205 protein-coding genes, 1 pseudogene and 3 riboswitches (2 of these 209 cut by a window edge) are annotated in these 230,686 nt (G+C 44.2%); of the genes and pseudogenes, 148 read left to right on the top strand and 58 right to left on the bottom strand.

What is annotated here, in order from left to right:
- The 4 genes from NST58_RS32130 to NST58_RS32115 form a co-directional block, all read right to left on the bottom strand.
- Window positions 1-341, bottom strand: the beginning of a protein-coding gene (locus NST58_RS32130) for a histidine kinase (RefSeq protein ID WP_076301537.1). Its footprint begins 1,498 nt before the window's first position; only the first 341 of its 1,839 coding nucleotides appear in the window; the start codon lies at window positions 339-341; its stop codon lies off the left edge, out of view.
- A 148-nt stretch (window positions 342-489) separates the two neighbouring features.
- Window positions 490-2,154, bottom strand: coding sequence for an extracellular solute-binding protein (locus NST58_RS32125; protein ID WP_339245535.1), 1,665 nt, complete (start codon window positions 2,152-2,154; stop codon window positions 490-492).
- A gap of 64 nt (window positions 2,155-2,218) precedes the next feature.
- Window positions 2,219-3,103: a carbohydrate ABC transporter permease gene (locus tag NST58_RS32120; protein WP_038573901.1), complete on the bottom strand. Its 885-nt coding sequence runs from the start codon at window positions 3,101-3,103 to the stop codon at window positions 2,219-2,221.
- Window positions 3,104-3,121: 18 nt separating this feature from the next.
- Entirely contained in the window at window positions 3,122-4,042 is a 921-nt protein-coding gene (locus NST58_RS32115; RefSeq protein WP_076124267.1) for an ABC transporter permease subunit, read from the bottom strand.
- Between the two features lie 148 nt (window positions 4,043-4,190).
- Between NST58_RS32115 and NST58_RS32110 the strand changes: the two genes are divergently transcribed.
- The 7 genes from NST58_RS32110 to NST58_RS32080 all read left to right on the top strand — a co-directional run bounded on the left by NST58_RS32110 (window position 4,191) and on the right by NST58_RS32080 (window position 12,998).
- Window positions 4,191-4,934 (top strand): glycoside hydrolase family 16 protein, encoded by a 744-nt coding sequence (locus NST58_RS32110; protein ID WP_076191524.1) that lies wholly within the window; start codon window positions 4,191-4,193, stop codon window positions 4,932-4,934.
- Window positions 4,935-5,054: 120 nt separating this feature from the next.
- Window positions 5,055-6,437 carry an SMI1/KNR4 family protein gene (locus NST58_RS32105; RefSeq protein ID WP_339245530.1) on the top strand — a complete coding sequence of 461 codons (1,383 nt, stop codon included), beginning with the start codon at window positions 5,055-5,057 and terminating at the stop codon, window positions 6,435-6,437.
- Between the two features lie 271 nt (window positions 6,438-6,708).
- Window positions 6,709-7,749, top strand: a complete 1,041-nt coding sequence (locus NST58_RS32100; RefSeq protein ID WP_076179262.1) for an alcohol dehydrogenase catalytic domain-containing protein — start codon at window positions 6,709-6,711, stop codon at window positions 7,747-7,749.
- 36 nt (window positions 7,750-7,785) lie between these two features.
- The gene (locus NST58_RS32095; RefSeq protein WP_339245526.1) at window positions 7,786-9,726 is read left to right on the top strand and encodes an alpha-amylase; all 1,941 of its coding nucleotides are present in this window, start codon (window positions 7,786-7,788) and stop codon (window positions 9,724-9,726) included.
- Between the two features lie 15 nt (window positions 9,727-9,741).
- Window positions 9,742-10,878 (top strand): extracellular solute-binding protein, encoded by a 1,137-nt coding sequence (locus NST58_RS32090; RefSeq protein WP_339245523.1) that lies wholly within the window; start codon window positions 9,742-9,744, stop codon window positions 10,876-10,878.
- A 20-nt stretch (window positions 10,879-10,898) separates the two neighbouring features.
- Complete coding sequence (locus NST58_RS32085; protein WP_036682374.1) at window positions 10,899-11,558, top strand: dihydrofolate reductase family protein; 660 nt, start codon at window positions 10,899-10,901, stop codon at window positions 11,556-11,558.
- 75 nt (window positions 11,559-11,633) lie between these two features.
- Window positions 11,634-12,998, top strand: a complete 1,365-nt coding sequence (locus NST58_RS32080; RefSeq protein WP_076132870.1) for an MATE family efflux transporter — start codon at window positions 11,634-11,636, stop codon at window positions 12,996-12,998.
- Between the two features lie 640 nt (window positions 12,999-13,638).
- Here the strand turns inward: NST58_RS32080 and NST58_RS32075 are convergent.
- Window positions 13,639-15,069 (bottom strand): PLP-dependent aminotransferase family protein, encoded by a 1,431-nt coding sequence (locus NST58_RS32075; RefSeq protein WP_076301534.1) that lies wholly within the window; start codon window positions 15,067-15,069, stop codon window positions 13,639-13,641.
- A gap of 153 nt (window positions 15,070-15,222) precedes the next feature.
- Here NST58_RS32075 and NST58_RS32070 point away from each other — a divergent pair, with 153 nt between their 5' ends.
- A complete protein-coding gene (locus NST58_RS32070; RefSeq protein WP_036682364.1) occupies window positions 15,223-15,771 on the top strand; it encodes a pyridoxamine 5'-phosphate oxidase family protein in 549 nt (182 codons plus the stop codon).
- A 153-nt stretch (window positions 15,772-15,924) separates the two neighbouring features.
- Here NST58_RS32070 and NST58_RS32065 read toward each other — a convergent pair whose 3' ends face one another.
- The 3 genes from NST58_RS32065 to NST58_RS32055 all read right to left on the bottom strand — a co-directional run bounded on the left by NST58_RS32065 (window position 15,925) and on the right by NST58_RS32055 (window position 19,038).
- Complete coding sequence (locus NST58_RS32065) at window positions 15,925-16,584, bottom strand: hypothetical protein (protein ID WP_076124251.1); 660 nt, start codon at window positions 16,582-16,584, stop codon at window positions 15,925-15,927.
- Between the two features lie 135 nt (window positions 16,585-16,719).
- Entirely contained in the window at window positions 16,720-17,295 is a 576-nt protein-coding gene (locus NST58_RS32060; RefSeq protein ID WP_339245519.1) for a C39 family peptidase, read from the bottom strand.
- A gap of 267 nt (window positions 17,296-17,562) precedes the next feature.
- On the bottom strand, window positions 17,563-19,038 hold the full coding sequence (locus NST58_RS32055) for a DHA2 family efflux MFS transporter permease subunit (RefSeq protein WP_076124247.1): 1,476 nt from the start codon (window positions 19,036-19,038) through the stop codon (window positions 17,563-17,565).
- A 166-nt stretch (window positions 19,039-19,204) separates the two neighbouring features.
- On the opposite strand from NST58_RS32055, the gene NST58_RS32050 reads away from it, so the two are divergent.
- The 4 genes from NST58_RS32050 to NST58_RS32035 all read left to right on the top strand — a co-directional run bounded on the left by NST58_RS32050 (window position 19,205) and on the right by NST58_RS32035 (window position 23,894).
- Window positions 19,205-19,759, top strand: a complete 555-nt coding sequence (locus tag NST58_RS32050; protein ID WP_076124245.1) for a TetR-like C-terminal domain-containing protein — start codon at window positions 19,205-19,207, stop codon at window positions 19,757-19,759.
- 68 nt (window positions 19,760-19,827) lie between these two features.
- Window positions 19,828-20,535, top strand: a complete 708-nt coding sequence (locus NST58_RS32045; protein ID WP_339245517.1) for a DNA alkylation repair protein — start codon at window positions 19,828-19,830, stop codon at window positions 20,533-20,535.
- A 244-nt stretch (window positions 20,536-20,779) separates the two neighbouring features.
- A riboswitch (glycine riboswitch) is annotated at window positions 20,780-20,862 on the top strand.
- Window positions 20,863-21,009: 147 nt separating this feature from the next.
- Window positions 21,010-22,392 (top strand): amino acid permease, encoded by a 1,383-nt coding sequence (locus tag NST58_RS32040; RefSeq protein ID WP_339245514.1) that lies wholly within the window; start codon window positions 21,010-21,012, stop codon window positions 22,390-22,392.
- 284 nt (window positions 22,393-22,676) lie between these two features.
- On the top strand, window positions 22,677-23,894 hold the full coding sequence (locus tag NST58_RS32035) for a HAMP domain-containing sensor histidine kinase (protein WP_339245511.1): 1,218 nt from the start codon (window positions 22,677-22,679) through the stop codon (window positions 23,892-23,894).
- Window positions 23,895-23,998: 104 nt separating this feature from the next.
- Here NST58_RS32035 and NST58_RS32030 read toward each other — a convergent pair whose 3' ends face one another.
- From NST58_RS32030 to NST58_RS32010, 5 genes are all read right to left on the bottom strand, one after another.
- Window positions 23,999-24,904, bottom strand: a complete 906-nt coding sequence (locus tag NST58_RS32030) for a DUF5643 domain-containing protein (RefSeq protein WP_076124237.1) — start codon at window positions 24,902-24,904, stop codon at window positions 23,999-24,001.
- 23 nt (window positions 24,905-24,927) lie between these two features.
- On the bottom strand, window positions 24,928-26,088 hold the full coding sequence (locus tag NST58_RS32025; RefSeq protein ID WP_339245509.1) for a DUF4179 domain-containing protein: 1,161 nt from the start codon (window positions 26,086-26,088) through the stop codon (window positions 24,928-24,930).
- On the bottom strand, window positions 26,081-26,623 hold the full coding sequence (locus NST58_RS32020; protein WP_232061486.1) for a sigma-70 family RNA polymerase sigma factor: 543 nt from the start codon (window positions 26,621-26,623) through the stop codon (window positions 26,081-26,083). Before NST58_RS32020 ends, NST58_RS32025 begins: the two co-directional genes overlap by 8 nt.
- A 249-nt stretch (window positions 26,624-26,872) precedes the next feature.
- Window positions 26,873-27,460 carry a class I SAM-dependent methyltransferase gene (locus NST58_RS32015; RefSeq protein WP_339245506.1) on the bottom strand — a complete coding sequence of 196 codons (588 nt, stop codon included), beginning with the start codon at window positions 27,458-27,460 and terminating at the stop codon, window positions 26,873-26,875.
- Between the two features lie 385 nt (window positions 27,461-27,845).
- Entirely contained in the window at window positions 27,846-28,310 is a 465-nt protein-coding gene (locus NST58_RS32010) for a VOC family protein (protein WP_036682343.1), read from the bottom strand.
- Window positions 28,311-28,468: 158 nt separating this feature from the next.
- Between NST58_RS32010 and NST58_RS32005 the strand changes: the two genes are divergently transcribed.
- The 8 genes from NST58_RS32005 to NST58_RS31970 all read left to right on the top strand — a co-directional run bounded on the left by NST58_RS32005 (window position 28,469) and on the right by NST58_RS31970 (window position 39,603).
- Window positions 28,469-28,903 (top strand): Lrp/AsnC family transcriptional regulator, encoded by a 435-nt coding sequence (locus NST58_RS32005; RefSeq protein ID WP_076191556.1) that lies wholly within the window; start codon window positions 28,469-28,471, stop codon window positions 28,901-28,903.
- Between the two features lie 100 nt (window positions 28,904-29,003).
- The gene (locus tag NST58_RS32000; RefSeq protein ID WP_339245502.1) at window positions 29,004-30,740 is read left to right on the top strand and encodes a histidine kinase; all 1,737 of its coding nucleotides are present in this window, start codon (window positions 29,004-29,006) and stop codon (window positions 30,738-30,740) included.
- A gap of 5 nt (window positions 30,741-30,745) precedes the next feature.
- Complete coding sequence (locus tag NST58_RS31995) at window positions 30,746-32,326, top strand: response regulator (RefSeq protein WP_339245499.1); 1,581 nt, start codon at window positions 30,746-30,748, stop codon at window positions 32,324-32,326.
- A 196-nt stretch (window positions 32,327-32,522) separates the two neighbouring features.
- The gene (locus NST58_RS31990) at window positions 32,523-33,443 is read left to right on the top strand and encodes an ABC transporter permease subunit (RefSeq protein ID WP_036682339.1); all 921 of its coding nucleotides are present in this window, start codon (window positions 32,523-32,525) and stop codon (window positions 33,441-33,443) included.
- A 40-nt stretch (window positions 33,444-33,483) separates the two neighbouring features.
- The gene (locus tag NST58_RS31985; protein WP_076124225.1) at window positions 33,484-34,365 is read left to right on the top strand and encodes a carbohydrate ABC transporter permease; all 882 of its coding nucleotides are present in this window, start codon (window positions 33,484-33,486) and stop codon (window positions 34,363-34,365) included.
- Window positions 34,366-34,419: 54 nt separating this feature from the next.
- Window positions 34,420-36,006, top strand: coding sequence for an ABC transporter substrate-binding protein (locus tag NST58_RS31980; protein ID WP_076124223.1), 1,587 nt, complete (start codon window positions 34,420-34,422; stop codon window positions 36,004-36,006).
- 571 nt (window positions 36,007-36,577) lie between these two features.
- Entirely contained in the window at window positions 36,578-39,004 is a 2,427-nt protein-coding gene (gene helD, locus NST58_RS31975) for an RNA polymerase recycling motor HelD (RefSeq protein WP_339245495.1), read from the top strand.
- A gap of 14 nt (window positions 39,005-39,018) precedes the next feature.
- The gene (locus NST58_RS31970; protein ID WP_076301525.1) at window positions 39,019-39,603 is read left to right on the top strand and encodes a Crp/Fnr family transcriptional regulator; all 585 of its coding nucleotides are present in this window, start codon (window positions 39,019-39,021) and stop codon (window positions 39,601-39,603) included.
- 8 nt (window positions 39,604-39,611) lie between these two features.
- Here the strand turns inward: NST58_RS31970 and NST58_RS31965 are convergent, their stop codons facing one another.
- Together NST58_RS31965 and NST58_RS31960 are read right to left on the bottom strand one after the other, a co-directional pair.
- Window positions 39,612-40,331 carry a DUF4386 domain-containing protein gene (locus NST58_RS31965; RefSeq protein WP_339170526.1) on the bottom strand — a complete coding sequence of 240 codons (720 nt, stop codon included), beginning with the start codon at window positions 40,329-40,331 and terminating at the stop codon, window positions 39,612-39,614.
- Between the two features lie 81 nt (window positions 40,332-40,412).
- Complete coding sequence (locus NST58_RS31960; protein WP_339245493.1) at window positions 40,413-40,994, bottom strand: TetR/AcrR family transcriptional regulator; 582 nt, start codon at window positions 40,992-40,994, stop codon at window positions 40,413-40,415.
- A gap of 294 nt (window positions 40,995-41,288) precedes the next feature.
- Here NST58_RS31960 and NST58_RS31955 point away from each other — a divergent pair, with 294 nt between their 5' ends.
- The 7 genes and pseudogenes from NST58_RS31955 to NST58_RS31925 all read left to right on the top strand — a co-directional run bounded on the left by NST58_RS31955 (window position 41,289) and on the right by NST58_RS31925 (window position 47,006).
- Entirely contained in the window at window positions 41,289-42,476 is a 1,188-nt protein-coding gene (locus NST58_RS31955; protein ID WP_339248817.1) for an MFS transporter, read from the top strand.
- Between the two features lie 75 nt (window positions 42,477-42,551).
- Window positions 42,552-42,836, top strand: coding sequence for an alpha/beta-type small acid-soluble spore protein (locus tag NST58_RS31950; protein ID WP_036682328.1), 285 nt, complete (start codon window positions 42,552-42,554; stop codon window positions 42,834-42,836).
- Window positions 42,837-43,063: 227 nt separating this feature from the next.
- Window positions 43,064-43,276, top strand: a pseudogene (locus tag NST58_RS31945) (YiaA/YiaB family inner membrane protein); the annotation flags it as partial.
- A gap of 27 nt (window positions 43,277-43,303) precedes the next feature.
- Window positions 43,304-43,540, top strand: a complete 237-nt coding sequence (locus NST58_RS31940; RefSeq protein ID WP_305953524.1) for a YiaA/YiaB family inner membrane protein — start codon at window positions 43,304-43,306, stop codon at window positions 43,538-43,540.
- 249 nt (window positions 43,541-43,789) lie between these two features.
- Window positions 43,790-44,866: an ankyrin repeat domain-containing protein gene (locus tag NST58_RS31935; RefSeq protein WP_076179249.1), complete on the top strand. Its 1,077-nt coding sequence runs from the start codon at window positions 43,790-43,792 to the stop codon at window positions 44,864-44,866.
- Window positions 44,867-44,984: 118 nt separating this feature from the next.
- Window positions 44,985-45,902 (top strand): HPr(Ser) kinase/phosphatase, encoded by a 918-nt coding sequence (gene hprK / locus NST58_RS31930; RefSeq protein WP_076124211.1) that lies wholly within the window; start codon window positions 44,985-44,987, stop codon window positions 45,900-45,902.
- Window positions 45,903-46,124: 222 nt separating this feature from the next.
- Window positions 46,125-47,006, top strand: a complete 882-nt coding sequence (locus NST58_RS31925) for an SMI1/KNR4 family protein (protein WP_076220470.1) — start codon at window positions 46,125-46,127, stop codon at window positions 47,004-47,006.
- Window positions 47,007-47,454: 448 nt separating this feature from the next.
- Here the strand turns inward: NST58_RS31925 and NST58_RS31920 are convergent, their stop codons facing one another.
- On the bottom strand, window positions 47,455-47,892 hold the full coding sequence (locus tag NST58_RS31920; protein WP_076124207.1) for a MarR family transcriptional regulator: 438 nt from the start codon (window positions 47,890-47,892) through the stop codon (window positions 47,455-47,457).
- A gap of 121 nt (window positions 47,893-48,013) precedes the next feature.
- Between NST58_RS31920 and NST58_RS31915 the strand changes: the two genes are divergently transcribed.
- The 7 genes from NST58_RS31915 to NST58_RS31885 all read left to right on the top strand — a co-directional run bounded on the left by NST58_RS31915 (window position 48,014) and on the right by NST58_RS31885 (window position 55,546).
- Entirely contained in the window at window positions 48,014-48,601 is a 588-nt protein-coding gene (locus tag NST58_RS31915; protein WP_036682318.1) for an NAD(P)H-dependent oxidoreductase, read from the top strand.
- Window positions 48,602-49,124: 523 nt separating this feature from the next.
- Window positions 49,125-50,366: a cysteine desulfurase family protein gene (locus tag NST58_RS31910; RefSeq protein WP_081387424.1), complete on the top strand. Its 1,242-nt coding sequence runs from the start codon at window positions 49,125-49,127 to the stop codon at window positions 50,364-50,366.
- 16 nt (window positions 50,367-50,382) lie between these two features.
- Window positions 50,383-50,856, top strand: a complete 474-nt coding sequence (locus tag NST58_RS31905) for a hypothetical protein (RefSeq protein ID WP_076220712.1) — start codon at window positions 50,383-50,385, stop codon at window positions 50,854-50,856.
- 22 nt (window positions 50,857-50,878) lie between these two features.
- Complete coding sequence (locus tag NST58_RS31900) at window positions 50,879-51,292, top strand: hypothetical protein (protein WP_076220711.1); 414 nt, start codon at window positions 50,879-50,881, stop codon at window positions 51,290-51,292.
- Window positions 51,293-51,321: 29 nt separating this feature from the next.
- On the top strand, window positions 51,322-51,720 hold the full coding sequence (locus tag NST58_RS31895; RefSeq protein ID WP_076220710.1) for a hypothetical protein: 399 nt from the start codon (window positions 51,322-51,324) through the stop codon (window positions 51,718-51,720).
- Complete coding sequence (locus NST58_RS31890) at window positions 51,713-53,515, top strand: ABC transporter ATP-binding protein (RefSeq protein ID WP_076276297.1); 1,803 nt, start codon at window positions 51,713-51,715, stop codon at window positions 53,513-53,515. The genes NST58_RS31895 and NST58_RS31890 overlap by 8 nt, the downstream gene beginning before the upstream one ends.
- Before the next feature lie 618 nt (window positions 53,516-54,133).
- Window positions 54,134-55,546: an alanine/glycine:cation symporter family protein gene (locus NST58_RS31885; protein WP_076276296.1), complete on the top strand. Its 1,413-nt coding sequence runs from the start codon at window positions 54,134-54,136 to the stop codon at window positions 55,544-55,546.
- 67 nt (window positions 55,547-55,613) lie between these two features.
- On the opposite strand, the gene NST58_RS31880 is transcribed toward NST58_RS31885, so the two are convergent.
- Window positions 55,614-56,012 carry a hypothetical protein gene (locus NST58_RS31880; protein ID WP_076276295.1) on the bottom strand — a complete coding sequence of 133 codons (399 nt, stop codon included), beginning with the start codon at window positions 56,010-56,012 and terminating at the stop codon, window positions 55,614-55,616.
- A gap of 211 nt (window positions 56,013-56,223) precedes the next feature.
- Here NST58_RS31880 and NST58_RS31875 point away from each other — a divergent pair, with 211 nt between their 5' ends.
- The 3 genes from NST58_RS31875 to NST58_RS31865 all read left to right on the top strand — a co-directional run bounded on the left by NST58_RS31875 (window position 56,224) and on the right by NST58_RS31865 (window position 58,777).
- Entirely contained in the window at window positions 56,224-56,790 is a 567-nt protein-coding gene (locus tag NST58_RS31875; RefSeq protein WP_076301519.1) for a TetR/AcrR family transcriptional regulator, read from the top strand.
- Entirely contained in the window at window positions 56,787-57,323 is a 537-nt protein-coding gene (locus tag NST58_RS31870; protein WP_036682312.1) for a DUF2798 domain-containing protein, read from the top strand. Before NST58_RS31875 ends, NST58_RS31870 begins: the two co-directional genes overlap by 4 nt.
- Before the next feature lie 272 nt (window positions 57,324-57,595).
- Window positions 57,596-58,777 carry a multidrug effflux MFS transporter gene (locus tag NST58_RS31865; RefSeq protein WP_076301518.1) on the top strand — a complete coding sequence of 394 codons (1,182 nt, stop codon included), beginning with the start codon at window positions 57,596-57,598 and terminating at the stop codon, window positions 58,775-58,777.
- A gap of 103 nt (window positions 58,778-58,880) precedes the next feature.
- On the opposite strand, the gene NST58_RS31860 is transcribed toward NST58_RS31865, so the two are convergent.
- The 3 genes from NST58_RS31860 to NST58_RS31850 form a co-directional block, all read right to left on the bottom strand.
- The gene (locus NST58_RS31860; RefSeq protein WP_339245487.1) at window positions 58,881-59,771 is read right to left on the bottom strand and encodes a diacylglycerol kinase family protein; all 891 of its coding nucleotides are present in this window, start codon (window positions 59,769-59,771) and stop codon (window positions 58,881-58,883) included.
- 135 nt (window positions 59,772-59,906) lie between these two features.
- Window positions 59,907-60,890 carry a GMP reductase gene (gene guaC, locus NST58_RS31855; RefSeq protein WP_036682307.1) on the bottom strand — a complete coding sequence of 328 codons (984 nt, stop codon included), beginning with the start codon at window positions 60,888-60,890 and terminating at the stop codon, window positions 59,907-59,909.
- 166 nt (window positions 60,891-61,056) lie between these two features.
- On the bottom strand, window positions 61,057-61,665 hold the full coding sequence (locus NST58_RS31850; RefSeq protein WP_076124191.1) for a LysE/ArgO family amino acid transporter: 609 nt from the start codon (window positions 61,663-61,665) through the stop codon (window positions 61,057-61,059).
- 213 nt (window positions 61,666-61,878) lie between these two features.
- Here NST58_RS31850 and NST58_RS31845 point away from each other — a divergent pair, with 213 nt between their 5' ends.
- From NST58_RS31845 to NST58_RS31815, 7 genes are all read left to right on the top strand, one after another.
- Window positions 61,879-63,057 (top strand): hypothetical protein, encoded by a 1,179-nt coding sequence (locus NST58_RS31845; protein ID WP_143762349.1) that lies wholly within the window; start codon window positions 61,879-61,881, stop codon window positions 63,055-63,057.
- A gap of 215 nt (window positions 63,058-63,272) precedes the next feature.
- Window positions 63,273-65,063: a hybrid sensor histidine kinase/response regulator transcription factor gene (locus NST58_RS31840; RefSeq protein WP_076191568.1), complete on the top strand. Its 1,791-nt coding sequence runs from the start codon at window positions 63,273-63,275 to the stop codon at window positions 65,061-65,063.
- Window positions 65,064-65,245: 182 nt separating this feature from the next.
- Window positions 65,246-65,842 (top strand): sensor domain-containing protein, encoded by a 597-nt coding sequence (locus NST58_RS31835; RefSeq protein WP_339245484.1) that lies wholly within the window; start codon window positions 65,246-65,248, stop codon window positions 65,840-65,842.
- A gap of 23 nt (window positions 65,843-65,865) precedes the next feature.
- The gene (locus NST58_RS31830; RefSeq protein ID WP_254847726.1) at window positions 65,866-66,471 is read left to right on the top strand and encodes a polysaccharide deacetylase; all 606 of its coding nucleotides are present in this window, start codon (window positions 65,866-65,868) and stop codon (window positions 66,469-66,471) included.
- Entirely contained in the window at window positions 66,471-67,235 is a 765-nt protein-coding gene (locus NST58_RS31825; protein WP_339245481.1) for a polysaccharide deacetylase family protein, read from the top strand. Before NST58_RS31830 ends, NST58_RS31825 begins: the two co-directional genes overlap by 1 nt.
- Before the next feature lie 104 nt (window positions 67,236-67,339).
- Window positions 67,340-68,578: an amidohydrolase gene (locus tag NST58_RS31820; RefSeq protein ID WP_339245478.1), complete on the top strand. Its 1,239-nt coding sequence runs from the start codon at window positions 67,340-67,342 to the stop codon at window positions 68,576-68,578.
- A gap of 97 nt (window positions 68,579-68,675) precedes the next feature.
- Window positions 68,676-69,332, top strand: coding sequence for a uracil-DNA glycosylase family protein (locus NST58_RS31815; RefSeq protein ID WP_339245475.1), 657 nt, complete (start codon window positions 68,676-68,678; stop codon window positions 69,330-69,332).
- Window positions 69,333-69,354: 22 nt separating this feature from the next.
- Here NST58_RS31815 and NST58_RS31810 read toward each other — a convergent pair whose 3' ends face one another.
- The gene (locus tag NST58_RS31810) at window positions 69,355-70,269 is read right to left on the bottom strand and encodes a phosphatidate cytidylyltransferase (protein WP_076132799.1); all 915 of its coding nucleotides are present in this window, start codon (window positions 70,267-70,269) and stop codon (window positions 69,355-69,357) included.
- 95 nt (window positions 70,270-70,364) lie between these two features.
- Here NST58_RS31810 and NST58_RS31805 point away from each other — a divergent pair, with 95 nt between their 5' ends.
- Together NST58_RS31805 and NST58_RS31800 are read left to right on the top strand one after the other, a co-directional pair.
- Entirely contained in the window at window positions 70,365-70,925 is a 561-nt protein-coding gene (locus tag NST58_RS31805) for a hypothetical protein (protein ID WP_076124175.1), read from the top strand.
- On the top strand, window positions 70,922-71,677 hold the full coding sequence (locus NST58_RS31800; protein WP_280753209.1) for a class I SAM-dependent methyltransferase: 756 nt from the start codon (window positions 70,922-70,924) through the stop codon (window positions 71,675-71,677). Before NST58_RS31805 ends, NST58_RS31800 begins: the two co-directional genes overlap by 4 nt.
- 60 nt (window positions 71,678-71,737) lie before the next feature.
- Here the strand turns inward: NST58_RS31800 and NST58_RS31795 are convergent, their stop codons facing one another.
- Window positions 71,738-73,012 (bottom strand): HAMP domain-containing sensor histidine kinase, encoded by a 1,275-nt coding sequence (locus NST58_RS31795; RefSeq protein WP_339245472.1) that lies wholly within the window; start codon window positions 73,010-73,012, stop codon window positions 71,738-71,740.
- The gene (locus tag NST58_RS31790) at window positions 73,012-73,689 is read right to left on the bottom strand and encodes a response regulator transcription factor (protein WP_076099753.1); all 678 of its coding nucleotides are present in this window, start codon (window positions 73,687-73,689) and stop codon (window positions 73,012-73,014) included. Before NST58_RS31790 ends, NST58_RS31795 begins: the two co-directional genes overlap by 1 nt.
- A gap of 306 nt (window positions 73,690-73,995) precedes the next feature.
- Here NST58_RS31790 and NST58_RS31785 point away from each other — a divergent pair, with 306 nt between their 5' ends.
- The 3 genes from NST58_RS31785 to NST58_RS31775 are packed head-to-tail and all read left to right on the top strand — an operon-like array spanning window position 73,996 to window position 77,520.
- Window positions 73,996-74,739 carry a polyphosphate polymerase domain-containing protein gene (locus NST58_RS31785; protein WP_076105108.1) on the top strand — a complete coding sequence of 248 codons (744 nt, stop codon included), beginning with the start codon at window positions 73,996-73,998 and terminating at the stop codon, window positions 74,737-74,739.
- A complete protein-coding gene (locus NST58_RS31780; RefSeq protein WP_076124168.1) occupies window positions 74,732-75,412 on the top strand; it encodes a DUF4956 domain-containing protein in 681 nt (226 codons plus the stop codon). The genes NST58_RS31785 and NST58_RS31780 overlap by 8 nt, the downstream gene beginning before the upstream one ends.
- 23 nt (window positions 75,413-75,435) lie before the next feature.
- Window positions 75,436-77,520 (top strand): carbohydrate-binding domain-containing protein, encoded by a 2,085-nt coding sequence (locus tag NST58_RS31775; RefSeq protein WP_339245469.1) that lies wholly within the window; start codon window positions 75,436-75,438, stop codon window positions 77,518-77,520.
- A 64-nt stretch (window positions 77,521-77,584) separates the two neighbouring features.
- Here NST58_RS31775 and NST58_RS31770 read toward each other — a convergent pair whose 3' ends face one another.
- Window positions 77,585-78,217 carry a TetR/AcrR family transcriptional regulator gene (locus tag NST58_RS31770; RefSeq protein ID WP_254847725.1) on the bottom strand — a complete coding sequence of 211 codons (633 nt, stop codon included), beginning with the start codon at window positions 78,215-78,217 and terminating at the stop codon, window positions 77,585-77,587.
- 203 nt (window positions 78,218-78,420) lie between these two features.
- On the opposite strand from NST58_RS31770, the gene NST58_RS31765 reads away from it, so the two are divergent.
- The 10 genes from NST58_RS31765 to NST58_RS31720 all read left to right on the top strand — a co-directional run bounded on the left by NST58_RS31765 (window position 78,421) and on the right by NST58_RS31720 (window position 96,766).
- Entirely contained in the window at window positions 78,421-79,182 is a 762-nt protein-coding gene (locus NST58_RS31765; RefSeq protein WP_076124164.1) for an SDR family oxidoreductase, read from the top strand.
- Between the two features lie 427 nt (window positions 79,183-79,609).
- Window positions 79,610-80,404, top strand: a complete 795-nt coding sequence (locus NST58_RS31760) for an alpha/beta hydrolase (RefSeq protein ID WP_076220289.1) — start codon at window positions 79,610-79,612, stop codon at window positions 80,402-80,404.
- 38 nt (window positions 80,405-80,442) lie between these two features.
- Window positions 80,443-81,432 carry a sensor domain-containing diguanylate cyclase gene (locus NST58_RS31755; protein WP_076124160.1) on the top strand — a complete coding sequence of 330 codons (990 nt, stop codon included), beginning with the start codon at window positions 80,443-80,445 and terminating at the stop codon, window positions 81,430-81,432.
- 224 nt (window positions 81,433-81,656) lie between these two features.
- On the top strand, window positions 81,657-82,037 hold the full coding sequence (locus tag NST58_RS31750) for a helix-turn-helix domain-containing protein (RefSeq protein ID WP_339245465.1): 381 nt from the start codon (window positions 81,657-81,659) through the stop codon (window positions 82,035-82,037).
- Window positions 82,034-83,071 (top strand): EAL domain-containing protein, encoded by a 1,038-nt coding sequence (locus NST58_RS31745; RefSeq protein WP_339245463.1) that lies wholly within the window; start codon window positions 82,034-82,036, stop codon window positions 83,069-83,071. The genes NST58_RS31750 and NST58_RS31745 overlap by 4 nt, the downstream gene beginning before the upstream one ends.
- Before the next feature lie 116 nt (window positions 83,072-83,187).
- Window positions 83,188-83,754 carry a hypothetical protein gene (locus NST58_RS31740; RefSeq protein ID WP_076124374.1) on the top strand — a complete coding sequence of 189 codons (567 nt, stop codon included), beginning with the start codon at window positions 83,188-83,190 and terminating at the stop codon, window positions 83,752-83,754.
- Between the two features lie 157 nt (window positions 83,755-83,911).
- Window positions 83,912-83,998, top strand: a riboswitch (cyclic di-GMP riboswitch).
- A gap of 258 nt (window positions 83,999-84,256) precedes the next feature.
- On the top strand, window positions 84,257-90,070 hold the full coding sequence (locus NST58_RS31735) for an NPCBM/NEW2 domain-containing protein (protein ID WP_339245461.1): 5,814 nt from the start codon (window positions 84,257-84,259) through the stop codon (window positions 90,068-90,070).
- Between the two features lie 244 nt (window positions 90,071-90,314).
- Window positions 90,315-90,950 carry a response regulator transcription factor gene (locus tag NST58_RS31730; protein WP_076124152.1) on the top strand — a complete coding sequence of 212 codons (636 nt, stop codon included), beginning with the start codon at window positions 90,315-90,317 and terminating at the stop codon, window positions 90,948-90,950.
- 84 nt (window positions 90,951-91,034) lie between these two features.
- Complete coding sequence (locus NST58_RS31725; RefSeq protein WP_339245459.1) at window positions 91,035-96,116, top strand: AAA family ATPase; 5,082 nt, start codon at window positions 91,035-91,037, stop codon at window positions 96,114-96,116.
- Window positions 96,113-96,766, top strand: coding sequence for a response regulator transcription factor (locus NST58_RS31720; RefSeq protein WP_036682266.1), 654 nt, complete (start codon window positions 96,113-96,115; stop codon window positions 96,764-96,766). Before NST58_RS31725 ends, NST58_RS31720 begins: the two co-directional genes overlap by 4 nt.
- Window positions 96,767-96,778: 12 nt before the next feature.
- Here the strand turns inward: NST58_RS31720 and NST58_RS31715 are convergent, their stop codons facing one another.
- Window positions 96,779-97,189 carry a DUF2752 domain-containing protein gene (locus NST58_RS31715; protein WP_076124149.1) on the bottom strand — a complete coding sequence of 137 codons (411 nt, stop codon included), beginning with the start codon at window positions 97,187-97,189 and terminating at the stop codon, window positions 96,779-96,781.
- Window positions 97,170-97,508 carry a DUF4234 domain-containing protein gene (locus NST58_RS31710; protein ID WP_051491231.1) on the bottom strand — a complete coding sequence of 113 codons (339 nt, stop codon included), beginning with the start codon at window positions 97,506-97,508 and terminating at the stop codon, window positions 97,170-97,172. The genes NST58_RS31715 and NST58_RS31710 overlap by 20 nt, the downstream gene beginning before the upstream one ends.
- 221 nt (window positions 97,509-97,729) lie before the next feature.
- Between NST58_RS31710 and NST58_RS31705 the strand changes: the two genes are divergently transcribed.
- The gene (locus NST58_RS31705) at window positions 97,730-98,071 is read left to right on the top strand and encodes a zinc ribbon domain-containing protein YjdM (RefSeq protein ID WP_036682263.1); all 342 of its coding nucleotides are present in this window, start codon (window positions 97,730-97,732) and stop codon (window positions 98,069-98,071) included.
- A 55-nt stretch (window positions 98,072-98,126) separates the two neighbouring features.
- Here NST58_RS31705 and NST58_RS31700 read toward each other — a convergent pair whose 3' ends face one another.
- Window positions 98,127-99,791 (bottom strand): diguanylate cyclase, encoded by a 1,665-nt coding sequence (locus NST58_RS31700; protein ID WP_076124145.1) that lies wholly within the window; start codon window positions 99,789-99,791, stop codon window positions 98,127-98,129.
- A 284-nt stretch (window positions 99,792-100,075) separates the two neighbouring features.
- On the opposite strand from NST58_RS31700, the gene NST58_RS31695 reads away from it, so the two are divergent.
- The 9 genes from NST58_RS31695 (at window position 100,076) to hmpA (ending at window position 108,592) form a co-directional block, all read left to right on the top strand.
- Window positions 100,076-101,134, top strand: coding sequence for an LLM class flavin-dependent oxidoreductase (locus NST58_RS31695; RefSeq protein WP_076278251.1), 1,059 nt, complete (start codon window positions 100,076-100,078; stop codon window positions 101,132-101,134).
- 55 nt (window positions 101,135-101,189) lie between these two features.
- Window positions 101,190-101,654 (top strand): RidA family protein, encoded by a 465-nt coding sequence (locus NST58_RS31690; RefSeq protein ID WP_076132951.1) that lies wholly within the window; start codon window positions 101,190-101,192, stop codon window positions 101,652-101,654.
- Between the two features lie 176 nt (window positions 101,655-101,830).
- Window positions 101,831-102,865 carry a stalk domain-containing protein gene (locus tag NST58_RS31685; RefSeq protein WP_339188926.1) on the top strand — a complete coding sequence of 345 codons (1,035 nt, stop codon included), beginning with the start codon at window positions 101,831-101,833 and terminating at the stop codon, window positions 102,863-102,865.
- Between the two features lie 141 nt (window positions 102,866-103,006).
- On the top strand, window positions 103,007-104,014 hold the full coding sequence (locus NST58_RS31680; RefSeq protein WP_339245453.1) for a sigma-70 family RNA polymerase sigma factor: 1,008 nt from the start codon (window positions 103,007-103,009) through the stop codon (window positions 104,012-104,014).
- Between the two features lie 112 nt (window positions 104,015-104,126).
- Window positions 104,127-104,822 (top strand): response regulator transcription factor, encoded by a 696-nt coding sequence (locus NST58_RS31675; protein WP_076124136.1) that lies wholly within the window; start codon window positions 104,127-104,129, stop codon window positions 104,820-104,822.
- Between the two features lie 108 nt (window positions 104,823-104,930).
- Window positions 104,931-105,782, top strand: coding sequence for a M15 family metallopeptidase (locus NST58_RS31670; protein ID WP_076124134.1), 852 nt, complete (start codon window positions 104,931-104,933; stop codon window positions 105,780-105,782).
- Window positions 105,782-106,303, top strand: a complete 522-nt coding sequence (locus NST58_RS31665) for a VanZ family protein (RefSeq protein WP_076124132.1) — start codon at window positions 105,782-105,784, stop codon at window positions 106,301-106,303. Before NST58_RS31670 ends, NST58_RS31665 begins: the two co-directional genes overlap by 1 nt.
- 38 nt (window positions 106,304-106,341) lie before the next feature.
- Window positions 106,342-107,178 (top strand): YitT family protein, encoded by an 837-nt coding sequence (locus tag NST58_RS31660; protein ID WP_036682251.1) that lies wholly within the window; start codon window positions 106,342-106,344, stop codon window positions 107,176-107,178.
- Window positions 107,179-107,386: 208 nt separating this feature from the next.
- A complete protein-coding gene (hmpA, locus tag NST58_RS31655) occupies window positions 107,387-108,592 on the top strand; it encodes an NO-inducible flavohemoprotein (protein ID WP_076303544.1) in 1,206 nt (401 codons plus the stop codon).
- A gap of 63 nt (window positions 108,593-108,655) precedes the next feature.
- Here the strand turns inward: hmpA and NST58_RS31650 are convergent, their stop codons facing one another.
- Together NST58_RS31650 and NST58_RS31645 are read right to left on the bottom strand one after the other, a co-directional pair.
- Entirely contained in the window at window positions 108,656-109,762 is a 1,107-nt protein-coding gene (locus NST58_RS31650; protein WP_076307564.1) for a DUF4163 domain-containing protein, read from the bottom strand.
- Window positions 109,763-109,947: 185 nt separating this feature from the next.
- Window positions 109,948-110,796 (bottom strand): metallophosphoesterase, encoded by an 849-nt coding sequence (locus tag NST58_RS31645; RefSeq protein ID WP_076124127.1) that lies wholly within the window; start codon window positions 110,794-110,796, stop codon window positions 109,948-109,950.
- A gap of 108 nt (window positions 110,797-110,904) precedes the next feature.
- On the opposite strand from NST58_RS31645, the gene NST58_RS31640 reads away from it, so the two are divergent.
- The 3 genes from NST58_RS31640 (at window position 110,905) to NST58_RS31630 (ending at window position 113,345) form a co-directional block, all read left to right on the top strand.
- Window positions 110,905-111,726, top strand: a complete 822-nt coding sequence (locus NST58_RS31640) for a methyl-accepting chemotaxis protein (protein WP_036682244.1) — start codon at window positions 110,905-110,907, stop codon at window positions 111,724-111,726.
- A gap of 80 nt (window positions 111,727-111,806) precedes the next feature.
- Window positions 111,807-112,085, top strand: coding sequence for a hypothetical protein (locus NST58_RS31635; protein ID WP_038573810.1), 279 nt, complete (start codon window positions 111,807-111,809; stop codon window positions 112,083-112,085).
- Between the two features lie 138 nt (window positions 112,086-112,223).
- Window positions 112,224-113,345, top strand: a complete 1,122-nt coding sequence (locus NST58_RS31630) for a nitric oxide synthase oxygenase (RefSeq protein WP_339245449.1) — start codon at window positions 112,224-112,226, stop codon at window positions 113,343-113,345.
- A gap of 124 nt (window positions 113,346-113,469) precedes the next feature.
- Here the strand turns inward: NST58_RS31630 and NST58_RS31625 are convergent, their stop codons facing one another.
- Window positions 113,470-114,111: a helix-turn-helix domain-containing protein gene (locus NST58_RS31625; RefSeq protein ID WP_076124124.1), complete on the bottom strand. Its 642-nt coding sequence runs from the start codon at window positions 114,109-114,111 to the stop codon at window positions 113,470-113,472.
- Between the two features lie 187 nt (window positions 114,112-114,298).
- On the opposite strand from NST58_RS31625, the gene NST58_RS31620 reads away from it, so the two are divergent.
- Window positions 114,299-115,051 (top strand): SDR family NAD(P)-dependent oxidoreductase, encoded by a 753-nt coding sequence (locus NST58_RS31620; RefSeq protein ID WP_038573803.1) that lies wholly within the window; start codon window positions 114,299-114,301, stop codon window positions 115,049-115,051.
- A 163-nt stretch (window positions 115,052-115,214) separates the two neighbouring features.
- A complete protein-coding gene (locus NST58_RS31615) occupies window positions 115,215-116,630 on the top strand; it encodes a hypothetical protein (protein WP_076278256.1) in 1,416 nt (471 codons plus the stop codon).
- A gap of 67 nt (window positions 116,631-116,697) precedes the next feature.
- Here the strand turns inward: NST58_RS31615 and NST58_RS31610 are convergent, their stop codons facing one another.
- Window positions 116,698-118,188 carry a peptide MFS transporter gene (locus NST58_RS31610; RefSeq protein WP_076124120.1) on the bottom strand — a complete coding sequence of 497 codons (1,491 nt, stop codon included), beginning with the start codon at window positions 118,186-118,188 and terminating at the stop codon, window positions 116,698-116,700.
- A gap of 255 nt (window positions 118,189-118,443) precedes the next feature.
- Between NST58_RS31610 and NST58_RS31605 the strand changes: the two genes are divergently transcribed.
- The 4 genes from NST58_RS31605 to NST58_RS31590 all read left to right on the top strand — a co-directional run bounded on the left by NST58_RS31605 (window position 118,444) and on the right by NST58_RS31590 (window position 121,757).
- Complete coding sequence (locus NST58_RS31605) at window positions 118,444-118,800, top strand: nucleotide excision repair endonuclease (RefSeq protein WP_036682230.1); 357 nt, start codon at window positions 118,444-118,446, stop codon at window positions 118,798-118,800.
- 134 nt (window positions 118,801-118,934) lie between these two features.
- A complete protein-coding gene (locus NST58_RS31600) occupies window positions 118,935-119,600 on the top strand; it encodes a glycosyltransferase (RefSeq protein WP_175617270.1) in 666 nt (221 codons plus the stop codon).
- A 175-nt stretch (window positions 119,601-119,775) separates the two neighbouring features.
- Window positions 119,776-120,498, top strand: a complete 723-nt coding sequence (locus NST58_RS31595) for a hypothetical protein (RefSeq protein WP_339245445.1) — start codon at window positions 119,776-119,778, stop codon at window positions 120,496-120,498.
- A 5-nt stretch (window positions 120,499-120,503) separates the two neighbouring features.
- Window positions 120,504-121,757: a polysaccharide deacetylase family protein gene (locus NST58_RS31590; protein ID WP_339245442.1), complete on the top strand. Its 1,254-nt coding sequence runs from the start codon at window positions 120,504-120,506 to the stop codon at window positions 121,755-121,757.
- A 16-nt stretch (window positions 121,758-121,773) separates the two neighbouring features.
- On the opposite strand, the gene NST58_RS31585 is transcribed toward NST58_RS31590, so the two are convergent.
- The gene (locus tag NST58_RS31585) at window positions 121,774-122,832 is read right to left on the bottom strand and encodes an endonuclease/exonuclease/phosphatase family protein (RefSeq protein WP_076191625.1); all 1,059 of its coding nucleotides are present in this window, start codon (window positions 122,830-122,832) and stop codon (window positions 121,774-121,776) included.
- A 155-nt stretch (window positions 122,833-122,987) separates the two neighbouring features.
- Between NST58_RS31585 and rlmN the strand changes: the two genes are divergently transcribed.
- From rlmN to NST58_RS31565, 4 genes are all read left to right on the top strand, one after another.
- Entirely contained in the window at window positions 122,988-124,058 is a 1,071-nt protein-coding gene (gene rlmN / locus NST58_RS31580) for a 23S rRNA (adenine(2503)-C(2))-methyltransferase RlmN (protein ID WP_036682223.1), read from the top strand.
- A 79-nt stretch (window positions 124,059-124,137) separates the two neighbouring features.
- Complete coding sequence (locus NST58_RS31575) at window positions 124,138-124,425, top strand: DUF6509 family protein (RefSeq protein ID WP_036682221.1); 288 nt, start codon at window positions 124,138-124,140, stop codon at window positions 124,423-124,425.
- Window positions 124,426-124,647: 222 nt separating this feature from the next.
- A complete protein-coding gene (greA, locus tag NST58_RS31570; protein WP_036682220.1) occupies window positions 124,648-125,127 on the top strand; it encodes a transcription elongation factor GreA in 480 nt (159 codons plus the stop codon).
- A gap of 156 nt (window positions 125,128-125,283) precedes the next feature.
- A complete protein-coding gene (locus NST58_RS31565) occupies window positions 125,284-126,213 on the top strand; it encodes an AEC family transporter (RefSeq protein ID WP_339245439.1) in 930 nt (309 codons plus the stop codon).
- A gap of 4 nt (window positions 126,214-126,217) precedes the next feature.
- Here the strand turns inward: NST58_RS31565 and NST58_RS31560 are convergent, their stop codons facing one another.
- From NST58_RS31560 to NST58_RS31545, 4 genes are all read right to left on the bottom strand, one after another.
- Window positions 126,218-127,060, bottom strand: coding sequence for an aldo/keto reductase (locus NST58_RS31560; protein WP_076278257.1), 843 nt, complete (start codon window positions 127,058-127,060; stop codon window positions 126,218-126,220).
- Between the two features lie 58 nt (window positions 127,061-127,118).
- Entirely contained in the window at window positions 127,119-128,327 is a 1,209-nt protein-coding gene (locus NST58_RS31555; RefSeq protein WP_076124110.1) for an MFS transporter, read from the bottom strand.
- Between the two features lie 210 nt (window positions 128,328-128,537).
- On the bottom strand, window positions 128,538-129,050 hold the full coding sequence (locus tag NST58_RS31550; RefSeq protein WP_254847727.1) for a hypothetical protein: 513 nt from the start codon (window positions 129,048-129,050) through the stop codon (window positions 128,538-128,540).
- A 159-nt stretch (window positions 129,051-129,209) separates the two neighbouring features.
- The gene (locus NST58_RS31545) at window positions 129,210-130,178 is read right to left on the bottom strand and encodes a Gfo/Idh/MocA family oxidoreductase (protein ID WP_339245436.1); all 969 of its coding nucleotides are present in this window, start codon (window positions 130,176-130,178) and stop codon (window positions 129,210-129,212) included.
- A gap of 196 nt (window positions 130,179-130,374) precedes the next feature.
- On the opposite strand from NST58_RS31545, the gene NST58_RS31540 reads away from it, so the two are divergent.
- From NST58_RS31540 to NST58_RS31445, 20 genes are all read left to right on the top strand, one after another.
- Window positions 130,375-131,322 carry a sugar-binding transcriptional regulator gene (locus tag NST58_RS31540; RefSeq protein ID WP_339245433.1) on the top strand — a complete coding sequence of 316 codons (948 nt, stop codon included), beginning with the start codon at window positions 130,375-130,377 and terminating at the stop codon, window positions 131,320-131,322.
- A gap of 160 nt (window positions 131,323-131,482) precedes the next feature.
- A riboswitch (purine riboswitch) is annotated at window positions 131,483-131,586 on the top strand.
- 168 nt (window positions 131,587-131,754) lie between these two features.
- Window positions 131,755-132,369, top strand: a complete 615-nt coding sequence (locus NST58_RS31535) for a xanthine phosphoribosyltransferase (protein ID WP_076181891.1) — start codon at window positions 131,755-131,757, stop codon at window positions 132,367-132,369.
- Entirely contained in the window at window positions 132,363-133,682 is a 1,320-nt protein-coding gene (locus NST58_RS31530; protein ID WP_036682206.1) for a nucleobase:cation symporter-2 family protein, read from the top strand. Before NST58_RS31535 ends, NST58_RS31530 begins: the two co-directional genes overlap by 7 nt.
- Window positions 133,683-133,893: 211 nt before the next feature.
- The gene (locus NST58_RS31525; protein ID WP_036682204.1) at window positions 133,894-135,192 is read left to right on the top strand and encodes an SLC13 family permease; all 1,299 of its coding nucleotides are present in this window, start codon (window positions 133,894-133,896) and stop codon (window positions 135,190-135,192) included.
- A gap of 33 nt (window positions 135,193-135,225) precedes the next feature.
- Entirely contained in the window at window positions 135,226-136,377 is a 1,152-nt protein-coding gene (locus tag NST58_RS31520; protein WP_076124101.1) for a glycerate kinase, read from the top strand.
- Between the two features lie 109 nt (window positions 136,378-136,486).
- Window positions 136,487-137,521, top strand: coding sequence for a sugar diacid recognition domain-containing protein (locus tag NST58_RS31515; protein ID WP_076301496.1), 1,035 nt, complete (start codon window positions 136,487-136,489; stop codon window positions 137,519-137,521).
- Between the two features lie 92 nt (window positions 137,522-137,613).
- On the top strand, window positions 137,614-138,969 hold the full coding sequence (locus tag NST58_RS31510) for an MFS transporter (protein WP_248548928.1): 1,356 nt from the start codon (window positions 137,614-137,616) through the stop codon (window positions 138,967-138,969).
- 67 nt (window positions 138,970-139,036) lie between these two features.
- Window positions 139,037-139,255 carry a hypothetical protein gene (locus tag NST58_RS31505; protein WP_036682196.1) on the top strand — a complete coding sequence of 73 codons (219 nt, stop codon included), beginning with the start codon at window positions 139,037-139,039 and terminating at the stop codon, window positions 139,253-139,255.
- 28 nt (window positions 139,256-139,283) lie between these two features.
- Window positions 139,284-139,973 carry a hypothetical protein gene (locus NST58_RS31500; protein WP_076124098.1) on the top strand — a complete coding sequence of 230 codons (690 nt, stop codon included), beginning with the start codon at window positions 139,284-139,286 and terminating at the stop codon, window positions 139,971-139,973.
- Window positions 139,970-141,172 carry a glutathionylspermidine synthase family protein gene (locus NST58_RS31495; RefSeq protein WP_076181895.1) on the top strand — a complete coding sequence of 401 codons (1,203 nt, stop codon included), beginning with the start codon at window positions 139,970-139,972 and terminating at the stop codon, window positions 141,170-141,172. The genes NST58_RS31500 and NST58_RS31495 overlap by 4 nt, the downstream gene beginning before the upstream one ends.
- Window positions 141,173-141,241: 69 nt before the next feature.
- Complete coding sequence (locus NST58_RS31490) at window positions 141,242-141,835, top strand: hypothetical protein (protein WP_232061559.1); 594 nt, start codon at window positions 141,242-141,244, stop codon at window positions 141,833-141,835.
- Window positions 141,832-142,224: a DUF350 domain-containing protein gene (locus NST58_RS31485; RefSeq protein ID WP_038573772.1), complete on the top strand. Its 393-nt coding sequence runs from the start codon at window positions 141,832-141,834 to the stop codon at window positions 142,222-142,224. Before NST58_RS31490 ends, NST58_RS31485 begins: the two co-directional genes overlap by 4 nt.
- 87 nt (window positions 142,225-142,311) lie before the next feature.
- Window positions 142,312-143,325 carry a potassium channel family protein gene (locus NST58_RS31480; RefSeq protein ID WP_076181897.1) on the top strand — a complete coding sequence of 338 codons (1,014 nt, stop codon included), beginning with the start codon at window positions 142,312-142,314 and terminating at the stop codon, window positions 143,323-143,325.
- 137 nt (window positions 143,326-143,462) lie between these two features.
- Complete coding sequence (locus tag NST58_RS31475; protein ID WP_076218254.1) at window positions 143,463-145,508, top strand: catalase; 2,046 nt, start codon at window positions 143,463-143,465, stop codon at window positions 145,506-145,508.
- Window positions 145,509-145,678: 170 nt separating this feature from the next.
- The gene (locus tag NST58_RS31470; RefSeq protein ID WP_081387421.1) at window positions 145,679-146,833 is read left to right on the top strand and encodes a glycosyl hydrolase family 8; all 1,155 of its coding nucleotides are present in this window, start codon (window positions 145,679-145,681) and stop codon (window positions 146,831-146,833) included.
- Between the two features lie 31 nt (window positions 146,834-146,864).
- The gene (locus tag NST58_RS31465; protein WP_339245425.1) at window positions 146,865-148,418 is read left to right on the top strand and encodes a hypothetical protein; all 1,554 of its coding nucleotides are present in this window, start codon (window positions 146,865-146,867) and stop codon (window positions 148,416-148,418) included.
- Window positions 148,415-149,965 carry a hypothetical protein gene (locus tag NST58_RS31460; RefSeq protein WP_339245422.1) on the top strand — a complete coding sequence of 517 codons (1,551 nt, stop codon included), beginning with the start codon at window positions 148,415-148,417 and terminating at the stop codon, window positions 149,963-149,965. Before NST58_RS31465 ends, NST58_RS31460 begins: the two co-directional genes overlap by 4 nt.
- Before the next feature lie 28 nt (window positions 149,966-149,993).
- Window positions 149,994-151,244 (top strand): glycosyltransferase family 2 protein, encoded by a 1,251-nt coding sequence (locus tag NST58_RS31455; RefSeq protein WP_036682179.1) that lies wholly within the window; start codon window positions 149,994-149,996, stop codon window positions 151,242-151,244.
- Between the two features lie 52 nt (window positions 151,245-151,296).
- Window positions 151,297-153,393 carry a cellulose biosynthesis cyclic di-GMP-binding regulatory protein BcsB gene (locus NST58_RS31450; protein WP_339245419.1) on the top strand — a complete coding sequence of 699 codons (2,097 nt, stop codon included), beginning with the start codon at window positions 151,297-151,299 and terminating at the stop codon, window positions 153,391-153,393.
- A complete protein-coding gene (locus NST58_RS31445) occupies window positions 153,383-154,234 on the top strand; it encodes a diguanylate cyclase (protein ID WP_036682174.1) in 852 nt (283 codons plus the stop codon). The genes NST58_RS31450 and NST58_RS31445 overlap by 11 nt, the downstream gene beginning before the upstream one ends.
- A 6-nt stretch (window positions 154,235-154,240) precedes the next feature.
- Here the strand turns inward: NST58_RS31445 and NST58_RS31440 are convergent, their stop codons facing one another.
- Window positions 154,241-154,792 (bottom strand): helix-turn-helix transcriptional regulator, encoded by a 552-nt coding sequence (locus tag NST58_RS31440; RefSeq protein WP_076191653.1) that lies wholly within the window; start codon window positions 154,790-154,792, stop codon window positions 154,241-154,243.
- Window positions 154,793-154,936: 144 nt separating this feature from the next.
- On the opposite strand from NST58_RS31440, the gene NST58_RS31435 reads away from it, so the two are divergent.
- The 9 genes from NST58_RS31435 (at window position 154,937) to NST58_RS31395 (ending at window position 163,617) form a co-directional block, all read left to right on the top strand.
- Window positions 154,937-155,107: a hypothetical protein gene (locus NST58_RS31435; protein ID WP_339245416.1), complete on the top strand. Its 171-nt coding sequence runs from the start codon at window positions 154,937-154,939 to the stop codon at window positions 155,105-155,107.
- Window positions 155,104-155,589 carry an esterase gene (locus NST58_RS31430; RefSeq protein WP_339245414.1) on the top strand — a complete coding sequence of 162 codons (486 nt, stop codon included), beginning with the start codon at window positions 155,104-155,106 and terminating at the stop codon, window positions 155,587-155,589. Before NST58_RS31435 ends, NST58_RS31430 begins: the two co-directional genes overlap by 4 nt.
- Window positions 155,586-156,356: a class III extradiol ring-cleavage dioxygenase gene (locus NST58_RS31425; RefSeq protein ID WP_076218250.1), complete on the top strand. Its 771-nt coding sequence runs from the start codon at window positions 155,586-155,588 to the stop codon at window positions 156,354-156,356. Before NST58_RS31430 ends, NST58_RS31425 begins: the two co-directional genes overlap by 4 nt.
- A 16-nt stretch (window positions 156,357-156,372) precedes the next feature.
- Window positions 156,373-157,161: an SDR family oxidoreductase gene (locus tag NST58_RS31420; protein WP_076218249.1), complete on the top strand. Its 789-nt coding sequence runs from the start codon at window positions 156,373-156,375 to the stop codon at window positions 157,159-157,161.
- 223 nt (window positions 157,162-157,384) lie between these two features.
- Window positions 157,385-157,633 carry a type B 50S ribosomal protein L31 gene (locus NST58_RS31415; RefSeq protein ID WP_036682161.1) on the top strand — a complete coding sequence of 83 codons (249 nt, stop codon included), beginning with the start codon at window positions 157,385-157,387 and terminating at the stop codon, window positions 157,631-157,633.
- A gap of 131 nt (window positions 157,634-157,764) precedes the next feature.
- Window positions 157,765-158,286, top strand: coding sequence for a YcxB family protein (locus NST58_RS31410; RefSeq protein WP_076124082.1), 522 nt, complete (start codon window positions 157,765-157,767; stop codon window positions 158,284-158,286).
- Between the two features lie 83 nt (window positions 158,287-158,369).
- The gene (locus NST58_RS31405) at window positions 158,370-159,944 is read left to right on the top strand and encodes a diguanylate cyclase (protein ID WP_339245411.1); all 1,575 of its coding nucleotides are present in this window, start codon (window positions 158,370-158,372) and stop codon (window positions 159,942-159,944) included.
- A 33-nt stretch (window positions 159,945-159,977) separates the two neighbouring features.
- Entirely contained in the window at window positions 159,978-160,685 is a 708-nt protein-coding gene (locus NST58_RS31400) for a DNA alkylation repair protein (RefSeq protein WP_076218263.1), read from the top strand.
- Between the two features lie 214 nt (window positions 160,686-160,899).
- Window positions 160,900-163,617 (top strand): CHASE3 domain-containing protein, encoded by a 2,718-nt coding sequence (locus NST58_RS31395; protein ID WP_339245409.1) that lies wholly within the window; start codon window positions 160,900-160,902, stop codon window positions 163,615-163,617.
- Window positions 163,618-164,076: 459 nt separating this feature from the next.
- Here NST58_RS31395 and NST58_RS31390 read toward each other — a convergent pair whose 3' ends face one another.
- Entirely contained in the window at window positions 164,077-165,117 is a 1,041-nt protein-coding gene (locus NST58_RS31390; RefSeq protein WP_076140656.1) for a stalk domain-containing protein, read from the bottom strand.
- 191 nt (window positions 165,118-165,308) lie between these two features.
- Here NST58_RS31390 and NST58_RS31385 point away from each other — a divergent pair, with 191 nt between their 5' ends.
- Window positions 165,309-167,882 (top strand): DUF2339 domain-containing protein, encoded by a 2,574-nt coding sequence (locus tag NST58_RS31385; protein ID WP_339245407.1) that lies wholly within the window; start codon window positions 165,309-165,311, stop codon window positions 167,880-167,882.
- Window positions 167,883-167,916: 34 nt separating this feature from the next.
- On the top strand, window positions 167,917-168,630 hold the full coding sequence (locus NST58_RS31380) for an HAD family hydrolase (RefSeq protein ID WP_076219645.1): 714 nt from the start codon (window positions 167,917-167,919) through the stop codon (window positions 168,628-168,630).
- Between the two features lie 93 nt (window positions 168,631-168,723).
- On the opposite strand, the gene gdhA is transcribed toward NST58_RS31380, so the two are convergent.
- Window positions 168,724-170,109 carry an NADP-specific glutamate dehydrogenase gene (gdhA, locus tag NST58_RS31375; protein ID WP_036682144.1) on the bottom strand — a complete coding sequence of 462 codons (1,386 nt, stop codon included), beginning with the start codon at window positions 170,107-170,109 and terminating at the stop codon, window positions 168,724-168,726.
- 238 nt (window positions 170,110-170,347) lie between these two features.
- On the opposite strand from gdhA, the gene NST58_RS31370 reads away from it, so the two are divergent.
- From NST58_RS31370 to NST58_RS31360, 3 genes are all read left to right on the top strand, one after another.
- Window positions 170,348-170,626, top strand: coding sequence for a hypothetical protein (locus NST58_RS31370; protein ID WP_339245404.1), 279 nt, complete (start codon window positions 170,348-170,350; stop codon window positions 170,624-170,626).
- Window positions 170,627-170,888: 262 nt separating this feature from the next.
- The gene (locus tag NST58_RS31365; RefSeq protein WP_019914790.1) at window positions 170,889-171,089 is read left to right on the top strand and encodes a cold-shock protein; all 201 of its coding nucleotides are present in this window, start codon (window positions 170,889-170,891) and stop codon (window positions 171,087-171,089) included.
- Window positions 171,090-171,207: 118 nt separating this feature from the next.
- Window positions 171,208-171,438: a cold-shock protein gene (locus tag NST58_RS31360; RefSeq protein WP_036682139.1), complete on the top strand. Its 231-nt coding sequence runs from the start codon at window positions 171,208-171,210 to the stop codon at window positions 171,436-171,438.
- A gap of 69 nt (window positions 171,439-171,507) precedes the next feature.
- Here NST58_RS31360 and NST58_RS31355 read toward each other — a convergent pair whose 3' ends face one another.
- From NST58_RS31355 to NST58_RS31335, 5 genes are all read right to left on the bottom strand, one after another.
- A complete protein-coding gene (locus NST58_RS31355) occupies window positions 171,508-171,969 on the bottom strand; it encodes a VOC family protein (RefSeq protein ID WP_076219646.1) in 462 nt (153 codons plus the stop codon).
- Window positions 171,966-172,529: an NADPH-dependent FMN reductase gene (locus tag NST58_RS31350; protein ID WP_076219647.1), complete on the bottom strand. Its 564-nt coding sequence runs from the start codon at window positions 172,527-172,529 to the stop codon at window positions 171,966-171,968. Before NST58_RS31350 ends, NST58_RS31355 begins: the two co-directional genes overlap by 4 nt.
- A gap of 153 nt (window positions 172,530-172,682) precedes the next feature.
- Window positions 172,683-173,375, bottom strand: a complete 693-nt coding sequence (locus tag NST58_RS31345) for a response regulator transcription factor (protein ID WP_076219648.1) — start codon at window positions 173,373-173,375, stop codon at window positions 172,683-172,685.
- 16 nt (window positions 173,376-173,391) lie between these two features.
- Window positions 173,392-175,065, bottom strand: a complete 1,674-nt coding sequence (locus NST58_RS31340) for a GAF domain-containing sensor histidine kinase (protein WP_076219649.1) — start codon at window positions 175,063-175,065, stop codon at window positions 173,392-173,394.
- A gap of 152 nt (window positions 175,066-175,217) precedes the next feature.
- Window positions 175,218-176,609: an MATE family efflux transporter gene (locus tag NST58_RS31335; protein ID WP_076276266.1), complete on the bottom strand. Its 1,392-nt coding sequence runs from the start codon at window positions 176,607-176,609 to the stop codon at window positions 175,218-175,220.
- Between the two features lie 263 nt (window positions 176,610-176,872).
- Between NST58_RS31335 and hxlA the strand changes: the two genes are divergently transcribed.
- The 3 genes from hxlA to NST58_RS31320 all read left to right on the top strand — a co-directional run bounded on the left by hxlA (window position 176,873) and on the right by NST58_RS31320 (window position 178,532).
- Entirely contained in the window at window positions 176,873-177,505 is a 633-nt protein-coding gene (hxlA, locus tag NST58_RS31330; protein WP_036682127.1) for a 3-hexulose-6-phosphate synthase, read from the top strand.
- 7 nt (window positions 177,506-177,512) lie between these two features.
- The gene (gene hxlB / locus NST58_RS31325; protein ID WP_036682124.1) at window positions 177,513-178,070 is read left to right on the top strand and encodes a 6-phospho-3-hexuloisomerase; all 558 of its coding nucleotides are present in this window, start codon (window positions 177,513-177,515) and stop codon (window positions 178,068-178,070) included.
- A gap of 84 nt (window positions 178,071-178,154) precedes the next feature.
- Complete coding sequence (locus NST58_RS31320) at window positions 178,155-178,532, top strand: helix-turn-helix domain-containing protein (RefSeq protein ID WP_036682121.1); 378 nt, start codon at window positions 178,155-178,157, stop codon at window positions 178,530-178,532.
- Between the two features lie 95 nt (window positions 178,533-178,627).
- Here the strand turns inward: NST58_RS31320 and pepT are convergent, their stop codons facing one another.
- From pepT to NST58_RS31300, 4 genes are all read right to left on the bottom strand, one after another.
- Window positions 178,628-179,860, bottom strand: a complete 1,233-nt coding sequence (gene pepT, locus NST58_RS31315; protein ID WP_076181937.1) for a peptidase T — start codon at window positions 179,858-179,860, stop codon at window positions 178,628-178,630.
- 95 nt (window positions 179,861-179,955) lie between these two features.
- Complete coding sequence (locus NST58_RS31310) at window positions 179,956-180,609, bottom strand: sortase (protein WP_076181939.1); 654 nt, start codon at window positions 180,607-180,609, stop codon at window positions 179,956-179,958.
- Window positions 180,610-180,645: 36 nt separating this feature from the next.
- The gene (locus tag NST58_RS31305) at window positions 180,646-181,713 is read right to left on the bottom strand and encodes a hypothetical protein (protein WP_339245398.1); all 1,068 of its coding nucleotides are present in this window, start codon (window positions 181,711-181,713) and stop codon (window positions 180,646-180,648) included.
- A 477-nt stretch (window positions 181,714-182,190) separates the two neighbouring features.
- Window positions 182,191-183,204: an LLM class flavin-dependent oxidoreductase gene (locus tag NST58_RS31300; protein ID WP_081393898.1), complete on the bottom strand. Its 1,014-nt coding sequence runs from the start codon at window positions 183,202-183,204 to the stop codon at window positions 182,191-182,193.
- A 258-nt stretch (window positions 183,205-183,462) separates the two neighbouring features.
- Here NST58_RS31300 and NST58_RS31295 point away from each other — a divergent pair, with 258 nt between their 5' ends.
- From NST58_RS31295 to pgmB, 5 genes are all read left to right on the top strand, one after another.
- Window positions 183,463-184,467: a LacI family DNA-binding transcriptional regulator gene (locus tag NST58_RS31295; RefSeq protein ID WP_036682112.1), complete on the top strand. Its 1,005-nt coding sequence runs from the start codon at window positions 183,463-183,465 to the stop codon at window positions 184,465-184,467.
- A gap of 335 nt (window positions 184,468-184,802) precedes the next feature.
- Window positions 184,803-186,224 (top strand): ABC transporter substrate-binding protein, encoded by a 1,422-nt coding sequence (locus NST58_RS31290; RefSeq protein WP_038574978.1) that lies wholly within the window; start codon window positions 184,803-184,805, stop codon window positions 186,222-186,224.
- Window positions 186,225-186,397: 173 nt separating this feature from the next.
- Entirely contained in the window at window positions 186,398-187,486 is a 1,089-nt protein-coding gene (locus NST58_RS31285) for a sugar ABC transporter permease (protein ID WP_036682450.1), read from the top strand.
- Window positions 187,486-188,577, top strand: a complete 1,092-nt coding sequence (locus NST58_RS31280; protein ID WP_248548939.1) for a carbohydrate ABC transporter permease — start codon at window positions 187,486-187,488, stop codon at window positions 188,575-188,577. The genes NST58_RS31285 and NST58_RS31280 overlap by 1 nt, the downstream gene beginning before the upstream one ends.
- 45 nt (window positions 188,578-188,622) lie before the next feature.
- Window positions 188,623-191,628, top strand: coding sequence for a beta-phosphoglucomutase (pgmB, locus tag NST58_RS31275; protein WP_339245393.1), 3,006 nt, complete (start codon window positions 188,623-188,625; stop codon window positions 191,626-191,628).
- Between the two features lie 51 nt (window positions 191,629-191,679).
- On the opposite strand, the gene NST58_RS31270 is transcribed toward pgmB, so the two are convergent.
- The 3 genes from NST58_RS31270 to NST58_RS31260 are packed head-to-tail and all read right to left on the bottom strand — an operon-like array spanning window position 191,680 to window position 195,032.
- Complete coding sequence (locus NST58_RS31270) at window positions 191,680-193,071, bottom strand: aldehyde dehydrogenase (RefSeq protein ID WP_076219755.1); 1,392 nt, start codon at window positions 193,069-193,071, stop codon at window positions 191,680-191,682.
- Window positions 193,072-193,113: 42 nt separating this feature from the next.
- Window positions 193,114-194,088, bottom strand: coding sequence for an aldo/keto reductase (locus NST58_RS31265; RefSeq protein WP_076276264.1), 975 nt, complete (start codon window positions 194,086-194,088; stop codon window positions 193,114-193,116).
- Between the two features lie 35 nt (window positions 194,089-194,123).
- Window positions 194,124-195,032 (bottom strand): LysR family transcriptional regulator, encoded by a 909-nt coding sequence (locus NST58_RS31260; protein WP_305954097.1) that lies wholly within the window; start codon window positions 195,030-195,032, stop codon window positions 194,124-194,126.
- A 61-nt stretch (window positions 195,033-195,093) separates the two neighbouring features.
- On the opposite strand from NST58_RS31260, the gene NST58_RS31255 reads away from it, so the two are divergent.
- A complete protein-coding gene (locus tag NST58_RS31255; RefSeq protein WP_076276263.1) occupies window positions 195,094-195,984 on the top strand; it encodes a DMT family transporter in 891 nt (296 codons plus the stop codon).
- A gap of 86 nt (window positions 195,985-196,070) precedes the next feature.
- Here the strand turns inward: NST58_RS31255 and NST58_RS31250 are convergent, their stop codons facing one another.
- The gene (locus NST58_RS31250) at window positions 196,071-197,171 is read right to left on the bottom strand and encodes an FUSC family protein (RefSeq protein WP_052097383.1); all 1,101 of its coding nucleotides are present in this window, start codon (window positions 197,169-197,171) and stop codon (window positions 196,071-196,073) included.
- 309 nt (window positions 197,172-197,480) lie between these two features.
- Between NST58_RS31250 and NST58_RS31245 the strand changes: the two genes are divergently transcribed.
- From NST58_RS31245 to NST58_RS31215, 7 genes are all read left to right on the top strand, one after another.
- Window positions 197,481-198,590, top strand: a complete 1,110-nt coding sequence (locus tag NST58_RS31245; RefSeq protein WP_036682445.1) for an ABC transporter ATP-binding protein — start codon at window positions 197,481-197,483, stop codon at window positions 198,588-198,590.
- Window positions 198,580-199,392, top strand: a complete 813-nt coding sequence (locus NST58_RS31240; protein ID WP_036682096.1) for an ABC transporter permease — start codon at window positions 198,580-198,582, stop codon at window positions 199,390-199,392. Before NST58_RS31245 ends, NST58_RS31240 begins: the two co-directional genes overlap by 11 nt.
- On the top strand, window positions 199,382-200,215 hold the full coding sequence (locus NST58_RS31235; protein ID WP_036682094.1) for an ABC transporter permease: 834 nt from the start codon (window positions 199,382-199,384) through the stop codon (window positions 200,213-200,215). Before NST58_RS31240 ends, NST58_RS31235 begins: the two co-directional genes overlap by 11 nt.
- Window positions 200,212-201,285 (top strand): ABC transporter substrate-binding protein, encoded by a 1,074-nt coding sequence (locus tag NST58_RS31230; RefSeq protein ID WP_038573734.1) that lies wholly within the window; start codon window positions 200,212-200,214, stop codon window positions 201,283-201,285. Before NST58_RS31235 ends, NST58_RS31230 begins: the two co-directional genes overlap by 4 nt.
- A gap of 175 nt (window positions 201,286-201,460) precedes the next feature.
- On the top strand, window positions 201,461-202,135 hold the full coding sequence (locus NST58_RS31225) for a response regulator transcription factor (protein ID WP_076191697.1): 675 nt from the start codon (window positions 201,461-201,463) through the stop codon (window positions 202,133-202,135).
- Window positions 202,132-203,499, top strand: a complete 1,368-nt coding sequence (locus NST58_RS31220) for a HAMP domain-containing sensor histidine kinase (RefSeq protein WP_076278281.1) — start codon at window positions 202,132-202,134, stop codon at window positions 203,497-203,499. The genes NST58_RS31225 and NST58_RS31220 overlap by 4 nt, the downstream gene beginning before the upstream one ends.
- Window positions 203,500-203,724: 225 nt before the next feature.
- Window positions 203,725-204,705, top strand: coding sequence for an alpha/beta hydrolase (locus NST58_RS31215; RefSeq protein WP_036682085.1), 981 nt, complete (start codon window positions 203,725-203,727; stop codon window positions 204,703-204,705).
- 66 nt (window positions 204,706-204,771) lie between these two features.
- Here NST58_RS31215 and NST58_RS31210 read toward each other — a convergent pair whose 3' ends face one another.
- The 3 genes from NST58_RS31210 to NST58_RS31200 all read right to left on the bottom strand — a co-directional run bounded on the left by NST58_RS31210 (window position 204,772) and on the right by NST58_RS31200 (window position 207,297).
- Window positions 204,772-205,593, bottom strand: a complete 822-nt coding sequence (locus tag NST58_RS31210; RefSeq protein WP_339245386.1) for a class I SAM-dependent methyltransferase — start codon at window positions 205,591-205,593, stop codon at window positions 204,772-204,774.
- A gap of 157 nt (window positions 205,594-205,750) precedes the next feature.
- Entirely contained in the window at window positions 205,751-206,602 is an 852-nt protein-coding gene (locus tag NST58_RS31205) for a 1,4-dihydroxy-6-naphthoate synthase (protein WP_076124051.1), read from the bottom strand.
- Window positions 206,602-207,297, bottom strand: coding sequence for a futalosine hydrolase (locus tag NST58_RS31200; RefSeq protein ID WP_081383981.1), 696 nt, complete (start codon window positions 207,295-207,297; stop codon window positions 206,602-206,604). The genes NST58_RS31205 and NST58_RS31200 overlap by 1 nt, the downstream gene beginning before the upstream one ends.
- Before the next feature lie 281 nt (window positions 207,298-207,578).
- On the opposite strand from NST58_RS31200, the gene NST58_RS31195 reads away from it, so the two are divergent.
- The 8 genes from NST58_RS31195 (at window position 207,579) to mprF (ending at window position 216,083) form a co-directional block, all read left to right on the top strand.
- Window positions 207,579-208,049: a MarR family transcriptional regulator gene (locus tag NST58_RS31195; protein WP_312149354.1), complete on the top strand. Its 471-nt coding sequence runs from the start codon at window positions 207,579-207,581 to the stop codon at window positions 208,047-208,049.
- A gap of 196 nt (window positions 208,050-208,245) precedes the next feature.
- Entirely contained in the window at window positions 208,246-209,094 is an 849-nt protein-coding gene (locus NST58_RS31190; protein WP_076124048.1) for a neutral zinc metallopeptidase, read from the top strand.
- A 115-nt stretch (window positions 209,095-209,209) separates the two neighbouring features.
- Complete coding sequence (locus NST58_RS31185; RefSeq protein WP_036682076.1) at window positions 209,210-209,611, top strand: DoxX family protein; 402 nt, start codon at window positions 209,210-209,212, stop codon at window positions 209,609-209,611.
- A gap of 17 nt (window positions 209,612-209,628) precedes the next feature.
- Window positions 209,629-210,579, top strand: coding sequence for a ring-cleaving dioxygenase (locus tag NST58_RS31180; protein WP_076305812.1), 951 nt, complete (start codon window positions 209,629-209,631; stop codon window positions 210,577-210,579).
- Window positions 210,576-211,196, top strand: coding sequence for an alpha/beta hydrolase (locus NST58_RS31175; protein ID WP_339245383.1), 621 nt, complete (start codon window positions 210,576-210,578; stop codon window positions 211,194-211,196). Before NST58_RS31180 ends, NST58_RS31175 begins: the two co-directional genes overlap by 4 nt.
- Window positions 211,197-211,359: 163 nt before the next feature.
- Window positions 211,360-212,583 carry a multidrug effflux MFS transporter gene (locus tag NST58_RS31170; RefSeq protein WP_339245381.1) on the top strand — a complete coding sequence of 408 codons (1,224 nt, stop codon included), beginning with the start codon at window positions 211,360-211,362 and terminating at the stop codon, window positions 212,581-212,583.
- A gap of 115 nt (window positions 212,584-212,698) precedes the next feature.
- Window positions 212,699-213,049, top strand: coding sequence for a FlxA-like family protein (locus NST58_RS31165; protein WP_076099710.1), 351 nt, complete (start codon window positions 212,699-212,701; stop codon window positions 213,047-213,049).
- 367 nt (window positions 213,050-213,416) lie between these two features.
- The gene (gene mprF, locus NST58_RS31160; RefSeq protein ID WP_339245378.1) at window positions 213,417-216,083 is read left to right on the top strand and encodes a bifunctional lysylphosphatidylglycerol flippase/synthetase MprF; all 2,667 of its coding nucleotides are present in this window, start codon (window positions 213,417-213,419) and stop codon (window positions 216,081-216,083) included.
- 48 nt (window positions 216,084-216,131) lie between these two features.
- Here mprF and NST58_RS31155 read toward each other — a convergent pair whose 3' ends face one another.
- Entirely contained in the window at window positions 216,132-217,604 is a 1,473-nt protein-coding gene (locus NST58_RS31155) for an alpha-amylase (RefSeq protein WP_076191713.1), read from the bottom strand.
- 141 nt (window positions 217,605-217,745) lie between these two features.
- A complete protein-coding gene (locus NST58_RS31150) occupies window positions 217,746-219,338 on the bottom strand; it encodes a histidine kinase N-terminal 7TM domain-containing protein (protein WP_076124039.1) in 1,593 nt (530 codons plus the stop codon).
- A gap of 283 nt (window positions 219,339-219,621) precedes the next feature.
- On the opposite strand from NST58_RS31150, the gene NST58_RS31145 reads away from it, so the two are divergent.
- The 6 genes from NST58_RS31145 (at window position 219,622) to NST58_RS31120 (ending at window position 226,330) form a co-directional block, all read left to right on the top strand.
- The gene (locus NST58_RS31145) at window positions 219,622-220,404 is read left to right on the top strand and encodes an ABC transporter ATP-binding protein (RefSeq protein WP_036682061.1); all 783 of its coding nucleotides are present in this window, start codon (window positions 219,622-219,624) and stop codon (window positions 220,402-220,404) included.
- Between the two features lie 2 nt (window positions 220,405-220,406).
- Window positions 220,407-221,219, top strand: coding sequence for an ABC transporter permease (locus NST58_RS31140; RefSeq protein WP_339245375.1), 813 nt, complete (start codon window positions 220,407-220,409; stop codon window positions 221,217-221,219).
- Window positions 221,219-222,136, top strand: coding sequence for an ABC transporter permease (locus NST58_RS31135; protein ID WP_081391780.1), 918 nt, complete (start codon window positions 221,219-221,221; stop codon window positions 222,134-222,136). Before NST58_RS31140 ends, NST58_RS31135 begins: the two co-directional genes overlap by 1 nt.
- Window positions 222,137-222,272: 136 nt before the next feature.
- The gene (locus NST58_RS31130) at window positions 222,273-223,373 is read left to right on the top strand and encodes an ABC transporter substrate-binding protein (RefSeq protein ID WP_339245371.1); all 1,101 of its coding nucleotides are present in this window, start codon (window positions 222,273-222,275) and stop codon (window positions 223,371-223,373) included.
- A gap of 104 nt (window positions 223,374-223,477) precedes the next feature.
- A complete protein-coding gene (locus NST58_RS31125) occupies window positions 223,478-224,941 on the top strand; it encodes a CoA-acylating methylmalonate-semialdehyde dehydrogenase (RefSeq protein ID WP_339245368.1) in 1,464 nt (487 codons plus the stop codon).
- Window positions 224,942-224,971: 30 nt separating this feature from the next.
- A complete protein-coding gene (locus NST58_RS31120) occupies window positions 224,972-226,330 on the top strand; it encodes an aspartate aminotransferase family protein (RefSeq protein WP_339245365.1) in 1,359 nt (452 codons plus the stop codon).
- Here the strand turns inward: NST58_RS31120 and NST58_RS31115 are convergent.
- Entirely contained in the window at window positions 226,305-227,993 is a 1,689-nt protein-coding gene (locus NST58_RS31115) for a PucR family transcriptional regulator (protein WP_076124031.1), read from the bottom strand. The genes NST58_RS31120 and NST58_RS31115 overlap by 26 nt on opposite strands.
- Window positions 227,994-228,311: 318 nt before the next feature.
- Between NST58_RS31115 and NST58_RS31110 the strand changes: the two genes are divergently transcribed.
- Both NST58_RS31110 and preA read left to right on the top strand, forming a co-directional pair.
- Window positions 228,312-229,703: an NAD(P)-dependent oxidoreductase gene (locus NST58_RS31110; protein ID WP_076179221.1), complete on the top strand. Its 1,392-nt coding sequence runs from the start codon at window positions 228,312-228,314 to the stop codon at window positions 229,701-229,703.
- Window positions 229,704-229,747: 44 nt separating this feature from the next.
- Window positions 229,748-230,686, top strand: the 5' portion of a protein-coding gene (gene preA, locus NST58_RS31105) for an NAD-dependent dihydropyrimidine dehydrogenase subunit PreA (protein WP_076099706.1). It continues 351 nt past the right edge of the window; the window shows 939 of its 1,290 coding nt (coding positions 1-939); the start codon lies at window positions 229,748-229,750; its stop codon lies off the right edge, out of view.

The raw sequence follows: 230,686 nt of genomic DNA, 5'->3' as shown, positions 1-230,686 counted from the left end.
TGCATTTGCTCAAATTGATTTTGTCTAAATTTTACGAGACGCAGGCCATCCCCGCGCATATTGGAGTGAATAAAATCTACAAAAGCCTTTTGATTCAGCGCAGTAGAGGAAGCGTTCTCAATAATACCCATTTTGCTGCGCAGCTGTTCGTTAATTCTTGAGACATGACTGCTGCCGGTAGCCATAGCGTCCTTGTATAGCTGACTTTCCTGTGTGCGGATAAATAAAAAGGATACCACAATCGCAGGGATGGCAATCATCATGCTAAAGGCCAAAAACAATTTTTGGGAGATGCGGGAATTACGGTACAGCTTCTTCATTTTAGTCAGCAGATACTTCATTTAAGTAGCCTCCTACCCTTGTAATATACCATATATTACAAACTGCCCGGTAGGTAACTAGGCTGTTTTGTTAAATGGTTAAAAGAAGCGAAAAAGGGAATACCGGCCAACCTTTCGGTGGCCGGCAGTAATCTTTATACGGGCATTATTACTCTGCCATTTTGGATTTTCGCACATCCAGTTCAGCCTGGCGGTATTCCATCACCTTGCCAAAGTTGTAATTCTCGCGGCGGTCAAGGAAATTGTCGAAGATTTTATCAAATTCAGCCTCATTCTTGGCCGTAATTAGCTCAGGGAGTACTTCCTCCCAATTTTGCGAAATACGGGACCAGGCTACCGACACCTCAGAATCGCCCTGTGGATCTAAGCCCTTATAGATACCGCTATCAATATCGGCCTGCTTATTGGCGAAGTCTTCCATTTGCTTAATGACAGGAGATTTCTCCGGTCTCCACTGGTTGACGATTACAGGGTTTCGCATCATCCAATAGGTATCCATGATGCCGTATTCTTTCTCCAGCTTCTCAATATCAGTGTCGAGTAATTTTACCATTTCAGGCTTCAGTTGCGGCTTGCCATCCACCATCTCCCATGTTTCGCCTTCCTTGCCAAGGAACAAATCTCGCTGGCCTTCTTCGCTGGCCAGATAGGTCAAAAAGCGGATGGCTCGTTCAGGGTTTTCGGTTGATTTGCTAATCATCGTCACCATCCAGCCGTCCATATTGCCAGGGAATAACTTAGGGTTATCGCCCTTGCTGTTCTTTGGCCCATCGACTGCGATGTAGTAAGAGTCCGGGTTGCCGCTAGCAGCCAGCATAGGATTGACAGCCGACATACCGGTCCACTCGCGGACCATCATGAAATAGCGGGCGTTGTTTGTTTTTTCCTCTACTTGAGTATCGGAATCTACCAGGAAATCCACATTAATCAACCCGCGCTCGTAAGCCGTACGGAAGGTTTTTAGCCAGGCAATATAATCGGGATCGGTAATGCGGTCGTATACTTTTCCGTCTTTCTCATGCGGAACGGCCAGTAGGTTCTGCAGATATTCGGTCATCCCGTAAGGGACGTTCCCTTGTGCAAAAAAGGGACTGATGGGCTGGCCTTTATATTGGGAGTACTTATCCTTTACCAGTTGCAGTGCGTTCAGAAAGCCCTCTGGAGTGCTAAGGTCCGGGCTGCCCATCTCCTCATACAAATCTTTTCGCACCAGGAAAGTCTGGTTGGCGGCCGTCATGCCAGTTTCATGCATCAGGTTGGGGCTATATGAATCATTCGGAACGCCATAGGTATTGCCATTTTCTTGACGATACCATTTCAGTGTACCGTCCCCGGCCACCTTGAAGAAGTAAGGGTCATACTTGTCAGCTAATTCATTTAAGGCGTAGACATGATCGCCTTCCCACAGCTTTTTGACAGCGGTTTCCCACGAACCCATTGATATCAAGTCTGGCAGCTTGCCCGAGGTCATCATTAGGGTAATATGCTCATTCGCTTCACCGGAAGGTACCTCAAGCTTGATGTTTACGCCTGTTTTTTCCGTTACGTACTTGGAGGTCAAGCTGTCTCCCCAAGTGTGGGCATACCAGTTAGCACCTACGAACCAGGTCAAATCAACAGGGCTGGTATCCAGCTTCCATGCCGGATCATCGGGATTGAGCTTTGCTTCACTCTGCGGCGGCTGTGTACTATCTGTAGGCTGTGGTGTTGGCTTATTTTCACTATTCGCTGAATTGGAACACGCGGCTATGCCTAGCATCAGGCTTGCGGCCAGAACGAGGGTCAACCCCGGCTTAATCAGATTGCGTTTCATGACATTATCATCCTTTCTTTGCTGCTTCTGAATTTTGTATACCAGTTTCTAGACACTCACACTCTTATCCCTTAATGGCGCCAATCATCACGCCTTTGACCAGATAGCGTTGAATGAAAGGATAGACTATCAGAATAGGCAGTGTGGCCACCATCATGGATGCAAATTTAATAGAGTTGCCGGGAAGTCTTGCGCCGAATTGCGCCATAGCTTGCTGCTGCATGAAGGACATAGAGTTCTCCGCAATGATTTTGTACAGCATGGTCTGCAGTGGCAGTAATTCCTGCGAACGGATGTAGATGACCCCCTGGTAATAATCATTCCAATGATAAACGGCTGAAAAAAGCGATATAGTCGCAATGACAGCCATGCTATTGGGCAATACGATTCTGAACAGGACACCATAGTCTGAAGCACCGTCTACCTTCGCAGATTCCTCCAGGCTGTCAGGTATGGTGCGGAAGAAGCTCATGAAAATGACCATATTAAAAAAAGTGTACATAGAGGGAATGATGAATATCCAAAAATTATCATATAAGCCCAGCTTCGTCATCAGAATAAATGTAGGGATCAGCCCGCCTGAGAACAGCATCGTAACCAATGCGATTTTAAGATACAGCTTGCGTCCGATCAGATTAGACTTGCTCATTCCGTAAGCAATAATGGCGGTAAACAACACATGCGTTGCTGTCCCGATCACTGTGCGCAGAGTGGTAATGTAAAAACCGTTCATCATTGTCTTATCATTGAACACAACACTATAGCTGGCCAGCGATAATTCTTTGGGAAACCAGTTGACGGTGCCCAGGGATGCCTGCTGCGGCGCGTTAAGCGAGTTAATGAATACAAACCACATCGGGTACAGTGTTAAAAAGCAAACCGCCAGCATCAGCAGGGTGTTGCAGACCTCAAATACTCCAATTTGCCGAAATCTTTTGCGTCTTTCCATACCTCTGTCCTCTCCTTTCTAAAAAATGCTGTCGCCGGTTAGTTTTTTGGATGTGTGATTGGCCAAAAACAACAAACCTAGCGCCACAATAGAGCGGGCGAACAGGACGGCTGTTGAGAAGGAATGGCGCCCGGAGACCAACCCCATGTTGTAGATATACAAGTCTAGGCTTTCCGCCATCCTCATGTTCATATTGTTCTTCAACATAAAGATCTGCTCAAAGTTACTGCCGAGTATCCCGCTGACAGCGAGGATGAACAAAATAGCGATGGTGGGGCGTATGCTCTGAATGGTGATATGCCACATCCGTTGCCGCCGGTTTGCGCCATCCAGCTCAGCCGCTTCGTACAGCCCCGGATCAATGCCGGATATTGCCGCTATGTAGATAATGGCGCTCCAGCCGGTTTCTTTTAACGTATCGGTAAAAAAGGTGATCCACCAAAAGTACTTAGGGTCGCTGTTAAACAGGATTTCGCGTTCCTGGAGCCCGATCGCCATCATCAACTGATTGATCACACCGCCCTCGCCCAGCCAATTGAGCGCAATGCCGCCAAAAATCGTCCAGGCAATAAAGTGCGGCAGGTACGAAATGGTTTGTACCGTTCGCTTAAATCGAAGACTCCGTATTTCATTCAGCAGCAAGGCAAACAAGATAGGAATGGGAAAACCCAGGACCAGCTTGATGCTGCTCATCCCCAGAGTATTGCGAATCGAACGCCAAAAACGCTCATCCGTCAAAAAATCCTGAAAATGCTTCAGCCCGACAAACGGTGATTCTAGTAAGGGTTTGGCGATGCTGTAGTCCATAAATGCAATAATGAGCCAAAACATAGGGATATAACAAAAGATAAACATCCAGATGATTCCCGGGATAACCATGCTTTGCAATTGCCACTGCTTAAAAAGCGCTTTCATTTGTTCCGTTCTGTATTGGAACATTTTCCGTGCCCCCTTTCTATTTCATCGTATGAAAAAGCGTATAGGAAAAAAAGCCCATGATTATCGACCCTATCCCATTTTTTTAGATTTGTTTGACCAGCCGCAAAAATTAAGTATGCTGTGATTAAATGAAGGGAGTGTGCAAAGGATGAATAAACCTATATGGGAACAGAATTTCTTAGATAGAAATGCCGATTTGAAGCTATGGAATATCCGCCTTGGCAATGACTTGTTAGATAATGAGGGTAATCCCATAGACCCAGGTTGGGGCAACGGAGAGCAGCAGTATTACACGGATCATTCCAGCAATCTGTATATCGATGAATTTGGCTTAAATCTGTGCGCACGCAGTGAATCCATTGGAAAGGATGGGCGTAATTTTGCATATACCTCGGCTCGTTTGGATACAAAGGACCATTTTTCCTTTTGCTATGGGAAGTTAGTTGTGCGTGCAAAGCTGCCGGTGGGGCAAGGGGTTTGGCCTGCCATCTGGTTGCTTCCGCAGGAACAGGCTTACGGACCTTGGCCAGCTTCCGGCGAGATTGATATCATGGAAGCCAAAGGCCGCTTGCCTCAGCAAATATCCGGAACACTGCACTACGGAAAGGATTGGGAACATCAAATCGTCGAGGAGTTCTCGCACCATTTTGAAAGCGGAACCATTAATGAATTCCATGATTATGCACTGGAATGGACCGCCAGTTCGATTCGATGGCTGGTAGACGGACATTGCTTTGCCGAGCGCTGCTTGGAGCCAGGGGTTATGCCCTTTAACGAGTCATTTTATCTGGTGCTGAACCTTGCAGTGGGCGGCTGGTATGACAATGTAGCGGTTGACGAGGCTGTACTGCCAGCGGTGATGACGGTTTCAGGGATATGGCTGTACCCATAATTAAGAATCTTTGTGAGGCTCTATTATCGATTTTCAATACCTACATCCCATCTGGTAGAATAGGGAAAACCATATTTCTCTATATTCTAGTAACTTGATTATAAGCTTGGGAGGTAGACCATGGACAAAGAACTAATCGCACAGCTGACACAGTGGCATGAAGATGATGAACACCAGAAGATTGTAGACACTCTGATGGAGATTCCTCCAGCGGACAGAGATTACGAGATGGTCAGCAGTCTGGCAAGAGCGTATAACAATTTGGAACGTTATGAAGAAGCCCTTGAACACTTCGCGAAGATTGCGGAACAAGGACAGAATGATTATCTGTGGCATTTTCGTGTGGGATATTCCTACTATTATTTGAATCGATATGAGGAAGCGGTGAGAGTGCTGGGTATTGCCCATGACCTCGATCCGGATGATGAGAATACGGCCATGTTTCTGAAATTCAGCCAGCGCAAGCTACGCAAAGAACAACACGCCGCAGCCAGACAGGCAATCAGAGAGCAACATAATGATTCGGGGACGACTGCAACTCCTTTTGAAGGGATGGACCTCTCCGAATTTTGGAAAGATAGCGATTATGCGCTAAAAGAATATGTTTCGGCCCCGCCTACGGATGAGCTGATTGCTTCTGTAGAAGAAGAACTGGGTTACAAGCTTCCTGCCTCTTATATCAGTCTGATGAAGCAGCACAATGGGGGAGTGCCTTATAATACTTGTTTTCCTACGGAGGATGCGACCTCATGGGCTGAGGATCATATTGCGATTACGGGCATTATGGGCATCGGACGTGAGAAAAGCTATTCACTCTGCGGCGATCTCGGCAGTCCGTTTATGATTGAGGAGTGGGGATACCCTGACATTGGCGTGGTAATTTGTGATTGCCCTTCGGCAGGTCATGATGTCGTGATGCTGGATTACCGGAATTGCGGGAAGGACGGTGAACCCGAGGTGATTCATGTGGATCAGGAAGATAATTATGAGATTACGTTTCTGGCCCCAGACTTCGAGACGTTTATACGCGGCCTGGTGAGTGATGAAGAATACGACACCTCTGAAGAAGATAAAGAGGAGGATTTGCGCAAAGTAGCCGTAGGCCAATTCTCACCATTACTTGCGAAGCTGTGCAGCCATGTGTCTGAAGTAGATCAGCTTGAGCATAAGATCCGTAAAGTATGTACCCGAATCGTTGAAGAGAAGGGACACTTCTCCTTTCATGCGGATGAGCTTTCTACTCTGATGTATGATGTGCAGTTCTGGCTATACACAAGCTCTTATCCAAATACGAGTCGTCAACAATATCTGGATGTATATGAAGAAATGATTGCTTTTGGCGGCGAGTTCGGCCAAGGCGGGTATGCTCCCGGCTGGATCAGCGATTGGCTGGATGGCCGAATACGGGAAGGACTGATCGTTCAGGAAAACGGGGTGCTTAGCTTCACAGATCAAGCTGGCTCAGAGGTCATTGCACGGCTGGAAGCGGAAGCTGCAAAATAGGAGACGTTGATTCGGGATTTATTCCCGTGCGGTGCTCGATTGATCACGATAGTATTCAAGGGTCATCCCACAAGGGATGGCCCTTAAACTTGCCGTTTGAGACAGTGCACTCCGCATAATAAGCGAAAGAAAATTAAAGCGCTTACTCGTGAGTGTTTATATAAAAATGTAATTATTAACATTTTTCGACAACATTCACCTTACTTTTACATGGTAGTTATGATATATTCTGGGCGAATATGGATAACAAAAAAGTGAAAGGGGAATGAGTATGGAAGCGTTGGTGTGGACATCTAATCATAAGCTGGAGCTCTGCGAATGGGAAGAGCCGCAGATTGCAGCACCGGATGAAGTCAAGATCCGGATTGAGATGACAGGTGTATGTGGAACAGATTTAGCAGTCATAACTGGGAAAGAGGAGGGGGTTCCAGGCGTCATTCGTGGTCATGAGGCAGTAGGGACTGTAATCCAAATCGGCAGCAACGTTGACCGTGTTAAGGTAGGCGACCGCGTAGTTATCGATCCGAATCAAAGCTGTGATGAATGCTATTTTTGCTTGAAGAAACAGCCGCACCTCTGTACGGGCATCGATGGAAATGGGATGCCTATTGCGGGTTTGAATCGAAATGGGACATTCACTTTTTTTTACTCAACTGCACAAACGTTTGCACACCGTCTTCCCGATCATATGAGCTGGGAGACGGGGGTTTTGATTGAGCCGCTTGCCTGTGTACTGCACAATTTCAAAGAAGCCAATGTCACAGCAGACGACAAGGTACTTATTCTTGGATCGGGTCCAATGGGATTGTTAAGCCAAATTGTGAGCAAGTCGAAATCTGCGCTCACGGTAGCGACTGAAGTTAATCCCTATCGGTTAGCTTTTGCCAAAGAGATCTCAGATTTTGCTCTAACCCCTGCCCAATTAAATCAAGCTACCGTAGACAAAATCTGTGCGGGACATAAGTTTGATGTGATTATCGATACGGTGGGCACTCAACTCGAAATGGCGGAAAAGTGGATTGAACGTGGAGGCCGCATCGTTCCTTTTGGTATTAATGCGAAGTATCGCTACACCTTTTCCCCTACCAAATTCGTGCAGCATGCAATAAAAATTATAGCAGCAGGTGAATACCGCTACATGTTCGAGGAAGCTTTGCGGTTTGCCGCTGAAACTCCTGAAATGGAGAAACTAGTAACTAGAAAAGTTAAGCTCAGTCAGCATGAAGCAGCGATAGATGAGTTAATCGGCTATGAATTGAACTCTTTGAAGGTGGTTGGGAGTGAAACCGTAAAGACGGTTTTTGTTCCCTAAACGTAAGACTACAATCAATGAGAGGTGGCACTGTTGATGAGCAATGATAGCAAATTCAGATTAATTCAAGATTACTTGTCTACACAAAAGGCCAAAGAGGTAGAGCCAATTTGGATACCCGCAGTGTGGAATGAGTGCCAATATGAACGTGTTCTCTTAGAAAAAGAGGGTGAAATTTGTGTACACCCGTATGATTTTTTGACTGATCATTTGAATTATGTGGACAGGCTTTCGTGGAGATATCTGCTTAAGGAACGCATAAATCTGGACGATAGCGCGATCTATTCTTCGCTTCTTCGCTATTCTACGGCTTGGGATTACAACCATGACGGAAAAATTGAATCGGGTACTTTTTTAAGATTCTTTATTCTTCTGCCTCTGCTAAAGAAAATGGGCATCAATATTCTGTACATGCTTCCAGTTAACCAGTACAGCAAGTTGAATCTGAAGGGGGATATTGGGTCCCCTTACGCAGTGCAATCGTTATTCCATTTGGACGAGAACCTGCACGATAGCCTATTGGATGATATGGAGGAGTTTACGATCCACGATGAGCTCAGCGCTTTGGTAGAGGCTTGTCATTTACTTGATATTAAGACTGTTGTTGATTTCATTCCCCGTGTGACGGCGAAAAACAGTGTGTTCATTACCGAGCATCCTGAATGGGTATATTGGATCAAAATGGACGAATTAGAAGGCTTTGCGCCGCCCGCAATTCCCCAGCTTGGATTTTTTGAGGAGTGTACGCCGGACAAATTGGAGACGGTCTACCGCAGCCAGGAGACAGCAGTATTTCTGCGGAAGTTCACGCCACCGCCCAATGAACTCCATCCAATTCTTTGGCAGCACTTAAAGGAGAAAGCTGCTAAAACTGGAGATGAGCTATTAACTTTGGTGGAGCAAGAGATGGGGATAACGACTGCTCCAGCGCATTCGGATTGGATAAATGATGTGCAGCCGATTTGGACAGACATTACGTTCTTACGCCTCTACAAGGATTTCTCTCCGCAAGTGAGACATCTTATAAGTCCGGATCAGGCGCCATATGTCCTTTTTGATACGATTAAATGTAATGACTACCCGGGAGAGGAGCCGAATCTGGAGCTGTGGGATGTTCTGGAGGAGGCAGTACGGGTTAATCTCGAAAAATATGGGATTGACGGCTTCCGCATCGACATCGGACACGTGCTTCCTATTCCGTTGTTGACTCGTATTTTTGACACGATTAAAGAGATGAATCCAAATGCGATCTTAATCAGCGAAGATTTGTTCAATCGCAACCACAAGAAGGCGGCAAACACCGGCTATAACATTATGCTTGGCAGTGGGTGGAACGTCATGACACAAATTACTAAAGACAATCTCGTTTCATTCTTAGAAGAGCTGCCTGAGTTGAATATTCATGTATTTGCTTGTGCAGAAACAGCAGATACTCCTCGGATCACCAGCCGTGGCGGTGTTGAGGTTGCTCGGATGATTGCGGTATTTAATCAATTTCTTCCAAACGCGATTCCATACGTGACGACGGGTTATGAAATGAACGAGGAGCAGCCCCTCAACTGTGGTCTTGGAGATAACACGAACGGAGAGGAGATTTCCCGAGCTTTTTTTAACGTCATGCAAATTAATTGGACCAATCCTACACCGATGCTGCCATTGTTGGCGGAGCTAAGTGAACTCAAGAGAGATTGGCGCTACCTAGTGAAGCCGGAAAACTTTTTCGTGGCTCAATCCCCGGAAGGTATTGTTCTTTACGGGTATATGCAAGGGGATGAAACGCTGCTGTGCTGCTTTAACTTGAGTGCTGATGCTTTCTGCCAAGTTGATTTGAAGGTAGCCGTGCCTGGCCGATGCCCAATGACGGTAACACTGGATAGTTCCTTAACGGGTAGCAGCGTAGGTCAGGCGTTAGACTGCTTGCTGCTTGCGCCTAATCAGGCTTTAGTGCTCGTAAACAATCATAGACAATTTAGGTAAGGGAGAGAGGCTGCAATGGAAAAGAACAATAAGGAAGTCGTGGTATGGCATGAATTTGATGGTCCGGGAGATACCTCGATTGAGGTGCTGGAGGGAATTTGTAAGCTGTATACAGAGCGCTTTGGGGTACAAATTACGCCACAAGTCATGAATATTACGGAGCTGACTGCGCGCCTGAACCAAATTAAGGACACCCAGCAAGGTCCGCATCTGGCGATGGTTCCTGCCGACATGTCCTCCTATGTTGAGAACGGTCTTTACTCTGAAGTGCCGGGCGGGCTATTTGGCGATACGCTGACTGAGGGTGCCCTTTCAACGATGCAAATGAATGGTGTTCAGTATGGTATCCCGGTATTGCGGGGCAATCATCTGGTTGTGTATTACAACCCGTCGATTTACCCTAGTGCGCCGACGACATGGGACGTGTTCGAAGAGGCAGCAGAAAGGTTATCCGCCCAAGGTATCGTACCGATTGGAGCTGACTTACAGCAAGGCTATTGGTTTATTCCGTTCCTTACAGCTTTCGGCGGCTGGCCTGTACAGAATGGAAAGCCGAATATCGTCACCTCTGAAATGAAGCAGGCGCTTCAGTTTATTAGCGACAAGATGGATCAAGGCGTGCTCGTTAGTCTCGACGGCTCCACAGGACTGCTTGAGCAGTTCATTGACGGTAAGATCGGCGCCATTATTTGTGGCGAGTGGATTTATAACCATCTAGATAAGCATATGAACAATAGGCTTGCGGTTTGCCAGCTTCCGAGCATCGAAGGGCGGCAATCGTTATCTATGTCTTCTTCTATCGGCCTGATCTACCCTAATCATTCATTAACGTCCGAGGAGCGGGAAGATATTATATCATTCACGTGTTTTATGCTGAGTGACGAATGCCAAACGATGTGGACGCTGGGTGTACAGCGGATTCCGGCTCAGGAAGAGGTGCTAAACCGTCTAGCTGCCTCTGCTGCGCCTAACAAAAAGATGATTTTATCGCTTTTGGATCATTCACGGCCGATGCCGACTTATCCCTTCATGATCCATGTATGGGAGGCGTTAAATGCGGGTCTTATTGAGCTGCCCCTGAGCAATCCTGAACAAGCATTGAACAAAATAGAACAGACTATTCAAGCCTCTTGGGGCGCATTTAAAAGCTAATTAGAGATGGGGAGAGCCAAATGAAAACAACGATATTCAGCCAAATTTCTATTGATGGAAAGCTCACTATGGGCGCTGGTAATTCGAGTAAAGAGCTTTTTTCTTTATTTTCCAGTGAGGATATGGAATTTATTCATCTATTCCGGGGGAAGGTGCAGGGAATTATGGTCGGCAAAAATACAATTTTGACGGACAATCCCTTCCTTACTAATCGGTATGAGGAAAATAAAAATCCAATTCGTATCATTCCGACAACTACCTTGGATATTCCGCTAGATTGCAATGTACTCTCGGACCAAGGGAAGACGATTATTGTCACGACCGAGAAAGGACGGGATGAAGAAAAAATCAAACAGATCCGGCAAAGAGGGAAGGAGTGCCTTATCTGCGGCGAGGATAAAGTAGATTTTGTGGAGCTTGAACGTCAGTTGGAGGAGAACTATGGGATTACCAGTCTGATGGTCGAAGGCGGCGGATTCTTAAACTGGCATATTTTCAATCAGGATATCGTCGATGAGATTATTCTAATGCAGCTTCCAATCATCATAGGCGGCTCCACAAACATTACTTTAGTGGATGGAGACGGGTATCAGCAATTGAACTTTGCGAAAAAGTTCAAGGTTGTAGAAATTCAACCAAAAGATAACTACACGCTCATGCGCTACAAAAAGGTGATCTAACCTCACACTAAGTCATAGACTGCGAATGGCTATAAGTTCTGGAAAAATCGAGAATATGGGGGTTGTGAACGATACATGTCAGAGAAAGAAGATTTCTACAAAAGTGTTTATAAAATCGCTGTGCCCGTTACGCTTCAAAGCTTGCTGATGGCGTTGCTTAATTTGACGGATCAATTGATGGTTGGGCAGCTGGGAGATGTGGCAATTGCCTCGGTGGGGATGTCGACTAAAATATACGGGATCATCGCGGTTGTCTTGGCCGGTTTATCGACGGGTGTATCCATATATGCAGCCCAGTTTTGGGGAAATAAAGATTCCAAAAGCGTCTCTCAAGTACTGGGTCTCGGACTGATCACCGGCTTTGCGTTCTCGTTCCTGTTCTCTGCGGCTGTCTTTATCGACTCGCCGCTCTTTTTGAGCCTATTCACTACAGACGTGAATGTAATAGATGAGGGTTATATCTTTCTCCAGATAATGTCGATCGGTTTTGTACCTGTCATGCTCACGATGATGTATTCCGCGATTTTACGCAGTACTGGCCATGCCAAATGGCCGATGTATGTAAGTCTAATTGCAGTTGGCTTGAATATTATACTGAATTACGTACTTATTTACGGTCATTTCGGTGCTCCTGCGCTTGGTCTGAAGGGCGCTGCCATTGCTACTCTTATCTCTAGGGTCTTCGAATGCTTGTTGATCATTGGTGCCGTGTACCGGTATCGTTTACCGGGAGCTGTCGGGTTAAAGAACTTATTCATCGTTCCTAAACCGCTCATTCGCAAGTTTTTTGGAACGACCTATCCGCTGCTACTGACTGAATTGATTTGGGTATTGGGTGAAACGGCATATGCGGTCATTTATAGCCGTATGGGGACGATGGAAATGACTGCAATGACCATTACCTTCCCACTTCAGGGTCTTTGCATCGGTTTATTATCGGGTCTGGCTAGTGCAGCAGGGGTAATGGTTGGCAACCGTTTGGGTGCGAATGAATCTGATATCGCACTCGATCATGCGAAAAGGTTCATTCGCCTAGGCATCATTATCTCTCTGATTGTCGGGGTTATCATTGCGGCAGGCTCGAAGCTGTATGTCTCTGCGTTCAATATCTCCGAGGATGCTAAGCAAATGAGCATGTATATCGTTATCGTGTTTGCTGGATTTCTTTGGGTCAAAGTATCCAATATGATTATAGCCGGCGGTATTCTAAACAGCGGAGGAGACAGCAAGTTCGTATTCGGCATGGAGTCTACCGCAACGTGGCTGATAGGTGTCCCATCCGGGCTGTTGCTGTCATACATTTGGAAGCAACCTGTCTACCTTGTGTATCTCGTCATCTCGCTGGAGGAGGTTGTCCGCTTTGGCTTCGGCTACGCCCGGATTTACTCCCGTAAGTGGATGAGAAATTTAGTTAGTGATCTGGCTGAAAAAGCTATGTAATGTACGACCTGATTGGGTCGATGTGGAGTATTACCCCCCCTAAATTGGAGATCTCTTCACTTAACAATGAAAAAGGTACTGCCTCAAGGTAGTGCCTTTTTCATTGATTTTTAAATATCCAGTTGGGTGGTTTACGATCCATATAGTATTATTTCAATTCAATCTGTCCTTGTTCGGTTCCCCAGAACCCAGTTTGGACATTCAAAAGAAAGCCAGTCATATCTTCTGGGATTTCAAATACTACATTGCCTGTTTGAGCCAATCCAGGATTGATTCCTTCATATAAAAAATACTCTCCGGAAGTAGTAATCAACATGCCTTTTAGTAGTTTCTTGGTAAGTTTTTAATAGTATTAGAGTGCAGTGTTTGAATATTTCTCGGGAGCCGTAGATGAGAGAAAAATAAGCCGCACTCCATGAAAAGAGCGGCCTATTTCTTTTTACATTTACTTAGGTTACTTACGTCTTCTGAGATAGGCCCAGATCACAAATACCGCTGCTAGAGCAATAATGGCGCTAATGGTGATAGACCTTGTTAGGTGATTATTATCGTCCGGATAATACGCGGAAGCAATGGTTTCATAAATCTAAAATAGTCTATGGACTGTTCAACAAATTTTGTGAGTGCTGCGGAGATGATTTTATAGGATCAGCTCCGCAAGACGATAAATGCCCTGCTCAATCGCTGCCTCATCTACTTTTGCAAACCCTAATACCCATCCTTTTCTTTTGCTATCCAAACAATAGGGTCCAAGAGGGTACACACGTATTCCATGTTGTAGGGCTAACTTTGTCACAGCTTCTTCGTCGAATGTTTCCTCAGCTTCTAATAACATATGTAATCCAGTTTCTACTCCACTGAGCGTGAAGCGCTCCCCTAAACCGCTAGCCATAATAGCTTTTGCCATGACCTCGTGTCTTCGCCGGTACACGTTTCTGACTCTTCGCATATGGCGCATAAAATGACCATTTTTAATGAAGTGGGTTAGTGTTAGCTGATCCATAATCGGAAGATGACGGTAAGTCAGCTCCTGCACCTTCGCTAGCTGAGCAATTGCCTCGACTGATCCAACAATAGCCGAAATACGAATGCCTGGTGCAATCATTTTAGAGAAACTCATGAGATACAAAGTATTATTAGATGCCTGACTAAACAGCGTTGGCAGCGGCTCCCCACGATATCGAAATTCACTATCATAATCGTCTTCAATGATCCAAAATCGTTCTTGAACGGCCTTATGCAGCAATTGTTGCCGGCGGGGCTCCGACATAACGACCCCTACTGCGCACTGGTGGGAAGGGGTGGCAAAGACCAGTTTGGATTGCGGGTGAATATGCTCAACCACTAGACCATACTCATCAACAGGAACGGGTACCACATTCATACGGCGGTATTTCATTGCCATCCAAGCAGCTGGGAAACCTGGATCTTCTACTGAGACAGTGTCCCCATCAGCTAAAAGTGACTGTGCGATTAAGTCAATACTATGCTGAGCTCCTGAGGTCAACAGAATCTGATTGGTTTGGACATGTATGCCCCGTTCAAGTGATAAATAACGCTGTATTTGCTCACGTAATGGTGTGTACCCGTAGCAGTTACCGTAAGCCCAGCTTGATAAATCCATTTCAGCGGATGCCTGGAGCAGCGATTGCCGCCAGTTTTTTTGGAATTGTTCGTCCAAATAGGGTTCATGGGGACTGAAATCAATATCCACTTCTAGCGGCTCTTTACCTCTGAACCAGTCATGTAATTGATCAACAGCTGAGTCTAGCAAGGAGAGTGAAGGAGGTGTGGGGCCCTCTGTTTCTATTTCCTTCGTTGATATAGCGACTTGCTTCCATGTACTAACTCGCGTCCCTCCCCGGCGGGAGGTAACTGTATAACCCCGACTTAACAATTCCTCATAGACGATCTGTATAGTTGAGCGGGAGACACCTACGATGTGCGCAAGTTCGCGGGTAGGAATCAGTAGTTCTCCTGGTGCCCAGACTCCGCTAGTAATATTATGGATCGCTTGATCAAGCAATTGCTGCCAGATCGGTCTCTTATCATTACGAATTACTTTCATCATCGTACATACCTCCAAATAGAAACTCCAATCATAAAAAGCTGATTATGGATTGCTCTAAACAGCGAATTATGGATATTTTAATGCAATCCATTCATTGATATACTACCGTAACAACGCAGGTATCCGCAATTTAAATAAAAGGAGAGATTCGATATGAATTCGGTTCGTTACAAGACCAGGGAATGCCTAGATCAAGAGAAGATTGAAAGGTTCCTTCACCAAACGAGATTAGGTTATCTGGGGTTGGTTGATGGGAACCTCCCTTATGTTGTGCCACTTAATTATGTATGGACTGAAGGGAAACTGTATATTCATGGGGCTGGAGATGGAAGACGTAATCAGGTCATGCGTGATAATCCGGAGGTATGTTTTACGGTATGTGAGGAATATGGAACTATTACAGATCCGGTACCAGCCAAAACGGATACAGCTTATATGAGCGTAATGATTTTTGGACAAGCAGAACCAATTTCAGATTTGGATGAAGCCACACACGTACTTCAGGAATTGATCAATAAATACGTACCGGGTTATTATAATCGCCCCTTGTCCAAGCAGCATGTGGAAAAGTATAGATCGGCTGTATTTGGCGGTCCGGTTCAAGTTTATCGGGTAATTCCGTATCATATCACGGCAAAAGAAAGTCCTATTGAAGCAGAAAAAATGTATAAAAGGGGCATGGGTACTGGACGAGATGTTTAGCCGCAAGATACCATTACAAATGGTGTTATGCTAACGAGGTCTTTGGCAGCCTTTATGTCCTAATCATATGGGGAGAGGGAGGCTTTTTAGAGGTACTATCTATCAAAGTAGGCCGCAATCCAATGAAGGAGGGCGGCCTACTTATTTTTACATTTATTTAGGTTGTTTACGTCTTCTGAGATAGGCCCAGAACACAAATACCGCTACTAGAGCAATAATGGCGCTAATGGTGATAGACCTTGTTAGATGATTATTATCGTCCGCATAATATGCGGAAGCAATGGTTCCCGACCCATCCTGCTCGTCATCGGAAGAATCGTTCTGCATCGTTTGTAACACATCAATTAAATGCCCGGGTGCTTGAGGCTCCGAAATATTGCTTAGTCCTTTTGTTTCTGCTGATGAGGCTTGTTGTGGGGCGATGATTAGTTCCTGATTGTCTTTCTTGAAGGCAGCTATATATTCGTCCCGCTCACGGATAAGTGTAGGCTCACTCACTTCACCCTCAGCTTCTAGTGAATGAATAGCATAGGCCAAAGTATTAGGATTTCCTCCAAACTCAGTAACTTGATAGGACCCGTTTGAATCCTTTTGAATGATCATTTTAGATTTGGGTATTCCGCCCGATAAAATAAGAAACTCCCAGTTGTCTTGGGGTGTGACCGTTTCAATCAGACTATCGGAAGCCGCCCTAAGCTTAGCGCCATCAATAAAATGAATCTGCATTCCTTGACCTACGGTAATTTCACTAATCTCTGCTTCATTGTTGTAACCATACCCTTCAGGATCTTTAGATAGCCCTTCTTTAATCAATGTTAATCCTTCTGTATTTGCAAAAGAAACAACATCTTCAGTTACGGTCTGAGCCCATACAGGTGAGAAAAAAGTCAGAAATAAAACGAATGAAGTTACAGTTAACAGCAGCGTTTTCTTAATGGGAAGCCCTCCTTAAATATATTTGTTGAAGCCATGAAGTCCCCATCTCCAGGTTCTATCGTAGCTGGAGCCACCTTTAACGTTGGTGTATAACATGGAGGTTTTTGTGCCCCCACTCGGGTTCATGTGTTGAATCCAATCATTTCCACTATATGTGTCGTACCCATAGATAACTACTGCGTGCCCGCCACCGGTAGCACTATTCCATTTCCAGCTTACATATATAGGACTGCCAACATTTTCAATCTGGTTTTTTACATCGCTGTAAGATAGTGCTCCTGTATGATTCCAACTGGAGACACCATAATCATGAATGCCTTCTTGAACAGTTCCATAAGATTCACTCTCGTCTGTTGTACAGCCGGAGGTTCCCTTCACATGATCATAAAAAGAACATTGGCTTACAGAGATTCCGTAATATTGAAGTATGGTAACGCTAGTCGCAGCCCAGCACCAATTATTCTTAGCTTGTGTAGCTGTAGGGTAGCCAATTAAATTAGTCGCATATGCTTGGGAAACAAAAGAAAAAAGAAAGACTGAAACAAAGGTTCCAACAAGCATCAATCTCTTTTTTAAAGATAATTTCATGAATGGAATCAGCTCCTTATTATGGATTAATATTCCTTTTAATAACACTATTAAAATACCGTATATTAACTTATGTGTAAAGTTTACATATTTTTTCGTTTTTATAATACAGTCTACACATTTGATATGGAGAGGGGGATACTGATATGGATAAGGAAATATTGATGCTCGTAGGAATACGTGCTCCAATGATCCAAAGCAAGCCATTCATAACAAAAGCCACTCCGCTAAGGAATGGCTTTTCTTCATTTACTCTGCAATTACTAGTTACAACTGAGGTTCTTCCTTGCTAACTAGGTTTGCTTTCTTTTCAATCATGAGCTTGTTTTTCGTGGGCATAAATAAGGTTATAACAAATGCGGCAATGGATAAAATCATCATGAAGTAGTAGGCGTCACTTGCCCCAAGAATTGATGTAAGGGATTTAAGAATGTCAGGAGTAGTGGAGGGATTGTTCAGCATCACTGTAGTTGCATGACTTGTTGCCTGCACTGTATAAATTGTAATTACGACAGCAGTACCAATGGCCCCGGCAATTTGGCGAACGGTATTGTTCACAGCTGTACCATGAGTGCCAAGTTGTTTGGGCAACGCATTTAGTCCGGCTGTATTGAGTGGCATAGTAATGAAGCTTAATCCAATTCGCAGGCCAATGGTACGAATCATTAGATACGTATACGTAGTTGATTCAGATAAATCTGTTACCGCCCACATAGATGGAATAATAAACAATAGACCAATGATGAACAGCGGCTTCGCACCGAAACGGTCGTATAGTTTACCGGTGACGGGTGACATGAACGCATTTACGAGTGCGCCCGGCAACAATAGTAGTCCTGCATCAAATGCTGTAAACCCGCGGCCATTCTGCAGATAAATAGGCAATAAAATCATATCTGCGTACATCATCATCGTGATTAATACGTTAATAAGAGATGTCATCGTAAAAACCTTATTTTTGAAGACCGACAGGTTTAGCAGCGGATCATCCGATTTGATTTGTCGAAGACAGAATACGGCTGTTACCACGACCCCAATCCCTAAGGTCAGGATCACGATTACATCATCCCAGCCTTTACTGCCTGCACTACTGAAGCCGTATAAAATTAAGCCAAATCCGACGGTTGATAAAAGAACACTTATGACATCAAGCTTCGACTTAGACGTCTCAGATACATTCACTAAATACTTGAGTGCCAACGCTATAACAATGAGGACAAGTGGAATAAGCCCGATAAATAACCAGCGCCAAGAGTGGTATTCGACAACAAATCCCGCCAGCGTTGGCCCAATAGCAGGAGCGAATATCATCGCCAGTCCAAGCAGTCCCATAGCGCTGCCACGTTTTTCAACGGGGAAGATCGCCAGCACAACACTCATCATGAGCGGCATTATAATGCCAGCACCGGCAGCTTGGATCATTCGTCCGATTAAGAGTAGACTAAAGCTCGGCGCTGCTGCACAAATTATAGAACCGATTAATAAAAATGACATGGCACTTATAAATAATTGCCGTGTTGTAAAACGTTTCATTAAATAGGCCGTAATCGGAATCAAAATCCCGTTGATCAGCATAAATCCTGTTGAAATCCATTGTACGGTTGTTGCCGTGACATCAAATACATCCATCAGACTACTTAAGGCGACATTTAAAAGCGTCTGATTGAGTGTGGATAAGAAACAACCAAAGATTAAGATGGTTAGTAAGATCCCTTTATTTATTTTCTTAATGTCTTCTTGCATGTTGCAGTCCTCTCTTCATTGCTTTTTCGACATAGTGTCAATAAAATAAATCATATCAGGATTTAAATAGTATTCCTATTTGCAATTTTATTGAAAATGTCGACTAATCGACAGAATAGGCAAATTAGTTGATGAAAGGCCATTTAAACGATAATAGAGGGATGAAATGACTGAACATAAAAGAGTTGACCCACGAGCTATTCGCTCAAAAAAGATGCTTAAGAACGCCGTTTTTTCATTATTGGCCGACAATGTGGAGATTTCGCAATTGACCGTCCAAAAAATCGCCAACCGCGCGGAACTAAATCGTGCAACGTTTTATTTGCATTATGAGGATATTAACGATTTATTGCGCCAGATCGTACATGAAATCTTCGATGACCTGTCCATGAAGGTTGAACCGCTATTACAAATGAAGAGCAACAACGAACAGGAGCAGCTGGTCACCTTTTTAAATTATTTTTTTGAATACCGGAAAGTTTTTGCTGTATTGATTGAGCATAAAGGCTTCAAAAAACACTTGACCAACCTGTTAAAAAGTACTGTCGAAAAACGAAGAAACGCGAGGAACATTGACCTTACTAAGGAGGTAGTCTCCGTTGATATTATTGCAGCCTCACTACTGGGGATTATTATGTGGTGGATTAAGGATGGCAACCAATATAGCGCTGAATACATAGCGGGGCAAATTACCTTGATGTATAAAAGAAGGTATTTATAAGAGCTTTTATGATATATTCAAGTAAAGTTTGAGTCCCTAGCCAATAATCTAAAAAGGAAGTGCGAACAATGGATTTAGAAACGGTCATGCAAGAGCTTGAAGCTCTCGGCAAGGAACGCACCAAGAAAATATATCTATCCAATGGCGCGCACGAACCGCTTTTTGGTGTGGCCACAGGCCAGATGAAGCCTATCTTCAGAAAAATAAAACATAATCAACCCTTGGCCGAGCAGCTTTATGCTACGGGAAATTACGACGCTATGTATTTTGCCGGGGTGATCGCGGAGCCTAAAGCAATGTCAGAGTCGGATTTTGAGCGGTGGATTGCTAGCGCTTATTTCTATATGCTATCGGACTTTGTGGTGGCAGTAACGTTGGCGGAGACGGATATTGCGCAAGAGGTTTCTGATAAATGGATTGCAAGTGAGATAGAGCTGAAAATGTCGGCGGGCTGGAACTGTTACTGCTGGCTGCTCGGAAATCGCCCGGACAGTGAATTTTCCGCAGAAAAATTGGCCGCTATGTTGGAGCTTGCAAAAAACACGATTCATGAAGCTCCTGAGCGAACGAAATATGCAATGAACAATTTCATCTACACTGTGGGCGTATCCTATCTGCCGCTTCATGATAAAGCGGTTGAGATTGCAAAGGAAGTTGGCCCGGTGGAAATCCATACCGGTAGTGCAAAAAGCAAGATTTTGAATGCTTCAATTAATATTCAAAAGGCAGTTGATAAATCGCAGCTCGGCTTCAAACGAAAACATGTAAGGTGTTAGTCAATCATGGAGTGCTAAGGAGCGCCTATTGAAGGTTGTGCCTGCAGACAGAAGAATTGGCAGCTTGGCTAACAAGCCCTTAATTGAGTGCAATAAAAGTTAATGGAACAATAATAAAGCGGTAATTAATGTTATTGACAAAATATTTGACAATGATTAGTATTGAAAAATATTAAAAATGAAGTTAGCGGCATAACAATTAAATAAATCGCAAGCTATGATTGCTATGGATCACACTATAGCAGGAGCAGCTTCTGGAGAGACCGTGGGGGAGTCCCCCGGCGCCGAAGGGTTCACAATCTCAGGCAAAAGGACAGAAGAGTACTAGATAATTCATTTGTTATTCTGATCATCGTCAGAATAAAGGAATGTATTTTATTTATTATTCTTAGACCTAAGAGATTGGAGCGTATCCAATCTCTTTTTTGTTATCATTTTTACTTGTACATTTTTTCACATAAGGGGGAGTTTGAAATGGCAGCACAAGAATTAAAGAGAGATTTAGAGAATCGGCATGTTCAGCTCATTGCGATTGGTGGAACCATCGGTACCGGATTATTTTTAGGATCAGGCAAAGCTATACAACTGGCAGGACCATCGATCATTTTTGCTTATTTAATCGTGGGTATCGCTATTTTTTTTGTGATGAGGGCATTAGGAGAACTTCTGTTGTCTAAAGCAGGTTATCAATCTTTTACAGACATTGCCGAAGACTATCTTGGACCGCGGGCGGCGTTTGTAACTGGATGGACCTATTGGTTTTGTTGGATCATGACGGCTATGGCCGATATTATAGCTGTTGGGGTCTATGTACAATATTGGTTTGATATCCCGCAATGGATACCTGCAGTCATTTGTTTAATTATTTTATTAGGACTCAATTTATTAACGGTAAAAAGCTTTGGGGAATTGGAATTTTGGTTTGCTTTAATTAAGGTAATCACTATTCTCGCATTGATTGCTATCGGGGTATTCTTACTGGTGATTGGATTCAAAACAACTACTGGAACGGTTGCGCTCAGTAATATTTGGGCACATGGGGGAGTATTTCCAAACGGCATTTCAGGGTTCCTACTTTCATTTCAAATGGTTGTGTTTGCTTTTGTGGGTGTGGAATTGGTGGGCGTATCGGCAGCAGAGACCTCCAATCCAGAAAAAACTATCCCATCGGCGATTAATAAAATACCTTTACGAATTCTATTTTTCTACGTGGGTGCTATTATTGCCTTATTATGCATCAACGCTTGGACAGAACTAAACCCGGCAGAAAGTCCTTTTGTTAAAACATTTAGTTTAGTGGGGATTCCGATTGCCGCGGGGGTTATTAACTTCGTTGTATTAACTTCAGCTGCGTCCGCTTGTAATAGCGGGATGTTCTCAACAAGCCGGATTCTATACAATCTAAGCAGAAATGACCAGGCTCCAGCCAACTTTGCAAAGCTTAATAAAAATCATGTACCAAGTAATGCTTTATTCATATCCACGCTTGTCTTATCTGTAGGCGCTTTGTTGAGTAAGCTGATTCCGGAGACGGCTTTTGGCATCGTGACAACAATTAGTGCCATTTGTTTCATCTGGGTTTGGGGCGTCGTTCTAATTTGCCATTTGCGATATAAAAAGACGAAGCCGGAATTGCAGGCCAAATCAAAATTCAAAGCACCGTTTACACCCTTTGTGAATTATGTTGTTCTAGCTTTGTTTGCAATCATACTCATAATTATGCTATTTGCTGATGAAACTCGTCCGGCCTTATTGTTGACGCCTTTATGGTTTATATTATTATTTGTTTTGTATTCGATAAATAGAAGAAAGAGGGAAAGAGATAATAAAATAATCAGGACCGAAACACCTCTCTAGTTTATGAGGAAAGCTTTAACCGGCGCAGAAGCCGTGGTTATATTCAACCGCGACTGGGCAGGGAGCCCTTGCCGGTTTCAAGCGTTCCTACATGGACGTTTGCTTAAAGAATATGCAAAGTTAAACAGAAAACCGGAAGATACAGTTAAAATGGTATCTCCCGGTTTTTTAGTTTTTTACAAACTATAATATCATCGAGTTTACAGTTTTTTTCAGTTATTGTTTATTACTATTTCAGCTGATATAATTCTTATTTCGACAATCAATTTAAAAGTGGTGAATTCATGAGAGAGTTCTACAGTCGGGTGAATCGAAAAACCTATTACATATTAATGTTAATGATCATCGTTCTTATGATGTCTGGATTAATACTATCTACTCTAGAGTTAGATGGAATTGATTTTGGTTATATCATTCATTTTTTATGTGTGACGTTTCTAACGGTTTGTTTATGGATTTACCCTAAGCATGAGACACATACTTTTAGAAAGATTATCATTCTATTTGGATTTGCGTATTTTTATACGCTATTCTTTTTATATCCTCAAACTTGGACTACCTATATCCTCATTTGTCTTATTCCTGCACTCTCTATTCTATTTTTTGATTTAAAATTGTTCTATTTTTCCTTCATTATAAATGGAATACTGATGGTAATTACATTTGGCTATATCCTCTTGATTGATAGAGGGGATCTATATACATATTTACATTATGATATTCTAGGGAATTTCATTAATATAATAGCGGTTCAAGTGTTATTATTTTTCATTTTTCAAATATCATTTAAACGGATGAAAAAACAGCAGCTTTATTATGAACAATTACAGCAATCTGAGCGCTTAAAGATGGTTGGACAATTGACAGCTGCCGTTGCGCATGAAATTAGAAATCCAGTGACAGTGGTTAGAGGTTTTTTACAGTTTTTTGATGAGGATCCTTCATTTGATGATCCTATGAAAAGAAAATTTAAATTAATGATTGATGAATTGAACACAGTAGAACAGATTATCTCGCAATTTCTAACCCTTTCAAAGCCAAATGGAGAACAAAAACTAGAAAAAGTAGATGTGAAGGATGTTATTGAGAGTGTCACAGGATTGCTCCATTCCTACGCAATGTTATCTGATAATCAAATTGTTACCTATGTAGAAGAAGACTGCAAGATCTCTATTAATAAAATTGAATTTAAGCAGCTGCTTATTAATATAATAAAAAATGCTTTAGAGGCTTCGGATGTTGGTAAATCTGTCTCTATTATGGCGAATAGGAACAATAATTTTATTGAGATAACAATCATCGATGAAGGAAGCGGGATGTCGGAAGCTGAGGTTAAGTCGCTAGGGACTCCTTTTTATTCATTAAAAAGTAATGGAACAGGTTTAGGATTAATGATTTGCTTTAATATCGTAGAAAAGTACGGCGGGGAAATTTATTATAGTAGTTCTGTAGGTAAAGGGACAACAGCTACTATCCGCTTTTTAGCTATAAATGACCAGTAAAACGGAACATTCTATCCATTGAAAGAAGGGGATTACCTCAAGCCTTCGGCCGGAGAGGTAATCCCCTTTCCTAGTAAATATGTTTATATTTTCTGCGCTAACGATTATTTTAGAGGGATTTTGATCTCCAATTGCTTGTTGTAATTTTTAACTACATTGCCTTTGGCATCTACTTTATAAGCCCCGGTGTTGCCTTTTTCAAATACGGCTTGATACGGTCTGATAATCAGATATTCTGCCGCTGAGCTAGGTGCTTCGAACAATAAATCTTCAGAAACCGTATTTTGAGTTGCTGCAACAGAATCCCTTGCAATAAATTCTAATTCATTTCCCAGATTATCATAAATGTCATATCCTAAAGCCTGTGCTTGGGTGGCAACCCCTTTAACCGCTAAAGCGATACGCACAGAAGTCTCTCCTGCAGCAACACGGGTGGTTTTGATTTCAAATTGGTTGTCTTTCTTTATAGCAGGCAGCTGAATGTTACGCACTAATCCTGCTTGCTTGAGAGAAAATTTAAGTACATACGGTTCATCGATTCCGTTAAGCTTCACATGGATACTCAATTCAGAGGAAGCCAGGTTTGCCTTTTGTTGCTCAGTTAACCATCCGGTCTGCAATACAACAACCGCCTTGTTGGCATCACCGTCACTGATCCAGCGTGGTGTTTTTAAATCAATGCCTCCTGGTTGAGTGAGCTTAGCGTCTATTCCCACAATAGTACCTTCTGCAAGATAGGGCTCACCTTTATCATTTAAAGTTACTCCTGCGAGCATTCCTGAAAATAGCGATCCCTCACGGCTCAGGTCGATCTTAATATAGTTACCATCAAACTGCGCACTGCCCTTTAAAGTAAGCTGATCGTGTGAATCGGCCACTTTTGTTGTATTCAGGGAAGCTTCAACAGCGGGTTGAGCACTGGATGCTTGGGTTAAAGCTGGCATTCCCAACGCTCCTAGGCATACAGCAGCACTTAAAATTACAGACATCTTCTTAGTCATTTTTTTCATGATATTATCAAGCTCCTTAATTTTTATTTAACTAGCACGTTTATCTCTAGACCGTCAATATAATGCTTCACTGGGTTTCCAGAACTGTCTGTTTTAAATGCTCCATTCTTACTTTGTGGGTTCTCAAACTCATAAAGATAGCCACGGATTGTGAGCATATTAGGGTGTTTCTCAAATGGCTCAGTAAGCAAATCGACATTAAGTGACCTATTGGAAGTCGAGAGGACTTTCTGTGAAATATCTTTCAGCACCTGTCCTTGTTGATCCTTTACTTCAAAGCCCACTAAACTCAATGCTGCATGATCTTCGTCTGTATCCTGTTCCAGCATGAGCGACAGGCGTGTCGTTAATGGACTATATTCCAGCTTTTTCAGGATCAAACTCCATCCTCCAACTTGTGCGCGTATATCAGGTGTGGAAATTTTATTAATCGTAGCCTTCCGCGCAGGAATTTGGAGAACAAACGGTTCATCCATACCGTTTAAGCCAAGAGTTACGGTCAATACAAATCGATCAGGAAAAGGTTTGTTGGAGATTCCGGAATTCGAGGAATCCACTAGTCTAAAAATAGCTGTGTTGCTTTCCGCACCTTCTATCCAGCTTAGAAACGGCATAGCTTTCCAGAGACCATCTGAAAATTGCTCCAGGGAAGCGCCGTCGATCAATACTTCTGCAGAGGTTATTGCACCTTTCGCTAAAAAAGGCTTACCATCCGCTCCAATCGTTACTCCGGCTAGCTTACCTTCCAGTTCTTCTCCCTCACGCTTCACCGAGAATGCCAACCGGCTGCCATCAAATACAGCCTCTTCGGCAGACAAGGTGATCCCTTCATGGGTATCACTGCTGTTTAGACGGGAAGTCAGTCCCAGACGCTGGGCCGCTTGTAACCCTATATCATCTGCCCGTTCAAAAATACCGCCTATCAAGGGAAGCTGCTTGAGCGCATTGGCCAACGTAGGCGGATAGATAGCCGTTAGCATAACACTTAACAATATCGCCGCAGTCACAGCAGCTGTGATTTTTGGATATATCCGCTTTTTCTTTTCCTTTTCCACAGGATCCTGGACAATGGTGCCCAGCGATGCATAAATCGAATCCTGCCGTGATCGTAGTAAAGGAGGAAGCTCCTGTATATTAGCTTTCCCTAGCTCCCTGATCTGCTTTTCTAAATTGTTATTATTCATTAGCAAGACCCTCCTCCCGCACAGGATGTATCTGTTTGGACAACAATCTCCGTGCGCGATGAAGTCGTGCCCTGACCGCTCCCTCGGAGATGTCGAGCACATCTGCAATCTGCTTAATGGATAAATCGTCATAATAAAAAAGCACGATAGCAAGCCGCAGGGATTCGTCCAACTGATTAATGAAGCTTTGCAGGTCTACGTTGCCTGAATCTTCAAAATGCACATAGGAAACGACCGGTTCCTCGGGAATTTCCGCCACAGCTATAGTTCGTTCTCGCATACGAAGTAACTGATTGCATTCATTAATCAGGATGCGTATAACCCAGGTTTTAAAAAACTTAGGCTGTTTAAGGTTGGCCAACCCTTTATACACCTTCAGTGTTGTTTCCTGAAGAGCATCCGCGCAATCTTCATCTTTTAGCAGAATGGTTTTGGCTAATCTGTACAACTGGGATTCCAGTTGCCTGAAAAGACGGGTAAACGCCTCGTGGTCGCCTTTCTGCGCTTTTTTGATATCCAGTTCGTTTTCCAGCAAATGATTTTTCCTCCTTGAGGGCCCTCTGTATAATTAGATGGAGAAGACATCCAAAAAGTTATATTTAGGATAAAATTCATTCTCCTACACAAGTCACTTACCTCGGTAGTAGTATAAAATCCATGCAATTCATTGTTTTTGGCAAAGATGGAGAGGTTAATAGAAAGGGGGGGGACTTCAAGTGGATAAACTGAAATAAATTCAGGAATTACCACCTTATCAGAAGAGAAGTAGTGGGGTAATCCTGAATTAAAAAGTGTATACATATACCTTGGTACGCAGTGTGTCCGTGCATGTTATGGTACGGACAGGCTGCATGCATGGAAGGGCAAAACAAATGCTAATGACCACTGCGCCCGGCAGTAGCTCACGCTTGAACTTGTCCCCCAGCCGTTTCATCGCTCCGGGAAATAAGTAACAAAGAACTATATCCGCATGCTCGTAAGAGCTGCTATAGATATCCCCACGTACATAACGAAGCCTTCCGTGGAGCAGATTCTGGCCTTCGTCTGCTCGCAGCATACGTGTGCCGAACCTAGCAAGCAGCTGGGATGTCCACAAGGGAATACTGGAATTTTCAATGCCTGTCAGCCTTTTGCCTGGACATTGGCGAATAACATCCATGCCAAGTGTTCCCCAACCCGATCCCGCCTCCACAATGCTGCTATATCCCGGAATCCGATTCACCTCAACGGCAACAGCCGAGCGTACAGATTTTGACGTAGGCATCGGCGATATCCCGTTCCTCCAGCTCACCAGCACAATCGACACCATGGATAACAAGGCTGCGAAGGCGATGAGCCAAGCGATGACTTGAATCACGATCAATACTATCATTCCTTCTTCATCTGCTAGAAGCAGGATTCAATTCTCTTACTTTCTCCCAGCATTTCGTTTATTAACTTCATATTGATAAAGATCCTGAATTTCCTTGCTTTCAATATCTTGACCTACATAAAAAATCAGAGTGGGATCATTTGCTGGATGGGCATAAGAAAGATAAGTGCGATGTATAAAATCAAAGTCCATCTTACCCAGCTGGAAATCGATTTGATATTTATCTTCTAAATAGACTTCAAATTGCTTTTTTAAAGCCAGAGACTTCCACGGAAGTCCAAAGAATAAAAAGTAGGTTCCTATAAGAAATATCAAAAAAATTAAGAGGAAAAGCGACTTTTTACTGAGAATGGTATGTTTTATAATTCATAACCCTCCCTAGCGTTTATTCTACATGAACTTTGCTGGACATATCAAAATCAACCTCTTCAAGAAATTCGATAACTTCTCCATTGGGACTGTGAATGATCGCGTTTTTAATTAGAAGAGGCGGTTCGCCCAGAGACAGAGAATCCGGTGCTATAAAAGCCTTGGCCCCATGTGCAAGGGCTTTTTGATACATCTCCTCTACATTATCTACATAGAAGGCAAGATGTAATAACGCTCCGTGCGCTATATCTTCATCAGACAAGGCTTTTTTTCCTTGAGCGGCGATGACTGCATCATTATCAAAAATCTCAATGCAGGTTCTGCGGTCAGGTGAAATCAGCATGGAGGCTTCTTTGATCTGAAAGGATGGCAGACTCCAATGATGACCTAGCTTGAATCCTAAAACGTCAATATAGAATGAAATAGTTGCTTTATAGTCTTTGGCTTGAATTGCTACATGTGCAAGGCCTTTTACACTCATTTATAATCGCTCCCAACTTTAATATATACTTATTATAGTTGTATTAAAATATGAGATATATATATAAGATAAGTGTTTTGTAGTAATATGGTTATTAAATTTAAGGTATTATAGCGAAATAAGTTTATTTTATAAAATGGGTTTAGGAGGCGCTTGCTATGGAACAACTTGTGGATGACATTGATAAAAAGATTATGCAATTACTTCAGTACAATGCCCGAATGTCCATTTCACAAATCAGTAAAGAGGTTTCGATGTCACAACCCTCTGTTAAAGAACGAATGATCAAGCTGGAGGAAAGGAATATCATTTCTGGGTATCATACAGCTTTTAATCTACGAGATCTGGATCGGGGCACAACTACGTTTATTCTATTAAAAACAGAACATTGCCAAGAGATTACGGATTTTTGCAAATATGCTATGGAAGTTACCGATTTATATCGGATTAGCGGAGAATATAATTACCTCATAAAGGTGCAAACCGCGTCGATTGAGGAGTTAGCTGAATTCCAAGACAACCTTATAAAGTTTGGACCTTCAAAATCTCATATCAGTCTGAAAAATATATTGGAAAACAGGGTGTTGCTCTAAAGCCCATTTTCCAAACACAATATCTAGTAACCGCTTTCATTCCATTGTAGAATGGATGAAAACAACGTTAGCATTAACTCGGATACAAGGGAGCATGGGTATGGAGAGGTTTTTATTCAGTAAAAAGTATATTCCGTTCACCTATAAGATGATGATACCGTACCTCATTCTAGTATTGCTGACAGATGTATTGGTGGGTTATATAGCTTATACGATGCTCGTAGAGTCCAGAACGGAAATGGCGGAAACGAATGTCCGGACAGCTTTGAAGCAGACGAGGAACAATATCGAATATCAGACAGATGAAATCAAACGAATGACTAACTCGCTGTTTCTCAATACGAATTTTCAGAATGCTCTGCAGTTTAGGGGAGATGCATTGGAAAACATGCTCAAAATGAGGGATGATATCGTTCCTTATATGAAAGCCCCTCTGCAATTGTATGGGAACAATCTGAGACTTGTGCTCTATACCGCAAATGAGACGATGCTTGAAATCCCCGGTGATGATATGTCTGTACCTATCGGTAGAAGCGATTATTATATTCTTTCTGATCAGGTTATTGAAGATAAGGAATGGTACAAGTCGATTGTTGCTAATAACAAAGACAGCTTGTGGCTTCAGGCGGACAGCGACAGTGAACTAAGCAATATTTCGTATTTCCGCAAGCTGGTTTCTTCTAAGGGAGGCCCATCGATTATTGGTTATATTCGCGTCACGGCGAGAATTGACGAGCTTTTTGGCAATTTCGATACCTTTCCGATTGAACAGGGTATAGACCTTCGTCTAGTGGATCGGGTTAGTGGATTAACGCTTTATGAACAAGGTATTGTCGATGAACATGCGAAGCAAGACGCTTATCTGATCATTAGTGAAGATATTCCGTTGTCTGACTATGCTATCGAGGTACGGGTGCCGCATGCCTATTTGAATAAAGATGCTAGCCGAATGCAGAAGGTGATCACCACGGTTTGTTTGATCAGCTTTTTAGTCATGGCGGTGATTGGCTTCCTCGTTGCCCGCATATCAGGCAAAAAAATTAAACGGATCGTATATTTGGTCCGGTCCTTTCAGGAAGGGAATTTTTATAAAAGAATTGGGTTTGCCGGGAATGATGAATTTGTCTACATTGCTAATAGTTTTAATCAGATGGCGACTAGTATCCAGGACCTGATCCAGAACGTCTATGAGCAAGGGATTCAGAAAAAGCAAGCGGAACTGGATGTGCTTCAAGCTCAGATCAGTCCGCATTTTTTGTATAATACATTGTCGACCATTGGCAGCTTGGCCAATTTAGGCGAAGTTGAGAAGGTTACACAGATGGTACAAGGTCTTTCTAAATTCTATCGCCTCACCTTGAATGAAGGACATGTCTATATCTCTCTTGAAAAAGAGCTGGAGCAGGTAAGGATGTACCTTGAAATTCAGAGGGTAAAGTATGCCGATGCGTTTGAGGTTTATTATGATATTGATCCTGATATTTTACAGGTTCCCATCATTAAGCTGATTTTGCAGCCATTTGTAGAAAATATATTCAAGCATGCTTGGTTTGGGGAGACGATTGCGATCCGGATTACCGGAAAACGGCTGGGTGAACGCATCGAGCTCAAGGTCATCGATAACGGAATTGGTATGCGGGCGGAGACACTGCGAAATATGCGTTCAAGCTCATTCCATTCGAGCAGCTATGGACTGAGAAACGTGGAGGAACGAATCAAGCTGAGATACGGCCATGATTTCGGCATTCATATCGGCAGTTACTTTGGGGCAGGAACGACCGTTCAAATTATCTTACCGGTGGATAATGCGGAAATCCGGGAAGTTATGGGGGAGTAAATAGTATGGCGATGGAAATCAACGTTCTGTTGGTGGATGATGAAGTGATCGATTTGGAATGGCTGAGACGGCGGGTGGCGGGCAGTGATCATTTGCCTTTGCATAGCGTGAGAACGGCAACGAGCGGTTTCGCCGCTTTAAAAATGATGGAGCAGCACCGCATTGATATCATTCTCTCCGATATCCGCATGCCGATTATGTCGGGCGTGGAATTTGCCCGGAAAGCGAAGGAGATTAACCCTGAGGTCCATCTGCTTTTTATTAGCGGACATCAGGATTTCAACTATGCCAAAGAGGCCATTCAATTAAATGCCTCCGGTTATTTGCTTAAACCCGTTGATGATGACGAGTTAAATAAGACACTGACTGAACTCTGCGCCAAGATTGAGAAGGAGAGGAAGCAGCATATTTCCTTGTCGGAAACACTGACGCTTGTGAATCAGGAGCTGCTGCTGCGCTGGTTTAATGAGACTGCCCCGGGGCAGGTGGAGACGCATATTCACAACGTTCTTACGTCTTACTTACAAGGCGCGTCGGCGGTTGCCATCGTCGAGATTGACGATATGGCACGGAAAATCCAAACTTGGACGGAAGAAGAGCGGAGTTTATGGAGCAGTACAGCCAATCATTTTATCCGGAAGTTCGCGCAAGATCAAAATTTAGGCATGGTCATCACAACCTATGACTATCATTTTGTGATCCTTGCTGCGGTTCAGGAACAATATTTTACCGCTTTGATGGAAGAGCTCATTCGGTCATTCTATCAGGAATTTTCCTGTTCAATTACGATTGGAAGAGGGATGTACACAACAGAACTGGGTAAGCTGCATGATTCCTATCGGCAGGCTCAGGCTGCTTTAAGTATTAAATGGATTGTTGGGAAAAATAGAATCATCCAAGATGCCTCGGAATGGAGCCCGAAGGAAAAAATCGCCTCAGATTTAGAGGTTATTGTGGACCGGATGCTTAAAGCGATGCTCGATTACGACCTTACCACCATTGATGATTGTTTGCTGCAGCTGTTTGCCGGGGACAGTCCGCTCTCCCAGAAAAACGACATCTACGATATCATTATTCGAATTACCTCCAAGCTTCATGCCGATCTGCAGCAAATGAACGAGCATCTATACGAGATTTTGAATTGGGATTCACATCATCCCTTTGTGCTGTTTCAGTTTGAAACGGTGCATGATATTCTCTCTTGGCTGAGAAGAAGATTTTTTGAGTTGTCGGAGCTGCTTTATTTGAAACGGCAAAGACAAAAGCGGAAGTTAATTGATGAAATCACGGAATATGTGAAAGAAAGATTAGATCAAAAAATAACGCTGAACGAAGTGGCCGCCCATTTCGATTTTACGCCTAACTATCTCGGTCATTTATTTAAGGTTGAAACCAACAGTTTATTCAGCGATTTTTTAAGTGAATTACGGATGAAACGGGTATGCGAGCTGCTCGAAGATCCGACTAAGAAAGTTTATGAGATTGCAGAACAAGCCGGATATAAAAATATTATTTATTTCAACAGACAGTTCAAGCAATACATGGGCATGTCACCCGGTGAGTACCGGAAGAAAAATAAAATCTAACAAAAAAGCGGTGAAAATGAAAACCCGGCGATGATTTTTCGGTTATTGGAGAATCGCTGCCGGGTGTTTTTGGTCTGCCGGCTAACCTTTTTTTGTCGAATCGTTGAATTAGTATTATGTTTAGTTGTTTCGCTGAATTATCTAAGCGCCTGTGCCCTTTTATAATAAGAGATATAGAGAAGAGAGGGGTGCAAAGATGAAAGGGCATACATTTTGGAGCGATTTAAAGAATTATAGGGTTCTCTTGCTGATGCTGGCTCCGGCGGTTGCTTTTTTCCTTCTGTTTGCCTATGTCCCGATGGCGGGCATTATTATTGCCTTCAAGCATTATGATTATGCGGGCGGTATTTTTGGAAGTGCCTGGAACGGGCTCGACAACTTCCGCTTTTTCTTTGAATCAGGCGATGCTTGGCGGGTAACACGAAATACAGCACTATATAACATTGCGTTTATCGTCGTCAATAACAGTTTGCAAATTTTTGCAGCGATTATGTTGTTTGAGGTCGGTGGTAAATGGTTCCGCAAAATCACACAATCGGCGTTGTTCCTGCCTTACTTTATCTCATGGGTCGTTGTCGGAGCGATTGCTTATAACCTGCTCAATTATGATATTGGCACCGTGAATGCTTTGCTCAGAGGTATCGGACTCCAGCCTGTCGATATTTATAATACACCTTCCTATTGGCCGTATATTCTGGTTATAGTTTCTGCATGGAAAAGTCTCGGATACGGAACGGTGATGTACTTGGCCGCGATTACGGGGATAGATACAGAAATGTATGAAGCAGCCGAAATCGATGGGGCTAATATTTTTCAGCGAATTATGAAAGTAACCATTCCGAATTTGTATCCAACGATTATTATTCTGGTGCTGCTGGCAGTCGGGAACATTTTCCGTGGTGATTTCGGGATGTTCTATAACATGATCGGCAACAACGGCTTGTTGTTCTCCTCGACAGACGTTATCGACACTTTCGTATTTAGGTCACTGATTACTTCGAATGATATCGGCATGTCAGCTGCAGCTGGTGTTTTCCAGTCCGTTCTTGGCTTCGCGACGATCATGTCAGTGAACTATGCTGTCCGTAAATACGACAAAGACCGCGCTCTGTTCTAATCGTATCAGGAGTTAAGTCTTTCATAATGGAGGTAACGATATGAAGCAGCTTGATCGTAAAATATTTTCAGGTATTGGTTATGTATCCCTGATTTTTCTCTCAGTTTTATGTATTTTTCCTTTTATACTTGTCGTATCTTCATCCTTTACGGAAGAATCCAAAATCCTAACGGATGGTTATCAATTTATACCGACTGCCTTCTCAACTGAGGCCTACAGCATTTTGTTTAAGTATCCCGAACAGATGATTCAAGCCTATATAGTGACAATAGGAGTTACTATACTCGGCACGGTGCTTGGCTTGTTTCTGACTTCGATGACTGCTTATGCGCTATCCCGAAAAGATTTTAAGTGGCGCAATAAATTTTCGTTCTTCTTTTTCTTTACGACTTTGTTCAGCGGCGGTTTGGTTCCGTGGTATCTGCTTATGGTCAACTACCTTCATATGAAGGATACGCTGATGGCCTTAGTGGTTCCGATGATGCTCAATGTCTTTTATATCATTGTTATGAAGTCTTTTATGGGCAGCATTCCGGAAGCTATTGTAGAATCAGCAAAAATTGACGGCGCAGGCGACTTTAAGATCTATGCTCGTCTAATCCTGCCGCTGTCCAAGCCGGCGTTAGCTACCATTGGATTGTTTCTAGCGCTGGCCTACTGGAATGACTGGTACAATGCATTGCTGTTTGTATCGAATGAAAACTTGATGCCGCTCCAATATTATTTGTATAAAATGCTAGGCAATATGGATGGCATGCGCAAAGCGATGATGGGTGCAGGGGCAGTCGTAACGACATCGATCCCAACCGAGAGCTTGAAAATGGCGATGACAGTTGTGGCCACTGGCCCGATTTTGCTGGCTTATCCATTCGTGCAGAGGTATTTTGTCCAAGGTTTGACGATTGGTGCTGTGAAAGGATGAACCCGGGGAAACTCGGTTTATCAATATAATTAAACACAAGGGGGAAGGCTTGAGATGCTGAAGAGAAATAGATTGATGATGCTAGCGCTCGTTTTAACCTTCGTAATGATTCTAAGTGCATGTGGTGGTGGCAATAACAATGCTAATACGTCTGCACAGGCTACAAATAATGCGTCAGAGGGAGGAAGCGACACTACGAACAACTCAGAACCTGCAACTACCTCAGACACCCTTGATACCTCTAAAGAAGTGAAGCTGAAAATGATTTTTGTTGGCCCTAAACCGATAGACTATGATAGCGTTTTTGCTGAGATTAATAAAAAGCTGAAAGAAAAAATTAATGCTACTGTAGAGGGCGAGTTTCTGGATTGGTCGGACTGGGCACAAAAATATCCGCTGAAGCTGGCAGCTAATGAGGATTTTGACCTCATCTATTCGGCAAACTGGGCTGGTTACAATGACCAGGCGCTGAAAGGCGGATTCCTGGAATTGACCGATGAGCTGCTTACCAAATATATGCCGCAGACTTTAGCAGCTATGTCTGATGTGAGCTGGGATCAAGCTAAGGTAAACGGCAAACTGTATATGGTTCCGCAAAACAGAGGGGAATCCGTTGAAAAACTGATTTTGTACCGCGAGGATTTGCGTAAGAAATACAATCTTCCGGAGATCAACAGCCCAGAAGCGTATGCCACTTACTTGAAAACCATAGCACAAAACGAAAAAGGAATTACACCGTTCACCCCGGAAACAGGAGACTGGAAATATCATAATTTGGACCGTGTATTGCTGAAGCAACAAAACGAATGGAATATGTTTGATCTCGACCTTCCGTTTGCTTTCAAATTGACGGATGAAAAAGGGCAAGTATTTAACGTATATGAAACGCAAGAGTTTAAAGATCTACTCGTATATTACAAAGATCTCGCTGATAACAATGCATGGTCGAAAAACGTTCTAAACAGTAAAAATGATCATCAGGCCGATTTTAAAGCAGGCAAAACAGCATCGATTACGCACAACAACGGAACACTTGGAGCACTTATGGCTTTGATGCGCCAAGAGAATTCCCCTTATGAAGTAGCATTGGCTGACATCAACCAAGGCAAGAAGAAATCAGTGGCGATTTCCACCCAAAACGGTACTTCGATCCACGCTACTTCCAGAAATGTGGAACGTTCCTTGATGTTCCTCGATCTGATGCAAAATGATAAAGAACTGCACGACCTGATGATGTACGGCCTTAGCGGTGTACATTACGAAGCGGTTGGCGATGACAAATATAAAGCCCTTGAAAAGAATCCGAACTATACTGGCTTCTCTAACTGGAACTTCAACTCGCCACTTAACCGTGACAATGAAGCATTCCCGCAAGAAGCAAACGATCTGGCTAAAGGCTGGGAAGCAAATGTCTATCACTACGCGCTTGAAACCTTCGTATTCGATAACAGCAAAGTGAAAACGGAAATTGCCAACGTTGGTAACGTAATGCTCCGTTATGCGATTCCGCTCGAATACGGCGTAATCAAAGATATCGACAAAGGTCTTGAAGATCTGAACAAGCAACTGAAATCCGCGGGCATTGATAAAATCCAAACCGAACTACAAACTCAAATCGATGCTTTCTTGGCAAACAAATAACCTACAGAATAAGGGAGACCTAACAGTCATCAAATGACTGTTAGGTCTCCCTGTTTAATTGGGCTCATCCGCGGGTGAAGCCGCTATCGGACACAGTTGACCCTAATAGCAGCATTATCGCACTTTTGGAATACTAACGGACCTCATAGTCGCTATTAGCCTAAAACAGGCCTAGAATGAAGCTCAAGATAAAGAATAGCTGCACTGGAGTCCGAAAGTCTGCTTTAAAGGCTGAAAATCAGTAAATAAAGTCACCTCGGTCCGTTAGGCAGACCAGAAACAAAAGGCAGCAACCCTTTTGCTAGGGAAATGGATACTTAGGGAGAACGGCTACTCTTTGTGAAAAGGAATAAAAAAGAAGAACCGGCATGAGCTGCCGGTTCTTCTTAATATATAATTTGCGCGCAATGAAATAACGTGATATTATGAGAAGACCACTGGCAATCTACGTATTTTAGACAGATTTAATACATCTTATTTATACATTAATAATACCACGCGGATTGGCAGTTTGTCAAATTTGTATTTTTGCTTCTTGATAACAACCTTGAAAAGGAGCGTGTTAGTAAAAATGTTAAACGAAAAAGATTGGCAGGGAGAACAGAAACGGCTAGATTCGGTCACGGAAGAATTGCAATCAAAGATTGGCGAGCTGGAACCGGAAGTGACAGGATTACGTGAACAGGTGACGGACATCCGCAAGCAGTTTTGGGAGGAAGTTACGGTCAATACGAGCACACATGAGGATTTCGAGGAGACCTTTTACAGTATAAAACAGCAAGAAGCGTTGTTGTCTGAACGGGAACGTAGCCACCGCCAACGGCTGCTGCGTTATAAAAACATGAAACGGCTGCTGCCGTCACCCTATTTTGGACGAATGGACTTTCAAGAAGATGGGTTGAACTCCAGTGAGCAAATCTATATCGGGGTGGCGTCTTTCATCGATGCAGAAGGTGTAAACTTTCTGGTATATGACTGGCGGACACCTATTGCAAGTATGTATTATGACCATTCGCCAGGCCCCGCCACTTACGATACACCGGGAGGACAAATCTCAGGAACGATGATGCTGAAGCGGCAATACCAGATCCGTCAGGGTCAGCTTCAGAACGTGTTCGATACGAGTTTAACGATCGGTGATGAATTACTTCAGCAGGTGCTTGGTAAGGGTGCGGATTCACAAATGAAGAGCATCGTGGCGACTATTCAGAAGGAACAGAACGCTATTATCCGCAACGATAGTAGCCGTATGCTCATTGTGCAGGGGGCGGCGGGCAGCGGAAAAACATCCGCAGCGCTGCAACGGGTAGCCTATTTGCTATATAAACACCGCGATAGGCTCAAAGCGGATCAGATTGTTCTTTTTTCGCCTAATCCGATGTTTAACAGTTATGTATCTACGGTGCTTCCCGAGCTTGGCGAGGAGAATATGCAGCAAACAACCTTTCAGGAGTATATTGATTATTGGCTTGGATCTACGCTTAGTCTAGAGGATCCGTTCGAGCAGATTGAATATGTACTGACGTCCAAAGCTTCTCCAGAGTATGAAGCACGGCTAACTGGAATGCAGTATAAAGCTTCAGAAGCTTTTCTGCATGCTTTGCAAAACTATGCGTTGTGGTTAGGGAAGGAAGGGATGTTGTTTCATAGTATCCGTTTTCGGGATCGCGAGTTGATTACTGCGGAGCAGATGAAATCGCAATTTTATAGCTATGATAGCTCCATTCGCTTGGCTAATCGCATCGTTTTATTGCGTGAATGGCTACTGCGTCAGTTGGCTTCGCTGGAGCGTCAGGAACAGGAGGCATTCTGGGTTCAAGATGAACTCGATTACCTCGATACCGATCAGTATGCCGAAGCCTACAGTGAGATACTTAAGAAATATCGGCGGGAGGAAGCCGTCTTTGATTTTACGACTCAGTATCTTGAGAACTATGGGGATTTTCCTAATCAGGATCAAGGGGAAGAGAATGTTTTTGACTTTGGTCTGCAGGAAGAAGAACTGCTGCGCCGCATGATTGTGAAGGAGCACTTTAAACCGCTGAGACGCGATGTCAAACGGTTCAAGTTCATAGATACGATTGGGTTATACGATCAGTTGTTTAGTGCCGACGCCAGTTATCGGCAAATGACGAACGAGACTGAGGTGCCTGCTCAGTGGCAGGAAATTTGTAAGCAAACAAAGGAAAAGCTGAGCCGCGATGAACTCTTTTGCGAGGATGCTACTCCATTCCTGTATTTAAAAGAACTTGTCGAGGGCACTCGTGTGAACACTGAGGTGCGGCATCTGTTTATCGATGAAGGCCAGGATTATTCGCCGTTCCAATACGCGTTTCTCAAACAGCTGTTTCCCCGCGCGCGCATGACTGTGCTCGGCGATTTCGGCCAAGCGATTTTCCCTCAAGCAACGAATTTGCACGAGGTGGATTCACCTTTGATCCGGCTTTATGGTGAAGATGAAACGAGCCTGATCCGTCTAATTCGAAGTTATCGTTCAACTTGTCAGATTGTGGAGTTTACGAAGGCGTTGCTGCCTAATGAGGAGATCGTACCTTTTGAAAGAGAGGGTAAGAAGCCGTTCCTAGTGAACGCTAGTAGCGATGTAGAGCGGGCGAAAAGAATTAAAGAAGATCTCGCGGCGTTGATGGCTGAAGGGCTCGACTCTATTGCTGTGATTACCAAGACTGCAGCTGAAAGCCGTGCGGCCTATGAAGAATTAAAGTCACAAGGATGCGAAGCTCTGCGGCTCATTACGAAGGAGACGCTCACTTTTGAGAAGGGCATTTTAGTAATTCCCGCTTATCTCGCAAAAGGGGTTGAATTCGACGCCGTACTGATTTATGATGCTTCCACACAGACGTATGATCGGGAAAGCGAACGCAAGCTTTTTTATACAGCCTGTACGCGTGCGATGCATCGGCTTCTGCTGTACACAACAGGTGATTGGTCACACTTTATTCAGCCGTTAGAGGGATCTTTATATGAGGTCGTGCAATGAGATTGGAGAGATAAATGAAAAGCATATTGTATAAGTATATGAGTAAATTTACATCTCTTAACGAAGTGGAACAGCAGGATATTGTTGAAGGTATTCCTATTGAGGAATACAAGAAGGGAACGGTACTCCTTAGACAAGGAGACGTTCCCTCAAAATGTTTTTTTGTGTTAAAGGGATGTGTGAGGCAGTCCTCGGTAGATGAATCGGGCAAAGAAGTCACATCTAATTTTTATACGGAAGAGCAAGCGGTTTCGATTTTTAATCGGCATCAGGAGAGTAGACCCTCAGCGTACACCTTAACCTGCCTAGAAGACAGCATATTGGTGGTTGGTGATCTTAATGCGGAACAGGATATGCTCCATAAACACGCTCAGCTGGAAACCATGATACGCAAAATGGTAGAGGAGAACTTGGGTGAGGTTCAGGATGAGTTGACTTCCTTTATTGCTTCCAATCCTGAAGAACGTTACAAAGCCTTGTTACAAAAAAGACCTCATTTACTTACCCGTGTCCCCCAACATCAATTAGCCAGTTATTTGGGGATTACGCCAGAGTCATTAAGTAGAATTAAGAAGCGGGTTCATTCCGGTGATGAATAACAAAATCGTTATACACTTTTGGGGATTTTTCCACCTCTAAGCAGTAGCCATATCCCAAAGCCTAGTTCTCCTACAATCATAGGAATAGTAAAAACAAAATTAAGTGTTGTAATGACCGCCTCATATTGTGGGAGAAACATTTTGCTTAGATGAATGATAATATAGCCTATTGAAGCAAGCAGCAGCAAGATGCTGATTACTTTAGGAATGACATCGGATTTTAAAGCCACATAGCCCACTATTAACAGATGCCCGCCAAAAACGACCAGCCCTATAGACCAAATGAATTGAAATGCATCCAGTAATAACATCATAAATGCTTGAGTTTGTTCGATTGTTAATGAGGAAAAGCCATTTGTGTTTCCCGTGAGCAGCAGCACAAATATCAAGGTTAATATAGAGATTGCCAATATAGCGGAATAGGTTAGACGGAGCCATGCGCCGAGTAATGAAAGATTTTGGTTGACGGGTTCTAGAAACACATAAAACGCCCAGGCGACCAGAATGTCAGTAATCATAATGATGATCCAGCCCAAGATTTCCCCTTTGAAAAGGTTGTTGGAAGATACAATGTTAATAAATGTGGCACTGGCATCGCCTTGCACAACAAGAGTCCCATGGACAAAGCCATATGAAAAAAATGAGGCGAGGGTCATGATGATCAGTGATATTCCAGCTGTTAAAGCGGACTTACGCTGGTTCGATAGGTCTTTTTCTGAGATAGCCATAAGATAGCCTCCTAAAGGACTTTTATTTCATTGTAATTAGGAGTACTATGGCGGGCATTGACTTAAATCAAGACTCTGAATTTAATCAAGCGAAGTAAGTATCACTGTTATTGCGTTATCAACAAAGGATCGCTCCGGGCGGGATTTCAAGAGTACAGTAAGCCCTATTAGCGATACGATTAGTGCCTGTGCCAAGGCCTTCGCATTTACACCACCCTTAAGCTCACCTGATTGTATACCGCGTTCAATAGTTTCTTGAAATATGACCGATAGATACATTTGGTGTTCTCTTGTAAGAATCTCGAATTTCTCATCATGAGGTGCCAGCTCAACCATTGTATTGATGCAAAAACATCCTCGGTTCACACTGCCTGCATACTCCTCCGCCACCACATCTTCAAAAAAACTACGAAAGGCTTTTTTCGCGGATGGATTGCTTTGAAGTTGGGCTCGGACACGAGAAGCATGGGACATCGTGTATTTACGTAGCGCAGCTTCGAATAATGCTTTTTTGTCTCCAAAAGCTGAGTATATACTGGGGCGTTGAATGCCCATTCTGGAAGTTAAATCGCTTAATGAGGTAGCCTCATATCCCTTCTCCCAAAATAGCTCCATAGCTGATTCTAATACTTTTTCCTCGTCAAATTCGCGGGTTCGAGCCATTAATAACACCCCTCGTTATATTTGATTTCAATAATTGATTACCGAACAGTATATTATAATACTAGAACTAGCCATCTATATTGTCAAATGAAAGTCGGTAGCATCAAATATTTATGTTGACATCATTTGTTTTGTGAGATAAATTTACTGAGCACAATAACATACTGATCGGTATGAAATGTGTTTGCGATATAAATTTAACAGAGAAAGGGTGTGTCCAAAATGCAGGGGACTAAAGAGAAGCTTTCGTCACAAGAGACGCATACGCCATCTGATTCTATTCAGGCTTCCTCGATGCCTCGTTATATGACACTTTTGTTTGCCGTTGTCTGCGGGATGTCGGTTGCAAACATCTACTTTGCACAACCGTTGCTTGATCATTTGTCGAGAGAATTTGGTATTGATTATTCAACCATTGGTATTCTTATTACTATCACGCAGATTTTTTATGCAGTGGGGCTGTTACTGCTCGTGCCACTAGGAGATTTACTGAATCAGCGCCGCCTGATTATCGGCCAGATGTTATTATCTGTGGTAGCTTTGATTATCGTGGGTACTGCCTCTTCCAGCACGATACTATTCGTAGGTATGGCCTCAGTGGGACTACTCGCTGTTGTAACGCAGACGCTTGTTGCGTTCGCGGCGACAATGGCTGCCCCTGCCGAACGCGGGCGAGTCGTAGGCATGGTCACAAGTGGAATTGTGATTGGAATACTTCTTGCGCGATCCATTTCAGGAATACTTACAGATCTTGCAGGTTGGCGTTCCGTATACCTTTTTTCTGCTGCTTTAATGCTTTGTATGGTGTGTACATTATTTAGAGTGTTGCCAAATGTGGAACGTGAGGTAAAAACACTGTCATACGCTCAGCTGCTTAGCTCAGTGTTTATGTTGTTTGTACAAGAGAGAGTATTGCGTATCCGCGCTATTCTGGCTTTGCTGATTTTTACTGCTTTCAGTATTCTGTGGACTTCTGTGGTCTTGCCTCTTAGTGCTCCGCCGTTATCACTTTCACATACTGCAATTGGGGCATTTGGTCTGGCGGGAATTGTGGGAGCATTAGCTGCTGCGCGGGCGGGAAAGCTAGCTGATCAGGGTCATGGACAGAGAACGACAGGCATAGCATTACTTCTATTGTTGATTTCATGGTGGTTTATCAGTTTTACCGAGCAGTCGCTGTTGGCATTGGTCATTGGTATTGTTCTGCTTGATTTGGCTGTGCAGGCGGTGCATGTCACCAATCAAAGTATAATACTTACCTTGCGCATGGAGGCACGTAGTCGGCTCACCGCAGGGTATATGGTTTTTTACTCCATTGGAAGTGCTACCGGATCGATTGCCTCCACTCAAATATATTCTCACTATGGCTGGAACGGGGTATGTTGGCTTGGAGCTTCTGTTAGTGCTGTGGCTTTTTTATTTTGGGCTGTAACCTTGCGTGCTACGAATGCCGTGTTGCAACGGCGCCCTGCTTGGAAATAATCGGGGCAAGTCCATAAGGGTGGAGGTTCCGTTTTCCGGGCATGTTATTTAAAACAGGTTTGGGAGGGGATAAGGATGTCTAGAAGAAACAGGAAATATGCAGTGCCGGGAGCCAGCCGCGGAATGCAAATTTTTAAAGCGGAAGTGATGCGGCGCGAGGGGTATGATGTAGATCCGGAGCGGCCTGATGATGTGAAATACGAAGTCGCAAAAGAACTGGGTGTCCCTTTGGAGCACGGTCAAAATGGTCATTTGAGCACAGAATCGGTGGGCCAGATCGGCGGTAAAATTGGTGGATCGATGGTCCGCGAAATGATTCGTCTCGCACAGCAACAATTAGTGGATCAGGAAAGGCAGTAGCATTTTTCTAATATATGTTGCAGAGATCGCGGGAGGCGGTTTTCGTCCTATATTGTACGGGACTGAGGCCGTCCTTTCGGTGTTTGCGTTATTTTATAATTGTATAGTAAAAATTCCTGAAATTCCCTAAAACAACCTGATTCATGGTAGAATTTTACCGATGTTCCACGGTATAGTGGAGAAGGATATATCATCATTCAAGTCTGTAGTGGGAGAGGAATTATCAGATGAATCAGAGATATCGCAAACGCAACACGGCTGCTTTTACGGGGGCATCGTATTTTGCATTGGGGGCAGGACTTTTTCTATTCTGTTTGGGAGTGTACAACGACACTTGGGAGCTAAACGTAAAAGGGTATTATTTGCTTTGTATGGTGTTAATTACGATTTCCTGTATCGTTGTGCAAAAGGTGGTCAGGGACAATACAGAGGATAAAGAATTTCGTTTGGATAACCCTAAACACAGGATGAGAAATACAGGGGCCTTCACAATTATGGCTTTTGTGGGTTTGATTATCGGGTATGCGATGTTTTTTATAGGCCTTTACAATGCTCCATTTGAATTAAATGTAAAGGGGTATTACATAGCTGTTATTCTCTTGATTTCTTATAGCGCTATTGGCGTTCAGAAAGTGACACGGGATAACGCGGAAGATAACGAGATTCTTGCCGAGCAAGAGGCGAGACGGGACATCCAAGGATAAAGAGGGATATATCCAGCTTTCTCGCTGGCAACAGCAGGCTGCTTCAACTTTACTTACCATCATAAATTGTAAACAGGAGCTTCGTGAATTCACGGAGCTTCTTTTTATTTTTTGAAATAGCAGCAATAATCTCGCCGATCTGAACATTATGAGGACTATTTGTTAGAACAACATCCTTAGTTTGGATTGTTTTTTTACTATACGGTTCTCTATACTCTTCATAATACTTGAAGTAGGAGTGGATAATGGATGATTCGTCTGAAGGATATAGGGAAGTTCGAGGAACTGCCGCAAATGGCCATGCATATTTACAAAGGAAATATTCCGGAATTAGAGGCTGCCATTAGAGCAGGCTGGGATATTGAAGAGGGCATCGTACTTAGCAAATATACCACGTTAACCCCGTTAGATTTGGCGCTTATATCAGAGAGAATGGATGTCATAAAGCTGCTGGTACAACACGGGGTAAATCTGAATGTGAAGAATAATCCGGCTTTTTTGCTCGCGATTCGCTATTGCAAAGAAGATATCGTCCGCTATATTGCAGCACAAGGGGCCAAACTGGACAAGCTTAATCAGGTCAAGTCAGGTGCATATTCGCAGGCCTACTATGGCAACAAAAACAATATCCCGCTCATACATGAGCTAGGATTAGATATTAAGCAGCATGGTGGGGCTGTATTACGCAAAGCGGTGTCAGATCACGACCTTAAGACCGTTGCTTATTTACTGGATCATGGGGTGGACATTAATTACAACAATTCTGATATGGTCTATCCTTATCAAGCCACTCCGTTAACAGTTGCCACAAGAATGGGTAATCAAGCGATGGTACAATATTTGATTGAACGTGGCGCAGACGTTACCTTGGCGGAAAAAGATGGCGATCGCCCTTACACCATTGCTGTGAGCAATAAGAATACAGCTTTGGCTGACTTTTTGAAATCGTTAGAGCCGGCTGAATTTCATGATATCGAGAATAAGAAGTTTGAGCTGAGAAAATATAAATTGTCTGATGAATTGGTTAGCTTTCTTACTGGAACAAAACTGCGTCTTGAGCTAACACAAAATGAATATGAAATTAGATATATCGACTTTTTCACATTAACTGATACCATTGAAATAAAAATCGGCCGGCAAAAGCTGCTCCGTCTGTCAGCCGATATAGATAATTACTCTGATCTGCTGCTTATGTGGAATCCGAAGAAAAAAGGCCTGATAGGCTGTTACGACGTGGAACATCAGACGTACGCGGATTTATGTAGTTTTGCAGATTTTCTCACGCAACCGGAGATATACCTCATTAATTTTCTTGAAGGAACATAGTTGTTAATATCTCATGATCTGTCTATTTCTTTTGCAGGAATCATTCTATTCGTCGTTGAATATATCCCGGTAACCGTATTACGTATTCAAAATACGTAGCCACAGGAGGAGAACAACATTGAAATCGATTACCGTTCAAAGCCTTACGGAAACGTTTAAGCTGGAAGTGCTTGCGGGTGCTAGCTGCATGGACCGCGAGATCACTCGCTCTAAGACACATAGACCTGGCCTGGAGTTCGTGGGTTACTTCGATTTTTTTCCGATGAAGCGAGTACAAGTATTGGGCCGCAAAGAAATCAATTATCTGCTAAAGCTAAGCGTTGAGCAACGCAAGTTACATATTGGCAATATCGTTAAGTATCATCCCCCATGTTTTATTGTGACGACGGGTCAGCAGGAGATCCCCTATTTGACTTTATTCTGCGACCAAGAAGGTATACCACTACTTCGGACGGAAGAGACGACATCAGAGTTCATCGCAAAGATTGATACTTATCTGGTGAAGGCGCTGGCGCCAGAACTTTCAATTCATGGAGTGTGTGTGAACGTGTCTGGCATAGGTGTCCTATTGAGAGGCAAGTCCGGGATCGGAAAAAGCGAAACCGCTCACACGCTCATTAGAAGAGGCCATCGGTTTGTAGCCGATGATGTAGTTGTGCTTAAGAAGCTGGGACCGGCGACGCTTCTCGGCACGCATAATGAAACGACCCGTGAATTCCTAGCGCTGCGCAGTATTGGTCTGATCAATGTTGTACGGCAGTACGGGCGTAGAGCTTTTCAGGAAGAGACACGAATTGTACTCGACATCGAGTTGTCACCATGGCGGGAGAATTCCTTGAATAATGAGCTCGAAATCGAACCCCAGTTCACAGAATATCTTGGCGTGCAAATTCCGCATATTGAAATTCAGCTTCAGCCTGGCCGCGACGTGGCTGGCCTGATCGAGGCGGCTGCGAACAATTGGTACCTTAAACAGCTTGGCTATAGTGCCGTTGAAGAGTTCCTGCAGAGGATCGAAAACGGGATGCAGTCGTAAAGGCAGGATAGAAAGCAGCAATTATAGTTACCATAATTAAAATGGTTTTCTGTATACGAAAAACAGACCGCAGATAAACGCTGCGGTCTGTTTTTCACAGCAAAAAGGGAAGTTGCTTTTTGATTGATAGGGCTAGGACATGTGTTATTGGCTGGGCATAGGTTAGAAATGGTATAATTTCTAATAGGTATTTTGAGTGATCGTTAATAGGAGGTATTAATGATGAGTGATGAGTTATTGGCAAAATTGGATGAATGGCATGAGGAAGATGAATTTCAAGAAATCGTGGATGCAATCACGGAAATTCCTGAAGAGGAAAGAGATTATGTTCTAACTAGTCATTTGGGCAGGGCGCTTAATAATCTCGGCCAATATGAAGAGGCTTTAGAGCAGTATTTGAGCATTGAAGATGAGGGTGAAGGTGACCCGCTCTGGCATTACCGTATCGGGGTTTCTTATTATTATCTGAAAAGATATGACGAAGCTTTAAAAGCGTTTACGATTGCCGATCAGCTGGAACCTGATGATGAAGACACATTGGAGTTTCTGGGCTGGATCAAACGTAAATTGGCTAAAAAAGCTGCGAAAAAGCCTGTAAACAAACCTGCTAAGAAGCCTGTAATAGCGTTGGATGCCACTAATTTCTGGGATGACAGCGAGTATGCGTTCTCAGAATATATTTCTGACCCGCCTTCAGATGCATTGATTACTTCTGTACAAGAAGAGCTGGTTTTCAAGCTGCCTGCTTCCTATGTGGATATGATGAAGTTACATAATGGGGGAATTCCTCATAACAATCGTTATCCGATTCCGGGAACAGGAGAATTTATTACGATTTCTGGTATCCTCGGAATTGGACGAGATAAGAATAAGTCGCTGTGTGGGGCTTCAGGCAGCCGGACTGTGATTGAAAATGGACGTTATCCTGAAGTTGGTGTGGTGATTTGTGATTGTCCTTCTGAGAATGAAGTGGTGATGCTGGATTACCGTGAATTCGGAAATGATGGCGAACCTGAGGTTATTCATGTAGATCGGGATAACAAATACAAAATCACACGTTTGGCTGACAATTTTGAGACCTTTATCAGCGGACTGGTGAAATAGTCCGTTTCGCTGGCTAAGAATACTTATAATCCAATCAAGGCATTCCTTAAGAGGAGTGCCTATTTCTATTAGGGGATTATTAGGGAAGCGTCTTTCGGACTCAGCTGACCTTAAATGCAGCTTTTTCGCATATTTGGAATGCCAACGGACCGTATAGCAGCTATTGGCATAAAAAACACCCAATATGAACCCGATTCATAGGAATAGCGTCGCTGGAGTCCGAAACTACGCACAAAAGGCTAAAAACATGCCTATAACGTCATCTGGGTCCGAAAGCCTCAGTGGACGAATACGATTCGGCGATTTAGCTGAAGGTGAGGCTGATTCGAAGTCGTCAGGCTTTAACTAGCCAATAATCGTTCTTGAGTCAGCTAACCAACGACCCAAAACACAGAGCAGCGGTGCTCCCATTAATGGGGAACCGCTGCTCTATTGTCTTTTTCTCGGATCATTGCTGGGTATTAAACACCTTAGATTGCAGGATATCGAGGGCATGGTTAATCTCGGCTAATTCCTCTGGGGGAACCTCTTTAATCCGGTTTAGAAAACGTTCACCGATCCGTTCAAAAGCCTCGTTCATCATCGCTTGTCCAGCATCAGACAACCGGATCATTTGCTTACGCCTGTCCTCGGCGACATCAAGCTTCTCACACAGGTTTTTTTCTGTTAATTTCTTCAGCTCACGGCTGGTATTCGGCATAGAGATATTCTTACAATCGCTGATTTGGCTGAGGGTAACAGGCTGGCTAACCGCAATATATTCCAGAATACTATATTGAACGGGAGTAATGCCTTCCGGTCTAACATCTTTGGTAAAGTCAAATGTTACTTCATGGACTGCTGTCGTAAAGGTAACAATTTTCTGAAAAAACGCTTGTTTGTCCATAAGGATCACCTCTTATTGTAAACCTTAACAAAATAATTATCATAATACAATTATCATTTGACAACTAAATAACGGTTGTGATACCATTTTGTTATCAAATGATAATTAAAGAGGTGGAGCAATGAACGTTTTAGTCATCTATACACATCCGAATCATAAAAGTTTAAGTTATGCTTTTTTCAATAAAGTCATTCAGGGAAGTAATGAGAATCAAAAGATCACGAAGATAGAGGTCCTTGATCTTTACGAAGAGCAATTTGATCCTGTGCTGGTATTTAATGAAAATAAACGTAGAAGAGACATGCATATCGATCCCAAGCTCGAGAAGTATCGGGAGCAGATTCGTCAGGCCGATAAAATTGTGTTTGTGTATCCAATCTGGTGGGGACGTCCTCCCGCGATGTTGCTCGGTTATATTGACCAAATGTTTGCTTCTAATTTCGCTTACAGAGAAAAGGGTGGTCTCATCCCCGAAGGGCTGCTGAAAGGAAAGTCTGTGGTTTGCATTTCCAGCATGAAGGGGCCGACCCTTTATCCTTTATATTGGCTGAATAATTCCCATAAAGTGCTGATGAGAAAAGCACTATTTCAATATTGTGGCATCAAGAAAGTGAAGTTTTTCGAATTTGGGAATATGGAGAGTCCAAAAGGGAAACATGATAAGAAGTTAAATCAGGTGTACCAATATTTTAAAGCTGTGGCTAATTAATACCTCAAAGATATCTGCTGTATGATTATTTGGACTCGTCATAAAGGTCCTTCTTAAAAAAAACATCAATGTTAAATGCCGAATATATAGCTCTAAAAATGCTAAATTCATAAATTTGATTCATACTGCATAGGACTTACTCATTTTGTTAGAGAGGTATCAAAATACTATATAAGTTTAAAATAACCAGTCACCGGAAATCAATCGGTGACTGGTTATTTAGTTTCGCTTGAATTCAGAAGTCAGTGTATAGAAAAAATAAAGTACTAGATTGAGGAGCGTTGAGCGGTTATTGGACGTCCACAGTACGGTAACTATGAGATCTGGCCAATTTTTGTGAAAACCTCAAGCTACTGAATGGAATAATGATTTTAATTTAGTCATGTTATTTGAAAACCAAGCAAGTGAAAAATAGATGTAATTCCTGGATTGACTCACCAAAAAATGGCATGTATATTTATATATATGAATTAAAGTAAATTATTACAATTAATTTTAAATAATAGGATTGGAGGAATTTAGTTTGAATAGTGGTATTTTAAAGAATGGCTCAGAAGAAATAAACTTAACTCCACTGTATTTTGATTATTGTGCTTCTACACCAATTGATCCTATGGTTTCACAAGTTTTAATGAGTTCATCATTAGAATATTATGCAAACCCTTCCTCGACACATATGATGGGTTTAGAGATTGAGCAGCTAATTAATGAAGCACGAATTTCTATTTCAAATTTATTAGGTGTGAATTCCTCTGAATTAATATTTACTTCTGGAGCTACTGAGAGTAATAACTTAGCTATATTTGGTGTTATAAGGGCATTACAAAATAATAATAGACGACTCCATGTCATCACTACTAAAATTGAACATCCTTCTGTTATACGTTGTATAGAATTTTTAAATGACCAGGGAGTAGACGTAACTTATTTACCTGTTGATTGTAATGGAATGGTGAATATTGAATCTTTGAAAGAAGCAATTAAAGAAAACACTGCTTTAGTAAGTATTATGCAAGTAAATAATGAAACAGGTGCTATACAACCTATCGAAGACATAGGGAATTTGTTGAAAAATTATCCTCACATTTATTTTCATGTTGATGGAGTACAGGGATTTGGAAAAATAGCTATTTCTTTAGAATACGTAGACCTTTATACCATATCAGCACATAAAATTGGAGGCCCAAAAGGGATGGGGCTTTTAATGAAGAAAGGACATGTCAATATCTCTCCTATTATGTTTGGAGGAAATCAAGAATTTGGTATTAGACCAGGAACAACCAACATTACTGGTGTCCTGAGTATGCAAGAAGCCATTAAGATAGCTGTTAACCAACAAGAAGAGAGATTAAATTCTTTAACAATGATATATAAACGGGTTTATTCAGTTTTACATAATATAGACGGTTTGCACATCAATAGCCCAAGTCCTGGTTTAGGTTCACCCCATATTTTGAATTTTTCATATACAGCTACAAGTTCAGCTATTTTTTTATCTATATTGGCCAAAAAGGGGATTATTGCATCGTCACAGTCTGCTTGTTCTTCTAAGGGGAGTAAAGAAAGTCGGGTGCTAATGGCAATTTGCAATGATCAGGCTATAGCTTCCAGCAGTATTAGACTCAGCTTTCATGAGTCAATTACTGATGAAGATATCGACCGCCTAATTGAAGCGCTAGAACAAACAGTTATTTTAATAAAAACAAAAAAAGTATTCTCCTTTCTGGCAGATAAATCTCTTGAAGAACAAAATATTTACTCGTAATTAGGAGGAAAATTTAATGAATACGCAAACATCAATGATAGATTCACTTTTCAAGCCTCCTAGAAACTTTAGTCCTGAGGTAGGAGACTATTTATCGAACTTTGATATTGACAATAGTGACTGGAAACTGCTTGATTTAATCCGCAATGAACATATTCTTGCCGTTTTTCTTAGTATGGAATGTAAAGCTTGCGAGGTTGCTATGGAGGTTATTGATGACTACATCAACCAACACTCTAATCTTAATGTAGTGATTTTTATGAATGTCGATGCAAATACAGTAAAGGAATTAAATTCTTATTTTCAAAATAGAGCTCGTGTATTCTCTCTTAGTAAACAGAGGATGAAAGAAGAATTACTAATATTTAATTATCCAAAGGCATTTACACTTAATAAGTTCGGGCAAATCTTAAAAGCTGAAAACTGTGGGGCGGATTTTATGTTAGATATCTTGACTCAGCCCCTCAGAAAGATCCTCTTAAATTATTAATTTTTTTATAAGGAGGTTTGAGATGATTTTAAAAGACGTTTTGAAAAGAGCTACTCTTTTAGAAGATGAAGTAGTAACTGCGGAAAAACGATTTGAAAAGATATTTGAAGAAATCCCTCTGCCAGCAAAGGAAACAATTTATTGTATGGTTTCCTTCAGCTGCCTGCATTGTGTCGATGTTATACCCAAATTATCACAAGTTGAATTAAACGGTGAGTTTATATTGGTAACCGATGGAGAAGAAGCAGATAATGAGACTTTAATAAATGAGTTGGGCTTTGATTTTCCAGTAATATCTTATACAAGTCCTTATATTCAATTAGGCATTGTTAATACTCCTACATGTGTGCAAGTAAACTCTGCAGGTGAGGTTATCAGAGAACAGTATACGGAAAATATAGATGAATTATTAAGATTTTTACATGACTTTGATTAAAGTACTATCTAAAGGGTGTGGAGGAATATATGGATTCAGTGAAGGCAAGTCTATTTGTAGCATCCTCTGGCTTTTATAGTCACGATACTGGCTCTCATACAATGGAACATATTTTGAATAGAGTTAACGTTTCATATCTACCTTGCTCTATCAAAACGTTTGTTTTAATTAAATTGCAGCTGCCGTTTCCTGAGTATGAAGAAGAGGGATATTTAGATGTCTATGCACCTGATGGGAAAATTGATATGAATTCTTCTCTCTTTCCCATAAAAAATTATAGACCCCAATACATGTTTCCAGGTGGAGATACTAGTATTCAAGTGAATTACCCTATAGTCCAAGAGGGGAATTACATATATAAAATGTGCATACATGGACAAGTCATTGCAGAATATCCACTTTATATTGGTCTGGATAGGAATGAATAATGTATATCAAAATGTTCATAAGCATTGCGTCCTTTTTCATAAGGCCACTTTAAATCAGAAAAAGAAAGTTCTAATTCTTAGTATTCTTTTTTTCATTGAAAGCTGTATTCCGGCAGCACAGATTTATATTATCAGTAAACTAACTGATTCTATAAGCAATGTGTTCCAATTTGGAAAATTAACTGAGAACTTAATTTTCTTTTTTAGTTTAAATATTTCATTATTGGTTATTTCTAGTTTTATTATTGATTGGAAAATGCTACTCATTAAACGTCTTAACCAAAATGCCGATTACTACTTAGAAGATATGAAGGCTCATAAGTTAATGGACACACCTGTAATTTATTTTGAGGATACTAACAATTATAACCTGCTTGAGAGAATCAGTGGTTTAGGATCAAAATGTATAAGTACATTTGTTTCATTATTGGGATTATTGAAAAACGTATTTATTTTAATCTCTTATTTAATTTTGTTAGTGAGAATTAATTGGAGCCTAGGAATTGTTCTTGTTATCTTGATTATTCCTAGTCTCTTTATTTATCTTAAGGCCTCAAAAGATCAGTATCTTCAAGGATTTGCACAGTCATTAGACGTGAGAAGAGCGGGGTATCTAATTAATTTATTCAAGGATAGAGAAGCTCAACAGGAATTGAAGATATACAATCATGGTCAGTTTCTTCTGGATAAATGGAAATCGCTGTATTGGAAAACATCAAATGACCAGTATAAGTTAACTAAAAGTGTTACATCAAAGAAAAGACTATTTTCTAACCTTACCCATTTATTTAATACATTTTATTTTTTTGGATTAATTTATTTTGGAACTCATGATGGGATGACAATCGGTGAATATATTGCGTACTCCTCTTTGTTTACGTCTAGCATGGCAGGAATCATTTCATTAGTAAATGACGCCGGGTCTATCTATGGGAACTCGTTTGTAGTTGAAGAGTTTTATGATTTTGTTTTCTGCTCAAAGGAAAAAGATTATATAGAGGAAGCTTCTGATCAATACGAAATAAACTTGCAAGATGAAATTACCGTTAAGAATTTATCTTTTCAATATCCCGGACAGGCTAATTCAGTATTAAAAGATATATCATTCAGTATAAAAGCTGGAGAAACGGTAGCAATCGTAGGAGAAAACGGATCAGGAAAAAGCACTTTAGCGAAATGTCTTATAGGTTATTATGAGCCGACTTCGGGTTCTGTTTTCTATGACCACAAAAAAGTGACTAAGAAAAATGCAAATAAGGTGTGGAGTAAATTAACTGTTTTATTTCAAAATTATGTTAAGTATGAATTTACTTTGGTAGAAAATGTGTTGTTTCATCGAAGTAATTCGTTGAATGATTTGAATAAATTGGAGAGGCAAAATACATTCGAAGATTACAACATAATTTCTAAACAATTATCTGCAGGTAAAGATTCATTATTAGGAAGAGTATACGGAAATGGAACCGAGCTTTCTGGAGGGCAGTGGCAGAAAGTGGCTCTGACAAGATCACTTATCAAAGAGGCGGATATATTCTTATTGGATGAACCTACATCTGCAATGGACCCTTTATCTGAAAGAAAGCTGTTCGATCTTTTTTTTGAGATGTGCTCTGGGAAGACAGCAATTATTATTACTCATCGTTTAGCCAATTGTAAGAAAGCGGATAAAATAATTGTTCTTGATAAAGGGGCAGTTGTAGAATTTGGAGATCATGCTAGTCTGTTGGAATCAAGAGGAGTGTATGCTGCTATGTTCACTGCTCAAAAAGAGCCATTTGATTTAAATGTGAAATAATAATCTTGAAAGGAGGTGAGAAGATGGGACCGATATGCGGAGAATATGAAGATTGTTATGATACACCGTGTAGTGGAAGACGTTCAAAGTATAGACAAACGTACAGATGCTCAGAGATTGCAGCAACAGTAACCTGTGTTACTTTTGGTGGATCTTATTGTGATGGCAAGTGTTCCACTTGCAGTTCATATGTGAGTTCAACTTTTATCTCGTGTTGTCCTTAGGGAACTGGCATCTTCTTATTGTTTTAACCATCAATTAATACAATGGCAACTAAATCTTCGGAAGAAGAATTGGTTGCCATTTTTATAGGGTACAGTGTCGGTTCACGACTAACCGGTGAACGACCCAAATATTAGAGTCTTCTTTAACTCGGTACTAAAAATCCGTAAAGTGGTTCAAGGCTTCATCCGATGGATTAATGAAATACGGCTGAACAGTTGTGTCTCCAATTCTAAATGTTAAATGCCAAATATATATTTGACTAGCCAGAACCATTTTATTGTTGCTGGCTAATTTTTTTTGTTGGCTTTTGAAATAAGGGCTGTTATATTTGAAAATACTATGTAACTTAAGGTTCAGCAACTGGGTATCGACACAATGGAGAGGCGGATTTACATGCAACAAATGTTAGACAGTATGATTAGCGCAACAAATGACTTTCTTTGGTCGAAAATTTTGGTGGTTCTGCTTATTGTTTGTGGAATTTATTTCACCATTCGATCGAAGTTTGTTCAGTTTAGCATGTTTAAAGAAATGTTTAGGGTCCTTAAAGAGTCCAATGAAAGGTCAAAAGATTCCATTTCGTCATTTCAGGCTTTCTGTATCAGTATGGCAGCAAGGGTTGGGACAGGGAATATTACAGGGATCGCAATTGCTATCGCAATAGGTGGACCAGGGGCTGTTTTTTGGATGTGGGTCATAGCTATTATTGGATCAGCGTCCGGATTTATTGAAAGTACTCTGGCACAGGTGTATAAAGTGAAGGACAAGACTGGATTTCGTGGGGGGCCTGCCTATTATATGGAGCAAGGCCTGAAAAAACGTTGGATGGGCGCGGTATTTGCGGTTCTGATCACGTTATCCTTTGGTCTTGTATTTAATGCAGTTCAATCCAATACGATTACAGTGGCCTTTGAGAATTCATTTGGCACTAATCGGGTGATTCTTGGACTTGTAGTCGCTGCTGCATTTGCTGCTGTTATCTTTGGTGGGGTTAAACGTATTGCTAGAATGTCCGAATATATTGTAGTGGTAATGGCAGGGATCTATATTGGGGCTGCTGTTATTATTATGTTAATTAATATTACGGAAATACCGGCGATTCTGGCGCTTATTGTGAAAAGTGCTTTTGGATTTGAGCAAATCGCAGGGGGATCTTTTGGGGCAGTTATTTTGCAAGGGGTGAAAAGAGGACTATTCTCCAATGAAGCGGGGATGGGTAGTGCTCCTAATGCTGCGGCAACTGCAACAACTAGTCATCCGGTGAAACAAGGGCTGATGCAAGCGCTGGGTGTACTTACAGACACGTTACTTATTTGTTCTAGTACTGCTTTTATTATCTTGTTATCGGATGCGTATAAACAGCCAGGGCTGGATGGAATTAAGCTGACACAAGCGGCATTAAGCGAACATATTGGTTCGTGGGCTTCTGGATCCCTAGCGATCATGATTTTGTTGTTTGCTTTCAGTACGTTAATCGGAAATTATTATTATGGTGAGACCAATATAGAATTTTTGAACTCCAATAAAAAAGTATTACTGATCTATAGATACAGCGTCTTGGCGATGATTATTTTTGGCTCCGTGGCTAAGGTCCAATTGGTATGGGATTTGGCTGATTTATTTATGGGCTTCATGGTCATCGTGAATTTGATCGCTATTCTTCTATTATCTAAGGTTGCCTTTGCCGCCCTGCAGGATTATAAGCGCCAGAAGCGCGCAGGGAAGGACCCTGTCTTTTATAAAGATAGCATAGTGGGTCTGGAGAACGTGGAATGTTGGGACAATTCTTCAGAGATAAAAACATAGTAGGGTAAGTATTTGCGGGCTCAGGAAACTGAGCCCTTTTTGTTGTAGGCACTTAAATGTCTATGCATTATTTGTTGAGAATTTCTTCTATGATTTGTTTTGACTCTATTTTAAACTGCTCAATATTTTCGCTTACAAGCAGCACTTTTTTATTGTCCAATAGGATATATGAAGGGTAAGTGTTGGTCTTCAAATCCTCTTTTAAGCGGTCCCCCTCTTTCGAATCTTTTTTGATAACACCTGCTTTGCTGATAGAAGTCATATTTTCCTTGTAAATATCCTCAAGCTCTTTAGTTTGCTCAAAAAAACGATCGTTCTCCGATAAAATTAGGATTGAAAAAGATTTATTTTCTTGAGTAAGGTATGGCGTCAAAAAGTCATCTTTTTTCTGATTACCATTACAAGCTGCGATAAAGATTAAAGTAATCAAGCTTATCAGCATAATTACTAAGGCGTTTTTTTTCATATATACACCCTATTCTTTTTTATTCATAACGACAATTATGTTTTGAACTCCACATTAACTTCTAGACTTACTAGATCATATCCTGTTTTCAGTTATAAATGAAAATAATGAAATATTTTTTGAAAAAAAGCAAAAAAGACTTACATTAATCATTTTTATATTGTTATAATAACAAACAGACCGGTTGGTATGTTAGGGGGAGTACGTTATTGTGGATACAAAATCGCTAATGATTGAGACGGCGACACTTCTTTTTCAGCAAAAAGGATATAAAAATGTAGGCGTGAATGAAATTTTAAAAGCCTGTAATGTGACCAAAGGAGCGCTTTATCATCATTTTCCAAATGGAAAAGAAGAACTATTAATTGCTTGTTTAAAGGGCTTAAATGAAGCAATTACGATAGATATTGAGGATATTTTTAAAAAGCATCCATCGACGTTAGAAGCTATACAATCCATGATCGACAAGTTGATTCACAACTTAGAAACCGAGGGCACGATTACCGGATATACCTTTAGCAGTATTGTCAGTGAAATGGCTACGGTGAGTGAACCTGTTCGCCAGGCATGTAGCTTGCTCTATGAGAACATGGAACGAATTTACTGCGATAAGCTTGTAACTGAAGGTTATTCGCAGGAATCAGCCTCCGAGATGGCATTGTGGATGACGGCTTCGATCGAAGGCGCGATGATGTTGTGCCTAACGCAAAAATCCACAACTCCCTTAAAAACTATCGCCAAACTATTACCGACAATTTTGAAAGGAAGTACATCATGAATCAAGAAGCAAGATTACCAAGAAACGGCAAGGAGGGGGCATTATATGGTGCAATCATTTGTACACTGACGGTACTGTTTATGTCCTCAATAAATATCATTTTAGGGGTTGGAGAATTTAATGGTGAGGTTGCCTTAACGATTCTTAAAGTGTTTCCGATCATTTGGGTAATTGTCATGATTATTGAGCCTGTTGTTATTGGCCGTATTGCCGAAAAGCTGACAGCTACATTCACACAACCAACAGATAGCTTCAACGCCAAAATCCTATTCCGTATCTTGTTCACCGTACTAGGAATGTCATTTTGTATGACGTTTATTGGAGACATTATCGGAAATGGGTTGAGTTCTCAAACGTTTAATCACTTCTTAGCCAATTGGCCAAGAAATTTCCTGATTGCACTGTTCGCTGAAAGTATATTGATACAGCCGTTTGCAAGATTTGTGATGGTAAAGCTACATGCTTCTCAGGACAAAAAGAAATCCAGCGCTGTTGGCGTAACTATACATGGATTATCAGAACAAAATTCCTAACCTAAATAAGCTCTCAGGCGAAGTGATTCGTTTGAGAGCTTTTCTATTACCGTGTATAATGATGTTTTGGTTGAATAATTGAAACTCAAATCTTTGCCCGATATCTTTCGGGTAAGCCCTCCTATAAAACCATGAAAGCATAACAATGAAAGGTGATTTTCTAACATGATGATCTATAGTCGTCTTGCCATAATGATGCCCCCATTTCCCTAGCTAGGCTCATATTCTTGTAGTTGTTCGAGGATATAAGCTTGTAGGAGGGCGAAAATAAGATGAAAAAATATGCAGCACCATCGTTACTTTTAATGATTGTTCTTGTGGCTTTTCCGCAAATTAGTGAGACGATTTACACCCCATCGTTACCGGATATCGCAGTAGCACTTGGGGCCACCAATAGTTCTGTACAGTTAACGTTAAGTATATATTTTATTGGATTTGCTTTAGGAGTTTTTAGCTGGGGTTGGTTGTCTGACTTCATCGGGCGGAGATCTGCCATGCTGGCTGGACTTCTTGTATACGGTATGGGAAGCTTGATGTGTTTTTACTCAGAATCCATTCATCTGCTGTTAGTCAGCCGGTTTATACAAGCGTTTGGAGCAGCAACAGGTTCGATTATTACCCAAACCATTCTTCGTGAGAGTGTCTCCGGGAATAAACGGCATGTTATGTTTGCCCAAATCTCGGCGGTCATTGCTTTTACTCCCGCAGTAGGTCCGTTAATTGGCGGATGGGTGGATCAAGCTTTTGGTTTTCGAGCGGTTTTCTTTACATTAGTAATGATGAGTGTGTTGTTATTTATGTATGCTTTTTGGAAGCTGCCAGAAACCACTGATGTTTCCATGAGAAAAAAGGTGGCTATTCTGCCTATAGTCAAAAAAATGCTCGCATTGCCACGTGTATTGGTGTTTGGATTACTAATTGGAGGCATTAACGGAATCTTGTTCAGCTATTATGCTGAAGCTCCTTTTATATTTATTGAACACTTTCAGATTTCGCCAGGAGTCTATGGTTTTCTCGGCATTATTGTGGCTTTGGCGTCGATTGTAGGCGCAATGATCTCCAAAAGATTATTAACCCTCTATGCCCCAGAAAAAATAATCCATATCGGCTGTCTAGTAATGGCGAGCGGAGCCTTGCTATTAACAATCGCAAGCAGTCTTGACTCGCTGCCGGATATGATAGTGATCGTATGTATTCTAATAACGCTGTTTGTCCTATTAATGGGTGCAGGGATTGCTTTACCTAATTGTCTAAGTCTTGCTCTTGTTCAATTTCAGGATGTTGTAGGAACAGCAGGTGCGATATTCAGCTTGGGCTATTATTTGCTTGTTAGCTTGGCGACGTGGGGAATGAGCGCTCTTCATAATGGTTCATTACTGACGATGCCTATTTATTTCTTAGGGATTAGCGGCGGAATGTGGTTATTAGGCAAAAAATTTATTGTAGTGGAATAGAAATAACTTCTTAGTCATTGGATTAGTAGAAAGATATGGATCGGGGCATCCATAAATTAAGGGCAGTCTGGAACTTTTTGAGTTCCGGACTGCTTTTTGTTTGTTAGTCCACTTCTGGCACAATGACTTGGATATGACGAGGGAGAACACTCAGCGTAATAGGCAAAGTTGGACCTTCTTCGCCATCTACATTGGTTCTTACGGTTTCTGGAGAGCTTACACTTACATTGTGGGCTGTGAAATAGACAACATCTTTATGATCCTTGAGGGTACCCAGCAGTAAAGATATACTGGCTGTAATGGTATTGAATATACTGAGGTCCAAAATAATAAAACAATGAAGCAGACCGTCGTCAACCGCAGCATCCGGTATTAGATTCTCGAACCCGCCGACTGAGTTAGTTAATACGGCGAGAAAGAGTAAGGAGTCTCCTTGCCACATTTGTCCATCATGGTCAATGACAAGGGGGTGGGCTGTAGGGCTTGTAAGTTGTATAAGACCTTCTTTCAAGTATGCCAATGACCCTAGTTTGGTTTTATCTTCGGAGGATACAGAGGATAATGCTCCGGCAATTAAACCTACAGCAACAACGTTGCCGAACAGGCGGTCATTTAAGCGACCGATATCTACTGTTTTTAAATTTGAGGAGGCAAGGGTTTGAATGGCTATTTCGGGATTCAGTGGAATTTGTAATGCACGGGCGAAATCATTAGCCGTTCCTAAAGGAACCACACCTAACTTTGGGTGGTGTTCCTGGTCGATAAGACCATTAATGGTCTCGTGAAGTGTGCCATCCCCGCCGATGGAGATCACCAGATCATAACCTTCCTCACAAGCAGCGATGGAATAACGAGTGGCGTCTAGTTCTTTTGCTGTCTCCTTGATCGTAACGGAGTAGTCTTTATCACTTAGAACTCTTGTTGCATATCTGACATATTGGCTGGCTTCTTCTTTGCCGGAGGAGGGGTTAATAATAATCATAGCTTGCCGCATAAGGATAATCCTCTCTATTGTGATCTAGTAGGAGTTTATTCTTACCATTACCCCAAAGTAGACCGGCAGAACTCGTTCTCATAAAAAAAGATGAGCAAGATTGACCTAAGTCATCCTGCTCACCTGTTTGTTCAATTAATAGACTTTATCTCCATTAAAAATGGAGTTCTTAACGATAACGTAATCCACATTACGGATAGCCTCTAACTTATTGCCACCTGCATAAGAGATGGAGGATTGAAGATCCTGCTCCATTTCTCTTAGGGTTTCTGCTAAAGCCCCTTTATGCTCAACCGCAATTTTTTTACCTTCGACGTTCTTCTTTTCACCTTTTTGGTATTCTGAAGCGGAGCCAAAGTATTCTTTATAGAGCTTCCCAGCGATTTCAATGGTTTCACCCGGAGATTCTTCATGACCGGCAAATAGTGAACCAATCATGACCATAGAAGCGCCAAATCGTACGGATTTAGCAATATCACCGTGTGTGCGAATGCCACCATCGGCAATAATTGGCTTGCTTGCAGCCTTGGCACATAAGCGTAGTGCAGCTAACTGCCAGCCGCCTGTACCGAATCCAGTTTTGATCTTAGTGATACATACTTTCCCTGGTCCAATCCCAACTTTAGTAGCATCAGCTCCAGCGTTTTCTAATTCTCTAACGCCTTCAGGTGTTCCTACATTTCCTGCAATAACAAAACTAGCAGGCAGGTATTGTTTAATATGTTTGATCATCCGAATAACTGCTTCGGAATGGCCGTGTGCAATATCAATTGTAATGAATTCCGGAACCAGCTGTTCTTTGGATAATTGTTCGACGAAATCATACTCTTCTTCTTTAACTCCGACGCTGATGGATGCGATTAATTCACGGGAGTGCATGTCTTTGATGAAAGACGTACGTTTCTCCGGTTCAAAACGATGCATAATGTAGAAATAGCCATTTTGCGCCAAGGAGATAGCGATCTTCTCATCAATGATGGTTTGCATGTTGGCAGGTACCACCGGCAATCTAAATTTATGCCCACCGAGGGTGACTGATGTATCACACTCCGAACGGCTGTTTACGATACATTTTGCAGGAATTAATTGAATATCTTCATAATCGAATACTTCTTTCATAATTTACACCTCTAAATGCGAACATTATAGTATTTTGGTTTGTTAATTGTTCGTCCAAATTGTAATGTACCTCATTCTGCGCCGTAAGTCAAAATTCTAGTACATTATGGTGTAAATTGGACATAATTATACGGCAAATTGGTGTACAGCATTCTTTTTCCTCCACTTAAAAAAGCTTGAAGGCAATATAAGCAGCAACGATCCAAATAATGATCGCGGAGATCTTATTAATAATCCGCATGATTTTGCCACTTGAGTCGATTTGTCCTACGGTTTTTCCGGCTACAGCCAGCCCAAAGAACCAAATCCATGACACTAGGATAGTCGCGCCAGCAAATACAACTTTGTCTACGCCTGTGTAACTAAGCGAGCTAGTGCCAATAACGCCGATAGTATCCAAGATCGCATGAGGATTTAATAAAGAAACGGACAGCGCGAACAGGATTTGTTTTTTAGAGGATAGAGGGGTTGCGTCTTGCGCTGACGATGTAGGTGTACTTTTCCAGATAGACCATCCCATATACAAAAGAAATAAAAGTCCTACAGCAAATAAAGCGGTCTGCAGAACGGGGATGGCAAACACAAGGACTGAAACACCTAATACGGCTAATAAAATAAGCAGGGTATCGCATAAAGCGGCTGTAACAATAACGGGAATGGCTTTTTTAAAATGTGGCTGCGAGGCCCCTTGGTTAAATACAAAGACATTTTGTGCGCCAAGTGGAAGAATTAATCCAAAGGCCAGTGCAATGCCATGAAGTAGTGCGGCTAACATAGTTTATTATTCCTCCGATAGTGTTCATACTTTATAGAATTTGCTGTCCTATTGGTTCAATTGGTCTACTACAATTTTATGGACAAATAATATGTACTATCATACAGTCTGTGTTTTGATTTAAAAAGCTGCTTAATATAATCTTGTTGTCCCTTAGAAAAGGTAGTAAAGTAACAGAATGCATACTATATATGGAAAGAAAGGTTGATATTTTTGAAAAAAGGAATATTTACAGGGTTGGTTGCTCTCTTGTTGATGACTACAAGTACGGTGACCTCTGGCACTGTAGAAGCTGCAGCAGCAGTAACCAAATTACCGAATGCCCAATGGAGTCAGCTGAATGTTGTGGGAGAGCTGGAGAGTGTGGAAGGCAATCCTATGGAGGTTACTAAATTAAACACAGTGTATCTACACACCAAAGAAGAGCATGCTACTCAAACTAAGATATGGTTAGTGGATACGCTGAAATCATATGACACACAGACTGGAAAGCTGAAGTGGTCGGTTAATTTTGCAGACCCTGGTACATCGATGTTTCGTGAATCCAAAGAATATTTAGTGTCACCAGATGGAACGGTATACATAACTTTTACAGATAATCTTTCTCCTGACGCAACTCAAATCTACGCGGTGGGAGCTGACGGGAAACGGAAATGGAAGGTGAATTTATCTCAAGCAGAGGGATACTTGTATAGACTTGATAACGGCAATTTAGTCTTTGCATCCCGAGGACAGTTTGATGGTTCCGGTAATTATTCTGGGTCCCTAACCTTAATTAATAAAAATGGAACTAAAATAAAAAACGTAACTTACAAAGGGACGGTAGCAGGGAAAGGGAATCGTATCCTCATTCAAACAAATTACGGAAGTGGGAAAGGCTCGCGAATCCAGGCTCTTGATTCTTCGCTAAATTCAGTATTTACATACCAGTTGCCTGCGGATTCGTATACAGAAGTCGATTACAACGAGGTGCTCACCGATGGAACCGTACTAATTCGGGCTAATCTTCCCAAAACAGGGAACCGACTATTTGGTTTTGACTCTAAAGGTAAATTGCTGTGGGGTAGAGATGTCGCAGGTAATGCTGTCATATCATCCCTGGGAGAGGTATATGGGATTTATGCCAATGGGAAGCTGTCCTTATATAATGTAAAAGGATTGGTTAAGTCAGTAGCCCTACAAGATGAGACGGAATTTTTTGTTTCGTTGTATCAATTACAGGATGGTAATATTGAGCTTAGCTTTCCTGGTTCTGCAACATATATTTTAAATCCTAAAACGCTCGCAGTAGATTATACTTTCAGGCTGAAGGATGATTTTAATTTCAATTATGTGGGGAATAGCGTGGGATATGTAAAGACAGACAAAGGATTTTCAAGAATTAAGTTTTAAGTCTTGGTATTAAAGAATATGATTGATCAAGGATGCCTCCCTAAATGGGTTGGCATCTTTTTTACGTTAATGCTAAGTATACAAGGGTACCTATTCACTAATTACACCATTAGTAAAAATGTCATCTCAACTCATGACTTTTTGTAACTAGTGAGCCCTTAAGGGGTTACACTATAATAAAGATTAAGTCAGCAGAGTATATAGGGGGAAATGCCTTGTTTAATCTGGTCAAACAGTGGTTCTGGTACGATTGGCTCGTCCTCCTGTTTCGGATTTGTTTTTCTACTTCTTTTTTGGTCACCATGTGTTATCTTTCGGAGGATTTTACGATTCCTTTCTGGATCGCGTTTGTTTGGGGCGTGGTCTCTTTTTCTGTGCCTTGGTTTTGTTTGCAGCTGCATTACAAGTATTATCTGATAGCGGAGATCCTTTTTTCGGGTGGGCTTTGTTTATATTTGGCTGCTTTGTTTCCTGAATCGTACGTAACTTTTCTGCCTATCGCTTTTATGATCGCCAGCAATAGTGCACAGAAGTCCTATCGTTGGACAGCTCCGATCACGGTCATTTTGATTCCAATTATGTTATCTAGATTGTCACAACAAATGGATGCTGTATCGATGATTGTTAACATGGGTTTGGTGTATACGCTTGGGTTCGCTTTTCATTTACTGGTGGTGAATCACAAGCAGGGCAGAATTATTAAGGAGCAAAATGCTGTTTTAGAGCAGTACATCTCGCAAGTTGAACGTATGACACTTCTGGAAGAACGAGATCGTTTATCCAAAGATCTGCATGATACGGTGGGGCATTCTTATACTTCAATTATTATGGGGCTAGAGACTTTACGTTCGGAGGTGAATACTTCTGAAGGGGAGCACAAAATAGATGCCTTGTTAAAGTTAACCCGCAATGGCTTGGATGATGTTCGGCGATATTTGCACCATGTGGGCGCTTCGGAGGATTCATTGACGCTAATGCAGTCCCTACAGAAATTAGTGGATGATTTCCAGACCTTCTCCAAGGTTAAGATTCGCTTAAGAACATTCGGAGAGCCGTATACAGTATCTAAGCAGGCCCAAATGACATTATACAGATGTTTGCAGGAGTCGATAACCAACGCTGTACGTCATGGTCAAGCCAGTGAAATTGTCATCAGCTTACATTATGAAGAGAAGCTGATTCGGCTGGATGTGCAGGATAATGGATTAGGCACTGAAGATTTAAAAGCAGGATTTGGTGTGAATGCGATGAAGGAGCGTGCCTCCAACTTGCAAGGACAAGTGTATTTCTACTCTAAGCCAGGGGAAGGGACCTTAGTGACCTGCAGTTTACCAAGGCTTGAAGAGATACAGGAGGAAACGATTCGTTTATTGCTGGTAGATGATCAACCCTATATCCGGGATAGTCTGCGAATTATTCTAGAGCAGGAGCCGGATTTTGTGATCAATGGGTTAGCTGAGAATGGTGAACAAGCGATAAGCTTCTGCGAGCAGGAACAACCTCACGTGGTGCTGATGGACTTAAATATGCCGGGCATGGACGGTGCGGAAGCGACCAAGCTTATCAAGCAAAAGTGGCCAGGGGTACGAGTGTTGATCCTGACTACTTTTCAAGAAGCAGATATGGCAGTCGAAGCACTGCAAAACGGGGCAGATGGCTACTTGCTAAAGTCTACCGAGCCGCAGGAGCTGTTCGAAGGAATACGTCTTGTACATCGGGGCGTAAAGATGATTACACCCGATATTACGAATGTATTAATTGATCACTATGAGATGCATCCAGCTTCAGAGGCACCACCGACAGAGAAGAGTAATGAATATGGACTGACTCCGCGTGAGCTGGAGATTCTAGAATGCCTCTCGAAGGGAATGCGTTATAAAACTATTGCCGCTAAACTATATCTGTCCGATGGAACGGTGAGGAATTACGCGTCCACCATCTATGCCAAGCTCGGGGTACGAAACCGTGAGGAGGCAGTCGAGAAGGCTTTTGGCATTTCGGATTAATCCTGACCGAAGTATTTGAAATTGATGAGCACCTTATTGTTTGCTTTCCCTTGTGGGAGTAGGCAGTAGGGTGTTTTTTTTGTCATATGACATTATGGCACTGGTCGATTTTACACCAAAAGCACTAGCATAGGAGTTACTTAGAAATGAACAATTTTTATTGCAGAGAGGGAGAGAAAAACATGAATCAAATAATCCGGAAACATGTGAGGAATTTTTGTTTCTTATTAATTACTTTTGCCACAGGGCTATTTTACTTTTGTTTTTATTTGGTGGGCATTACCTTTGGAGTTTCGATGTCCTTCACCTTAGTGGGGATCCCGATCCTTTATTATGTTTTGCGTTCTACCGAGACTTTTTTACAGCATGAGCGAATTCGAACTAAAGTCTATACGGATATCTCGGTTCGCACGCTTCCAACCCGATCTCAAGAAGAAGGCAGCTTGTGGGAAAGGGTTAAGGCAGAGCTTCTGGATGAACATAACTGGAGAGCGATTTTAGGGTTGATGTTGCAGTTTGGAATCGGCATGGTCAGTCTCATTTGTGCCACTCTTTTTTACTTGACCCCTATTATTCTCTTGTTGTCACCTGTCCTGTATTTATTAGATGTGTCCTCTATATCGCTATTTGGGATTGAAAATAAAACATTCAACATCTCACTTTTCTTCATGTTGTTAGGTGCAGTGTCTCTATGGATAGGTGCTTATCTCGGAAACAGTCTGGTAAAGATGATCGGCAGGTATACGCGGCGTTTAGTGAAGGATTTTGCTAGAAGATAAATTTAAACAGGAAAGAAGGAAAAATGATGGTAACCTCAGTTCCATTTATAAAATTATTCTCACAATCCCTTTGGATGATGTGGGAGAACATATTTGCTGTCATCACCAAATTTCGTAGTCAGTCCGTGCGTAGATATGGGATATGTAAGTTGGTAGTGTTGAAATATCACGGAGAAAGTTTGGTCTGCCAAGATGGGCAACGGATACTTCCGGGAGATTGGGTGGGTGAGCTTCATTTGGACAATCGCCAGATTGTGCAGCTGACACGTACGCTTGGCGCAGATCGGGCCGGAATTCGTACGGCACGTATGCTTCGCGAGGCTATGAAGGAGATCAGTCGTGATCTAGACAGCAATCCGGAACTAAGCAAAGTAAACGCGCTAACCGGGATTACACTGCTTCACCGGGGGATTATTCATGGAATAGGGTTTGAGCAGCGTCCTATCAAGTCCAAATGGCAGCGGCACTGGTTCGGGATATACCTTCGTTTTTTACTTCGCATGCTGCATCCGGAAGGGAAACATCGTGTAGAGGACAGCACAGAGAAGTTATCTCCCATGATGCTTGTGCTTAGCAAGCAGTCCTTGAAAGCGCGGTTTGCCCCGCGTAAGACAGAGGCGGCTTCCTAATGTGGGCCTTCATAATTTTAGCAGTGGATGTGATTGTTCTTTATATGATCGTTCCTTTTGCGCTTACCCGAATATTGGGATGGGGGGTTCACTCGGAGGTAGGTGCAGAGAAAGAAATTGCGTTTACGTTCGATGACGGTCCGGATCCTTGTTATACACCTGAACTTCTAGATCTATTAAAAGAGCATGGCATAAAGGCGACCTTCTTCGTATTGGGCAAAAAAGCGCAGAAATATCCGGAACTGATCGAGCGTATGCACAGAGAAGGGCACCAAATCGGCATTCATAATTATACTCATACACCCAACTGGATCCAGTTCCCCTGGACCAATAGACGGAAGCAAGTAGATCGCACAGCAGACATTGTTGAGCGAATTACAGGAGAGCGGCCTATCTTTTACCGCCCACCTTGGGGGCTTCTCAATCTAGGGGATTTCTTTTTGCTAAGAGAATCTTATCGAATCGTATTGTGGTCTGTTATGGTCGGAGATTGGAAAGCGTCACTGAGTGCAGAACAATTAAAGGATGCCTTAATAAAAAAAATAAAACCAGGCTCAATCATTGTTCTACACGACAGCGGAGATACACCGTGGGCAGATGAAGAAGCGCCCTTGAATATGATCACTGGATTAGAAGAAGTCTTAAAAGAAATGGATAAAAAGGGTCTGAAGTGTCTGCGGATAGATGAACTGCTGAACAAGGAAGTTAGTTATAGTAGAGAAGCTAGATCCAGAGTCAAACATCGGGGTCAGATTGATCTGTAGCTATTGAAATTTCTCAATCATTTTTTATATGGCAAGGGCTATGGTAACATTTAGAGTAAAGCGGTCCGTACCTATATAAATTGTTGAGAAAAGGATGGGGTAGCATGTTGAATGCTTCTTACTGGTTAACCAATATAAGATTAGAACAAGGTTATGTTATTGAGGATGGGCAAGTAGCGGGTACGAATACGAAGGTTTGTCATCTCCGCATTGACGGGGATAAGATTTCAGAAGTTGTTGGAGCAGACATCGAGCTTCAGAGCCAGCTCCCGAAATATGACTGTAAAGAGTTGTTGATGCTGCCTTCTTTCGAAGAAGCACATATCCATTTAGATAAAACGTATTTCGATGGACCTTGGAGAGCGGTAAAGCCTGCGTCCAGTGTTTTCGAACGGATTGAGGAAGAAAAGGTATTATTGCCTAAGCTGCTGCCCATGGCGAGACAACAAGCAGAGAGCATCCTGACGCTTATTCAGGGGTTTGGTGCCACACATGTGCGCAGCCATTGCAATATTGAGCCTGTCAGCGGCTTGCAACGATTAGAAGCGACTGTACAAGCATTAAATGCATTCGCGGGCAAAATTTCATCTGAAATTGTGGCGTTTCCGCAACATGGCCTGCTGCGCTCGGATTCTGTGCAACTGGTAAAACAATCTCTGGTAGAGGGAGCAACCTTTGTAGGTGGAGTAGATCCTTATACGGTGGATGGAGATATCGAGAAGTCACTTCAGACGATGGTGGAATTAGCAGTGATGAGTAATGCCGGCATTGATATTCATTTACATGATGGAAAAGAAGCGGGAAAGAAAACACTGACGCGGTTAGCTGATCTGACGGAAGAAGCTGGCTTGCAAGGAAAGGTCACGGTCAGTCATGCGTTCTGGTTCGCAGGAGCTCAGCAGCAAGAGGCAGAAGAGGTAGCTAAACGGATGGCATCACTGGGTATGACTATTGCATCCACAGTGCCTATTGGAAGAATGATGATGCCACTTCCGATGCTGCACAGCCAAGGGGTAAAAGTGAAGCTGGCAACAGATAGCCTTACCGATCACTGGTCCCCTTTTGGAAATGGAGATCAACTGGAGAAGGCAGGGCGTTACGCGGAGTTGTACGGCTGCAATGATGAATTGGCATTATCTCAATCTCTCAGATTTATAACAGGAGGATTAACACCCCTTGATCCAAAAGGCGAGCAGGTATGGCCAAAGGTTGGCGACACTGCTAGCTTTGTGCTGCTGCATGCCAGCTGTTCAGCTGAAGCAGTAGCCCGAAGAGCGCAGCGCCAAGCCGTCTGGTACGAAGGCCGACTGGTGAGTGGTTCGATAACAAATAGAGACCTGTGAGGCAGATGATATGCTCCTCTCTACCTATCTGCAACAGTATAAATCGGCGATCCTCTCACTCCCGAAGGGTACAGTGCTAACTAAAGAGGATCTGCAGGTGGATAAGCTTCTAATGGAGCGTAATGGCAAGGTGGAAATGTATTATGCCCCCCATAATGAGTACATTAATCCTTCTGCTAAGGTGATCATTATAGGGTTAACGCCCGGGTTCACACAAATGGGCATAGCGATACAAGAAGCGATCATAAGTCTGGAAGCTGGTTTGTCAGATGAAGAGGTATGTAGGACAGCGAAGGAAGCGGCCAGATTCGCAGGCTCCATGCGGAACACGTTAATTCATATGTTAGATACACTTAAACTGCATCAACACTTGAACCTAACCTCTTGTGAAGAACTATTTCAGCAGCAGACGATCCTGCACACTAGCTCTTTATTGCGTTTTCCCGTGTTCGTGGATAAGAAAAATTATAGTGGGGCCCAGCCCAAGCTACTTTCAAATTCACTCCTCAGGGCGCAGGCATTATCTTCCTTGCGTGAGGAGCTGAACATCCTGAGCCGGGCCTTAATTATTCCCTTAGGAAAAACAGTGGAAAGTATACTTCAACTCCTTGTGTCCGCAGGTGAGCTTGATAAACAACGCTGCTTATGGGGATTTCCCCACCCCTCGGGCGCCAACGGACATCGATATAAGCAGTTCGCCAGCCAGCAAGAACAAATGGTGAAGATACTGCATAATCATTCATGGAAGGGCTGATTCATGCTCCCCATCAGATGATCTACATGAAGTCGAAAAAATAACGAATGACATGAAAAAAGACCGGTGAAGTGTAGGTTAAGCTATCGATCCGGCTTAAATGGCTTTGCTTCAATGCCACGAATTTATCGCCATCGCCGATTAGCAGATCCCGCTTTAACACGGAAACCGTTAAACTGCCAAAGAAGCCGCTCAAGCTGATCAACATGCCTGACAGTAACCCGAAGATTGGGTTGAGCGGTGTCAGGTAGGGATAGATTAGGTAGGAAACTCCTGTCGTGATGACAAATGCGAAAGCGAAACCCTCCCAAGTCAAATACGGATTGGCGGTGGGAACTATTTTCCGCTTCCCTACATAAAGTGATGCGAGATAGTGGACCACATCATTGAGCTGCGTTAGCACTACTAGAAAAAGTACAAGCCCCGCTCCATACTCCGGTGTAGCAAATTGAAAGTAGGCCAAGTGGCTAAGTCCGAATACCATCAGCATAAGCCCCCATTGGGTGGAGCTGACACTACGCATAAAACCAACCGTGCCTTTATTAATCATTCTGGGCAGCGGTAGGAGCAAGAATACATAAACCGGGATGAAGACAATAAACATTCCGTACCACTCGATATAAATCCAGTAGAACTGCAACGGGATGGATAAGTAAGCCCACAGAAATAGCCTGCGGTCGGATTTTCGTGATTTCATCATAGAGAAATACTCCTTCAGTGCAAAGAAGCAGAGCACCATGAGAGACAGCAGAGAGACGACGGGATTAAATAGGGTAGCTAGGCAAAAGATAAAAAGCATTCCCCACCACGTCTTGATACGAAAGCCAATGCCCGTATAATCCTTATTTGGCTGTAGCTTCCCTATAACTACATACATCAAGTGAATGGCCGATAAGGCCGCAAAGATAAGAATTATAGTTAATAAAGAGCGGTCGATAACTGATCACCAACTTGTCCTAGAGTAGATTCCATTAATGGGTTCATATGTTATTATGAAGGAAACGCTCAAACTTGATAAGGGGAAAATTGTAAATGGCAGCAGATCCATCGGTCTTTATATTACTGACGAATACCGGGACGCTTTTTACGAAGCTCATTCAAGGCTATACAAAAGCACCCTATAATCATGCCTCGATCTCCTTTAATCGGGAGCTTTCCGAGCTGTATAGCTTTGGCAGAAAGCATCCGAGCAACCCCCTGAATGGAGGGTTTGTGAAGGAGGATATTAAGACAGGTACGTTCAGCAAATACCCTAATACAACATGTGTCCTATATGAACTTCAAGTTACAGCCCGCGAAGTGGAGAAAATGGAGCGGGTCTTGCAAGTCTTTATCCGAAGCCGTCAAAAGTATCTCTATAATATTCTCGGCGTAATTGGCATTGCCCTGAAGGAGCCTGTCGAATTCAGCAACTCTTATTTTTGTTCGCAATTTGTAGCGGAAATTCTAGAGCGGTCGGGCATTAAGTTATGGGATAAGCTGCCCGCACTCGTTACTCCGGATGATTTTCGCCAAAGTGATCGGCTGCGTTTGGTTTACCAAGGTAAATTAAGTGATTATGAACCTGAGCGCCTAGGAGGAGACGAAGGATGAATAGCAAAGAAATATTTTCTAATCGGGTGGATTCGTATGTAAAATATCGGCCGAGCTATCCTGGAGAAGCCATTGATTATTTGTACAATACTATTGGGCTCCAACCAAATTGTGATATTGCTGATATTGGTGCAGGAACAGGAATCTTCTCAGCATTACTTCTGGAGCGCGGGAGTCGTGTGACTGCCGTTGAACCCAATCCGGAAATGCGTAGAGCTGCGGAAGAGAATTTCGCAAAGGATAACCATTTCTCTGTATCGCCGGGGTCTGCTGAACATACAGAATTATCCGACCAGTCCATGGACTTTATCGTATGCGCCCAAGCGTTTCACTGGTTTGATAGGGACGCAACGCAATTGGAATTCAAGCGGATTCTAAAACCGGGTGGAAAAGTTATTCTGATATGGAATTCCCGGCTTACTTACGGTACCCCATTTCTGGAGGAATATGAGCAGCTGCTGCAGACCTTCGGGACGAACTACACTCAAGTTAATCATAAGAACATTACCCCTGAGATTCTTAGTTCCTTTTTCAAGAAAGGACAGATGCAAGTAGCGCATTTTAGCAATCAGCAGGTATTTGATTTGGAGGGCTTAAGCGGTCGTCTTCGATCGTCTTCCTACACTCCGGTCCCCGGAGATCCAAGCTATGAGAATATGATGGCTGAGCTGCGGAATATTTTTGAACGAAATAATCAGGGTGGGCAAGTGTTTTTTGATTATAATACCGAAATTTATTGGGGCGAAGTGTAAAGTAAATAAAAAGACTCAAACCTTTGAGATAACAGGGTCTGAGTCTTTTTTACTTGGTAGTTATGAAAGATGTACGTAAAACGTGGTGGACTCGCCGACAAAACTTTTGGCATAAATTTTTCCCTTATGCTGTTCAATAATCGATTTGGCAATCGCCAGCCCTAGGCCATATCCCCCTTGTTTACGCGCCCGGGAAGCATTTGTACGGTAGAATCGGTCAAAGATTCTTGCTAAGTGCTCCGGCGCAATGCCCTCCCCCGTATTGGTGACCGCTAACACCATGTCATTATGTTGTTTTTTAAGGGATAAGGTGACTGAACCTTTAGGGTTCGAATATTTTACAGCATTGTCCAAGAGGATCATAATCACTTGTTTGATCTGTTCACTATTGCCTAGCACTGTCAGATCAGGCTCGATGTCATATTCAAGGGAGATATGCTTCTCAAAGATTACAGCTTCCATCGTTAAAATGATATTTTCAACCACGTCGCTCAGATTGAATTTCGAATAAATCATTCTCGATCTGGAATCGTCCATCTCGGTCAGGTACAACAGATCATTGGTCAGGCTGGTCATTCTTTCTGTTTCCGACTTGATATAGTGCAGCCACTTGGACTGATTGTGAATGGTGTCATCACTGTTGGACAGGAGAACATCCGCATTGGTGTTAATAATAGTCAACGGCGTCTTTAACTCATGGGAAGCATCCGCAATAAATTGTTTCTGTTTCTCAAAAGCCTCCTTTACCGGCGCAATTGAACGATTAGCAAAAAAGCGGCTAGCGAAGTACAAGATAATCAGCATCACTGAGCCAACTACAGAGAAGGTATAGATTAGATTGGTGAGGATTTTTTGCTCTGCAGTGATGTCCAGAAATACAAGCATCGCCCCATCATTCGTATGCTGGATGTTGAAGATCCATTTGCTGCTATCCAAGGTGAACCTTCCGGTATCTTTACCGGCGCTTAGTGCTTCTTGCAGAGCCGTATTATAAAATTCATCGTCCATAGTAAATTTGGAATCTTTCCCCGTAAGGTTGGACGCTGTATCTATTTTCAGCATAAATGAGATTGAGCGTTCTGGAGGAGGTGTTCCGTTATCCGTACGTTTATTATCCACACGTGGTAACGTGGCTCCCCCTTTGGTATTGCCTAATCGTCCTGTGTCACCACCGGGGGACTTGTAGTTTTCCATGATTCTGTGAAGATCCATCTGAATATCGTTTTGGACATCCCGGTACGTAATTACATATATGGAGATGAAGGCCACAAGCATGATCACCGAGATGGTGACTAAGTTAACAATAAGAAACCGATTTCTGAGCTTCGTGAACATCAGGTCGTCACCTCTAATACATACCCTACGTTTCTGATCGTACTAATGCGTACGGTCGAATTTAAGAAGGTCAGTTTTTTTCTCAAAAAAGAAATATACACCTCTACATTATTGTGCTCAGCATCTGAATCAAAGCCCCACAGCTTCTCAATAATTTGTTCTTTGGAGGTTACAGCTTGTTTCCTCAAGATCAGAAGCTCCAATAGCTCGCATTCCTTTAGATTGAGCTTGATCTCTTTGCCACCCACGGTAAGCTTCAGATTGGATGTATTCAGTTCAATATCCCCGAACTTTAAAGCATCATCCGGTATCACCTCGCCTTTACGTCTTAGTACAGCCCTTATTCTTGCCAATAAGATCTCCGAGGAAAAAGGTTTGGCGATATAATCGTCAGCCCCATAGTCCAGCCCAGTAACCATATCTGTAATTTCACCCTTTGCGGTAAGCAGGATAACGGGAGTGGGTATCCCCTTTTTTCGCAGCGTCTTGAGGACGCTGACCCCATCCATTTCAGGCAGCATGATGTCGAGCAGCAGCAAATCATAGATTCCACTCAGTGCGTAATCTAGACCCGACCTGCCGTCATGGACTGCATCCACCGAATAATTATGTTTTTTTAATATTTGAGTTAAGGCTTCAGCGAGATGAAGCTCGTCTTCTACTATTAATATTCTCATGGTTTTGCCATCCCCTACATAGAACCAGTATTTGTTATTGAGGTCATTATATCAGGATTACCTTTATTGAACCTTAATGAAGGTTGAGATAGAAGTGACTGCGAACAGCAGTTTGAAATCAAGAAATCTGCAGACAACAGCGCCCGAAGAACAACATTCACCGCAGTTACGATTTACACCTGTGTTAAGGGAATGTAAAAGATAATCAATAATTTGTAAAACCATTTAAGATTCATTAAAGGTTTGGGATCTAAGATACATTCATAAGCACACGAGACAACGATAAACAGAAAGGATTGATCACATATGGCGATTGAGGTATTCAACCGTTATGAGAACAAATATTTGTTGGACAACGAAGCCTACTATAAATTTTATAACCAATTGCTTGAATACATGGAACTAGACGATTTCAACAAGCAACATGAGTTTTACTCCATAACCAACTTATATTATGACACGGAGCACAACACCCTGATTCGTAACAGTCTTGCGAAGCCCAAGTACAAAGAGAAGCTTCGTTTAAGAGCATACGGTGTTCCAAATCAAGATACGAAGGTGTATCTGGAAATCAAAAAGAAGGTATTTGGTCTTGTTAATAAAAGAAGAACGTCTCTCAAATTAAACGAGGCTTATGATTTTGTCGCCACCGGTATGGAACCGGAATTCAAGGATTACATGAATAAACAGGTGATTGAAGAGATCAAATATTTTCTGACACGCTATGATTTGCAGCCCAAGGTGTATCTGTCTTATGACCGAAAAGCGTTGTTCTGTAAAAACAATCGCGATCTAAGAATTACATTCGATACAAATATTCGCAGCCGCCGGTACGATCTGAAGATGGAGCACGGTGTTCATGGCGAACCCTTGCTGGAGCCGGGGCAGTGGCTTATGGAAGTAAAGGCTGAGAACACGATTCCGGTCTGGCTGGCCAAAATGCTCTCAGAGCATCAAATGTACCGTACAAGCTTCTCCAAGTACGGCAACGAATATAAAAAAATGCTGAAGAACAGTAAAACAGAACGGGAGAGTGCCCTCTATGCTTGATTCATTATTTACCGTAGCAACTAGTACAGAGTTAACGTTTACCAACGCACTGCTAACTATTTTTATAGCTATTGCTCTTGGCGGGATCATTAGCTACACCTATATGAAGACCAATGCAAGCGGCTATTCGCAAAGCTTCACACTAACAATGGTACTGCTGCCCGTAATTGTGGCCATCATCATTTTGCTTATCGGAAGTAATGTTGCCAGAGCTTTCAGTCTTGCCGGGGCGTTCTCCATCATTCGGTTTAGAAGTGCGCCGGGCGATCCGAAGGATATCACATTTGTTCTGTTCACCATGGCTTCTGGACTTGCCTGTGGAGTGGGTTCCTTTGGATATGCAGTTTTTTTCACACTTATCCTATGCGCCCTTATGTTTATCCTTAACCGGACTAACTTTGGTGTAAGAACAACGTCGCAAAAAACATTAAAGGTAACCATCCCGGAGAGTCTGGGATATGAGGAAGCCTTCGCTGAAGTATTCAATAAATATAACGTTGGGTATGAGCTTAAAAAGATTAGAACGACTGAGCTTGGCAGTTTATATGAACTGGTCTACGCTGTAACGCTGGGTGAGGCTGTAAACCAGAAGGAATTTTTGGATGCGATTCGTACCCGGAACGGTAATTTAGACCTGTCTCTGACCATGACTCCAACTGCTAATGACTATTAAGATAACGAAAGGATGGATGAAAAATGGATAAATATATAACCGGAAGTAAAGTAGGAATCTTGCTATTGTGTGCATTACTTATGTCGGCTTGCAGTACCAATGCCACAACAACACAGTCTGAAGCGGCGGCGGGTACAGTAGCAGCCTCGGGAACAACGATAACTCAGAATGGGGCTGCTACGGGAGTACAACTGGCAAGCGCCAAATTGTCCGATCTGGTGACGTTCGATGAAGAGGATTCTAATACAACTTGGACGGCTGACCAATCGACGGAAATTGCTTTGGCTGGAACAAGTGCGCTTGTTGACGGCACCGGGGCTGAGTCCAAGGATGGCTCAGTGACAATTACTGCAGCAGGAACTTATGTGCTGTCTGGTAAGCTGAGTGATGGACAGATTGTAGTTAATAATCAGGATGAAGGTACTGTGCACTTGGTACTGAACGGTGTGAACATCACGAATAGCGATAGTGCAGCAATTGATATTAAAGAAGCGGGGAAAGTGATCATTACCTTGGAAGACGGGACGGAGAACTCCGTATCTGATGGAGCAACTTACGTGTATGCCGATGAAACTACAGATGAACCGAGTGCGGCTATCTTCAGTAAAGCGGATTTAATGATTAATGGGACCGGGAAGCTGTCTGTTTCCGCTAACTATAATGACGGAATTACGAGCAAGGACGATCTGAAAATTATGGGTGGCACTATTGAAATTAAGGCTGCCGATGACGGGATTGTAGGTAAAGATCTTGTCGCTGTAAAAGACGGAAATATCAGCATAACGGCAGAAGGCGATGGAATGAAATCAACCAACGATACTGAGACGGACAAAGGCTTCATAGCAATAGCAGCAGGAACATTTGATATTACGGCTGGTAATGATGGAATTCAAGCTGAGACTTCACTTGTAATAGATGGCGGAACATACACCTTAGTTACGGGTGGGGGCAACGAGAAGGGTGAAGTGAAAACAGGTGATCAAGGGCAAGGTATGGGCATGAGAGGTGGCCGAGGTCAGGGAACAGGGGATCAAGCACCAGGAGCCACAGGAACAACAGGAACCTCAACATCTGAAACCAAACCAGAGACGATGCCAGAAACAAAACCGGAGATACCAACAACGGAAGCATCAACAACGGCAACAACGGCAACAACTACAGAATCTGAAACACCAAGTACTAAAGGCTTGAAGGCTGGAGGAGATATAAGCTTAAATAACGGAACCTTTACCATCGATTCTGCTGATGATGCAGTGCACAGCAACAGTAACATTGCTATAGCTGATGGAGAATTCAACATCAAAACTGGCGACGATGGAATCCATGCGGATGCTTTGGTGGCGATATCTGGTGGTAAAATTGATATTACGAAGAGCTACGAAGGGATTGAAGGAGCAAACATCGAGATTTCCGGTGGCGAAGCTCATGTGGTTGCTTCTGATGATGGAGTGAATGTAGCAGGAGGTAACGATGAGGCGACTGTAGGCGGCGGCCCTCAGGAGCAGGATCAATTCAGCGATTCTGCTAGCAATATGCTAACGATTAGTGGAGGAACACTAACGGTCGATGCTTCAGGTGACGGGCTGGATTCGAACGGCTCCATCACAATGTCGGGTGGCACGGTTATTGTTAATGGACCTACCAATAGCGGTAACGGTGCACTTGATTTCGACGGTAGCTTTGAACAGAGTGGAGGAACTTTGGTGGCTGCGGGAAGTTCGGGCATGGCACAAGCACCGTCTGACACCTCTAGCCAACATGCAGTCAGCATGACTTTCCCTCAGACCCAGGAGGCTGGAACATTGGTTCATCTAGAGGACAGCGAAGGTAACTCGATCCTGACCTTTGCTCCTTCGAAGAGCTATCAAACGGTGGTGATTAGTTCACCGGATCTGAAGGACGGCGGTTCTTACACCCTCTACTCGGGAGGTACCTCGACTGGTAGTGAAGCGAACGGACTGTATACGGATGGTGAATATACAGGAGGAACAAAAGTAGTAGCGTTCGAAATTACAAGCAGCGTAACTTGGCTAAATGAATCCGGAGTAACAACCGCAAACACTAATCAAGGTCCAGGTGGCGGTGGTGGTGGAAACAGAAGACCTTAGGTTATAAATTGCATTCAAAAGCCACTCCAGCATTTTGGAGTGGCTTTTTTTAGTTTGAGATAAATTAGTCGCCGTTAACAGGGATGGAATTCTGTTTAATCGGTTGATTTGAAGTGTTGATGATCACATTATGTGAATTAAAAGACAGAATTTCAATCAGCTGCTCTGCCATATGGTTAGCTGTATATTTAAATCCGCCTTTTACCCACTCTATGATTAATCCAAATAGAGCATAGGCGGTATAACTGGAAAACAATTCGATATTTACATTGGTATTAGTGTTATTAACTGCGACTAAGTCCCGCTTGGTGAGCTCCTTTAAGAGGTCGCAAATCCTATTTTGGAACCCTGGCAGAACATTGGAATTTATAATGATGGTATAAAAATTAGAGTAAGAGACCACATGTTCAAAAATCTTGATGCTCGAGGTGGTCAGCTCACTAACTATAAATTTATCGGTATGAAGATAGGGTTCTTTATAAGCCTTAATTAAATCCTCCAACACATCATCAATTAGCTCATTTAGAAGTTCTTCTTTGGTTTGATAATGTTTATAGAAGGTTCCGCGGTTTAAATCGGCAAGGGTAACGATATCGGTTATCGTAATGGTGCGGAAATTCTTTTTTTCCATGAGTAATATCAATGCGTTTTTAAGCTCTTTACGCGATTTGCTAGTTCTCCGATTATTTTTAAGCAACAGAAGACCACCTAACTGTCTATTTTCTAATCCTATTTGAACAGAATCCCACGTTATATATATTTATGAACATTTGGTGTCTCATTTGTATATTGATAGTTAAATTTTAGAGGATTAAACTTGAGTAGTATAAATTTTAAGCGTTAAAGAGATTTTATATATTGATATTTACATTATAGATAAACGTAAAGGAGACTTCCAACATGAAACTTCAAGACAGAGTTGCAGTGGTTACTGGGGCGGCATCGGGTATGGGGAAATCTATCGCAGAGTTGTACGCTAAAGAAGGGGCAAAAGTGATTGTAGCCGATCTGAACCTAGAAGGTGCTGAACAAGTAGCCGCAGGGATCAATAGTAACGGTGGAGTAGCTAAGGCACTGAAAGTAAATGTTGCCCTGGTTGGAGATATTGATAGCATGATTGATACCGCTGTAAAAGAATATGGCACGCTAGATATTTTAGTGAATAACGCAGGGATTATGGATGGCTTTGAGCCAGTTGGTGATATTACAGATGAACGATGGGATCTTATCTTTGATATCAATACCAAAAGTGTAATGCGGTCCACTCGTAAAGCGCTGCCTATTTTTCTGGAAAAAGGAAAAGGGGTTATCGTTAATACCGCTTCTACAGGTGGCGTAAGTGGTGCCCATGCGGGAGCAACTTATACTGCCTCTAAACATGCTGTAGTAGGCTTGACGAAAAACACAGCTTTTATGTATGCCAACAAAGGGATTCGTTGTAATGCTATCGCACCAGGAGCTACTGCCACAAACATCAGTGCTTCAATGAAAAATATAAATGAATTCGGCGTGAGCCGTACGCAATTAACACAGGCTGTGATCCCTCGTGTAGGTACACCTGAAGAAATCGCACAAGTTGCGTTATTCCTGGCTTCGGATGATTCCAGTTTTGTAAACGGAGCTATCATCGCTGCTGATGCGGGTTGGACTTCTGCATTCTAAATGTTGGTTGTCTACCTCTGCCTCAACAGTTTATCCAAGGAGTCTTACGGACCCAGATGACGTTATTCGCAAATTTTCAGCCTTTTGAGAAGGGATTCGGACTCCAGAGACGCTATTTCATATAAATCGGCCCATATTTTGTGTTTTCGCGCCAATAGCTGCAGTGGAGTCCGATAGCAATTCAAATGTGGAATAATGGCGCATTTAAGGTCTTCTGGGTCCTCTAACCAATTTTTTGGGGCAAAATGTTATCGGATTGAACGCAGGGGTGCCCCAGCACGCTACCATTTTGCCAAATGATGACCCAAACGGGAGGCTACATAAAACTCCGCTAGAGATTAATCTAGCGGAGTTTTTTCTACGCTTGATATTTCCAGGGGAACCCTGCAAAATAGAGAGAATGCTAACTATAGAGGAGTTATATGAAATGAACGATGTTATGGTGCGGAATCATGTAAAAGTCATTGGAGCAGGAGAAAAAACTATCCTTTTTGCGCATGGATTTGGGTGTGATCAAAGCATGTGGCAGTTTATCACGCCATCATTTGAGAAAAAGTATCGAATCGTTCTATTTGATTATGTAGGCTCAGGCCATTCAGATTTAAGCGCCTATACATCGGATAAATATCATACTCTCCATGGTTATGTACAGGATGTACTAGATGTCATCGAAACATTTGAACTCAAGGATCTTATTTTTATAGGTCATTCTATTAGCTCTATGATCGGTTTGCTTGCTTCAATCGAGCGGCCGGATTATTTTGATAAAATGATTATGATCGGACCTTCCCCACGTTATTTAAATGAGGGAGATGCTTATTTCGGGGGCTTTGAAAAAAGTGATATTACTGAGCTTCTGGATATGATGGAGATGAATTTCGCGGGCTGGGCTAGCTTTATGGCTCCACTTGCGATGAATAACCCTGACCCGATGTTGACTAAACAGCTGGAACGAAGTTTTATTTCGGCCGACCCTATTATCGCTAGAGAATTTGCGGAAGTTACATTTTTTTCGGATCATCGAGAAGATCTGCCTAAAGCGACAGTGCCTACCCTCATATTGCAATGCTCGGATGATAGTATCGTTCCTATAGAAGTAGGAGAATATTTACATAGACATATGAATAATAGTACGTTCCGGTTAATGGAGGCCAAGGGCCATTATCCACATATTAGCCATCCCCAGGAGACCATTACTTTGATTAATGAGTATCTTGGGTGAGATGGAGAAGATTATGGTGTTGAAAGGATATTTAGACAATGGATGACCGGTTAAAATATGCGCCATGCGGATATGTTTCCATTACCCATGAAGGAATGATCCTCGATGTGAATCAAACCTTTTTGGATGGGATGGGATATCAGCAGGTTGATTTGGTAAATAAACATTTTGAATCTATCATGTCTACGGCAAACAAGCTTATTTTTCATTCATACTTCTATCCTTTTATCAATCTGAATGGACATGTAGAAGAGCTATTTATCAATTTGAAGGACAGCAAGGGGCAAGCCGTGCCTTACTTGTTAAATGGCAGACGCCTTGAGTGTGAAGGTGTAGAGGTCATTGATTGTATTCTCGTACAGATGGGCAAACGTATTGATTATGAGCTAGAGCTACGATCTGCGAAGAAGCAAATAGAAGAGGCTTATTGGGAAAAAGATCAGGCGCTTGCAAAGCTCAAACAAATTCACCTGGAAATCGAGCAAAAGCAAGCTGAGTTACTGGAGATGAATGCCGTTTTAGTAGAGCTATCTACTACAGACAAGCTTACTGGATTAAAGAATAGAAGGTTCCTGCAAGAAAAGCTGGAAGAGCAGATTGCAGCGTATCACCGTGATCAGGCGCCTTTTTCATTATGTATTCTAGATATTGATCACTTTAAAAATGTGAATGACACCTACGGTCATCAGATGGGTGATTATGTCCTGGAGAAATTGGCGAGTATCCTGAAGTCCCAATCTCGTAAAGAAGATATCGTAGCTAGGTATGGTGGTGAGGAGTTTATCCTTCTGCTGCCTAATACAGATTCATCGGATGCCACGGCTATAGCTGAGAGTTTACGACAATTCATAGCCAGCTCCACTTGGGAGATTGGCAGCATTACGGTAAGCATTGGCATAGCTACCTTTGAAGCAACCGATACAGACATCACTCTTCTGGAAAAAGCTGATCAAGCGCTTTACGTTTCTAAAGAACAGGGGAGAAATCGCGTTACGCATATTATGGATTTGAGTGAAAAGCTTCTTTAATTGGAGGCTTTTTTTGTTATTTATAAACGATACATCCTCTTTGCTCTAATTGCTCTAAAATGTCTGTTCCCTTCAAGCTGTAAAAGGGAATTCGGAATTTCATGAATGGATCTCCTTTGTAATTCGTATTGGCATCAAGCCTATGTGACAACGTTACGATAGAATATAACAGGATGATGATTTATTATCAGTATGTTGGCATACAAAACTATGGAATGTGGATCATGCCTACATTATCTATTCGGGGATTATGGCGATCTGGAAGTGATCCATCCCTCCAATATAACAGTGCTGCTGCGGTGGCTATGAATGATACTGTATTATTTGAGATTAAACATGAGCCTTTTAAGCAGATGCTTGCCGATTACCCGTTGATTAAGGAGCAATTGATGCTGCTGCAAATGGACCGTTTATTTTTATTGAATCGGTTATTACATGAAATGAAATTTCATGATGCGAGAGCGCGTGATATGATCGGAACGTTAAGGGAGACGGCTACCCTTGTGCTTAAAGATCTGCAAGAGCAAAAGATTATTGAGATTCAACATCAGCAGATCACCGTGTTAGACCCGGCGTATTTACTGGAGTATACGGATTTCGATTGAGAAGAGCCGTTCCGGGATTCAGAGAATCGATTATTAAAGGGGTTATGAATGTGGCTTGTAATCATTGTGTAGTAAGAGATCTGAATTTTGAAATCAAGGCTCATGGTGAGCTTAATCTTAGGGTTTTACCTGAGGTTATTCATCACTTGAGTAGAAGTAATACGATACATAAGGTGGAAGAAAATGTGATTACAGTTAAGGAGGCTGGGGTGCGGGATTTTCTGGATTTCTGTAATGACCATATGGAGTCGGAGCAGGTTGAATTCCGTATAGATGACCAAACATGGAGACCTCTATCCGAATTACCCACTGTACTTGATATGGAGTGGATTGATGAGGTTATCACTAAGGGTCTTGTTACTTGCTACTTCCAACCGATTGTGAACGTAAGGGAAGAGATTTTTGCATACGAGCTCCTATCCAGATTTAAAAAAGAAGACGGATCTCTTATCTATCCTAATGAGATTTTTGCGGCGGCACGGAATCGTGGGCGTTTATATGCTTTAGACCGGTTATGTAGAATGACGGCTGTAAAATATGCTGCACCCTTAAATAAAAAAACGTTTATTAATTTTATCCCAACGTCGATCTACGCTCCAGAGTTCTGCTTAAGATCAACCGTTGAACTGGCCAATCAATTAGGCGTCGATCCTTCTCTTTTTGTCTTTGAAGTTGTTGAGACGGAGAAAGTGGATGATCTCGCTCATTTGAAAGCTATTTTGACATATTACAAGGATCGGGGATTTGAATACGCTTTAGATGATGTTGGTGAGGGCTTCAGCACGATCGAGATGTTATTGGAGCTTAAACCCCATTACATGAAGCTGGATATGAAATATGTTCAGGGTGTGTCCAGCGATCTGAACAAACAGAAAATAGCAAAGCAATTTTTAGAAAAAGCTTTAGAAATCCAATCCGTTCCTTTAGCAGAAGGTGTGGAGTTTAGAGAGGACTTTGAATGGCTTAAGCAGAGTGGTTATCAGTTGTTTCAGGGCTATTTATTTGGAAAGCCTGATCCTATTCCCAAACAGTAATCCTAATGAGTATATATCCGTCCAGAGGATGAGATGAATTTCAGGTCAGAGTCTGAGTACAGCCAACCCCCGGGGTTGTATAATTTAGGTAATTTGAAAAGGGGGACGGGATGGATATGAAATGGCATCAATTTGTAACGCGCTGGGCGGATTCTAGGGGCTTTGATGGACGAGAGATTGATTATCAATGGCCTTCTCCCTCATTTCCGGTCATCAGTATACGCAGTAATCTAGGGCGATACTCAGGTCAAGCGTATGGCCGTGGAGGTAAACCCCGTGTGAAGACAGCCGTTGGATTAATCGCTATTGGAGATGTAGCTGTTGGCTTGATTTCCATAGGTGCGATAAGCGTGGGCGTATTATCCTTAGGAGCAATATCACTGGGAATGTGGTTAGCGATCGGAGCAATAGCACTTAGCTGGCTTGGCTTCGCAGTGGGAGCGATTGCGATTGCAGGCGTGGCTGTAGGAGCGATCGCAATCGCGGAAAAAGCGTTGGGGGCCATCGCCATAGGGGATACGGCGTTTGGTGCGATAGCGATAGGCAGGATCGCTGGGGGTGCCATAGCTATCGGACAATGGGCATATGGTGTAATCGCAGTTGGCGAACATGGTTTCGGATTAATTCCCATCACGGGCGATGTGTGGAATTGGTTCCGGCGTTTGTTTGGATCGGGTAGTTAAGTAGACCTACAGTCCTAAAGGATGCCCTTCTCTTCCGGGATGGTCGATAAATAATATCTATCACATAAGAAAAACTAATTGCAATTACCTATATTCATTTCATACCAATTAATCATGCGATCCGATCTAGGCTTATGTTACTCTTTGAATGTATTCGAAACTTCATAGGCAAACCTATGGAAATGTAGGGACGCAAAGCTAAAGGGACTAAGGTTATCATAACTATTGTCAGCCAGCTGCCAAAGAGTGTGTAACGCTTTTTGTTAAAATATAAGAAAGTATAAGTTATAAAACTATACTTAATATCTTATATTTCTCGCTTAAACGCTTACCGTCCTTATAAGGACGCCGAAGGCGTTTATGCTTGTTAAGGTTTAATAAAAATTAAGTCTTAATTTTTAGGCGACTTTATACGCAATCAAGCTACTCTTTTGGGGTAGTTTTTTTTGTGCCCATTTTTGGGCACTGGAGAGATTCATATGACATCTGGAGGTAAGAAGAGATGAAGAAAATGATTGCGATCGCTACATCGGCGGCCATATTGGCCAGTTTTTCAAGTGAGGCAGGTTATGCTTTAGCAAGTGAGGTAAGCAAGGTAAATGTAACAAAAACAGTGGCGCAAAGTAAGGTTAACTTATTAAGCAACGCTTCGGTTATTCCGTTTGAGCTGTACGGCAAGGATGCTCTAAATGCCTATAATGAGGTTTTTAGAATGAATCCAGCAAATATTAAATCCATCACAAATAACGGTGGCAACTACTCAGGCTCGCCTATAGCTAAGGCTATGGATGGGGATATGAGCACGCATTGGGAGACTGGCAAACCGAATAGTTCAACGTTTACGAATGAGGTTGTGTTTGTTTTCAATGAGTCCACTGAATTAAATAGAATGGTATACGCGGCTAGGCAATCCGGTGCGAAAGGTAAAGGTTTTGCTCAAGAATTTGAGATCTATGGTTCCACTACCGATGGGGGTGATTTTACGCTCGTGTCTTCTGGAGAGTATACAGGCTCAACCGGTGATGTAGTGGAGATTCAGTTCGCACCTACGGCTTTTAAGAAACTTAAATTTGTCTTCAAAAAAGCGAACCAAGATTGGGCGAGTGCGGCTGAGTTTTCTTTTTATAAAGAGGATAGTGTCTCTGCTAAAATGAAAAATTTATTTACAGATGATACCTTGAGCCAAGTTAGTGCTGCTTTTGATACGGCAGAGAAATTAACAGCTTTAGAGAATGAAGTGCAGGCACATCCACTGTATGCGCAGTTTAAAGAAGAGATAGAGAATGCAAAGATCCTTTTGGAGAACCATCAGGTAGAGGCAACGGCAGCCAAGGTTTCGAAGCTAAAAGGGTATGGAACAGCCTATGAAAATGCCTATAGCCAAGCTTATAGAATGCCGAATGCAAACGTATCAAAAGTAACGGTGAACGGCGGAAGCTACCCAGGTACGAAGCCTGAATATATGCTGGATGACCAGCCCACTACGCATTGGGAAACGAACAAAAACAATGATGCAAGCTTCACGAATGAAGTTGTGTTTGAACTAGCGCAAGCGGAGGTGCTGGACAGAGTAGCTTTTTTAGCTAGAGATAACCGCAAAGGATTCCCAGAGGCTTTTGAAATCTATGCATCAGAGACGAGTAAAGGAGAGACCTTCCAACTTGTATCTAGCGGAACCGCGGTTAGTACCAATGATTTTCTGGAGTTTAAATTCGAGCCTACGAAGTTTAAAAGATTAAAATTTAAGTTCACGAAAGCTAATATCAACAGACCTTTTGCGGCTGAATTTAGATTTTATACAGAAGATAAAGTAAGCGAAGCAGTAAATGGCATTTTCACAGATGGAACGATGAGTGCGGTTGTGCCTGCTTATAATAGCGTCGAAGCAATCAACGAATTAGAAGAAGCGGCAAAAGTACATCCGCTCTATCCAATCCTGAAAGATTCTTTGGATTTAGCTAAGAAGCTAGTGAATGGTGAAGTTCAAACCGAAGGCACCATCATTGAGGCGGAACAACGTGGAGATATGAAAAAGCATGCGCAGGAAAACCTGGGAATAGGCTTCGGAACGAACAACCAACCTACAGGACTTGCGGCAATGCCTGGCGAGACCATCAATGTTTATGTGGATGCTGCTTCGGGCGATAAATTGCCTTCTTTGATCTTTTCACAACAAGAGGGAGCTTGGAATAGTTGGGCTAGGGGCGTACAATTGCGTGCGGGCAAGAACACTATCACTGTACCTGAAATTGCAACGACTAGTGCTTACGCTCATGAGGTAACTAAGGGTGGCACCGTTTATATCGTCAATCCATATACAGCTGAGGAACAAGGGAAAGCGCCATTGATCCGCTTCGAAGGTTTAGAAAAGATTCCTTTTATGACCAAGACCACGGATCCAGAACAATTCAAAACCTTCTTAATCACATACAAACAAAGACTGGACGAAGATAAAGCGGCTCATCCAAATGTTCAAGATCGTAAACTCATAGATGTGGTAGAAATGTCCAGCGATCATGTTATTTTCACAGGAACGGCGACGGAGGCGTACAACAAATATATTACGCAAGGAAATAACCCGCTGGACACCGTAACTGGGTATGACACCTGGATGAAGAGTATTTTTTCCTTCTATGGCTTGGATGGCAGTAGTGAGATTCATGATGCCAAGCTAATTCGTGAGAATATTCGCTTGATGCAGCCTTATGGTGCGATGTATGCAGCGGGAGATCATACAGGGATCCAACTTGGAACAGTAGGAACCATGTTAGGTGATTTTAACAAAGCCTATCCGGGCTGGGGACTGAATCACGAAATTGGGCATCGCTTGGCTATGGGTGAACGGGAATATGGCGAAGTAACTAATAATATGGTGTCTATGTTTATGTCTGTCGCAGCGAATTCGATAGATAATCGTATACCGTATGAATCAGATATCTATAAATATGTCCTCGAAGAAAATAAAGTGGTTATGAATCAGCAGGGCTTATTTGCACAACTCGGAGCCTATTGGCAGCTGGAGCTGGCACATCCGGGATACTGGACAGAGCTAACCAAGCTATATCGGGAGCGGAAGGTCACCCTTACCAACGGTGACAATTCCAAGCAGCAGTATTTGGTGGAGTTCTCCTCCGAAGTACTGGGATTAGATTTAAGCAGCTATTTTGCCAGACATGGCTTCACTGTGAATCCTGAGACAAAAGCGAAAGTAGCCAAGTATCCGGCACCGCAAAAGTTATGGTATTTAAATAACTCGGTGATTAATTATGAGGGAACTGGAATAGCGGATAAAAATCTGGCCATTAAGGTTAATATCACACCTAACACCACGGCTAGAACGAACACGTTAAGTTTCAGTATAGATAAAGAGCTTAAGCAAGACTTTTTAGGATATGAAGTGTATAGAAATGATGTGTTAGTTGGTTTTACAGGAACTGAGCAATTTGTGGATCAGAATGTAGATGTGAGTATCAACTATACGTACAAGATCGTCGGTTATGATAAAAAGCTGAACCCACTGAAGCCCGTACAGGTTAAAGCCTTTAAGCCAGCCTTGTCTGTTGAAGATCAGCTCACTTTAAAGCTTAATCAAACCTTTGATCCGATGAGCTATGTAAAAGCGGCTAACTATCTAGGAAACGATATTACTGCAGATGTCTCTCTGAAAGCCAATAACGTTGATGTAACGCAAAAAGGCAACTACGAAATTGTATATGAAGTGAAAAGCGAAGGGGTTACGGAAACGAAAACCACACAGGTTACGGTAACGAGCGACTACGCCTATATTTCCGATCTCAATGCCAAGTCAGTCGTTGTAGGCTGGGGTGAATTAAAGAAAGATAAAGCCGTTTCCGGAGGAATCATAACCCTTGTTCGCCAAGGGTTGGCTGCGACGTACGCGAAAGGGATTGGTGTTCATGCCAACTCTGAGGTAGTTTACGATATTGAAGGTAAGGGTTACGACTTCTTTGAAAGCTACATTGGGATTGATCAAGCCATGAAAGGGAAACCTTCCTCGGCTACTTTTGCAGTGTATGTGGATGGAGAACAGAAATTTGAGAGTGATGTTTTCCGGGCAGGAACAGAACATCAATTTGTGAAAATCCCTGTGACTGGCGCAAGAGAGGTGAAGCTGGTTACAACAGATGCTAAGGATGGCAATGCTTCAGACCATACGGTATGGTCGGATGCGAAGTTCTCGAATAATTCAAGCAAACCTACCATTACAGTACCGGAAGAGACAACCTTCGTTAAGCTGAACAGCGAATTTGATGTGTTGAGCGATGTAACAGCTTTTGATACGGAAGATGGTAACTTAATTGGAGCCGTTGAAGTACATTCGAATGGATTCACATCAAGCAAAACAGGGACTTACAACGTCGAGTTTTCTGTTACAGACTCAGATGGGAACTCCGCTGTGCAAGCCAGAAAGATTGTTGTATACAGCGCTAGTAAATACCTGAGTGATATAGATTGGCAATCGGCAAAAACGGATTATAATGTGGTTCGAAAAGATAAGGCTAGCTCTAACAATCCGATTAAGCTGCTGGTAAATGGCGAGGTCAAAGAGTTCGCTAAGGGCTTAGGAACCCATGCCAGCTCTGAAATCATGTATAATCTGGCGGGTGCAAACTATGAATATTTTGAAACGTATGTAGGGGTTGATAGAAATATCCCTGAGCAAAGCAACTCCAGTGTAATTTTCAAAATCTTTGCCGATGGGGCAGAGGTTTATAACAGCGGACTGATGAAATTTGGTACAGAAGCCAAGCTTGCGCGGATACCTGTTAAGGATGTAAGTGAATTGAAGCTGGTGTTAGATAATGCAGGTAACGGAAATGCTTCAGATCACGGCGATTTTGCTGATGCGAAGTTTATGATCTTGAACAATACACCAGAGCTTACCATACCTAAATCTGTCTCAACCAAAGTGGGTCAAGCGATTGATATCAGTGAAAGCTATTCGGCAATGGATTCGGAAGACGGTGACTTGACGGCTCAAGTGAAGGTCACAGGCCAAGCGCAAGTTAAATTCAACCGGGCTGGAAAGTATCCAATCACTTACACAGTAACAGATAGTGATGGAAATACGACCACGAAGATTAGAACTATAGCCGTAGTAGACATGACGGACTTTACGTATCTGACGGATTACGACTGGAATTCTACTCAGAACAGCTATACTACACCTTTGAAGGATAAATCTATTAGTGCAAATACGCTGAGATTAACAGATGAGAACAATCAGGTAGTGTCCTATGAAAGAGGAATTGGAGCGCACTCTAACTCGACGATTGTATACAATCTAAGCGACAAAAACGCGGACTATTTCACTTCCTATGTAGGTGTAGATAGACAAATGTACGGTTCTGTTGGTTCGGTGAGCTTTGAGGTGTTTGTCGATGGAGAGAAGAAATTCGATAGTGGGGTCATGGGTTCGAGAGATCCGCAGAAATTCATCGAATTGGATATTAATGAAGCAAAAGAACTGAAATTAGTCGTCACAGACGGGGGAAATGGCAACGGATCTGACCATGCTACATGGGGTGGAGCCAAACTACATTTCGCGAATGGAGATCACTTATTCACTAGAGATCTCGAACAGGCGATTGCAGCGGCTAAAGCAATTTCTCTAGAAGGCCTCACACCTGAGAGCATCGCGGCATTTACGTCCAGCCTCTCGATAGCAGAGACAGTGTTGGCTAACTCTTCTGTTACGCAAAGTGAAGTAGACGAAGCTGTAGCAGCGTTGCAACAAGCAACCGAAGGTTTGGTCCAAATAGATCTTACGCAAGTGATTACTGTGGCGGACCCGTATTTAAGTGCTTCGATCAAGACTACATTGGGCGTAACTGGAGAATTAACATTAGGTGATATGTATAACCTTACAACGTTAACTAGCGAAACCAGAAGAGCCAGATCCTTGGAAGGTTTGCAGTACGCGAAGAACCTAGAGACACTTGATATTACTGGAAATGAAATTACAGATTTCTCCCCATTACAAGGATTAACTAAACTAACGAGCTTATTGGCCGACCCACAAATGGTAGAGGTAGGAGAATTTAAGGGACCTGTGGTTGAAGTGGCCAATCTGGTGAAAGGGCTCGATGGCAGCAAAGTGATCCCTAATTCGGCTGGGGTAAGAAACACTAGAACATCTAAAGAAATTGTGTTTGATATGAAGGAATGGGCTGCTAATCCGGATGCGTTCACTATTGACCTATCGAACGAGGAGAAAGGAACTTACATGCTGGGGTTAACTTATCAAGTCGCAGGTAATCTCGTGCAAATCATTTCTTTTATTGATAATAATTAAATTCCCAAGAAAGCAGGCGGATTGTGGTCTCTATAACCATGGTTCGCCAGTTTTTAAATGAAGGCGTTTTATGTAAAAATATCCATTTTGTCATATGACAAAAGAAATGACAACGCTCACTATAAGCGGTGTAGTCTTTTAACTATACTTAATCAGAAATGCGCCAAATTTAAATGAATACTCCAATTGAAGCTTTTTATACAAAGAAGTAAATAATGTATGCGGTTTAGAGGGAGCTGTTTCTGTGAAAATCATCATTGTAGATGATCATCCTTTAGTTAGAAGAGGGCTGGCATCTGTCATTGCAATGCAATCGGATATGCAATTTGCCGGTGAAGCTACGAATGGTCCGGAAGCACTTGATGTGATTGAAGAGACAAAGCCAGACATTGTCCTCATTGATCTTAAGCTTGCTGATGAATCAGGACTGGATGTCATTAAGATAGCACGTACCCGCGGCATTGTTAGTAAATTCATACTGTTGACTTCCTCTGCGAGCAGAGAGGATTTTTTGAGGGCTGAAGAAGTATTGGTAGACGGATATGTTCTGAAAGAGGCACTGCCGGAGGAATTACTGTTTGCTATCCAGTTGGTGTACAAAGGGAGAAAATACTATGATCCTGGTCTAATGGAAGAAAAGATGCGAATGAGCGCCAGCAGTCCAACAGATGAATTGACACCAAAAGAGAAGGAAGTCCTGATTCAGCTTGGACAAGGTGCTTGCAATAGAGTGATTGCCACACGTCTTTTTATCAGTGAATTTACGGTGAAGAAGCATGTCAGTCAGATTTTAGCGAAGCTGCAGGTTACTGACCGGACACAGGCGGCATTGTGCGCGAACGCGATAGGATTAACGAAATATGAAATGTCTTATGAGTAGAACGGCAAGATCAGATGTTATAATGGCTTTAACTACTTTGTGAGATTGAGTATTCTGTCTAATTGTAATTAGGGAGTGCTGTTGATGTTTGAATTGCCAGGATACCAAACCTTAGATCTGATAGATAATACCGCAGATATCAGGTTATACAGACTCCTACGTCAAGAGGACGGCCTAAGAGTTATCGCTAAGACAACAATAGGAGAATATCCGGGAGCTGCCATGGTCGATGCTTTTCGTCATGAGTATGACATGCTTAAGCGACTTTGCGGTCGTGGTGCAATAGAGCCGTACAGTTTGGAAATTATGGCGGACCGACCAGTCCTTCTCTTAAAAGATATAGAGGGGAGTACCCTTGGGCAGATCCTGCGTATGCCTGTTAATTCACTGGGTCTTCCAGCGCTAATTCGAATCGCTACAGCTATTGCTGATTGTCTTATGCAAATTCATCGTGAAAAAATAACACTAAATGAACTAACCCCCGCTCATCTAATCGTCAATCCCATTACTTTTGAAGTGAAATTTATTGATATAAGAATGTGTTCTACCGAAAACACCACGAGTCCTTTGTCACCGTTAGGCGGCCGGCCCGATGTTCTGCTTCCTTATATAGCTCCAGAACAAACGGGACGAACCGGAGTCAAACCGGATTACCGTTCTGACTTTTATTCGCTGGGGATCATCCTGTATGAATGTCTCTCGGGCAGCCGCCCCTTTGAGCTGCATGATGTTGTTGATATTGTATATCGTCATCTTGCAGATACACCTGAGCCTCTGCACCGCAGGTTCCCCACTATCCCTCTATCGGTCTCTGATATTGTTGGTAAATGCATGGAGAAAATGCCTGAAGCGAGGTATGCCAGCGCGTTTGGCATTAAATCGGATCTTGAGGAATGTCTATCCCGTCTAGAAGAATCCGGGCATATTGAGCCTTTTCCACTAGGAAGCTGGGATATCCCAGAGCGCTGGATGGTATCAGGACGCTTCTATGGAAGACATCTTGAGCAACAAAGCTTAAGAGAAGCACTGCAACGAGCATCACAAGGTGCCGTAGAGACGGTTTGGATTAGCGGGGAGAGTGGTATCGGCAAAACAACCTTTCTGAAGGAGACCCTTACAAATACAGTCTCTTTGGATGGTTTCTTCGCCAGAGGCAAATTCGAATCCCGACATACCTCACTCCCTTATGGCATCTGGCATCAAGTCATAGAAGAGTTGGTTAGTCAGCTGCTGATGGAAACAAAGCTGCAGGTGGAGGTTTGGAGGCTGCGTATTCTACAAGCAGTGGACAATTACGGTCAGTTGCTGATCGATTTTGTTCCTAAGCTTGAACTCTTGATTGGCCCTCAACCCTCCGTGCCTCCACTGCCACCGCTGGAAGCTCAGCATCGCTTTCAATTAATCATGAGCCGATTTATTCAACTCTTTCCTCATGAGGATCATCCTTTGATCTTGGTATTGGATAATTTGCAATGGGCTGATGATACGTCGCTGCAATATCTCACTTCGCTTATAGAGGATACAGCAACGACTCATCTGCTAATCGTGCTTTCCTATCGCAATCGGGAGATTACAAGGCTGCACCCGCTCAGTAGGCTGGAAAAACATCTGATTGACCGCAACGTAGCGATGAGCAGAATTTCTTTACAAGCGCTTGAACTCACCGATTTAAAACAACTGCTACTTGATGTTATGCGTTACGAGGCAGCTGACTTGGACGAGCTGTCGCGCGTGCTGCTTCATAAGACAGATGGAAACCCGTTATTTATTAAGCAATTCCTTCAAGATTTGATAGATGATCAGCGAGTGGAATTTGATGAGAATATTCGAAGCTGGAAATGGGATCTCCAGCGTATTACTGAATTGAATGTACCCGATAACGTAGCTTCATACCTTTCAAGTAAATTGCAGCAATTTCCTGAACAGACGGTATATGCACTTAGCAGAGCCGCATTTATAGGCAGCCTATTTGATTTACGTACACTTGCTGATATTACGGAGACACCGATAGAGACATTGAACGATGCGTTGGCGGTTGCTGTACATGGGCGCTTGTTGCAGCCCGTTAACGGGGAGGAATATCCGCATTATAAGTTCCAGCACAACCGCATTCATCAGGCAGCATATACTTTTATTTCCAAAGAGGAGCGTTCCGAGCTGCATTGGAGGATTGGTCTTTTATTGCTAGGCCGCAGCCCGCTAAGTGAAGGAACGACACTATTTGAAGCTGTCCATCATTTGAATCAGGCACTTACATGGTTAGACCGCCCTGAAGAGAGGCTTCAACTAGTAGAGCTGAACTTACAGGCAGGGATAAAAGCGAAGCAAACAACCGCACATGAGACAGCCTTGCAATATATGCTTCAGGCAACGTCATTATTAGAGGAGCAGAGCTGGGAGGCGCATTATGGGCTGACCTTCCGGGTATTCCGTGAGAGGGCGGAGCTCGAATATTTATGTTCCCATTTTGATACGGCTAATGAATTATTCCATCTGTTGATTGATAAAGCTACGACAAATATGGATAAGGCTTACGTCTACGTAATGAAGGTGCAGTTGGAAGCAAGTAATGATAACCATGAAGAGGTGATCTCCTTAGGCCAGCATACCTTATCGTTACTGAAAGTGAAGCATCAATTTGATCCTGGTTATGCTCAATTGACGCTTCAATGGTTACGATTGCGGCATAGACTCAAGAAGGTCTCACTCGAATCGCTTACTCTTTTACCTCCAATGACTGATGAAGCACGTAGAATCGCAATGTCTACTTTAGATCATTCAAGCAATGCTTGCTTCTACGTCAATCGAGAAGGGTGGCTTGCTTCTTCCTTCACCATGATTGAATTAACGCTTGATTATGGGATGACTCCGGAGGCTTCCATTGGATTCATAGGTTATGCAATGTTTCAATATTATTACTTCCGTAATGATGAAGAGACATTCAAATGGGCCATGCTGGCGTTCAGCTTATCCGAACCCTATCCGAAACAGCACATGACAACCTTAGCCGCGTTCGCCATGTGCTACGATAGCTGGCGGCATTATGATCCTGCTATGCTCCATACATTTACCGAGAAGGCTGGTAAAGTGGGACTGGAATCAGGTGACTTATGGAAGGGCAACCAGAATGTGCTGATCAACTGTGCCTCCCTTTTGCAATTTGGTCATCCTCTCGGCGATATCTATGAGCGATTAATTACTCATTCCGGAGATTTGCTGCGCCATAACAACAGTCTCCATTGTAAGCAGGCTATTGTAGCGGCGGCCATTCTTGTTCGACTGACAGGTTATCGCTCTATAGATGATCCCTTTCCCATCGAGGAGATTAGCGAGCCTGCTTTTGCACAGTCGGTTCATGGGGACACCTTTGATTTTATACAAGAAATGGTCTGGATCTATCAATATTTGACGGGCTATCTATTTGGGGAATACCGAGAAGCCAGTGAGGCATTAGCCAAATCAGCGGCCATTATAAAATCACGCGAAGATGGCCTAGACAGTCCCATGCAGATCATGTATGAATGTTTAGTCTGGGCTCAGTTGTATGAGGAATATAACGCTGAAGAGCAACGTACATATCGGGCAAAAATGCGTAAATGCTTGAAGAAAATGAAAAAGCTTGCCAGGCGTTGTCCGGGGAATTATCAGCATAAATATCTGTTGATGAAGGCTGAGTTAACTCGTCTATCGCGAGATCCCCGCCAAGCTGAAGCATTGTATGAGCAATCCATTGAGAACGCTCGGATCCACGGTCATATTCACGATTTAGCGATGGCAGCGGAATGTTATGGTAAATACGGGCTTCGTCATGGCAAAATGCATCTGGCAAGAATCTATATGACTGAGGCCTATGAGGCTTATCTGCAATGGGGCGCAAAGGCTAAAGCGGCTGACCTGGAGCAGCAGCATCGCCATTTGCTGCATATTAAACGAGAGCCCGGGCTCGATCGTGTGGATTCCCTTTCTGTGGTAATGTCTGCCCAAGCATTATCCGGCGAGATGGAGATGAGCCGATTATTGGCCACGCTGATGCGAATCATGCTCCACAATGCTGGGGCAGAATATGGGGCTGTTATTTTTGATCATGACGGCAAATGGATGGTGGAAGCTTATGGGACCTCAGAAGCCCAGCATATCGAATCTGTTCCACTTGGGGAAGAATCGGGGTTGGTCCCGGCAGCGATTATAGCTTACGCGGCAAGAACACAAGAACAGGTTGTATTACATGATGCACTCAGTGAAGGAATATTTACACGTAATACTTACGTTAGGAATAATAGACTGAAATCGGTTCTATGTCTCCCCATCATGAATCAGAATAAATTGGTTTGCCTGCTCTATTTGGAGAATAATCTATCGCCGGGTGTATTTACTCCAAGCAGACTCGATGTGCTCAAGCTGCTTGGTTCACAATGCGCAATCTCAATCGCTAATGCCAAGCTGTATTCGGGAATCCAATATCTCAAAAAAAATCTGGAGGATCAGGTGGTAGAAAGAACTCGTAGCCTGGAGCGTTCGATGCGTGAAACATCTGCGGCTTTGGCCGAAGCTACTGTTTTTGAGGAACGCAATCGTATTGCCCAAGAGATTCATGATATTGTCGGGCATACCCTTACATCGACGATTCTGCAGATTGAAGCTGGCAAGCGGCTGCTTCAGAAGAAGGAGATAGACAGCGGCTTTCAGCGTCTGGCTGAGGCCCAGGATCTTGTGCGGCATAGCTTGAATGAAATCCGCGGCTCTGTCCATATGCTGAAAGAGGACAGGTATTCTGATCTAACCGTGATGCTGAAGCAGTTGATTCGAGATACAGAACGCAATGCAGGCGTTGTTGTTCATGCAGTTATTTACGATCTGCCGGAAGCCATGTCAACAGCCTATAAAAAGGCAATCTATCATGCTTTGCAGGAGGGCTTAACTAATGGGATCAGACATGGGAAGAGTGTGGAGTTCCATTTTAGTCTGGAGTCTGTTGGAGCGAACTTGCAGTTTAGACTCAAGGATTGTGGGCTAGGGATGAGTCCAATCGTGATGGGATTTGGACTTAGGACGATGAAGGAACGGGTTGAGCAGCTGGGAGGCAGCTTATCCATCGATTCAGAAATGGATGAAGGCTGTTTACTGGAGATTGATCTGCCCATGCGAAGGGTTGTGGATAGAACATGAGTAAAATAAAAATTGTAATTGCCGATGATCAATTGTTGACGCGGGAAGGACTTCGCACCATTTTGGATCTGGAAGATGATATGGAAGTGGTTGGTGCTGCCAAGAATGGAGAAGAAGCTTGCGAGATGGTTGAGGCACTCCAGCCTGATCTGGTGCTGCTCGATATTCAAATGCCAGTTATGGATGGCCTTAGCGCCTTGAAACGAATAAAGCAGATTCGGCCGAACATCTTCATTCTGATTCTGACTACTTTTATAGAGACTGATTATATTGTAGAGGGAATGGCCTACGGAGCAAGCGGTTATATGCTGAAGGACATGGATGCAGATAAAATGATCGCTTCGATTCATGATACGTTATCCGGGCAATTTATTCTGCCAGCTCCGGTAGCAGCCAAACTGGCATCGAGGATGAACAGGTTAACAGAGGACTATGAACACTGGCAAAGATCGGGTCTGGATCGTATCAGTCTGACAGAACGGGAAGAGGAGCTGGCACAGCTCATTATCCGGGGACTGAACAACCGTGAAATCGCCGATACATTACATATTGCGGAAGGTACGGCGCGCAATTATATTAGCAATCTTTACAGCAAATTAGAAGTGGTTGATCGGGCCCAAGCAATTGTGCGACTGCAGGCTATTTTGTAATAATTGTTGCTGTTAACGAATTACTGTCGGGGCCAAATATTCAAACAGCGGGAGATTCCTCAGTATTCCAAATGTAACGGTCAGAATCAACATTATAGCCATAATTGCCTGGCTAAGAGGCCGGATTTGCTTCTTATTAGTAATCCAATACAACATATACAGAGGTGCTAAAATAAACAGCAACGGGTTAAATCTAAACGCTTGAATAACGTCGAACTTCAGCAAGGAAAGAATAACTCTTGTGACTCCACATCCGGGACAATACAATCCAGTCCATTCATGAAATGGACAAGGGATACTAATATTGGTTAAGGGTATCCATGCTTTGAGATATACTACGCCGACGAGACTTAAGGACACACCCCAAAATAGTTTAGGGTGTGTCCTTTTATAAATCGTAAACTTATACCAGTTTATTAACATCGGATTGTACCAAGGCATACGTGACAATACCCAGGCCAAAGAGTGTCAGGATCACATAAAGCACTGAATTATCTGACGGGTATTGGCCGCGCTGTCTTTGAGCTTCAGCAATATGTTTACCTACCTGATAGGCCCAAATGAAGCTCCAGATCCCGCACGTAACCAACGTTAGAAGGAAATGTTTTCCTCCTGTAAATGTATAGTCTCCACTCAGTTCGCCTACCTCATTGGTTAGAACAATAAACCAATAGATTGTATAGAGCCCACATGTAATTAATGACAAAATAATGGCGAATGCAACACTTCTGCGACTTATCATTACTCACTCTCCTATGTATTTACATAAAAATTCGACATTTCCATCTTATTGAATTAGGAAAAAATATACAAGACAATATTTGAGAATTACTGTCCGCTGTCGAAATCTAGACAAACTTACTGCTGATATCTAGTGGAAACCTTACCAAATATGAAATATACTTTTGAGGCTATGCACTGGAACCACAACTAGATTTACATTAACGAATGGAGGACACTTTGATGTCAACTTTGCCAAATTGCCCGAAATGTAATTCAGAATACACTTATGAAGATGGTAGTTTGCTCGTCTGCCCGGAATGTGCGCATGAGTGGAGCCTCGACACAGAGGCTGAAAGCAGTGAAGAGAACAAGGTTGTCAGAGATGCCAACGGAAATATTTTAAATGATGGAGATGCTATAACTATTATTAAAGACCTTAAAGTAAAAGGAAGCTCATCCGTTCTGAAGATAGGAACAAAGGTGAAAAACATCCGTTTAGTGGACGGAGATCATGATATTGATTGCAAAATCGATGGTTTTGGAGCTATGAAATTAAAGTCCGAGTTTGTTAAAAAGATCTAAAAAATAAAAATCAGCTTAACTTCAACAGAAGTAGGCTGATTCTTTATTTTAAACGTTATCTATTAATCTCAACAATCTGATTTCGTCCGGCATTTTTTGCTTGATATAAGGCTTTGTCCACTGATTCGAATAAATCATTTAGTTGATTGGTCAGGCTTTCTGTATATTGTGCTGCAAAATTACTAATGGACAGCAGTCCCATACTAACAGTAATCGAGAGGGAATGAGCAACATCCTCTACATGTACTTTATTAGCTTCTATTATAGATTTGATATGTTTTGCTAAGTGGTTTGCTTGTGTTTGATCTGTATTTGGTAAGTAAATGATAAATTCTTCTCCGCCATAACGCGCCAGAACATCCGTCTCCCTCAACGTTTTTTTAATTACCTCTACCGTGCTGCAAATGACGACATCACCGATTAAATGGCCGTAATTATCATTCACTGTTTTGAAAAAGTCGATATCCAGAAGGATGATAGCAAAAGGCTGCTTGAGTTTCATATTTTCTATGATCTCATGCTCTAAGTGCAACGTTAAGTAATGACGATTATAACAACCGGTTAGGCTGTCCGTTATGGCCATCTGCTTAAGTTTTTGGTTAGTCTGCGATAATTCATCCTGGATTTCAGTTAATGCAGCATTACGCTCTTGCAGGGTCTCGTTCTGGTGATTGGTCTCGGCTATGAGGCGATGCAGCTCGCTTCTGTCCTGAAAAGTGAGAATGCGTCCAACCCTGATTCCACCTACCACAATCGGCGCCGCAGTAATGTTAATGTATGCATCGAGTGAGGTGTAGAATAGTTCAACCTCAGTCCTCTCCATGGGCTGGTTCAAGTATGTATGAAGGAATAAATCGAAAGCTCCGGAAGTTTGCTCTATGGGTGCGATGGTCGACACGTCAAAGTGAGCACCGATTTGCAGATGGATTTTTGGAAAAAGCGAGCGATTGATTTCTACTACAGTCTCACTATCATCCAGTACAAGAATTCCTTCTGTAATGGTGTCAATGATATCCTGATGGGCGATGGTTACGAGATCAAATATTTTATCCCGATGGATAGCAATTACGAAAAAGATTGCCGAGATTAAGATCCCCAGAGAGGTCAGCCCTGGAATAACTGGATCAGATTTAAGCAATACCACATTAAGAAAAACATCCAATAAAATAAATACCGTTAGCACCAGCACCCCTTTGAGCACATGAGCAACTTGTTTTTTGATCCGCTGTGTAGTGTTTGAGACTAGCGCTGAATAGATGATATACAGAGAAATCATTACGCTGGTGGTTAAGAAGATAATAAGCAGCCAAAAAATCGGACCATAATATCTTTCGATATATCCGCCGTTCATAGGGAGAACAAAACTTCCGTTTGGATTGGCGATCACCCCTACTAAGATCAAAGCTGCGAGAATGTATAGGATCAATGTGTTCTTTTTTCGAAGAAGATGTGAATTCCCGGTGAGTAGTACCGTGAACAGAAGCCAGCCAATCGTTAACAGAACCGAGTCGATAAAAGCGAGCTTTACATAAAACAATTGAAACTTGGGATCGTCGGTCGTTTTGATAGCGAATTGGCAGAAGGGCCATAACATCATAGTAAAATGAAAAACTAAGTATGCTTTATGTAGGTTAGTGATAGTTACAGACGCAAATATGTAGATGAACAAAGCGAACAAAACAAAAAATAATAACAAATCAATCCATGTCATGATATTCATTTCAGTGACACCTTCTCCCACCCGGTTAACAGTTCTTTCATGTTACCTTGAATTTTATTCGTTTGCCATATGATTATTTGTTCTACGACAACCGCTATTTGTTTAAGAGTCTTTCAACATATTCCTTCAAAATCCTCTATTTGTAAGCGTGGTTTTGCAAATTTTAAGGATGAGTTTCCCGGGAAACTGGGGTTGGACAGAATGACTAGCTTTTTTAACCTTAACTTGTGTTATAATCAAACAAACAATTTAAAGAGGAAATTATAGTTAAGGGGGATTTGTAAGTGGAAATAGGAATAAGCACGTTCGTAGAAACAACACCGGATGTTCAGACGGGTGAAGTGATAAGTCATGCGCAGCGATTGCGCGAGGTTGTAGAGGAGATTGTGCTTGCAGATCAGGTGGGTTTAGATATATTTGGCGTGGGCGAACATCATCGCAAAGATTATGCGGCGTCTTCTCCAGCAGTTTTACTGGCTGCGGCGGCCTCACAGACGACACGGATTCGGCTAACCAGTGCGGTTACAGTACTTTCCTCTGATGACCCCGTACGTGTGTTTCAGGATTTCGCTACCCTGGATGGAATCTCGAATGGACGCGCAGAGATCATGGCAGGCCGGGGTTCTTTTATTGAATCGTTCCCGCTGTTTGGGTATGATTTGAATCATTATGATGAGCTGTTCGATGAGAAGCTGGACTTGCTGCTCAAAATACGGGAATCCGAAAAAATAACCTGGAGCGGCGTGCACCGTCCTGCCATTAATAATCTGGGGATTTATCCGCGTCCCGTGCAGAATCCATTGCCAGTATGGATTGGCAGCGGAGGAAATACAGAATCCGTAATTCGTGCAGGTCTACTAGGGTTACCGCTTGTGCTGGCTATCATTGGCGGCAGTCCGCTACAGTTTGCTCCGCTCGTGAAGCTCTATAAGAAGGCTGCAGCGCAAGCGGGACATGATGTATCGAAGCTGCCCGTTGCTTCGCACTCGCACGGCTTCATTGCAGAGGACAATCAGCAGGCTGCCGATATGTTCTTCCCTTCTACACAAGCTAGTATGAATGTTATTGGCCGGGAACGCGGATGGGGTCAATACACCCGTGCAAGCTATGATGCGGCGCGTAGATTTGAAGGTGCCTTGTATGTAGGTGACCCAGAGACCGTTGCTGAGAAAATCATTCACCTGCGCAAGCAAGTAGGCATCACACGTTTTATGCTGCATGTGCCGCTTGGCACAATGCCTCATAAGGATGTAATGAGAGCCATTGAGCTATTGGGTACCCAAGTAGCACCCATTGTTCGCTCTGAGATATCGAGATGGGAAGCAGAGGTTGAAGCTAAGTAGTAACTATGATCTTACTTAATTATTGAAGCTGTTGATAATGGAGGGGGAGATGGATATGACAGAGCACACTATAGCGAGCAGACTCGAAGCATTAGGAGTTGTTCTGCCTGAGGCTAGTGAACCGGCGGCAAAATACGCTAACTACGTAATTGTTAATGGTTTATGTTTTGTGTCGGGAAAAGGACCAGCGGGCCATCCCAAAGGGAAGCTGGGACAAGATTACACTACCGAGGAAGGCTACCATTTTGCACGTTTAACGGGTATAGAAATCCTTGCCGTCCTGAAGACAGCTTTAGGTTCTTTGGACAAAGTGAAAAGAGTAGTCAAAATTCAAGGCTTCGTTAATGCAGATCCCCTTTTTGAAGAACATCATAAAGTGCTTAATGGTTGTTCAGATTTAATGCTTGAGGTGTTCGGAGACAAGGGTGTTCATGCTCGTTCTGTATTGGGTGCTGTTTCTGTAAGGGATAATCTTCCGATCATTATTGATTCCATTTTTGAAGTTGAGGAACCTGTCTAGCCGGCTCTATGAGGCATATTTAAAAGAGGACTATGATACCGAAAGGTGATCGTAGTCCTCTTTTTTTTAGGTGCTTATGCCGAAGGTAGATGCTTACCCCAAAATTTGTAACAAAACTAATCACCCTTTTTTTAGTAACAATAGGTGTACATATCAATCAACGAGGTGATGACATCATGAAATTTCAAAAGAAAGCTATGTTACTTTTACTACTTACATCTATGCTCTATACTGCTCCGGCCTATGCGGCGACAACGCCTCAGACTCCGGTTACAGCCGTCTATCTGGATGATCAACAGTTACAATTGGGGGCTCAGCCCTTGTTAGTAAACGATACAGTACTAGTCCCTATGCGCAAGTTATTTGAAGCTCAGGGGGCAAAGATTACTTGGAATAATGATACCAAGACCGTTAAGGCAACCAAGGGAGACCTGGTGCTGACCTATCATATTGGTGATCAGGCAGCGAATAAAAATGGCCAGTCCTTAAGTGTAACGGTTCCCGGCCAGATTGCCGGCGGTTATACGATGATGCCACTGCGTTTTGTCAGCGAAGCTTTGGGCAGCACTGTGAAGTGGGATACCACTACTCGTGCCGTTCGTATCTACTCGGCAGTGGATTACGATACGACAATTCTATATGGGGTTAACCTGCGAAGTTTGCCAGACTCGTCAGCCCAATCAACAGTGCAGCAAATGTTGTCAGCAGGAGATAAGGTGCATGTGGTTAGAGAAGTAGATGCTTTATGGTTAGAAGTGCGAACACAAGATAACAAGAGTGGCTATATATCTGCTAAACCCAAATATAGCAATTATACTAGTACGGCTCTTGTAGAGCGGCAGGGAAGCGAGCTGCTTGCTTACGGAGAAAAATATCTGGGAACACCTTATGAATTTGGTGCTGCTACTGACCAGACATCTACCTTTGACTGTTCTTCTTTTGTAGGACATGTATTTAAGGATGTGTTGGCAATTGACCTGCCACGTGTCTCTTACAATCAGGCCAAAGAGGGCAAAGAGGTTGGAATTAACGAGCTGCGCAAAGGGGACCTGTTATTCTTCAGTGCACGAGGACTCGATATTGGGCATGTGGCGATTTACGCGGGAAATAATCAGATCCTACATACGTACTCCAAGGAGCTTGGCGTTCATTATGAAGCCTTAAGTGACAAGTGGAAGAAACGTTTGGTGACGGCTCGCAGATTGTTTTAGCTAGGTAATAATTAGGCTATAATTTTCACGGTGAAGAAAAGTTGAAATCCCCTCTCCATTAAAAATTATTTGCAGGCATAAAGACGGTTTTTGAGTCTCTTTTCCGTCTATGTTATGAGCTTGATGTTAAGGAGGAAAATAGTGACTTGTACAGACGCAGAACTGGTAGATAAGGTGTGTAAAGGTGACATGGATGCATTCAGTGTACTTATCGGCAAATATTCCAATGCAGTATACGGGGTTGCTTATGGTAAATTGGGTGATTTTCATACCGCACAAGACATTGCCCAAGAGGTTTTTGTTAAAACCTATCGCAAATTACCTAACTTAAAGGAGCCTGAGAAACTCGCCAGTTGGTTATATGCGGTTACTGCACGGGAATGCATGGATTGGTTTAGGTCAAATAAAAAGAAGACTGCTTACGAATTCATGCAAAAAATGGAGGTTCCGCAGCCAGAATCTACCGAAGACCAGTTGCTCAGAAAAGAACTCCAGCAAGATGTGTGGAAAGCCTTAAACACCCTATCAGAAGCTAACCGTATAGTCACAATTCTCTACTATATCGACAGTTACAAGGTCAGGGAAATCGCCGATTTCCTTGATTTATCCAGCGAAGCTGTTGAGAGTAGACTCCGCAGATCAAGAGCGATCTTAAAAAGGGAGATGTTGAGTACAGTGAATAATAATCTTAGTGAAAACAAATTACAGGACGAATTTAAGAAGAGAGTCTTTCAGGATGAAAGAATGACTGAAACGAATTTTCGTCGTGTGGCTATGGGCCAGAGTGAATTTGATGATATTGATATGCATAAAACAAACTTCTCCAATGTAAATATGGAGGGGACCGGATTCGATAATATTAATATGAGCAGTACTACCTTTAATGACATCAATATGCATTCTGTTAAGTTTAATGAAGTGGGGCTGTGGGAAATAGAGGTTAGTAATAGTGAACTAGGGGGGGCTTATTTCCACGATATTCATTTGTACGGTAAAGGCAATAAGTTTGAGCGATGCCAGCTGAACGGGACATCCTTTGTAGATTGTGATCTTTCGAATGTGGATATAAGAGACTGCAATCTTTCAGGCGTCACAGTAAATGGGATTTCATTAGAGCTATTGTTAGACAGCTATAATAAAAGGAAATAGACTATATAAATCATAGATTTAATCCGAAACCACTTCTTTCTAGGAGTGGTTTTTGAGTTTAGGGTATAATGGATGAAGAGTGTACAGCACAACCTATAGGAGTGAAAAATAGATGAAGCGCATCACCATTTTAATTGCGGATGATGAGGCGGAAATTGCCGACTTGGTGGCCTTGCATTTGCAAAAAGAGGGGTATCATATCCTCAAAGTGTCCGATGGAAGGGCAGCGGTACAAGCCATTGAGTCGCAAACGATAGATTTGGCGATTCTGGATATCATGATGCCGGGGCTGGATGGTTACGAGGTCACCCGCCATATTCGGGAGCATCATCATCTGCCGATTATTTTTCTGAGTGCTAAAACTTCCGATCTTGATAAAATCACCGGACTGGTTATGGGCGCAGATGATTATATGACCAAACCATTTAATCCAATGGAGCTGGTCGCCCGGGTCAATTCCCAGTTGCGGCGCTCCATACAATTCAGTCAGCCCGCAGCCATACCTAAATCGGTGCTAGAGGTTCGGGGATTGATGATTTCACCGGATGAGCATACGGTTACTCTTTATGGTGAGGTTATTGAGCTAACTCCAAAAGAGTTTGATATTTTGCATTTATTGGTCAGCCATCCTAAGCAGGTGTTTAGTGCGGAGAACATTTTTCAACAGGTGTGGGGCGATGCTTATTATGAGAGTGGGAACACGGTCATGGTGCATATCCGTACCTTGCGCAAAAAGCTCGGTGAAGACATCAATAAGAATAAATTCATTAAGACGATCTGGGGCGTTGGATATACTTTTAATGGGTAAAGCCCGTGAGATTTATTTATTTTAAGAAAAACTTTATATTTGTCCCGCCTTTTCTTTAAAGTGTCTTCGTTATTCTATTCCTATCAAGGAAATGGGAGGACATTGCTGATGAAGAAGTGGGGCTTTTTGGCGTTGGTTGTGTTGTTGCTTGGGTATGCAGCGGCTCGTTATTTACCGAATACGGGTAATTTAGGATACGATGATAAGATTCGCAAAGAATCTATTAGAAATAACAATAGCTTAGAGGTAGTAACACAAGATCAAGTGTATCAAGGGGATTTGTTGCTGGTGAACAAACAATACCCGGTACATGAGGATAGTGTGAAGTCTGATATCGTGACCTTATATGAGCAGGCGGATCTGGTGCAGGGTTATGGGCTGCTGGATACCTCGATTCGTTTGTCTGAAAGTGTAGCGCATAAATTCAATAAGATGGTCAAAGCTGCCGAAAAAGAGGGTGTGAATCATTTTTTAATTAGCAGCGGGTACAGGGACTTTGAAGAGCAAGAGAAATTATATCAGGAAAAAGGTTCGGACTATGCTTTACCGGCGCAATATAGTGAACATAATTTAGGATTATCTCTGGATATCGGGTCGTCCCAATCAGAAATGAGTAAAGCGCCTGAAGGAAAATGGCTGCAAAAAAATGCCTGGAAATACGGCTTTATTCTCCGCTATCCGAAAGACAAAACCGAGATTACGGGGATAAAATATGAACCCTGGCATTTCCGTTATGTAGGGTTGCCGCACAGCGCCATTATTCATGAGAAGGGGCTTGTGCTAGAACAATATTTGGATTTCTTGAAAGAGAACAAAGAGATTTCAACAACAGTAGACGGCAAAGCTTATACAGTAAGTTATTTTCCGGTATCCAAATACACTACGATCAAAATTCCACAGGAAGGGCAATATATGACGTCAGGCGATAACATGGATGGCATAATTGTTACTACATATTAATGACTAAAGAGCCGAAAAAAAAGTCTGCTATAAACCTTTTGCTGGCAGCGATATTTATCGTCTATATGTATTTTTTAATCCGAATTATTTTATTTAAAGGTGCACCGGTGAACTTATTATCGCTTTGGGAGCAAGCGGGACGTATGTTTGAACATCCAGACCGGATTTTTAATCGGCGAGGCAACTATATCCCTTTTAAGGAGATCTCCCGGGGGATGGACGATCTGTCGCTTTCAGATCCTTTTTCATCGATTAATTTAGTAGGGAATTTGTTGGCCTTTATTCCGTTTGGGATCTTGGTGCCCATGCTGTTATCGCAAAAAGTAAGGCTGTTTCGAAGAGTTTTCTTCCTCTCGCTGGCGCTGAGCTTCTGTTTTGAATTCACACAATTAGTATTGTATATCGGCACCTTTGATGTGGATGATCTTATTTTGAACACTGGCGGCGGGGTGGCTGGTTACTGTATCTATAGACTGTTGACTTCTTTCGGATGGATTGCATCTATATCAAAGCGGTGTTAGTATTTGTGGATATAGATCTAGGGTAGAAGGGGCATGGTATGAAAAAGCGTATTTCGGATATTGTTTCCATCATTGTAGGAGCTTTGTTATTCTCCTTGGCCGTTAATTTGTTTGTGATTCCGAACGAGTTCGGTGAAGGCGGGGTCACGGGACTGACTATGATTACTTACTATTTGTATCAGTGGTCACCCGGTATTGTTAGTTTGATTCTTAACGCTTTATTATTAATTGTGGGGTACAAATTTCTAGACAAAACTACGACGGTATACACGATTATTGCGGTGTTTTTCAATTCGTTATTCCTGATTCTTACGAAAAATTGGAATATTGGCAGCGATGAGTTGATAATTAATGCAATATTCGGGGGTATCTTCTCAGGTGTGGGTATCGGGCTAATTATACGAGTGGGTGGAACGACTGCAGGGTCAACCATCATCGCCAGAATCCTACATAAATATTTGGACTGGAATGTTAGTTACGCGCTACTGCTCGTCGATTTAATTGTGGTGTTCGCTTCGTATTTCATCATTGGAGTACAAAGTCTGATGTTTACGATCGTGATGCTCTATGTAGCCACTAAGATAATGGACTTTATTATTGAGGGAGTGAACCCTAAGAAGGCTGTTACGATTGTATCCCAAGAGCAGGACAAAATTGCTGAACAGGTTAATGGAATTATGGATAGAGGCGTCACAGTAATATATGGCCGTGGGTACTATACCAAGACACCTAAAGAGCTGCTGTATATTGTGATTAGCAAGCAGGAAGTGACTATGCTTAAGAAAATCGTCAAATCCATTGATAAAGAGGCGTTTATTACCATCCACGATGTAAGAGATGTATTCGGAGAAGGTTTTGTGGAGCTGTCAAAATAATAAGATAAAAAGCTATCCCGGAAGCTATTATGGCTCTTGGATAGTTTTTTTTGATTTCGGGCGCATTATTGTGATGGATATCATTGCAATTGTTGAATCGTTCACATTTTTTCAATTTCCCGTGTGATTGAACGCACACTCCGGCATGTGCAGCTTCTATATGCTTTTTATAGAGGAATTAATTTATTGCAGGAAAGAGGGTATTTAGATGTTAGATCAACAAACCATTGAAATCATAAAATCAACGGTGCCCGTATTGCAGGTTCATGGGAAGACCATCACAACTACTTTCTATGGCATGTTATTTGAAAATCATCCGGAGTTACTAAATATATTTAATCATGCCAACCAACGGGAAGGTAAACAGCAGACTGCACTTGCTAACGCCGTACTCGCGGCGGCAATGAATATTGATCAGCTGGGAAATATTTTGCCTGTGGTAAAACAGATTGCGGAGAAACATCGGGCATTGGGAGTATTACCTGAACATTATCCCATCGTAGGTGAGACTTTGTTAGCTGCTATTGGGCAAGTACTTGGCGATGCGGCGACGCCGGAAATTATTGATGCTTGGGCAAAGGCGTATGGCGTGATCGCAGATGCCTTTATTGGTGTCGAAGCAGAGAAGTATCGTGAAGCTGCCGAAATTCCCGGGGGTTGGAGTGGATTTAGAAACTTTGTGGTTACTAAGAAGGTTAAAGAAAGTGAACTTATTACTTCCTTCTACCTTTCTCCTGAGGATGGAGGGGCTATAGCTTCTTATTTGCCGGGTCAATACATCACGGTTCGTGTTCAGCCTGAGGGAGAGGAATACACCCATGTTCGCCACTATAGTTTGTCCAGTGCGCCGGGACAGACGTATTACCGCATCACAGTTAAACGGGAAGGTGAAGGGCCAGATAAACCGGCTGGAGTCGTATCTACTTTCCTTCATGATGTCGTACAAGTGGGAGCTATATTGGAAGTAAGCTCGCCAGCAGGTGATTTCGTATTAAATAAAGATAGTGATCGTCCAGTGGTTCTTATCAGTGGTGGGGTTGGACTAACCCCTATGGTAAGTATGCTGGAGACATTAATTGCTACGCAGCCAGAACGAGAGGTAACGTACATTCATGCAGCCATCAATAGAAGCTTGCATGCTATGAAAGAAATGGTGGCGGATTTGGAGCAGTCCCATCCTACCCTACGATCCTATGTATGTTATGAAACTCCAAGTAAAGGAGATACGTTCCATAAAACAGGTTATATTGATCTAGCTTGGTTGCAAGAAGTAACAGACGTAAACTCTGAATTCTATTTCTGCGGACCGACTCCTTTTATGAAGGCGATATATAAGGCTCTTAAGGAATGGAAGGTGGCTGAAGACAGAATTCATTATGAATTCTTCGGCCCGGCTGGAAGTTTGGAAGCCTAAGCTGTAAAACCAAAAGAGCGTCCCAGTCCTAATGACTGTGACGCTCTTTTTTACAATAGAAGTTTATTTGAAGGCAGCGAATGGGTTAGTTCCCTTTGGTAATATTGAACTGAAATTAAAGGTGTACGTAGGAATTCCAGCCGCATAAGGGGCAATTTCGTACTGTTGGTAGAAGATTGCAAGGCCACTCTCGGAAACGTAGAAGTTTGGTTTTTCTGTTAGTCCGCCAGGTGTATCTGGAAAAGCTAGCTCCTTGGTGCTTTCCTTCAACATTTTATCTAATTTTTGTTTGTAGTTTGGCTCTGCTTTCAGCAGGTCCTTAAGTTCAATTGGTTTGCCGTCTTTCAGCGAGAAGGTAAATCCTTCACGAAGGGCTCCACCATGAGCTCCACCAGTATAGCCATATTGATCAGTCACGATGCTCAGAACCCCTTCACGGTTAAAGGAGACAACAAAAGTTTGAGAGAAGTCATATTTATTCTCTATAGTACCATCTCTACGGCTAGCCTGTTCTTCACTCTCTGCGACGAATTGTTCAGCTTGCTTTTTGAAGATCGCATTAATCTTAGTCTGCACTTCATCCGTTAAGCCACTGATTTTGGGATACTGTACTTTGATACTAGCATTTTTATTGCTCTTATCTAAGGTTTCAGAGGTGATTTTGATGTCATTCATTACTTTTTTACTTAGATCAAGTGATTTCAATGAAGAATTATAAACGCCTTGCACTCCTAAATAGTCAGACAAGAGTTTGAACGGAACATAAATCCGGTCGTTGATGACCTTCACATCATGACTGCCGGTCATGCTATAAATGTAATAGCCATTCAGGGTTGTACTAACACCGTAATCTGAGACCTCCATGTCCAGCTTCATGGAATCGCTGCCTACACTATAAGTTTTGGTGCTTGCATTATAGTTAATGGAGAGGCCAAAAGCATCCCGTAGTACAGTTAAAGGGATCATGGTGTTGCCGTTTACTATTTTCGCTTGCTGCGATAAGGTCTGGCCTTTATATTTAAGCACTACAGAGGGTTGCTGTGCGGCTTGTTTTACCGTATTTCCTCCGGTAGTTGCGGCTTGAACTGAAGTTCCTCCTACTAGTCCCGACCCTCCAAGCAATACTCCAGCAGCCAAGATGGCTGAGGTCCATTTCATACTTTTATTCATAACTTAATCTCTCCTTCCCAAGGATGGGCTTATGTAGTTGCAATATGATATTTTTTCCTCTATCACTCCTACAATTATACCTAGGTCCCAAATAGATTTGATTACAAAGACGGTTACAGTGTTGTTGCATAGATATGCAAAAGGTATATACTTTTTAACCATTTTGTACGATTAAGACACTAGCATTAAGAATGTAAAGTAATTACGGTGAGCTCGGGGCGACAATTAAAACGAACAGGCATACGAGTTACTCCTATCCCGCGAGTGGTATAGACCTGAAGTTGGCTGTTGGGCAGTTGATATAATCCACTTGAATATTTATTTCCGTGAGGCGGGGTATATAAAGCTCCGACAATTGGAAACCGCACTTGGCCTCCGTGACTATGACCAGACAATTGCAGATCTATAGGCAGCTTGCAAAAGTCATCGGCGAAATCAGGTTCATGGGCAAGGAGAATTGTGCAAGCCTCTTCCGGGATATGAAGCAGCGCTTGGGCGATGTCTGCTTTTCCGACCCAAGGATCATCTATTCCGGCAATATAGAGCTTGTCCGTACCTTGGGTTAAGACGATATGTTCATTATGGAGCACGTGGAAGCCCGATTGTGTTAGCCCTTTCGTTACAACCTTTCTGGTCCCAAAAGCATCATGATTGCCTAATACTGCAAATTGTCCAAAAGGAGCCCGCAACTGAGAGCACAAGGCTACGGCTTCTGAAATATAATCGGCTGAATGATCTAATAAATCGCCGGTGAAGCAGATCAGATCTGGCTTTACCTGTTGAATTTGCTGCGCTAGCTCCGTTAAAGCTTGCGGCTTGGAATATACCCCCTGATGTAAATCGCTAAAATGAACGATACGAAATTTATCGAAGGCTGGAGAAAGTCTAGGGAGTGTAATATCTACGTATTTGATTTCCAGCCAGTAGGGTTCGATCCAATGTGAATAGATGCCGGATGCACCAGCTGTTCCAAGAAGGCCTAGAGTTACTTGAGCGCTTTTCTGTAGAAATTGTCGTCTGCTAATAGTATTCATAAACAAATCCTACGCGGGGATTGTTACTCTACTATGACAATATTCATTTAATAACCCATTGTGACGATAAAACTACATATACATTTTTTTTATATGGGAGATGAAGAGATGAGTATTATCGATGCCTTAGTCCTCGCAGCACCTTATTTCAAAAAGATTCACTCGCAGGATATTATGATTGGAATCACGGACAGGGAGATCTTCCATTATTACGCACCGAGTAAAGTTATTGATCTCGGATTGGTTAAGGGTAACCCTATCCCGCCTGAAGATCTGTCGCTTTCAAATGGACTGAAAGGTATAGCAAGCTCTAACCGAATCCCAGCAGAAATTTATGGAGCTCCTGTAATCTCAACATGTGTACCTATCTACGGAACGGATGATGATGTAATCGGGGTTTTTGCCATTGCCTATACACTAGAGAACGAGAATAAGCTTGAAGGATTCACAGATGAGATTAATGAGATAAGCAGTCATCTAATGGAGATGGTGCAGAGCGTAGCTGCCCAATCTCAGGAATTATCAGCAACCTCGCAGCAAATATTAGATAATACGCGTAGAGCCGTAACAGAATCACAAGAAGTGAATAAGGTTGCCGGCTTCATTCGTGAGATTTCTGAGCAGACGAACCTGCTTGGGCTGAATGCGGCAATCGAAGCCGCGCGTGTAGGAGAGCAAGGGGCAGGTTTTGGGGTGGTTGCTACGGAAGTACGCAAACTGTCCGTTAACACTAAAGAAGCAACCCATAATATTGAAAAATCACTGAGTGATGTTCAAAAGTCCATTAAGCAAATGGAGCAAGAAATTGAAGCGATCTCTGCTTCTTCACACTCACAAGCAGAATTGGTCACTGAATTCAGCGGTGTCATTGAGCGCCTGAATAAAGCGAGTAATGAAATGACGTCCTTTATGCAATCCATTATCCAGTAGATAGTGAATGCATAAGATGACTTCACCCAAACCATGCTAGAAGAGAACAGGCGCATTTCAGAAGGGAGCGTATTTCATTTATGAAACAACCCGATTCCAGTCTGCAAGCGAATGACAATGTAACTCAAGCCAAAAATTCTTTGGGCAAGCTTCATTTCTCTGTCTCTCAGGCACTTAGTCATCCAACAGAACAGACTTTGGCACAGGCTGAGAACCGCCTGGCACATACTGAGCAGGCGATTCAGCAAGCTCAGGACTGGCTAGGTCCTCAAGGTGTGGAGTTGGCTGAAGAACTGTTGACCGAGGATAAGAGCAGACTTGCCTCATTGAATAAGCAAGGGAAACGTTCAGAGCGCTAAATGTTCCTGCCACAACCTGTGAAGCTCCAAGCTTCACGGGTTGTTCTTATGCGCTTTTCCCTGAAAGATGTGGCATAGGAAGAGGGATGTTATACTGGATTGGAGTTTAAGCAAGGGTTTAGATGGGGGATAAGGGATATGAATGGCAAGCACATCGAAGAATTAACCCGGCAGGCGGAAGCTTTCATTCGACAATGTTACGCTGAACTAGATAAGTCTGAAGCCGAGACGGATCATCGCATCCTAGCCGTACATGAGGAAATTAACCAATCAGGCAGTTACACACATACAACGGAAGAATTAGCGCATGGTGCAAGAATGGCCTGGCGCCATAATAGCCGCTGCATTGGGCGTCTTTTTTGGCAATCCATTGAGCTAATCGATGAACGCCAAGCAGAGACTGAGGAACAAGTTGCTGAAGCGTTGCTGCGACATCTGGAAAAGGCGAACAACGGAGGACGTATTCGTTCACTCATCACGGTTTTCCGCAGCGGAGAAGATCCGAATCAGCGGATTCGGATCTGGAACCACCAATTGATTCGTTATGCCGGTTATCCTGGCGATGAAGAACACGGACGTGCAGGCGATCCGGCATCGGATGAATTCACAAAAATGTGCCAGCAACTAGGTTGGCAAGGAACGGGTGGCGATTATGATGTGTTGCCGTTAGTGATCAGTATTGGCAACGGGCATCCCTACGTTTTCCCTATTCCTGATCACTTCATTCAGGAGGTACCGTTAACACATCCTGAAATTGAACGTTTTGCTGAGCTTCAGCTTCGTTGGTATTCTGTACCCATTATCGCGGACATGCAGTTGGAAATTGGCGGTATTCTGTACACGGCTGCTCCTTTTAACGGTTGGTACATGGAGACTGAAATCGGCTCGCGTAACTTGGGGGATACCGGACGATACAACACTTTGCCAGCTATAGCTGATGTGATAGGACTGGATCGCTCCAGCAACACAACGCTTTGGAAGGATCGGGCGCTTCTTGAGCTGAATCGCGCAGTGCTGCATTCCTTCAAGCAAGCAGGTGTCAGCATCGTGGATCACCATACAGCAGCAGATCAATTTGTTCGATTCCAGCAACAGGAGAACGAGCAGGGGCGCCAAGTCTCAGGGCGCTGGTCCTGGTTGATTCCGCCTATGTCACCCTCGTCTACACCGATTTGGCATGATCGTACGTTAAAAGAATATGATTTCAGCCCTCGTTTTCTTTATCAACAATCACCCGTCGCAACCTGCCCATTTCACTAGCTAACGAAGGCAGTATATAGGTCGCAACTTGAATCTGGATAGAGGCAATTTCCTTGGAAATGTCTCTTTTTGTTTTGACTATAGAAAAAGCGCCAAGTTCCCCTCCTAAGGAAACTGGCGCTTTTTAGGCTTTTAAATGATCCAGAAAAATTTGTTTAAGCAGCTCAAGCTGATCGTCGGAGTCTAGATCCGATTCCAGCAGGAGAATGTTTTTTTTCATCGTTAGTTTTCTGGAAAAGAGGGCAAAGCTATTCATGAGCGTAATTAAGGTCTCTTTTACGGGGAGACCCGCACGAATAGAGCCGTCTTCTACCCCATTTTGAATGATCCTGGAGTATTCATGCCAAATTTTGCGGTTGAGTGCATTGAAGCTCAGAACATCCTCAACAGGTTCATTTGAGTGTGAGGCGTAGCTTTCGAAATTGACCATAAAAATAATACTTAGATGATTTTGATCCTGAATAAAGAAATCAAATAATTTCTCGATTTGTTCAAGACAAGTAAGGGGCAAGTCAGCTACGTATTTAAAATGATCGAGCATAGGCTCCAGCATTCGGGTGGCTACAGCCACTACGAGTTTTTCTTTTCTGGGAAAATAGCGAAATAACGTCGCAATCCCGATATTGGCTTCGCTTGCGACATCTTGCATCGTCGACTTTTCGATTCCTTTTTGTGATAATACTCGTTCTGCGGATTCGAGGATCGTAATTAATCGTTGCTGCTTACCATCGGATCTTTCTTTTTCGTATCGTGTTTTAGGATTCATGAGGGCTAGACCCTTCCATTTTTTGATTGGGATTTTCAATTATTAGTATTATATCCACCGTTTATTGGATTAAGCAAGGAGTGGTTGTAGTTCTTTTGTAAAAATGATATGATGTATATCACAGTGATAGTGTGACTATCATCACTCAAATATTATATCACAATATGATTATAGAGGAGACCTAATTATGAATCGTCTAACTAATAAAGTAGCAATTATTACAGGTGCAGGCAGCGGCATGGGCCGTGAAGAAGCCCTTTTATTGTCCAAAGAAGGTGCTACAGTTGTAGCCACTGATATTAACGAGGCTGCCGTACAAGCAGTTGTGAAGGAAATTGAAGCAAATGGTGGTCAAGCAGCAGCTTATGCACATAATGTGGCTTCCGAAGAAGACTGGATCAAGGTTGTAGAAGATGTGATTAGCAAGTTCGGGAAAATCGACATTTTGGTAAACAATGCAGGGATCTCATTCCCGGTTCAATTGCTCGAATCCACTGTTGATCAATGGAACAAGGTAATGAACATCAACGTGAGCAGCGTATTCCTTGGCATGAAGCATGTTGTTCCTCAAATGAAGAACAATAAAGGTGGTTCCATCGTTAATATTTCATCCATCGCAGGTTTGACTGGCAGCAGCGGTGCTGGTGCTTATACAGCTTCAAAAGGTGCAGTTCGTATGCTTAGTAAAGCAGCAGCTGTAGACTTTGGTAAAGATAACATTCGTGTGAACTCTGTTCACCCAGGATTTATCGAAACCCCAATGAGTGCTGAATTTGTAAATAACGAAAAAATGCATAGCTTCTTTATGTCTCAGACTGCGCTGCCACGTGTTGGACGTGCTTCTGAAGTAGCTGAAGCTGTATTGTTCTTGGCTTCTGATGAAGCTTCTTACATTACAGGTGTTGAGCTGCCGGTTGATGGCGGAGTTGTAGCTAAATAATAATCTCTAATTAAGAAACATTAAGAAGCCGTCCCATACGTAGATTTTCTCTACGCGCGGGACGGCTTCTTTTGCTGTTTTAGGCCCATTTCTACTGAACATTAGCCTACACCCCTGCATACCATATAGCACTCGGATAGTAGGAGAAGGGTGTGGTGCAGAGATGGGCATCCAGTTAACAGCGCTCCATTATGTATATCTGGCATTTATCGTATTTATAATGGCACTTCTGATCAAGAGACGGGACACAACGATGATCTGTATTGCGGGCATCTTTGTACTTGGGTGGTTAGCCACAGAAACTGTCAGTGGTTCGGTCACAGGTGTATTCAACTCTTTTGTATATGCAACCAAGGAGCTAATGGGTACGATCATGATTATTTCGATCATAGTAGCCATGAGCCGGGTATTAACACGCACGGGGATTAACGAAATCATGGTTGCTCCACTTACCCGCTTTTTGCGCACACCGTTCATAGCCTTTTGGGGGATCGGTCTGATTATGATGGTCACCTCATGGTTCTTCTGGCCTTCACCCGCAGTGGCCTTGATCGGGGTTGTGCTGCTGCCGGTTGCCATTCGAGTGGGACTGCCGGCTCTTGGAGCGGCGATGGCAATGAATTTATTTGGCCACGGGATTGCGCTCTCAGGTGATTACATTATTCAAGGTGCACCTAAACTAACAGCAGATGCGGCCGGACTTCCGGTGACCAGTGTCATGGAGGCGAGTGTTCCGCTTGTAATTGTTATGGGCGTGGTGACTACGATAACGGCGTATTGGATGATGCGCAGAGATCAGAAGAAGGGAACTTGGCGAGACGGTCTTATTGCCGGGAAAAGTGCCGTGAGTGCGTTATCTGCAGAGAATGATACGGCAGAAGATCCAGCGGTGATTCATCCAGCATTGAAACAATGGCTGGCCATCGCCATTCCCATCCTGTTTTTAGCCGATGTAGCAGGCATGTTTCTGCTCGATTTGCAGGGTGGAGACGCAACTGCCTTAGTTGGTGGTACTGCGGTGTTCATTCTGGTTGTAGTAACCTTGTTGGCACATCGTAATAAAGGATTGGAGCAAGTAACTACTTATCTGATTGATGGACTTACGTTTGGCTTCAAAGTATTTGGTCCTGTGATACCGATTGCCGCTTTTTTCTATCTGGGGGATTCGGCGTTTGCTGAATTATTCGGCAAAGTGCTGCCCGCCGCATCTCAGGGGATTGTAAATGATCTAGGGGTCGCTCTAGCTCATAACGTTCCTCTGAACGGTGCAGTGGGTGCTGTGACCGCAACTATAACCGGAGCCATTACAGGCCTAGATGGTTCAGGGTTCTCGGGCATTTCACTTGCCGGGTCTATTGGGAAATTGTTTGCGGTGGCCACACATTCCGATGCGGCGACTTTAACTGCGCTGGGTCAGGTAGCTGCCATTTGGGTGGGTGGAGGCACGCTGATTCCGTGGGCATTGATTCCGGCGGCTGCTATTTGCGGAGTAAGCCCTTTTGAGCTGGCAAGACGGAATGTTAAGCCTGTATTGATTGGGCTGGTAGTCACGACGATTGTCGCCATGTTTCTGGTGTAGAGGTTGGATAACTATAGGAAACTAAAAAAAGGCTGCCGAGAAGATCTCGGGCAGCCTTTGGGTGTCTTTAATGTATCCCTTTCATGAAATTCTGAATTTTGGAAGAGAATAGGAAGAGGATAAGCGCAAGGATAAGGGCCACTCCACCAATTACTCCAAAGTACATCATTTCGGTATCCGGGGTATAGAACTTCACAATTTGAGCATTAATTGCTTGAGCAGCGGCATTCGATAAGAACCACATACTCATCATTTGAGCGGTAAAAGCCGCCGGTGCCAGTTTGGTCGTTGCTGATAAGCCCACAGGGGACAAGCATAACTCCCCGATTACGATGATAAAATAGCTGAGTACCAGCCATAATGGATTCACAAGTGAATTAGCTCCACCGAAATAAGCAGGTACTAGAATCACCAAGAAGGATAAACCGGCAAACAATAAACCAAGCGAGAACTTTTGCGGAATCGAGGGTTGACGGTTACCGAGCTTTAACCACAACCAGGCAAATATAGGTGCAAGAGTGATAATAAACAGCGGGTTAAGCGATTGGAACCAAGCAGGAGAAATGTGTAAGCCTGCAAAATCCAATTGGGTCCGTTTATCAGCAAAACTAGCTAGAACTGTGGAAGTCTGCTCTTGAATCGCCCAGAACATAATCGATGCGATAAATAAAGGAATGTATGCGAGAATTCTTGACCGTTCAACGGCTGTTGTTTTGGGACTGCGGTACATCATAATGAAATACATCGTAGGAATAAGTAAGCCTAATACCCCTACTATTTTTATTAATGTTTCAAAGGTAAGCACTCCGGTAAGAATGCCGATCGTAATCAAAATCGCAAGTACAACTAATCCTACACCAATCCAAGTAAAGATTTTTTTCTTCTGATCTGCAGGAATAGGGTTGTGTACAATCGTACCGGCCAAACCCAGATTTTTTGTGCGAGTCATAATATAAACGACTAGTCCAACAAACATTCCGACTGCGGCAATCGAGAAACCTAGATGGAAATTATTCATGCCTACTGCGCCAACAATTAGTGGGGAGAGAAATCCTCCCAGGTTAATACCCATATAAAAAATGCTGAAGGCAGCGTCACGGCGGTTATCCTGCTCGCTATAAATTTCGCCGACAATACTTGAAACATTGGGTTTCAGTAGACCCGTTCCGAGTACGATTAAAACCATCGAAGCAAAAAACAATGTGGTATTGCCTGGAATAGCCAGTAGTATATGCCCGAACATGATTAAAACGCCGCCGTAGAAAACAGCCCTCGAAGTCCCGAGAAGCCGATCCGCAAGCCAGCCTCCGATGATCCCTGACATATATACAAGCGATCCATAGATAGACATAATAGAAAGTGCCATATCTTCAGGTAATCCGAGACCGCCTTGGCTCACTTCATAATACATGTAGTAGACAAGGATAGCTCGCATGCCATAATAAGAGAAACGCTCCCAAAATTCTGTGAAAAAAAGGGTGAAAAGTCCCTTAGGATGTCCGAAGAAACCCTTTTGCGGGACGCTATCTACTATTTTTTGCCGGTCTGTTACTGCCATGAATCAAATCCTCCTAGATGACAAATATCTATATATCATGATGCAAACGCCTCTATTTTATTTATAATCCTCTACTGTCTAAGACCGCAACCCTTGGGCAGGAAGGTTTTGAATAATGCCATAATTTTTAGTAATATTTCCATTAGATCAATCGAACTTGCTTTTATTGTATTTATTTGACTGCGCCAGATTGAATGGTCTTACTTAGCGATTTATGATACTATTTACTCCTATATAGAAAGAGGACGTGAGCTAATGATCAACATAACGATTCCAAAAGCGGATGTTAGTATTACTAAACAAATTAACCCGCAGTTAAGCAATATTTACGGATTTACGGACTTTCACCTGATTCCGAGAGATTACGGCGGTATCTTTATGTTCTACAATGATCAGGATGAGTTGTTGTTTGTAGGTAAAGCGAGAAAGCTAAGACCAAGAATTAAAAAACATTTTGAAGACACCGTATCTGACATCAAGCAACATCGGGACGAGGTCACCAGAATTGATGTGTGTTTGATCGAAAGTCCAGTTCATAGAGAGATCTACGAAACCTATATCATTAATGAACTGAAATCTAAATACAACGTAGATAAAGTGATGTTTAGATAAAAGTAAGACCCAGGCACCGTCCACGTGATGGTGCTTTTTTGTGTTCTGAGAATAGTTGCGAATGAAATGGAAGTAAAGGTGCACAATATACAAGATATTCAAATCCATCACTGTTCACAAGGAGATAGGTCATATTGAAAAATAAGTATTTGATGTTGAAGCTAACCTTATTGTGTATGTTTCTGGTTGTAAGTGTTACACCTACAATTGCCGATGCTGCAGCAGCTAAAGAGAAAAAGAGCTCCCACAAGCAATGCTTAACCCCCTCCGTAATTGAGCTTAAGGATAATCTTAGGAAGTTATGGATCGATCATGTGGTATGGACAAAGAACTACATTGTTAGCGCCTTTGCAGATTCTGAGGACAAGGATAAGGTACTGGCAAGGCTGTTACAGAATCAACAGGACATAGGGGATGTCTTTAAACCGTATTACGGTGAGGCAGTTGGAGATAAGCTGGCTCAATTATTGCGGGAGCATATTCTTATTGCCGGAAAAGTTCTAGGTGCTGTAAAGGCTGGAAATCAGGCCGATGTGGAAAAATACAATAAAGAGTGGTATGCCAACGCTGATGACATTGCCAAGTTTCTTAGTAGCCAGAACCCCAAATATTCTTATGAACAATTAAAGGAAATGCTTCATGAACATCTGGAATTGATTACTGATGACGTGACAGCTAGAGTTAAAAAGGATTGGGATGCCGAAATTGCCGCATTTGATAAAGGGCTGGAGCATATGATCATGTTCGCAGATATCTTAACCGAGGGATTGATCAAACAATTTCCCGATAAATTCAATTGAAATCAAAGCACCCGAAGGGGTGCTTTTTTTATTTTGCAGAAGAGAATAGGTCTTTAGGTGCATTTCAGAAAGTTAGATATAAAGGCTCACTTACATACAAGATAAGTAAACTATAATAGACTCGTGGGCACTCGACATTTTTTGACATTTTTTTATAATTGAGGTGATAAAATCGATGATTTCCCCCTTTTTTAAAAAGAAAGATTCAGTGGATAAGCAATCCAAGTCGGATATGGTTCAAAAGGTACAATTATTAGATGAACAGGTCGAAGAAATAGAAGAAAAGACCTCGGACGAGACTTTAGCTGGATTGGTTACTACAGGCAAAGCTCAGCTTGATAAAAAATCACTCGATTTGATCTTCTCCGTGGAGCAGATTATTCAGGCCAGACAACATGCGGAGACCAATATTAATGAGCTTCAGGATCGGTTAACCCATTCCAGCAGTCATGTGGAGCGCTTAAACCGGGATATGAAGAACCTCAATAAGGTTATTGAGGAAAGAGAAAAGAATGTCCGCGAGCTTGAGCATAAGTTGATTGAGAGAAATTTGAAGGTCGATCAAGTGCTGGAGGATTACCGGGAGCTTCAAACTACGCTCACAGCTGAGATTGAGGAATTGAAGAGTACCATTGAGCTGGAGCAGCAAAAATATGTAAATCTGATTCAAAAACATAACGAAGCCCATGCAGAGAAACTCAAAAAGATGAATGATCTGGAAGAGAAAATCGGACGGGTTGAGATTGAGAATGCACATCTAAAACAAAAGTACGATACGATTCGCCAAGAAAAGGCGTATCTCTCGGGTATGATCAGCGATTTCACCAATCGGATGACGGTTCCTTTTGGGAGTGGCAGTAGTCTGACGGAGCGAAACGATGGAAACGGAGATACATAGGATTCATGGCATCTAAGGAACCGGACACCATTCTAATGATTGAGTTACTGTCGCTTGAGCATGAACAGGCCGGTTATCAGATTGAGGTAGGTCTAACCCGTAATGTTGGGTACGCAAGAAGCAAGCTCACCATAGATGAATTTACATACGAACAATTGAAGGCGCTAGGTCCCTTTTCCGGAGGGAGAATGAGATTGTCGCTGTATCCGAAGTGGGATCCGTTTCGGAATAGTTACTACAGCACGCTGATTATAATGAACAGAGCTTACAGCGAAACATTGTATTTTGCCTGTTCTGAAAATTATGTAACCCAACTTCTTCAATTAAAGCAGCAGGACTATCCTCAAGTAGAAGAGGAGAGGGTAGTTCAGACCATGCTTCCCTCTACAGAACCAGGGCATAGGATAAGCAGAATGAAGACCAAACGAATTGGACTGGTTGCACTGCTGTGTCTCATGTTCGCTTGTTTGATATTTGTGTTACCTCTGCGAATGGATGGACAACTCGTAGATAGTGCTGAAGCGCTGGACGAACCCGTATTAGAGGCCGACTCTGAGCCATTACTTTCGGTACCGTTCGTTACCCTTGCGCAGACGATATCGGTTCATAACCAGCAAGCCGAGCCTACACCAGAACCTTCAGTCCCTCCTCAAGAACAGACATTACCGTACGAAAAGTATGAATTACCTGAGAATGAATTTTTGTATAGTTTGCCGAAGGGTTATGTTGCCTTGTCATTTGATGATGGACCGTCAAAGTATACGAAAGAGATCGTAGATATTCTAGTAGAACATAAGGTGGCTGCCACCTTTTTATTCATTGGGAATAAGGTAGCTCATAATGCGGAAGCCGTTAGGTATGCTAATGAGCATAAGATGTCGGTTGGGAGTCATTCGTGGGATCATAGCAAAATGACTGCTAATGGCGTTGAGGAGAACCGGATTAACTTGGCGAAGACTAATCAGGCGCTGGAGGAAATTACACAATCACCGATTACTATTTTTCGGCCGCCATATGGGGCGATTAATGACAAGTTAACCGCCAAGGTGACGGAACAGCAGATGAAGGTATTATTGTGGAATCGTGATCCCGAGGATTGGAACGTCAAGAACCCAGAGGATATTCTTCAATATGTTCATCATGCCGATCCGTCCGGCGGAGTCTATCTATTTCACGAAAAGAAGATTACTGTAGAAGCTTTGCCTGCTATCATTAAGTATTTCCAAGAGAAAAACCTGAAATTTGTTGTTTTTAAATAGAATCAGAGAATCCATGTTATTGCAGAATAAAAGTGGCTGTTACAGGGTTGTGATCACTGTGTTCGAAGGATAACTCATGACCCTGTACGCCGCTTATGCTGACGTTTGGTGAGACTAGGAAGCCATCAATCACTGCGCGGAAATTCACACCTTCTGAATAGGCAACATCGAGCGTCCGGACGGAGGGTACCTTGGCATCTACAGCCCACTGAAAGCCCTGTTGAAAATGTTCAGGGAATTCCTGCAGCCATTGCGGCCAATCCTGCGTTGTCTCGAAAGCATCAGGAGCTGTACCCGGAAGGGAATGGTTCCAATCTCCCCCTAAGATGAGGTAATTCCCTTTGTCATTCTCCTTCTTGATATAAGCCGATAAATACTCCAATTGCTGTTTGCGAATCGTTCCGCCTTGGTCAAAGGCTGATAAATGAAGATTGACTAGAATCAGTTCTTTTCCATTATCAACGGGGAACCTGCTCTCCACAAAAGCACGGTCGAGATCAAATTGTTGGCGAGGCCAGGTTTCTTTGCCCGGGAGATCATATCTAATATTACTTGTGCTGTTAAAACGGGATAAAGTTAATAAACCGCTGTTCACCGAGCCCATCGGATCAAGAACAGGAAGCGGTACCCAAGGTACCTTGTAGTTGGTCGCGAAAACATTGCTGTAATCAGCGAACTTATTCGACAAGTAAGAGACTTCATCTATACCGTTGCTACGGGAAGAATCGATGTCGACCTCCTGCAGCATGAACAGGTCCGAGTCTGTAACTGTCATAAGGGACGCTACGGCCTCAAGGTTTATCTTCGTTTGTTCCCTACTGCTTGAGCGTGACTTTGTTCCGCCATCCATAAAGAAATCTTGGCCTTTATCCAACCCGGCGTAGCCAATATTAAAGGTGGTTACAGAAAAGGACTCTCCCTGCTTCATTACTTGCTGCGGATTATTGTTTACAGTAAGTGTAGTAATCTCCTGTGGTTTATAGTCAGTGAGAGTAATATACACTAAAAAACCGCCAAGGATTAGAACGGCAGCTAGAAGGGTGAGGCTGATTGCTTTTATTCTTGTTGAACCCATATGATTCCATCGCTCCTTAGATACATGTTCATAGAACAGACTTTAATGGTGTAAACTTCGACACAACCCAATAACTCCCCTTGTTTTAATAAAAAAAATTTGAGACAATGAGTAGTGATGGTCTGAACTTTAACGTTTTGAAAAGAGGATAACGAATGAATATAGAATCCATTTATGGATTAACTTTTGATCAACTGGCGGCATGGCTGTTAGAACGTGGACATAAAAAGTTTCGGGCTACGCAGGTCTGGGATTGGCTTTATCGGAAGCGGATTACAGACTTTTCGGAAATGCTCGATGTAAATAAAGATTGTGTAGAATTATTAGAGCAGAATTTTGTCATTCATACCTTGGAAGAACATGTGAAGCAGGAATCTGCGGATGGGACGATTAAGTTCCTGTTCCGCCTAAAGGATGGCAACCTGATCGAGACCGTGCTTATGAGACAGAAATACGGCTTGTCTGTATGTGTAACCACGCAAGTGGGCTGCAATATCGGCTGTAGCTTCTGTGCAAGTGGGCTATTGGCGAAGAGCCGGGATCTCTCCAGCGGAGAGATTGTGGAGCAGATTATGAAGGTCCAGCAGCATCTGGATGCGGCGAACCTGGATCAAAAGGTCAGTCACGTCGTAGTGATGGGCATTGGCGAGCCATTCGATAACTTCAAGAACCTGCTCGATTTCCTGGCGATTGTCAAAGATCACAAGGGACTAGCAATTGCAGGTAGAGGGATTACCGTATCAACGAGCGGATTGGCTAACAAAATCGTTGAATTTGCGGATGCGAATACGCAGGTGAACCTGGCGGTTTCTTTGCATGCCCCTAATAATGAACTGCGGACGCAGATCATGAAGATTAACAAGGCCATTCCAATAGAGAAGCTAATGGAGTCTATAGATTATTATTTGGAGAAAACCAAGCGGAGAATTACGCTGGAATACATTCTGATGAAGGATGTAAACGACGGCAGAGAGCATGCGCTTGAACTGGCCGAGCTGATTGGCGATCGACGCCCACTCGTCAATGTGAATTTGATTCCTTATAACCCGGTGGATGAACACAGCCAATATCAAAGAAGCGAGCGGGAGACGGTGCGGGCCTTTTTTGATACCTTGAAGAAGCAGGGTGTCAGCGTAAGCACTCGTCTGGAGCATGGTGTGGATATTGATGCTGCCTGCGGACAGCTGCGAAGCAAACAAATCAAGAAATCCAAAGCCATGGCTTGACGGACTACCTCGACAACAATATGTTACTTTTTGTGATACAATGACGTGGCAGGTATTAGGAAAAGAGGTTGATTGAGTTATGTTGACATTTACGGGCTACAATGTGGAGAATGTAAAAGATCCTTTCGGTATACTAACCGGTAAACGGTATGAATTTGTCGTTCAACTGGACGTTCCAGAGGATGATGAGCTGTATGTAGAGAACGGAGTATCCGCTAGAGCGATTATTAAGGTGGATGAAGATCAAGTCAGCATCGTAAGTTATGATCTACAGGAGACAACTTCAGGTCAACTGCTCGATTTCGATATGGAAGAGGACGAGGAAGAAGCGTTACTCCTTTTTTGTAAAGAGCATTTGCCAGAATAATTAAGCAGCATTGACCTCCTTGCCCAATGTTCCATTGTGGCAGGGATTTTTTTAAAATATAAGCATTTATATGATTTGTACTTTAAAGTATCTTTATATTTCTATGAGAAACGGTTGTCGTCCTTTAAGGACGACAATGTTGTTTCTTCTTGTAAGATCTTTCGCAAGTTTGGGATATATCGGTTAAAATATTATAAAGCATCCAAAATAGGAGTTGTATACATGTCTAATGAAGAAGTGTTCTTGACCAAAGAAGGGTTGGCTCAATTAGAGGAAGAGCTGAAGGAATTGAAAGGCGCAGGGCGTAAGGAATTGGCCGCACGGCTTAAATTGGCGATCAGCTATGGAGACTTGAAGGAAAATAGTGAGTACCATTCGGCCAAGGACGATCAATCGTTCATGGAGACTCGTATTATGATTCTGGAGAAAATGTTGACCAAAGCCAAGATCGTGGATGAGAGCCAAATGGATCTGTCAAAGGTTAGTATGGGTTGTATTGTTATTCTGAATGACATCGAATATTCGGAGAAGATCGAATATAGAATTGTTGGAGCTGCTGAGGCAGATGTTCTTAATAACAAGATTTCCTATGAAAGCCCGCTAGGCAAGGAATTGCTGGGTAAAAAGGTCGGCGATATTGTTAGTGTGAATGCACCGATGGGCATCATTAAATATGAGTTGCTTGAGATCAAAATGATGTAACAATATACCGAAAAGCTCCCAACCCTTTGTAAGGGTTGGGAGCTTTTTTGCTGGTATGATAGGTTTTGGCTATGAGATATATTGATTTCATATCTTAGACGTTCTGCGCTGTTACGCTTATAGTTTGAAGTAACCTACAGCAGAGGAGTTCTATTCATGATCCAAAGTGTGTTATCGACGTTATACCAAGTCATCATGCCTTTGTCCATTCCTGTGATCGTGGGTGCCCTACTTGGGCGGTTTAAGAATCTGGATACGAAGCCGTTATTGACGCTTTATCTATACTTTTTAACGCCGGCAATTATTTTAAATACATTGGCTACTGCAGAGATATCCATGGATGATATTTATAAGACGCTCGCCTTTTCGCTTCTAAATCTAATCTTCTTATGGGCGATTGCGAATATAGTCGGCAAATTATTGAAGCTAGATCCATCCGAAGTATCCGGTCTGACCTTGATTTCAACGTTTACGAATAGCGTGAATTATGGACTTCCGCTGGTGTTGCTAGCTTTCGGACAGCTTGGTCTCGATAAGGCCTCTGTATATGTGATCGGACAGATGATTATCGTGAATACGATAGGCGTTTATTTTGCAGCAAGATCTCAGTTCTCGGTAAAAAATGCAGTAAAATCGGTCTTTTCACTTCCTTCCATTTACGCAGCTCTGTTGGCCCTTCTTCTCCGTATCTTTGGCCTGCATTTGCCTGCAGAGGTGGCTACAGGGGTTGCCTTGGTAGCTGGAGGATATTCACCAGTGGTACTGGCGATCCTTGGCGCACAGATGGTTAAAGTGAGAAACATGCCATCCGCACGCAAGGGTCAGTCTACTTTTTGGACTGGGCTTTCGATTCGATTAATCTTAGCGCCGCTAGTGGCTTACCTCGGATTATCGATCCTGCAAATTACCGGAACCTTGTTCTCTGTGCTGCTGATTTTGGCTTCTATGCCAGTTGCCGTCAACGCCGTCGTGCTAGCCGAGCGTTTTAATGCCTCACCGGAGCTGGTATCCAAATGTATTTTGTGGACGACGCTTGCTTCGTTTCTCGTGTTGCCGGTGCTTATAGTGTTAGTGCAAGGTGCGTAATCCCTTAGAAATCAAAATGATCTGGGTCTGGACCTACCCGCTGATCTTGGTTGAGAGAGTTAATTAGAGTCATATCCTCGTCAGATAATTTGAAATCAAACACGTCTACATTTTCGACGATCCGGTGTTCTTTAGTAGACTTAGGAATGGTGATAATCCCCCGTTGCAGGTCCCAACGGACAATAACCTGAGCGACGGATTTGTCATGTTTGACGGCAATTTGTTTCAGTACAGGCTGATCGAACAATTGACCTTGCATTAACGGAGACCAAGCTTCTAATTGGATTCCTTGCTCTTTGCAGAAGTCGAGCAGCTCTTGCTGATTCAAATAAGGATGTAATTCAACTTGATTGACCATCGGCTTAATCTCAGCATCCTTCAGTACATCTTCAAGATGGTGAATCTGGAAGTTGCTGACCCCAATGGCTTTTACCCGGCCCTCTTTATACAACGTTTCAAGCGCTCTCCAAGACTCTTTATATTTTCCTTTTACAGGCCAGTGAATAAGGTACAAATCCAGGTATTCAAGTCCGAGTTTTGCTAAGCTAGCCTCGTAGGCGGCAATGGTTTCTTCGTAGCCCATATCTGCGGTCCAGACCTTTGAGGTTACGAAAAGCTCTTCTCTGGACAAGCTGTTCTCTTGCAGAGCCTCTTGGATGGCTTGTCCCACGCCTGTTTCATTCTCATAAATTGCGGCAGTGTCAATGCTGCGGTAACCGTGTCTAATAGCCGATTTGATCGCTTGTATCAGTTCTGCGCCTTCTTCCACTTTAAATACGCCAAGCCCTAGCCAAGGCATATTTACACCGTTGTGTAATGTAGTTGTATCCTGTAGATGTTGAGCCATAATAAAGTAACCTCCTAAGATATTTAAAAGTTTGTTTGGGTTGTTAATGGACTGCTCTTTAAGCAGCTTTAGTCTGGAGAGGAGCCTCATCTTTCTTCTCCAGAGCACGGCTCCATGCCGTCAGTATTACTGCGGACAGAACCATGATGGCACCTACCCAAGTGGTATGAATCAGTCCCATATGATCTGTGACGATGCCGCCAAGGTACGCACCAATGGCAATACCAGCGTTAAAAGCAGCAATATTTAATGCAGAAGCTACATCTCGTGCACTTGGCGCATATCGATCTGCAAGCGTAACAACATGTACTTGCAAGCCGGGCACGTTCATGAAAGCTAACAGTCCCATAAAGAAGATCGTAATCAGTGCGGCAACCTTGTAAGGTGCGGTAAAAGCTAAGACAAATAAGACGACAGCTTGGACTGCAAACATATAGAATAGAGCATTCATCGGTTGGCGGTTGGCGGCTTTACCTCCAATCACGTTCCCGATGGCAATCGCAATGCCGTATACAAGCAAGATTACGGCGACTGTATTCTCTTTGAAGCCGCTGATCTCATGCAGAAGGGGCGATAAATAAGTAAAGACTACAAATGTGCCCCCATAGCCCAAAGCCGTAATCGCGAAGGCAAGCAGTAAACGCCCATTGGTGACCAGCTTAACTTGCTCACGAAGGGGTGTATGGGTACCTTTGCGCAGCCCGGATGAAGGAACAAGGATCAGATTGCCGATGAGTGCTATAAGCCCGATAGCAATAATAGCAACAAATGCAGCACGCCAGCCGAGTTGTTGGCCAAGGAACGTACCTAGCGGAACGCCAGTAACAGTAGCTACTGTAAGTCCAGTGAACATGATGGCAATGGCACTGGCCTTACGATCCTCAGGCACGAGGTCGGCGGCAATAGTCGAAGCAATCGACATGAACAAGCCATGGGCCAGAGCGGAAATTACTCTCGCGATTAACAGCAATGTAATTCCGTCCGCAGCCGCCGCAAGACTATTGCCGATAATAAAGACGATCATAATGCTTAGCAGTAAGGTTTTGCGCGATATCGACGTGGTTAGCGACGTTAAGATGGGTGCGCCAAAAGTTACTCCTAAAGCGTATAAAGTAACGGTCAACCCGGCTGTGGTTACCGGTATATGCAGATCCGTGGCGATTAAAGGCAGTAGCCCCACACTGATAAACTCAGTGGTACCAATCGCAAAGGCACTAATGGCTAGAGCTAAGAGCGCCAAGGTGCTTCTTTTTTTATCTAAGGACATTTCTTTCACTCCTACGCTGTGTTAATCACCGGCCGGTAAGTGCTATTATGAAGAGATCTGTCCATTAAGTATAGTACGTACTTTAAAGTGCTATAGGTACTAAAAAGTACCTATGGCGCAACTCGCCAAACCGCAAAAAGCATGGGCACCCTGATCTCGTCAGGTTTGCCCATGCTTTTTTGCTATGCTTGTTATATAGTCCCAATAGGGTTAACGAGACCGTTGTTTAAGGTGGCGCCGTTTAGTTGTGCCTTTGTTAGTGGCGTGCCCACCCGATCCTCCACCAACCGCCTGCTGCTGTCTTGTTCCTGGGCTTTCAATAGCGGAGTTTGTTCCACCGGTGCTGAACGTTCCGCCTCCGCTTGCTACCTGAGTTGCGGAGGCATTCTGGCTCCGTTTAGGCAGTTTAACCGTCTGGGTATTGATAACGACCACAACTTCTTTGCGATACGGATATAATAAGAGGGGTTTAGCTTTGCCGCGTTTGTTGCCCCCACTGCCTAGGTTAGTCGCATCGCCGCCTGCGCCGACACTTTGTTGTTGGCGTGTATAGGGAGAAGCAATGGCGGCATTATTGCCGCTTGCGCTGCTGCGTCCTGCACCGCTTGCAATTTGTGTAGTGTTGGGGGCGTTCGTATATTGATTGTTGATGACAAAGACTAATCTGTCCACTCCGTGGAGTGGGGTCCTTGTAATTATGCGCCGTTTTCCTTTTTGAATAATGACAACGATCCGGTCTCTTTTATAGGCCACCCATATTCACTCTCCCATACTTTGACTTCATTAACATTAATGCAGATGGGGGGAATAAGTGATGAATACGGGCGATCTATCTCGAAAAACAATCATTTGCCTAAGTTAGCTGCCTACTAAACGGTTTATTTATTCAAAGCTATATTTGATCCCCCATTGCTCCCGGACATTGCTCATAATGTCCATGACATCCAAGGAGAGGTTGAGGGTCTCTTTATGGCTTTTATCTGCAATATACCGCTGCATATCTTCAATCTCGTATTGCAAAGCTTTGGCTGTATCTCCAGCTTCAATCGTCTCTACTGTGCCATCCAAATAGTGAATGGTGGCTTTGCTGGCCCGCGGGAAATTGTCTACGGTAATAAATCCGAGTTCTCCTGCAACCACCCCCCTTTTAGGCATTTTGGAGCGCATTGTAAGGGAGATTACCGCCATTTCATCTGCCGCATTGTTAAGAATAATACCGGATTGCTCGTCCACTCCTGTCTCGAATTGTTTTACCGTAGTAAGAATCTCATGGGGCTGTTTGGACAGGAAGAATCTTGTGAAGGACAGCGCATATGTCCCAATATCCAGCAGTGCTCCGCCCGCCAGATCTTTGCTGAAGAAACGGTTGTTCACATCATATTCTTTATGGCTGCCAAAGGAGACCTGCACCATTTTGAGGCGCCCGATGATGCCGTCATCAATGAGCTGCCGCAGTTTCTTATACAGTGGCATATGGTAGATGGTCATAGCTTCGGCCACAACCAGATCCTTTTCAGCGGCAAGTCGGGTGACTTCTTGAAGTTGTTTGCTGTTCACCGTGATTGCTTTTTCGCAGAGAACATGTTTGTTATTCTGTAAGCTTTCAATGATGTATTCATAATGATTGCTATGTGGCGTAGAGATGTACACTACATCAATTGCAGGATCTTGCAGCATTTCACTGTAACTTCCATAAGCTTTCGTGGCTCCATATTGATTAGCGAATTGTTGTGCTTTCTCCAAGCTTCGCGACCCAACCGCATACAACGTTCCTCCCGTTTCATTCAGCGCAGCCGCAAATTCGGCAGCTATACTTCCTGGACCGACAATTGCCCACTTTAAAGGGTTCATTTCCAGCACCTCACTTGTTTGATTTTTTGTTTTTATTTAGAGATACCTTGATTCCATCTGATCCATTCATCTTCATAAAAGTTTTGATATTAAGCACATTTGTGCAATATAATAATAAATGTGCAAAACAATCGTCTACAGTATAGCGGGGGGGTCTAAATCCGTCAAACTGTTGAATACGCGGGGGCGTTGTAACATGGATCGAAAAGAAGATAAGAAGCTGCTTATTAAAATAGCACAAATGTATTATGAACAGAATTTAACGCAGAGTGAAATCTCCAGCCAACTTGGTATATATCGCACCACCATCAGCAGGATGCTAAAGAGGGTACGTGAAGAAGGGATCGTTACAATAACTATTAATTACGATACTGGCGATCATTTTACATTGGAGCAGGAGCTGAAGGAGCGGTTCGGGCTACGGGAAGCCATTGTTGTGGAGGTAGATCCTGCACAGTCCAGCACGATTAAACGCAAAGCTATAGGACAAGCCTGTGCGAGATGGCTCGAGCAAGTGCTTCTCCCGAAAGATACGATTGGGTTTTCTTGGGGAAGCAGCTTAGCTAGCGTTGTAGAAAGCCTAACACAAGCCCAGAGACCTTTTGTAACCTGTGTACCTACGGTCGGCGGCCCATCAGGAAAGATGGAGAGCGGGTACCATGTAAATAACATCTGTTATCAAGTTGCTCTAAAATGGGGTGCGCGCTCGTTAATGATTGATGTTCCAGCGATCACGGAGCAAAAGGAAACTAGAGATCAACTGATGAATTCCCAGTATTATCAGACCATTGCCAAGGCGTGGGACCATCTGGATATCGCTGTGTTCGGCATCGGATCGCCGGAAATGAAAGGGGAAGAGGCGTGGCGCGGTTTTTATGGTGATGCAGTGATTGCTGAGCTGGAGAATGGAAAGGTCGCTGGTGATATCTGTTCACGATTCTATGATGGCAACGGGATTCCCGTGCATACCGGAATATCGGATCGAACACTGACCATTGAGCTGGAGCAAATTAAGCAAGCACGGTATTCAATTGGTGTAGCGGAGTCACTTGAGAAGGTAACGGGGATCCTTGGGGCACTAAATGGGGGCTATATGAATGTAATTGTAACGACCCAAGAAACAGCGCAGAAGATATTGGAGTAGCAACTACTAAATGTAAACAATTGAATTTCGTGAAAATAACCTGAAAATGGCATGCAAATTGCTTAAAATTTTGCTTGTAAGCACCAGACAGAGCGTGTAAGATATACAAGGTATTCATATCGAACATTTATAAAAATATAAGTTTCACATTATACATTATCCTTATATTTGCTTGTTAACTCATATAATCTTGGGAATATGGCCCATAAGTTTCTACCGGATAACCAATGTAATTATCCGACTATGAGTGAAATAGCGCATCTAGGGTTCCGCTTCCTGACTATGGAAGGACTGGACCGAGCGATGCGGACACTATGCAGTGTTACACCACTAAGGGACAAAAACCCAGAAGGACAAATTCACTTGAGAGAAACGACTCAAGGGATTTGTCCTTTTTTTGTTTTTAATTCAGAAGGAGAGATCAAGTTTACTATGAAGGTACTTCAAGAGCGCATCAGACAAGAGGGTCTTATTTTATCAGATACGGTACTAAAGGTAGATTCATTTCTGAATCATCAGGTGGATACGGAGCTTGCCTTACAAATTGGACAGGAGTTCAAGCGGTTGTTCGGACATTTGCCTATCACTAAAATCATCACTATTGAAGCGAGTGGCATTCAATTTGCCATGGCTACGGCCATCGCCTTAGGCGTACCGTTTGTATATGCGAAGAAAAAGAAAGCAGTGACCTTATCTGAAGCGGTCTATTCCGCGCCGGTACATTCTTTTACACGCAAAGAGGATTATATGGTTAGTGTCTCGCAAAAATATATCGGACCAAGTGATAAGGTGCTTATTGTAGATGACTTTTTGGCTACTGGTGCTGCTCTTGTTGGACTGGTTGATATCGTGAAAGAGGCTGGCGCTGAGCTCCTTGGCGTTGGTTGTGTGATTGAAAAATGTTTCCAAGAAGGCCGGAGTCTACTCGAGGATAGAGGGATAGAAGTCCATGCCTTAGCCCGGATCACATCTATGTCACCAGGTGAAATTCACTTCATTGATAATGAAAGTTCAAAAGAGCCAATCAAGGAGAGTGCGAGATGTTAAGCAAGAAAAAAGTATTTGCGTTAGGATTTCAGCATGTACTGGCGATGTATGCCGGAGCAGTTGTTGTTCCGCTGATCGTAGGGAACGCGTTGAACCTGAATGCCACCCAAATGGCCTATCTTATCGCAGCTGATTTGTTTACTTGCGGGTTAGCTACTTTGCTGCAGATTATGGGCACTAAGTATTTTGGCAGCAGGCTGCCGGTTATTCTTGGATGTACCTTTACGGCAGTAGGGCCGATTATCGCTATCGGCAGTGCCAACAATTTGGCGACGGTGTACGGAGCAATTATTTTATCTGGTTTATTCGTGGTACTGGCGGCCCCCCTTTATGGGAAGCTACTGAGGTTTTTCCCAACGATAGTAACGGGCTCAGTCGTGACCATTATTGGGTTATCTCTTATTCCTGTAGCTATGAATAGCGTAGCTGGCGGAGAAGGCAGCGCTGATTTTGGGAATCCCCGCAATTTGTTGCTTGCACTGATCACGCTGCTGGTCATTTTAGCGGTTAACCGTTTTACTACAGGATTTCTTCGCTCGGTATCTGTCTTGATAGGTCTTTTAGTGGGTACAATTATTGCTTATGGAATGGGCATTGTTAGTTTCTCTACAGTAGGTGAAGCCTCTTGGGTAAGTGTTGCACAGCCTTTCTACTTCGGATGGCCTCAGTTCAATCTTACGGCTATTTTCACTATGATCATTGTTAATATTGTTAGTATGGTGGAGTCCACAGGTGTTTACTTTGCGATTGGTAAAGTGACGGATCAGAAAGTGGAACAAAAGCAGATCGTAAACGGGCTGCGTTCGGAAGGTTTGGCGATTATGCTGGGCGGGATCTTTAATGCATTTCCGTACACAGCATTTTCGCAAAATGTAGGTCTGGTCTCGCTGACTCGGGTCAAAACTCGGAATGTTATTTTTGCAGCCGGCGGGATTATGGTTGTGCTTGGACTACTGCCTAAATTGGCGGCTCTGACAACGGTTATTCCCAATGCCGTACTGGGCGGAGCGATGATCGTGATGTTCGGATCGGTTGCTGTTTCCGGGATGTCGATTCTGTCAGAGGTAGATCTGCGCAAGGATGGTAATCTGCTGATTGCCGCTTGTAGTATCGCTGTTGGATTGGGTTCGGCAACTGTACCTGCGATGTTCGATCAATTGCCTGAATTCGCTCGGATGCTGCTGCAAAACGGTATCGTCTCTGGTTCCCTTACAGCGATTGTGCTGAATATCTTCCTCTCCAAGACAAAGGATAATGTTCTGGCAGAAGATCCTGCTGCCCCTGTTCTAACGAAAGAAACTCAAGTTTCTTAATACGTCTAATTCATGTTAAAAGACCAAGCTCTGGTGTGCTGAAACCTAAGCTTGGTCTTTTTCTCATGCTCAGAGCTTGTGCATATGCACAAAAAAATAGGTTGTCCCGTCAATATTATTGGGTTTGTAAGCGCAGTATACTCAGTTTAGAAAGCGTTATCAAATTACACACTGTATAGTGTCAAATTCTTATACTAGGGGGCAACTAGAGATGGAAGGCACAGTAATTAACTGGATGGGCGCGATTGCGGGATTGATTCTGGCCGTCGTATTGATTTTCAAAAAGGTTAACCCGGTCTACGCACTTTTTTTAGGCGCGATTGCCGGAGGGATATTAGGCGGGGCATCCATTGCAGAGACAGTACAATATGTCATCGACGGAACGAATAGTGTTATGGGTGCAGTTGTACGTGTTCTCGCAGCCGGTGTGCTGGCCGGGGTATTGATTGAATCAGGGGCAGCCGAACGAATGGCCGAGACCATAGTAGATAAGCTTGGCGAAAAGAAAGCGTTATTATCTATAGCGCTGGCAACTATGATTATTACAGCAGTAGGCGTATTCATCACAGTCGCTATCATTATTGTCGCTCCAATCGCTTTGTCCGTAGGTAAGAAGATCGGCATTTCCAAAACCGCTTTGCTGCTCGCACTGGTCGGTGGCGGTAAAGCCGGTAACATTATTTCACCGAACCCGAACACCATTGCCGTAGCTAAAGGCTTTGATGTAGATTTGGCTCAGGTCATGATTCATGGATTCATCCCAGCCGTTGCGGGTCTGATTGTCACTGTTATTATTGCTAATCTGCTGGTCAACAAAGGTGTGAAAATTGCAGAGGGCGACGTTGTAACTAAAGAGGAAGACAGTACTAAGGTTAAACCTAGCTTTGGCCGTGCCATCGTCGCTCCAGTTGTCGCTATTTTACTTCTAGCCATTAACCCAATCGGAAATATTCTAAATATTGAATTGCTGAAATCATTTAAAGTCGATTCTATGATCATCTTGCCTCTTGCCGGCATTATTGGATTGATTGCTATGAAACAAACGAAGAACATCATTTCTTTTACAACCTCAGGGTTAAATAAAATGACAGGTACAGCCATTATCCTGATTGGTGCTGGTGCTATCGCTGGTATTATCTCAAAATCGGATTTGAGTGCTACTGTTGTAGATGCAATAACGGCTATGGGGATTTCCGGAACGTTCCTTGCGCCAATTGCAGGGATCCTGATGGCGGCTGCTACAGCATCAACCTCTACGGCTTCTATCGTGGCTGCCGGATCATTTGGTCCCGCTATTCTTTCGATGGGCACAGCGCCGCTAAATGCAGCAATTATGGTGCACACCGGGGCTACAGTCATTGACCATCTGCCACACGGTAACTTCTTCCACGTGACCGCTGATTCCGTTAAGATGAACATTAAGGACCGGATGTCACTGATTCCTTATGAAAGTCTCGTGGGTCTGACGATGGCTATCGTCGCCACTATATTATACGGCTTCATCCTATAATTTATATTTGCAACTAGAAGGGACGGATATTCTATGAATAAAGACTTTGTCATCGTATTGGCACCGGATTCTTTCAAGGAAAGCATGACAGCCAAAGAAGCTTGTGAAGCCATGGAAAAAGGCATTCATAAAGTAAATTCTAATATTACTTGTATTCATGTACCCATGGCAGATGGCGGCGAAGGAACGATGCAGTCCTTGGTCGATGCAACGGAAGGTACAGTATATATAACAAAAGTTAAAGGGCCACTGGGCAATGAAGTTAGCGCATCCTACGGAATCACAGGAGACGGGCTGACAGGGGTGCTGGAAATGGCTAGTGCGAGTGGCATTCAGCTGGTATCCCCAGAGACACGTAACCCGTTGATTACAACTACCTACGGGACAGGACAATTAATCAAAGCATGTCTGGATCGTGGGGTCAGCAAGCTGCTGATCGGTATCGGTGGCAGTGCCACCAATGACGGAGGCGCCGGGATGGTGCAGGCATTAGGCGGCAGGCTGCTGGATGCCGAAGGCAATGAGCTGTTGTTTGGTGGTGGTGAGCTCGGCAGATTAGCCCGTATTGATCTGAGTGGATTTGACCCTCGCCTTAAGGATGTACAGGTTGAAGTGGCCTGCGACGTTACGAATCCATTATGTGGTCCGACTGGGGCTTCCAATGTATTTGGTCCGCAAAAAGGGGCTACTTCGGATATGATCAAACAGCTGGACAGCAATCTGCATCATTATGCGAGTGTCATCAAAGAGCAATTGGGTTTCGATATTATAGATATGCCTGGTGCTGGTGCAGCGGGTGGCCTTGGGGCAGGACTGGTGGTGTTCTTAAACGGAATATTAAAAAAGGGCATTGAGCTTGTGATCGACTATACTGGACTTGAAGAAAAAGTGCAGCAGGCGGACATGGTGTGGACCGGGGAAGGAAGCATCGATTTCCAGACTCAATATGGCAAGACCCCGCTTGGCGTTGCTGAGGTCGCTAAGAAATATAATAAACCTGTGCTGGCCTTTGCGGGACGGATCGGCGATCAGACGGAAGTGCTGTATGATAAAGGGATTGATGCTATTTTTGGGATCATGCCAGGTGCATCTTCATTGGAGGATGCCTTGAATAAAGGGCAAGAGAATTTGGAAAGAACGGCTGAGAATGTGGCTAGGTTAGTCATGCTGAACCAAGGAAGCTGATTGAATTATACAAAGTGATAGAGGGGCTGACTGAACGGAGTCAGCCCCTTTTTTCTTTTTTAAGGTAGAAGCTTTCTGAGTAGAATATAAAGGGACAGGAGGTACAGACATGAAGATATCGAAATCACTCGCAGGACAAATAGCACAAGAAATGATGAGCGTAGTTCCTTATAACATTAATGTTATGGATGAGAGCGGCTTTATTGTAGGAAGCGGAGATCTGAAACGGGTCGGAACCTTACATGAGGGAGCAAGAATAGCCATTCAAAGTGGGCATGTCTTTGAAGTGTACGAGGATGGCAGCGGCATGAAGCCGGGGGTGAATGAACCCATTATTATAGATCATAAAGTTTTGGGTGTGGTAGGTATTACGGGACATCCAGATGAGGTTAGGCCGTTTAGTAAGCTGGTCAGAGTCACTACTATATTACTTATTGAGCAGGAAGCAAGGAACAAGCTGGAACAGGATGAGCGAGTAAAACGTGTGAAATTTTATCATGAATTGTCTTATCGTAAAGAAGCATATGATCTTGAGTTTCTGGAACGGGCGGGCAGCTATGGGCTTGATCTTAAGAAAAAATGCTGGGCGATCCTTGTGGAAGGCGATGTGAACGGAAAAGAATTCAAAAATGTATTTAGGTCTTATCCACATTACTGGAATTTGGAGAATGATAAGGCGGTTTTTTTCATAACGGATATTTTTCTTTATAAAGAGCTTATAGGAAAACTAAATTCATGTGCGAATGTGGGGCGAATAGGTTCTGGCGAAGCAGAGGAGTTAGCTGCTTATTCACTTGAACAGGCCCAGGCGGCGATTAGTGTTGGTAGTAGAGTCGACCCGCTCAAGAAACTGTACACTTATGAGGAACTAAAATTCTTAATTCATCTCTCCTATGACGGGGCGGAACGGCCTGGAACGATTTATGCTCTGCTGGATCAGTCGGGCGATAAGACAGGCCTGATTGAAACGCTGCAAGTATTTATTGCTGAGAATGGGGACCATAATCGTACTGTACAGAAGCTGAATATTCACCGAAATACACTGAACTACCGGCTTAATCGCATTCATACATTGACGGGCAAAAATCCACGCAACTACATGGAGTTGTTTGAATTGTTGTGCGGATTGATGTGGCGTAAATAGTCTAAATCCCCCTATTCCAATTGCCATCCTGATTTTATAGGCATAAACTTAGATAAGCTTGTATAGATAAATTAGGACAGGGATGGATAGGAATGAATGAGAAAGTAGTAATGAATGATAAAGTAGTCATGCCATTATGGACCGTGTGCCTTTTTATCGTAGTGATGAACACAACGATGTTTAATGTATCACTTCCAACCATTATTCAGGATCTCCAAATTTCTGCTGATCTAGGTTCATGGGTAATTTCGAGCTATTCGATTGGATATGCTTTATCGACGGTTATTTATAGCCGCTTATCAGACGTGGTGCCGATTCGGAGACTTTTGACCGTTGGCTTAATTACTCTTGGGTTGGCCTCAGTGTTTGGATTATTTGCGCATGACTTTAATACATTATTGATAACGAGAATAGTACAATCTGCTGGCGCGGGTGCGATGGCTGGATTGGGTCTCGTACTGGCTAGCCGTTATGTGCCTATTGAAAGACGTGGTGCGGCTATCGCCATGATCTCCGCAGGGAGTGCAATGGCCTTTGGTTTGGGCCCGATTTTTGGTGGTGTCATCAGTCAGTATTTTGGCTGGAACGGGTTATTCGGAATTACTTGCCTTGTGCTTGTTGTATTGCCAGTACTACTGCGGTTATTACCTAAGGAACAGCCGCAGCCTGCAAGCTTTGACGTTATTGGGGCGGCGCTGACCGTTGTAAATGCAGCAAGTCTGCTGGTAGCCGTAACCACCCAATCTCTGGTATGGTTGGCAGTGGGCGTAGTGTCTATTATCGTGCACGCTTGGTATTTGAAGAAGGCGAAGGAATCCTTTATTAACCCGCAGCTGCTAAAAATGCCGGGATACTTGAAGCTAGTTACCATAGGCTTTTGTATTCTGGTGCTGAACTTGGGGAATTTGTTCCTGATGCCGCTTGTGCTCGCTAATCTGTTTGGTAAATCCGCGTTGATGATTGGTTTGTTTATCGCACCAGGTGCGTTATTATCCGCATTTCTTACCCGTTTTGTTGGACGTTTTATTGACCGGTATGGCAACTTGCGCTTCTTAATCATAGGGCATTGTATTCTTGCCGCTGTTATGGCTGCATTTGCGCTGAACCTTTCTGTATCTCCTGTAGTTCTTCTGCTTGGTTATCTTTGCTTCTCTCCGGCCTTCTCGGCGACAATGGCATCCTTAAATAATGAAGCTTCTCGGGTTCTTCCGCGAACTTGGATTGGTTCAGGTATGGGGCTTTTACAACTGATTCAGTTCTTTGGAGGTTCTGTATCTGTTGCGGTCTGTGGGCTGTTGCTGCATGCTCAGCGTGATCTTGCGCCGGCAAAAGCCTATGAGCATGTATACGGACTGTTGCTCCTTGTCAGCTTGTGTTCGTTAGGAGTTCTCCTTTTATATAGACGTTCTTATTCCAAAAGTAATGCTGGGCAATCTATACAAGCTTAGAACTGAAACGAAAAGGTGATAAAAACGTATCAGATGCTATAGCAGATATAAGGAAGGAATGGTAATAATGGATAACGGGATGAGTGTAGTTTTAATCGAAAAAATGCCAGAAGGTGATCTACGAGTGATTGAAGAGCGTACGTGGAGCATGAATATGATAACTGCACTTGAACATGTCAATTATATAGTGGTGGGCAGTAAGGAATATGAGGCGGTTGAAGGACGACTGAATGTGGATGAGGGCAAGCTGGAGCTTTTGCTTGTTCCGATGCACACTGAGGGATAGAAGATCATCAGGGAAGGAGAACCTTACGATGGCTAAAGAAGAAAGGGATAAGGAATTGCCTGCATCAAAATTATTTACCGCAGATGGCAAACCCATCCGTGTATTATCAACATCGCTAGGCATAGCCTTATTAGCGAATGCTATGTTTATTCCTGGCGGAGCGGGGGCTAGCGCGAATACTTCTGCGGGCGAACCACAGCTAGTCTCTTGGTCTAATGAAGAGGTTAAAGCTTATTTTGATAAAAATGTGGATTGGAATATTCCCTACCCCGAAGAAGGTACGAAAGAGGTAGAGGAGCAAGGCCAAGGCGTAGTAACTTCAAACGGAACAACGGTAGTGAATAACTATGGCGGTTATCATTCAGGTTTTGGCTGGACGGATTTGCTTCTGTATCACATGTTGTTTAACAGCGGTGCCAATTACTCCTCCAGAGGATGGGCTAAGGACCGTCCTACCTATTATGGAGGCACGAGAACCACTTATAAACCACCTACTTATAGCAGCGAAAAGTTCCAGAATAAAAAGGTGCCCGGTTCTGTAGTGAAACCTAAAACCTCAACCTCATCCACGGGTTCCATCACGAGAAGAGGTTCCTCTTCAAAGAACGGAATCGGTGGCACTTCCAGTGGCTTAAACTCTTCGAAGAACTCTAAATCAAGCTCAGGCTCGAAATCTTCATCGAGATCTGGTTCCAGTAAGAGTGGTTTCGGCGGATGAGTGATCAGCAGAGCGTGTTTGAGATTCTAGATTTGTCTGATCTGGAGCGGGGCCCACGGGTACAAGCGCTGCATGAGCTTGGGTTCACTTGGGCAGATCTAGAGGAAGAAGAGTACTGGATGGATGCAATAGCTGTGATGCGCAGCGACATTTATAAAGAGCTTGAGGAAGCCTCCGCAAAGCTGTGGGCTATCCTCGATAAAGCGGTTCGGTATATACATCTAAAACGCGATTTGTATGAGCTGCTGGGCATTCCTCCTGTTCTTTGGGAGATGCTTGACGGGTTTCCTATTCCAGAAGAAGGTCTAATCAGTCGGTATGCAAGGTTCGATTTTGCGATAGCTAATGATGGAACCATCAAGCTTCTGGAACTGAATGCCGATACACCTACAGGTTATGTGGAGGCTTCCATAGCAACACCTTGGATCTGTGAACAGGCGGGTGTGACTAGTCCAAATCATGCGATGAAGGAACAACTTGCCGCAGCCTGGCAGATAGAACGACCAGATACCGCAGCTTGTGTTGCTTATGGCTCTCATCTTGAAGATTCGGGTACGATTGAAGCCTTGGCCAGACATAGCGGGCTTACTATTCAGTGTGTGGACTGTCTCGATCTGTGGGTCGATGAGGGCATTCTGAAGGACGGGGAGGACCGGGTGATAAAGCGGATGTTCGCCCTATATCCTAAAGAGTGGATGGCCGTCGATGAGGGTGGAGATGCACTTGCCTATGCTGTTGAACAGGGAAATCTTCAGCTTTTTAATGGACCACACAGTATCCTGTTGCAGTCTAAGGGATTGATTGCAGCTGTGTGGGGAATGTATGAGCTTGGCTTATTATTTGACAATGAAGAGCGTGAGGCGATCTCACGTTATATTTTGCCGACTTATAATAAGCCTGTGTTCTCTGGCAGCTTTGTGTCCAAATCTGTATTTGGCCGCGAAGGCGGTTCTGTACGTCTCTTTGACGATAGTGGAACTCTAGAAATTGAGGACGAAGAGGGTTATGATAGCAGTCAGCTTTTTCCCTCTGTATATCAAAAAAGAGCTGAACTAGCCCGAATACACACCGCCGAAGGTGAATTCCACCTACTGACAGGCATGTTCGTCATTAATGGGAAGCCGTGTGGGCTGCTCGGCCGGGCTGGCGGACTGATTACGGGCAATGCCAGTCATTTTATCGCGTTGGGAGTGAGATAGTTGGATAAAAGTAAGGCTATAAACAAGTCGTCTACTAGATTAGTAAAGGCCCGGATCGGGGCTTTATGTATGATGCTTCTAACGGTATTGCTGCTTAGTGCATGTTCCAGTAATCAGGGGAGTGTGTTTGATTCAGGCACTGCTGAAACTTCTGACAGTGTTGCACGGGTACCTTGGGATTACCGGGTTGTGGAGAGTACTGTAGGTGATCTAATTGGTAGCGATATGACGGTGTTGCCGGATAATGAGCTGCTGCCGAATGATGAGAATTATGCTACTGGCGATAAAATATGGACACTGCAGTTCATGGACGCTGAGCTGATCACAGATGCCGACCAACGCAATGAAGTCCGCCTCTCTTCCTGGACGACCATTAAATCGTATCCCGATGAAAAAACAGCAGTCGAGGATCTTACCAACCTTAAGGTATCGGTAACTACAGATGTTGATCTTGTAGGAGTATACAAGACAAAATATAATGAGAAGACAAGAAACTTTGCCGTCCTCGAGCTGCCTTCCGGCAACCGGATCAAGCAGCCGATAGACGATGAGCGTTATGCAGCATTAGAGAAAGAAAAGACCGCTTCCGTAGTCCTTGAGGAAGTACATGATTTCGCCGATTATGACTCGGCATATGCGAAATTTCGGGGGTGGGCAAAGTGACGATTGTTGTTAATTTAATAGTCAGTATATTTGTGATTATTCTTCTGCAATTGTTGGGTATGGTTATCTTTGGCTTGATGACCCCGTTCAAGGATATGGAAGAGCTGAAAAAAGGAAATGTGGCTGTAGCTCTAGCGCTTGGCGGCAAATTTCTCGCTACAGCAATTATCATTGGAGTAGCGGCGTATACGAATACCTCTATTCTGCATATGATCATTTGGTTTGCTGTCGGTTATGTATGCCTCATCGCTGCTTACTGGATTTTTGAATTGGCGACCCCAAGCTTTAAAATTTCAGAACATCTGGAAAAAGGCAATGTGGCAGTAGGCACTATGCTCTGCTTGGTGTTTATCGGCACAGCATTTGCAGTCAGCAGTTTGATTGTTTAGTTCACAAATCGCAGATGGACATTAATAAGGCTGCCCTCAGTAATAACCTCGAGAGGCAGCTTTATTAATGTGAGGAAGGGATGGCAGATGCATTTTTTTCTGAGAATATCCACCAGGATGATGCGTTTACGCAAACGGTCGATCGGTCTGATTATTTTGATCTTTATAATTCTTAGCGCATCGATAGCTTACCTGCTTGAACCGAGTACATTCCACAACTGGTTTAATGCCTTCTATTGGGTCATGACAACGATGGCCACCGTTGGGTATGGGGATTATTTTGCCGAGACGGTAGTTGGTAAGCTATTCACCATGTTTCTATATATTTTTGGGATTGGTCTTCTCAGCTTGGTTATTGGCAAGGTTATTGACTCTATTGCAGAGGTGCAGAGAAGGAGAGGAGCAGGAACATTGAGCTTCCGAGGAAAGGATCATGTGATATTAATCAATTGGAGTAAGAAAGCGCAAGCTGCGGTAGATGAGGTGTTATGTTATTCACCTAAATGTCATATCGTCATCATTGATGAGATAGGACGGCATCCGCTGGAGCATATGGAACAGGTCCACTTTGTAAGCGGCGATGCTTCCAGCGATGAGATTCTCCTTAAAGCTAACATACACGAAGCCAGGGCAGCCATTGTGTTCGGAGACACACGGATTGATGAAGCATCGCTAATTGACGGGAAATCTCTGCTTATCGCCTCCAGCATTGAGCGCATAGCGCCACAAGTACATACTACCGTAGAAATTATGCAGGAGAAGAATATACAGAATTTCAGGCATGTTCAGGTCAATGAATTCGTTCTGTCGCATGATGCCATTTCTAGATTGGCTGTCCGATCCGCTCTGCAAGAGGGGAATTCAGAGGTGATTACGCAGCTGCTGAGCCGCCAGTATGGGGATGATATTTATGAGATTCCAGTGAATAGTGCATGGAAGACCTATGGGCAGGCGTTTCAGGAATTGCTCCTTCAAGGTGCAACTTTACTCTCGGATCGTAGTGACCTTAGCATCAATCGCAAGCTGGACCAGCCTATTCCTAAAGAGGCTAGATTATATATTGTTTCGGATGAAGAGACGTATCGGAGAATTAAAGGTTAGGTCAGTGATAAGCGAGTAAAGCGGATTTTCGGGAGAATGGCTTCTCGGAATTCCGCTTCTTTTTGTTTGCCGTTCCTTCCTTAAGGGTAAGAGATGAATATTATCGTTACTCTACCTTTCGGAAGGAGCCATTGTTAATGAGTGAACAGCAAAAAGTGAACGGAAATAGCAAAAATGAGCAACTGGAACAGTTTCGCAGTAAGGACGAAGGTCACGCTTTAACAACCAATCAGGGATTGAAAGTGTCCGAGGATGAGTTCTCCCTAAAAGCCGGTGACCGGGGGCCAACCTTGCTGGAGGATTTTCATTTTCGGGAAAAAATGACCCATTTCGATCACGAGCGGATTCCTGAGCGGATCGTGCATGCACGCGGATTTGCCGCCCACGGGGAGTTTGAAGTATATAAATCGTTGAAAGAATATACGAAGGCGAAATTCCTTCAAGATCCGTCCGTGAAGACCCCGGTGTTTGTCCGGTTCTCAACGGTAGCAGGATCACGGGGTTCAGCCGAAACTGTGCGGGATGCCCGGGGCTTCTCGACCAAATTTTATACCGAAGAAGGCAATTATGATTTGGTAGGCAATAATATGCCGGTCTTTTTTATACAGGATGCGATTAAGTTCCCTGATTTAGTGCATGCGCTTAAGCCGGAGCCGCATAATGAAATGCCTCAGGCAGCATCAGCCCATGATACCTTCTGGGATTTCATCGCCAATAATCAGGAATCGGCCCATATGGCGATGTGGCTGATGTCCGACCGCGCCATTCCGCGAAGCTTCCGGATGATGGAAGGGTTTGGAGTTCACACCTTCCGTCTGATCAATGAACAGGGGAAAGCGCATTTTGTTAAATTCCATTGGAAACCAGTACTTGGTGTACATTCTTTGGTGTGGGACGAAGCACAGAAAATATCCGGAGCGGACCCTGACTTTCACCGCCGTGATCTATGGGAATCGATTGAAGCCGGCAACTTTCCGGAATACGAGCTGGGCATTCAGCTTCTTAGTGAAGAAGACGAATTCAAGTTTGATTTCGATGTGCTGGACCCTACAAAGCTATGGCCAGAGGAAGACGTGCCCGTGCAGATCGTTGGGAAAATGACCTTGAACCGCAACGTGGATAATGTTTTTGCCGAAACGGAGCAGGTGGCTTTCCACCCCGGACATGTAGTGCCAGGGATTGATTTCACCAATGACCCCCTACTTCAGGGCAGATTGTTCTCTTATACGGATACCCAGTTGATTCGGCTTGGAGGTCCTAACTTCCACGAACTGCCGATCAATAGACCGGTTTGTCCTTTTCACAACAACCAGCGTGACGGATATGGGCGGCAGACGATTAATCAGGGCACTGTGAGTTATCATAATAATTCTCTGGCCCAAAACACGCCGAGACCTGTCCCAGAGGCTGAAGGCGGTTATGTGCATTATCAAGAAAAGGTTGAGGGCCGTAAGGTACGGAGCCGGAGTAAAAGCTTTGAGGATCATTTTTCACAAGCCAAGTTATTCTGGAATAGTATGAGCCCTCCGGAACAATTGCATATTATCGAAGCTTATTCTTTTGAGCTTGGAAAGGTTAAGAGTAAGTCGGTCCGACAGCAGGTCGTAAATATGCTTGCTAACATTACCTCCGAGCTTGCTGTACCTGTGGCAGAAGCCATTGGAGTAGCGGCTCCAGAAGTTGGCGGTTCCGAGGTCACTCAAGCTTCCCCTGCCTTAAGTCAGGCTAATACGAAAAAACATCCCAACACGCGGAAAGTAGGCGTGATTATCGGAGATGGTTTTGATGAAGCTGCGGTAATGCCTGTGTTGGACACGCTTATGGGAGCTGGGATACAACCGGAGCTAATCAGTGATAAGCTTGGATTTATTAAAGGCTCAAGCGGCACAGAGCTTGAAGTCATCCATACCTTGTCCACTACAGATTCGGTGCTCTTCGATGCGATTTATGCGGCTGGTGGAAATGCGGAACGCAAGAAATTCCATAAAGATGCAGCGTTATTCCTCAACCAAGCCTATGCACATTTTAAACCTATCGCGATGACGACAATACTTGCTGAGCTGCTTGCAACAGATGAACATAGAAGCAGTCCGGGAGTCATAATAGGCGATGGTGGGGAAGTTTTCGCGGCTAGCTTCGTTGCAGCCATTACTGCCCATCGTTTTTGGGAACGTATGGAATAAAGTAAGTAGATGACAGAAAAAGGAGGATCTGCTCGTCAGAAGGCGTGTGGATGCCTCTTTTTTTTCATCTAATGGTTTCATAAATTTAACATTTGGATTAAGGATGTGATGTATATTACCGTTATAGATAATACTAGGCAATATAAGCAGATGCTTAGAGAGGTGATTTTTTGAGGAAAGAGATAGCTGTTGCTGTAGTGGTACTTACAGGTTTTACAGCATTAACAGCATGCGAGCAAACAGCAATGCCGGCATCAACACCCTCGCCCTCCGCGAATGTTCATACAACAGAGCCACCGAATCCTACGGGTTCGGCTAATAATGATATGGGGGACCTTTCACAGGAATTGGATGCTTTAGAGCAATTTATTGTTACGAAGCTTACCGGCTCGTCCGGTGTTTATACGAATTTAATTGAAACAGAGCAATCCGGGGAAGCAGCAAGCGGCCATGAGATTCTAAGTGAGTCTGCCTCTCTGAGGATGCTGGCAGCCGTACGGAGTGGTGAGAAAGAGCGATTTGCAGAAGAATGGGCGCTGGCTAAGCAAACCTTTGATATGAAGGGTGGTTTTAGCTACCGATATAGCCCTAAACAGCAGAAATTATATCCTGTGAATGCTGCCGTTGATGACTTACGTATCATTCGTGCGCTTTATGAAGCGGGGGATACGTTTAGAGATAAACAATATACAGAAGAAGCGGCTAAGTATGGTGAGAGGTTTTATAACTATAATGTAAAAAATGGATATATGTATGACTTCTATGATGAAAATTACAAAAAAACCAACACATTCGTTACTTTATGTTATATTGATTTAGGTACAATGCAAAAATTGTCGGTTTCTGGAGAATCTCGTGACTTTTTGTTGAATAATATGAGCGTTATTCTGAAAGATGGATATTTATCAGATGAGTTTCCCTTCTATGAAACAAGGTTTAATTATGAGAGTGGAACCTATAGTTCGGAGAATATCAATACAGTAGAATCGCTACTGTCTATTCTGGCTTTGGCAGAGGTAGACCAGCAGAAATCCTCCAGCATTAATTTTATCAAGCAGCAGGTCGAGGCTGGCACATTATATGGACAATATTCGCGTGAGGGAAAGCCGCTTAACGATATTCGCTCAACAGCCATTTACGCCATTACGGCTATGATTGGTGCCGAGATCGGAGACGATGCACTCTATCGCAAAAGCATTGAAAGAATGAACGAGTTCAGAATAACCGATGCCGGCAGCTCACTGTATGGAGGCTTCGGCGATGTAGCTAGTGGCCAAGCCTATTCCTTTGACAATCTGATGGCATCATTGGCCTATGTCTATTAATTTAAACCTATAGTAACGAAGGTGAATCTGCATGATAAACAACACGGTGAAATCACCTCTGAGGCAGGGGATGACACTCGCTAACCTACCGTTGCCATTGTCCCCGGCTTTTATCACTGCTGTTGGAGTGTTGCTTATAACCATCATCGCCTTATTTACCGCCCCGTATGTCGGAATGGCGGATAATGGTGATTTTTTTCGCAGCATCTATAGTAACGGAATTTATTTCAATCTGCCGGATTATGACGAGCAATACTTTGGTTATTTTGTAAAGCAATATGGAATCTTTCAATATTTTAATGAGAATGGCGCGACATTATTTTCTTCACAGTCCCTATTTATCCAGCTGGCCATTGGACTTAATAAGCTGTTTTTTAGCAGCGAGGTTTTCGATATCCGGTTTCAAGCAGTCATTTACACGATTTTATATGTTGCGGCGATCTACTTATTAATAGAGGCTATTACATGGGGGATGACCCGCAAGCAGGGATGGGTCACTGCAGGTATTGCTATTTTTATATTTGGAGATACCGGGTATACCGCTTATTTCAACTCCTTTTACGGTGAGAGCGTCGTGATGATCACGATGATTACTATGTTCGCAGCTTGGTTGTTGTTATATCAAAAAAGATACAATGACTACGTGCTGCTGGCCCTGTTCTTGATCAGTACGATTATCCTGACTACTTCCAAGCAGCAAAATGCGCCAGTGGGTATAATCATTGCGGTTCTGGGGTGTTCAATCCTTTGGATTCGCAGGGATAAGATCTTTCGTATTCTGACCCTGGTTTCCCTTGCTTTGATCCTGTTCGCAGGTGTGTTCACTTATTTGAATATCTCGGATGAGTTCGTGAATATTAACCAGTTCCATGCCATGACCCGAGGGGTGCTGAAGGATTCCTCCGATCCGGAGAAGGCACTGAAGTCATTCGATATTGATGAACAATATGCCATCTTGAAAAATAGCATTTACTACGAGAAATACGGAACTATTGATGTGAATTCGCCGATCCTCCAAGAGAACTTTTACAGTCGTTACGGATTTGTTTCGATCCTTAAATACTATATATCGAATCCGGATCAGCTTAACTCGATTCTTAATGTAGCTGCTCAAAGTGCATTCTCGATTAAACCAGCGGCGATGGGCAATTACGAGCAATCTGTTGGGAAGGAATTTCGAGCACAGAGTCACTTTTTTACTGGATACAGTCAGCTGAAAAAGGCTTTAGCACCACGAACGATAGGTTTTATCTTCCTTTGGACAGTGCTTGTCATCGGTCTGTATATGCCTTCCTTTGTAACAGCCATTAAGGCACGCAATTTTAGAGGATTGCAGCGGATGGTATTGATTGTCGCTACGATAGGCATTGGTCTTTCAGGCATTTTTGTATCGATTATCGGTGCCGGTGATGCCGACATTTCCAAGCATGAATTCTTGTTCACTTTATCTTTTGATTTGGTGACCTTTTTGACAGTATCTAGTGTGATCGGACGCAGATTCTTCAAAAATCGCAAAAAGCCGGTTAACGAGAGCCCCACCATGTCTAGTCCATTTACAAAGCCTCAAAAGGATGTGAGTGTTTGAAGCGCAGAGGGATCTTATACTGTATATTGCTGCTGACGCTGAGCTTAACCATCCTATTGCTGCCCGCCACTCCTGTTCAATCTGCTGCATCGCCACAACAAGTCTTACTGCTCTATGACAGCCTTGCCAAGGGGACCTCTAAGGATGGAAATGTGACTGAACTTCAACGTCTGCTGGCAGCTTACTCGACAAAGGTTACACTTCGAAGCCTAGATCAATACGAGCAGGGGATGCTGAAAAATTACTCCAGAGTGATCATGGTCCGTAACGAAGCGGATATTTCGATCGCGAATAAATCCTATATAGAGGATTGGGAGCATTATCAGGGGCAGTATTTGCATATCGGGTACAACCCACCCGCTAGTCTAACGAAGGCGTTACAGCTAACCACTGATGTGATCTATGACGGGAGTGCTGAGCTCGAAATCGGACAGTTCTCCGGAATTCAAGCTAAGGTGCAGGATATGCCTTATATTGTAGCGAGTCAGGCGGTCAAATCCTTCGGTCAACTCTCTTTTGCGGAGGAGGGTCTGCAAGCACCGTACGCTGTGAGTAAGGGGAATGATACATATGCCCCATATTTTGAACAAGGGAATGTCAGTACGCTGGGGATGGCGTATGTTCTGAAGGATTGGCTCCATATCACTGCTACTCCTAAAATGTACCTTGCGATCAAAGAAATCTATCCTTTCTCCGATCTGCGACTGCTGGCAGAAACGGGTGAGCGGCTGTATCAACTGGGGATTCCGTTTCTTGCAAGTGTGCGGCCTGTGTTCAGCAATACCGACTATCCGGCCATGCAGCGTTATTTAGTGGCTATGAAAAGTGTGCAATCCAGCAATGGAAGCATTCTGGTCAATGCCCCAGTGGTGATGCCAACGATAAGCTCCAGTGACCATACGCTTAAAGGAAAGATGAATGATTTCATCAATCTGTTGGCCGAAAACGGGCTTGGGCCGCTTGGAGTCGGAGCGGAAATGCATTGGTCGTATGACAAAGAGTATTCAGAAGCGGGGATGAGCTTTTTTGATTCTGTGGTGTTATATCCGGATGAACAGATTGATTATATGGAGCAGAGCGACACCTCTAAATCCTTTCCATCCTCTTTATATAGCGTTCCGCTGGAATTTCTTCAAGCTTTGCATACATCCAATAAAGTGATACCGCATTTGCCGATGGATACTGTAATCACCGTCGACATGCCCGAGGATGAGCGTCAGCTTGAAGAAATGCTGCGAAGTCTGGAACGGAATTGGGTTTCTTTTGCCGATTATAAGCAAGAAGAGCATCAGGTCGTTACTGATCAGAACACAATCTCCTCATTAGATGGAATGATTTCTATTAATGGACAACCTCTAAGCCTGGACTATACACCGGAAACAGTGGATAGCGATTATCGCTACACAGAGGAGCAGCAAAAGAGCTTCACCCGACTTTTTAATATTCAGAATCAATTTTTTATTGTTGTGATCATGATTTCTCTGCTGCTGTTTGGCGGATTGTTAATGATCGGATACCGGTTATATCGCAGAAAGTTTTTGAAATGAGACAACTAATCGTGATTTGGAGGACCCTATGACGATTTCAGACGTGCTGATGGTGATTGCGGTGATCTGTATTTGGTCTCTGCTGCTGGTGAATGTGACCCTCATTATCGCGGGCTATCTATATTACATTAAATCCGAAAATGAGGATATACCAGAGATAGAGGGCGAATATCCTTTTGTTTCAATTATGGTTCCCGCTCACAATGAGGGGGTAGTGATTTGTAAGACGGTTGAATCTCTGCTGGCGCTGGATTATCCGCAAGATCGGTATGAGATTATTGTGATTAATGATAACTCCTCTGATAACAGTGCCGAGCTGCTTGCGGGCATACAATCCCGAAATCCGGGGCGTCAGCTGGTAGTCATTAATACGGATGCAGTTACAGGAGGCAAAGGCAAATCCAATGCCTTGAATATAGGCTTTACCAGCTGTAAAGGGGAGCTAATCGCCATTTATGATGCCGACAATACTCCGGAGAAAACAGCTTTGCGTTATCTGGTTGCTGAGATCATGCATGATTCCAGCCTCGGTGCGGTGATTGGGAAGTTCCGGACCCGTAATCGTGATGCAAGTTTACTGACCCGGTTCATTAATATTGAGACCTTATCCTTTCAATGGATGGCTCAAGCGGGACGCTGGAAGCTGTTCAAGCTTTGCACTATTCCGGGAACCAATTTCATTATGCGCAGGTCAATTGTGGAAAGCATCGGTGGTTGGGATGTTAAAGCGATAGCCGAGGATACAGAAATCAGCTTCCGGATTTATATGATGGGTTACCAAATCAAGTTCCAGCCGAAATCCGTCACGTGGGAGCAGGAACCACAGACCCTGAAGGTCTGGTTCAAGCAGCGAACCCGCTGGGCGAAGGGCAATATTTATGTCATTGTCAAAAATATTCCGCTGCTGTTCAATAAATCGGCCGCAAAGGTGCGGTTCGATATTCTTTATTTTCTATCCATTTACTTCTTGCTGCTGCTGTCGTTAATCACCTCGGATGTGCTGCTGATCCTGCATGCTTTGGGTTATGTGCATACTACTATTGCAGGTCTTAGTAATTTCTTATGGCTGCTCGCTATTATTCTTTTCGTTGTGGGGACCTTCATCACGCTAACGACAGAAAAGGGCGAGATGAGCTTGTCCAATCTAGGGATTGTAATGTTGATGTATGTGTCTTATTGCCAGCTGTGGATGGTTGTCGCGGCTAACGGATTATATCTATATCTGAAAGACCTCATCTTCAAAAGAGAAGCCAAATGGTATAAGACGGAGCGCTACTAACGAGGCACCAAAAAGTCATATGAGAAAAATGTAATCACAGGAGAAACAGAACATGAAGATAAAAAAACAGCTGGTTATACTGTTAACCTGCCTCTCCCTTTTGTTAATTCCAACCCATCCTGCTGCCGCAGAGACGTTGCCGCAGGATCATAAGTCCACTTATACAACTTCATTTACGGGAACAGACTCGTCTTTAACTGGTTCGAGTGCCCAGCAGCAATATTTTGAGGTTCTGGATTATTGGAATGTGGATGAAGTAAAGATCAAACTGCATTTTCAAATTTCACAAATTACCGAAGAGCAGATTTCTAGTGTTACCTTAACGCTAAACGGCAGCCCGTTCTATACGTTTCGTCCGTCACTACAAGACAACGGCGAACAGCTGTTGACCCTTGCGGCGCCCAAGGGGTTTCTGAAAAAGGGGACGAATACGCTGGGCATTCAGGGCTATTTGAAGACAGATCGTCAAGATGACCTCTTTTGTTCGGTCGATGAAACGTCGGATAATTGGCTGCATCTGTTCAATACGTCCAGTGTTAACGTGATTTATACCGCAAAGCCCTTGAGTGGAGGGATCAGTGACTTCAGCGAGCGATTCGCCGGGATAGATACCTTAACAAAGAATCAGAGTATTCTGACTGTACCGGACAAAAGCACGGCGGCAGAAATGGAAGCAGCCACTTATGCTCTCTCCGGGTTTGTTAAGGGGATTACGTTAAATGATGAGACTATTCCCTTGCTCCCGTACCGGGCAGACGCTGTGCAGAATAAGGCCGCAGTTGTACTGGTAGCTATGTATGACAGAGTACCAAGCGAACTGAAAGCTCAGCTAAGCTCCACTGAAGATTTGGGTACGCACGCGCTGCTCCAGCTAGTGAATAAGGATACCCAGCCCACCTTGGTTGTAACCTCGAAGGATGAGAACTTGCTGATTAAAGCGGGTCGTTTGATTGCTAATCCAGAGCTGATCGGGCAGATCACCAGTGATCTGAAAACAGTAACGGATGCTACAGAAGTATCAGCACCTGCGCTTTCGATTAGCTCTAACATCACGTTCACTGAGACAGGTGATAAACTGACCGGGGCACATCATCAGGAGCAGACGTATTTTATTTCATTGCCAGCGAACCGCTCGATTGCCGATTCCGGTAAAATCAGCCTGGATTTCCGTTATGCACAGAATTTGGATTTTACTCGTTCATTGGTTACCGTGAGCATCAATAATACTCCGATTGGCAGTAAGAAGCTGACCAAGGAACTGGCGAATGGCGATATTCTTAATCTCTCGGTGCCTCAGAATTTGAATATCTCCGGAAATTTCTCGGTGACAGTGGCTTTTGATTTGGAGATCGAAGGAGCCAGATGTATTATCGATCGGGACCAAATGCCGTGGGCTTATATCAGTAAAGATTCTGTAATGCAGCTGAATACGAAGGATCGCACGGATCTCTTATTTAATAACTATCCATATCCGTTCATTCGCGATGGGATCTATAATCATGTGGCGGTTGTACTGCCCGAACAAATGGATGATTACGCCTATTTAAGTGTATCGAATATCTTTAATCTGCTTGGTAAATATGCCAGCGGAAATATAGGGAATATCCAGTTCTATACCGATACCGTCAACGCCGATCATTTGAAAAATAATAATATCATCGCTATTGGTGCTTATAAGAATAATAAGGTGATCCGTGATCAGAATGCTAAGCTTTATTTTCAATATAACGGAGATGGAACCACAATTCGCTCCAATGAGAAAATGAGTATTGAAGAGCAATACGGCGCACGAATCGGAACACTGCAGCTGATTGATTCGCCATTTGAGGCGGGACGTGCATTGCTCGCGGTTACGGGGGTCAGCTCGGAAGAGTATTACTTAGGATCGAAGCTGCTCGCTACAGAGCGGGATAAATGGAAGGTGTTTGGCGATGGCGCAATCGTTGATAAAGACGGTAATGTCAGCGCACACCGCTTCAAAACAATCACTGGAGCAGCCGAGGACTCTGTGGCCCAGAAAATAATGGAACGGTCGGATGTACTCAGTTTTATCATCGTGATTTTACTGGTGCTGACGCTGGTAGTTCTATCGCTGATCCTACTGCTTCGCAAACACATGAAGAAACGTGGTGATAAGCGTGAGACGTAATCGCAGCTTAGTGTCGGACATCGCTCTCTTATCATTCCTGGTGTTATCGTTCCTCTGTATCGTCTTTATTGCAGGTGCACCGGATGATTACCTCCAGAATATTATCATTTTAACGGTGGCTTTTATTCTGGCCATTGTTACGTATTTTACGACGGTCACTGCGGGGCTGGTCTTGAATCTGGTGTTTATCTTTGCTTACGGATTCTACACGATGTACCAGACGATAACGCTGGGGGAAACGATTAGCCTGAATACTTATTTCTGGTTAATTATGACTCCGCTATTAACGGTCGTTCTATGGGTATTCACTTTAAGCAGCCGTGATTTGCAGGTGGAGAATGAGCAGCTACGCAAAAAGACTGCCAATATGGCTATCGTAGATGAAAACACAAATTTGCGGAACAGTATTTCTTTTCAGACGGATGCTACATTATTTACAAGCATTTCGACCCGCTATCAGATTCCGCTCACCCTGCTAGTGGTGAAGGTGAAGTATTGGAAAGAGATCAGACGGATCATTCCTGAAGATCAGCTGGCAGAAGCTATCTATGACGTGTCTCAGCTTAGTCAGGCGAGTATTCGTACCAATGATGCACTCTATCTGCTAGATAAGGATGAAGCAACATGGGGCCTGCTGCTGTTCACGGACAGCGATGGGGCGAAGATTGTGATCGAGCGGATTAAGCTCAAGCTTCAGGAGTTGAATGACAATAATTTCTCCAGAAAATATAAGGTCAGCCTGGGTCTTAAGATTGGGGCGGTCGAATACCAAGCCGGCACGATTGAGAATCCGCTGGATTTCATTGTTCAGGCCAAAAAACAGCTGGAGTACGACGTGTAGGCCAGCTTAAAAATCAACGGTTTCACTATCAGCCTCTGTATGGATGGCGATGAGCACGCTTGCCGGCTCATCGCCTTTATTTATGACCAGATGTGGCACACAGGCATTCCAGCTAAAGGAATCCCCCGCTTGGAACATCCCGAAATCTTCACCTTGCTCCGCATAAACCTCACCTTTTATTACTAAATGGACCTCTTTGCCTTCGTGCGCCTGCGGAGTTTCACCCGTAGAAGTACCCGGAGGGAAATGGACAAGCACCATTCGTACACCACCTGCCGAGCTTAAATGCTCAACTTGCAGTTTATCACTTCCGCTACTGGTGATTTGCCGCTCCTTGGAGCGTACCACCTGCATCCGCTCTTCCTTTTTTAACAGCAAATAAGCCAACGGAACGTTCAGCGCATCCGCAATCAGGCTAAGGGTTGCAATCGAAGGAGAGGTCTTATTAGTCTCAACTTGGCTCATAAAACCTTGTGACAGGCCAGTAGTTTCACAGATTTGGGCAATCGTAATATGTTTTCTTTTACGGATTGTACGAATGTTTGAACCTATATTCATTAGTAAAGCCCCTTTTGATATTAGTAATAGCAAATATATTTTTATATTAACAAATTATTAATTGACATACTAGCTAGAGGTTTATAATATTATCTTTACAAATATTATTTTTGTATTACAAATATTTTGAAGGAGTGTTTAGTTATGAAGGCACCTTATATATATGATGTCAGTCTACCTTCCGGTTACGATGAGAATCGGGTTTATCCGGTTATCTTCACCTTGCATGGCAAAGGTTCCAATGAGAAGAATATGTTCGGGCTTGTTGAGTCCTTGTCTGAAGAATTTATTATTATCGGGATTCGGGGAATATGATTTTAGGGGCAGGATTTCAATATTATGATCTCAAAAGTCTAGGTCATCCCATCCGCGAGCAGTTTGATCAGGCTGTATCGCAATTGCAGCAGTTTATCGAATACGCCACCGACAAATACCCTATAGATGCTAAACACCGTTATCTGCTTGGCTTCAGTCAAGGAGCCATTTTGTCCATGACTCTCGCGCTTACAATGGGGAATTTGCTTCGGGGAATTGTAGCGCTGAACGGTTATGTTCCGGGGTTTGTGAAGACGGATTATGAGCTGAAGAGTGTGCAGGAGGTATCGGTCTTCATCTCGCATGGTGAATATGATTCTGTATTTCCAATTTCAGTGGGGACAGAAACAGCCGCTTATTTCGAAGGTCTAACCCCATTATTAACCTTTAAAGCTTATCCTTCGGATCATGGTGTATTACCGCAGAATCAGCAGGACCTGATCGCTTGGTTACGGCAGAACTTAGGGAGTGATAAACTATGATACCTTCTTACTTTATTGCCCATGGTGCTCCTTCTCTGGTACTTGATAACAATGCATATACGAAATTTCTTGGGGAGCTCGCTGAGAGGAATGTCAAACCGAAAGCGATAGTTGTATTTTCTGCACATTTCGAAGAACACACACAATCGGTTGGAGTTATGGAGACTTTCGACACCATCTATGATTTCTATGGCTTCCCAGATGAGATGTATCGAATGACTTATCCTGCCAAAGGGGACAATGAGGTTGCACAGCAAATTATGTCTTTGTTCCACAAGAATGGGATTGTCAGCAAATTTAATACAGAGCGTGGACTAGATCACGGAGCTTGGGCTATTCTTAAATTAATCTATCCGAATGCAGATATTCCTGTCGTGTCTTTGTCAGTTAATCGAGAGCTGTCCAATGAACAGCAATATTTAATGGGTAAGGCTTTATCTGAGCTGCGTGAGCAGGATATTATGATTATTGGCAGCGGTGGAACCGTCCATAATTTGCGTAGCGTGAAGTGGGGAATGGAGAACGTCGAGAAATGGGCGGAGACATTCGATGACTGGCTGCAGCACAGGTTGGAAGCTTGGGATACAGAGTCGCTATTTAACTATCAGGAGCTTGCTCCTTATGGCGTTGATGCAGTGCCGACTAATGAGCACTTTATCCCCTTGATAATAGCTATGGGAACTGGCGATAAAGGGAAAGAAGCGAAGCTGCTGCACCGAAGTTATCAGTATGGCAATTTAAGTCTTAGCTGTTGGGAGTTTAATTAAGAAGGAGGCATTAATGATGGACTTGGGACTTCGTGGGAAATCAGTTTTCGTAGCCGCAGCAAGTAAAGGGTTAGGACTCGCAACTGCGCTGGAGTACGCCCGTGAGGGAGCGAAGGTAATGATCGCCAGCAGGAGTATGGAGCAGCTTGTAGACGCACAGAAAGAGATTCAGGCAGCCACAGGACAGCAGGTGAACATGGTTCAGATGGATGTGACTGTCCCAGAGGATATCGTACATGCTATTCAAACGGCTGTAGCCCTAAACGGTGGGCTTGATATTGTAGTGACCAATGCGGGGGGGCCTCATGGCGGAGGTTTCGCTGATATGGTTGACGCGGATTGGAACCAGGGGTTTGAGCTCACACTGATGAGTACCATTCGTTTGATCCGTGAATCACTGCCGCATCTGCGCTCTTCTGGGGCAGGGCGAATCGTTAATATAAGCTCGATTTCTATCAAGCAGCCTATTGAGGGGTTAATTCTTTCCAATGTTTTTCGCGCTGGCGTGTATGCCTTGACCAAGAGCTTGGCTACTGAGCTGGCTGCGGATCGCATTTTAATTAATACGATCGCACCAGGGCGTATTGCAACCGACCGGATTCTTCAACTAGACGGCAAACGTGCACAAGCAGAGGGGATCCCTATGGAGCAGATTCAAGAGGAAGCGCTGCTGCAAATCCCGTTAGGAAGATTGGGCACGCCCGAAGAATTCGGCAAGGCTGCTGTTTTTCTAGGCTCTTTTGCGAATACTTATGTTACGGGACAATCTCTTTTAGTCGATGGAGGAATGGTGAAATCGCTCTAACCTCCGGCGTTATGGGTAGGCTTTGAAAGGTTATGGAAAAATTAGTAATTTGAATATTAGTTGCTTTGTGCTCTAAATAAGCGTATGATGGAGCGGTGGTCTAAATCGTAAGATTTACGAATTTTCCTACGTTTATTAGGTTATTCTATATATAAACCTACAGATCATTTGGATAATTTACCATAAAGGCTCCACGAATTTATTCAGAAGGAGGACGATCAGAATGAGAGAAGGCATACATCCTAAGTACAACCAAGTGATTTTCTTGGATGCAAGCGTAGGCTTCAAATTCTTGAGTGCATCTACTAAATCATCCAATGAAACTATGGAATGGGAAGACGGCAACACTTACCCAGTGCTCCGTGTGGACGCAAGTTCCGCATCCCACCCATTTTACACTGGTAAACAAAGAGATACAGAACAAGGCGGCCGTGTTGACAAGTTCAAACAACGTCTTGCACAAAAGAAATAAGAATCCTTACGGATTGAAGAGGGACAACCCATGTAGAAGCAATCGCTTCGGGGATGTCCCTTTTTTGTGTTCAGGCATGTTAAAATGAGATGAATTTAAAAATATACATGGCGTCGAGGGAGCGATCAGTGATGGAAAATGTAATAAAAGTAGATACAGTCCTAAAGAGTGAAGACGTTCAGGAGTTTAACTTATGGTTCAGCTTGAATAGCCGGATTATACTCAACTCTTTTAGCGTAGTCGCTTACTTTATGATTTTGTTATTAATTACTAAGGATTACAGTACTCAAAGCATCTCAATCCTGGCTGTGACTGCTATAATTCTTGCCGCTGTCTTATGGTATATGACCAAGGCAAGCTTGATCAAAAAATCGAAAAAGGCGTTCAAAACAGATAACCTAATTCAGCAACCGCAAAATTATACGATTTCAGATGAAGGCATATCTTATCTTTCCGAAGCGGGCACTGGGCAAGTGAAGTGGGAAGAGATACATAAGATAGGTGAAACTACGAACTTGTTTGTGTTTTTTGTGTCCACACAGAGAGCGCTGATTATCCCTAAACGTTTCTTTGAATCGGCACAAGATAAAATAACATTTAAGGATTTAGCCAGAAAATATATGTTCTCCAATCGGGTGAAATTTAAAGCATAAGATGTGCTGTTATTGTTGATTCATTTGTACCAAGGATTAGGCTATAATGATAGGAGCGACTTGAAAAATAGGAGAAATATGGCATGCCATGGATTCAGGGATATCCGTATTACTTATTAATGGGCAGTGTTCTAAGTCTGTACATGGGCGTCAGCTCCTATCGGCACCGTAAGTTAGCAGGGAGACGCTATTTGTGGATCTTAATGCTGTTAGTCAGCCTTATATTTGTTGCAACGGCGGGAGAGATTATGTCACCCTCTTTTCAGTCTAAGCTGTGGTGGAAGAATGTGCAGCAGGCTCCGCTTTTTTTTAGTGCGCTCTTTACTTATGCTGTGGTAAAAGAATACGTATCTCCTTCCACAGGGCGCCTGCCCGTGAAGCTTGCCATCTTCTCTATCCCTATTGTTATGGATGTACTTCTTATTTTTACGGATAGCTATCATCATCTGATGCGCAGTGAAGTGTCCGTCCTGACGGTCGCGGGTGTTAGTGGAATTGCTGTAAAGCCTACGCTCCTTAGTATGGCTTTTATTGCGTATGATCAGCTTTTTGGGCTATATGCGGTCTGCTTGCTGGCAGTTTCCCTACTGAATACCCCGAGAGTTTATTTGCGGACTAATATCCTGCTGTTGGCGGGTTTGCTGGTTCCGGTTATTTCCGTCTTTTTACTTCCCCTCTTGAAGATTACCATTACAGGTTTTACGGCGTTTACTTATTTGCCTGCGATTATAGCGGCTTATTTCGCACTTTTTGTTAGCTCCAAATTAACCATCTTCCCTCTAACCAAAAACAAAATTCTAGAGCACATGAAAGACGGCGTAGTTCTGACTGACCGTTATGATAATATCATTGGCATAAACGATGCGGCGACTGCTATTTTATACGACATTACCCGAATAGCGAACGATAACTGGATGGGAAAAAACATTGATCTTTTTATGAAATCTCACAAAGACATTGCAGCTCATTACAGTCAGAGGACAGAAGGACAGTTTGAGGTAGTTTGTTCTGGCGCAGGGGAGCTCTGTTATGGGGTTTCTTTAATTGCTACGGAACATGCGGCAACAGAGAATAAGGGTATGCTTATTGTGTTTAGTGATCATAGTGAGAAAAAGCGATATGAGCGTGAACTGGTCTATCAGGCAACGGTTGACGATCTGACAGGGCTTTATAATCGCAGGCATTTCATGCAAAGGGTCCAGATTCAAACGATCCCGGATGGATTAGGGTTGGCTCTGCTGCTATTTGACATCGATGATTTTAAATTAATTAATGATACTTATGGTCATTTAGCGGGCGATCAGGCGTTAGTTGATTTCTCGAATAAAATCCTTCAGGTATACCAGAATAAAGGTATTGCTGGAAGAGTGGGTGGCGAGGAGTTTGCCGTATGCTTTTTCGCTGAAGATAAACGTGCAGCCTTAAAAGAAGCAGAGGATTTTCGTACAATGATGAGTGATTACACGATAATCTTGAATGAACAGGATAGCATTCATCTTACCGCAAGTATCGGAATCTCTTTTACGGAGCGTAGAGAGGTGACTTTCGAAGATTTATATCGGGAAGCGGATGAAGCGTTATATCACTCTAAGAATACAGGGAAGAACAGAGTTACGTTAGGTCGTGAACCGATCATAAGAGAAACAGTAAAGGGATAAGAACATTGAAGATAAAGGAGTGTCCTAATGAATCTGACTGTTGATGAAGTGATGAGCAAGCTTGAGGAGATGGGTACAGAGCAGACGAAACATACCTTTTTACGACATGGCGCTGTGGAACCTTTATTTGGAGTAAAGGTAGGAGATATGAAGAAGCTGGTTAAGGATGTGAAAAAAGATCAGAGTCTGGCAAGGGCTTTGTATCAGACAGGCAATTACGATGCAATGTATTTGGCTGGGCTAACGGTCAATCCTAAGACTATGACGAAGGAAGAGCTTCAAAGCTGGGCTTCGGCGGCCAACTGGCATGCGGTAGTGGAATATATAGTATCCCCTCTCGCCGCAGAGAGTCCATATGGATTGGAACTTGCGAGAGAGTGGATTCGTTCCTCAGATGAACTAATAGCTATTTGCGGCTGGAGCACTTATGCCAATTACATTTCAATTACACCGGATGATAAGCTGGACATTGCTGAGATTAGGGAGTTGTTACAACAAGTGGGTGCTACTATTCATCAGGAGCGAAATCGTGTCCGTTATACGATGAATACTTTCGTAATTATGGTGGGCAGCAGTATCACAGAACTGCATGAGGAGACAGCAAAGATCGCAGCAGGTATAGGTAAGGTCCAGGTGAACATGGGACAAACCGCTTGTAAAGTTCCCATGGCTGTTGATTATATTGCTAAGGTTGAACAGGCTGGGAAGCTTGGTGTGAAGAAGAAAACTTGTATTTGCTAAGTTAGATATTTAGGTAACCCTTCAAGGTGAAAGGCACTTGTGGGTTTTTTTTTATTCCGGGAAAAACAAGTGTTTCAACCCTGCTGAAATTGTTTAAATTAGCCACAGCCAAAACTTACATAGAAGAATAAATAAAGCCGTAGTTCAAGTAATCCTTTGTAATGATGTAGAATAGGAAGGGGTTTATAGTTAGAAGACAGGACGGGGGCTAGTTGTGAACAAACGCCGATTTACATTGCAGTATAAAATACTGTCAATTACAGTTTTAATCGTGATCTGTCTATTAGGATTTGTTTTTGTCATGCATGGAAGAATTAATGAGCTGCAGCGGGAGACCAGCTTTATTTCTCATCAGGACCGAGAGATTACTAATTTGGCTAATCTGATCGAAAAGAATGTTTTAGATATGGAAACGGGCCAACGTGGATATGTCATCACTGGCGATAACAAGTATCTGGAGCCCTACAATTTGGGTAAGGCTGAATGGGAAGCTAATTATGATAAGCTTTACGTGCTGACTGCTAATGATTCCTTTCAGCTTCAGCGACTTGTGGGTATCGAAAGTGATATTAAACAGTGGATCAAGCAATCTGGTGATTATTTGATCCAGTTAAAAAAAGAGGGACAGGAAGCTGAGATCCTAAGATACTTCAATTCAGACGATGGCAAAGATCAAATGGACCGGATTCGTAATCAAATCAGCGCTTACCGCGAGACGATGAATGAGAACACTAACAGCCTGATAGCTAGACAAGCAGACAAGAATAAATTTCTGCTTGAGCTTCTTTATATTGCTTGGGCATTTATAGCAGTTACTTCCATAATTGCCTCATGGATCAATTCACGCGCCATCGTTAGTACGATTCATAAAGTTACCCATACGATTGTGGGTTTAGATTCTATCGAGGATAAGAAGACAAGGATAGAGATTACCACAAATGATGAAATTAGAGATCTGAGCATAGCAACGAATCATCTGATAGACATGCAACAAGAGCGGATATGGATTCAAGATAACGCAAACGATTTATTGGCTAGGTATCAGGGTATAACACAAATCCCGAAACTGGGGGACATTTTTCTTGGCAAAACAGCAGAAGTTATTGATTACCCATATGGTTCCTTATATGTGCGGACACAAGAACATGAGCAGGACTTTTTAAAAAGAGTCTCTACTTTTGCCGGAAACAGCAATTTCCCGGATTCGCAGACCTTCTATATCGGTGAAGGACTAGTTGGACAATGTGCTAAAGAGGCACGTCTGATGCATGTACAGGAGCTGCCGGAGTGTTATATCAGTATTGAGTCCGGGCTAGGCGCCTCTGTACCGAAGTCGCTGTTGCTGCTGCCAATTTCTTTCTCAGGTGAGGTAGTTGCTGTGGTGGAAATCGCCTCCTTTGCTCCACTTACGGAACTGCAGATCAGGTTCTTGAAATCTATTTCGAATGCGTTTGGCTCTGCCATTAACAGCACGATTAGCAGTATGAGAATCGATCAGCTGCTGGAGCAATCTCAACGTCTTAACGAAGAGCTTCAAGTATATACGGAAGAACTACAAACTCAGTCAGAGGAGCTGCAGATCCAGACAGAGACGCTGCATGCAACGAATAGAAAGCTGGAAGATAAGAATCTGCTTGCAGAACAAAAGTCAGTTGAGGCAGAAAAAGCACGAACGGAGCTTAGTCAATATGCAGAGTTATTGCAGCAAAGCTCACAATATAAGTCGGAGTTTCTGGCTAATATGTCTCATGAACTGCGAACTCCGCTTAACGGCATTTTGCTGCTCTCGGAATTTCTTATGGAGAACCAGTCGGGAGCCTTAAGTGAAGAGGATATTGAATTCTCAAAAGCTATTCATTCTTCGGGACAAGATCTGTTGGCGTTGATTAATGACATTCTGGATTTGTCCAAGGTTGAGGCGGGGAAGCTGAATATTGAAATTGAAGCGATAAATATATCGGAGATTCCGGAGGCGATGACTCAGAACTTCAGCCAGCTTGCTCATAAAAAAGAGATTCCTTTGCACATACAGCTAGGAGAGGACTTACCCCCGTTGTTTTATTCGGATGCTCAAAGGGTGCGGCAAATTATTATAAATCTGCTGTCCAATGCGTTTAAGTTTACAGCGGAAGGTGCAATCACTCTGGAAATCCGTTTAGCAACTAAGGACGAGCTGCTGGATTTGGCAGATTTGGGTGTTGGGGTATTTATTGCCTTCGCCATCAAGGATACTGGAATTGGGATTTCAGAAGACAAACAGTCCATCATCTTCGAAGCATTTCAACAGGCGAATGGAAATACAGAACGTCAATATGGGGGAACTGGGCTTGGTTTATCCATATCCAGAGAGCTGGCAACCTTACTTGGTGGTAGAATTACGCTGGAGAGCCAAGAGGGTGTGGGCAGTGTCTTTACAGTGTATTTGCCTTTGCAGCTTGAGGCTCCAAGCCTTGAGGAAGTGGCTGATCAAGCGACTGTTATTCAAGAGATCGGGAGTGGAGTGGTACTTGCCGCTACAACGGCTGAGGATACACTTACTGACTTCACTTCTCTGAATCAAAAGCATGTACTTATCGTGGATGATGATGAACGGAATTTGTTCGCTTTATCAAATACTTTAAGAAAGCGCGGGCTGCATGTAACTACAGCTACTAACGGAGAGAGCGGCCTGTATGAACTGGAGCAAGCAGCTTCTATAGACATCGTTCTTATGGATATTATGATGCCAGTGATGAACGGGTATGAGGCAATCAATCGGATCAGACAAATGCCCGCGAAGAAGAATATTCCCATCATTGCACTGACTGCAAAAGCGATGAAGGAAGATAAGGCTAAAATCCTACAGGCTGGGGCAACAGATTATCTCAGTAAGCCTGTTAACTTGGAGCGTTTATTAGCGTTGATGCAATTGATACTGGCTAGCGATTCATGAGCTAGACCTCCAACTTCGGACAACTCGAGTGAAGTTGCGCGAACGAAGTAACTATAATCTGCTCTGCTATCGGACGCAACTGACCGTTAACGCAGCTTTTTACCACATTTGTAATTCTAACGGACCCCACTGACGCTATTGGCATAAAAAACATTGAATATGCCCCTCTTTTTAATGAATAGTGGCGCTGGAGTCCGAAACGCTGCTCTGAAGGCAGAAAATTCGCAAATAACGTCAGCTGGGTCCGTAAGGCTCGCGATTATGATCATCCCAAACTCTGCAGCAAGGCAAGTAAAAGTGTGACCAAGCGTTCAGCCGGCCTTCGTTTACCTCACAAATCGGCTGAAGCGAGTCAGCCAACCTATAGTCTATAACGCAAAACAGCGATCCTCCCATAACGGAAGGATCGCTGTTTTAATGTCTCTTTGGAATATTTTTAATAAGATTCCAGTCTCTCTCTTATTGTTGTGCAGAATCTACTACAACTTTGACAGCTGTGCCGATGGGTGGCAGGCTTCTGGTCAGCACTGGGCTGTAGAATCCGATAACTTTTGTGCCTTTAACAAGCTCGCTGCTTTTAACAGCTTCGCCGTCTTTGTTAATGAGCACTGTGTCTTCGCTAATGCGCAGTACTACTTCTTTTTGTGACAATTCGCTCAGGCCACTACCTTTAACAGTGATACTGATATTTCCCTTATCGTCTTTTTGAACTTCTTCAATAGTACCAGCAGTACCTAGAAGATCATCTTGTTTTTGCTTATCCAGAACGGTGATTTTGTAAGTTGGTGTTTGTGGCGGAAGACTCATAGTCATGACCATGGAGTGTTCTGCTTTTACTGTCATCCCGATATGGAGATCTTTGAGTGCAATTTTAGTGCCGTCAGCCATCTCAATAGCCGTATCTTCCCCTACATTTAATACGATTCCATCCGTACCTACACCTTGGATTTGAACGGATTGGTATTTACCACCATCATAGACTGCTGTAATCACACCAGTCTTAGTCATGTGCTGCTCGGCGGCATTTGTGTTGATCACAATGGAATCTCCCTTCACAGTCATGTTTTGATGAATTACTTCGCTTAAAAAGGAAGCTGGGACATACAAAGTGGAGTCAACCAATTGTGGTGCAGTTCCAAGTGTTGTATTCATTTTGTTGATACTATAACGATCTTCTCCAGCTTTCACTGTAGTGAATACAGCGCCATTGATAAGTTCAACGGATTTATTCTGTGCATTCCAGGTTAATTCAAATCCAAGGGCTTCAGTAATTGAACGTAGTGGTACCATCGGCTCTTTACCGCTTGTGCTTTGGAAGCCTGTTTCTTTAATAGTCGATCCGTTGATTTCAATCGCAAACGTCTTTTGATTAACGCTAGCGGAGGTTTGTGTAGCCTCATTTTTAGCAGAAGTTGTGGTGGGTGCAGCATAAGCTGCTCCTGTAGAAAGTGCTAGGGACAAAGTTAAAAGAACTGTACTTGTTTTTAAAATGTTGTTCATGGTTGTGAGCTCCTTTTAAAATCTTTTGTTAGTGTTGTTATTATTCTGACGGGACACCCCTCCAAAATGTTGCAGTTTTTTTGCATCCCGATTGTAATCTTCATTCACTGCAAATATAAAAAAAGCATAAGACCCCCCAGCTATATGTAGTAATATGTAAGTATTAACAATCGCTCACATAAGGAGGCGCTATGGAGTCATTCAAAGATCGACTGAGATTCATGAAGGTACAGCAGGACGGGCTGATTAAGGAATATGAGGCTCTGATCGCGGAATATGAAAGTCACGATCTGGTCAACGAGAATGAATACTTGAAGAAGCAATATGAGAAGCATAAGCTCGCTTTGGTCGAGCTAAAGACTCAGGTAGGTAAGCTTCAAGAAGAGAATACTGAGCTAAGAGTTGCGCTAACGGAACAAATTTTAGATGAAAAGCTGGGCATTCTAAAAGTGTCGAGGCAGAAGCTGCAAACTTATTTTGCCTCTAGAAGCCACGCTCATACGGATCGGCTGACGGCTTTTGAAGTGGAGACGAAACGCCATATTCAGCAGCTGTACCACACAGCCTCCAGGCAGCTGGGTGAGGAACAAGCAGAGATATCCAGTCGACTCGGGGCGTTGGCGGCAGAATTAAATGAGCGTGTGCTGGCACAGCGGCAGAGACTGAGGGAAGCGGAGCTTCGCCTCAACTCGGGCATGGATAATGGATTACATGATTTTGCTTCGGAAGAGATCAGTGAAGAGGTGCTTAAGCGCCGAAGAAAACAAAATCAGATCGAAATGAAGATTGGACTAAGCTGGATTAACAAGCTGGGCATTCTGCTGTTGATTTTGGCGGTGGGGGCAGGCTTCAGGTATACCTATTCCAACTGGTTCACAGGTTATATGAAGGGAAGCGCTTTTTTTCTACTGGGGTTATTGATGCTGGGAGGCGGGGAGTGGCTATACCGCAAAGGAAAAGGCACCTTCGCTTTAGGGCTGCTTGGCGGCGGGATTTCGGTGCTGTATGGCTCTATTTTTTATAGCTATTTTCTGCTTGATATTATTAGTATATATGTAGGGTTATCTTTGTCTGTACTCGTTACTTTAACTGCGGTACTCCTGTCTTTAAGGTATGAATCACGGAGTATTTGTGCGCTGGGCTTAATCGGAGGATATCTGCCCTTATACTCTTATCTGGGGGCGTTTGGCCTTTCGGGCAACGCGGTTTATGTGGCTATGGGTTACTTGTTTTTATTGAATTTATTCATCTTATTGATTTCTTTCCGCAAACGCTGGAACGTTGTCAATTATATCAGCTACTTATTTAATACACCCTCCATGCTCATATTAATAGCTTTGTCGGATAGCAACGGAATTAATATGTGTTATGCTGTTTTGACTTTTGCGATGTATCTGGGAATTACCTTGTGGTACCCGTTCAAATATCGTTCCAAGCTGTCCTGGTGGGATTTCTCTCTCTTAGGATGTAATACGTTTATTAGCTGTCTCACCTTGTATATTTTATTTATGGATGCAGGACTGAAGGATTACAATGGTGCACTGGCGTTGCTTTTCTGCCTGCTGTATCTCGGTCTGGGTCGAGGGCTCGAGAAGCTGATGCCACAGGAAAAAGAAAGCATGCTGCTGTTCTATGCCACTTCACTGACCTTCGGCATATTGATGATTCCATTTCAATTTGGAGCGGCTTGGTGGTCCATCGGTTGGCTGATTGAGGGCGTCGTTCTTACGCTGTATGGCAATCTGAACCGCTTTAAGGGGATGGAAAGGGCAGGCTGGGGCATTATGATGCTCTGCCTTGTAGTATTCTTCTGTCTAAATGTACCGACGCAGTGGGTCGCAGACTATCAATGGACGAATTTTAGAGATGTCTACTTCCCGCTAAAATATGTCTTTATCACAGCAGGCATGCTGATTGTCGCGGTGTTGTATGCTGTTCAGCATAACCGTAAGGATGCTCTTCAGCGCAGCGAACCTTATGAAATCACCTTAGCGTTGTGGTTCAAATATGCGGCGTTATTAAATTTCTGGATTTACGGCTTGTATGAATCGGGAAGATTGTATCATCTGGTTGTACCGGAGGATTTTGCGCATAGAACCTTCTATAACTTGCTGCTGTCCGCGGTATGGACCTTGGTTCTGGCTTACGTGCTGCCAAAGGTGAAGGTGCTGTATGACACGATTGTTAAATATTATGTGAGACTTCTGTTTGGGATTGGCTACGTCATTTGTATAGTGATTACAGTAGGGCTGCCAAGTCTGCAAAATAATCTCGCGCAAAATACAGCAGCTGATTATATCGCACTGGCCGTACTGATTATCTTTAATATCTTTGTTTGGTTTAGCGGACGTGATCTGCTGATTGCAGCGCTGAATCGCCAGTTTAAGAGTATGGAGATCTATCCTGTTTTCATGGCGATTTATCTACTCGGCATTATCACCGCTTTCCTAGGAGTGCAATTGCAACTGAGTGATGCAGGGTTAATTTTTAGTCTCATTTATCTACTGTTAGCCGTTCTATTTATCATGTATGGCTTCCGCAAAAGGTATGTGTACATCCGGCGCTTCGGCCTTGGATTAACGCTGCTGGCCACGGGCAAGCTGCTGCTCTATGATTTGGGTCTGCTGAATACTGGTAGCAAAATCATAGCCTATGCCAGCTTTGGTATCTGTTTGCTCGGCATCTCCTATCTCTATCAAAAGGTGTCAAACCGGATGGAGGAGGGCCAGACAACCACCGACAATGGCAATGGTACTAAGGGATAAAACACAGAGAGAATAATAGGAAGGAAGACGGTGGATGTACGAGACTTATATTTTCGACCTGTATGGCACATTAATCGATATTCAGACAGATGAGGAGAAGCAGGAGGTATGGGATCGATTATCGCTCCATTTCGGATATCAGGGGATGTCCATAACAGGAAGTGAGCTACAGGCACAATTTCTGCGGGAGAGGGATTTACAGCTCACCGAAGCCGCACGGAATTGTCAGTATCCAGATTTCGTAATGGAGGATGTGTTTTGTTCTGTGGCCCGTCAATTGGGTGGGGAACCGGATCAAGCGTGGTTACATGAAACGGTTAGATGGCTGCGGACATTATCGATGATCCATATCTCACTTTATGAGGGTGTGGTTGAAATTCTGCAAACATTAAGAGAACATGGCAAAAAGGTGTTTTTGCTCTCCAATGGCCAGAAAACCTTTATAGAAGCAGAATTAACGATGCTGGGTATTCTTCCTTTATTCGATGGTATTGCCATCTCCTCCGAAGCAGGAGTGAGTAAGCCAGATCCGCTATTTTATCGTTATTTAGTTGAACATTATGGAGCGGATTTGCGTTCGGCCATCATGATCGGGAATGATCCCCGTACGGATATTGCAGGGGCGCTAACGATAGGAATAGATTCCTGTTACATTCGTACGGCTTCTTCACCCCACGATACGACTGTGGAGAGTACTCAATCGATTTGGGACGGGGATTTGCGGAAGATCCCCGGATGGAACGCTTAGACACACAAAAAGTCCCCGTAACCGGATTCTTGCTGACCGGTTACGGGGACTTTTGTATGTCGGGCGTTCGTGACTAGAGCGCCGGTAATTTATTTAGATTACACCTTCAGCCAGCATAGCGTCGGCCACTTTTTTGAATCCAGCGATGTTCGCTCCTGCAACAAGGTTGCCGGACTGTCCATATTGCTCGGATGCATTTACAGATTGTTCGTAGATGGAAACCATGATTTCATGCAGCTTCGTATCTACTTCTTCAAAGCTCCAGGACAACCGCATGCTGTTTTGTGCCATTTCAAGCGCAGATACAGCTACGCCGCCAGCATTAGCAGCTTTAGCAGGTGCGAATAGTACGCCAGCTTGTTGGAACTGATGAATAGCTTCAAGGGTGGATGGCATATTGGCACCTTCGCCTACTGCTTTTACACCATTCTCAATCAGTTTCAATGCCATGGCTTCATCAATCTCATTCTGAGTAGCACTCGGAAGGGCGATATCACAAGGAATGGTCCAAATTTGCGTGGAATCTTCAGTATACACAGCGTTAGGATGCTCATTCACATATTCACTAATCCGTTTTCTTTCGACTTCTTTCAGGCGGCGGACAGTTTCGAGGTTAATCCCATTTTCGTCATAGATATATCCGGCGGAATCACTACAAGCTACGACTTTAGCGCCTAACTGTACAGCTTTTTCGATCGCATAGATCGCTACGTTACCAGAACCGGAAACAACAACGCGGCTTCCTTCAAAAGAAAGGCCTTTTGCTTTCAGCATCTCGTTTACGAAATAAACTGTACCGTAACCAGTAGCCTCTGTCCGAGCCTGACTTCCGCCGTAACCAATACCTTTACCAGTCAATACGCCAGCCGGATATCCTCCGCGGATCCGCTTGTATTGTCCGTACATGTAGCCGATCTCACGACCACCTACACCGATATCTCCTGCAGGAACGTCTTGGTCAGGACCGATGTAATTTTGCAATTCAGTCATGAAGCTTTGTGCAAAACGCATGATTTCGCCTTCGGATTTACCTTTAGGATCAAAGTCGGAGCCGCCTTTACCTCCTCCGATGTGTTGGCCGGTAAGAGCATTTTTGAAGATTTGCTCGAAACCAAGGAATTTGATAATACTAGCATTAACGGATGGGTGAAAACGAAGTCCACCTTTGTAAGGTCCAATTGCACTGCTGAACTGTACACGATATCCACGGTTAACTCTGACCTTACCTTGATCGTCTGTCCAAGGAACACGGAACATAATCAAACGTTCTGGCTCAACCAATCTTTCCAGAATGGCATTTTCCTGATACTTAGGTTCAGCAGCGAGGATTGGAAGCAAAGATTCAAGGATTTCCTTTACGGCCTGATGAAATTCGGGCTCAAAAGGATTACGCGCAACAACCTGTGCGTATACGTCTTCGATATAACGATGTGCCTTGTTGCTGTTTGTGTCTAATTGCTGGGTAGATACAGAGCTCATGAATTCAACCGCCTTTTCTAGTATTCATTTGGTCCAACACTTTTTTTATATTTTGGCACAAGTCAATGTTCCTCACAACTGTTTTTATTAAATAACTTACTTCAAGTGGAACGTTATAGACGCTGGGATGATAAGAAAAGTGTGAATAAACCGCGGTATACTTCGCGTAATGACGCGTTAAAGCGCGAAATATGCTACAATGATTGTGTAATAATTGTAAGGAGATGAAATTTAAAAAATGAGTGACAAAGTAAATGAGCAGGAGCTAGTAAATGTATTATCTGCCAAAACCAAAGTGGAGCCGCAAGTCATCCGCTTAGTATTGAAGCATGAACAGACCTTTATCAATAAAGCCAAGGCGAACGCCAAGGGTGAGGTAGACATCGACAGCGATGATCTGGTCGACTATGTCACTGCCCAACGTGATGTGAAGCTGGATGAAATCACAGTAGAGACCATTCTTGATGCAGAAATGGATTACTTGATGGATAAAGGATTGGCAGGTTATATCGACTAACATGGGTGTTCGTCCGGCTCGGCTGCTGCTGCTGTTTATAGGCAATAAGAGCCGGAGTGAAAATTAAATAGGCATACGCATTGCTTTTAGTGATTTAGTGTGGTACAATGAAATCAATCATAAATTTAACCCTTAATTCACATATTGTAAAAGGTTATCATTTGTGCGTATGAGTCCTTTTCCAATGTGTGAATTTTTATTTGTTCGTACACTACGTAGGAATAAAAGGACATGTGTTAAATAAAATATTGGAGGTAATATCATGCAAACAGGTACAGTGAAATGGTTTAACGCAGACAAAGGATTCGGTTTTATCGAGGTTGAAGGTGGAAGCGACGTATTCGTACACTTCTCCGCAATCACAGGCGACGGATTTAAATCTTTGGACGAAGGCCAACGCGTTGAGTTCAACGTAACTCAAGGCGCTCGTGGACCACAAGCCGAAAACGTTGTAAAACTGTAGTTTAAAAATCAGGCTGCCCTTAACACAAGTTGAGGGCAGCTTTTTTTATTTTCATAGTATGAATCTGCCCCTAATAGGGTAGCGATATCGTCTCGATTCGATCCAAGGAGGGGTACTTATGTATTTTCGTAAAAAAGCACTGGAGGAACTTCCGCAAGAAGACACAGCTATTTGGTCCTGTACCAAGGAAGGTTGCACAGGTTGGATGCGCGATAATTTCGCCTTTCAATATGTACCTACCTGCTGGCAATGCAACTCTCCCATGACTAGAAGTATGAAGATACTGCCAACGCTTGTGAATACGAATGCAGACATGAAGGCCATGAAGAAGGGCATTTCGATTAAGTAATCGAAGAAGCTAATATACTCAAACAGCTGGACCCTTGGACGGGAGCAGCTGTTTTTTTGTTTGAGTATTTTATTTACTGTGCAGTAATTTCTCCCATTCCGTTAAGGTTATGTTCTCTGAAATATGCTTCAGATGTTCAGGAACCTCTACGTGGCACATAAATTCCAAGCTGTTGCCGTCAGGGTCGTTGAAGTAGACAGAAGCATTTCCTTGATAAGCCCGGATAAAAGGCTCAACAGAAGTCCGGTTGCGGAACGGAACAGCCTCTACACCAATCGATTCCAGCCATTGCAGTGATTGCTTCAAATCCTCGTAAGTGACACGGAAGGCAATATGCCGCAAGGACGGATGGTATGGGGTTTGGACCTCCTGGCCTTCCCAAAGACCAATCCAGCTTCGACCTTCCTCGATCCAGAAGAATACAGTTTCTTCATCCCGCCAAGCCATTTTCAGACCTAATTTTTCATAAAATCCGATGGATACTTCAAGATTGCTTACTGGTAAATGTGCTTCATATAGTCCTTTGATCATTGGATAGCACCTGCCGGTCTGCCGATTTTGCGGGCTAAGTTCAGGAATGCTTCTAATACTAGGTGGATGCGATCTTCGATTTCTTGCCCGCCCTCGTATCCGTCGTACCCGACCTCGAAACGCTTGCGTTGCAGTCCACCGATGGAGATCCAGTCTGGTGTATTGATGCCATGCAGGTTGCGTACGATGGCTTGCAATTGAAGTAATGAGCTTATCCCTACCGCTCCCCCGGCTGAACTGGCGGATAACACAACTTTACCGTTGAAATGCGCCTGGCCTAGATGATCAATCGCATTTTTTAATACGCCACTTACCGAGCCGTGATATTCCGGAGTAACCAAGATTACTGCATCCGCTGCTAACATCTCTTGTTTAAGCTCGTTTAAATGTTCATGCTCTGTGTAAACCTCGTCTGGTGAATAAAAGGGAAGTGGGCGTTTGTAGAGATCAAACACGGTAACCTTTTCTCCTTGCTGACTAATGAAATGGGCGGCATGTTCTGCCAGCTTCGTGCTGGTTGCTTCTTTTCGATTACTGCCTGTCAGGATCATCACTTTCATCTGTATCCACTCCTATGTGAGGTCAGTTGCTATAAACCAATGATAGTTGAATCGGCCTCTGTTAACATCAGCACATGGAATGAACATACATAATAAAAACGCTCAGCCATTGTGCTGAGCATCTAAGACTAAAGTTGTAGAGGAGTTTTGATTCTAGGCGTTATAGCCGCCTTTCAATGCGAAAATGGCAGCCTGAGTCCGATCCGCTAAGTTTAGCTTTCCGAGAACGTGGCTGACATGGGTCTTAACGGTTTTTTCGGTGATGACCAGCTTGCTGGCAATCTCTTTGTTGCTCATACCGAGCGCAATCAGGTCTAATACTTCTTGCTCGCGTGGGGTAAGAAGCTCTAATCCGGTGATCGCAGCAGGTGTTGTGTTTGGGCCGTTCGGATCGGAAGTGTTAAGTTTCAATTGCTCTAGTGTAGAAATCGCCATTAGATTCATCAGTTGGCTGGCAGCCTCGGAATGTAGCTCCACTTGCCCGTTATGTACCTTACGGATCGCAACTACCAGCGCTTCTGGTTCTATATCTTTAAGCAAATAACCTTTGATTCCTACGCGGATAGCCGGGAGTACATGATCCTGATCCGAAAAGGAGGTCAATACAATGACCTTGACCTGCGGGTGGGAGATCCTCAGCGCTTGAGCGGTCTCAATGCCGTCCATAATGGGCATATGCAAATCCATTAATATGACATCCGGGTTCAAATCAGCTGTTCTTTCCAGTGCCTCGCGGCCGTTGGAGGCCTCCCCAATCACCTTGATATCGGGTTGTGTGGAGAGAAATACTTGCAGCCCACGGCGTACCATTGCATGGTCGTCTACTAATAATAAGTTTATCGTCATTTATGATCACCCGACTTCATGTAGATTGGATGGGCAGAGGTATGGTTGCCTCAACCGTTGTGCCCTGATTTTCCACACTGTGGATATGAATACGACCGGAGAGAGCTTCTGCTCTTTCCTTCATAATATGCAGACCAAGAGATTCATTAGTGTCTGTGTTAGAACGCCGTTTGGCCCCGCCTTTACCTTGGTCGGCAACGCTCAGTACCACCTCGGCTGCATTCAGATGCAGAGATACCTCCGCTTTAGAGGTTCCGGAATGCTTCCGTACATTATTGAGTGCTTCTTGGCCAATGCGCCACAGCCCTTCCTCCACGTTGCGGGGAAGTTCGTGAACACCGCTCCGTTGCGTCTGTATCAGCAGCCCTAGCTGCTGGCCATGAGCCTGCAGCGCAGTCAATAAACCGGCTTCCAGTCCGGCAGGCCGAAGCTGCATAATTAATGCACGCATTTCTTTGAGTGCAGACTGGGATAAAGCTTGAATATCGCGGACAGCCTCAGTAGCAGGATGGGAGACATGCTCCTGCTTCAGCATACTTTCCACGCCTTTGGCGGTCATTGAGAGGGAGAAGAGGATCTGGTTCACGGAGTCGTGCAGGTCACGGGCCAGACGATTCCGCTCGTCAAGACGCGCAATTTCGCGGCGTTTCTCTCCAAGCTGAGCACTTTCCAATGTAGCGGAAATATGCTCAGCGACAGCCTCAAGCACCTCTCCATCCGCAGTTGCGGAGGCTAGTGCTTTGGGTGAGGTGATCAGTAGAATTCCTGCACCTTGTGCGGCAATCTGCCGAAAGGGCACAGCGAGCATCACGACACGCTCCGCGACAGGTTGTTTAGAACAGCAGGACTTCGTAATTTCCTGCTCTTCATCAGGGGTTAATGTCGCAAAGCGTTGTCCTTTTGTGATATCTCCTAGACGTACTTTAAAAGAATCCGAGAGCTCGAAGGGAGCTATTTCCGGCGTTATATTAGCCGCATAGGCAGCATGGACTTCGAATTGTCCCTCATGCTGCCCGATAATCGCTGCAAAGGGCCAATCGAAATAGTCGCCAATCAGGGCGGCGCTTTTCTCGATCAGAATACTGGGCGAGATACATTGGTTGGCGGTTAGATTTAAAGCTGCGCTGAATTCGCCTAATTTGGCGTACAGATTCGCGCGGCGCTGCTCGGTGCTATATAACTGCATCCGTTCTATAGCACTGCCAATTTGCAAAGCCACGGATTGCAGCAAAGCCAGCTCGCTGTCGGCGTAATGTGCTTTGCCTGGTGCGGCCACATTCATAAGTCCCAAGTAACGCTCACCTGAATGCAGCGGGACGGTGGCGTGGTGGGTGATGCCCAGCGTGTCGCCCCAGTTATACTGCCTGGCGTTACTCAGCCGCTTGCAGCTTAGAATGTTAACGGCATGCTCGAGCCGACCGTCCCATAGGCGGCTTAGGCACCAGCAGCTTCCGCACTGCATTGGTTGTTTATTGTCGCGCTGTAGTGCAGGTGGCAGGCCTCGATCAGCGGCACACTCATATTCCATGTATTCTTCGCTCAGGAAGATCCAGCCTGCAGTGTTTCCGGTTAACTCAAGTAGCTTGCCCATGACTGTGTCGAGCATGGGTCTGAGCTCATTGGAACTGTTTAAAGTCTCCGCAATCGTTTTGAGCGTCAGTAACTCATGGATTCCGGTTTCCTCCGGCATGAAGTTCTCTCCTTTAGCTTTGTGAATTATGTTCTATCTATTGTAACGTAGAATGGTTCCTTCATTCTCAAATTTTATGTAATGTTGGCGTAAATAAATAGAAGGTTCCTTAAGATCTGATATGACCTTAAAGAACCCTCTGTATATACATATTAATTTACAGCTGCAGGAGTAGCGGAAGGTGTACAGTGTTCTGGAGCTTCGTGTTCGATAAGTCCATGTTTCTCCCAAGCTCGGCTCTTCCAGCGGAAATACATAATGACGGCTCTCACCCACTCATCGACCGCAGTAGCAATCCACACGCCGGCTAACCTGAGATCAAGTTGGAACACCAGGAAATAACCAAGAGGTAAGCTCATGCAGACCATGGAGATCAGTCCCATATATACAGGGAATTTGGCATCGCCCGAGGCACGTAAAGAGTTAATGATAACCAGATTGGTTGTGCGCCCGGTTTCCAGGAAGAAGCTAAGCAATATGACCTGCGCCCCCATCCTAATGATGTTCTCATTGTCTGTGAAAAGCCCGAATAGCGGTACCCGGAAGAAAATCACCACAGCATCTATTATTACGGTAACCAGCAACGCCCACTTTACACTGGTGAACACACGCTTATAGGCTTCATCAGGTCGTCTAGCTCCCACGAGATGTCCTACAACGATGGAAGTTCCCATAGAGACAGCTACACTGAATAAATAAATATAATTGGAAATATTAAGCGCGTACTGGCGGGTAGCCATAGCTTCAGCGCCTAAATAAGTAATATACAGTGTGAATACAAGCTGGCACGACTGATAAGTGATGGATTCAAAAGCGGACGGGATGCCGATTTTGAGAATTTGCAGCACGTATTTTTTAGAAAGATGAATGTAATAGGTTACTTTCACCCGTACCTCCATCACTCTGTAGAGCAGCAGGAAGAATAGGATCAGGCAGATAAAGCGACTCATCACTGTTGAGATAGCCGCACCCTCCACACCTAACGCCGGAAGTCCGAAATGACCATAAATGAGCAGGTAGTTGCCCACTACGTGAATGATATTCATCAGCAAGGATACGACCATCGTCTGTTTGGTGAAACCGTGAGTACGGATAGTAGTCGCCAGAGCATTAATTAATGCTTGCAGAAAAATACCGCCCCCAACAATATTCATATAGGCTTTGGCGTAAATGAGGATATCCCCTTTTACATTCAGCGCAGTCAGTAGCGCCCCTCCGAATATCAGCAAAAACGTACTTAGGAGAATGCCGACTAACAGGTTTAGGGTAATAGCATTGCCGGTCACTTGAGCGGCTTCCAGAGGTTTTTTGGAACCGAGATATTGGGAGACCACAATAGCTGCGCCATTACCAATTACACTGAGGACTAAAATTGCTATCGCAATGATCTGATTCGCTGCGCCGACACCAGACACGGCATCGTCGGACACTGAACTGATCATAAAAGTATCCACACTGCCCATGAGCATAAAGAGGAATAGCTCGAGGAAAATCGGCCAGGTCAGTTTGACCAGGTTGAATTCCTGGTGATTATTTTGCTTCATTGTGCACCTTCTTATATTATGATGTACTTCCTAAAATTTCATAAACAAACTGTAATATTAGCACAGCTTTCATGGAAATGCAGTATTTTTACAGAAAAATGACAAAACGTTTTTAATTTAAGTCGAAAAGAGCCCTTTAACCGCACATTAGTATCCTCCAGGTAACTACATCACAATAAAGTGCCTACTTCCCTAAAGGGATGTAAGGAACTACAATTTGTACATGACTTACTAAAATATATTAATAAGGAGTGCAAATAAATATGAAATTACAATTAGCGTTGGATTTAGTGGACATTGCGGGAGCGAAAGAGGTTGTCTCAAAAGTTGCCGAATTTATAGATATCGTTGAAATTGGAACACCTATCGTTATAAATGAAGGGTTACATGCAGTGAAGGCAATCAAAGAGGCTTTTCCAGCTTTGACTGTGTTGGCAGATTTGAAAATCATGGACGCAGGTGGATATGAAGTGATGAAGGCTGTGGAAGCGGGCGCGGATATCGTTACTGTACTTGGTGTTTCTGATGATTCTACCATTAGAGGTGCAGTGGAGGAAGCGAAGAAAACCAATAAAGAGATTCTAGTTGATCTGATTAATGTGAAGGATATCCAAACAAGAGCGGCTGAAGTAGACGCACTTGGCGTAGACTATATCTGTGTACACTCTGGATATGACCATCAAGCGGAAGGTAAAAATTCTTTTGCAGATTTAAATGCGATTAAGAGTGTGGTTAAGCAGGCCAAAACAGCTATCGCTGGAGGGATCAAGCTAAGCACACTTCCAGAAGTGATCGCCGCGAACCCTGATCTTGTCATCGTTGGCGGAGGCATCACAGGTGAAGCGGATCAAAAGGCTGCCGCAGCAGAAATGAAACGTCTAGTTAGTCAGGCTTAAGATTACAATGGATACAATGAAATATGCGCAGCAAATTATAGAGGAGCTCCAGCGCTCCATATCTCAGCTTGATGAAGAAGAGACTGAGCGAATGGCTGAGCTGCTGCTTCAGTCCAATAAGATCTTCGTGGCTGGAGCGGGCAGATCTGGACTGATGGGACGGGCCTTTGCTATGCGGTTAATGCATGTTGGTAAAGAGGCTTATGTTGTAGGCGAAACGGTGACTCCGGGGATTGAACAGGGGGATGTGTTAGTCCTCGGTTCCGGTTCCGGTGAGACGAAAGGGTTGATCTCTATGGCTGAGAAAGCCAAAGGGGTGGGTGCAGAAGTTGTTGCCGTTACCATTGCGCCGGATTCGACGGTTGGACGTTTAGCGGGCTATACAGTGAAGCTGCCGGGATCTCCAAAAGATCCGGCCAGTGGAAGCTACAGCACGATCCAGCCGATGGCTTCTTTATTCGAACAGACGATGTTGGTCTTTTATGATGCTATTATTCTGCGAATGATGGAGAAGACGGGGCAGACGAATCAGCAAATGTTCGGCAAGCATGCTAATTTAGAGTGAACGTACAGAAACGAATGCCTTCCTATAAGGAGGTTATTCGTTTTTGTGTTAGTATGATAACAGGAGAGAGGAGGCGCTTTAGGTATGGCAACCGAGATTAAAGATCGCATAAACTTGAAGGAAATTAACTGTGAGAAGGAATTGACGCTTGCGGTGATCGGAGGGAAATGGAAGCTGATTATCCTCTGGCATCTAGGGCTTGAAGGGACAAAGCGATTCAGCGAGCTGAAGAAGCTAATTCCTCATATCACGCAAAAAATGTTGACCAATCAGCTTCGCGAGCTCGAAGAGGACCAGCTGGTTCTAAGAAAAGTGTACGCTGAGGTTCCGCCAAAAGTAGAGTATTCCCTGACATCATATGGCCAAAGTCTGCTTCCCGTCCTTCGATTGATGTATGATTGGGGTAAAAATTACGGAGAAAACGTGATCTGGAAGGACACGCCGCCGGAAGAAAGATGCTAATCGAATAGCCTATGAACATTAATAATCCCTGAGAGGTCTGGATCGGCCTCTACAGGGATTTTTTGGTGTTTTAAAGGAGTGATGCGGATAATACTTTAGGCTTTCTGTTCGAATAGCTTAGCAATCTCCACGATAACATTTACCGCTTTTACCATATTGTCCGCAGACGCATATTCGAATTTGCCATGGAAATTCTCGCCTCCGGTGAAAATATTAGGTGTCGGCAAGCCCATGTAGGAAAGCTGCGAGCCATCTGTACCTCCGCGAATCGGGCGGATGATCGGTGTGATGTTAAGGTTCTCCATCGCCTCATGGGCAATATCGACGATATGACGCACTGGCTCGATTTTTTCACGCATATTGTAATATTGGTCCTTCATTTCAAGCACGATGTTCTCTTCACCATGGATGCTTTTGAATTCTTCTACGACAGCTGAGAGATATGCTTTACGTGCCTCGAATTTCTCACGATCGAAGTCGCGGATGATATATTGCAGCTTGCTGAATTCAGGTGTGCCTTCTATAGAGCTTAGGTGATAAAAGCCTTCATAACCGTCTGTATATTCGGGCGCTTCCTCAGCAGGGAGTCTGAGATGAAGTGCCATGGCGATTTTGGCGGAATGAATCATCTTTCCTTTTGCAGTCCCAGGGTGAACATTAACGCCGTAGACTGAGATTTTGGCAGACGCGGCATTAAAGCTTTCATACTCTAATTCTCCGAGTGGACCTCCGTCTACAGTGTAAGCATAGGAAGCATTAAAAGCGGCTACGTCAAATTTATGAGGCCCGCGGCCGATTTCTTCGTCTGGTGTGAAGGCAACTCTAATCTTGCCGTGTTTGATTTCTGGATGTTGAATGAGGTAATGCATGGCGGTCATAATCTCAGCAATACCGGCTTTATTATCTGCGCCAAGCAGGGTCGTGCCGTCGGTTGTAATTAAGGTGTGGCCTTTGTATTCCGCCAGCTCCGGAAAGCTCGCTGTGGATAATACAACATTCAGCTCTTTATTCAAAAGAATATCTTGACCATCATAGTTCTCGATAATCTGTGGCTTCACATTCGTTCCGGTAAAATCAGTCGCTGTATCCAAATGGGCTAAAAAACCAATGGTCGGAACATCCTTGTCCGTATTCGCAGGGAGTGTCGCCATAACATAGCCATGCTCGTCCACCTGGACTTCCTCCATGCCGATTTCCTTAAGCTCTTCAACCAGCTTGTGGGCCAGAACCATCTGTCCCGGAGTGGATGGGCAAGTCTCATTATCTTCATTCGATTGGGTATCCATTTGTGCATACGAAATAAACCGTTCTACAACCTCTTTCTTCACCTTGGGTCATCTCCTCTTTACTATTGTATATATATAGTATCACTTTCCATATAAGGTCTCATCCCTGAGGAAGAAGATTGAGGTAATATTTAAGTTTAATGCGGCAATATATCTTGTTTCACTAACTTCGCTGAAAGTAAATAACGGTCCGGTGCAGATCCCACATATGAAAAGGGATAGCAGGTAATCAATGTGAGGATGGCCTTATCACTTGGCTTTATAGCACCACGTTCGTCCCCGTCAACAATTGTGCTGCCTGTTACTTCATAGGTAAAAGTCCCATCGGTACTTTCCAGCTCGATAAGATCTCCAGCGACGAGTTCTCCCAGATTACGGAACACTGTATCGCGGTGGCCTGCGAGCACACTGTTGCCGGTGGCACCGATAGCTGCGCTGCCTTTATAATGTCCGGCTCCCTTTTTTAGCTCTGGGCTTTCCGTGCCTTCTAGCACTGCGATCTTTTTGTTTAATTTGGGGAAACGAATCTCTCCTATGATTTCACCTTCTGAATAGGAATGAGCGGGGTGCGGCTGTTCCTTGGCTGAACTGATCATTCCCATGGGAAGAGGGATTTCTTCGGCAGAAAGGGGGCGGGCGACAGCTTCCTCCCTCTTTTTTGCCCAATCATTTAAAGCCTGTTTAGCTTCGAGCGGTGCTTTGACCACTTGTACAACCGAGTAAATCAACACAACTAAAGAGAGTATGAAGATTAGCTTCACGGCTAGCAAGACACCATTACGCTTCTTCATACTCTCTCACCTCCAGACTTATGCTGCAAAATGTGGTTATTTCTTCGATTTCAATCTGCGCATGATAATCACGCTGAGTACCGCAATGGCTAAGCTGGCAAGAATCAAGTTATACCAAGGCTCAGCGGTATTTGGAAGCTTGTTGCCAACCTCTGGTGCTCCCAGTGGAAGCTCATCATCAGGCAGGGCGATCTCATTGCTTGGCTGCGGTGTTGCACTGGTAGTTTGGCTGCCAGCACTTGGTGATACTGTCGGCTCATTATCGCCTCCACCCAGTGGGATCGGCGCTTCAGTGACACTAATTTCATCTACTACTGGTGAAGCTGTGGGTGTTGGCAATGGTGTTGGTGTCGTTGATTGCCCTGGTGTGGCGGCTGCTGTTGCCGTTGGCGAAGTAGCCGTCGGTGTATTTGTAGGTGCCGCAGTTGGTGAAGCGGTAGTCGTCGGATCTGTAGGTGTCGTGGTTGGTGAAGCTGTTGCGGTCGGCGAAGCTTCAGGTGTAGCTGTAGCCGTGGCAGTAGGTGTCGTAGTTGGCACTACAGTAGGTGTAGCAGTCGCTGTAGGTGATGGCTCCGGTGTAGGCTGAGCTGTGGCCGTCGCTGTCGGTGAAGGACTAGGTTGAGCGGAAGGCTCCGGTCCTCCAGAAGCGGAGAACTCAAAGGCTACAGTGGTGGTTTTCCCTTGATATTCGTTCCCTGCTTCCCACGGGAAAATTACATCCATTTGGATTACGCTTTGTTCTCCCCCGGCTAGTGAACCGATGGCAACTCTTCCGGCAGCCTCGCTCATCACCCCTGAATAGATGATTACTCCCTCTTTTTCGAGTGTCATTTGGAGAATATCGTATAATTCTGCGTCTCCAGAGATGAATTTGAAGTCCACATAGTAATTAAAGCCCTCACTACCTGCGTTAATAATTGTGTATTCTGAGTTCGTTTCATCACCAGGCTGCATATTGTTCATGGTGGCAGTGCTCGTCGTATGCGAATTCACCGTAAGCTTAATGGTATCTTGCGCACTAACTCCGCCAGCATGCCAGATGACTCCTGCTAGAATAGTCAGGATATAGGCAGCTATGAAAGCCGAGCGATATTTCTTCTTCACTTTACTCGCTCCTTTCTCCTGAACCCCATATTAAATTTTGTAGACATCATTTGCGGGCTTCCGGCAAATTCTTCTCTTCTAATCGGATTTTCCATCAAACATTGTCGAAATAAGTGGTATCTCGCAGTACTACTTCCTTGTGCGCATACAGGAATCTCCGTGAAAGCGAAAGGAGAGAGTAGAGATATACCGTCAATTCGTTCGTTATAGCGAATAACTAAAGTATAATCAAAATAATATCTAAACAAAAATGGGATATTAGAAGAATATTCATCATATTTGATCAAATATCAATTCTATTAATGGGTTTACACCAGTTTTCTCTATTTAACTCTTTATTTTTATGTAATTCATTGTTTTTATTGTGTTTTATTGAGAACGATTATGAATGCAAAATAAAAAGGCAAGACATACATCTGGAATAGGGCTCAAACCCCGATACCAGACCTATCGTCTTGCCTTAATTATGATGATAAATTAGATTTCCTTCATAGCTTCGGCTACAATCTCATAAGAGCGTAGACGAGCGTTAGGATCATAAATTCCACCAGAAACAATCAATTCATCGGCCTGTGTCTCTTGCAGGATTTCTTGAAGCCGTTCTTTAATTGCTGCTTTATCACCAGCGAAAGAGTAACGCTGTTTTTCAAGCATGGCTGCTTTTTCTTGCATCGTCCATAGCCCTTCCATACTATCAACCGGTGGTTGTAACTTCCCCGTACGTCCGCGGATGATATTAAGGAATTGCTGCTGCTGCGAGGTAGCCAGTCGTCTTGCCTCATTCACGGTATCGGCTGCTGTAATGCCAACTCCGACCATCACATAAGGCTTGTCGAGTGCTGCTGAAGGACGGAAATTACTATGATAGATGTGTAAAGCCTGTAGTAAATATTCTGGTGCGAAATGGCTGGCGAAAGCAAAAGGTAAACCTAGCTTCCCTGCCAGCTGAGCACTAAAACCGCTGGAGCCCAGCAGCCAGATGGGGATATTCAAGCCTTCACCAGGAACAGCACGAACCCCAGCCGGTCGTGATCCTGCACCTGCAGGATCGAAGTAGGCTCTGAGCTCACTTAACTGCTCGGGGAAGTCACTGCCGTCGCTTCCGAGACCACGGCGTAGCGCACGGGAAGCCGGTTGATCGGATCCTGGGGCTCTGCCCAGTCCTAAATCAATCCGTCCTGGATATAGGGATTCGAGGGTCCCGAATTGTTCCGCAATGACAAGTGGTGCGTGGTTGGACAACATGATGCCTCCAGAGCCTACGCGTATGCTTTTTGTGCCTCCAGCAATGTGGCCAATTAAGAGTGAGGTAGCAGAACTGGCAACACCAATCATGTTGTGATGCTCAGCAAACCAATACCGGTGATAGCCCCATGCCTCAGCATGTTGAGCTAAAGCTAAAGAGTTATGAAAAGAGTCTGCCGCTGTGCCACCCTCCACAATAGAGGCTAAGTCCAGTACGGAGAATCGAATATCGCGCTGTTGCTTCAATGTAATCCCTCCTATAATAAACGCTCAGATAGTCTAGAGCAGTATTTGTAGCTGCGAATAATGCTACTCGCCTAGTATACCATGTAATAAAACTATATACACACTTTAAGTAAGTTATACGCACTTTGTAATGATTATATAAGGAATAAGTATGTCTTTAAAATAAAATGTAAGCGCTTTAAAAAATCTGTTGTTATTTCTTAACGGGCTTGCTATAATCACATCGAAAAGTTACCTGAAAAAAAGGAAGTTATCGTTATGAAGCCAACCATAAGAGATGTTGCCAGAATGGCGGAGGTGTCGATCAGCACCGTATCGCGTGTTATGAATGCACCGAATACGGTCGTAGAGAGCAAACGGAATCGAGTGATGGAGGCTGTAGAACGTTTGCAATATCAACCAAATGCGTTTGCACGCGGCCTGATCTACAAGAAGTCTTTTACACTGGGCCTGCTGATTCCGGATATTGAGAACCTGTATTTCGCAGGGGTTATTCGGGGAATGCAGGATGCATGCATCAAGCTCGGATACAGTTTAATGATCTGCAATACGGACCGTGACAAAGAACGGATGCTGTCTTACATTGATAACTTCCATGAGAAGCAGGTGGATGGGATCGTGTTCGCCAGTGATGTCCTTTATCCTGAGACACATGACAAATTAGTCGGTTGTAGAATTCCTTTTGTGTTGGTATCCTCGCATTCTGATGAGTACGACATTCCATCTGTGGAGGTGGATGATGAACAGGCGGCTTACGATGCGGTAAAGTTTCTGATTGATTTAGGGCATAAGGACATTGGCATGATTGGTTTTAACCATGATAACTCCGTATCCGGCCCGCCTCGTTATGAGGGTTTTGTAAGAGCATTAACAGAGTTTGGACTACAGCAGAATATTGTGAAGAGCAAATATGCCAATCACAGATTCGAACACGCTTATCAAGCTGCGCATGAGTTGTTTACTGATTATCCTGAGCTGACCGCCGTTTTCTGTGTTGCTGACGAATTTGCAATGGGGACGATTTCTTATCTGAAGGATCGTAATATTCTAGTTCCGGGGCAGGTATCTGTGATTGGATTTGATAATTTGCGGATGTCGAGTATGTTCATTCCAAAGCTGACCACGATTGCACAGCCGATTTATGAGTTAGGGTATCGTGCGGCGGAGATGCTGCATGAATTGCTCACAACAGGTGGTGTCCAGGTATTGAATGAAAAGATGGAGCATAAGCTGATTGTGCGGGAATCCACGCGGGAAAAATAAAGGCTCTTTATTTTTGTGACCTTCTTCTGAAAAGCTTTTCAGAGCCATGTATCGGTCTTAATTAAAATTTAAATGTTAGGATAGAAAATAGTATGAATTCTTATGAAAAACATCTCATTTTCCGATTGGAAACGGTTACTAATTATGATAATATAAAAAATGTAAGCGCTATTATTAAATTACATTTGTGATGGAGTTTGATTTTAGGATATTTACCTGTCTTCTGAAAAGCTTTGCAAGGAGGTGATCTGCTACAAGCTGCTAATACATGCCAGGGTGCCCGGATGATTGAATAAGATGTTATCTCTATAACCATTAAAGGGGATGTACAAAAGATGAAGAAGATCTCAGGACGTAAAAAGTCGTTGGCTTTAGTACTGTGTTTATCCTTCACAATGACGCTGAGCGCATGTGGCGGAGGCAACAATAATGCGGCGCCTACAGATCCACCGGCGGCAACAGTCAGCCCAACAGCAGATAACACCGAGAAAGCGACAAATGCACCTAGTGCTGAACCTTCGGGTTCCCCGTTAGATTTAGCGATGAAAGGTGAATATAAAGGGACTAAAGTAACCATGTTTGGACCCTTCGTAGATGCTGACCAAGTGAAATTTGAGAGCAGCATTAAAGAATTTGAAGAGAAGACAGGGATCGATATTCAATACGAGGGCTCCAAGGAGTTCGAAGCAACAATAAATATTCGGGTGGACGGCGGAAATGCTCCTGATATCGCTGACTTCCCGCAGCCGGGATTGCTGGCATCGATTGCTAAGACGGGCAAGGTTATCGATTTGACCAGTGTGCTGGATCAAGACAAATTGACGGCTAATTACAACAAGAGCTGGCTCGATATGTCTACGATGGACGGAAAAGACGGGAAGATCATGGCGGGGATTTGGAACCGCAGTAATGTAAAGAGCTTGGTATGGTATCCAAAGAAACAATTTGATGATGCAGGTTACAAGGTTCCTGAAACTTGGGATGAGCTGATGGCACTCACTGAACAAATTGCCAAGGATGGCGATCCTGCCTGGGCTATTGGCATTGAGAGCGGTGCTGCAACGGGTTGGCCAGCAACAGACTGGGTCGAAAATATAATGCTTCGTACGACTACGCCTGAGAACTACGATAAGTGGGTAAAAGGTGAACTGCCATTTACTTCACCAGAAGTAAAAAATGCTGTTGAAATCATGTCTAAAATTTGGCTTAACAAGGATTATGTTTACGGTGGTGCTAAGTCTATCGTGACAACATCCTTCGGGGATGCCCCAGCGCCAATGTTCACTGATCCGCCTAAAGCCTGGTTTAATATGCTCGGTAACTTTATTACAAGCTTCTTCCCTGAAACGGCAAAGGTTGATCAGGATTATGATTGGTTCTACTTGCCGCCAATTGATGCACAATATGGTAAACCAGTGCTGGTTGCAGGTGATATTTACGCTATGTTCAACGATCGTCCAGAGGTTCGTGCAGTCATGGAATTCTTCACCACTGGAGAGTCGATTAAGAGCTGGGTACAATCTGGCGGCGTAATTGCTCCTATGAATGATGCTTCCCTTGATTGGTATACCTCTGAATCCGATCGCCGGATGGCGAAGTTGGTTCAAGATGCTTCCACACTGCGTTTTGATGGCTCTGATTTGATGCCAGGTAAAGTGGGTGCAGGCACCTTCTGGAAAGGGATGACCGACTATGTGAGCGGTACAGCGACACTGGATCAAGCCTTGGAACAAATCCAGTCCGGCTGGAACAACTAACCTAATATTTAAAGCGCACAGTAAAAAGAGGGGCAGTGAGAAAAGAGGATTGTCTGCCCCTCTTTTTGTTTTCTAACTAGTGAGTTCGATGCTTATGATAAGAGTTTTGCTCCGCAAAACTTATAGGAGGAGCTGGAGCTAATATGGGTGCACAATCACAGCCACAGCCACAAATGCCAACACAACCACAAGCTAGGCCAACCGTCAGCCTGAAGGCGGTAATGCTGTCCCTAGTTGTGTTATTAGCGAATATTGTTGTTAACGGCGCAATCTTTTTATTCTTCCGGGATTCCACATTAAATCCGCTGCTAACAGCGGTTCTGGCTGTCCTCTGGGGAGTTCTAGGTGTTTATCTGATTTACTATACGCTGACGTGGGCGGTTGAGCAGTACCCGGATCATATCCGGCGTAAGGTGCTGCCTTATATCTTTATTGGTCCGGCAGTGATTATTCTGGGCTGGTTACTGGTCCTGCCTGCACTGCGAACATTATATTTGAGCTTTTTTAATGCTTCTTCAGAAAAATTTGTGGGTCTGAGCAATTATGCAGCGATCTTTAGCGATCATCTGATGGCAACGGCATTGCGTAACAATTTACTTTGGGTATTCGTTGGCACGCTTGCTTGTGTAGCATTCGGGCTCTTAATTGCTATTCTTGCCGATCGCAGCAGCTATGAGAAAATCGCCAAATCGATCATCTTTATGCCGATGGCTATTTCCTTTGTAGCGGCAGGAGTCATTTGGAAATTCGTATATTACTATCAACCGGGTGACGAACAAATCGGGCTGTTGAACGCAATTGTTACTTATTTTGGGGGAGAACCCCAAGCCTGGACGAGTATGCTTCAGCCATGGAATAACTTTTTCCTCATTATCATTTTGATCTGGATGCAGACGGGATTTGCAATGGTGATTTTCTCGGCAGCAATCAAAGGGGTTCCTGACGACATTTTGGAAGCTGCACGAGTGGATGGAGCAAATGAGGTGAAGATTTTCTTTGGAATCATGATTCCATATATTTCATCAACCATTCTGACAGTGACAACGACCATTATCGTCTTTACGTTGAAAATATTTGACGTCGTCATGGTGATGACAGGAGGTCAATACGATACAGAGGTTGTTGCTACACAGTTCTACCGGCAATTCTTTATGTACCGTAATTTCGGCTACGGCTCCACGCTGGCTATTGTTCTACTGATCGCGGTGCTGCCTGTAATCATAATCAATCTACGTCAGTTCCGTAAGCAGGGGGGATTCTAATGGCTGGCAAAAAGAAGAGAAAAGGCGGCAAAACGGTTGTAAATATCGTGTTGGGTGTGATCTGTTTTATTTGGCTGCTTCCGACTCTTGGGCTATTTATTTCCTCCTTCCGTCCGGCTGCTGACATTCTGCAGACTGGATGGTGGAAAGCTTTTCCTCATCAGGAGTGGAAGGCTGGAGAGACGATTCAGCTATCCAAGGATGTGGATCTTCGGGAGCCAATTGAGGTGAACGGTAAAACTTATACAGATGATGAGTTGAAGGCTGGCGTGAAGGCTGATGGCAGCCGGCTTATGTGGGAGAATCGAAGAGCACGTACCGTAAATGAACAGATACAAGGTTGGAAGATGACACCGGATCTCACGCTGGATAACTATAATAATGTGCTTTCCGGTAAGGAATACAAGCTGAAACAGGCTGATGGTAGTGAAACGGTGCAAAAAGGCTCCGGATTGTCACAGGCCTTCTGGAATACGCTAACGATTGCTGTTCCAGCAACAGTTATTCCGGTGCTGATCGCTTCTTTTGCTGCATATGCTTTTGCCTGGCTGCGGTTTCCTGGGCGCAGAATCCTTTTTGTGATCATTATTGCAATGCTCGTCATTCCGATACAGGTTGCGCTTATTCCAGTGCTTAAGGATTATACCGCACTTGGGCTAAACGGAAGTTATCTGGGAATTTGGCTGGCGCATACGGCTTTTGGATTACCGCTGGTTACGTACTTTATGTACAACTTTATCAGTCAATTGCCGAAGGATTTGTTCGAATCGGCTTTCATGGATGGGGCAAGTCATTTCACTATATTCAGCAGGCTAATTCTGCCTCTATCCGTGCCAGCACTGGCTTCTATCGGGATCTTCCAATTCCTATGGGTGTGGAATGACTATTTAGTCTCATTGATTTTTATCGGCAATCAACCGTCTGTGCAAGTCATGTCGATGAAAATTGCCGATTTAGTAGGCTCACGAGGCAACGATTGGCATTTACTTACTTCGGCTGCATTTATCTCCATGCTGATGCCGCTCGCTATTTTTTTCCTGCTGCAAAAGTATTTCGTCAGAGGGCTTATGGGTGGGTCGGTGAAAGGTTAATGATTTAGAACCCGAATGAAACTGTGATCAGGGGGACTTAGAGAGATGAAGATGAAACCATACGTACATCCGGCGGCGGTATATCCTTACCGGGAGTGGAGTCTTGATGAGGAAGCTTATAGTGAAGAGAACAATCAAAGAAGCGAGAGTATTTTTGCGCTTGGCAATGGATATATTGGCATGCGCGGTAATTTCGAAGAAGGTTACCACGGCAGCTCAGGCTCGTCTGTAACAGGCAATTATTTGAATGGTTTTTTTGATTCGGAGCCCATTGTATATCCAGAAGGAGCCTACGGATATCCATCCCGCAATCAAGCGATGCTGAACGTAACAGATGCCAAGATTATTGAACTGAGTATTGAAGGGCAGACCTTTCAGTTAAACAGTGGGCAAGTGCACCATTATGAACGAAAGCTGGATATGCGAAGCGGGGTTCTGCATCGACAGGTAGATTGGGAATCTCCAGCTGGTCACCGGGTACAGCTTCATATCCGGCGGATGGTGACTTTGCAGCACAAACATCTGGCGGCGATAGATTATGAGGTTAAAGCGCTGAATTTCAGCGGAGTGCTTACCTTCACTTCATCCATCGACGGCAAGATCCAAAAACCTAAGGTAACGGATGATCCCAGATTGGGCTCGGGAGGCAAGGAGCCCAGTCTGCTCCTGGAGGATACCGGTCATGAACCGGGACAGTCCTTCTTATGGATGAAGCAGCGGACGCGGCATACCCAGTTTGCCTTATTAACAGGGGTAAGTCATAAGCTCGATTCAAGATCTGAGGATAAAAGGACCGTGCAGCATGAGGGGCAGAAATTATCCATGCAGTTTGTCGTCCCGGTGGAGCGTGGGGAAAGCGTCTCACTAACCAAATATATCTCTTACCATACCTCTAAAGATTATCCAGAAGACGAACTACTTAGTAGAAGTACTGAAATATTACACTTAGCAGACCATAGCGGGTTTGAAGCGCTTGCCCAGGAACAGCAGGCTTATCTGGATCGATACTGGGCACATACGGATGTGGAGATTCATGGTGATCTTGCGCTTCAGCAGGGCATTCGCTTTAATGCTTTTCAACTGCTTCAATCCGTAGGCCGTGATGGGGTTACGAATATTGGAGCCAAGGGATTAACGGGTGAAGGATACGAAGGGCACTATTTCTGGGATACCGAGATGTATATGCTGCCCTTCTTTACGTTCACACAGCCGGAGATTAGCCGAAAGCTGCTCGAATTTCGTTATGCCACGTTAGACAAAGCACGGGAGCGTGCAGCGGTAATGTCGCAGAAGGGAGCCTTGTTCCCTTGGCGGACTATAGACGGGGCAGAGAACTCTGCGTATTTCCCGGCAGGCACGGCGCAAATGCATATTAATGCGGATATTGCGTATGCCATCAAGCAGTATGTACTGGCTACCGGAGATTATGATTTTTTGGTTACGAAGGGAGCGGAAATTTTATTCGAAACTTCCCGCTTTTGGTTGGACTTGGGGTACTTTAATCCGGCTAGGGGCGGTGTCTTTTGTATTGATGCAGTAACCGGTCCTGATGAATATACAGCTATCGTCAACAATAATGCATACACCAACTTTATGGTCCAGGATCAGCTTTATTATGCACACGAGATGGCAGGGATATTGTCTAAGCAGTATCCTGAGCATTTTGAACGCCTGAAGCAAAAAATCGGTCTGACTGAGCATGAGACATTAGTGTGGCTGGAAGCGGCGGACAAAATGTTTATCCCCTTTGATGAGGGACTTGGCATTTATGCTCAAGACGACACGTTTCTCTCCAAGAAAAAATGGGATTTCGAGCATACACCAGCTGACAAATATCCGCTGCTGCTCAACTACCATCCGCTGGTAATTTACCGTCATCAGGTGTTGAAACAGGCGGACTTGGTAATGGCGATGTTTCTACTGGGTGACCAATTCAGCTTGGCGGATAAGATCCGGAATTATAATTATTATGAGCCGCTGACGACGCATGATTCTTCATTGTCACCGTGTATTCACAGTATAATCTCTGCTGAGATTGGTGATTTGACGGGAGCCTATTCCTATTTTGACCGCACGGTACGGATGGACTTGGATGATATCAACCGCAACGTAAAGGATGGACTGCACACTGCTGCTATGGCAGGCTCCTGGCTGTCGATTGTGAATGGTTTTGGTGGCATGCGCTTATGCGGCGGGATGTTATCATTTAATCCTAGTGTGCCAGCGCAGTGGGAGAGTTATCGGTTTAAAATAACATGCGCTGGACAGCTATTGGATATTTTTGTGAGTGATACAGAAGTGATCTATACGCTGCTGGAGGGCGAAGAGCTTGAGATTATGCATAAGGGAAACCTTATACAGTTGTCTGCACAGAAGCCGCTGAGGCTTTCGAATGTGAAGCAGCTTGAAGCTGTTATTTTCGAGCTGGACGGGATAATTACTGACACTGGAGAGTATCATTATGAGGCTTGGAAGGATCTGGCGGATGAACTTGCGCTTTCTTTTGATCGAGAGAAGCATAAGAGTCTTAAGGGCCTAAGTCGAATGGAATCTTTAGAAGTCATTCTGGAGAGTAGTGGACTGAATTTGCCGCAACCGGTAAAGGGAATGCTCTGCAACAAAAAGAACGAGAAGTATAGACAGCTGGTTCAGCAAATGACGCCTGCTGAGCTGTATCCGGGTATCCACAGCGTGTTGTCCGATTTGCAGCAAAGAGGGATTGCTATCGGACTGGCTTCAGTGAATGAGAATGCGCTGCTGATTCTCGAACGCTTGCAGATCGGGCATTGGTTTCAGGCGGTGGCTGACCCTGGCAACTTGCGTAGAAGCAAGCCAGATCCAGAGATTCACTTGCAGGTTGCGGAGATGCTGGGCATATCCCCAGACTGCTGTGTGGCGATTGAGGATACCGAGGAAGGAATAGCCGCAATTAATGCTGCTGGTATGAGGTCAGTGGGAGCTGGAGTGGCGCTCGTAACCGGGACCGCGGATCTATGTCTGGCTTCCACCGCAGAGATAAGTGTTGAGAAATTGTTAGAGCTGTTTGCGTAGTTACCCTGATAAGCAGCAAACCTCCCGATCATGGGAGGTTTGCTGCTTTGTTTATTTCATTACTTTTCGAACCAGCTTCACTTTATTGCCATAAGGAGGATATACGATTCCGAGGTCGATCCGTGTGCCTCGCTTGACGATGCTTTTACGATGGGAGAAGACCTCAAAGCTATACTTCCCGTGATAACCCCCGATTCCAGAGTTTCCTACTCCACCAAACGGAAGATAAGTGCTCGCCACATGTGAGATCGTATCATTGATACACCCTCCCCCGAATGAGACCCGGGACAGCACCTCTTGTTCTACACTCTTATCCTCCGTAAATAGGTATAGTGCCAGTGGCTTTGGATGTTCATTAATACTCTGAATGGCCTCATCCAATTGATGATATTCCAATATTGGGAGGATCGGACCGAAGATCTCATCTTCCATAGCAGCATCCGTCCAAGTGGCAGGATAGATTAAAGTAGGCTCAATATAACGTTCTTCTGGCACGATGGTGCCGCCCATAATCACCTTGCTCTGATCTCGCGCAATGAGGTCAGCAAGTCTTTGCAGCTGGCGATCATTCACGATCCGGCCATAATCTGTATTAGGCTGTGCATCCTGACCGTAGAACTCAGTGATGTGATGTTTGAGTTTGGTGATCAATTCTTTGGCAATATCCTTGTGGACTAACAGATAATCCGGTGCAATACAGGTTTGACCCGCGTTTAGAAGCTTGCCCCAGACAATCCGTTTCGCTGCAACATCAAGATTAGCGGTCTTATCAACAATAACCGGACTTTTCCCGCCAAGCTCCAAGGTTACAGGCACTAGATTTTTCGCCGCCGCTTCCATTACGATTTTGCCGACAGGCACACTGCCCGTAAAGAAAATATAATCAAACTTGGCGTGGATCAGCAAATTAGTGGTCTCTTTTTCCCCTTGAATTACGCGGATATACTGCGGCTCGAAGGTCTCCTGAATAAGCTGCTCAACCACGGACGAGATGGCAGGTGTGCTCTCAGATGGCTTGAGGACAGCGCAGTTACCAGCGGCAATGGCGCCGATTAGGGGCTCAATTAGCAACTGAAATGGATAATTAAACGGACCAATAATGAGCGTTGTGCCGTAAGGCTCACTTAAAATATAACTTTTTGCAGGAAATAAGTGCAGCGGGGATCGAACCTTTTTAGGCTTCGCCCAACGCTTAAGATGTTTCATCATGTAGCCGATACTGTCCAGCGTAAAGCCGATTTCTGTGGCATAGGCTTCGAACTCACCTTTTCCTAAATCCTGTTGTAGTGCGGTGATGATACGTCCTTCGTATTGTTTAATAATATTTTTAAGTTTTCGCAGCTGCTGGAGACGAAAAGAAACCTCTTTAGTTACGCCGCTATTAAAAAAATCCTTATGCTCTTCAAGCATTCCTTGAATGCCGTCAGCTGTATAGGTTGTCATTAATCTTTCCTCCATCCTTGTAAGAAGTTAGAGCATACGACTCTATGGGAGCCGGTAAAAAGCGAACGGCTCGCGATAACGGAAGGAATCACTGGCTTCATCCAGCTTGGCCGAAGTTTCTTCATTAAGTACAAGCGAGGTACTAAGCAAATTTTGTTCCAGCTGTTCCACACGTGTAGCCCCGACAATAACCGTCGAGACGGCAGGCCGATTCATAAGCCAAGCTAAGGAGAGCGCGGTAGATGAGGTTTCCATTTCCTCAGCAATTTGACTCACTTGGCTTCCGAGCTTGATCCGGTCAGCATCAAGGAATCTTTTGAAATTAGGATCGGTATCTGCTCTGGACCCCGATGGGGCTGAGTCGCTTGTATTATATTTGCCTGTGAGAATTCCGCCAGCTAGTGGAAAGTATGGAATGATCCCTACACCTTGATCCAGGCAGAGCGAAAGAAGCTCATTCTCCGGTGTCCGGTCTGCTAAGGAGTAGCTGCACTGAATTGAAATGTACTTGGTGAAGTTGCGTGCTTCACTAATCCCAATCGCCTTCATTAATTGCCATGCTGTGTAGTTGGAGGCCCCGATATAACGGACTTTCCCCGAGGATACCATATCGTCCAAGGTTCGTAAGGTTTCTTCAAGCGGAGTATAGGGATCAAAGGTATGAATCTGGTATAGATCGATATAGTCCGTCTTAAGGCGGCGAAGGCTATCTTCAAGCTCCTGCAGCAAATGGCGACGGGAGGAGCCGCTGCCGTTGGGACCCTCATTTTTAACTAAACCTGCTTTAGTTGCTAGAACAGTCTCATGTCTCCTACCTTCCAAGGCCAGACCGATGATTCGCTCGGATTCTGAGCCAGCGTAAATATTAGCAGTGTCTATGAAATTAATTCCCTGATCAAGCGCAGCATGTACAATCTGAATGGAGGTCTCTTGATCCGCACGTTTGCCGAAAGCGTTCGTTCCCAGTCCTAATGCGGATACCTGTAATCCGCTATTTCCTAATCTCTTAAAGTTCATCCTCAGCACTCCTTATCGTCTATTAATTTATCCATTCATTTTTGAGTAAAAAGATCCAGCGCTGTCTCAATGAAGAGCTTTACAGCAATTGAAGTGTCGGCAAGCGAGCTGACCGCAATTTGGATATCTCTATAAGCATCCGGCTGCAGCTCACGGGTAACCACATTTGGAGGCAGAGATAACAAGGACAGCTCAGACATCACGCCGATCGCCAGTCCCTCCTGAACCATATTAAGAGCTGTTGCAAAGTTATTAACCACATATTTCACATTCAGATGGCTATTACTTCTGCGGAATAGCTCTACAACGGGCGGTTCATATCCTGCTTTGCAAATCAACATGGGCTCGTTCGCTAATTCCTGCACACATACAATGGATCGCTTTTGCAGGGGATGGTCATCTCTAAAAACGGCAAACAATTTCTCTCTATATAATGGAATGGTTTCGAATTCTGCACTGGGAGCGAGCAATAAGCCAACATCAATTTCTTTTGAATCCAGCCATTCTCTGACTTCAGCGATAGAACCCTCCTGTAAGCTAATTGTAATATTTGGATATTTTTTAGTGATAGAGCTAATAATCTTCGGTAGAAAATGAGCCGCTGCCACAGGGAAAGCTCCAATGCGGATACTTCCTTTTTCAAGACCTCTCTCCGCGTAAATCTCCTGATTGACCTTATCAAAGCCCATTAGAATTTCACGGAAAATAACAAGAATACGTTTACCGATATCCGTAAGCATCAGGCCATTACGCCGGTCTCGAAGCAAGAGCTTTACGTCTAATTCGGCTTCGAGGGACGAGATCGCCCGGCTGACCGCAGGCTGTGTCATATTCAGTTCTACACCAGCTTTAGTAAAGCTGCCGCTTTCGGCGATTTTGACGAATAAACGAATTTGAGTATTGTTCATAACAAATATGATATGCCCCTTATGATTATTATTCATTTCATTTATGCTCTTGTTTATTGTATCATTTGTGATGAATCTACACCAAGGAAGTGAACAAATGAATCAGCAGAAGAAAAGTATGATCCTTCTTATTTTTTTGGTGATTGTATGGGGCATTAATTGGCCTATATCCAAAATCGCCTTAGACTATGCTCCACCTCTATTATTTGCAGGTATTCGAACCGTCGTAGGCGGTATTATTCTGATTCTAATTGCACTGCCCAAGGTGAAGGAGCTTCGCTTCAAGCAGCTCTGGCCGATCTATCTGATCTCGGCGGTACTTAGTATTGTGTTCTATTATGGATTTCAGACGATTGGCTTGCAGTATGTTCCGGCGGGATTGTTCTCATCGATTGTATTTTTGCAGCCTGTATTGCTAGGTGTTTTTTCTTGGCTGTGGTTAGGTGAGAGCATGTACGGGCTTAAAATGGCTGGTTTGCTGCTTGGCTTTCTCGGGGTAGCCTCTCTTAGTATCGGCGGAATTAATGGGAGTATCTCCATATGGGGAATTGTGTTGGCTTTAGCCAGTGCCTTAAGCTGGGCATTAGGAACAATATATATGAAACGGAATGCTGTACGTGTGGATATGCTGTGGATGACGGCTATGCAAATCACGATCGGTGGCATCATTCTGCTACTTTCGGGATCAGCTACGGAGAAATGGTCGGATATCACCTGGAGTGGAACCTTTATTGTGGATACCTTGTTTATCGCAATCTTTGTTATTGCTCTGGGCTGGCTAATTTATTTCAAGCTGATTAACGAAGGAGAAGCAGGAAAAGTAGGTTCATTCACCTTCTTGATCCCACTGATCTCGATAGCAACCAGCGTAGTTTTTTTGAAAGAGCAGATTACCATAAACCTTGTGATCGGATTATTGCTGATTGTCAGCAGTATTGTACTGGTAAATGTGAAGATAGGGCGTGCTGCCAAACAATCAGTCAGTTAAATTTGTTGGATGGTTGTAGTAACCAATCGTGCTAAAGGGCATTATGTCTAATAGGGATTGAACATAAAAAAAGGACACTCCCAAGCTTAGAGCTTCTGGGAGAGTCCTTTTTTAATTAAGCGTATAGCGCGTGTGATTTCAGCTGTTGAAGGCCGAGCTGCAACTACGTAAGTAGCAGAACTAGCACGTTCCACTTCTTCGAGTACCCGGTTTAAGTGACTGAAGAGCGCTCCTAGATCACGAACAGATGACAGTGAGCACCGTCCTTGCAGTTCAGAGAAGCTGGCCGCCTGCAAGTCGCGGGCACGATGCAGACAATCTGTAAGTGAACGTTGGCATTCAGCCTTGGATAAGGTCTTGGTACCATAAACAGCTATACAATCGGCTGTTGCCTCCAGCACTTCCAGCATCCAGTCAGAATTGGCATGATGTGCTGGCAGCAAGCAAATATCGTCGGCAATTTCTTTAACATAGGAATGAATGGTCTTTAGATGTGCTGTGGCTTGTATAAGTCCCTTTAGATCACCACGACACTGATAGTGAGCAATGGTATAGAACATTTCCTTCTGTTGTTGATTGCTGGCAGACAGCAGTTTACCTGCTTGCTCCAGCATATTATTATCCTTTGATGAATCTCTTCTTATGCCTACGAGACCTTTTAAAGCATCCGAAAGTAGAAGGCTTCCATCGAGTGCCAATGCTTTTACCTTGACGAACCTGTTCGGTGGAACGATAATCATATTGATGATCAAGGCAATGAGCACACCAATAAAGGTTTCGGCGACTCTCCACAGCACGTAATCATTGTGATAAAAGGTAAGGGCCAGAACCGAGGTTACCCCCACCTGCGAAACCGCTTGGATATTCATCCGACAGGCTGTGGCAATTCCAATCCCGATGAGCAGAATTAGCAGAATGGAAAATGCACCTACATCGAAGAATTGGCCTACAATCAGGCTGACAATTCCGCCGATAATAATGCCGATTAGGCGGTAGATTCCTTTTTCAAGTGAAGCCTTCACACTGGCTTGAGTAATTAGAATGGCTGCAAGCGGTGCAAAGTATAAATATTGGTCACCATATAAACTGTGTACGGCTACCCAGGATAGTGATGCGGCAAGCGTAATTCGTATCATGTAAAGCGAGAATCCATATTTTTCAAGGCGGTCTAGTAACCCCTCGTTCATTATCATTCATCTTCTTTCGCAAAAATAAGAAAACCACACTGGCTTTTCAGTTCGTTTTCATTATAGCACCTCAAAAAGGGCAGGGAAGACTGGACTTTTTACAAACTTGTTAAGTTTATGCTTAGCATTTAACAATGTAAGCTATCGCATATAATGGTACAATCTAATATGCTATATCTATTGGAGCGTCGAAGGAGAGGGAAAATTGTCGCTTATTAGCGCTGAGCATACTCATTTCGATTGTTCTCCGCAAGATGCGGGTAAAATAGTATTGTATTACTAAGGTAAGGGAGGTTGTTAGCTATAGCTATTCAGGAAGGTACCATCATTTCATTTGAAGAAGTTACTAAGCAATATGACGACGAAGATCCGGTGTTAAAAGGAGTCAGCTTTGAGATAGAGCGCGGCAAATTCTATACACTACTTGGTCCATCTGGCTGTGGTAAAACGACTATTCTTCGATTGATCGCCGGGTTCGCTGAGCCAACGAGCGGTTCTATTTATTTAAATGGAAAAGTAATTAACCACATTCCCGCCAATGAGCGGCAGGTCAATACGGTATTTCAGGATTACGCATTGTTTCCACACCTGAACGTATTCGAGAATGTGGCTTTCGGACTGCGCATTAAGAAGCTTAAGAAGGATGTTATCACGAAGAAGGTGCAGGAAGCGCTAAGCTTCGTTAACCTTGTGGGTTATGAGCAGCGTGCGATTAATGAAATGTCCGGCGGTCAGCGCCAGCGGGTTGCCATTGCCCGGGCGATTGTGAATGAGCCACAGGTTCTACTGCTGGACGAGCCTCTATCGGCGCTAGATCTCAAGCTGCGCACGGAGATGCAGTACATACTGCGGGAAATGCAGCAGCGGTTAGGCATTACCTTCATTTTTGTAACGCATGACCAGGAAGAGGCACTCGCGATGTCCGACTGGATTTTTGTCATGAATAAGGGGAAAATCGAGCAAAGCGGCACCCCTAACGATATTTATGATGAGCCGATTAACCGTTTTGTGGCGGATTTTATTGGCGAATCGAACATTGTGCCGGGAGTTATGATCGAGGATTATCTGGTGGAGTTTAACGGCCGCCGCTTCGAATGTTTCGATGCCGGGCTCAAACCGAATGAATCCGTAGAGATTGTTATTCGTCCTGAGGATTTGGAAATTTCTACGCTGGAACAGGGTAAACTACGTGTGCGGGTTGATTCCCAGCTATTCCGGGGCGTGCATTATGAAATCAGCTGTTATGATGAATCCGGGCATGAATGGCTTGTGCATTCTACACGTAAGGCGACTGTAGGCAGTGAAATTGGCCTGTATTTTGATCCGGAAGCGATTCATGTTATGCGTTTCGGTGAAACGGAGGAAGAATTCGACAGACGTCTGGAAGCTTATGGCGAGGTGGAGAGTCATGAAGAATAAGGGCAAATCGTACTATCTCATCCCTTATTACCTCTGGATCGCATTGTTTGTAATTGCACCGGTAGTGCTTGTCATCTATTATTCGTTATTTGATTTGGATGGCCATATTACTCTGGATAATTACGTCAGTTTCTTCACCCCTGTATATTTAAAAATGACGCTGACCTCGTTCTGGTACGCGTTTCTGATTACAGCATTCTCTTTGTTGGTTGCCTATCCGGCGGCTTATCTGTTGACGAGAACCAAACATAAGCAGCTGTGGTTATTGCTGATTATTTTGCCGACATGGATTAATTTGCTGCTAAAAACCTACGCTTTTATAGGGATATTCGGTACATTTGGTCCGATTAATAATTTCTTTGATCTGCTTGGAATCGGAGAACAGCAAATTTTGTTTACGGGCTTCAGTTTTGTATTTGTATCTGTCTATATTTTTATTCCGTTTATGATCCTGCCGATATACAGCGCTTTGGAGGATTTGAATTTATCCTTGCTGGATGCGGCACGTGATTTAGGGGCTTCGGGCTGGACCACGTTTAGACGTGTTATTTTTCCGCTGACCATTTCGGGAGTACGCTCAGGCTGTATGGCAGTATTCATACCTGCGCTGTCCCTGTTTATGATCACCCGTCTGATTGCAGGCAACAGGGTCATTACGCTGGGCACCGCAATCGAGCAGCATTTCCTGGTCACTCAGGACTGGGGCATGGGTTCTACAGTTGCAGTGTTTCTGATTGCCATTATGGCGCTGTTTATGATTATCACAGGCGGATCGCGGAAAGGGGCGCGGAATGAGAAATAAAAATGGATTCTCTAACCTCTACCTAGTTCTGGTGTTCATTGTTCTGTATGCTCCTATCTTCTATTTAATGTACTATTCGTTCAACAGTGGGGGGACGATGCATAAGTTCGAGGGCTTCACGCTGGATTACTACCGTGAGGTGGTCCAAGATAAGCGCCTGATCATCATCGTAATCAATACGCTTGTGATCGCGCTGCTATCCTCGGCTATTGCGACCCTTATCGCTATTATTGGTGCGCTGGCCATTAAAAGTGTGCAGAATCGCCGCGCCAAGAACACCTTGCTGTCTCTGAATAACGTGCTGATCGTCAGTCCAGATGTCATTATTGGTGCTTCGTTCCTTATCCTGTTCACCATTGCTGGCATCAAGCTGGGTTTCGCATCTGTTCTGCTCTCACACGTTGCATTCAGTGTGCCGATTGCCGTATTGATGATTTTGCCGCATCTACAGGAAATGAGCCCTACATTAACGGATGCAGCCCGTGATCTTGGGGCAAGCCGTAAGGATGTGCTGACTAAAGTAATTTTGCCGATTATTAAACCAGGGATATTCAGCGGATTTTTTATGGCGCTTACGTATTCACTGGATGACTTTGCGGTTACGTTCTTCGTAACAGGCAACGGTTATTCGACGTTATCGGTTGAGATATACTCTAGAGCCCGGCAAGGGGTGTCGCTATCGATTAATGCGCTGTCGACGCTGATCTTCCTGTTCACCATTCTGCTCGTGGTGGGTTATTACTTCCTGACCCTTAAGAAAAATCGCCATAACACAGCAGAAGCTGTGGCGGAGCCTGTTGCAGAAGCGGGGGTGCCTAGATGAAACAGCTGATAAATGCTTTTCTGGCGATCCTTATCACGGCATTTGCGCTCATGTACTTGGGCTCTTGGATGAATTCGAGAGAGGGATATTCGGGTGGAAACACACTGACTATCTATAACTGGGGCGACTATGTTGATCCCGATCTATTGAAGGAATTTGAAAAAGAGACCGGCTTAACAGTCATTTATCAAACCTTCGATTCCAATGAAGCTATGTTGACCAAGGTTGAGCAGGGCGGAACTACCTTTGATGTTGTAATCCCTTCGGATTATGCCATTGCCAAGATGAAAGAAGAAGATCTGCTCATCCCGCTGGATCATAGCAAGATTTCGAATCTAAAGAATATTGATTCACGCTTTATGGACCTTTCGTTTGATCCGGGTAACAAATATTCTGTGCCTTATTTCTGGGGGACCGTCGGGATTATTTTCAATCCGGAAATGACTAAAGGCATGGACTTCACCAGCTGGGATTCTCTCTGGGACAGCAGACTGCATAATAACATCTTCCTGGTGGACGGAGCCCGTGAAGTGATGGGCATGGCTTTGAACAGCCTGCATTATTCCGTTAATGACAAGGAAGAGGCACATCTGCAGGAAGCACTGACCAAGCTCAACAAGTTGTCTCCTAATGTGAAGGCGATTGTCGGTGATGAGATCAAGATGCTGCTGGCAAATGAAGAAGCTGCGGTTGGGATTGTCTGGTCCGGCGATGCTTCCGAGATCATGGACGAGAATGATAAGCTGGATTATGTAGTGCCGGAAGAAGGCTCGAACAAGTGGTTTGATAACATGGTTATCCCTCGGACAGCGAAAAATGTGGATGGAGCGCATCAGTTCATCAACTTCATGCTCCGCCCAGACGTTGCTGCTAAGAATGCAGAATATGTAGGTTATTCCACGCCTAACATTCCTGCGCTGGAGCTGCTTCCTGAGGAAACTTCTGAGGATACCCGTTTCTATCCACCAGCCGAAATTACGGACCGGCTTGAAGTATACGATAACCTTGGCAAACGGATGCTTGCTCATTATAATGAGCTGTTCCTAATGTTTAAGATGAATAAGAAGTAAGCTGACTAAAGCTAAAGCTAAAGCTAAACGACATTAAGAGCGTCTACATACGGGTAACCGTGTTAGATGCTCTTTTTCGGTTTGATCATCGTGTAACCTCAAGACAACAGACAGTTTAGCCGAAAGTATAATATAGTATAATAGTAAGAATGGACAACAGGAAAAGAGGAAACGAATGCCTACTATACTGGTTGCTGACGACGATGCGAACATTCGCGAACTTGTCTGTTTATTTCTCCGCAACGACGGATTCGAAACAGTTGAAGCTGTGGATGGCAAGGAAGCGCTCGCCGTATATGCTGGAACACATGTCGATCTTGTCGTGCTGGATATTATGATGCCAAATATGGATGGTTGGATGCTTTGTAAGGAGCTCCGCAGAGCTAATCCTGATCTTCCATTACTTATAGTGACTGCCAGAGGCGAAACCTGGGAGAAAGTGAAGGGCTTCGAATTAGGCACGGACGATTATTTAACTAAACCTTTCGATCCGTTAGAGCTGACGGTTCGTGTTAGGTCATTGCTGAAACGATATCGGATTGGCTCCACGCAGATGATCCAAATTGGCAATGTCATCCTTGATCGGCAGACCTATAAGGTGATGAAAGGCACGGAGTCATTTGCCTTACCCCTTAAGGAGTTCGAGTTGCTGTACAAGCTTGCTGGAACCCCTGGACAAGTCTATACGCGCGAGCAGTTGATCGATCAAATTTGGGGAATTGATTATACTGGAGATGATCGGACGATTGACGTGCATATTAAACGCCTGCGTGAACGGTTTGCGACTACCCCTGATTTTCGTATTGAGACGGTGCGTGGACTTGGCTACAGGCTTGAGGTGTACGAATGATTAGATCCATATATACACGCGTTGTACTGACCTTCTTAGCCTCCGTAATCGGGGGCACAATCATTGCTTTGTTTGTGGCAACTTGGGTATTCGAAGATAAACTGAACGAGAACTCGCGAATTCCCTTATTGCATTTTGGGCAGGATATTGTCAGGGTTTACGAGACCTTCCCATTTCGTGAAGCCAACTCTTTCGTAAGTGGAATGAAGCAGCTTGATTCCTACCACATCCGAATTTTCGACGAAGCGGGTAAATTCCAATCTTACGGAACGCTTAATGGGCACAAGCCGGTCCCTGTAACTATGGAAGAAATAAAAAAAGTTCTCGCAGGAGAAGTATATCAACCTCATAACAGGAATATTTCTGCGCTTCTCCTAGGCTTACAACTGAGAACGGAAGACGGCACCAAAGCGATGTTTGTGGAGACGCTTAATCCCCCTTCCGTCACTGCCAGAAGGAACTTGGTATTAAATTTCTTGCTCTATTCATTGATAGCTGGAAGCCTCTTGATTCTGGTAGCTGCAATGTTCTTAGTCAGACCGATCAAGAAGCTAACCAAAGCGACCAGAAGAATAGCAGCTGGTGATTTTAACGTCGAGCTGAATATTAAGCAAACCGGTGAGCTAGGTACCTTGGCTCGCAGCTTTGAAGAAATGATGCACGATCTGCAGCAGCTTGAGCAGATGCGTAAGGAGTTTGTATCCAATGTGTCGCATGAGGTCCAGTCTCCGCTCACCTCAATATCTGGGTATGCGATTGCGCTCAAGCGAGTAGATCTTGCAGAACAAGAGCGAAATCGTTATCTGGATATTATTATCGCTGAAGCAGAACGGATGTCTAAAATGAGTGACAGCCTGCTGAAGCTGAGTTTATTAGAATCGCAGTCCCAGCAGCTACGGCTAACTACATTCAATCTGGACGAACAGATAAGAAGAGTAATCGTAGCGATTCAGCCGCAATGGTCAGCTCGTAACATCAGCTTCGACCTTGATCTGAAGCCTATTATCCTACTGGCTGATTATGACCTGTTAAGTCAGGTATGGACCAATCTCCTTGGCAACAGCATCAAGTTTTCTAAGGATAACAGTGTAATTAACGTCAGCCTCAAACAAGATATCAACAACGTGACCGTTCGGGTAACAGACACTGGCATCGGGATTTCACTTGAGGATCAGCAACGTATATTTGAACGGTTCTTTAAGGCTGATCGATCCCACAGCCGTAAATATGGTGGCAGCGGGATGGGACTTGCCATTGTTAAACAGATCGTAACGCTTCATAAAGGGGATATCCGCGTGGAAAGCGAACCCGGCCAAGGAACGACCATCGTTGTCACCCTCCCAATTATAGCGCCGACAGAGTAATTAGCTTCCAGGCGGTGCCTTGCGAGGGCTTGAATGCATCCCGAATTTTTCATGCTACAGCAGTACAGGCAAGTTTTCTTGTCTTGTGCTGCCGTAGCATTTTTTTTACCTGTTCATTTTCAGTTCATATTGTCGTCATGAGGGGTACATCTTTGTTAGTTATGATCTCATTAGCGAAACGTTAAGGGAACTTAATAAACAGATTAAAGACAGGAGAAGATGAGGGTGACACAACAAGCGGACAAAAAAACGGGGAATGGACAGAAAAAACATAAACTGCGTAACCTGTTGCTCAAAATATTAGGAGCAATAGTGATCGTGGTCGTACTTTTTCTAGCCGTTGTCTATACAGTTAATGTGATCAGCAACAAAACAGATCAGAAAAAAATACAGCACTATGGTCAGTTAGTCCCTGTTGACGGGAAAAATATGAATGTTTTGATTCAAGGAGAAGGTAAACAGACGATCGTGCTCATACCAGGCTTTGGAACAGGAGCGCCAGCGCTTGATTTCAAGCCGTTGATTGATGAGTTATCACCATTCTACAAAGTGGTGGCGGTTGAACCGTTTGGGTATGGACTCAGTGATGAAACGAAAAAAGAACGAACTACAGAGAATATCGTTAGTGAAATTCATGAAGCCGTTCAGAATCTTAACATTGACCAATACATTCTAATGGGCCACTCGATTGGAGGTATTTACGGATTGGAATATGCGAAGAAATATCCAAACGAAGTGAGTGCTTTTGTGGGTATTGATAGTAGTGTTCCGGAACAAGGCGGTATGGATGTTAAATTTCCAATTAAAAAATTAAAGCTGCTTAAAGATTCAGGGATTATAAGATTGGGCTTGCAATTAAGCGGTGACCCTTATGATGGACTGCCATTTGATGATGAAACCAAAAAACAAATGAAATTGATTTCGCTTAAAAATATGAACAATTCCACTACCTTAAATGAAATGGAACATATTTATCCTAACTTTGTTGCCTCCAGAGGCTTAACATTCGACAAGAATCTTCCCATTATCTTCTTTATACAAGCGAATAATACTACCGTGAAAGACTGGATTCCTCTACATGAAGGGCAAGTCAAGGATTCAGTGCATGGAAAAGTAATGACATTTGAAGGCGGACATTACTTACATCATTCAAAATCCAAAGAAATCGTAGAGAACCTAAGGGTATTCATGGAGGAAGTTAAATAAAAAGAAGAAAACGCTCCGAACTCCTCATATGAGGGGGCGGGGCGTTTTTTTGGTTGTGATCGAAGATTATTTGATGCCGATTCTCATTCGGTAGCTGATCAGAACCTTTAATGTTCTGCCTTTAAAATGCTGTTCAACTGCGGCGGTGTAAGCGGCGATGTCTTGCTCAAGCAAGGTAGCGTCTAGTTTCATTACGGTTTGCACTCCCCCTTGACTTAGGGTTAAACCAATATATCGCTGGGCATCGCAGGACTCTAGGTTGTGGAATACGATTTCTCTGGCAAAAGAGAAGGCCCCACTAGCTTTGATCCGTGACAAATGACCTTCTTTGTCCCATTTATGTGCTCTCTCCTCATTAGGTAAAAGCGAAGCCAGCAATTCTTCTGTTTTGGAGATCAGCTGGTTGTATCGTTCTTCTACATTTTGCTGAAGAGATAAAGGCCAATCGCAATCGTAGGCGGCAAAGACTCCGCCTTTTTTTAAGACCCGGGAGATTTCTTGCAGTGTACTTTCAGGATCCATCCAGTGGAATGATTGCGAGCAGGTAACTATGTCTACACTATCTGATGCAAGCGGAAGCTGGTTAGAGTAGCCTTGCACAAAAGTAATTGATTGGGGTGCTTCTAATCTGCTAAGTTTATCGATTGCTTTTCCCAACATATCTGGATTGGGTTCGATACCGATTACGCGTTCTGCGACATCGTTCCAGAGAAAAGTAGACAAACCCGTACCGCAGCCTATATCTGCGACGAGTGAAGGGGTGGTACCTAGGTAATCTGTTAGCAATTTGATAATCATCTCAGGGGCTTCGGGACGGTAGCGGTCATATTCATTTTGAAAGCCCAAAAAGCGGTCGATGTTTTGTTTGCTGTTTTTTTCAGGTATCATGTGATCCTCCCTCATAGATCATGTTTATAGGTCTATTGTATAATCACTGGTTCGATAAGCCAAATAATGTCTGGCTGGAAGGCTACGTAGAATAAATAAAATCCCCGGAGAACACCTTATAGGTGTGGCCGGGGATTGTTAAACTATCTGGTAAATGCTAACGAAGCAGTGCTGGATCGATTGCAGGCACAAGTCCTTCTGCCGCAGCACGATTAAGCAGGGCAGAGATTGCGGCATAGCCGTCCTCACCCAGATTCATCGAGAAGTCATTCACGTAGAGATCGATGTGGGATTTAGCCACTTCAGGAGCCAACTCTTGAGCATGGCTAAGCACATAGTCTCTGGAATCCGTTGGATGATCCCACGCATACTGAAGAGAGCTGCGAATCCAGCCGGTGATAGCATCGGCATCTAAATCACGGCGGGCAATGATAGCGCCGAGAGGAATGGGCAGTCCGGTATCGCTTTCCCACCAGCTGCCTAGATCAGTCAGCATATTAAGACCATAAGAGGCGTAAGTGAAGCGGGCTTCGTGAATAACCAGCCCTGCATCGATATGGCCATCCCGTACGGCAGGCATAATCTCATCGAAAGGCATTACGACTATTTCGCCGATGCCTCCAGTTACATTTTGTGCTGCCCATAATCGGAAAAGCAAATAAGCCGTAGAGCGTTCGCTAGGTACAGCAATCCGGCGTCCGGCTAGCTTTTCTGGGCGTTTGACCGCATGGGGTCCACTTGCTGTAAGCAGCAGCGGGCCGCAGCCGCGTCCTAAAGCACCGCCGCATGGCAGCAGTTTGTACCGCTCCAGAACCCAAGGCAGAGCAGCGTAGGAGATTTTGAGGACTTCTGGTCCTTCTCCGTCAGCAGCCAGCGTATTGGTAATATCAATGTCGGCATAGGTTACATTCAGCTTAGGTGCATTCGGGACAAGCCCGTGCGCCCAGGCATGAAATACAAAGGTATCGTTAGGGCAAGGGGAAAAAGCGATATTAAGCTCAGTTGTCATTACAGCACCTCCAGTAATATAGCGGCTGCCGCCGTTAATGCTTCCATTGCATCACCGATCTTCCAAGCGGCCCGGTCGCGGGGACCGACCGGGTTCGAGATGGCGCGGAGCTCCAGTACCGGGAGCCCCAGCGCCTGAGCGGCCACGGCAACTCCGTGGCCTTCCATCGCTTCCGCGACGGCATGGGGATGCCGCGCGAGATGGGCGGCGGCCGTCTCCGCGGTGCCGGTCGCCGTCGAGACCGTAAGCACGGTGCCCGTGCTTACGGGTAACCCGGCCGCAGCCAGCGCGGCCGAAACCGCTTGCACCGTGCCGCGGTCAGCCGGCACGGACACGCTGCCGAAGCCGAGCTCGGCAGCGCTGCGGAAGCCCTCCGGCGTCTCGGCCCCGAGGTCGGCGGCAATCATCTCGCTGGCTACAACCAGCGAGCCTAAAGGCGCCAGCCCCGGGAATCCGCCGCCGATCCCGACGCTCAATACGCAGCCGTAAGAACCGGCTGCGAGTGCCGCGGCGGTTCCCGCCGCCGCCGCTGCCGGCCCTGCGCCGGCAGCGATAACATGGAACCTGTCGCTGCCTTGCAGGCCGCGCAGGACCGCGTCACGCTCCGCGTCTACGGCTGTCACGATCAGCACGCGTCGTGCTCCAGCCTGCCCCTCCATAGCTTCTTCGGTAGGGGTTGGATTGAACGAACTCATCAGGTCGCCTCCTTTAGGGTATTGAAATCGCTTACTAAAGAGTCATTCGTAAAGACAAGAATACGCCCTTTTATAGGTCAGGTCAAACTTGGGGTGATTTTTATCACTCCCTGTAAAGTGTCAAAGGAAAACTTACCGGTCTCTAGACGGAAGTGACTTTTTTAGCGATGAGGTTGACAAGGAGGATGGGAAGTCGTATAGTTATCTTAAATTAAAGATACTTAATGTAAAGACAAATAAATGGATTGAATACAAGTTTGATTGAAGTGGAGGTGGAATTGATGAGTGATAATCAAATAAATCTGCGTAATACAGAGAGTGCACCTGACGAAGAACAAGCCGCCTCACTGAAATTGTTCGTAGTCTTATCTAAGGCTTATAAAAGCCTAATGGATCATGCGGTGAAGGATATGAAGAGTTATGGCTTGGCTTCGGCTGAATTCATGGTGCTTGAGGTACTTTACCATAGAACGCGGATTCCGCTGCAACAGATTGGGGAGAAAATTCTCGTTACGAGCGGAAGCATTACCTATAATATCGACAAGTTGGAGAAAAAGGGACTGCTGAAACGTGTACCCTGTAGCGAGGATCGCCGCGTTACTTATGCGGAGATTACGGATGCAGGCCGTGAACTGTTTGATGAGATTTTCCCTCGTCATGTAGCCTCAATTCATGATTTGATGGGTGGATTAGATAAGGAAGAGAAAGTCCAGGCTATCGAATTAATGAAAAAGCTTGGCAAAGGTGTATAGGCGCTGCGAACATGACGAATAACTAGGCGCTTCTATAAGGTTGGAAGTAGTTCGGCTCCATCCTAATTCTCCCAACTCCAGTAAGTATAAGTGAAACCCTGCTTTTTTGGGTATATCACTAATAAGATATTTAACTTAACGAAGCCAGGTAGCCATTTACTTAAGATTACCTGATATTTCGACTGGGGGCTTGGCCATGAAATGGCAGGGAAGAAGAGGGAGTTCGAACGTGGAGGACCGCAGAGGCATGAGCGGCGGCGGCAAGATGATTGGTGGCGGGATCGGAGGAATTATCCTTGTCCTGGTCATCACGTTACTCAGTGGAGGCAATGCCGGGGATATCCTGGGAAGTTTGACTTCCACAGGCTCCAGTTCAACGGCCCCTTATGAACAGACCGCAGAGGAGCAAGAGCTTGCGGAGTTTGTATCGGTAGTTCTTGCCGACACAGAGGAGGTTTGGGGTGAGATTTTTCAGCAGCAGGGAATGACCTATACGGACCCCACCTTAGTGCTATACAGTGGGAGTGTAGACTCTGCTTGCGGAACAGCCACCTCGGCAGTTGGTCCCTTCTACTGTCCGGGTGACGCCAAACTGTATATTGATCTGAGCTTTTATGATGAGTTGCAGCAACGCTTCCACGCGCCGGGCGACTTCGCCATGGCTTATGTCATTGCCCATGAGGTTGGACATCATGTACAGACATTACTAGGCACCTCGAAACAGCTCGATTCCCTTCGTCAGACGTTGAGTGAGAAGGAGTACAACAGATATCAGGTTCGTTTTGAGCTGCAGGCTGATTATTTCGCCGGTGTCTGGGCCAATCATGCTCAGGGTATGAATCTGCTGGAGGAAGGCGACTTAGAGGAAGCTCTGGCAGCTGCAAGCGCCGTCGGCGATGATACGATTCAGAAGCAAGCTCAGGGCTATGCAGTGCCGGATAGTTTCACTCACGGTACCTCAGAGCAGAGAAAGCGCTGGTTCTACAAAGGTTTTAACTCGGGTACGATTAAGGGCGGCGATACGTTTAACGCCTCCGAGTTGTAGATAGAAGAGGGAAGAGGAGAGCAGCCCATAGGTTATTCCGGTTCGCCGGGCGCTCTTTTTTACCCAATATCTTAACATTAAGATAATTAAATCAAAGGAATAGGGGGAGGTAAAAATGATAAGTGTAGGACTGTTATTAATGAGATTGGTGATTGGGCTTGCTTTTATAGGACATGGCGCACAAAAGCTATTTGGATGGTTCGGAGGATACGGTCCGAAGGGTACGGGAGGCTGGATGGAGTCCATCGGAATCAAACCGGGTGTGACTATGGCGATTTTAGCAGGGATTATGGAACTGGTGGGCGGATTTATGTTCGCGGCAGGACTGTTAACGCCTGTTGCAGCGGTGTTAATCGCTGCCACGATGCTGGGGGCAATCGTTAAGGTTCATGCTCCAAATGGTTTCTGGTCCACTTCGAACGGAATTGAGTTTCCACTCACGGTTTTGGTATTTGCGGTAGGTGTGGCGCTTACGGGACCAGGTTCGATTTCTCTAGATGCATTGTTTTTTAACTAAGAAGGGAGTTTATAATAATGACACTTCAAACTGCAGGAATACATCATATTACAGCTTTTGTCGGAGACGCTCAGCGCAATGTTGATTTCTACGCCGGGATTCTGGGCCTACGGCTCGTGAAAAAAACGATTAATTTTGATGCTCCAGAGGTCTATCATTTATACTTTGGGAATGAGCAGGGTTCGCCGGGAACGATTATTACATTTTTCCCTTCGCCTGTAGGGCGTAGAGGCAGAATAGGCAGTGGTCAAGTTGGCGTAACGATCTACGCAGTGCCGGTCGGTGCTCTGCAATTCTGGGAACAACGCCTTGCTGAATACGGAATTTCGGTTACAAAAGGAAGTCGGATCTCGGAACCCTATTTATCTTTTGCCGATTACGACGGTCTGCGGATTGAACTGGTGGAACGTGAGGAAGGCCCGCTCAGTAAGTGGTCCTTTGGTGGGATTCCTACTAAATACGCGATCAAAGGTTTTGGCGGGGCTGTGCTGTATAGCAGCAATCCGTTGCAAACAGCCGAGACACTTGTTCATACGCTGGGTATGGAACATATTGCTGACGGAGATGGATATACTCGCTATAGAACCAATGGGGAGCTAGGTAATATTATTGATTTGAAGACATCACCCGTTCCGCTTGGAGCGGGAGGTGCAGGGACAGTTCATCACATCGCGTGGCGGGCAAAGGATAATGCAGAGCAACTGGAATGGTCGCGCCATGTACAGAGTCATGGGCATAGACCTACACCCGTTCAAGACCGTCAGTATTTTAATGCGATCTATTTCCGTGAAAGAGGAGGAATCCTGTTCGAAATCGCTACAGATCCTCCAGGTTTTGCCCGTGATGAAGCCCCAGATGCGTTGGGTGAAAAGTTGATGCTGCCGTCCTGGTTTGAGCCGCATCGCGCGGCCATCGAAGAAAACTTAACGCCTATTCAAGTAAGAGAAATTGAGGTGAAGCAGGGATGATTCATGTATTCCGTAAAGGTAAAGATATAACTAAACCTACATTAGTGTTGTTTCATGGCACAGGTGGTAATGAGCAGGATTTGCTGCCGCTGGCTGAGATGTTATCCCCAGATTCATCGGTGCTAGGTATACGGGGCAATGTGCTGGAGAATGGCATGCCACGATTCTTCCGTCGGCTGGCAGAAGGAGTGTTCGATGAAGCGGACTTAGTTTTCCGTACCCATGAGATTAAGCAGTTTCTGGATGAGGCGGCAGAGAAATACGGGTTTGATGCCAATAATCTGGTAGCGGTTGGTTACTCTAACGGTGCAAACATTGCTGGTAGCCTTCTGTTTCATTATAAGGACATTTTCCGCGCGGCAGTGCTGTTGCATCCGATGGTGCCATTACGCAATGTGGAGCTTCCTTCTCTAGGAGGGGTGTCTATCTTTATTGGGGCAGGTACGAATGATCCGCTAATAACATCTACGGAAACTCAGGAGCTAGAGGGGATTCTGCAGAAAGCAGGCGCTGAGGTTACAACCCATTGGGGCAATCAAGGTCACCGCTTGAGTATGGCGGAAGCCGAAGCTGCCAAAGATTGGCTACAGGGGTTTAGCACATCTCAAAATGCATAAAACAATTAGGATAACCGCCTTTTGGCGGTTATTTTTAAGTTATTAGCCCCGAATGAGGCCTTATAAAAGGATTGATCATTTGAGTTCCTTTACGTTAGTATGAAGAATACAAAAAAGGCCCCCGGGTTGCTTTAGAAAGGTTGACGTAAGGATCATGATTGGAATGCAAAATGCTAATAAACTTGCTGTAGATGGACCCTCAAGGAAGCAGAGATTGCAACTTGCTGTTATTCTGGGCTCCATTACAACCATTGGGCCGTTGTCGATTGACATGTATTTGCCAGCACTGCCTACACTTGTCGACGATTTCGGTACGACAGCTGCTTTGGTGCAGCTAAGTCTCACCTTCTTTTTATTGGGACTGGCCTCGGGTCAGTTAGTAGCTGGACCACTGAGTGATGTATATGGACGTCGCCGTCCACTGCTTATAGGGATGTTCATCTATGCCGTTTCCTCAGTGCTATGTGCTTTTAGTCCTTCGATTGGACTTTTAATTGTTTTGCGGTTTATTCAAGGTCTTGCTGGTTCAGTGGGTGTAGTTGTCTCTAGGGCGGCTGTGCGTGATCTGTACAGTGGCTCTGAACTAACGAAATTTTTCTCTTTATTGATGATTGTTAATGGTCTGGGTCCGATTTTGGCTCCAGTCATTGGAGGCCAGCTCTTAAGAGTGACTACATGGCAGGGGATATTCCTCGTATTATTTGCTGCCGGAATTATTTTTTGCTTGACGATTCTCCTGCGCTTGCCTGAGACATTGCCGAAGGAGCGGCGCTCCAAGAGTGGGTTGAAGGGTACTTTGCTTACCTTTAAGGTGTTACTTGGCAACCGCAAGTTTATGGGTTATGCCTTGTCCCAAGGTTTTGTTACAGCGTCTATGTTCGCTTATATCTCTGGGTCATCTTTTGTTTTGCAAAATATTTTTGCGGTTACTCCGCAGGTATATAGCTTGATCTTTGCTGTGAACGGGATTGGGATTATTATTACAGGTCAAATTGCCGGCAGACTTGCTGGTAAGGTGAGTGAGACGAAGCTACTGCTTAGCGGGTTGCTGCTCTGTACAATGGGGGGCGTCTTGCTGCTGCTTACGATCCTGATAGGGGGAGGGCTGATCCCTATTCTAATCTGTCTGTTCGCTGTTGTCTCCAGTGTGGGGATTGTCGGCGCAACCAGCTTCTCACTTGCAATGCAGGACCAAGGAGAAGCCGCAGGCAGCGCTTCGGCTTTGATAGGGCTGATCCCGTTGCTGCTTGGTAGCTGTGTAGCACCGCTTGTGGGTCTTGGAGGCGTAGATTCAGCCCTTCCAATGGCGATTGTGATTGCCTGTACGGGTGTTCTCTCTATTCTGTCTTATCTTCTGTTGGTCAAACGGGATAATTCCAATTATTGACAGCTTATCCTTATAACCTTGAAAGAGAGCAATACTTTCAGCAAACTTTCAGCGGGTTTTAACGTTCCTTATCTGCAAAAGGATTATATTGGAGGTAAGGAAGGGAGGGATGATTATGAGTATATCCGCAGTCTCAGGTTCTACATCGTATACTACCTCGACGTCTAGTACTACAGATACCAGCGCGCTCGAGAAACAAAAAGCGAAGCTGGAAGCCGAATTGGACAAGATTGATGCCAGCTCGGATGACGCGAAGACCAAAGAAACGAAAACGAAACAAATTGAGCAGCAGATCAAGCAAATCGAGGCACAAATTTCCCAGAAGTCGCAGAGCAGTGCTTCCGCTGCAAGCAGTAGTGCAGAAGCACCTGCCAAACCTGCAAACAACGCGCTTGCTGCGGCAAGCCCGCAAGAAATCGCTACCGCAACAACGAATAGCCAAGGCAGATTTGATATTCGTGTATAAACCATACTAAGTCGTGTTACATAACAAAAAGGGCATCCTTTGCCGTGAGGGATGTCCTTTTTGTTATGTATTTTTAAGTTTAGACTACAATTTAAATGTTCTTTTATCACATTGTTGGCCAATACTAGAAAGATACCCCTAAAATAAAGTTCCGTCATATTGATCTGTCCAGCTTCGTAATATATTAACTATGCTTATCCTCATTTCCCAAAAAATCTTTAACTGTTGCAGGGGTCAGGGATTTGCTGGCAGTCTAATAGAGTAGGTGTTGATTATCACGGGTCTTCTATTCCAAGAATTGCTATAATGGACTAGTTGTAAAAATTGTCTAGCACAACGTGTGTCAGCGGTAAAGGCAGGTGGGCTCATGCATTCAAAGCAACAGACATTAGAAAGATTCAAAATTGTAAGACTGATCTTATCTATCTATCGGATCCGGGCGGTCAGAGCTCTTTTTCCAGTGGCTATCATAGCGTTCGTATACTGGGAGGGGCAACATGAGCTGAAGCAGGTTCATTTAGGACTTATAATGCGTGAACTAAGGCGAGTACCTACGTCTGCTATTTTGCAAATGATTGGTTTTTCACTTCTTTCCGTAGCTGTGATGAGTGCTTATGATTATTTGATTCGGGCACATTTTCGTTTAAAAGTAGGGCTGTGGAGTACCTTTCGGTATGCATGGATTGCTAATACATTTAATAACTTGATTGGGTTTGCAGGTCTGGCTGGAGTTGGTTTAAGGACGCTGCTGTATAAAAAAAGCGGAGTGCCGACCTCCGTGCTAACACCCGCCATTGTATTTCTTTCGCCGCTTATGATTACCGGGTTATCACTACTTTCATGGGCGAATATCTTTGGTTTACTCCCGGCAACGGCTTTGCTGGAAGAACATCGCTGGCTGGTATTTGCAGTATGGGGTATGGCGCTTTATTTGCCGGTTTTTGTGTTTGTGCAGCGCTCATCGCTTTATGCGAAATGGATTAACCGGGGAAAAGGCAGAACATCCTGGCTTACAGTCGTTAACTCCGTCGGTGCTTCCTTTCTGGAATGGAGCTTTGCTGGCGTGACGTTTTGGACCATCAGCAGCCATCTCTTGGATGAGGTCCATTTTATAGCTATCTTTGGTATATTTACGATTGCTGCTATTGCCGGAATCTTGAGTATGGCACCCGGCGGTATCGGTGCATTTGACCTTATCGCCTTGCTCGGGCTGACACAGCTTGGCTACCAGACCGATAAGGCGATGGCGGTGCTTGTCATCTTTCGATTGTTTTATTATGTCATTCCTTGGTTGATTGGATTGGTGCTGGCTGCACTGGAAATTGGTCTGCAAGGAAAAAAGGATCAAGATCGTTCAGTTCCAGGGTTCGAACCCTCTCTTAACAAATGGCAGAAGATCTGGGGCTGGCCGGGTCAGTATACCTTTCTGAGCGATCTTGGGATGTGGGCTCTTGGTAAGCTGGTACTAGCTAGCGGGCTTATTCTCTTACTATCTGCAGCAGTACCCGGATTGCTGTATAGGTTGAAGATTACGGAGGAAATATTGCCGTTTCCGGTAATGCAGCTTTCTCATCATCTGTCTGTACTTATTGGTTTTATGCTGATTTTATTGTCGCGGGGCATTACATTGCGGGTCCATAGTGCATATGTATGGACTAGCATACTTCTGTTTATTGGATCATTGTTTGCAGTCACTAAGGGTTTTGATTATGAAGAGGCGCTTTTGCTACTTATAGTAGCGCTTATTCTTTGGATATCCAGATCGCGGTTTTATCGGATTAGTGCGCCAATCAGCAGACAGAGCGCGATCCGGTGGTTTGCCCTCACTTCAGTAATTGCACTAAGCTACTATCTGATGGGCTGTTATGTACATCGTGGATTTCTGAAGCATCTGCCTCCGGGAGTACAGCCTGAATGGTTGCAGCGATATAGTCATGTTGCATTTACGGCAGTGGGAGGATTGGTCTTGTCTTGGGTACTGCTCATAATGTGGGTAAACCTCAGGCCCCATCATAAGGAGAACGAGCTGTTCGGGACCTTGGATGTAGCTAAGCTGAAACATTATCTAGATGGAGTTCGAGGCAATACCTTAACTCATACGTTGTTTTTGGGTGATAAGGGCTTCTTCTGGGCTCAGAACGATAAAGTGCTGCTCGCTTTCGCCAGAGTTAGGGATAAACTCGTTGTGCTGGGTGATCCGCTGGGAGAGAGAAGCTTAATAAGTGAAGCCATCAGTGAATTTAGACAAGCTGCAGATCAGTATGGTCTGGTTGTAGTTTTCTATCAAGCTTCACCTGCTTTTTTATCGGTCTATCAGGAGCAGGGCTATCGCTTTTTTAAGCAGGGTGAAGAGGCAGTGATAAGCCTTGATAACTTTGCACTCAGTGATCTGAAGAATGGTGATCTGCAAAGGGTAAGCGATCGTTTTGAACGGGAAGGCATGATTGTTGAAATTACAGAAGCGCCGCATGCTGATAGTTTGCTGAGAGAACTGCGAACGATTTCGGACGAGTGGTTGAATGGCCGAGCGGAAAAGGGTTATTCGTTAGGGTGGTTTAAGGTCGAGTATCTGCAACGGGCTCCCATTGTGGTGCTGCGGAACACCAAAGGTACAATACTGGCATTTGCTTCTATTGCCCCAGGGTATGATCAAGGATTGACCCTGTCCGTAGATTTGTTGCGCCAGCGGAAGAATGTGCCAAACGGGACGGTAGATTATTTATTGGTTTGTATGCTGGAATGGGCGAAGTCCAAGGGGTATCGGCGATTTAATCTAGGCAACACTCCTCTATCATCCAGTGGGGGTCAGGACCCCGGAGCTCTGAAGGAGGAGAAGCTGGCTCATCAAGTGTTTAATAGAGGTGGGCATGGGCATGGTTACGGTTTTGCCAGATTGCGTCGTTACAAGGAAAAGTTCAATCCAGAGTGGGAGCCGCGTTACTTGGCTTATCCAGCGTCCCTAACATTACCCGTCTTAACGCTGGATCTGGTGAGGCTTGTATCCCGCCATCCGGAGCATAAAACGAATAACTAAAAAAAGGTGCCCAACGCCAAACGGCGTTGGGCACCTTTTTAATCAGGTTTACTTCTTGTCAGCTTCTGCATCTGGCAAAGCCCAGACGGAGACGCTGCCGCCATTGACCGGGAAGGTCGCCCAACCATCTTTTTCAATGGTTATGGTGGCTTTATGGTTATGGGTGAAATCCACCCATGCTTCACCGGCGCGATGTTCTCCTACGAACATTCTCTTCTGGCCATTCTCACCATTACTGATCACAACCGCACAACCGGAGTGTTCAATATCCTCCACGCCGAGCCGTGTCCAGCCAATCGTGTTAGGATGATCGAAATAATCCTTCTGTTCACCATAAGCTTTGTGATAGCGGGTATACAGCAGAGGGTCAATCGCATCTTTTTTACCTGCTACAGGTGTTGGTCCTTCGATCCCATAATAATCCCCGTAAAAGACCACAGGATATCCATCCCGTCGCAGCAGGATAAGCGCGTAAGCACTTTGCTTGAACCAATCATCTACCCAGGATTCCAGGGCTTCGTGAGGCTGAGAATCATGATTGTCAACGAAGGTTACAGCATTGGTGGGATGGGTCTGCACCAGTGTGTCATCAAGAATTTTGGTCAGATCATAGTTTCTGCCCTCCAAAGAAGCTGAATGCAGCTTGTAGTGAAGGGATACATCGAAGAGGTCAATTTTATAATCGACGGTATTCAGAAATTGTCGACAGGACTCTAAGTCGGAATTCCAGAATTCACCGACGATATAGAAATCCTTCTCGCATTTATTAAACATCTCTACCGCGAATTCTTTAACAAACTCATGGTTGATATGTTTGATGGCGTCCAAGCGGAAGCCGCTGCAGTGGAGGGTATCCACCAGCCATTTTCCCCATTGGATCATTTCTTTTTTGACTTCCGGATGGCTGTAATCAATATTAGCGAACATTAGATAATCATAGTTTCCGAACTCGTCGTCAACATTCTGATTCCACGCTTTATTCTCGCCTACTATACGGAATACGCCGGTTCGCTCTTCTTTGGCGTCAAAGTCAGTGCCGTTAAAATGATTGTGATTCCACTTAAAGGCAGAGTGTTCATTCCCGCGGCCAGGGAAGGTGAATTTTGTCCAGCCCTCAATCTCGAAAGGTTTCGAAATTTCTTTCATCCGATCATTGGGGTCGACCTCGATGACTTGGAATACTTCCTTTTCATCCGCGCCAGCCTTATGATTCATCACCAAATCAACGTAAACGGCGATGCCATTCTTTTGACATTCCGAAATTGCGTTGATCAGTGCTTGTTTGGTGCCATATTTGGTGCGTACCGTACCTTTTTGGTCATATTCGCCCAGATCGTATAGATCATACACGCCATAGCCTGTATCGTCAGCGGAGACGGCCTTTGTCACAGGAGGTACCCAAACAGAATCAATGCCTACGGCTTTTAGCGCGGGTGCAGTTTCTTTTAAGCGATCCCAGTGTTTCCCGTCCGCAGCAACATGCCATTCAAAAAACTGCATCATTGTATGGTTCCTCATTATTTCTTACGCCTCCATATCCCATCAAGCAAATTTTACTCTCAACACTCTGATTAGTTTTTCAGATAACTCTTATTAAACTTAAAAACAGACTATGAAAAATAAGGCCAGTTGTTGAATGCGCAGGAAGGGACATGATTGTCATTAAACAGGCTTGAAAAGAATGATTTCTGACCTTTGGGAGAGATGCACAGCGTTGCGTCCATTCCGTTTGGAGCTATACAGAGCATGGTCGGCTTCAGATAGCAGTTCTTCTAGAGTGGCCTCTGGATTTAGGGCCTCCACAACTCCAAAGCTTGCGGTCACATTAATGGGCCCGATGACGGTATATAAGGTGCTTTGTTCAATATCCGCGCGGATAGTTTCGCAGAGCAATGCTGCTTGCTTCAGTGACGTCTCTGGCAGACAGATCACAAATTCCTCACCACCATAACGGCCAAAGAGATCTCCCTCCCGCAGATGTCTGCTGCACACCTGGACAATATGCTGTAGAGCTTGATCTCCATATTGATGCCCATAGCGGTCATTAATGCTCTTGAAGAAGTCCACATCCAGCAAAATCATAGATAATGAGCTTCGCAGGCTGGCAGCCCGGGCAAGCAATGCTTGACTCAGCTCCAAAAAATAGGAGCGGTTATAGATACCCGTTAGGCTGTCCATCGTAGCCAATTGACGCAGCTTCTCCTGAAGCAGTATTCGTTCAGTCACGTCAATCAGCATGATCATCTGTCCTGCTATGTGCCCTTCTTGTTTCTGTACCGGAGAGGAGCGGATTTGATAATAGCAGATCTCCTCTGCTTTGTTCCAAGCCACTTCCCGTTCTTCGCGCAACAGTGGCTCGGCATCCATCACATAGGACAAGGCATCTTTGCCTGCGTTAAGAAACAATTGTGCTAGCGGTTTGCCAATCGATGAGGAGTTGAGCCCCTCTATCATATCCGCGGCTGCACGATTGTAATCGACGAGCATGTCCGAGCGGTCGGTGACAAGCACTCCCTCCCGCATGCTCTCGAACAGATTCTCACGAGCAATAGGTGCAGCCGTTAACATGCCCCGGGATAAAATAGCCCAAATATATAGGGAGGAGGTTAGGCTCATAATGATCGGGACGGGATCCATTCCGTAAGGAGTCAAGCCTATCAGATACAAAAAAGCGCCGAGGGTTGGAAGGCTTAACCCGATTATTATTGTGATGATCTGCCTGCGGTATACCCTTTTCATCCGGTTCCACTGCCATATCATGAGGCAAATGGCTGCCAGCAGACAGCCGAAAGTAAAGCTGCCGTGAACGATATACCAAGGTCCCATCACAACATCAACGAGTGGGGTGGGCGTATTTTCCCGTAAATAAATGGATTTATAGAAGAGATGATGGTAATCATTGGTCCAGACCAGCAGCGTTGTAATGAATGGAATGATAAATAACGCCGCCCGTATGCCTTTTTTAAACAGCGTCTCCAGCCCAACGAAATGGATCACCATGATTAGACTAGCCGGGGCAATAAAGGGCATCCCCAGATATTCTAACTTAATCCAGAAGCTGATTTCCTCCAGAGTTTTCCCCGATAATTCTAATGCGAAACCGAAGGTGTAAATAGCAGAGGTAAAGGAGCTTATAACAAAAGCCCTGATTCCTAAGAAATCAGTTTTTTTATAATAGGCGAAAAGGGCTAGTAATACACTCAGCACACCTGATATAGCAACAATTACAATATAATTCGAGATTATAGATCCCATGGGTCTATTGTCACCTACCGAGGAAAGATATGGATAAATATTACCACATATCTGCGGATATAAAAAAAATACTTCGGGTTTGTGGTCAAAAAAATGTCTCCTAGACAAAATGACGCAATTTAACAGGAGCTATTTTACTAATTGTCTAGTGAGAGTCCAGTGAGCAGCGTGTAACATGTTAGTTAATACTACATGCAACAGAAGTTTTCTTTATTTTATCTAAATAGCGTCAGTTTATATAACATTATAAACATGGCTTATTTTGAAAAGGGGGGGGCTGAGGATGTCATCACTAGCGACAAATATTCCTGAGATTCAGCTGGAAAATGTTGAAATGCGTTATCGGACAGAAGCTGCGGAAGTGCTTGCCCTGCATCAGGTGAGTCTTGATATTGCAAAAGGGGAGTTCGTCTCCCTGCTCGGACCTTCCGGATGTGGCAAAACGACGCTGCTTAGACTGATGGCCGATCTCATAGCACCAACAGGCGGGAACATTGTGGTAGCTGGGAAAAGTGCCAGAGAAGCCAGGCTGGCGCAAAAATATGGCATTGTTTTTCAAAGTCCAGTGTTATACGACTGGCGGAAAGTGAAGCATAACATCACATTGCCACTGGAGCTGATGGGGGTAAAGAAGTCAATCCGTGAGGAAAAGGCGATGGAGCTTCTTGATCTGGTGGGGCTGCAGAGCTTTGCGGATAAATATCCGTGGCAGCTCAGCGGCGGGATGCAGCAGCGTGTAGCGATTGCTAGAGCACTATCGATGGAGCCGGAAATTCTGCTCATGGATGAGCCGTTCTCTGCACTGGATGAATTTACGCGTGAGCGATTGAATGAAGAGTTATTGTCTGTCTGGAGTAAAGTGCAGAACACAATTGTTTTTGTAACTCATAGTATTCCTGAATCTATATTCCTCTCTGACCGGGTGTTTGTTCTTTCCCCGCATCCAGGTCGCTTGTCCGCTGTGGTCGAAATTCCTCTGCCACGTCCGCGAACGGCGGAAATGAGAAATAGCCCAGAGTTTTTCGAACTGATCGCACGTATTCGCGACAGCTTCGAAGGGGTGTAGTGATGAAAGGGGGCAGTATCTTTGTGCGAGGTCGTCTGCTGCCGTTGTTCGTCTGGATTTTTGGCCTGCTGCTAGTCTGGGAAGGGACTTCCTGGATGCTGCTCCATGTGGTGGAGACGCCGTTAGCACAGTCCAAGCTGCCATATGTTCATGAGGTGTTAGCTACCTTATGGCAGTATGGAGGCACGCTCTTGAAGGAGGGGGCTGCGACCTTCGGTAATGCTGGTGTTGGCTTCCTGATTGGAGCGGTAGCTGGTGCCTCATTGGCGGTGCTGATGAGCTTGTCGAAGACAATAGAGCAATTAACTTTTCCTTATGCTATTGCCTCGCAGATGATTCCGATTCTGGGGTTGGCACCCATCATCTACGGGATTGTGCGCGATGAACAGACCTCACGGATTATTATTTCGGGATATATCACCTTTTTCCCGGTGGCTCTGAACATGCTGCGCGGCTTGCGGAGTGTAGATCCATCAGCGCTCGAATTGATGCATTCTTACGCGGCGAAACCTTGGGCGGTCTATTGGAAACTCAGATTTCCGGCGGCTTTGCCGGGTTTGTTCGGTGGGCTTAAGATAGCTGCCCCACTTGCTGTGACTGGAGCTATTCTGGTGGAGCTTATGGGTGCCCAGCATGGCATTGGTGTAATTATGCTGCGCAATCTCTATTATGGAAGCTCTCACACCTATATGTTCTGGTCTACGGTGATTGTGGGTGCCTTGCTGGGAATCGTAAGCTACTGGTTAATCAGTCTGATAGAACGCCTGGTAACGCCTTGGCAGCCTGAATTTCGTCCGAAAGGAGGCAGCCGCTAATGGAAACTAACTCCGTTCGGGAGACCACGTTTATAGGCTCTACTGGTAAAGAAATGGCTCAGCCGGCGCTAACGGCTACACCAAAGAATGCTGTAGCCGTTCCGAAACCTGCGGAAGCTACGGCGAGTCGCGGCGGCTCACGAATGCTGAAGAGGATATTTAGCGCAGGGGTGCTGCTGCCTGTACTGGCAGGTCTGTTATTTCTTGCACTATGGGAATTTCAATTTTTTCATAAGATCTTTGATCTGAAAAAATATCAACTCCCGCTGCCTACAGCCATCGCCGAAACCATGCGAGATAATTTCAGCTTGTTGCTGTCCTATACCGGATACACTCTTGCTGAAGCTGTGCTGGGAATGTTGGCTGGTTCTGCTATCGGCTTCCTGATCGCTTTAGTCGCGACAGCTTGGCCGCGCTGGGGGAGTGGAAGCTTGACGCTGGTTGCCGCCCTAAATGCTGTGCCTATCGTCGCCCTCGCGCCCATCATGAATCTGTGGTTTGGAGATGGGATAGGCTCACGAATTGCCATAGTAACCGCAACTACAATGGCAGCGATGGCGATCAACGCCTATAAAGGTATGGCGGCGATTGATCCATTGGCGCTGGATCTGATGCATTCTTATGCGGCGGGTAAACCGGCGGTATTCCGTTATCTGCGGATTCAGAGCAGTCTGCCCTATGTATTTACAGCACTCAAGATTAATGCTACTGCCAGTATGATTGGTGCCATTGTTGGGGAATTCTTTTTCTCCTCAAAAGGGCTTGGATATCTGCTCTCCAATTCCATTAAAGTTGCCAAAATGCCACTGGGTTGGTCCTGTATTGTGTTGGCTGCGATTGCAGGCGTGCTCTTCTATTTAGTGGTTGAGCGGCTGGAGAAAGTATTCATTAAGTGGCATCCTTCGCAGCGTACTTAATCTTACCCTCATTACATCCGGCCATAGTGGGAATGGAAAAGAGAAACCGCCCACGGCTGTATGCATAAACGCACCACGATGATTGTCCATACTGTGCTTGTTACAAACTTAAATTACGATAGGGGGAGTTCGATTGATGAACGGGAAAAAACGCAAATTTCGTGGTGGTTTGTTGGCAATCGTGATGATGTTGAGTGTTTCTTTAATGGCGGGTTGCGGTGGCAACAATAATAACTCGGCAGCTGAAGCTACGACTGCCCCTGAAGCTTCAGCAGCTCCTGAAGCAAGTGCTGCTACTGAACCGGCTGCTGATCCAGTTACAGTGAAGCTACAGCTGAAATGGGTGCCGCAGGCGCAATTCGCTGGGTATTTTGTGGCGCAGGATAAAGGATATTACAAGGAAGAAGGCTTGGATGTAGAAATTCTGCCGGGTGGGCCTGATATCGTTCCGGAACAGCAAGTGGCAGGTGGCTCCGCAGATATCGGTGTGGGTTGGGTAGCCAGCTTGCTGCCGAGTCTTGAAGAGGGAATGCCGCTGGTGCAGATCGCGCAAATCTATCAAAAGAGCGGATTGGTCCTGGTCTCCAAAAAAACTGCTGGCATTAATTCAGCCGCTGATCTTAAGGGTAAAAAAGTCGGCAACTGGATGGGTGGCAACGAATTTGAACTATTAGCGTTATTCGATAAATATAAGTTCGATCCGAATAAGGATCTAAGCTTTACGAAGCAAGGGTTCACGATGGATCAGTTCTTGGGCGATCAGATCGATGCGGCCTCAGCGATGACTTATAACGAGTACCAAGTGGTGTTGGAGTCAGGCATTAAGGCTGAGGATCTGAATGTCATTGACATGAATACAGAAGGCGTTGCAATGCTTGAGGATAACTTGTTCGCGAATAAGGAATGGCTTGCGGAGAACAAAGAGACTGCGGCAAAGTTTGTGCGTGCCTCCCTGAAGGGCTGGAAAGATGCAATTGCTGATCCTGCAGCTGCCGTGGACAGTGTGATGAAACAAGCGGAAGACGGCAGTACGACGAAGGAACATCAGCTGATAATGATGACTGAGGTTGCCAAGCTGATTCTGCCTGAAGGCTTTGACAGTGCCAAGATGGGATATACCGATGCGGCGGCGTTCCAGCAAACCGCTGATATTTCGCTTAAATTTGGTGTCATTAAAGAACCGGTTAAGGTAGATGAGGCTTATACGAACGAAATCGTAGAAATGGCGGCAAAATAACTAACTGAGCTTAATGTTATAGTGGATGGCCGCCTGATCTGGCGGTCATCTATTATAATCAGCAGTCCATCAGTGCAACTGAAACAGAGAAAGGGGTGCGAGCTATGTCTCTCCTAGTAACGCAGGCTGAAAGAGTTAAGAATTATGTGAATGGAGCTTGGGTAGAATCGTCGTCCGGGCGAGATGAAGAGGTTTATAATCCGGCGACGGGTGAAGTGATTACTTATGTGCCCATTTCTAGTAAGGAAGAGCTGGGTGCGGCGGTAGAAGCGGCTGCGGCGGCATTTCAAGCGTGGAAAAGGGTCGCTGTGCCGCGTCGTGCCCGCTATTTTTTTCAATATCAACAGCTGCTGGTAAAGCATTGGCATGAGCTGGCCGAGCTGATTACGCTGGAGAATGGCAAAAGTCTGGAAGAGGCGCAAGGTGAGGTGCAGCGTGGAATTGAGTGTGTGGAATTTGCCGCAGGCATCCCCACGTTGATGATGGGCAGTCAGCTTCCGGACATTGCTACCGGTATTGAATCCGGGATGTACCGTTATCCATTGGGGGTGATCGGGGGAATTGCCCCGTTTAATTTTCCAATGATGGTTCCTTGTTGGATGTTTCCGCTTGCCATCGCTTGTGGAAATACCTTTGTGCTGAAGCCTTCTGAGCGTACGCCGCTGCTGGTTAATCGACTGGCAGAGTTATTTGCCGAAGCGGGCTTTCCTCCAGGTGTACTGAATGTGATACATGGGGCGCACGAGGTTGTGAATGGGCTGCTGGAGCATGATGAAGTGAAGGCGATTTCGTTCGTGGGTTCGCAGCCGGTTGCGGAATATGTATATAAGACAGGGACAGCGCAGGGAAAACGGGTGCAGGCGCTAGCTGGAGCCAAGAATCACTCGATTGTGCTGCCTGATGCGGAGCTGGACAATGCGGTCAAAAATATCATTGCGGCTTCCTTTGGTTCGGCAGGTGAGCGGTGTATGGCTTGCTCGGTCGTAGTGGTTCATGAGGATATCGCTGACGAGCTAGTGAACCGTCTGGCTGCGGCTGCGGATGAGCTTAAAATTGGTAATGGCGCGGATGATGGGGTGTTTTTGGGTCCGGTAATTCGCCAGTCGAATAAGGAGCGGACGCTTTATTACATTGAGACTGGTGAAGCTGAGGCAGCCAAGCTTGTGAGAGATGGGCGGAAGGATGCGGCTACGGGTGGTGCGGGTTATTTTATCGGGCCGACGATATTTGATCATGTACAGCCGGGAATGACCCTCTGGAAGGATGAAATTTTTGCGCCGGTATTGTCTGTGATTCGTGTAAAAAGTCTGAGTGAAGCGATTGCGGTAACGAATCAATCCCCATTCGCGAATGGGGCGTGTATTTATACAGATAGCGCAAAGGCGATCCGTGAATTTCGGGAAGAAATTGATGCAGGGATGTTGGGTGTGAATCTGGGTGTGCCTGCCCCCATGGCATTTTTCCCCTTCTCGGGTTATAAGAAATCGTTCTATGGAGACCTGCATGCCAATGGGCGTGATGGGGTGGAGTTCTATACGCGTAAAAAGATGATCACTGCCCGTTATTAGAGAAAATAGCTGCTGAGAGGAGAAAATGTTATGCAGAGTCTGGGGAATGATAGTGAGCTTGCGGTGAAGAAGGATCAGGAATATTTATGGCACAACATTACGCCTTATAGTGAAAAGAACCCGCCTATGATTGCCGCCTCGGCAAGTGGGTCGTGGATTACAGATATACAGGGCAATCGATTTTTGGACGGGATGTCTGGCCTGTGGTGTGTAAATGTGGGATACGGGCGCAAGGAGCTGGCGGAAGCTGCTTACAATCAATTGCTGACCCTGCCATATTTTCCTCTGACACAAAGTCATCTCCCGGCGATTGCGCTGGCGGAGAAGCTGAATGAGTGGCTCGGAGACGATTATGTGATCTTTTTTTCCAATAGTGGATCGGAAGCCAATGAGGCTGCTTTCAAAATGGCCCGCCAGTACCAGCAGCAAATCGGCCAGCATTATCGCCATAAATTCATTGCCCGTTATCGTGGGTACCATGGCAGTTCACTTGGGGCATTATCTGCAACGGGCCAGGCCCAGCGCAAATATAAATATGAACCGTTGGCGGGTGGTTTTCTGCATGTAGCTCCCCCGGACAGCTATCGCCGCCCGGCCGGGATGACTGTGGAAGAATTCAACCTCCAGTGTGCACAGTCCATAGAGGATATGATCATCTGGGAAGGCGTGGAGACGGTAGCTGCGGTGATTATGGAGCCTGTAATTACGGGTGGTGGCGTCATTGTACCGCATCAGGTTTATTTGGATCGGGTGCAGGAAATCTGCCGTAAGCACGGTGTGTTGCTCATTATGGATGAGGTGATTTGTGGATTCGGACGTTCTGGACGTAAGTTTGGTCATCACAACTTTAATGTGAAGCCTGACATCGTAACGATGGCTAAAGGACTGACTAGCGCTTATCTTCCTCTATCTGCCACTGCTGTTCGAAAGGATATCTATGAGGTATTTAAGGACAATAGCGATGATTATGGGCATTTTCGCCATGTGAATACTTTTGGTGGTAACCCTGCTTCCTGTGCGCTGGCGCTGCGTAATCTGGAAATTATCGAGCAGGAGAAGCTGGTGGAACGTGCGGATCTTTTAGGTAAAAGAATAAATACAGAATTTACTGAGCTGCTTGATCACAAGCTTGTAGGTGATGTCCGCAGCTTTGGTTTGGTGACAGGGATTGAGCTGGTTGAAGACAAGGTCGGTAAGAAACCGGTAGATCTGAATATTGTGAAGGGGATTATTGCCGAATGTAAGTCCAAGGGGCTTATCATCGGTAAAAATGGCGATACCGTAGCTGGGTTCAACAATGTGCTTACCTTCGCCCCGCCGTTGTCCTCCACGGATGAAGATATAGAATTTATTATCGATACTTTTAAATCTGTGCTGAACGGGGGCTAGGTAAAGTGATTTTGTCTGGATATAGAAATTGGTAAGCGCGCAGGGCGACTTGAATGGAGATCCGATTCTCTGGCTGCATGAAGTCTTCACCCAGTAGCTCTGTTATTTTGTCCAGGCGATAATAAAGGGACTGTCTGACAATGAATAAGTTTCGAGCGGCAATTTGTTTGGAACCATCATGATCCAGATAAACACGAAGGGTAAGCAGCAGCTCGCTGCCTTTGGTTTGGTCATGGTCGATTAGCGGGCCGAGATAACTGCGAATGAAGTTCTGCAACGTTTTTCCGTCGTTTAAGCTCAACAGCAGCTGGAATACACCCAGCTCTTCATAGAAGAGTAGTGACTTCTGGTAACAGGAGTATAACGACAATGCCTGTAGGGCTTCCTGATAACCGGAATAGGCTCGTTTTAGGCGCTTATGCGATTTGCTGACTCCAATGACGAGCTGCAAATCCTTGAGCTTCTCATCGGAGCGGATGTTCTGCAGGGCTTCAAGTGCTTGTTGAAGTCGCATTTTTCCAGGCATTTTCGATTGGATGTCAAGGGCGATGACGGTGAGGCGATTGTTCTTAAGGGTGATCAGTGGACGTAAAGAATATTTCTCAAAGATGGAACGCAGGATGAGCGAAAGGTGGAAGGTGATGGACTCCCATTCGTTCTCTGAGCTGTTCCATTTTACATCTCTGGGGTTCTTGATCTCTATAAGGCATACACGGTAAGGGAGCTCGTTGACCACGTTGAAATTGGAGCCGATCAGGCCCTTTAAGCGGTTATCATCTTCGATGCGGCCATTGATCAGCTCGTCGACCCATAGATTTTCTGAAAAAAGCTTACGCTCCTCCATATACCGCGTCCGCAGCAGCTCTTGTGCAATGGACAAAGAGGCGGAATCCAGCAGCAGACAGTCGAACTCCTGTGGTTTGTGATTGCATACCATCAGAATGTAAGCCCAGGTCTGATCCAGCGCACCTACAGGCTTGAGCGCGATGGTCTTCTGTCCATATTCCCGGATATAGGGGGCGGCGTCAGGTTGAATTCCTTCCAGCTCGTCGCCGAAGGCGGTGAAAAAATTCAGCAATGGAGCCTGCTCTTCCGGCGGAAGTGCCGGAAAAAATAAGGGTTTGCCTTGCAGCTGCATATAGACAATTTGTGTGCGGGTACTTTTGCACAATAATTGCAGCACTTTCAGCGTTCCTTGTGAAGTTAAGGTCAGGCGGTGGAATTCACGTGAGATTTTTTCAAGTTCTTGGAGCATCCGGTGATGCCGGTTGATGATAATCGAGTGAAGATCCAACGTGATATCTACGAAACGAACCGTGCGGGTGAAAATGATTAGCGGAAAGTCATGCCTGTCGGCTAAGTCGATCATCTCTTGCGGGATGGTACTGAAATACGTACCTAACTCAATACATAGGCAAGCTGCATTTTTGTCGATCAGGTTCTGCATAAACTCCAAGGAGGAAGGGAGATCGACACTTGCACCAATCCCCGTAGTCAAAATCATTTCTTCGCCATGAATCAGAGTCTCGAAGTTGGCACTTTCCAGCACATGCACCCAGCGAATGGCACGGCTTAGGCCGCTTTTCCCGCCGATCACCTCGGCTTCTGCGAATAGTGGTCTTTTTAAAGCGTCACGAATGGTTAATACAAGCTCCCAATCCATAGGTACTCCCCCTCGATCTTCTGCGCTCTGGCCTTCGGCTAACGCCTTGTTATTCTCAGCCTATTCTCACACGTAAAAAATACAGTTTTGAAATTAGACAAAGTGTCTAATGCAACGAAAATTCGAAATGACTATAGTTTGATTAACGGATGTCAGTATATATAACCTAATCAGGAAGAACGTTGAGAGATAATTTCTGTTAATGCTTATATTACTACAATAAATTAAAGATGTAAGCAAAATATTCAGACAAAACTTGAAATAATGTTATATTATATAACACAAATATGAAAAATTACCCATAAGGAGGGACTAGTGATGGAGCATTCATCTCCGTTAACAGCATTTACACCTGATATGTTCATGCGCAATTTCGCCGAGGCTGAGCCGCCTCTGACCCATAAAGGTGCCCTGGATGAGTCTAATCGCTGTCTATATTGCTACGATGCCCCATGTATAAAAGCATGTCCGACCAGCATTAATATTCCCTCCTTTATCAAACGGATCGCTACTGACAATTTGAAAGGCTCGGCACAGACGATTATGGATTCCAATCCTGTGGGTGCCAGTTGTGCTCGTGTTTGTCCTACAGATGAGCTGTGTGAAGGAGCCTGTGTGTTAAATGATGCCTCGGCGCCGATCCAAATCGGACTGCTGCAGCGTTATGCGACAGATTGGGCGATGAACAGCGGAGTTCAATTATTTAAGGCTGGCACCCCTAATGGGAAAAAGGTAGCCGTAATTGGTGGTGGTCCTGCGGGATTGTCTGCGGCTAGGGAGCTCGCCCGTGAAGGTTTTGCTGTTGTGATCTACGAAGCAAAGGCGTTAGCGGGTGGGCTGGATACACATGGGATTGTATCGTTTCGGCTCCCGCAGTCTGTATCTCTTTGGGAAGTAGAGCAGGTAGAGAAGCTGGGTGTGGAAATACGTACAGGTGTAAAAGTCGGAGTGGATGTTTCTGTAGATGAGCTGAAGTCGAATTATGATGCTATCGTTTTGGCAGCGGGTATGGGATATGTGCCTCCAATAGGGATTGAAGGTGAAAAAATGGCTGGAGTTTATGACGCTATTGCGCTTGTAGAATCTACTAAGACGGGCATTCCTCTGCTAGAGCTGATGGGTCAGCGGGTCGCTGTCATTGGGGCAGGGAATACGGCTATTGATGCAGCGACTTGCTCAGTGCGGCTGGGAGCCACCAATGTGAAAATGGTCTACCGCCGGACCCGCGAAGAGATGACGGCATATGACTTTGAATATGAATTCGCGAAGCAGGAAGGTGTGGAGTTCAGCTGGCTTACCTTACCGAAACGTATCGTGGGTGATGAGCTTGGGAATGTAACCGCACTGGAATGTGTGCAGATGAAGCTGACGGAGGAGCTGGGCAAAGATGGGCGTCCAATACCTATGCCGATCGAGGGTTCTGAGTTCTTGATTCCTGTAGATGCGGTTGTAATAGCTATTGGTCAAAAGCGTCGTCTGGATCTAATAGATTCCTTAGGTCTTATGCATGACCGTGGGGTTGTTAAGGTGGATGAGGTCACCTGCCAAACCTCCGATCCGCAGATTTATGCCGCTGGGGACATTATTTTTGGTTCAGGTAAGGGTGAGGCCATGGTTGTGTCAGCGGCACAGCAGGGAAAAGATGCAGCCCATGCGATTGTTAAACAATTCTCAGGCCAGCAGGAGGTCGTTGTTAGATCAGCGGGCTGAGCGTAGAAATCAAATTGGATTTTACATGACAGGGAGGGAACATCATGGCAGATTTAAGTATTAATCTCGCAGGAATCAAATCACCGAATCCGTTCTGGCTGGCCTCCGCGCCGCCTACGAATACAGGTTATCAAGTGCAGCGGGCCTTTGAAGCAGGTTGGGGCGGTGCGGTGTGGAAGACGCTCGGCGATCCGATCATTAATACCTCATCGCGTTTTGCGGCAGTAAATTTCAATGGGCAACGGGTCGCGGGCTTTAACAATATTGAACTGATCACCGACCGTCCGCTTGAAGTTAATCTGAAGGAAATCTATGAAACGAAAAAAAGATTCCCTAATCATGCGATTATAGCCTCCCTGATGGTAGAACCAACGCAGCATAAATGGCATGAGATTGTTAAGCGGGTAGAGGATGTGGGTGTAGACGGCCTGGAACTTAATTTTGGCTGTCCGCACGGGATGGCTGAGCGTGGAATGGGCGCTGCTTCGGGGCAGCAGCCTGATCTGGTGCAGGCACAGACCACCTGGGTAAAAGAAGTTGCAACGACCCCGGTGATTGTGAAGCTGACGCCTAATATTACGGATATCACCGTCGTTGCCCGCCATGCGGTTAAGGGTGGAGCAGACGCGATTAGTATGATCAACACGATCAACAGTCTTGCTGGTGTAGATATTCATAGCTGGAACACAATTCCGAATGTTGGGGGTCAGGGTGCACATGGCGGTTACTGCGGGCCGGCTGTGAAACCAATTGCGCTTAGTATGGTGGCCGAGTGTGCCCGTGACCGGGGAGTAGGCATTCCTATCTCCGGTATTGGAGGGATTTCCACCTGGCAGGATGTTGTTGAATTCATGCTGATGGGTGCTACGGGCATTCAAGTATGTACAGCGGTCATGCATCATGGCTTCCGGATTGTGGAGGAAATGATCGATGGACTGAACAACTATTTGGATGACAAAGGTTTGGCTTCCGTAACAGAGTTA

It is taken from the genome of Paenibacillus sp. FSL R10-2796, from assembly GCF_037965315.1.
Lineage (GTDB): Bacteria > Bacillota > Bacilli > Paenibacillales > Paenibacillaceae > Paenibacillus_AQ > Paenibacillus_AQ odorifer.
This window is presented reverse-complemented; position numbering and strand designations above follow the sequence as displayed.

Coding starts and splice junctions, on each gene's coding strand:
- NST58_RS32125 (WP_339245535.1), bottom strand. CDS start 2,154: ATGAAACGCAATCTGATTAAGCCGGGGTTGACCCTCGTTCTGGCCGCA.
- NST58_RS32120 (WP_038573901.1), bottom strand. CDS start 3,103: ATGGAAAGACGCAAAAGATTTCGGCAAATTGGAGTATTTGAGGTCTGC.
- NST58_RS32115 (WP_076124267.1), bottom strand. CDS start 4,042: ATGTTCCAATACAGAACGGAACAAATGAAAGCGCTTTTTAAGCAGTGG.
- NST58_RS32110 (WP_076191524.1), top strand. CDS start 4,191: ATGAATAAACCTATATGGGAACAGAATTTCTTAGATAGAAATGCCGAT.
- NST58_RS32105 (WP_339245530.1), top strand. CDS start 5,055: ATGGACAAAGAACTAATCGCACAGCTGACACAGTGGCATGAAGATGAT.
- NST58_RS32100 (WP_076179262.1), top strand. CDS start 6,709: ATGGAAGCGTTGGTGTGGACATCTAATCATAAGCTGGAGCTCTGCGAA.
- NST58_RS32095 (WP_339245526.1), top strand. CDS start 7,786: ATGAGCAATGATAGCAAATTCAGATTAATTCAAGATTACTTGTCTACA.
- NST58_RS32090 (WP_339245523.1), top strand. CDS start 9,742: ATGGAAAAGAACAATAAGGAAGTCGTGGTATGGCATGAATTTGATGGT.
- NST58_RS32085 (WP_036682374.1), top strand. CDS start 10,899: ATGAAAACAACGATATTCAGCCAAATTTCTATTGATGGAAAGCTCACT.
- NST58_RS32080 (WP_076132870.1), top strand. CDS start 11,634: ATGTCAGAGAAAGAAGATTTCTACAAAAGTGTTTATAAAATCGCTGTG.
- NST58_RS32075 (WP_076301534.1), bottom strand. CDS start 15,069: ATGATGAAAGTAATTCGTAATGATAAGAGACCGATCTGGCAGCAATTG.
- NST58_RS32070 (WP_036682364.1), top strand. CDS start 15,223: ATGAATTCGGTTCGTTACAAGACCAGGGAATGCCTAGATCAAGAGAAG.
- NST58_RS32060 (WP_339245519.1), bottom strand. CDS start 17,295: ATGAAATTATCTTTAAAAAAGAGATTGATGCTTGTTGGAACCTTTGTT.
- NST58_RS32055 (WP_076124247.1), bottom strand. CDS start 19,038: ATGCAAGAAGACATTAAGAAAATAAATAAAGGGATCTTACTAACCATC.
- NST58_RS32050 (WP_076124245.1), top strand. CDS start 19,205: ATGACTGAACATAAAAGAGTTGACCCACGAGCTATTCGCTCAAAAAAG.
- NST58_RS32045 (WP_339245517.1), top strand. CDS start 19,828: ATGGATTTAGAAACGGTCATGCAAGAGCTTGAAGCTCTCGGCAAGGAA.
- NST58_RS32040 (WP_339245514.1), top strand. CDS start 21,010: ATGGCAGCACAAGAATTAAAGAGAGATTTAGAGAATCGGCATGTTCAG.
- NST58_RS32035 (WP_339245511.1), top strand. CDS start 22,677: ATGAGAGAGTTCTACAGTCGGGTGAATCGAAAAACCTATTACATATTA.
- NST58_RS32030 (WP_076124237.1), bottom strand. CDS start 24,904: ATGAAAAAAATGACTAAGAAGATGTCTGTAATTTTAAGTGCTGCTGTA.
- NST58_RS32025 (WP_339245509.1), bottom strand. CDS start 26,088: ATGAATAATAACAATTTAGAAAAGCAGATCAGGGAGCTAGGGAAAGCT.
- NST58_RS32015 (WP_339245506.1), bottom strand. CDS start 27,460: ATGATAGTATTGATCGTGATTCAAGTCATCGCTTGGCTCATCGCCTTC.
- NST58_RS32010 (WP_036682343.1), bottom strand. CDS start 28,310: ATGAGTGTAAAAGGCCTTGCACATGTAGCAATTCAAGCCAAAGACTAT.
- NST58_RS32005 (WP_076191556.1), top strand. CDS start 28,469: ATGGAACAACTTGTGGATGACATTGATAAAAAGATTATGCAATTACTT.
- NST58_RS32000 (WP_339245502.1), top strand. CDS start 29,004: ATGGAGAGGTTTTTATTCAGTAAAAAGTATATTCCGTTCACCTATAAG.
- NST58_RS31995 (WP_339245499.1), top strand. CDS start 30,746: ATGGCGATGGAAATCAACGTTCTGTTGGTGGATGATGAAGTGATCGAT.
- NST58_RS31990 (WP_036682339.1), top strand. CDS start 32,523: ATGAAAGGGCATACATTTTGGAGCGATTTAAAGAATTATAGGGTTCTC.
- NST58_RS31985 (WP_076124225.1), top strand. CDS start 33,484: ATGAAGCAGCTTGATCGTAAAATATTTTCAGGTATTGGTTATGTATCC.
- NST58_RS31980 (WP_076124223.1), top strand. CDS start 34,420: ATGCTGAAGAGAAATAGATTGATGATGCTAGCGCTCGTTTTAACCTTC.
- helD (WP_339245495.1), top strand. CDS start 36,578: ATGTTAAACGAAAAAGATTGGCAGGGAGAACAGAAACGGCTAGATTCG.
- NST58_RS31970 (WP_076301525.1), top strand. CDS start 39,019: ATGAAAAGCATATTGTATAAGTATATGAGTAAATTTACATCTCTTAAC.
- NST58_RS31965 (WP_339170526.1), bottom strand. CDS start 40,331: ATGGCTATCTCAGAAAAAGACCTATCGAACCAGCGTAAGTCCGCTTTA.
- NST58_RS31960 (WP_339245493.1), bottom strand. CDS start 40,994: ATGGCTCGAACCCGCGAATTTGACGAGGAAAAAGTATTAGAATCAGCT.
- NST58_RS31955 (WP_339248817.1), top strand. CDS start 41,289: ATGCCTCGTTATATGACACTTTTGTTTGCCGTTGTCTGCGGGATGTCG.
- NST58_RS31950 (WP_036682328.1), top strand. CDS start 42,552: ATGTCTAGAAGAAACAGGAAATATGCAGTGCCGGGAGCCAGCCGCGGA.
- NST58_RS31940 (WP_305953524.1), top strand. CDS start 43,304: ATGAGAAATACAGGGGCCTTCACAATTATGGCTTTTGTGGGTTTGATT.
- NST58_RS31935 (WP_076179249.1), top strand. CDS start 43,790: ATGATTCGTCTGAAGGATATAGGGAAGTTCGAGGAACTGCCGCAAATG.
- NST58_RS31925 (WP_076220470.1), top strand. CDS start 46,125: ATGAGTGATGAGTTATTGGCAAAATTGGATGAATGGCATGAGGAAGAT.
- NST58_RS31920 (WP_076124207.1), bottom strand. CDS start 47,892: ATGGACAAACAAGCGTTTTTTCAGAAAATTGTTACCTTTACGACAGCA.
- NST58_RS31915 (WP_036682318.1), top strand. CDS start 48,014: ATGAACGTTTTAGTCATCTATACACATCCGAATCATAAAAGTTTAAGT.
- NST58_RS31905 (WP_076220712.1), top strand. CDS start 50,383: ATGAATACGCAAACATCAATGATAGATTCACTTTTCAAGCCTCCTAGA.
- NST58_RS31900 (WP_076220711.1), top strand. CDS start 50,879: ATGATTTTAAAAGACGTTTTGAAAAGAGCTACTCTTTTAGAAGATGAA.
- NST58_RS31895 (WP_076220710.1), top strand. CDS start 51,322: ATGGATTCAGTGAAGGCAAGTCTATTTGTAGCATCCTCTGGCTTTTAT.
- NST58_RS31890 (WP_076276297.1), top strand. CDS start 51,713: ATGAATAATGTATATCAAAATGTTCATAAGCATTGCGTCCTTTTTCAT.
- NST58_RS31885 (WP_076276296.1), top strand. CDS start 54,134: ATGCAACAAATGTTAGACAGTATGATTAGCGCAACAAATGACTTTCTT.
- NST58_RS31880 (WP_076276295.1), bottom strand. CDS start 56,012: ATGAAAAAAAACGCCTTAGTAATTATGCTGATAAGCTTGATTACTTTA.
- NST58_RS31870 (WP_036682312.1), top strand. CDS start 56,787: ATGAATCAAGAAGCAAGATTACCAAGAAACGGCAAGGAGGGGGCATTA.
- NST58_RS31865 (WP_076301518.1), top strand. CDS start 57,596: ATGAAAAAATATGCAGCACCATCGTTACTTTTAATGATTGTTCTTGTG.
- NST58_RS31860 (WP_339245487.1), bottom strand. CDS start 59,771: ATGCGGCAAGCTATGATTATTATTAACCCCTCCTCCGGCAAAGAAGAA.
- guaC (WP_036682307.1), bottom strand. CDS start 60,890: ATGAAAGAAGTATTCGATTATGAAGATATTCAATTAATTCCTGCAAAA.
- NST58_RS31850 (WP_076124191.1), bottom strand. CDS start 61,665: ATGTTAGCCGCACTACTTCATGGCATTGCACTGGCCTTTGGATTAATT.
- NST58_RS31835 (WP_339245484.1), top strand. CDS start 65,246: ATGAATCAAATAATCCGGAAACATGTGAGGAATTTTTGTTTCTTATTA.
- NST58_RS31830 (WP_254847726.1), top strand. CDS start 65,866: ATGATGGTAACCTCAGTTCCATTTATAAAATTATTCTCACAATCCCTT.
- NST58_RS31825 (WP_339245481.1), top strand. CDS start 66,471: ATGTGGGCCTTCATAATTTTAGCAGTGGATGTGATTGTTCTTTATATG.
- NST58_RS31820 (WP_339245478.1), top strand. CDS start 67,340: ATGTTGAATGCTTCTTACTGGTTAACCAATATAAGATTAGAACAAGGT.
- NST58_RS31805 (WP_076124175.1), top strand. CDS start 70,365: ATGGCAGCAGATCCATCGGTCTTTATATTACTGACGAATACCGGGACG.
- NST58_RS31800 (WP_280753209.1), top strand. CDS start 70,922: ATGAATAGCAAAGAAATATTTTCTAATCGGGTGGATTCGTATGTAAAA.
- NST58_RS31795 (WP_339245472.1), bottom strand. CDS start 73,012: ATGTTCACGAAGCTCAGAAATCGGTTTCTTATTGTTAACTTAGTCACC.
- NST58_RS31790 (WP_076099753.1), bottom strand. CDS start 73,689: ATGAGAATATTAATAGTAGAAGACGAGCTTCATCTCGCTGAAGCCTTA.
- NST58_RS31785 (WP_076105108.1), top strand. CDS start 73,996: ATGGCGATTGAGGTATTCAACCGTTATGAGAACAAATATTTGTTGGAC.
- NST58_RS31780 (WP_076124168.1), top strand. CDS start 74,732: ATGCTTGATTCATTATTTACCGTAGCAACTAGTACAGAGTTAACGTTT.
- NST58_RS31775 (WP_339245469.1), top strand. CDS start 75,436: ATGGATAAATATATAACCGGAAGTAAAGTAGGAATCTTGCTATTGTGT.
- NST58_RS31765 (WP_076124164.1), top strand. CDS start 78,421: ATGAAACTTCAAGACAGAGTTGCAGTGGTTACTGGGGCGGCATCGGGT.
- NST58_RS31760 (WP_076220289.1), top strand. CDS start 79,610: ATGAACGATGTTATGGTGCGGAATCATGTAAAAGTCATTGGAGCAGGA.
- NST58_RS31755 (WP_076124160.1), top strand. CDS start 80,443: ATGGATGACCGGTTAAAATATGCGCCATGCGGATATGTTTCCATTACC.
- NST58_RS31750 (WP_339245465.1), top strand. CDS start 81,657: ATGCCTACATTATCTATTCGGGGATTATGGCGATCTGGAAGTGATCCA.
- NST58_RS31740 (WP_076124374.1), top strand. CDS start 83,188: ATGAAATGGCATCAATTTGTAACGCGCTGGGCGGATTCTAGGGGCTTT.
- NST58_RS31735 (WP_339245461.1), top strand. CDS start 84,257: ATGAAGAAAATGATTGCGATCGCTACATCGGCGGCCATATTGGCCAGT.
- NST58_RS31725 (WP_339245459.1), top strand. CDS start 91,035: ATGTTTGAATTGCCAGGATACCAAACCTTAGATCTGATAGATAATACC.
- NST58_RS31720 (WP_036682266.1), top strand. CDS start 96,113: ATGAGTAAAATAAAAATTGTAATTGCCGATGATCAATTGTTGACGCGG.
- NST58_RS31715 (WP_076124149.1), bottom strand. CDS start 97,189: ATGTTAATAAACTGGTATAAGTTTACGATTTATAAAAGGACACACCCT.
- NST58_RS31710 (WP_051491231.1), bottom strand. CDS start 97,508: ATGATAAGTCGCAGAAGTGTTGCATTCGCCATTATTTTGTCATTAATT.
- NST58_RS31705 (WP_036682263.1), top strand. CDS start 97,730: ATGTCAACTTTGCCAAATTGCCCGAAATGTAATTCAGAATACACTTAT.
- NST58_RS31700 (WP_076124145.1), bottom strand. CDS start 99,791: ATGAATATCATGACATGGATTGATTTGTTATTATTTTTTGTTTTGTTC.
- NST58_RS31690 (WP_076132951.1), top strand. CDS start 101,190: ATGACAGAGCACACTATAGCGAGCAGACTCGAAGCATTAGGAGTTGTT.
- NST58_RS31685 (WP_339188926.1), top strand. CDS start 101,831: ATGAAATTTCAAAAGAAAGCTATGTTACTTTTACTACTTACATCTATG.
- NST58_RS31675 (WP_076124136.1), top strand. CDS start 104,127: ATGAAGCGCATCACCATTTTAATTGCGGATGATGAGGCGGAAATTGCC.
- NST58_RS31670 (WP_076124134.1), top strand. CDS start 104,931: ATGAAGAAGTGGGGCTTTTTGGCGTTGGTTGTGTTGTTGCTTGGGTAT.
- NST58_RS31665 (WP_076124132.1), top strand. CDS start 105,782: ATGACTAAAGAGCCGAAAAAAAAGTCTGCTATAAACCTTTTGCTGGCA.
- NST58_RS31660 (WP_036682251.1), top strand. CDS start 106,342: ATGAAAAAGCGTATTTCGGATATTGTTTCCATCATTGTAGGAGCTTTG.
- hmpA (WP_076303544.1), top strand. CDS start 107,387: ATGTTAGATCAACAAACCATTGAAATCATAAAATCAACGGTGCCCGTA.
- NST58_RS31650 (WP_076307564.1), bottom strand. CDS start 109,762: ATGAATAAAAGTATGAAATGGACCTCAGCCATCTTGGCTGCTGGAGTA.
- NST58_RS31645 (WP_076124127.1), bottom strand. CDS start 110,796: ATGAATACTATTAGCAGACGACAATTTCTACAGAAAAGCGCTCAAGTA.
- NST58_RS31640 (WP_036682244.1), top strand. CDS start 110,905: ATGAGTATTATCGATGCCTTAGTCCTCGCAGCACCTTATTTCAAAAAG.
- NST58_RS31635 (WP_038573810.1), top strand. CDS start 111,807: ATGAAACAACCCGATTCCAGTCTGCAAGCGAATGACAATGTAACTCAA.
- NST58_RS31630 (WP_339245449.1), top strand. CDS start 112,224: ATGAATGGCAAGCACATCGAAGAATTAACCCGGCAGGCGGAAGCTTTC.
- NST58_RS31625 (WP_076124124.1), bottom strand. CDS start 114,111: ATGAATCCTAAAACACGATACGAAAAAGAAAGATCCGATGGTAAGCAG.
- NST58_RS31620 (WP_038573803.1), top strand. CDS start 114,299: ATGAATCGTCTAACTAATAAAGTAGCAATTATTACAGGTGCAGGCAGC.
- NST58_RS31615 (WP_076278256.1), top strand. CDS start 115,215: ATGGGCATCCAGTTAACAGCGCTCCATTATGTATATCTGGCATTTATC.
- NST58_RS31610 (WP_076124120.1), bottom strand. CDS start 118,188: ATGGCAGTAACAGACCGGCAAAAAATAGTAGATAGCGTCCCGCAAAAG.
- NST58_RS31605 (WP_036682230.1), top strand. CDS start 118,444: ATGATCAACATAACGATTCCAAAAGCGGATGTTAGTATTACTAAACAA.
- NST58_RS31595 (WP_339245445.1), top strand. CDS start 119,776: ATGATTTCCCCCTTTTTTAAAAAGAAAGATTCAGTGGATAAGCAATCC.
- NST58_RS31590 (WP_339245442.1), top strand. CDS start 120,504: ATGGCATCTAAGGAACCGGACACCATTCTAATGATTGAGTTACTGTCG.
- NST58_RS31585 (WP_076191625.1), bottom strand. CDS start 122,832: ATGGGTTCAACAAGAATAAAAGCAATCAGCCTCACCCTTCTAGCTGCC.
- rlmN (WP_036682223.1), top strand. CDS start 122,988: ATGAATATAGAATCCATTTATGGATTAACTTTTGATCAACTGGCGGCA.
- NST58_RS31575 (WP_036682221.1), top strand. CDS start 124,138: ATGTTGACATTTACGGGCTACAATGTGGAGAATGTAAAAGATCCTTTC.
- greA (WP_036682220.1), top strand. CDS start 124,648: ATGTCTAATGAAGAAGTGTTCTTGACCAAAGAAGGGTTGGCTCAATTA.
- NST58_RS31565 (WP_339245439.1), top strand. CDS start 125,284: ATGATCCAAAGTGTGTTATCGACGTTATACCAAGTCATCATGCCTTTG.
- NST58_RS31560 (WP_076278257.1), bottom strand. CDS start 127,060: ATGGCTCAACATCTACAGGATACAACTACATTACACAACGGTGTAAAT.
- NST58_RS31555 (WP_076124110.1), bottom strand. CDS start 128,327: ATGTCCTTAGATAAAAAAAGAAGCACCTTGGCGCTCTTAGCTCTAGCC.
- NST58_RS31545 (WP_339245436.1), bottom strand. CDS start 130,178: ATGAACCCTTTAAAGTGGGCAATTGTCGGTCCAGGAAGTATAGCTGCC.
- NST58_RS31540 (WP_339245433.1), top strand. CDS start 130,375: ATGGATCGAAAAGAAGATAAGAAGCTGCTTATTAAAATAGCACAAATG.
- NST58_RS31535 (WP_076181891.1), top strand. CDS start 131,755: ATGAAGGTACTTCAAGAGCGCATCAGACAAGAGGGTCTTATTTTATCA.
- NST58_RS31530 (WP_036682206.1), top strand. CDS start 132,363: ATGTTAAGCAAGAAAAAAGTATTTGCGTTAGGATTTCAGCATGTACTG.
- NST58_RS31525 (WP_036682204.1), top strand. CDS start 133,894: ATGGAAGGCACAGTAATTAACTGGATGGGCGCGATTGCGGGATTGATT.
- NST58_RS31520 (WP_076124101.1), top strand. CDS start 135,226: ATGAATAAAGACTTTGTCATCGTATTGGCACCGGATTCTTTCAAGGAA.
- NST58_RS31515 (WP_076301496.1), top strand. CDS start 136,487: ATGAAGATATCGAAATCACTCGCAGGACAAATAGCACAAGAAATGATG.
- NST58_RS31510 (WP_248548928.1), top strand. CDS start 137,614: ATGAATGAGAAAGTAGTAATGAATGATAAAGTAGTCATGCCATTATGG.
- NST58_RS31505 (WP_036682196.1), top strand. CDS start 139,037: ATGGATAACGGGATGAGTGTAGTTTTAATCGAAAAAATGCCAGAAGGT.
- NST58_RS31500 (WP_076124098.1), top strand. CDS start 139,284: ATGGCTAAAGAAGAAAGGGATAAGGAATTGCCTGCATCAAAATTATTT.
- NST58_RS31495 (WP_076181895.1), top strand. CDS start 139,970: ATGAGTGATCAGCAGAGCGTGTTTGAGATTCTAGATTTGTCTGATCTG.
- NST58_RS31490 (WP_232061559.1), top strand. CDS start 141,242: ATGATGCTTCTAACGGTATTGCTGCTTAGTGCATGTTCCAGTAATCAG.
- NST58_RS31480 (WP_076181897.1), top strand. CDS start 142,312: ATGCATTTTTTTCTGAGAATATCCACCAGGATGATGCGTTTACGCAAA.
- NST58_RS31475 (WP_076218254.1), top strand. CDS start 143,463: ATGAGTGAACAGCAAAAAGTGAACGGAAATAGCAAAAATGAGCAACTG.
- NST58_RS31465 (WP_339245425.1), top strand. CDS start 146,865: ATGATAAACAACACGGTGAAATCACCTCTGAGGCAGGGGATGACACTC.
- NST58_RS31455 (WP_036682179.1), top strand. CDS start 149,994: ATGACGATTTCAGACGTGCTGATGGTGATTGCGGTGATCTGTATTTGG.
- NST58_RS31450 (WP_339245419.1), top strand. CDS start 151,297: ATGAAGATAAAAAAACAGCTGGTTATACTGTTAACCTGCCTCTCCCTT.
- NST58_RS31440 (WP_076191653.1), bottom strand. CDS start 154,792: ATGAATATAGGTTCAAACATTCGTACAATCCGTAAAAGAAAACATATT.
- NST58_RS31435 (WP_339245416.1), top strand. CDS start 154,937: ATGAAGGCACCTTATATATATGATGTCAGTCTACCTTCCGGTTACGAT.
- NST58_RS31430 (WP_339245414.1), top strand. CDS start 155,104: ATGATTTTAGGGGCAGGATTTCAATATTATGATCTCAAAAGTCTAGGT.
- NST58_RS31425 (WP_076218250.1), top strand. CDS start 155,586: ATGATACCTTCTTACTTTATTGCCCATGGTGCTCCTTCTCTGGTACTT.
- NST58_RS31420 (WP_076218249.1), top strand. CDS start 156,373: ATGGACTTGGGACTTCGTGGGAAATCAGTTTTCGTAGCCGCAGCAAGT.
- NST58_RS31415 (WP_036682161.1), top strand. CDS start 157,385: ATGAGAGAAGGCATACATCCTAAGTACAACCAAGTGATTTTCTTGGAT.
- NST58_RS31410 (WP_076124082.1), top strand. CDS start 157,765: ATGGAAAATGTAATAAAAGTAGATACAGTCCTAAAGAGTGAAGACGTT.
- NST58_RS31405 (WP_339245411.1), top strand. CDS start 158,370: ATGCCATGGATTCAGGGATATCCGTATTACTTATTAATGGGCAGTGTT.
- NST58_RS31390 (WP_076140656.1), bottom strand. CDS start 165,117: ATGAACAACATTTTAAAAACAAGTACAGTTCTTTTAACTTTGTCCCTA.
- NST58_RS31385 (WP_339245407.1), top strand. CDS start 165,309: ATGGAGTCATTCAAAGATCGACTGAGATTCATGAAGGTACAGCAGGAC.
- NST58_RS31380 (WP_076219645.1), top strand. CDS start 167,917: ATGTACGAGACTTATATTTTCGACCTGTATGGCACATTAATCGATATT.
- gdhA (WP_036682144.1), bottom strand. CDS start 170,109: ATGAGCTCTGTATCTACCCAGCAATTAGACACAAACAGCAACAAGGCA.
- NST58_RS31370 (WP_339245404.1), top strand. CDS start 170,348: ATGAGTGACAAAGTAAATGAGCAGGAGCTAGTAAATGTATTATCTGCC.
- NST58_RS31365 (WP_019914790.1), top strand. CDS start 170,889: ATGCAAACAGGTACAGTGAAATGGTTTAACGCAGACAAAGGATTCGGT.
- NST58_RS31360 (WP_036682139.1), top strand. CDS start 171,208: ATGTATTTTCGTAAAAAAGCACTGGAGGAACTTCCGCAAGAAGACACA.
- NST58_RS31355 (WP_076219646.1), bottom strand. CDS start 171,969: ATGATCAAAGGACTATATGAAGCACATTTACCAGTAAGCAATCTTGAA.
- NST58_RS31350 (WP_076219647.1), bottom strand. CDS start 172,529: ATGAAAGTGATGATCCTGACAGGCAGTAATCGAAAAGAAGCAACCAGC.
- NST58_RS31345 (WP_076219648.1), bottom strand. CDS start 173,375: ATGACGATAAACTTATTATTAGTAGACGACCATGCAATGGTACGCCGT.
- NST58_RS31340 (WP_076219649.1), bottom strand. CDS start 175,065: ATGCCGGAGGAAACCGGAATCCATGAGTTACTGACGCTCAAAACGATT.
- NST58_RS31335 (WP_076276266.1), bottom strand. CDS start 176,609: ATGAAGCAAAATAATCACCAGGAATTCAACCTGGTCAAACTGACCTGG.
- hxlA (WP_036682127.1), top strand. CDS start 176,873: ATGAAATTACAATTAGCGTTGGATTTAGTGGACATTGCGGGAGCGAAA.
- hxlB (WP_036682124.1), top strand. CDS start 177,513: ATGGATACAATGAAATATGCGCAGCAAATTATAGAGGAGCTCCAGCGC.
- NST58_RS31320 (WP_036682121.1), top strand. CDS start 178,155: ATGGCAACCGAGATTAAAGATCGCATAAACTTGAAGGAAATTAACTGT.
- NST58_RS31310 (WP_076181939.1), bottom strand. CDS start 180,609: ATGAAGAAGCGTAATGGTGTCTTGCTAGCCGTGAAGCTAATCTTCATA.
- NST58_RS31295 (WP_036682112.1), top strand. CDS start 183,463: ATGAAGCCAACCATAAGAGATGTTGCCAGAATGGCGGAGGTGTCGATC.
- NST58_RS31290 (WP_038574978.1), top strand. CDS start 184,803: ATGAAGAAGATCTCAGGACGTAAAAAGTCGTTGGCTTTAGTACTGTGT.
- NST58_RS31285 (WP_036682450.1), top strand. CDS start 186,398: ATGCCAACACAACCACAAGCTAGGCCAACCGTCAGCCTGAAGGCGGTA.
- NST58_RS31280 (WP_248548939.1), top strand. CDS start 187,486: ATGGCTGGCAAAAAGAAGAGAAAAGGCGGCAAAACGGTTGTAAATATC.
- pgmB (WP_339245393.1), top strand. CDS start 188,623: ATGAAGATGAAACCATACGTACATCCGGCGGCGGTATATCCTTACCGG.
- NST58_RS31270 (WP_076219755.1), bottom strand. CDS start 193,071: ATGACAACCTATACAGCTGACGGCATTCAAGGAATGCTTGAAGAGCAT.
- NST58_RS31265 (WP_076276264.1), bottom strand. CDS start 194,088: ATGAACTTTAAGAGATTAGGAAATAGCGGATTACAGGTATCCGCATTA.
- NST58_RS31260 (WP_305954097.1), bottom strand. CDS start 195,032: ATGAATAATAATCATAAGGGGCATATCATATTTGTTATGAACAATACT.
- NST58_RS31255 (WP_076276263.1), top strand. CDS start 195,094: ATGAATCAGCAGAAGAAAAGTATGATCCTTCTTATTTTTTTGGTGATT.
- NST58_RS31250 (WP_052097383.1), bottom strand. CDS start 197,171: ATGAACGAGGGGTTACTAGACCGCCTTGAAAAATATGGATTCTCGCTT.
- NST58_RS31240 (WP_036682096.1), top strand. CDS start 198,580: ATGAAGAATAAGGGCAAATCGTACTATCTCATCCCTTATTACCTCTGG.
- NST58_RS31235 (WP_036682094.1), top strand. CDS start 199,382: ATGAGAAATAAAAATGGATTCTCTAACCTCTACCTAGTTCTGGTGTTC.
- NST58_RS31230 (WP_038573734.1), top strand. CDS start 200,212: ATGAAACAGCTGATAAATGCTTTTCTGGCGATCCTTATCACGGCATTT.
- NST58_RS31225 (WP_076191697.1), top strand. CDS start 201,461: ATGCCTACTATACTGGTTGCTGACGACGATGCGAACATTCGCGAACTT.
- NST58_RS31220 (WP_076278281.1), top strand. CDS start 202,132: ATGATTAGATCCATATATACACGCGTTGTACTGACCTTCTTAGCCTCC.
- NST58_RS31210 (WP_339245386.1), bottom strand. CDS start 205,593: ATGATACCTGAAAAAAACAGCAAACAAAACATCGACCGCTTTTTGGGC.
- NST58_RS31205 (WP_076124051.1), bottom strand. CDS start 206,602: ATGACAACTGAGCTTAATATCGCTTTTTCCCCTTGCCCTAACGATACC.
- NST58_RS31200 (WP_081383981.1), bottom strand. CDS start 207,297: ATGAGTTCGTTCAATCCAACCCCTACCGAAGAAGCTATGGAGGGGCAG.
- NST58_RS31195 (WP_312149354.1), top strand. CDS start 207,579: ATGAGTGATAATCAAATAAATCTGCGTAATACAGAGAGTGCACCTGAC.
- NST58_RS31190 (WP_076124048.1), top strand. CDS start 208,246: ATGAAATGGCAGGGAAGAAGAGGGAGTTCGAACGTGGAGGACCGCAGA.
- NST58_RS31185 (WP_036682076.1), top strand. CDS start 209,210: ATGATAAGTGTAGGACTGTTATTAATGAGATTGGTGATTGGGCTTGCT.
- NST58_RS31180 (WP_076305812.1), top strand. CDS start 209,629: ATGACACTTCAAACTGCAGGAATACATCATATTACAGCTTTTGTCGGA.
- NST58_RS31175 (WP_339245383.1), top strand. CDS start 210,576: ATGATTCATGTATTCCGTAAAGGTAAAGATATAACTAAACCTACATTA.
- NST58_RS31170 (WP_339245381.1), top strand. CDS start 211,360: ATGCAAAATGCTAATAAACTTGCTGTAGATGGACCCTCAAGGAAGCAG.
- NST58_RS31165 (WP_076099710.1), top strand. CDS start 212,699: ATGAGTATATCCGCAGTCTCAGGTTCTACATCGTATACTACCTCGACG.
- mprF (WP_339245378.1), top strand. CDS start 213,417: ATGCATTCAAAGCAACAGACATTAGAAAGATTCAAAATTGTAAGACTG.
- NST58_RS31150 (WP_076124039.1), bottom strand. CDS start 219,338: ATGGGATCTATAATCTCGAATTATATTGTAATTGTTGCTATATCAGGT.
- NST58_RS31145 (WP_036682061.1), top strand. CDS start 219,622: ATGTCATCACTAGCGACAAATATTCCTGAGATTCAGCTGGAAAATGTT.
- NST58_RS31140 (WP_339245375.1), top strand. CDS start 220,407: ATGAAAGGGGGCAGTATCTTTGTGCGAGGTCGTCTGCTGCCGTTGTTC.
- NST58_RS31135 (WP_081391780.1), top strand. CDS start 221,219: ATGGAAACTAACTCCGTTCGGGAGACCACGTTTATAGGCTCTACTGGT.
- NST58_RS31130 (WP_339245371.1), top strand. CDS start 222,273: ATGAACGGGAAAAAACGCAAATTTCGTGGTGGTTTGTTGGCAATCGTG.
- NST58_RS31125 (WP_339245368.1), top strand. CDS start 223,478: ATGTCTCTCCTAGTAACGCAGGCTGAAAGAGTTAAGAATTATGTGAAT.
- NST58_RS31120 (WP_339245365.1), top strand. CDS start 224,972: ATGCAGAGTCTGGGGAATGATAGTGAGCTTGCGGTGAAGAAGGATCAG.
- NST58_RS31115 (WP_076124031.1), bottom strand. CDS start 227,993: ATGGATTGGGAGCTTGTATTAACCATTCGTGACGCTTTAAAAAGACCA.
- NST58_RS31110 (WP_076179221.1), top strand. CDS start 228,312: ATGGAGCATTCATCTCCGTTAACAGCATTTACACCTGATATGTTCATG.